At 51.5% G+C, this 230,686-nt stretch carries 207 protein-coding genes, 1 tRNA gene and 1 riboswitch (2 of these 209 only partly in view); of the genes, 131 read left to right on the forward strand and 77 right to left on the reverse strand.

Annotation, left to right across the window (positions count from 1 at the left end; genetic code table 11):
- Positions 1 to 1,569 carry the end of an efflux RND transporter permease subunit gene (locus ACYVH9_RS07960; RefSeq protein ID WP_460635768.1) on the forward strand. It extends 1,587 nt beyond the left edge of the window, so 1,569 of the gene's 3,156 nt are visible here — the last part of the coding sequence; its start codon lies off the left edge, out of view; the stop codon is at positions 1,567 to 1,569.
- A 44-nt stretch (positions 1,570 to 1,613) separates the two neighbouring features.
- Here the strand turns inward: ACYVH9_RS07960 and ACYVH9_RS07965 are convergent, their stop codons facing one another.
- The 7 genes from ACYVH9_RS07965 to ACYVH9_RS07995 all read right to left on the reverse strand — a co-directional run bounded on the left by ACYVH9_RS07965 (position 1,614) and on the right by ACYVH9_RS07995 (position 10,461).
- Complete coding sequence (locus tag ACYVH9_RS07965; RefSeq protein WP_460635769.1) at positions 1,614 to 2,804, reverse strand: S8 family peptidase; 1,191 nt, start codon at positions 2,802 to 2,804, stop codon at positions 1,614 to 1,616.
- 24 nt (positions 2,805 to 2,828) lie between these two features.
- A complete protein-coding gene (locus ACYVH9_RS07970) occupies positions 2,829 to 3,557 on the reverse strand; it encodes a hypothetical protein (protein ID WP_460635770.1) in 729 nt (242 codons plus the stop codon).
- A gap of 208 nt (positions 3,558 to 3,765) precedes the next feature.
- On the reverse strand, positions 3,766 to 6,405 hold the full coding sequence (locus ACYVH9_RS07975) for an ABC transporter permease (RefSeq protein WP_460635771.1): 2,640 nt from the start codon (positions 6,403 to 6,405) through the stop codon (positions 3,766 to 3,768).
- A gap of 54 nt (positions 6,406 to 6,459) precedes the next feature.
- Positions 6,460 to 6,804, reverse strand: a complete 345-nt coding sequence (locus tag ACYVH9_RS07980) for a PadR family transcriptional regulator (RefSeq protein WP_460635772.1) — start codon at positions 6,802 to 6,804, stop codon at positions 6,460 to 6,462.
- A 214-nt stretch (positions 6,805 to 7,018) separates the two neighbouring features.
- Complete coding sequence (locus tag ACYVH9_RS07985) at positions 7,019 to 7,960, reverse strand: aldo/keto reductase (protein WP_460635773.1); 942 nt, start codon at positions 7,958 to 7,960, stop codon at positions 7,019 to 7,021.
- Positions 7,961 to 8,073: 113 nt separating this feature from the next.
- A complete protein-coding gene (locus ACYVH9_RS07990; protein WP_460635774.1) occupies positions 8,074 to 9,399 on the reverse strand; it encodes a PQQ-dependent sugar dehydrogenase in 1,326 nt (441 codons plus the stop codon).
- Positions 9,400 to 9,471: 72 nt separating this feature from the next.
- Positions 9,472 to 10,461: an alpha/beta hydrolase gene (locus ACYVH9_RS07995; RefSeq protein ID WP_460635775.1), complete on the reverse strand. Its 990-nt coding sequence runs from the start codon at positions 10,459 to 10,461 to the stop codon at positions 9,472 to 9,474.
- Between the two features lie 133 nt (positions 10,462 to 10,594).
- On the opposite strand from ACYVH9_RS07995, the gene ACYVH9_RS08000 reads away from it, so the two are divergent.
- The 7 genes from ACYVH9_RS08000 to ACYVH9_RS08030 all read left to right on the forward strand — a co-directional run bounded on the left by ACYVH9_RS08000 (position 10,595) and on the right by ACYVH9_RS08030 (position 20,565).
- Complete coding sequence (locus ACYVH9_RS08000) at positions 10,595 to 11,554, forward strand: sugar phosphate isomerase/epimerase family protein (protein WP_460635776.1); 960 nt, start codon at positions 10,595 to 10,597, stop codon at positions 11,552 to 11,554.
- A 117-nt stretch (positions 11,555 to 11,671) separates the two neighbouring features.
- Positions 11,672 to 12,358, forward strand: a complete 687-nt coding sequence (locus tag ACYVH9_RS08005; RefSeq protein WP_460635777.1) for a response regulator transcription factor — start codon at positions 11,672 to 11,674, stop codon at positions 12,356 to 12,358.
- Between the two features lie 4 nt (positions 12,359 to 12,362).
- Complete coding sequence (locus ACYVH9_RS08010) at positions 12,363 to 13,730, forward strand: sensor histidine kinase (RefSeq protein ID WP_460635778.1); 1,368 nt, start codon at positions 12,363 to 12,365, stop codon at positions 13,728 to 13,730.
- 193 nt (positions 13,731 to 13,923) lie between these two features.
- The gene (locus ACYVH9_RS08015; protein WP_460635779.1) at positions 13,924 to 15,177 is read left to right on the forward strand and encodes a TolC family protein; all 1,254 of its coding nucleotides are present in this window, start codon (positions 13,924 to 13,926) and stop codon (positions 15,175 to 15,177) included.
- A 1-nt stretch (position 15,178) separates the two neighbouring features.
- On the forward strand, positions 15,179 to 16,267 hold the full coding sequence (locus tag ACYVH9_RS08020) for an efflux RND transporter periplasmic adaptor subunit (protein ID WP_460635780.1): 1,089 nt from the start codon (positions 15,179 to 15,181) through the stop codon (positions 16,265 to 16,267).
- Between the two features lie 85 nt (positions 16,268 to 16,352).
- Positions 16,353 to 19,493, forward strand: a complete 3,141-nt coding sequence (locus ACYVH9_RS08025; RefSeq protein ID WP_460635781.1) for an efflux RND transporter permease subunit — start codon at positions 16,353 to 16,355, stop codon at positions 19,491 to 19,493.
- 682 nt (positions 19,494 to 20,175) lie between these two features.
- On the forward strand, positions 20,176 to 20,565 hold the full coding sequence (locus ACYVH9_RS08030; protein ID WP_460635782.1) for a response regulator: 390 nt from the start codon (positions 20,176 to 20,178) through the stop codon (positions 20,563 to 20,565).
- 95 nt (positions 20,566 to 20,660) lie between these two features.
- Here the strand turns inward: ACYVH9_RS08030 and ACYVH9_RS08035 are convergent, their stop codons facing one another.
- From ACYVH9_RS08035 to ACYVH9_RS08050, 4 genes are all read right to left on the reverse strand, one after another.
- A complete protein-coding gene (locus tag ACYVH9_RS08035; protein ID WP_460635783.1) occupies positions 20,661 to 21,623 on the reverse strand; it encodes a threonine ammonia-lyase in 963 nt (320 codons plus the stop codon).
- Positions 21,624 to 21,683: 60 nt separating this feature from the next.
- Positions 21,684 to 22,559 (reverse strand): alpha/beta fold hydrolase, encoded by an 876-nt coding sequence (locus tag ACYVH9_RS08040; protein WP_460635784.1) that lies wholly within the window; start codon positions 22,557 to 22,559, stop codon positions 21,684 to 21,686.
- Between the two features lie 139 nt (positions 22,560 to 22,698).
- Positions 22,699 to 23,178, reverse strand: a complete 480-nt coding sequence (locus ACYVH9_RS08045; protein WP_460635785.1) for a methylated-DNA--[protein]-cysteine S-methyltransferase — start codon at positions 23,176 to 23,178, stop codon at positions 22,699 to 22,701.
- 102 nt (positions 23,179 to 23,280) lie between these two features.
- Positions 23,281 to 24,501 (reverse strand): PQQ-dependent sugar dehydrogenase, encoded by a 1,221-nt coding sequence (locus ACYVH9_RS08050; RefSeq protein ID WP_460635786.1) that lies wholly within the window; start codon positions 24,499 to 24,501, stop codon positions 23,281 to 23,283.
- A 294-nt stretch (positions 24,502 to 24,795) separates the two neighbouring features.
- Between ACYVH9_RS08050 and ACYVH9_RS08055 the strand changes: the two genes are divergently transcribed.
- The 3 genes from ACYVH9_RS08055 (at position 24,796) to ACYVH9_RS08065 (ending at position 26,683) form a co-directional block, all read left to right on the forward strand.
- Positions 24,796 to 25,620: a serine O-acetyltransferase gene (locus tag ACYVH9_RS08055; RefSeq protein ID WP_460635787.1), complete on the forward strand. Its 825-nt coding sequence runs from the start codon at positions 24,796 to 24,798 to the stop codon at positions 25,618 to 25,620.
- 74 nt (positions 25,621 to 25,694) lie between these two features.
- Positions 25,695 to 26,246 carry an RNA polymerase sigma factor gene (locus tag ACYVH9_RS08060; protein WP_460635788.1) on the forward strand — a complete coding sequence of 184 codons (552 nt, stop codon included), beginning with the start codon at positions 25,695 to 25,697 and terminating at the stop codon, positions 26,244 to 26,246.
- Positions 26,247 to 26,326: 80 nt separating this feature from the next.
- Positions 26,327 to 26,683 carry a thioredoxin family protein gene (locus ACYVH9_RS08065; protein WP_460635789.1) on the forward strand — a complete coding sequence of 119 codons (357 nt, stop codon included), beginning with the start codon at positions 26,327 to 26,329 and terminating at the stop codon, positions 26,681 to 26,683.
- Between the two features lie 16 nt (positions 26,684 to 26,699).
- Here the strand turns inward: ACYVH9_RS08065 and ACYVH9_RS08070 are convergent, their stop codons facing one another.
- The 5 genes from ACYVH9_RS08070 to ACYVH9_RS08090 all read right to left on the reverse strand — a co-directional run bounded on the left by ACYVH9_RS08070 (position 26,700) and on the right by ACYVH9_RS08090 (position 30,810).
- The gene (locus tag ACYVH9_RS08070; protein WP_460635790.1) at positions 26,700 to 27,395 is read right to left on the reverse strand and encodes a pirin family protein; all 696 of its coding nucleotides are present in this window, start codon (positions 27,393 to 27,395) and stop codon (positions 26,700 to 26,702) included.
- A complete protein-coding gene (locus ACYVH9_RS08075; protein WP_460635791.1) occupies positions 27,358 to 27,939 on the reverse strand; it encodes a hypothetical protein in 582 nt (193 codons plus the stop codon). Before ACYVH9_RS08075 ends, ACYVH9_RS08070 begins: the two co-directional genes overlap by 38 nt.
- 18 nt (positions 27,940 to 27,957) lie before the next feature.
- Positions 27,958 to 28,680 carry a dioxygenase family protein gene (locus ACYVH9_RS08080; protein ID WP_460635792.1) on the reverse strand — a complete coding sequence of 241 codons (723 nt, stop codon included), beginning with the start codon at positions 28,678 to 28,680 and terminating at the stop codon, positions 27,958 to 27,960.
- A gap of 622 nt (positions 28,681 to 29,302) precedes the next feature.
- Positions 29,303 to 29,896 carry a TetR/AcrR family transcriptional regulator gene (locus ACYVH9_RS08085; RefSeq protein ID WP_460635793.1) on the reverse strand — a complete coding sequence of 198 codons (594 nt, stop codon included), beginning with the start codon at positions 29,894 to 29,896 and terminating at the stop codon, positions 29,303 to 29,305.
- A 176-nt stretch (positions 29,897 to 30,072) separates the two neighbouring features.
- On the reverse strand, positions 30,073 to 30,810 hold the full coding sequence (locus tag ACYVH9_RS08090) for a class I SAM-dependent methyltransferase (protein WP_460635794.1): 738 nt from the start codon (positions 30,808 to 30,810) through the stop codon (positions 30,073 to 30,075).
- Between the two features lie 119 nt (positions 30,811 to 30,929).
- Between ACYVH9_RS08090 and ACYVH9_RS08095 the strand changes: the two genes are divergently transcribed.
- Positions 30,930 to 31,850 (forward strand): ROK family protein, encoded by a 921-nt coding sequence (locus ACYVH9_RS08095; protein ID WP_460635795.1) that lies wholly within the window; start codon positions 30,930 to 30,932, stop codon positions 31,848 to 31,850.
- A 74-nt stretch (positions 31,851 to 31,924) separates the two neighbouring features.
- Here the strand turns inward: ACYVH9_RS08095 and ACYVH9_RS08100 are convergent, their stop codons facing one another.
- From ACYVH9_RS08100 to ACYVH9_RS08115, 4 genes are all read right to left on the reverse strand, one after another.
- Entirely contained in the window at positions 31,925 to 34,498 is a 2,574-nt protein-coding gene (locus ACYVH9_RS08100) for a TonB-dependent receptor (protein ID WP_460635796.1), read from the reverse strand.
- Positions 34,499 to 34,829: 331 nt separating this feature from the next.
- The gene (locus tag ACYVH9_RS08105; protein WP_460635797.1) at positions 34,830 to 35,456 is read right to left on the reverse strand and encodes a hypothetical protein; all 627 of its coding nucleotides are present in this window, start codon (positions 35,454 to 35,456) and stop codon (positions 34,830 to 34,832) included.
- 10 nt (positions 35,457 to 35,466) lie between these two features.
- A complete protein-coding gene (locus ACYVH9_RS08110) occupies positions 35,467 to 35,955 on the reverse strand; it encodes an RNA polymerase sigma factor (RefSeq protein WP_460635798.1) in 489 nt (162 codons plus the stop codon).
- Positions 35,956 to 35,964: 9 nt separating this feature from the next.
- The gene (locus ACYVH9_RS08115) at positions 35,965 to 36,498 is read right to left on the reverse strand and encodes an alpha/beta hydrolase (protein ID WP_460635799.1); all 534 of its coding nucleotides are present in this window, start codon (positions 36,496 to 36,498) and stop codon (positions 35,965 to 35,967) included.
- A 332-nt stretch (positions 36,499 to 36,830) separates the two neighbouring features.
- Between ACYVH9_RS08115 and ACYVH9_RS08120 the strand changes: the two genes are divergently transcribed.
- The gene (locus tag ACYVH9_RS08120; protein ID WP_460635800.1) at positions 36,831 to 37,331 is read left to right on the forward strand and encodes a DUF4385 domain-containing protein; all 501 of its coding nucleotides are present in this window, start codon (positions 36,831 to 36,833) and stop codon (positions 37,329 to 37,331) included.
- Positions 37,332 to 37,415: 84 nt separating this feature from the next.
- On the opposite strand, the gene ACYVH9_RS08125 is transcribed toward ACYVH9_RS08120, so the two are convergent.
- From ACYVH9_RS08125 to ACYVH9_RS08135, 3 genes are all read right to left on the reverse strand, one after another.
- Complete coding sequence (locus ACYVH9_RS08125) at positions 37,416 to 39,683, reverse strand: NADP-dependent malic enzyme (protein WP_460635801.1); 2,268 nt, start codon at positions 39,681 to 39,683, stop codon at positions 37,416 to 37,418.
- A gap of 222 nt (positions 39,684 to 39,905) precedes the next feature.
- On the reverse strand, positions 39,906 to 40,148 hold the full coding sequence (locus ACYVH9_RS08130) for a hypothetical protein (RefSeq protein WP_460635802.1): 243 nt from the start codon (positions 40,146 to 40,148) through the stop codon (positions 39,906 to 39,908).
- 187 nt (positions 40,149 to 40,335) lie between these two features.
- Entirely contained in the window at positions 40,336 to 41,601 is a 1,266-nt protein-coding gene (locus ACYVH9_RS08135; RefSeq protein WP_460635803.1) for an MFS transporter, read from the reverse strand.
- Positions 41,602 to 41,865: 264 nt separating this feature from the next.
- On the opposite strand from ACYVH9_RS08135, the gene ACYVH9_RS08140 reads away from it, so the two are divergent.
- The 11 genes from ACYVH9_RS08140 (at position 41,866) to ACYVH9_RS08190 (ending at position 55,066) form a co-directional block, all read left to right on the forward strand.
- Positions 41,866 to 43,002: a Gfo/Idh/MocA family protein gene (locus tag ACYVH9_RS08140; protein WP_460636459.1), complete on the forward strand. Its 1,137-nt coding sequence runs from the start codon at positions 41,866 to 41,868 to the stop codon at positions 43,000 to 43,002.
- Positions 43,003 to 43,180: 178 nt separating this feature from the next.
- Positions 43,181 to 44,326, forward strand: coding sequence for a Gfo/Idh/MocA family protein (locus ACYVH9_RS08145; RefSeq protein WP_460635804.1), 1,146 nt, complete (start codon positions 43,181 to 43,183; stop codon positions 44,324 to 44,326).
- A gap of 115 nt (positions 44,327 to 44,441) precedes the next feature.
- Positions 44,442 to 44,594, forward strand: coding sequence for a four helix bundle protein (locus ACYVH9_RS08150; protein ID WP_460636460.1), 153 nt, complete (start codon positions 44,442 to 44,444; stop codon positions 44,592 to 44,594).
- Between the two features lie 193 nt (positions 44,595 to 44,787).
- The gene (locus ACYVH9_RS08155) at positions 44,788 to 45,840 is read left to right on the forward strand and encodes a sugar phosphate isomerase/epimerase family protein (RefSeq protein WP_460635805.1); all 1,053 of its coding nucleotides are present in this window, start codon (positions 44,788 to 44,790) and stop codon (positions 45,838 to 45,840) included.
- A 165-nt stretch (positions 45,841 to 46,005) separates the two neighbouring features.
- Positions 46,006 to 46,209, forward strand: a complete 204-nt coding sequence (locus ACYVH9_RS08160; protein ID WP_460635806.1) for a hypothetical protein — start codon at positions 46,006 to 46,008, stop codon at positions 46,207 to 46,209.
- Between the two features lie 203 nt (positions 46,210 to 46,412).
- Positions 46,413 to 47,153, forward strand: a complete 741-nt coding sequence (modA, locus tag ACYVH9_RS08165) for a molybdate ABC transporter substrate-binding protein (RefSeq protein WP_460635807.1) — start codon at positions 46,413 to 46,415, stop codon at positions 47,151 to 47,153.
- On the forward strand, positions 47,150 to 47,821 hold the full coding sequence (modB, locus tag ACYVH9_RS08170; RefSeq protein WP_460635808.1) for a molybdate ABC transporter permease subunit: 672 nt from the start codon (positions 47,150 to 47,152) through the stop codon (positions 47,819 to 47,821). The genes modA and modB overlap by 4 nt, the downstream gene beginning before the upstream one ends.
- Complete coding sequence (locus ACYVH9_RS08175) at positions 47,821 to 48,681, forward strand: sulfate/molybdate ABC transporter ATP-binding protein (protein WP_460635809.1); 861 nt, start codon at positions 47,821 to 47,823, stop codon at positions 48,679 to 48,681. The genes modB and ACYVH9_RS08175 overlap by 1 nt, the downstream gene beginning before the upstream one ends.
- A gap of 562 nt (positions 48,682 to 49,243) precedes the next feature.
- Positions 49,244 to 50,089 (forward strand): MBL fold metallo-hydrolase, encoded by an 846-nt coding sequence (locus ACYVH9_RS08180; RefSeq protein ID WP_460635810.1) that lies wholly within the window; start codon positions 49,244 to 49,246, stop codon positions 50,087 to 50,089.
- Positions 50,090 to 50,121: 32 nt separating this feature from the next.
- Complete coding sequence (locus ACYVH9_RS08185; RefSeq protein ID WP_460635811.1) at positions 50,122 to 50,889, forward strand: patatin-like phospholipase family protein; 768 nt, start codon at positions 50,122 to 50,124, stop codon at positions 50,887 to 50,889.
- 643 nt (positions 50,890 to 51,532) lie between these two features.
- Positions 51,533 to 55,066 carry a carbohydrate-binding protein gene (locus ACYVH9_RS08190; protein WP_460635812.1) on the forward strand — a complete coding sequence of 1,178 codons (3,534 nt, stop codon included), beginning with the start codon at positions 51,533 to 51,535 and terminating at the stop codon, positions 55,064 to 55,066.
- A gap of 54 nt (positions 55,067 to 55,120) precedes the next feature.
- Here ACYVH9_RS08190 and ACYVH9_RS08195 read toward each other — a convergent pair whose 3' ends face one another.
- The 9 genes from ACYVH9_RS08195 to ACYVH9_RS08235 are packed head-to-tail and all read right to left on the reverse strand — an operon-like array spanning position 55,121 to position 65,423.
- A complete protein-coding gene (locus ACYVH9_RS08195; RefSeq protein ID WP_460635813.1) occupies positions 55,121 to 55,900 on the reverse strand; it encodes a glycosyltransferase in 780 nt (259 codons plus the stop codon).
- 49 nt (positions 55,901 to 55,949) lie between these two features.
- Positions 55,950 to 56,735, reverse strand: a complete 786-nt coding sequence (locus ACYVH9_RS08200; RefSeq protein ID WP_460635814.1) for a glycosyltransferase family 2 protein — start codon at positions 56,733 to 56,735, stop codon at positions 55,950 to 55,952.
- 43 nt (positions 56,736 to 56,778) lie between these two features.
- On the reverse strand, positions 56,779 to 58,089 hold the full coding sequence (locus ACYVH9_RS08205) for a T9SS type B sorting domain-containing protein (RefSeq protein WP_460635815.1): 1,311 nt from the start codon (positions 58,087 to 58,089) through the stop codon (positions 56,779 to 56,781).
- A gap of 14 nt (positions 58,090 to 58,103) precedes the next feature.
- Entirely contained in the window at positions 58,104 to 59,009 is a 906-nt protein-coding gene (locus tag ACYVH9_RS08210; protein ID WP_460635816.1) for a glycosyltransferase family 2 protein, read from the reverse strand.
- A gap of 25 nt (positions 59,010 to 59,034) precedes the next feature.
- Positions 59,035 to 59,868, reverse strand: coding sequence for a PKD domain-containing protein (locus ACYVH9_RS08215; RefSeq protein ID WP_460635817.1), 834 nt, complete (start codon positions 59,866 to 59,868; stop codon positions 59,035 to 59,037).
- Positions 59,869 to 59,901: 33 nt separating this feature from the next.
- Positions 59,902 to 61,050 (reverse strand): acyltransferase family protein, encoded by a 1,149-nt coding sequence (locus tag ACYVH9_RS08220; protein ID WP_460635818.1) that lies wholly within the window; start codon positions 61,048 to 61,050, stop codon positions 59,902 to 59,904.
- 1 nt (position 61,051) lies between these two features.
- The gene (locus tag ACYVH9_RS08225) at positions 61,052 to 62,488 is read right to left on the reverse strand and encodes an MOP flippase family protein (protein ID WP_460635819.1); all 1,437 of its coding nucleotides are present in this window, start codon (positions 62,486 to 62,488) and stop codon (positions 61,052 to 61,054) included.
- 16 nt (positions 62,489 to 62,504) lie between these two features.
- Positions 62,505 to 64,733 (reverse strand): GumC family protein, encoded by a 2,229-nt coding sequence (locus tag ACYVH9_RS08230; protein ID WP_460635820.1) that lies wholly within the window; start codon positions 64,731 to 64,733, stop codon positions 62,505 to 62,507.
- A gap of 12 nt (positions 64,734 to 64,745) precedes the next feature.
- Positions 64,746 to 65,423: a TolC family protein gene (locus ACYVH9_RS08235; RefSeq protein ID WP_460635821.1), complete on the reverse strand. Its 678-nt coding sequence runs from the start codon at positions 65,421 to 65,423 to the stop codon at positions 64,746 to 64,748.
- A gap of 509 nt (positions 65,424 to 65,932) precedes the next feature.
- Here ACYVH9_RS08235 and ACYVH9_RS08240 point away from each other — a divergent pair.
- Together ACYVH9_RS08240 and ACYVH9_RS08245 are read left to right on the forward strand one after the other, a co-directional pair.
- A complete protein-coding gene (locus tag ACYVH9_RS08240) occupies positions 65,933 to 67,177 on the forward strand; it encodes a glycosyltransferase (protein WP_460635822.1) in 1,245 nt (414 codons plus the stop codon).
- Complete coding sequence (locus ACYVH9_RS08245) at positions 67,174 to 67,794, forward strand: acyltransferase (protein ID WP_460635823.1); 621 nt, start codon at positions 67,174 to 67,176, stop codon at positions 67,792 to 67,794. Before ACYVH9_RS08240 ends, ACYVH9_RS08245 begins: the two co-directional genes overlap by 4 nt.
- Positions 67,795 to 67,801: 7 nt before the next feature.
- Here ACYVH9_RS08245 and ACYVH9_RS08250 read toward each other — a convergent pair whose 3' ends face one another.
- Genes ACYVH9_RS08250 through ACYVH9_RS08270 form a run of 5 tightly spaced genes read right to left on the reverse strand, consistent with a single transcriptional unit; the run spans position 67,802 to position 73,652 of the window.
- Positions 67,802 to 68,647 (reverse strand): beta-1,6-N-acetylglucosaminyltransferase, encoded by an 846-nt coding sequence (locus ACYVH9_RS08250; RefSeq protein WP_460635824.1) that lies wholly within the window; start codon positions 68,645 to 68,647, stop codon positions 67,802 to 67,804.
- Between the two features lie 8 nt (positions 68,648 to 68,655).
- The gene (locus tag ACYVH9_RS08255) at positions 68,656 to 70,371 is read right to left on the reverse strand and encodes a GMC oxidoreductase (RefSeq protein WP_460635825.1); all 1,716 of its coding nucleotides are present in this window, start codon (positions 70,369 to 70,371) and stop codon (positions 68,656 to 68,658) included.
- A 14-nt stretch (positions 70,372 to 70,385) separates the two neighbouring features.
- Positions 70,386 to 70,958 (reverse strand): gluconate 2-dehydrogenase subunit 3 family protein, encoded by a 573-nt coding sequence (locus tag ACYVH9_RS08260; RefSeq protein WP_460635826.1) that lies wholly within the window; start codon positions 70,956 to 70,958, stop codon positions 70,386 to 70,388.
- Positions 70,959 to 70,976: 18 nt separating this feature from the next.
- Complete coding sequence (locus tag ACYVH9_RS08265; RefSeq protein WP_460635827.1) at positions 70,977 to 72,440, reverse strand: O-antigen ligase family protein; 1,464 nt, start codon at positions 72,438 to 72,440, stop codon at positions 70,977 to 70,979.
- 27 nt (positions 72,441 to 72,467) lie between these two features.
- Positions 72,468 to 73,652, reverse strand: coding sequence for an acyltransferase family protein (locus ACYVH9_RS08270; protein WP_460635828.1), 1,185 nt, complete (start codon positions 73,650 to 73,652; stop codon positions 72,468 to 72,470).
- 550 nt (positions 73,653 to 74,202) lie between these two features.
- Here ACYVH9_RS08270 and ACYVH9_RS08275 point away from each other — a divergent pair.
- Positions 74,203 to 74,655 carry a response regulator transcription factor gene (locus ACYVH9_RS08275; protein ID WP_460635829.1) on the forward strand — a complete coding sequence of 151 codons (453 nt, stop codon included), beginning with the start codon at positions 74,203 to 74,205 and terminating at the stop codon, positions 74,653 to 74,655.
- Between the two features lie 284 nt (positions 74,656 to 74,939).
- Positions 74,940 to 76,127: a glycosyltransferase family 2 protein gene (locus ACYVH9_RS08280; RefSeq protein WP_460635830.1), complete on the forward strand. Its 1,188-nt coding sequence runs from the start codon at positions 74,940 to 74,942 to the stop codon at positions 76,125 to 76,127.
- Positions 76,128 to 76,191: 64 nt separating this feature from the next.
- Here ACYVH9_RS08280 and ACYVH9_RS08285 read toward each other — a convergent pair whose 3' ends face one another.
- From ACYVH9_RS08285 to ACYVH9_RS08295, 3 genes are all read right to left on the reverse strand, one after another.
- A complete protein-coding gene (locus ACYVH9_RS08285; RefSeq protein ID WP_460635831.1) occupies positions 76,192 to 77,904 on the reverse strand; it encodes a GMC oxidoreductase in 1,713 nt (570 codons plus the stop codon).
- Positions 77,905 to 77,919: 15 nt separating this feature from the next.
- Positions 77,920 to 78,474, reverse strand: a complete 555-nt coding sequence (locus ACYVH9_RS08290; RefSeq protein ID WP_460635832.1) for a gluconate 2-dehydrogenase subunit 3 family protein — start codon at positions 78,472 to 78,474, stop codon at positions 77,920 to 77,922.
- A 90-nt stretch (positions 78,475 to 78,564) separates the two neighbouring features.
- A complete protein-coding gene (locus ACYVH9_RS08295; RefSeq protein ID WP_460635833.1) occupies positions 78,565 to 79,437 on the reverse strand; it encodes a helix-turn-helix domain-containing protein in 873 nt (290 codons plus the stop codon).
- 265 nt (positions 79,438 to 79,702) lie between these two features.
- On the opposite strand from ACYVH9_RS08295, the gene ACYVH9_RS08300 reads away from it, so the two are divergent.
- From ACYVH9_RS08300 to ACYVH9_RS08350, 11 genes are all read left to right on the forward strand, one after another.
- Positions 79,703 to 80,326 carry an SLC5/6 family protein gene (locus ACYVH9_RS08300; protein ID WP_460635834.1) on the forward strand — a complete coding sequence of 208 codons (624 nt, stop codon included), beginning with the start codon at positions 79,703 to 79,705 and terminating at the stop codon, positions 80,324 to 80,326.
- A 17-nt stretch (positions 80,327 to 80,343) separates the two neighbouring features.
- A complete protein-coding gene (locus ACYVH9_RS08305) occupies positions 80,344 to 81,582 on the forward strand; it encodes a sodium:solute symporter family transporter (RefSeq protein ID WP_460635835.1) in 1,239 nt (412 codons plus the stop codon).
- Between the two features lie 236 nt (positions 81,583 to 81,818).
- On the forward strand, positions 81,819 to 84,890 hold the full coding sequence (locus ACYVH9_RS08310; RefSeq protein ID WP_460635836.1) for a SusC/RagA family TonB-linked outer membrane protein: 3,072 nt from the start codon (positions 81,819 to 81,821) through the stop codon (positions 84,888 to 84,890).
- A gap of 36 nt (positions 84,891 to 84,926) precedes the next feature.
- A complete protein-coding gene (locus tag ACYVH9_RS08315) occupies positions 84,927 to 86,450 on the forward strand; it encodes a SusD/RagB family nutrient-binding outer membrane lipoprotein (RefSeq protein WP_460635837.1) in 1,524 nt (507 codons plus the stop codon).
- 177 nt (positions 86,451 to 86,627) lie between these two features.
- Entirely contained in the window at positions 86,628 to 87,167 is a 540-nt protein-coding gene (locus tag ACYVH9_RS08320; RefSeq protein ID WP_460635838.1) for a YfiT family bacillithiol transferase, read from the forward strand.
- Between the two features lie 171 nt (positions 87,168 to 87,338).
- The gene (locus tag ACYVH9_RS08325) at positions 87,339 to 87,911 is read left to right on the forward strand and encodes a YeeE/YedE family protein (RefSeq protein WP_460635839.1); all 573 of its coding nucleotides are present in this window, start codon (positions 87,339 to 87,341) and stop codon (positions 87,909 to 87,911) included.
- Positions 87,912 to 87,922: 11 nt separating this feature from the next.
- Entirely contained in the window at positions 87,923 to 88,396 is a 474-nt protein-coding gene (locus tag ACYVH9_RS08330) for a DUF6691 family protein (protein ID WP_460635840.1), read from the forward strand.
- Between the two features lie 176 nt (positions 88,397 to 88,572).
- Complete coding sequence (locus tag ACYVH9_RS08335) at positions 88,573 to 90,993, forward strand: glycoside hydrolase family 2 TIM barrel-domain containing protein (RefSeq protein ID WP_460635841.1); 2,421 nt, start codon at positions 88,573 to 88,575, stop codon at positions 90,991 to 90,993.
- Positions 90,994 to 91,103: 110 nt separating this feature from the next.
- Complete coding sequence (locus tag ACYVH9_RS08340; RefSeq protein WP_460635842.1) at positions 91,104 to 92,453, forward strand: hypothetical protein; 1,350 nt, start codon at positions 91,104 to 91,106, stop codon at positions 92,451 to 92,453.
- A gap of 712 nt (positions 92,454 to 93,165) precedes the next feature.
- The gene (locus ACYVH9_RS08345; protein WP_460636461.1) at positions 93,166 to 96,093 is read left to right on the forward strand and encodes a SusC/RagA family TonB-linked outer membrane protein; all 2,928 of its coding nucleotides are present in this window, start codon (positions 93,166 to 93,168) and stop codon (positions 96,091 to 96,093) included.
- Positions 96,094 to 96,105: 12 nt separating this feature from the next.
- On the forward strand, positions 96,106 to 97,794 hold the full coding sequence (locus ACYVH9_RS08350) for a RagB/SusD family nutrient uptake outer membrane protein (protein WP_460635843.1): 1,689 nt from the start codon (positions 96,106 to 96,108) through the stop codon (positions 97,792 to 97,794).
- A 78-nt stretch (positions 97,795 to 97,872) separates the two neighbouring features.
- Here the strand turns inward: ACYVH9_RS08350 and ACYVH9_RS08355 are convergent, their stop codons facing one another.
- The 3 genes from ACYVH9_RS08355 to ACYVH9_RS08365 all read right to left on the reverse strand — a co-directional run bounded on the left by ACYVH9_RS08355 (position 97,873) and on the right by ACYVH9_RS08365 (position 100,709).
- Complete coding sequence (locus tag ACYVH9_RS08355) at positions 97,873 to 98,928, reverse strand: LLM class flavin-dependent oxidoreductase (RefSeq protein ID WP_460635844.1); 1,056 nt, start codon at positions 98,926 to 98,928, stop codon at positions 97,873 to 97,875.
- A gap of 194 nt (positions 98,929 to 99,122) precedes the next feature.
- A complete protein-coding gene (locus ACYVH9_RS08360; RefSeq protein ID WP_460635845.1) occupies positions 99,123 to 99,635 on the reverse strand; it encodes a PPC domain-containing DNA-binding protein in 513 nt (170 codons plus the stop codon).
- A gap of 132 nt (positions 99,636 to 99,767) precedes the next feature.
- Positions 99,768 to 100,709, reverse strand: a complete 942-nt coding sequence (locus ACYVH9_RS08365; RefSeq protein WP_460635846.1) for an NADP-dependent oxidoreductase — start codon at positions 100,707 to 100,709, stop codon at positions 99,768 to 99,770.
- Positions 100,710 to 100,799: 90 nt separating this feature from the next.
- On the opposite strand from ACYVH9_RS08365, the gene ACYVH9_RS08370 reads away from it, so the two are divergent.
- Positions 100,800 to 101,648: a helix-turn-helix domain-containing protein gene (locus ACYVH9_RS08370; protein WP_460635847.1), complete on the forward strand. Its 849-nt coding sequence runs from the start codon at positions 100,800 to 100,802 to the stop codon at positions 101,646 to 101,648.
- A gap of 53 nt (positions 101,649 to 101,701) precedes the next feature.
- On the opposite strand, the gene ACYVH9_RS08375 is transcribed toward ACYVH9_RS08370, so the two are convergent.
- On the reverse strand, positions 101,702 to 101,956 hold the full coding sequence (locus tag ACYVH9_RS08375) for a hypothetical protein (RefSeq protein ID WP_460635848.1): 255 nt from the start codon (positions 101,954 to 101,956) through the stop codon (positions 101,702 to 101,704).
- 243 nt (positions 101,957 to 102,199) lie between these two features.
- Positions 102,200 to 103,690, reverse strand: coding sequence for an arabinose isomerase (locus ACYVH9_RS08380; RefSeq protein ID WP_460635849.1), 1,491 nt, complete (start codon positions 103,688 to 103,690; stop codon positions 102,200 to 102,202).
- Between the two features lie 182 nt (positions 103,691 to 103,872).
- On the opposite strand from ACYVH9_RS08380, the gene ACYVH9_RS08385 reads away from it, so the two are divergent.
- The 11 genes from ACYVH9_RS08385 to ACYVH9_RS08435 all read left to right on the forward strand — a co-directional run bounded on the left by ACYVH9_RS08385 (position 103,873) and on the right by ACYVH9_RS08435 (position 124,475).
- Entirely contained in the window at positions 103,873 to 104,544 is a 672-nt protein-coding gene (locus ACYVH9_RS08385) for an RNA polymerase sigma-70 factor (RefSeq protein WP_460635850.1), read from the forward strand.
- Between the two features lie 67 nt (positions 104,545 to 104,611).
- Positions 104,612 to 105,625: a FecR family protein gene (locus tag ACYVH9_RS08390; RefSeq protein WP_460635851.1), complete on the forward strand. Its 1,014-nt coding sequence runs from the start codon at positions 104,612 to 104,614 to the stop codon at positions 105,623 to 105,625.
- A 19-nt stretch (positions 105,626 to 105,644) separates the two neighbouring features.
- Positions 105,645 to 109,097 (forward strand): SusC/RagA family TonB-linked outer membrane protein, encoded by a 3,453-nt coding sequence (locus tag ACYVH9_RS08395; RefSeq protein WP_460635852.1) that lies wholly within the window; start codon positions 105,645 to 105,647, stop codon positions 109,095 to 109,097.
- Positions 109,098 to 109,119: 22 nt separating this feature from the next.
- Positions 109,120 to 110,766 carry a RagB/SusD family nutrient uptake outer membrane protein gene (locus ACYVH9_RS08400; protein ID WP_460635853.1) on the forward strand — a complete coding sequence of 549 codons (1,647 nt, stop codon included), beginning with the start codon at positions 109,120 to 109,122 and terminating at the stop codon, positions 110,764 to 110,766.
- Positions 110,766 to 113,819: a PVC-type heme-binding CxxCH protein gene (locus ACYVH9_RS08405; protein ID WP_460635854.1), complete on the forward strand. Its 3,054-nt coding sequence runs from the start codon at positions 110,766 to 110,768 to the stop codon at positions 113,817 to 113,819. The genes ACYVH9_RS08400 and ACYVH9_RS08405 overlap by 1 nt, the downstream gene beginning before the upstream one ends.
- 65 nt (positions 113,820 to 113,884) lie before the next feature.
- Positions 113,885 to 115,210 (forward strand): neutral/alkaline non-lysosomal ceramidase N-terminal domain-containing protein, encoded by a 1,326-nt coding sequence (locus ACYVH9_RS08410; protein WP_460635855.1) that lies wholly within the window; start codon positions 113,885 to 113,887, stop codon positions 115,208 to 115,210.
- 6 nt (positions 115,211 to 115,216) lie between these two features.
- The gene (locus tag ACYVH9_RS08415; RefSeq protein ID WP_460635856.1) at positions 115,217 to 116,041 is read left to right on the forward strand and encodes a polysaccharide deacetylase family protein; all 825 of its coding nucleotides are present in this window, start codon (positions 115,217 to 115,219) and stop codon (positions 116,039 to 116,041) included.
- A 159-nt stretch (positions 116,042 to 116,200) separates the two neighbouring features.
- Positions 116,201 to 117,382 carry an aldose epimerase family protein gene (locus tag ACYVH9_RS08420; RefSeq protein WP_460635857.1) on the forward strand — a complete coding sequence of 394 codons (1,182 nt, stop codon included), beginning with the start codon at positions 116,201 to 116,203 and terminating at the stop codon, positions 117,380 to 117,382.
- A 70-nt stretch (positions 117,383 to 117,452) separates the two neighbouring features.
- Entirely contained in the window at positions 117,453 to 119,396 is a 1,944-nt protein-coding gene (locus ACYVH9_RS08425) for an SGNH/GDSL hydrolase family protein (RefSeq protein ID WP_460635858.1), read from the forward strand.
- Between the two features lie 152 nt (positions 119,397 to 119,548).
- A complete protein-coding gene (locus ACYVH9_RS08430; RefSeq protein WP_460635859.1) occupies positions 119,549 to 120,871 on the forward strand; it encodes a Gfo/Idh/MocA family protein in 1,323 nt (440 codons plus the stop codon).
- 181 nt (positions 120,872 to 121,052) lie between these two features.
- On the forward strand, positions 121,053 to 124,475 hold the full coding sequence (locus ACYVH9_RS08435) for a ThuA domain-containing protein (protein ID WP_460635860.1): 3,423 nt from the start codon (positions 121,053 to 121,055) through the stop codon (positions 124,473 to 124,475).
- 94 nt (positions 124,476 to 124,569) lie between these two features.
- Here the strand turns inward: ACYVH9_RS08435 and ACYVH9_RS08440 are convergent, their stop codons facing one another.
- Positions 124,570 to 125,406, reverse strand: a complete 837-nt coding sequence (locus ACYVH9_RS08440; protein ID WP_460635861.1) for a TIM barrel protein — start codon at positions 125,404 to 125,406, stop codon at positions 124,570 to 124,572.
- Positions 125,407 to 125,458: 52 nt separating this feature from the next.
- A complete protein-coding gene (locus ACYVH9_RS08445; protein ID WP_460635862.1) occupies positions 125,459 to 125,788 on the reverse strand; it encodes a DMT family protein in 330 nt (109 codons plus the stop codon).
- A 128-nt stretch (positions 125,789 to 125,916) separates the two neighbouring features.
- Here ACYVH9_RS08445 and ACYVH9_RS08450 point away from each other — a divergent pair, with 128 nt between their 5' ends.
- Positions 125,917 to 126,579: an endonuclease III domain-containing protein gene (locus tag ACYVH9_RS08450; protein WP_460635863.1), complete on the forward strand. Its 663-nt coding sequence runs from the start codon at positions 125,917 to 125,919 to the stop codon at positions 126,577 to 126,579.
- A 142-nt stretch (positions 126,580 to 126,721) separates the two neighbouring features.
- Positions 126,722 to 127,243 carry a Riean_0653 family protein gene (locus ACYVH9_RS08455; protein WP_460635864.1) on the forward strand — a complete coding sequence of 174 codons (522 nt, stop codon included), beginning with the start codon at positions 126,722 to 126,724 and terminating at the stop codon, positions 127,241 to 127,243.
- 149 nt (positions 127,244 to 127,392) lie between these two features.
- Here ACYVH9_RS08455 and ACYVH9_RS08460 read toward each other — a convergent pair whose 3' ends face one another.
- Positions 127,393 to 128,682: a nucleoside hydrolase-like domain-containing protein gene (locus ACYVH9_RS08460; RefSeq protein ID WP_460635865.1), complete on the reverse strand. Its 1,290-nt coding sequence runs from the start codon at positions 128,680 to 128,682 to the stop codon at positions 127,393 to 127,395.
- Positions 128,683 to 128,963: 281 nt separating this feature from the next.
- Here ACYVH9_RS08460 and ACYVH9_RS08465 point away from each other — a divergent pair, with 281 nt between their 5' ends.
- On the forward strand, positions 128,964 to 129,596 hold the full coding sequence (locus tag ACYVH9_RS08465) for an HPP family protein (protein ID WP_460635866.1): 633 nt from the start codon (positions 128,964 to 128,966) through the stop codon (positions 129,594 to 129,596).
- Positions 129,597 to 129,621: 25 nt separating this feature from the next.
- Here ACYVH9_RS08465 and ACYVH9_RS08470 read toward each other — a convergent pair whose 3' ends face one another.
- On the reverse strand, positions 129,622 to 129,885 hold the full coding sequence (locus ACYVH9_RS08470) for a hypothetical protein (protein WP_460635867.1): 264 nt from the start codon (positions 129,883 to 129,885) through the stop codon (positions 129,622 to 129,624).
- Positions 129,886 to 129,898: 13 nt separating this feature from the next.
- The gene (locus tag ACYVH9_RS08475; protein ID WP_460635868.1) at positions 129,899 to 131,188 is read right to left on the reverse strand and encodes a hypothetical protein; all 1,290 of its coding nucleotides are present in this window, start codon (positions 131,186 to 131,188) and stop codon (positions 129,899 to 129,901) included.
- A gap of 362 nt (positions 131,189 to 131,550) precedes the next feature.
- Positions 131,551 to 131,648, forward strand: a riboswitch (TPP riboswitch).
- 86 nt (positions 131,649 to 131,734) lie between these two features.
- On the opposite strand from ACYVH9_RS08475, the gene thiS reads away from it, so the two are divergent.
- The 6 genes from thiS to moeB are packed head-to-tail and all read left to right on the forward strand — an operon-like array spanning position 131,735 to position 137,441.
- A complete protein-coding gene (gene thiS / locus ACYVH9_RS08480; RefSeq protein WP_460635869.1) occupies positions 131,735 to 131,938 on the forward strand; it encodes a sulfur carrier protein ThiS in 204 nt (67 codons plus the stop codon).
- A gap of 2 nt (positions 131,939 to 131,940) precedes the next feature.
- Entirely contained in the window at positions 131,941 to 133,818 is a 1,878-nt protein-coding gene (gene thiC / locus ACYVH9_RS08485) for a phosphomethylpyrimidine synthase ThiC (RefSeq protein ID WP_460635870.1), read from the forward strand.
- A gap of 14 nt (positions 133,819 to 133,832) precedes the next feature.
- Entirely contained in the window at positions 133,833 to 134,468 is a 636-nt protein-coding gene (locus ACYVH9_RS08490; RefSeq protein WP_460635871.1) for a thiamine phosphate synthase, read from the forward strand.
- The gene (locus tag ACYVH9_RS08495; protein ID WP_460635872.1) at positions 134,465 to 135,250 is read left to right on the forward strand and encodes a thiazole synthase; all 786 of its coding nucleotides are present in this window, start codon (positions 134,465 to 134,467) and stop codon (positions 135,248 to 135,250) included. The genes ACYVH9_RS08490 and ACYVH9_RS08495 overlap by 4 nt, the downstream gene beginning before the upstream one ends.
- A gap of 2 nt (positions 135,251 to 135,252) precedes the next feature.
- Positions 135,253 to 136,392 (forward strand): 2-iminoacetate synthase ThiH, encoded by a 1,140-nt coding sequence (gene thiH / locus ACYVH9_RS08500; protein WP_460635873.1) that lies wholly within the window; start codon positions 135,253 to 135,255, stop codon positions 136,390 to 136,392.
- A complete protein-coding gene (gene moeB / locus ACYVH9_RS08505) occupies positions 136,389 to 137,441 on the forward strand; it encodes a molybdopterin-synthase adenylyltransferase MoeB (protein WP_460635874.1) in 1,053 nt (350 codons plus the stop codon). The genes thiH and moeB overlap by 4 nt, the downstream gene beginning before the upstream one ends.
- On the opposite strand, the gene ACYVH9_RS08510 is transcribed toward moeB, so the two are convergent.
- The 3 genes from ACYVH9_RS08510 to ACYVH9_RS08520 all read right to left on the reverse strand — a co-directional run bounded on the left by ACYVH9_RS08510 (position 137,438) and on the right by ACYVH9_RS08520 (position 139,696).
- A complete protein-coding gene (locus ACYVH9_RS08510) occupies positions 137,438 to 138,022 on the reverse strand; it encodes a thiamine phosphate synthase (protein ID WP_460635875.1) in 585 nt (194 codons plus the stop codon). The two genes, moeB and ACYVH9_RS08510, sit on opposite strands and share 4 nt — an antisense overlap.
- Positions 138,023 to 138,082: 60 nt before the next feature.
- Entirely contained in the window at positions 138,083 to 139,057 is a 975-nt protein-coding gene (locus ACYVH9_RS08515; RefSeq protein WP_460635876.1) for a glutaminyl-peptide cyclotransferase, read from the reverse strand.
- A 237-nt stretch (positions 139,058 to 139,294) separates the two neighbouring features.
- On the reverse strand, positions 139,295 to 139,696 hold the full coding sequence (locus tag ACYVH9_RS08520; RefSeq protein WP_460635877.1) for a hypothetical protein: 402 nt from the start codon (positions 139,694 to 139,696) through the stop codon (positions 139,295 to 139,297).
- A gap of 262 nt (positions 139,697 to 139,958) precedes the next feature.
- On the opposite strand from ACYVH9_RS08520, the gene ACYVH9_RS08525 reads away from it, so the two are divergent.
- The 9 genes from ACYVH9_RS08525 (at position 139,959) to ACYVH9_RS08565 (ending at position 152,504) form a co-directional block, all read left to right on the forward strand.
- Entirely contained in the window at positions 139,959 to 140,261 is a 303-nt protein-coding gene (locus ACYVH9_RS08525) for a DUF1330 domain-containing protein (RefSeq protein ID WP_460635878.1), read from the forward strand.
- Between the two features lie 398 nt (positions 140,262 to 140,659).
- The gene (locus ACYVH9_RS08530) at positions 140,660 to 144,544 is read left to right on the forward strand and encodes a PAS domain S-box protein (protein WP_460636462.1); all 3,885 of its coding nucleotides are present in this window, start codon (positions 140,660 to 140,662) and stop codon (positions 144,542 to 144,544) included.
- 425 nt (positions 144,545 to 144,969) lie between these two features.
- Positions 144,970 to 146,838, forward strand: a complete 1,869-nt coding sequence (treZ, locus tag ACYVH9_RS08535; RefSeq protein WP_460635879.1) for a malto-oligosyltrehalose trehalohydrolase — start codon at positions 144,970 to 144,972, stop codon at positions 146,836 to 146,838.
- Between the two features lie 14 nt (positions 146,839 to 146,852).
- Entirely contained in the window at positions 146,853 to 147,821 is a 969-nt protein-coding gene (locus ACYVH9_RS08540; protein ID WP_460635880.1) for a TIGR03885 family FMN-dependent LLM class oxidoreductase, read from the forward strand.
- Between the two features lie 81 nt (positions 147,822 to 147,902).
- Entirely contained in the window at positions 147,903 to 148,907 is a 1,005-nt protein-coding gene (locus ACYVH9_RS08545) for a multidrug DMT transporter permease (RefSeq protein ID WP_460635881.1), read from the forward strand.
- A 229-nt stretch (positions 148,908 to 149,136) separates the two neighbouring features.
- Positions 149,137 to 149,850: a hypothetical protein gene (locus ACYVH9_RS08550; RefSeq protein WP_460635882.1), complete on the forward strand. Its 714-nt coding sequence runs from the start codon at positions 149,137 to 149,139 to the stop codon at positions 149,848 to 149,850.
- A 249-nt stretch (positions 149,851 to 150,099) separates the two neighbouring features.
- Positions 150,100 to 150,720, forward strand: a complete 621-nt coding sequence (locus ACYVH9_RS08555) for a hypothetical protein (protein ID WP_460635883.1) — start codon at positions 150,100 to 150,102, stop codon at positions 150,718 to 150,720.
- Positions 150,721 to 150,834: 114 nt separating this feature from the next.
- A complete protein-coding gene (locus tag ACYVH9_RS08560) occupies positions 150,835 to 151,989 on the forward strand; it encodes a zinc-dependent alcohol dehydrogenase (RefSeq protein ID WP_460635884.1) in 1,155 nt (384 codons plus the stop codon).
- A gap of 2 nt (positions 151,990 to 151,991) precedes the next feature.
- Positions 151,992 to 152,504, forward strand: coding sequence for a hypothetical protein (locus ACYVH9_RS08565; RefSeq protein ID WP_460635885.1), 513 nt, complete (start codon positions 151,992 to 151,994; stop codon positions 152,502 to 152,504).
- Positions 152,505 to 152,612: 108 nt separating this feature from the next.
- On the opposite strand, the gene ACYVH9_RS08570 is transcribed toward ACYVH9_RS08565, so the two are convergent.
- The 5 genes from ACYVH9_RS08570 to ACYVH9_RS08590 all read right to left on the reverse strand — a co-directional run bounded on the left by ACYVH9_RS08570 (position 152,613) and on the right by ACYVH9_RS08590 (position 155,910).
- Positions 152,613 to 153,725, reverse strand: a complete 1,113-nt coding sequence (locus ACYVH9_RS08570) for an alpha/beta fold hydrolase (protein WP_460635886.1) — start codon at positions 153,723 to 153,725, stop codon at positions 152,613 to 152,615.
- Between the two features lie 101 nt (positions 153,726 to 153,826).
- Positions 153,827 to 154,183, reverse strand: coding sequence for an SPW repeat domain-containing protein (locus ACYVH9_RS08575; protein WP_460635887.1), 357 nt, complete (start codon positions 154,181 to 154,183; stop codon positions 153,827 to 153,829).
- A gap of 92 nt (positions 154,184 to 154,275) precedes the next feature.
- Positions 154,276 to 154,764, reverse strand: a complete 489-nt coding sequence (locus tag ACYVH9_RS08580) for a ferritin-like domain-containing protein (RefSeq protein ID WP_460635888.1) — start codon at positions 154,762 to 154,764, stop codon at positions 154,276 to 154,278.
- A gap of 44 nt (positions 154,765 to 154,808) precedes the next feature.
- Entirely contained in the window at positions 154,809 to 155,591 is a 783-nt protein-coding gene (locus ACYVH9_RS08585) for a hypothetical protein (protein WP_460635889.1), read from the reverse strand.
- Positions 155,592 to 155,709: 118 nt separating this feature from the next.
- Complete coding sequence (locus ACYVH9_RS08590; RefSeq protein ID WP_460635890.1) at positions 155,710 to 155,910, reverse strand: hypothetical protein; 201 nt, start codon at positions 155,908 to 155,910, stop codon at positions 155,710 to 155,712.
- Positions 155,911 to 156,097: 187 nt separating this feature from the next.
- Here ACYVH9_RS08590 and ACYVH9_RS08595 point away from each other — a divergent pair, with 187 nt between their 5' ends.
- From ACYVH9_RS08595 to ACYVH9_RS08620, 6 genes are all read left to right on the forward strand, one after another.
- A complete protein-coding gene (locus ACYVH9_RS08595; protein WP_460635891.1) occupies positions 156,098 to 158,386 on the forward strand; it encodes a hypothetical protein in 2,289 nt (762 codons plus the stop codon).
- Between the two features lie 15 nt (positions 158,387 to 158,401).
- Positions 158,402 to 159,157 (forward strand): SDR family oxidoreductase, encoded by a 756-nt coding sequence (locus ACYVH9_RS08600; RefSeq protein WP_460635892.1) that lies wholly within the window; start codon positions 158,402 to 158,404, stop codon positions 159,155 to 159,157.
- A gap of 193 nt (positions 159,158 to 159,350) precedes the next feature.
- Complete coding sequence (locus tag ACYVH9_RS08605) at positions 159,351 to 160,001, forward strand: DUF4142 domain-containing protein (RefSeq protein WP_460635893.1); 651 nt, start codon at positions 159,351 to 159,353, stop codon at positions 159,999 to 160,001.
- A 506-nt stretch (positions 160,002 to 160,507) separates the two neighbouring features.
- The gene (locus ACYVH9_RS08610; RefSeq protein ID WP_460635894.1) at positions 160,508 to 164,713 is read left to right on the forward strand and encodes a CheR family methyltransferase; all 4,206 of its coding nucleotides are present in this window, start codon (positions 160,508 to 160,510) and stop codon (positions 164,711 to 164,713) included.
- Between the two features lie 84 nt (positions 164,714 to 164,797).
- A complete protein-coding gene (locus ACYVH9_RS08615; protein WP_460635895.1) occupies positions 164,798 to 165,799 on the forward strand; it encodes a chemotaxis protein CheB in 1,002 nt (333 codons plus the stop codon).
- A 166-nt stretch (positions 165,800 to 165,965) separates the two neighbouring features.
- The gene (locus ACYVH9_RS08620; protein WP_460635896.1) at positions 165,966 to 166,490 is read left to right on the forward strand and encodes a hypothetical protein; all 525 of its coding nucleotides are present in this window, start codon (positions 165,966 to 165,968) and stop codon (positions 166,488 to 166,490) included.
- Positions 166,491 to 166,551: 61 nt separating this feature from the next.
- Here the strand turns inward: ACYVH9_RS08620 and ACYVH9_RS08625 are convergent, their stop codons facing one another.
- The 3 genes from ACYVH9_RS08625 to ACYVH9_RS08635 all read right to left on the reverse strand — a co-directional run bounded on the left by ACYVH9_RS08625 (position 166,552) and on the right by ACYVH9_RS08635 (position 170,321).
- On the reverse strand, positions 166,552 to 168,510 hold the full coding sequence (locus ACYVH9_RS08625; protein ID WP_460635897.1) for an FAD-dependent oxidoreductase: 1,959 nt from the start codon (positions 168,508 to 168,510) through the stop codon (positions 166,552 to 166,554).
- A 33-nt stretch (positions 168,511 to 168,543) separates the two neighbouring features.
- Positions 168,544 to 169,422, reverse strand: coding sequence for an SDR family oxidoreductase (locus ACYVH9_RS08630; RefSeq protein WP_460635898.1), 879 nt, complete (start codon positions 169,420 to 169,422; stop codon positions 168,544 to 168,546).
- 89 nt (positions 169,423 to 169,511) lie between these two features.
- Complete coding sequence (locus ACYVH9_RS08635) at positions 169,512 to 170,321, reverse strand: SDR family NAD(P)-dependent oxidoreductase (protein WP_460635899.1); 810 nt, start codon at positions 170,319 to 170,321, stop codon at positions 169,512 to 169,514.
- Positions 170,322 to 170,632: 311 nt separating this feature from the next.
- Here ACYVH9_RS08635 and ACYVH9_RS08640 point away from each other — a divergent pair, with 311 nt between their 5' ends.
- The 4 genes from ACYVH9_RS08640 (at position 170,633) to ACYVH9_RS08655 (ending at position 173,889) form a co-directional block, all read left to right on the forward strand.
- Positions 170,633 to 171,841, forward strand: a complete 1,209-nt coding sequence (locus tag ACYVH9_RS08640; protein WP_460635900.1) for an amine oxidase — start codon at positions 170,633 to 170,635, stop codon at positions 171,839 to 171,841.
- A 271-nt stretch (positions 171,842 to 172,112) separates the two neighbouring features.
- Positions 172,113 to 172,418 carry a hypothetical protein gene (locus ACYVH9_RS08645; protein WP_460635901.1) on the forward strand — a complete coding sequence of 102 codons (306 nt, stop codon included), beginning with the start codon at positions 172,113 to 172,115 and terminating at the stop codon, positions 172,416 to 172,418.
- Positions 172,419 to 172,515: 97 nt separating this feature from the next.
- Positions 172,516 to 173,280: a LytTR family transcriptional regulator DNA-binding domain-containing protein gene (locus ACYVH9_RS08650; RefSeq protein ID WP_460635902.1), complete on the forward strand. Its 765-nt coding sequence runs from the start codon at positions 172,516 to 172,518 to the stop codon at positions 173,278 to 173,280.
- A gap of 129 nt (positions 173,281 to 173,409) precedes the next feature.
- Positions 173,410 to 173,889: a response regulator gene (locus ACYVH9_RS08655; protein ID WP_460635903.1), complete on the forward strand. Its 480-nt coding sequence runs from the start codon at positions 173,410 to 173,412 to the stop codon at positions 173,887 to 173,889.
- A 170-nt stretch (positions 173,890 to 174,059) separates the two neighbouring features.
- Here the strand turns inward: ACYVH9_RS08655 and ACYVH9_RS08660 are convergent, their stop codons facing one another.
- Positions 174,060 to 174,308: a hypothetical protein gene (locus ACYVH9_RS08660; protein ID WP_460635904.1), complete on the reverse strand. Its 249-nt coding sequence runs from the start codon at positions 174,306 to 174,308 to the stop codon at positions 174,060 to 174,062.
- A gap of 214 nt (positions 174,309 to 174,522) precedes the next feature.
- Here ACYVH9_RS08660 and ACYVH9_RS08665 point away from each other — a divergent pair, with 214 nt between their 5' ends.
- The 7 genes from ACYVH9_RS08665 to ACYVH9_RS08695 all read left to right on the forward strand — a co-directional run bounded on the left by ACYVH9_RS08665 (position 174,523) and on the right by ACYVH9_RS08695 (position 179,646).
- The gene (locus ACYVH9_RS08665; protein WP_460635905.1) at positions 174,523 to 175,326 is read left to right on the forward strand and encodes an FRG domain-containing protein; all 804 of its coding nucleotides are present in this window, start codon (positions 174,523 to 174,525) and stop codon (positions 175,324 to 175,326) included.
- Between the two features lie 75 nt (positions 175,327 to 175,401).
- Positions 175,402 to 176,310, forward strand: coding sequence for an LEA/WHy family protein (locus ACYVH9_RS08670; protein ID WP_460635906.1), 909 nt, complete (start codon positions 175,402 to 175,404; stop codon positions 176,308 to 176,310).
- Positions 176,311 to 176,444: 134 nt separating this feature from the next.
- Positions 176,445 to 176,591 carry a hypothetical protein gene (locus ACYVH9_RS08675; RefSeq protein WP_460635907.1) on the forward strand — a complete coding sequence of 49 codons (147 nt, stop codon included), beginning with the start codon at positions 176,445 to 176,447 and terminating at the stop codon, positions 176,589 to 176,591.
- A gap of 193 nt (positions 176,592 to 176,784) precedes the next feature.
- Positions 176,785 to 177,645: a manganese catalase family protein gene (locus ACYVH9_RS08680; RefSeq protein WP_460635908.1), complete on the forward strand. Its 861-nt coding sequence runs from the start codon at positions 176,785 to 176,787 to the stop codon at positions 177,643 to 177,645.
- Positions 177,646 to 178,063: 418 nt separating this feature from the next.
- Complete coding sequence (locus ACYVH9_RS08685) at positions 178,064 to 178,390, forward strand: hypothetical protein (protein WP_460635909.1); 327 nt, start codon at positions 178,064 to 178,066, stop codon at positions 178,388 to 178,390.
- Positions 178,391 to 178,768: 378 nt separating this feature from the next.
- Positions 178,769 to 179,155 (forward strand): hypothetical protein, encoded by a 387-nt coding sequence (locus ACYVH9_RS08690; RefSeq protein ID WP_460635910.1) that lies wholly within the window; start codon positions 178,769 to 178,771, stop codon positions 179,153 to 179,155.
- A gap of 320 nt (positions 179,156 to 179,475) precedes the next feature.
- A complete protein-coding gene (locus tag ACYVH9_RS08695) occupies positions 179,476 to 179,646 on the forward strand; it encodes a hypothetical protein (protein ID WP_460635911.1) in 171 nt (56 codons plus the stop codon).
- A gap of 35 nt (positions 179,647 to 179,681) precedes the next feature.
- Here the strand turns inward: ACYVH9_RS08695 and ACYVH9_RS08700 are convergent, their stop codons facing one another.
- Positions 179,682 to 180,056: a hypothetical protein gene (locus ACYVH9_RS08700; protein WP_460635912.1), complete on the reverse strand. Its 375-nt coding sequence runs from the start codon at positions 180,054 to 180,056 to the stop codon at positions 179,682 to 179,684.
- A gap of 183 nt (positions 180,057 to 180,239) precedes the next feature.
- Here ACYVH9_RS08700 and ACYVH9_RS08705 point away from each other — a divergent pair, with 183 nt between their 5' ends.
- The gene (locus ACYVH9_RS08705; protein WP_460635913.1) at positions 180,240 to 180,428 is read left to right on the forward strand and encodes a hypothetical protein; all 189 of its coding nucleotides are present in this window, start codon (positions 180,240 to 180,242) and stop codon (positions 180,426 to 180,428) included.
- Between the two features lie 343 nt (positions 180,429 to 180,771).
- The gene (locus tag ACYVH9_RS08710) at positions 180,772 to 181,218 is read left to right on the forward strand and encodes a hypothetical protein (RefSeq protein ID WP_460635914.1); all 447 of its coding nucleotides are present in this window, start codon (positions 180,772 to 180,774) and stop codon (positions 181,216 to 181,218) included.
- A gap of 581 nt (positions 181,219 to 181,799) precedes the next feature.
- On the opposite strand, the gene ACYVH9_RS08715 is transcribed toward ACYVH9_RS08710, so the two are convergent.
- From ACYVH9_RS08715 to ACYVH9_RS08730, 4 genes are all read right to left on the reverse strand, one after another.
- On the reverse strand, positions 181,800 to 182,348 hold the full coding sequence (locus ACYVH9_RS08715; protein WP_460635915.1) for a hypothetical protein: 549 nt from the start codon (positions 182,346 to 182,348) through the stop codon (positions 181,800 to 181,802).
- Between the two features lie 30 nt (positions 182,349 to 182,378).
- Positions 182,379 to 184,076, reverse strand: coding sequence for an ATP-dependent nuclease (locus tag ACYVH9_RS08720; RefSeq protein WP_460635916.1), 1,698 nt, complete (start codon positions 184,074 to 184,076; stop codon positions 182,379 to 182,381).
- A gap of 20 nt (positions 184,077 to 184,096) precedes the next feature.
- Positions 184,097 to 184,942, reverse strand: coding sequence for a hypothetical protein (locus ACYVH9_RS08725; protein ID WP_460635917.1), 846 nt, complete (start codon positions 184,940 to 184,942; stop codon positions 184,097 to 184,099).
- An 87-nt stretch (positions 184,943 to 185,029) separates the two neighbouring features.
- Positions 185,030 to 185,377: a helix-turn-helix domain-containing protein gene (locus ACYVH9_RS08730; RefSeq protein ID WP_460635918.1), complete on the reverse strand. Its 348-nt coding sequence runs from the start codon at positions 185,375 to 185,377 to the stop codon at positions 185,030 to 185,032.
- Between the two features lie 166 nt (positions 185,378 to 185,543).
- Here ACYVH9_RS08730 and ACYVH9_RS08735 point away from each other — a divergent pair, with 166 nt between their 5' ends.
- From ACYVH9_RS08735 to ACYVH9_RS08765, 7 genes are all read left to right on the forward strand, one after another.
- Entirely contained in the window at positions 185,544 to 185,783 is a 240-nt protein-coding gene (locus ACYVH9_RS08735) for a hypothetical protein (protein ID WP_460635919.1), read from the forward strand.
- 82 nt (positions 185,784 to 185,865) lie between these two features.
- Positions 185,866 to 186,075, forward strand: coding sequence for a hypothetical protein (locus ACYVH9_RS08740; protein WP_460635920.1), 210 nt, complete (start codon positions 185,866 to 185,868; stop codon positions 186,073 to 186,075).
- A 160-nt stretch (positions 186,076 to 186,235) separates the two neighbouring features.
- The gene (locus ACYVH9_RS08745) at positions 186,236 to 189,166 is read left to right on the forward strand and encodes a hypothetical protein (protein WP_460635921.1); all 2,931 of its coding nucleotides are present in this window, start codon (positions 186,236 to 186,238) and stop codon (positions 189,164 to 189,166) included.
- Between the two features lie 34 nt (positions 189,167 to 189,200).
- The gene (locus ACYVH9_RS08750; RefSeq protein ID WP_460635922.1) at positions 189,201 to 189,491 is read left to right on the forward strand and encodes a hypothetical protein; all 291 of its coding nucleotides are present in this window, start codon (positions 189,201 to 189,203) and stop codon (positions 189,489 to 189,491) included.
- A gap of 236 nt (positions 189,492 to 189,727) precedes the next feature.
- Complete coding sequence (locus ACYVH9_RS08755) at positions 189,728 to 190,081, forward strand: hypothetical protein (RefSeq protein WP_460635923.1); 354 nt, start codon at positions 189,728 to 189,730, stop codon at positions 190,079 to 190,081.
- Positions 190,059 to 190,325 (forward strand): hypothetical protein, encoded by a 267-nt coding sequence (locus ACYVH9_RS08760; RefSeq protein WP_460635924.1) that lies wholly within the window; start codon positions 190,059 to 190,061, stop codon positions 190,323 to 190,325. The genes ACYVH9_RS08755 and ACYVH9_RS08760 overlap by 23 nt, the downstream gene beginning before the upstream one ends.
- A complete protein-coding gene (locus ACYVH9_RS08765; RefSeq protein WP_460635925.1) occupies positions 190,318 to 190,521 on the forward strand; it encodes a hypothetical protein in 204 nt (67 codons plus the stop codon). The genes ACYVH9_RS08760 and ACYVH9_RS08765 overlap by 8 nt, the downstream gene beginning before the upstream one ends.
- Positions 190,522 to 190,640: 119 nt before the next feature.
- Here ACYVH9_RS08765 and ACYVH9_RS08770 read toward each other — a convergent pair whose 3' ends face one another.
- From ACYVH9_RS08770 to ACYVH9_RS08785, 4 genes are all read right to left on the reverse strand, one after another.
- Positions 190,641 to 190,823 carry a hypothetical protein gene (locus tag ACYVH9_RS08770; protein WP_460635926.1) on the reverse strand — a complete coding sequence of 61 codons (183 nt, stop codon included), beginning with the start codon at positions 190,821 to 190,823 and terminating at the stop codon, positions 190,641 to 190,643.
- A 258-nt stretch (positions 190,824 to 191,081) separates the two neighbouring features.
- The gene (locus ACYVH9_RS08775; protein WP_460635927.1) at positions 191,082 to 191,516 is read right to left on the reverse strand and encodes a response regulator; all 435 of its coding nucleotides are present in this window, start codon (positions 191,514 to 191,516) and stop codon (positions 191,082 to 191,084) included.
- Positions 191,517 to 191,788: 272 nt separating this feature from the next.
- A complete protein-coding gene (locus ACYVH9_RS08780; RefSeq protein WP_460635928.1) occupies positions 191,789 to 192,061 on the reverse strand; it encodes a hypothetical protein in 273 nt (90 codons plus the stop codon).
- 36 nt (positions 192,062 to 192,097) lie between these two features.
- Positions 192,098 to 192,283, reverse strand: coding sequence for a hypothetical protein (locus tag ACYVH9_RS08785; protein ID WP_460635929.1), 186 nt, complete (start codon positions 192,281 to 192,283; stop codon positions 192,098 to 192,100).
- A gap of 753 nt (positions 192,284 to 193,036) precedes the next feature.
- Between ACYVH9_RS08785 and ACYVH9_RS08790 the strand changes: the two genes are divergently transcribed.
- The 32 genes from ACYVH9_RS08790 (at position 193,037) to ACYVH9_RS08945 (ending at position 221,326) form a co-directional block, all read left to right on the forward strand.
- Entirely contained in the window at positions 193,037 to 193,579 is a 543-nt protein-coding gene (locus ACYVH9_RS08790) for a hypothetical protein (protein ID WP_460635930.1), read from the forward strand.
- A 174-nt stretch (positions 193,580 to 193,753) separates the two neighbouring features.
- Positions 193,754 to 194,359 carry a hypothetical protein gene (locus ACYVH9_RS08795; protein ID WP_460635931.1) on the forward strand — a complete coding sequence of 202 codons (606 nt, stop codon included), beginning with the start codon at positions 193,754 to 193,756 and terminating at the stop codon, positions 194,357 to 194,359.
- Between the two features lie 11 nt (positions 194,360 to 194,370).
- Positions 194,371 to 196,245 (forward strand): hypothetical protein, encoded by a 1,875-nt coding sequence (locus tag ACYVH9_RS08800; RefSeq protein WP_460635932.1) that lies wholly within the window; start codon positions 194,371 to 194,373, stop codon positions 196,243 to 196,245.
- 10 nt (positions 196,246 to 196,255) lie between these two features.
- Positions 196,256 to 196,759 carry a hypothetical protein gene (locus tag ACYVH9_RS08805; RefSeq protein WP_460635933.1) on the forward strand — a complete coding sequence of 168 codons (504 nt, stop codon included), beginning with the start codon at positions 196,256 to 196,258 and terminating at the stop codon, positions 196,757 to 196,759.
- A gap of 2 nt (positions 196,760 to 196,761) precedes the next feature.
- Entirely contained in the window at positions 196,762 to 197,145 is a 384-nt protein-coding gene (locus tag ACYVH9_RS08810) for a DUF1353 domain-containing protein (RefSeq protein ID WP_460635934.1), read from the forward strand.
- A 98-nt stretch (positions 197,146 to 197,243) separates the two neighbouring features.
- Positions 197,244 to 198,065 (forward strand): S49 family peptidase, encoded by an 822-nt coding sequence (locus ACYVH9_RS08815; RefSeq protein WP_460635935.1) that lies wholly within the window; start codon positions 197,244 to 197,246, stop codon positions 198,063 to 198,065.
- Positions 198,066 to 198,101: 36 nt separating this feature from the next.
- The gene (locus ACYVH9_RS08820; protein ID WP_460635936.1) at positions 198,102 to 198,545 is read left to right on the forward strand and encodes a hypothetical protein; all 444 of its coding nucleotides are present in this window, start codon (positions 198,102 to 198,104) and stop codon (positions 198,543 to 198,545) included.
- Positions 198,546 to 198,614: 69 nt separating this feature from the next.
- A complete protein-coding gene (locus ACYVH9_RS08825; RefSeq protein ID WP_460635937.1) occupies positions 198,615 to 199,601 on the forward strand; it encodes a hypothetical protein in 987 nt (328 codons plus the stop codon).
- A gap of 85 nt (positions 199,602 to 199,686) precedes the next feature.
- Positions 199,687 to 200,385: a hypothetical protein gene (locus ACYVH9_RS08830; RefSeq protein WP_460635938.1), complete on the forward strand. Its 699-nt coding sequence runs from the start codon at positions 199,687 to 199,689 to the stop codon at positions 200,383 to 200,385.
- A gap of 9 nt (positions 200,386 to 200,394) precedes the next feature.
- Positions 200,395 to 200,673 carry a hypothetical protein gene (locus tag ACYVH9_RS08835; RefSeq protein ID WP_460635939.1) on the forward strand — a complete coding sequence of 93 codons (279 nt, stop codon included), beginning with the start codon at positions 200,395 to 200,397 and terminating at the stop codon, positions 200,671 to 200,673.
- Positions 200,670 to 201,137 carry a hypothetical protein gene (locus tag ACYVH9_RS08840; RefSeq protein WP_460635940.1) on the forward strand — a complete coding sequence of 156 codons (468 nt, stop codon included), beginning with the start codon at positions 200,670 to 200,672 and terminating at the stop codon, positions 201,135 to 201,137. The genes ACYVH9_RS08835 and ACYVH9_RS08840 overlap by 4 nt, the downstream gene beginning before the upstream one ends.
- Before the next feature lie 20 nt (positions 201,138 to 201,157).
- On the forward strand, positions 201,158 to 201,355 hold the full coding sequence (locus tag ACYVH9_RS08845) for a hypothetical protein (RefSeq protein WP_460635941.1): 198 nt from the start codon (positions 201,158 to 201,160) through the stop codon (positions 201,353 to 201,355).
- 61 nt (positions 201,356 to 201,416) lie between these two features.
- Positions 201,417 to 201,683, forward strand: coding sequence for a hypothetical protein (locus tag ACYVH9_RS08850; protein WP_460635942.1), 267 nt, complete (start codon positions 201,417 to 201,419; stop codon positions 201,681 to 201,683).
- Positions 201,676 to 202,356 (forward strand): hypothetical protein, encoded by a 681-nt coding sequence (locus ACYVH9_RS08855; protein WP_460635943.1) that lies wholly within the window; start codon positions 201,676 to 201,678, stop codon positions 202,354 to 202,356. Before ACYVH9_RS08850 ends, ACYVH9_RS08855 begins: the two co-directional genes overlap by 8 nt.
- 114 nt (positions 202,357 to 202,470) lie before the next feature.
- Entirely contained in the window at positions 202,471 to 203,001 is a 531-nt protein-coding gene (locus tag ACYVH9_RS08860; protein WP_460635944.1) for a hypothetical protein, read from the forward strand.
- Entirely contained in the window at positions 202,994 to 204,565 is a 1,572-nt protein-coding gene (locus ACYVH9_RS08865) for a terminase large subunit domain-containing protein (RefSeq protein ID WP_460635945.1), read from the forward strand. The genes ACYVH9_RS08860 and ACYVH9_RS08865 overlap by 8 nt, the downstream gene beginning before the upstream one ends.
- Before the next feature lie 294 nt (positions 204,566 to 204,859).
- Positions 204,860 to 205,165 carry a hypothetical protein gene (locus tag ACYVH9_RS08870; protein ID WP_460635946.1) on the forward strand — a complete coding sequence of 102 codons (306 nt, stop codon included), beginning with the start codon at positions 204,860 to 204,862 and terminating at the stop codon, positions 205,163 to 205,165.
- A 3-nt stretch (positions 205,166 to 205,168) separates the two neighbouring features.
- The gene (locus ACYVH9_RS08875) at positions 205,169 to 206,542 is read left to right on the forward strand and encodes a hypothetical protein (RefSeq protein ID WP_460635947.1); all 1,374 of its coding nucleotides are present in this window, start codon (positions 205,169 to 205,171) and stop codon (positions 206,540 to 206,542) included.
- Complete coding sequence (locus ACYVH9_RS08880) at positions 206,532 to 207,521, forward strand: DUF6712 family protein (protein ID WP_460635948.1); 990 nt, start codon at positions 206,532 to 206,534, stop codon at positions 207,519 to 207,521. The genes ACYVH9_RS08875 and ACYVH9_RS08880 overlap by 11 nt, the downstream gene beginning before the upstream one ends.
- Entirely contained in the window at positions 207,518 to 207,754 is a 237-nt protein-coding gene (locus tag ACYVH9_RS08885) for a hypothetical protein (RefSeq protein WP_460635949.1), read from the forward strand. The genes ACYVH9_RS08880 and ACYVH9_RS08885 overlap by 4 nt, the downstream gene beginning before the upstream one ends.
- Positions 207,751 to 208,542, forward strand: a complete 792-nt coding sequence (locus ACYVH9_RS08890; protein ID WP_460635950.1) for a hypothetical protein — start codon at positions 207,751 to 207,753, stop codon at positions 208,540 to 208,542. Before ACYVH9_RS08885 ends, ACYVH9_RS08890 begins: the two co-directional genes overlap by 4 nt.
- Positions 208,461 to 209,159 carry a hypothetical protein gene (locus tag ACYVH9_RS08895; protein WP_460635951.1) on the forward strand — a complete coding sequence of 233 codons (699 nt, stop codon included), beginning with the start codon at positions 208,461 to 208,463 and terminating at the stop codon, positions 209,157 to 209,159. The genes ACYVH9_RS08890 and ACYVH9_RS08895 overlap by 82 nt, the downstream gene beginning before the upstream one ends.
- On the forward strand, positions 209,156 to 209,509 hold the full coding sequence (locus tag ACYVH9_RS08900; protein WP_460635952.1) for a hypothetical protein: 354 nt from the start codon (positions 209,156 to 209,158) through the stop codon (positions 209,507 to 209,509). The genes ACYVH9_RS08895 and ACYVH9_RS08900 overlap by 4 nt, the downstream gene beginning before the upstream one ends.
- Positions 209,484 to 209,792 carry a hypothetical protein gene (locus ACYVH9_RS08905; protein WP_460635953.1) on the forward strand — a complete coding sequence of 103 codons (309 nt, stop codon included), beginning with the start codon at positions 209,484 to 209,486 and terminating at the stop codon, positions 209,790 to 209,792. Before ACYVH9_RS08900 ends, ACYVH9_RS08905 begins: the two co-directional genes overlap by 26 nt.
- Positions 209,789 to 210,637, forward strand: a complete 849-nt coding sequence (locus tag ACYVH9_RS08910; RefSeq protein ID WP_460635954.1) for a hypothetical protein — start codon at positions 209,789 to 209,791, stop codon at positions 210,635 to 210,637. The genes ACYVH9_RS08905 and ACYVH9_RS08910 overlap by 4 nt, the downstream gene beginning before the upstream one ends.
- 13 nt (positions 210,638 to 210,650) lie before the next feature.
- Positions 210,651 to 210,845, forward strand: coding sequence for a hypothetical protein (locus tag ACYVH9_RS08915; RefSeq protein WP_460635955.1), 195 nt, complete (start codon positions 210,651 to 210,653; stop codon positions 210,843 to 210,845).
- A gap of 15 nt (positions 210,846 to 210,860) precedes the next feature.
- Entirely contained in the window at positions 210,861 to 211,418 is a 558-nt protein-coding gene (locus ACYVH9_RS08920; protein WP_460635956.1) for a hypothetical protein, read from the forward strand.
- Positions 211,415 to 213,469 (forward strand): DUF5977 domain-containing protein, encoded by a 2,055-nt coding sequence (locus ACYVH9_RS08925; RefSeq protein WP_460635957.1) that lies wholly within the window; start codon positions 211,415 to 211,417, stop codon positions 213,467 to 213,469. Before ACYVH9_RS08920 ends, ACYVH9_RS08925 begins: the two co-directional genes overlap by 4 nt.
- The gene (locus tag ACYVH9_RS08930; RefSeq protein WP_460635958.1) at positions 213,469 to 213,996 is read left to right on the forward strand and encodes a hypothetical protein; all 528 of its coding nucleotides are present in this window, start codon (positions 213,469 to 213,471) and stop codon (positions 213,994 to 213,996) included. Before ACYVH9_RS08925 ends, ACYVH9_RS08930 begins: the two co-directional genes overlap by 1 nt.
- A 58-nt stretch (positions 213,997 to 214,054) precedes the next feature.
- The gene (locus tag ACYVH9_RS08935) at positions 214,055 to 214,456 is read left to right on the forward strand and encodes a M15 family metallopeptidase (RefSeq protein WP_460635959.1); all 402 of its coding nucleotides are present in this window, start codon (positions 214,055 to 214,057) and stop codon (positions 214,454 to 214,456) included.
- Positions 214,457 to 214,522: 66 nt separating this feature from the next.
- Positions 214,523 to 219,913, forward strand: a complete 5,391-nt coding sequence (locus ACYVH9_RS08940) for a phage tail tape measure protein (protein WP_460635960.1) — start codon at positions 214,523 to 214,525, stop codon at positions 219,911 to 219,913.
- Positions 219,914 to 219,916: 3 nt separating this feature from the next.
- Complete coding sequence (locus ACYVH9_RS08945; protein ID WP_460635961.1) at positions 219,917 to 221,326, forward strand: hypothetical protein; 1,410 nt, start codon at positions 219,917 to 219,919, stop codon at positions 221,324 to 221,326.
- A 51-nt stretch (positions 221,327 to 221,377) separates the two neighbouring features.
- On the opposite strand, the gene ACYVH9_RS08950 is transcribed toward ACYVH9_RS08945, so the two are convergent.
- Positions 221,378 to 221,680 (reverse strand): hypothetical protein, encoded by a 303-nt coding sequence (locus ACYVH9_RS08950; protein ID WP_460635962.1) that lies wholly within the window; start codon positions 221,678 to 221,680, stop codon positions 221,378 to 221,380.
- A gap of 197 nt (positions 221,681 to 221,877) precedes the next feature.
- Between ACYVH9_RS08950 and ACYVH9_RS08955 the strand changes: the two genes are divergently transcribed.
- Both ACYVH9_RS08955 and ACYVH9_RS08960 read left to right on the forward strand, forming a co-directional pair.
- Positions 221,878 to 222,474 (forward strand): master DNA invertase Mpi family serine-type recombinase, encoded by a 597-nt coding sequence (locus ACYVH9_RS08955; protein ID WP_460635963.1) that lies wholly within the window; start codon positions 221,878 to 221,880, stop codon positions 222,472 to 222,474.
- A 13-nt stretch (positions 222,475 to 222,487) separates the two neighbouring features.
- Positions 222,488 to 223,366 (forward strand): DUF2971 domain-containing protein, encoded by an 879-nt coding sequence (locus ACYVH9_RS08960; RefSeq protein WP_460635964.1) that lies wholly within the window; start codon positions 222,488 to 222,490, stop codon positions 223,364 to 223,366.
- A gap of 158 nt (positions 223,367 to 223,524) precedes the next feature.
- On the opposite strand, the gene ACYVH9_RS08965 is transcribed toward ACYVH9_RS08960, so the two are convergent.
- From ACYVH9_RS08965 to rpoN, 5 genes are all read right to left on the reverse strand, one after another.
- Positions 223,525 to 224,781 carry a tyrosine-type recombinase/integrase gene (locus ACYVH9_RS08965; RefSeq protein WP_460635965.1) on the reverse strand — a complete coding sequence of 419 codons (1,257 nt, stop codon included), beginning with the start codon at positions 224,779 to 224,781 and terminating at the stop codon, positions 223,525 to 223,527.
- A gap of 106 nt (positions 224,782 to 224,887) precedes the next feature.
- Positions 224,888 to 224,961, reverse strand: a tRNA-Arg gene (locus ACYVH9_RS08970).
- Between the two features lie 71 nt (positions 224,962 to 225,032).
- Positions 225,033 to 225,827 carry an enoyl-CoA hydratase/isomerase family protein gene (locus tag ACYVH9_RS08975; RefSeq protein ID WP_460635966.1) on the reverse strand — a complete coding sequence of 265 codons (795 nt, stop codon included), beginning with the start codon at positions 225,825 to 225,827 and terminating at the stop codon, positions 225,033 to 225,035.
- Positions 225,828 to 225,894: 67 nt separating this feature from the next.
- On the reverse strand, positions 225,895 to 226,584 hold the full coding sequence (locus ACYVH9_RS08980; RefSeq protein WP_460635967.1) for a hypothetical protein: 690 nt from the start codon (positions 226,582 to 226,584) through the stop codon (positions 225,895 to 225,897).
- 89 nt (positions 226,585 to 226,673) lie between these two features.
- Positions 226,674 to 228,131 carry an RNA polymerase factor sigma-54 gene (gene rpoN / locus ACYVH9_RS08985; RefSeq protein ID WP_460635968.1) on the reverse strand — a complete coding sequence of 486 codons (1,458 nt, stop codon included), beginning with the start codon at positions 228,129 to 228,131 and terminating at the stop codon, positions 226,674 to 226,676.
- Between the two features lie 264 nt (positions 228,132 to 228,395).
- On the opposite strand from rpoN, the gene asnS reads away from it, so the two are divergent.
- Together asnS and ACYVH9_RS08995 are read left to right on the forward strand one after the other, a co-directional pair.
- Positions 228,396 to 229,841 carry an asparagine--tRNA ligase gene (asnS, locus tag ACYVH9_RS08990; RefSeq protein ID WP_460635969.1) on the forward strand — a complete coding sequence of 482 codons (1,446 nt, stop codon included), beginning with the start codon at positions 228,396 to 228,398 and terminating at the stop codon, positions 229,839 to 229,841.
- A 185-nt stretch (positions 229,842 to 230,026) separates the two neighbouring features.
- On the forward strand, positions 230,027 to 230,686 hold the 5' portion of the coding sequence (locus ACYVH9_RS08995) for a cytochrome-c peroxidase (protein ID WP_460635970.1). Its footprint extends 534 nt past the window's final position; the window shows 660 of its 1,194 coding nt (coding positions 1-660); it begins with the start codon at positions 230,027 to 230,029; its stop codon lies off the right edge, out of view.

Genomic DNA, 230,686 nt, shown 5'->3' on the forward strand with positions numbered 1-230,686 from the left:
TTTGGTTTGATCGCCGTTTGTATCGCGATCATTTTTGGGATTGGCTCAACATTAAAATCGGAGCTGGCACCGCTGGAAGATCGGGGGCGGGTTCGGATTCCAATTACGGCACCGGAAGGAACGAGTTATGAAGCCATGAGCCGGATTACGGATCGGGTGAATCAGTTTGTGCTGGACTCGGTGCCCGAAATTACCTTTACCTTCAGCGTTATTGCACCCGGAAACTCGGCTGCCGGTGCCGTCAACTCGGGGTTTGTATCCTTAAACCTGACGGATTCGCGGGAACGGACCCGGTCACAACAGGATATTACCGATTACCTGGGTAAATACCTCCGAAGTTTTAGTGAAGCCCGGATGAATGCCACCCAGGAACAAACCATTCAGGTGGGTCGGGGTGGTGGCGGTTTGCCCGTTCAGTTTGTCATTCAGAACCTGAATTTCGATAAACTTCGGGAGGTGCTGCCCAAATTCATGGATGAGGTACAGAAAGATCCAACGTTCCAGGGCTTCGATGTGGATTTGAAATTCAATAAACCGGAGCTTAACATCACCATCGATCGGGAAAAAGCCACGAGCTTGGGCGTATCGGTCCAGGATGTGGCCCAGACGTTGCAGTTGGCGCTCAGCAACCGCCGTCTGGCGTATTTCCTGATGAATGGAAAGCAATACCAGGTTATTGGTCAGGTATCGCGGGATGACCGCGATGAACCGGTTGATCTGGCGTCGTTTTACGTCCGGAATAACGTGGGAAACCTCGTTCAGCTAGACAATTTGGTGAAATTCGCCGAAGTATCCAGTCCTCCGCAGGTATATCACTACAACCGGTTTAAATCGGCCACCGTATCGGCGGGCTTGTCACCGGGTAAAACGATCGGCGACGGAGTTGAGGCCATGCAGGCCATTGCGGCTCGTACCCTGGATAATACGTTCCAGACGGCTCTTTCGGGGCCTTCGCGCGACTACGCCGAAAGTTCGTCGAACACCCTGTTTGCCTTTGTGCTGGCGCTGGTTTTGATTTACCTGATTCTGGCGGCTCAGTTTGAGAGCTTCACCGATCCGCTCATCATTATGTTGACGGTGCCGCTGGCTATAGCAGGGGCGGTCTTATCGCTCTGGATGTTTAACCAGACGCTTAATATTTTCTCCCAGATCGGTATCATCATGCTGGTCGGTCTGGTCACGAAAAACGGTATTTTGATCGTTGAGTTTGCGAATGAGAAACGGAAAGAGGGCATGAATAAACTCGACGCGGCCATTGAAGCCTCGGCCTTGCGTCTTCGTCCGATCTTGATGACCAGCCTGGTAACGGCTTTCGGGGCATTACCCATCGCTATGGGGTTGGGTGCGGCTGCGAAAAGTCGTATCCCGCTCGGGGTTGTGATTGTGGGTGGTATTATGTTTTCGCTCGTGCTCACGTTGTTTGTCATTCCGGCCATGTATTCGTTCATGTCGCGCTATAAACACGTTGATAACTCGGCGTACGAAGATCACCCACAGCCCGTCCAGCCGTTGCCGGAACCCGAATCCCGGAAACGGAAAAATGAGGAGTTGTACGAAGAAGAAGTATAAATGAAAAAACCGGCTCGTCGCCGGTTTTTTCATTTATATTGGGTTTAGGCCTGTGGAGCCCGAACGAGGCCCGTCCCTACGTCGGCCGGATCGAAGCCGGATTTTAGCCCGGTTTCCGTTCCTGAACCAATCAGCCGGGCTGTTAAGGTCAAGGGGGTCAACAGACCGGTTTTCGTGATTTTCTCCGCCCACAAAGCGGCTACCCCCGCTACATACGGAGTAGCCATACTGGTTCCGCTCATCTGTGCGAAACCGCCACCGGGTTTGGCCGACACTATTTTTACGCCCGGCCCGGCAATATTGGCCCCGGTGTTGGAAAAGGGGGCGACGGTTAAGCCCTGGCTGCTTTCACCCAGCGCAGCAACGGAGATGATGCCTTCCGATACGGCGGGTGGGCTGACCGAAATCTCAAAATCTGGGTTGACATTCCGTTGGCTCTCATTGCCGGCTGCGGCAATGATGATCGTGGCCTGGGCGAACGATCCCTGAATCCGAATTAGGGCAGCCAGCCTTTCAAAAAGCTGGACGTTGGCCCGGTATCCTTCGAGGGCGTAGGAAGTGGCTAGTTCAGCCGGGTAACCCTGATCAATCAGTTGTAGAACAAAGCCCGGAAAATCCATGCCCAATGACATGGAAATGACATTGGCTCCGTTCTGTCCCGCCCATTGAATCGCATTGACAATCTGGTCGCTGGAGCCACCGCCGTTTTCGCCGAGCACCTTACCAATCAGGGCTTTCTCCACGCCGGGTGCAACGCCGATCCGGGTGTTGTCGGAAATTCGGCCAAAAATAGTGCCGGCGCAGTGGGTGCCGTGGCCGTGCGGATCCCCGTTGCCTTCGCCCGTAAAATCCCGTTCAATGAGTTGAACACCCGCAAAGGCGGGGTGAGCGTTATCAATTCCCGTATCCAGCACGGCCACAATAACGCCAGCACCAGTGAAGGGTGAAGTGTCGGCTCCCACGGCTTTGACGCCCCAGGCAACGGTGGCCGCCGACGGTTTTGCCACGTTTTTTACCTGAACCGGTTCAATCAATTTCATCGGAATGGCCGGAGCCACGGCCAGAACACCAGCGTCGCGGGTAATGGTTGATACCTGTCGCCGGTCAAACTCGTCGATTTCAACGGTCAGTCCCGCAGCGACGGATTCCACGGAGCGGACTTGCGAAAGTGCGCCCAGAAATGGATCGCGGGTGGCGGTTTGGGTCGTTCGTAGGATGATGTGTTTCTGTTTCATGGAGTAAAGGGTTGGCAATAAAAGCTACATGTTCGGTTTTTTACGGGAAATCGTAACGGCTTCGATGGTGTACCGACGGGCATCCGAGTTTCCGTCCTGGTAGCGCAGACTCATGGTGGGCCGGGCGGGGTTGGCGTAGGAAACACCCGTACCCAGCAATACGGTTTTATCCGTCACTGTGATGGCCGAACCAGCGCTTTTTAACACCGTTACGTTGTAAGTATTGCTGCTTAGGTTGACGGTAAAGACCACCGTGTGCGAGATTCCTTCCGGAATGGTGCCAATCAAATCCTGCTGCTGAGTAGTGAGGTTGCGGAGCAGTGTAACATCGCCGTTAGCCTTGATGGTCATCCGGGCGATCATCCCGGCACTGCCATCAGTGATGTCGACCAGGATGTCACCACCGAAGGTATTTTCCTGAGTGGCCGTGTAATAAAACCAAACTGTTTGGGCAAAATTCGTCGAGATTCCCTGAAACGAAAGCCATTGGTTGCTGGCAGTTAAGCCCGGGGCATCGGCCTGGGTAAACCGCAGGGCTTTTTGTCCCGCCGTGGCTGAGGCCACCACCTTGAGTCGGGGTTCCAGTTGTGAGCTATAGGCAATGGCATCTCCGGCAGGGTCGCCGGGTAACGTTTTGTTCGGAAGGGCGTTGATGGCATCACTTTCGAAATCCGACCGGAGGATGTACGTCGATTGGCAGGCAGTGAAAACGACGCAGCAGACTAAACAGGCAAAAAACCGATAAGGTATCATATCCGTTAAGTGTTTAGTGATTCACCAAAAGTAGGAAGATAACTTATTCGGTAACAGCGTATTATTACTTGATTTTGGTGTGCGTAGTTTTAGGGGTGAGGGGCGGGCATAGCGGAATTCTATGCCCATTTTTCGTTTTACAGGTTCGGAGCCACTTCTGCTAGCTTCGCCGGGTTAACCGTTGGCTAAAACGTGGAATTTATTCAGATTATTCAGACCGCAGGGCTGTTACCGGATTGCGCAGAGCCGCCCGGATGGATTGGAAGCTGACAGTGAAAAAGGCGATGACAAGCGCCAGTAGCGCGGCTACCGTAAACGTCCAGATGCTGAAATCGATGCGGTACGGGTAGTTTTCAAGCCACCTACCAATGGCATAATAAGCGGCAGGAAAGGCGAAGAGGAACGAGACCCCAACCAGTTTGAGAAAATCCACGGAAAGGGATTGCACAATGCTGGCGACAGACGCTCCCAGCACCTTCCGAATTCCGATTTCTTTGGTACGTCGTTCGGCCGAGAGCGTCGCTAATCCAAAAAGGCCAATGCAGGAGATGAAAATGGTCAGCAACGCGCCAAACAGCATAATTTGTTTCCACTTGGCTTCAGCCTCGTATTTTTTCAGATTTTCCTCGTTCAGAAACTTATACGTATAAGGATTCTGCGGAAAAAGCCGCTTAAAGGTTGTTTCGATCTGACGCAGGCTCGCGGTTTCGGTAGTGGGTTTGATTTTTATAATGGCCTTCCCGTATTCGTTTTTGGGTTTCATGGTAAACAACTGCGGTTTGATCTCCTGATTCAGGGGGGCAAAATGGTAATTCTTCACCACGCCAATTACCGTATATTTTTCGGGACTATCGTACGAAAAATCAACCACCTGCCCAATGGGTTTTTTCCAGCCCGCTTCCTTCACGAACGCTTCGTTGACCAACACGGAATTCGTGGAATCGCTTGGAAAAGCCGGTGAGAAGTTTCGGCCTTGAACGACTGGAATTTTGAGCATGGGCAGATACGTTTCATCAACGGTTTCGTAGGCGAATGAAAGCTGTTTCGTTCCGTTATTGACCTTGGCGATGGTTCCCCAGAAGCCCCGGTTTTTGGGGGCAACGGATACGATGTTCGGGTTTTTGAGCAGTTCTTCCTTCAGGAGTTTGGCTTCGTTGCGTTTCAAATTCGTTTTATCGAAAACAACCAGGTTTTTATCGTCATAGCCCAGATTTTTTTGGGTCAGGTAATTGAATTGAGCGTAGATGGTGAGCGTACCCACAATCAGAAACGAAGCCAGCGCAAATTGCACCACCACCAGCCCTTTTTGCAGGTAATTTTTACCGGAAAGATTAAAGCGGCTATAGAGCGTTTGAACGGGGTTGTAACTGGAGAGCACCAGCGCGGGGTAAAAACCGGCCAGCAAACCCGTCAGTACAAAAAGGCTGATGTAACTCAGGATCAGTTTGTAATCAAAAAGGTAGGAGAGCGTTAGTGCTTTGTTGGCCAACTGGTTGAACGTCGGTAGCACCAGCTGGACCAGGAATAAAGCGAGCGTAAAGGCAATGGTGCACAGCACAAACGATTCGCCCAGGAATTGAATGACAAGCTGAGAACGGCCTCCGCCCACCACCTTCCGGACCCCAATTTCTTTCGCACGTTTCAGCGACCGGGCCAGCGTTAGGTTCACAAAGTTGATGCAGGCAATTAGCAGGATAAAACCCACAATGCCCGATAGAATGTACGAAAAGATTGGATTACTGCTCTCGACTAGCCCGTTATCTGCGGGTAAGTTCGTGCTTAGGTGCATATCCGTAAGGGGTTGAAGGCTGTATACCTCCTTGGTTTTGATGTCAAATTTCTCCGCCATCATCCGGATGCTTTCCTGGGCATCGGCCTGGTAAATCTGATTCATTTTGGCTTCTACAGCCGCAAGGTTAGCACCGGGGCTGAGCAACACAAATGTATTCTGGAACACGCTGAACCAGTTGTCGTTTTTGCTCCAGGCTTCTTTCGAAACCTGACTGGGTATCAACACCTCAAACTTGATGGATGAATTTTGCGGAACTCGTTGGGCAACACCGGTAATGGTATACGGTTCAAACCGTTCTTTCTCTTTGAAAAACAGCGTTTTCCCCAGCACGTCGGTACTGCCGAAACTCTTCATCGCCATGTCTTCCGATATCACAACCGACGTGGGTTGTTGCAGGGCCGTTTTGGGGTTACCGCTCAACAACGGAAAGGAGAACAACGAAAAAAAGTTGGAATCGGCCTGATAAATTTTCTGGCTGACAATTTCCCGGCCCTGCTTCATATCCCTGCGGTTTTCGCTGTAACGGACGAAGGATAACATTTCCGGAACGCCAGCGGTGAACTTGGGACCCTGGAAAATTCCCGTGTATGGATTGAAACGGTCGGGTGATCCGTCGGGACTTATTTTCTTGCTTGTGATTCGGTAAATGTTCGGGTTGTTGGCGTGGAACCGGTCGTAGCTGACTTCATCTTTGGTGTACAGCATGATCAGCATGGCAGCCGCCAAACCGATGCTAAGGCCAGTGACGTTGATAACGGAGTAGGCTTTGTTATGGACCAGTGTCCGGAAGGCGATGGTAAGGTAATTGCGTAACATGCTCAGGTTCAACAAAGAGGTTGATGGAAAGTCTGATGGTTTCCTTTTTAGAAAGAAGGGATTGATGTAATGAAAAACCGCCCGGACGAAATGACGGCGGGCCTTCGACAAGCCTGCTTTTTCTACTTGCTGATGAAAAACTTCGTGCAAATCGCCCTGCACATCTTCCAGCAGGTGAGAAGCTACAAACCATTCCAGCAAGCGATCAGCCCAGCGGGGCGGAGTGACGGGTTTCGACATGAGCGTGAAAAGTGAAAAATTGAGCCGGTGGATAACCGATGCGATTTTTGGAATTTAGGGCTGAAATCCGATGCGTTGAAATTTGCCCGGCGGAATGGCTTCCCACAACCGGGAGCGGATTTCCTGGATGTCGTGTAGGGCGCGGACACCAGTTGTCGTCAGCGCGAAAAACCGTTTGCGTCGCCCACCCCGCTCGGCTGTCGCTCCGCCCATTTCCGATGATAGGAACCCTTTTTCTTCCAGCCGATACAGGGTCGCATGAACGGCGCTCATGGTGATGGACCGACCAGTTTGCTGCTGAACGTCTTCCCAGATCGTCACGCCGTAGGCTTCGACAGGGCAGGCGGCTACCACCAGCAGCACTATTTCTTCGAACTCCCCCAGAAAGGATCTGCGCATGATGCTAAAATCAACTTTTTATTAGTTGTAATTTTGCAAAACAAATTGAGTGCCAGATCATAAAAAGGCTTGTAGTAGCGGTATAGAGCTAAAAAAGAAAAAGCCGTTGTCCGTTATCGTACAGATTTTGTCCACGCACGGACAGGAGGGATACGTTACGGTATTCGGTTTGCTGACGCATTTTATTTACTACAAGCGTCAGCCTACCGTAAACTTACAAACCGCGAATCAATCCGGCCATTTTTTCGCGCAAAGCCGTGTCTGGCTGCTGGCCGTGACCCGCCTGCAGGTTGTCGGCGGCATGGCGGGGGTTGCTGGTACCCGGAATAACGCAGGTAACGGCGGGGTGTGCAATGAGAAATTTCAGGAAGAACTGCGCCCAACTATGTATCTCGTATTCCTTCGCCCAGTCGGGTAATGGCTTCCCTTTGACGAGCGAAAACAGGCGTCCTTCGGCAAAAGGCTGGTTGATGATTGTAGCAACGCCCTTGTCGCGGGCAGCAGGCAGGAGCTTTTTCTCCGCGTTTCGGGATAGGATGGAGTAGTTGAACTGAACAAAATCGATGGGGTACCGGGTGAAAATCTCGATTAACTCATCGTGCATCGAATCGGTGTAGTGCGTGATGCCGATGTACCGGATTTTGCCGGCGGTTTTCCAGGCTTTCAGTGTTTCCAGATGCGTTTTCCAGTCGAGAAGATTATGAATCTGCATCAGGTCCATTGTCTGCCGTTTCATTTTTCGCATCGAGTCTTCCATTTGCTGGATACCCGCTTCGCGGCCTCGCGTCCAGACCTTGGTTGCATAGAAGAACTGATTCTGGAAACCGGATTGAGCCGTCAAGTTGCCGACTACCTCTTCCGATCGGCCATACATTGGCGATGAATCGATCAGCTTGCCACCCGCCTGCTGAACGGTTTTCAACACCTGCATCAGCGGTTCCTGTTCGGCAGCACTGGCAGCATCGAAAGTTTGCCAGGTACCAAGACCAACAACGGGTAGTTTTTCCTGGCTGGAGGGGATCGGACGGTTGAGCATGGCGGTTTTTTGCCGATGAGAGAAACCGTAAACACCGCCGGAAGTCAGTACAGCCGCCGAAGCCGTCAAAAATCGGAGGCTTTCGCGCCGGGATTGCCGATGGTGGAAGGCGTTCTGCATATCAACTGGAGCTATTATCACTGAAAGAATTCAACCCGGTGTTCATAAAGTGCGAGAGAGGGGTGCTTGGAATAGAAGAGTGGGGACAACTTACCCAAGCTGTCCCCACGAAATTACTGTTTTGCACTCACCCGCCAAAGCCGATTCCCCGCATCGTCGGCCACGAGCAGCGCCCCATCGGCCAAAACCGTGACGCCCACCGGCCGACCGTGTACATCTTTGTCATCAATGATGAAACCCGTCAAAAAGTCCTCCGGCTTACCGCTGGGTTTTCCGTTTTGAAACGGTACAAATATTACTTTATAGCCCGAAAATGCCGATCGGTTCCAGGAGCCGCGCTGGCCAATGAACGCACCGTTCCGGTATTTTTCGGGAAAAGCGTTTTGATCATAGAAGGCCAGACCGAGCGAAGCCGTATGCGACCCCACCGGAACATCGGGAACCACCGCTTTCTGGACCAGATCGGGGCGCTCGCCTTTCCGGCGGGGATCTTCGGTTTGGCCAAAATACGAATAGGGCCATCCGTAAAACGCTCCTTCTTTTACACTCGTGATGTAATCCGGCACCAGGTCGTCGCCCAGCTCGTCGCGTTCGTTGACGGCCGTCCAGAGGGTGTTGCTACCGGGAGCCCAGTCCATTCCGACCGGGTTGCGGAGACCGCTGGCAAAGATACGTTCACCCGTTCCGTCGGGGTTGACTTCCAGAATACAGGCCCGGCGAACCTCATGCTCCATCCCGTTTTCGCCCACATTGCTACCAGAACCCACTGAAATGTAGATTTTAGAACCGTCGGCGTTGGCGATCAGGTTACGCGTCCAGTGGTTGTTATAACCACCCGCTGGCAGCGACAAAATGGGTTTGCCTTTGGCGGTTATTTTGGTTTGTCCCGTTTGGTAGGGAAACGACAGCAAGCCATCGGTATTGGCTACGTACAAAGTATTGCCAATCAATAACACGCCAAAAGGCTGATTCAACCCTTCCAGGAATGTTTCGCGAATCTCGGGTTTTCCGTCTTTGTTGGCATCGCGCAGGAGAGTAATGCGATTGGCGCTTTTGCCGGATGCTTCCGAGTTGGCGCGTCCCGAAACGGTAGCCGCTACCTTCTTAACCACGCCTTTCCGCTCGGTTTGCGATTCAACCACCAGCACATCTCCGTTGGGCAATACATAAGTGGTACGCGGATTTTCCAGGTCGCGGGCGAATTCCGTGACAACAAAACCGTCGGGCGCTTTGGGCATCTGGCCGTCTTCCCAGCCAACAACATTGCTGTAGTGATTGGAGGGTTCGGAGGGGGGCGGCAGATCGGGTGCCTGGGAGGCTTCGGTTTCTTGGGTTGTGGCGGTTTCTTCCGTATTCTCCGACTTCTTGCCCTGGCCACAAGCCAAAAGAAACCCGCTCAAAATCAAGGTGTATGTGAAAAGTGTTACTGGTTTTTTCATTGTTGAACAGAATTGTGTAGATATCCTGTATCAACTGACTGTGAACCGCTTTGTTTGAGCCAGCCGTCAACTTTAACGGGCTGACAACGCGGCAACGGGGTTGGCTTTGGTTGACGGCTGGACTTGCAGAAACGAGCGTACGGCGGTTTGCCATTTTTCGGGTTCCTGCGTGCAGTATGATTGGTGACCGGAATTTTCGAAAACGATCAGTTGTTTGCGTTTCGTCCCGAGGTTTTCGAAAATGGCGTCGGTTTCGTGCCGCAAAACCCGCGGATCTTTGGTGCCCCAGTTAAGCAGCACTGGCATGCTAAGCTGCCGGGCGTAGTCCGACGGGCGGAATTTGTACGTGCTTATACCGCGCTGCATACCGCCCCACAACAGCAGCAGTTCCGACGCCGGATGGGCGGGAATGTGCATCGAGCGCAACCGTCCCTGAACGGCATCGTAAAGCGTGGCAAACGGACATTCCAGAATCACCCGCGACGGTTTCAGGTCGTGTTCGGGAATGGCTTTTAGAATGGTGGCAGCCCCCATCGAAACGCCCCAGAGAATGATGTTTTTTTCTCCACCCCGAACCACAAAATCATAGGCGGCTTTCAGGTCGTTAGTTTCGCGGTATCCAATGGTGCAAATATTGCCTTCGCTGTTGCCGTGTGCCCGAAAATCAAACAACAGCGTGTTGTAACCCAACTGGTGAAAATAATCCATTTCGCAGAGCACTTTCGCCTTACTCGATGCGTGACCGTGGCAGAGAATCACCGTGCCACGGGCCTGCTCAACCGGGATATACCATCCTTCGAGCCGTTGGTTGTATTCGTTGGTCAGCCGAATGGTTTCAAAAGGGATTTTGGGCTGATCACTGACGACGGATTTTTTCAGTTTCAGTCCAAAAAAAGCCGCATTCAGTTTTTCACCCATTGTGTATTCCTCCGGTTTTTTCGACGGTGTTTTATCTGGATTATCAAAAAAATACGTAAAACGGGAGGCATGGAAGGCCAGAATGATATTTAATAACACAAACAACGCCAGCAACACAAGGCCAGCACGGCGGAGGATAAGCATACGGATCAACACGGGATAAATTCGGACAAACATACCCATTTTGGAAACAGTTTGCTAGTAGCTCATGAAGTCGGAAAGCAAGTAGATCGACAACTAAAATTTCTTATCGGCTTGGCTCTATTCCCAATGCTCTATGCACTCCTTACTTCAACGACGCGAACTTTTAAAAGGGCTGCTGGCAACGGGGCTGGCGGGGCCGGCCATCATGGCCATCGCGCAACCCCAACCGCCTGCCGATACTGCACCTTTCAGCATTCATGTTTTTTCCAAACACCTTCATTTTTTAAACTATACCGAACTTGCAGCCACAGCCTCTGAACTCGGTTTTGATGGCGTTGACCTGACGGTTCGGCCCGACGGTCATGTTGAACCGGCCCGTGTTCGGGAAGACCTGCCGCGGGCCGTAGAAGCCCTTAAAAACCGCCAGCTAAGCGCCTTGCTGATGACCACGGCTGTGTCGAAGGCCGATGAGCCGGTCAGCCGGACCGTGTTGGAAACCGCCAGCAAACAGGGCATCCGGTATTACCGCACTGGCTGGCTGCCCTATCCGGCCAATCGCCCTATTCCGGCGTTATTAAAACAGTACCGTCAACAGCTCGGTGAACTGGCTAAGTTGAACCAGCAGCTCAACCTGTCGGGGGCGTATCAAAACCATGCCGGAACGAACTTTGGCTCGGCAATCTGGGATTTGGCGGGCGTTTTACAAGACATTAATAATCCCGGACTGGGTTGTCAGTACGATATTCGGCACGCAACCGTAGAGGGCGGTACGTCCTGGTCGACGGGTTTACGGATGATTCACCCATTCATTCGCTTTATTGCCATAAAAGACGTGGTCTGGGAGAAAGTAGACGGGAAATGGAAAGCCGTCAGTGTCCCGCTGGGGCAGGGAATGGTCGATTTTCCGGCTTATTTTGCGCTGTTGAAGCAGTTGAATGTCCGGGTTCCGATTTCGCTGCACCTCGAATATCCGTTGGGGGGAGCCGATCAGGGCAAGCGCGCGTTGACCATTCCGCGCGAAAAAGTGTATCAGGCCATGCAAACCGATTTGCAAACCCTGCGCGGAATGCTGAAGAAAGCAGGTTTGGTGTGAGCGATTTCCGCCGTAACCCCTGGCCCGGAATTAGAATACGCTTAGAAATAAAAATACTGAGAACCGGGTACGGCTCTTGTTTGGTTACTATTGATAAGCCTCCGCATTCAAAACCGTATGAAGAGTATTCTGATAGTTGAAGATGACCGCCGGATTGCCCAGAACATCAGCCGGGGATTGCTGGAAGAAGGGTACCTGACCGAAATCGCTTACGAGGGTTACAACGGCCGCGATCTGGCGTTGCGGCAGCCGTTTGATCTGGTTATTCTGGACATCAACCTGCCGGGACTGAATGGTTACGAAGTATGCCGGAATATTCGGGCCGAAAAGCCGCATTTGCCCATCATCATGCTAACCGCCCTGGGCGAGATTGAGGATAAAGTGGAAGGGCTCCAGCGCGGGGCCGATGATTACCTCGTAAAACCGTTCGATTTTCGGGAGCTGAATGCCCGAATTGCCACCTGCTTCCGGCGGCTGGATTTGCTGGACAAAAGCGCGGCTGACGAAATTCTGCGGATCGCCAATCTTGAAATCAACGTTTCGACCAAGCAGGTCAAACGCGATAGCGTACCGATCGATCTGACGGCGCGGGAGTTTGCGCTGCTCGAATACCTGGTGCGCAACCGGGGGCGGGTGGTTTCCAAAATGGATCTGGCCGAAAAGGTATGGAGCCTGAATTTTGACCCGGGAACCAATGTAGTGGAGGTATATATCAATTATTTACGCAAAAAGGTCGATCGGGATTTTGAACCCAAACTGATTCACACCCGGGCTGGTATGGGGTACCTGTTAAAAGCGGAGTAATGGCATGAAGATCAGAAATCGGATCGCACTCCAGTTTTCGCTCATCGTAGCTTCCATTCTGCTCGTATTTTCGTTCATCGTTTATTTTACCACGGCCGCCTACAGCCGGGATGATTTTTATGAGCGGCTGAAAAAGAAAGCCCGCACCACCGCCCGGTTTTTGATCCAGGTGAACGAAGTCGACCAGAACCTGCTCAAAATTATTGATCGGAATACACTCACGGCCTTATATGACGAAAAAGTGCTGGTGTTCGATGAGCGAAACCGGTTGATTTACGCCAGCGTTGATGATCATATCATTCATTATCAGCGTAGTTTGCTTCACGAAGTCCGGGAGCAGAAGGAAGTGGAAACCTGGAGTGACGAAAATCAGCTGGTGGGTATTTCGTACGAAGAAGGGGGACGTCGGCTGGTGATTCTGGCGTCGGCGTATGACCGGGTGGGAAAGAGCAAGCAACGGAACCTGCGCATCACGCTGATCTGGGGGCTGGTGGGAGGCATTGGACTGACGGTTGGCCTGGGCATTTTCTTTGCCGGGCAATCATTGCGGCCCATCGATGAGATCAATAACCAGATTTCAACCATTACGGCCCGCAACCTCCGGCAACGCCTGGATGAGGGCGACCGTCGCGATGAAATTGATCAGCTGGCGATCAATTTCAACGCGGTGCTGGGGCGACTTGAGCAAGCTTTTGAACAACAGCGCAGCTTTGTTTCGCACGCTTCCCACGAACTGCGAACCCCGCTGGCGGCTCTCAAGTCGGAAATTCAACTGGGCTTGCGACGCCGTCTGGATACGGCTGAATACGAGGATATTCTGACCAATCTACTGTCGGATACGGACCGACTTATCGCGCTGACAAACAGCTTGTTGTTTCTGGCTAAGACCCTCGAAAATATTAGTCAAATGCCGTTGGCGCCCGTGCAGATGGAAGAGGTAGTACTGCTGGCAAGGGATGAATTGCTGAGTGCCCGACCGGATTACCGGATTGAATTCGATTACGATAACCTGCCTGGGTCAGAAACTGAAACAACGGTGTCGGGCAACGAAGAATTGCTAAAACGGGTGTTGTTGAATCTGATGGATAATGCCTGCAAATACTCGCCCAACCATACGGCCTACGTCCGGATCGGAACCGATTCTCGTATCTGTTGGGTGAAGGTGCGGGATGAAGGAATTGGAATCAAACCGGAAGAAGCCGAAATGATTTTTGAGCCTTTCTACCGCACCGCCAATGCTGTTGGGTACGAAGGATTTGGAATTGGCCTGTCCATTTGCCAGCGAATCATGGAGCTCCACCAGGGACAAATTACCGTGGAAAGTCGCCCGAACGAAGGAAGTTTGTTTACGATTCAAATGGTTCATCTATAGGCAGTTGTAGATATAGAAACTACGGGCGTAATCAAAACCGTTAGCCCGGGCTGGCCGAAATCAACCTACGGTTTAGCAATGCCGTAATTTCTAATTTTTTTTTAACGGGTATCTAAGATTTTTCTAATTCACTTTTAACGGCCCTCTAACTTCTTTTCCTGAATCTTGTGGTCGCGATTTTGCGATCTTTTGGATGCGATTCATAGTAGTCTTCAGCCTGTTTGAGCTGCTTTCAGCATACGGCCACGCCCAGGACTCGTTACGGCTTAGCCGGCGACAGGCCGATAGTCTTTTTATAAAAAATAATTTGCTTTTGCTGGCTGGTCGCTTCCGGATTGAAGCTGGACAGGCGGAGGTCATTCAGGCTCGTTTGTACGATAATCCGACGGTTTCGGTCGAAGTAAGTGCTTACAATACAGAGCGAAACCGAGCACTGGATGTGGGTCGGCAAGGGCAGAAGATCATCTCCGTTGAACAACTCCTTTATACAGCCGGTAAACGCAACAAACGCATTGCTCTGGCGCAGGAATCGGCCCGCCTGAGCGAATTCGAATTTGCGGATTTGCTGCGTTCTCTGCGTTTCGAGCTTCGCAGCCGGTTTTTTGACCTTTACTTTCAGCAACAAACCCTGAACCGATATGATCGCCAGATCAGTACCTTACAGGGAACGGTAACGGCTTTCGAGCAGCAATACGAAAAGAATAACGTGTCGTTGCGGGAGCTTTTGCGGTTGAAAGCGCTGCTTTTTCAATTGAACAACGATCGGCTGGAAATTCGGCTCCGGTTGGCCGAAAACCAGCAGGTTCTACGGACGCTGCTGTCGGTGGAACAGCCGATCTTACCGGTTGTTGATGAGGCCCGGCTGCGACGATACCAGTTGCCCAGTGAGCCGGTGGATTCATTGCGGGAGCGGGCGTTGCGCTCCCGGGCCGATGTGCTGGCGGGCCAGTCGCTGACCCGCCAGGCCGAACTGAACTACAATCTACAGAAAGCCCTGGCGGTTCCGAATTTGCGGGTCGGCGGTACCTACGATCAGGCGGGTAGTTACATCATGAATTACGTTGGGGTATCGGCCAGCATGGATCTGCCGTTGCTAAACCGCAATCAGGGGGCCATCAGGGCAGCCCGCAGTCAGGTTGGCTACCAGAAGCAGCTGCTGAATCAGAAAGCCCTCCAGGTGGGCAACGAAGTGATTGCCGCCTTGCAGAAGGTGCAGGAGGTGGAGCGAACCGTCCAATCCGTTGAAGCACGGTTTTCGGAGCAATTCGAGCAATTGAACCAAGGCTTGTTTACGAATTTTCAGAAACGTAACATTTCATTGCTGGAGTTCATCGATCTCATTGAAACCTACAACGAAAGCACCCGGGAATTGAATCGGCTGAAAGCTGATCGCATCAGTGCGTATGAAGAACTGAATTATGTCGTGGGGGAAGAATTGTTCAATTAAAATGAGAAAAAAAACATTCGTTACCGGTTTGCTTCTGGGGGTAATTGGCCTGACGGCGGCTTGTCATCAGAAGTCGGAAGTGGAGGAAGAAAAAGCCTTCATGATGTCAGATACGATGATGAATCGCATCCGGCTGGATACGGTGGCTACGCTTTCGGTTCGGAGCGAGTTGACGCTGGTGGGCAAGGTGGCCGCCGACGAAAACAAAGTCATCAAAGTCTTTCCACTGGTGGGTGGCGTGGTGGAAGAAGTGGATGTTGAACTGGGTGACTACGTCAAAAAAGGGCAGCAACTGGCCGTAATCCGATCGGGTGAGGTGGCTGATTTTGAACGACAAATGATTCAGGCCCAGTCGGATCTGTTGCTGGCGCAGAAAAACCTGAGCGTGGCCGAAGACCTTTTCGAGAGCAAGCTGAATTCCCAGCGCGAAGTGATTACGGCTAAAAAAGACGTGGAAACTGCCCAGGCCGAGCTCAACCGGGTCAAGGAAATCTTCCGTATTTATGGGCTAGGCAAGGCCTCTACCTATACGGTGCGGGCGCCAATCGACGGTTTTGTCATTGAAAAGAATGTGAACCGGGACATGCAGCTGCGGTCCGACAATGCCGATAATTTGTTTACTGTCGGGCAAATCAGTGATGTGTGGGTGCTGGCCAATGTCAACGAAAGTGATATTGCCCGGGTCAAGGCGGGCATGGCAGCCAGCGTGCAAACGCTGAGTTATCCGGATCAGCGGTTTAGTGGGCATGTTGATAAAATCTTTAGTGTACTCGACCCCAGCACGAAGGCCATGACCATCCGGGTACGGCTGCGCAACGAAGGAATGAAACTGAAACCTGAAATGCACGCAACCGTTGCATTACGGTTTGATGAAGGGCAGAAAATGGCAGCATTGCCATCTGAGGCCGTCATTTTTGATAATTCGAAATACTACGTGATGGTTTTCCGCAGTCGGTCGGATATTGAAACCCGGGAGGTGCATGTCCATAAATTCCTGGGCGATATTGCTTACATCGATTCGGGATTGAAGCCGGGAGAGCAGGTTATTTCGAAGAATCAGCTGCTGGTATACGATGCGCTAAATGATTAACAGGCCCGGAGTTGAGGGAGAGATAATCGGGTGATTTTTGCCCTTATAGACCTCCGCCTTTGCTTCATACCCTCCGCTGAATCCCATGAACCGATTCATTCGAAACATCGTTGGCTTCTCGCTCAGAAACCGTTTTTTTGTCTTCTTTCTGACGATTGGCCTTGTCATTGCCGGGGTGATCAGCTACCTCAATACCCCGCTGGAGGCCTTTCCAGATGTGACCAACACGCAGATTATCGTCGTTACGGAGTGGAATGGCCGGAGTGCCGAAGAGGTAGAACGGTTTGTAACCATGCCGATTGAAGTGGCCATGAATTCGGTGCAGCGGAAGACAAACGTGCGTTCGATTACGATGTTCGGCTTATCGGTCATCAAAATCATTTTCGAAGACGACGTTGACGACTTTTTTGCCCGCCAGCAGGTGAATAACCAGCTCCGGACCGTAACGCTGCCCGAAACCGTGGAGCCCGACGTGCAACCGCCTTATGGACCAACCGGGGAGATTTTTCGCTTTACGCTCGAAAGCAAAAGCCGGGACAGCCGGGAATTGTTAACGATTCATAACTGGGTCATTGACCGGCAGTTGAGGAGTGTTCCGGGGGTGGCCGATGTGGTTGCTTTCGGGGGACAGGAAAAGGTTTACGAAATCCGGGTCAATCCAACGCAACTAACCAAATACGACCTGACGCCTTTGGAGGTTTACCAGGCCGTCACGCGAAGTAACATCAACGTCGGGGGCGATGTTATTGAGCGCAATGGTCAGGCTTACGTCGTTCGGGGGGTGGGGCTGCTGACATCCATCACCGATATTGAAAGCATTATTATCCAGGAATTGAATAACAACCCGATTCTGGTCCGGAATGTGGCCGAAGTCGTAGAATCAAGTTTGCCGCGGGTCGGACAGGTGGGACTGAACGATAACGACGATGTGGTGGAGGGAATTGTGGTCATGCGCAAAGGAGAGAATCCGAGCGAAATCCTGAAGCGGGTCAAAGACAAAATAGAAGAGCTGAATACCTCCGTTCTGCCCGCCGATGTGAAGATGGTCACCTTTTATGACCGTGATAATCTGATCGCCTTTTGCACCCGGACGGTGATGCACAACCTGACCGAAGGCATCATTCTGGTCACGGTGATCGTCTTTATTTTCATGGCCGACTGGCGCACGACGGTTATCGTGTCCATCATCATTCCACTGGCGTTGTTGTTTGCGTTTATGTGCCTTCGGTTACGGGGCATGTCGGCGAATTTGCTGTCGATGGGAGCCGTCGATTTCGGTATTATCATCGACGGGGCGGTGGTGATGGTTGAAGGAATTTTTGTGACGTTGGATCACCTGGCTCACAAAAAAGGGATTGACCGCTTCAACCGCATGACCAAACTCGGGTTGATTAAGAAGACCGGGGGTGAATTAGGCAAAGCGGTTTTCTTTTCCAAGCTAATCATTATTACGGCGTTACTGCCCATCTTTTCCTTTCAGAAGGTAGAAGGGAAGATGTTTTCGCCTTTGGCCTGGACGCTCGGTTTTGCGCTCATGGGGGCCTTACTATTTACGCTCACCTTGGTGCCGGTGCTCTGCTCCATTCTGCTGCGGAAAAACGTTCGGGAAAAAAATAACGTCATTGTACGGTTTTTTGATCGGGCCGTTACGGCGGGTTTTGAGTGGTGTTACGCGCGCAAGCGGCTGAGTTTTCTGCTCGCAACGGTTTTGCTAGGCTTGACGTTTTTCTCGGCAACGTTGTTAGGAACCGAGTTTTTGCCGCAACTGAACGAAGGGGCTTTGTGGGTGGAAGCGAAGCTGCCGATGAGTTCGTCGCTGAGCGAAACCACCAAGATGGTGCGTGTATTGCGGAAAAAACTGATGGAATTTCCGGAAGTGAACGGCGTGTTGTCGCAAACGGGCCGTTCCAACGACGGTACAGATCCTTCGGGCTTTTATTACGTACAGATGCAGGTCAACCTGAAGCCTAAGGAAGAGTGGCAGCGGAAGATTACGACCGATGGGCTGATTGAAGAAATGGACGGGAAACTAAAGCAGTTTCAGGGAATAAATTACAATTATTCACAGCCGATCATCGACAATGTGGCCGAAGCCGTTGCGGGCATGAATGCCTCCAATGCCGTCAAGATTTTTGGCGAAGATCTGAACGCCCTGAATGGCCTGGCCAACGAAGTGATTGAAGCGATTGAAGATGTACCGGGAATCAAGGATGTTGGGATTCTGCGGAACATCGGACAGCCCGAGATCAGTGTCTTATTCCATGACCAGAAAATGGCCCTCTACGGAGTGTCGACTGCCGACGCGCAGGCCGTCATTGAAATGGCCATTGGTGGAAAAACCGCTTCCATTCTGTACGAAGGAGAACGTCGGTTTGACATTCGGTTGCGTTACGCTGAGAATTACCGCAAAACCGAGGAGGATATTATGCGGCTGATGGTGCCCACCCTGCACGGTAGCAAAATTCCGCTGAGTGAGATCGCTACGTTGCGAAAAACCACCGGCCCTGCGTTTATATACCGGGACCTGAACAAACGGTTTATTGGCGTAAAATTCTCGGTTCGGGAGCGCGACCTGGGCAGCACGATTGCCGAAGCCCAGCGAAAGGTGGAGCAAAAAATCAAACGATTACCGAAGGGCTATTCAATCACCTGGACAGGCGAATTTGAGAACCAGGTCCGGGCAACCCAGCGGCTTGGCCAGGTGGTTCCGCTGAGTCTGGCGGCTATTTTTATTATTCTGTTCATCACTTTCGGAAATGCCAAAGACGCGGGGCTGGTGCTGCTCAATGTGCCTTTTGCGTTGATGGGCGGTATCCTGGCGCTGCACGTGACAGGTATTAACTTCGGTATTTCGGCGGGTGTCGGGTTCATCGCGCTATTTGGCATTTGTGTGCAGAATGGGGTCATTCTGGTTTCTGTATTTAACCAGAACCGGGCCGATCGGCTACCTCTCGACGAAGCGATCCGGCAGGGACTCCGCACCCGCATTCGGCCCATTGTCATGACAGCCCTGATGGCGGCTATTGGCCTGTTACCGGCCGCCGTATCGACCGGCATCGGTTCCGAAACGCAAAAGCCGTTGGCGGTGGTGGTCATCGGTGGATTGATTACGGCCACCTTGCTGACGTTATTTATCTTTCCAATCCTGTATCGATACTTTTACCGGAAGTTTGACAGCTCCATAAGACCCTGGCGCCGGGAGTCGCAGGTTTTGGAGCGGGTATAATTAACTTTTTTCTAAGATGGCTCTAAGGGTTTTCTAATCTGGCAGGCCCTACTTTGCATCAGAAAAATCAAAGGCAGATTCAGCCTCCTGCTGGATTTTTCTGATGCGGTTGATACAGGCTAAGGTAAGAGACAAAAGGAAGATCGGTTGAAATGGATTGATTTTCAAGGCGATCCTGTAATTCTGCCGCGCTTCTTTGTCTTTTATGCTTAGCTAAAAGAAGGTTTTTGGCGAGTAAATTGCTAATTTCAGGTGATTTCGATAGCCGGTTACTCCTTAGAGACCGGCTATTTTTTTGGAGAAAAATCTAATTTTTTTCTAATCCTGCTCTAAGGGTTATTTAAACAGCAGTTGTCATCTTTGCAGTAGACTAATCCTTACCATTATGTCCTGGTTTGAATACAGTCAGTGTGTACTGAACAAAGTTGATTTTGACCGGCGACTATTTCGAAAGGAACTGCGTAAACTTCTTCGGTGGCTTTCACCGCCCGAGCGTTTACAACTCCTTCGATGGTGTCGGCAGCAGTTGAAACGTAAAAATCAGCTGCAGACAAATTGAGTTAGTTTCATCAGAGTGTTTTCTTAGCGTTTTAGGTAGAAAGGGAGTAGCCGGCCCATCTGATTGGGCCGGCTATCTTGTTGTGGGTTGGTCGAGGCCATTTCAACTAAAAACTGGTTTGTCATGCCATTGAAACATAGTCTTATCTTTATTGTCGATGACGACGAAGACGATCGCTTCATGCTTTGGCAGGCGTTTCAAAAACATCATCCCGGTTGTTTGCTGTTTACTTTTTCAGACGGGCAGGAGATGCTGGATCATCTGCTGGAGTATTATGACGTGCCCGATTTGATCATTCTGGATTTGAACATGCCGGTTATGGATGGCGTAACCACCCTGAAGCGGCTGAAGCGGAATAGCCGGTTTCGTTCCATTCCAACCGTCTTATTAAGCTCCTCGTTTGAAACCAACAACAACCTGTTTACGAATGAAATCAGTCCCGACGCACTGCGGGTAAAACCAACCAACTACAGTGAGCTGGTTCGGCTTACCAATCAATTGTATCCGGCCTAAACGATCAAGCAGAATAGATGTCTCTTTTTTGAGAACGAATTCCAGACCTGTCAGGATTTAAACCTTGACAGGTCTTTTTATTTCGTTTCTAGGGATTAGAATGGCAATTTGGCCAGGTCAACGTTCCCCCCTGTTAGAATAAGTCCAACTTTCTGTCCGGAAAATTGCTCCTTGTTTTTCAGTAAGGCCGCCAAAGGAACGGCACTCGACGGTTCGATAATAATTTTCATTCGTTCCCAAACTAATCGCATGGCGTCGACAATATCAGCGTCCGAAACCGTCAGAATAGCCGTGACGTGCTCCCGGATGTAGCCCAGCGTTCGCTCGCTGAGGCTCGTCATCAACCCATCGGCGATGGTTTTGATGTAGGGCGCTTTTTCCACGTTCCCACTTTGAAAGGATAGCACCGCATCGGCCGCGCCTTCTGGCTCTCCGGCTATCACGCGGGTTTGCGGACTTAAAAAATGGGTCACAAGAGCCGTTCCGCTGAGCAGTCCGCCCCCGCCAACCGGGGCCATAATAACATCGAACGGTTTTTCGGCACCGGCATCTTCAATTAATTCTTTGGCAGCCGTTGCCTGTCCGGTAATGACCCGATCGTCGTCAAACGGATGAATCAAAACCGCTCCCGTGCGCTGGATGACTTCCTGAACCCCCGCTTCCCGGGCTTCGAGCGTCGGCTCGCATTCAATGATTTCGGCACCGTACCCGCGAACCGCATCCTTCTTCACTTGCGGAGCCGTTCGGGGCATCACAATAAAAGCGGTTGTTCCGACCTGCCGGGCGGCATAGGCAATTGCCTGAGCATGATTGCCCGACGAATGGGTAGTCACGGGGCCGAGAGTCCGGCCATGATAGCGTTCCTGTTCGGATAGTTGCAGAATGGCGTTCAGGCCACCGCGTGCTTTGAATGCACCAATCTTTTGCAGATTTTCCGGTTTGAAGTGGATGTCAACACCACTCCGTTCATTGATGGTCTGATTGGTCAGCACCGGTGTTCGATGAATGTGGGGTCGGATGCGGTCGTGAGTAGCCTGAATGGTTTCGAGGGTAATCATTGTGTCAAAAGAAAACCGTTTGAGTAGAATATATGGTAAAACCGGCGGCTTAGTGAGGTGCTAATTGGCCGACACTTCGCTGGATGCGGAAGGGTACCCTCCCGTGCGAAGGATTAGACTTTTGACCATTTCTGCGTGGGAATTAGTCAACAAATGGCCCGCTTCGGGCAGGAAAATATATTCGGCCGGTTTGCCCGTCAGCACCTTTTTAGCAAAATCGAGATTCGCCGGATCGACCAGCCAGTCATTACCGCCCTGCATCAGGGTAACCGGCACATTCAGTTTCGACCAGAGAGGTTGTAATTGGCGCAGTTCGGCAATGTGGGTGTATTTTTCGGCCGTTGCCAGGTTGAGGTGGCGGTGCAAAAAAAGCTTAATAGGTGCCAGTCTTCCCCATTTTGAGAACCAGAAAAACCGCTCCTTGTCCGGATCAAGGGGAGAAGCCAGCAGGAAAAGATGTTTGATCCGGCTGGGATACATCATTGCCAGCCGGGCAGCCACCGGCGAACCGTACGAGCGGCCCAGCACAATAGCGGGTTTACCCGAATGATTCAGGTTAAGCGCATGAGCGATCCACTGCGCTTGCTTTTTCAGGGAGGTAACGGCTTTGCGGCCTTTTCGGGATTTGCCGTAGCCCGGCCGGTCGACAGATAAAATGTGAAAACGTTTATACAACAAACTATCATCGAACATCTTCAGATAACCATACCAGGAGCCCGGCGCACCGTGAATCAACAGGAGTGGGGGCAAGGTGTCTGAACCAATGCTGGCAACGTGCAACTTCAGGCTGTCATTTTCAATGGTGAAGAAAGTCGGCTTGGCGGAGCGGTTGGCAAAGTGCTCCTGAATCTGGCGATCACTCATTCGCCAGCGACGAAAACAGCCGGTTAAACTAAGAAGAAGCAGCAGGAGCAGGAAGCTATTGAATACTTTCACGCAATAAATAATTCTACTGGTTAAGCCTTACGCGGTCTATCGGTGGAGGGGGTAAGAACGATCCGATCCATTACGAATAACCTAATTACTAATTAATTAACGTACGTCTGAATACTGAATTGCCTTTGTGAGTTACCTTTTAGAACCCAATTGTTAACTGGCCGTTAGCAACCTGCTCGTGTTCAAGCAGCCATTTTTTTCGGGCAAGGCCGCCCGCATAGCCTGTCAAATCGCCGTTGGAACCAATGATGCGATGGCAGGGAACGATGATCCAAATTGGATTTTTTCCATTGGCTGCCGCCACGGCCCGAATGGCTTTTTCGTCGCCCAAGCGCCGGGTCAGTTGCATGTAAGACATGGTTTTTCCGTAAGGAACTTCAGCCAGCATCTGCCAGACAGACCGCTGGAATGGAGTGCCCTGCGGACAAAGCGGCAGGTCGAACGACCGACGTTCGTTCTGAAAATATTCTTCGAGCTGGCGGGCACATTTATGCAGCACGGAAGGGACAAAGGACGAGTCTTGCCCGGGCTCGTTGCTGCACCGAACGCTTGTAATTCCATCCTCATTGCCGCTGATAACAGCAAATCCAACCGGCGTGTGAATTGTTGTCGTATACATTGCCGAACTGTTAGCGTTCATGCTACCAATCTACAGAAAATATAAAACAAAAAGACAGATCCCGTTTGGAATCTGTCCGGAATGTTAGTGTTGGAATTGAACTTACTGAGCCGTTGCAAAACGTTTAATAGTTCCGTTGGTATGCTCCAGGAGATAAAGCTCCCGATTGGCGTCTTCCCCGAAAGCCGAAATCGGACCGGCGTCGCCCGCAATCTGCTGATTAGCGGTTTTGGTTTCCCCTTCAAAGCTCAACGCCCATACCCGACCGCTGCCAAAATCGGCGTAAATGTATTTTCCTTTCAGGCCGGGGATTCGGGCTCCCTGATAAACGACACCTCCCGTAATTGATACACCCTCCTCGCGGCCATACTGATGAATAGGATCGATCAACTGTCCCTGGTTGCAGTTGCTGGCAGGATTGAAACAATCTTGCCCCTCCTTCAGTCGCCAGCCATAATTGCCACCCTTCTTCACGATATCAATCTCCTCTAGTTTATTCTGTCCGACGTCGCCAGTCCAAAGGAGGCCGGTTTGCGAATCAAAACTAAAACGCCAGGGATTGCGGAGGCCGTAAGCGTAGATTTCGGGAAACGCGTTGGCGTTTGTAACAAATGGATTATCGGCCGGAATGCCGTAATTTCCTTTGTCCGTTTTGTTGACGTCAATCCGCAGCATTTTGCCCAGGTAAGTCTTCAGGTTTTGGCTGTAATTCTGCGGGTCACCCCCGCTGCCGCCATCGCCCGTTGCAATGTATAAAAAACCGTCGGGACCAAAAGCAATTTTTCCACCGTTGTGGTTCGAATAGGGCTGTTCAAATTTTAGCAAAACCGTTTCCGTGCTGGCATCGGCTCGGTTGGCCGTTGGTGTTGCGGTAAACCGGGAAATAACGGTTTCGCGGGGGTTATTTTTGGTATAGTTGACGTAGAAATAACCGTTTTGCTTAAAATTCGGATGGAAGGCTAGCCCCAGCAGGCCCATTTCCCCGCCCGAAGCCACTTTGCTGGCAATATCCAGGTAGGTTTCAGCGCTTTGGGCGGCTGCATTATTCTCAAAAACCCGGATTCGACCTTCCTGCTCAATCACAAACAGGCGGTTTGTTCCGTCGCCCGCGTGCGTTAGTTCGACCGGATTTTTGAATGTCAGGTTCGGAAATGCATTTTCCAGACGCATGGCCGTCGGAGCCGTTGGTGCCGGATTGGTCGTATCGCTATCTCCCTCCGAAGCTCCACCTGACTGGCAGGCGATCGACACCAAAAAGGCGAAACCGACCGTTGCAGCCAGTGAGCTCACCAGAGTAACAGCCGTTTTTTTTAGGTGAGTCATCGAAGTATTGATGAAGTTCTTTAATTTCGTCATACAATATTCTATCCAAAGGGTAAAGCCGAACTTTTTGGCAATCTTTTTGTTTCTTTTTCAACGCATTACTCGAATAATTGTTACTAAATGCGCGTTTTTAAGCAAATAAAGGGCTGTTGTTGTCTTTCCTCAAAACGGGGAAGGTGATCTACGGTTTTTGCTGATGCGGACCCGCCTTCGAAAGAAGGATTTTTTTTGCGCTGACGTTTCATTACTCTATCGAATTGATTCTATCTATAGGCTTCTACTGGACCACCCCTCATGACTTCCGCCGAACAGCAACATTTCTTTGAACGAATGGCTACGCAAAACGCCAGCTTTCGATACCGTCTGCCGTCTAAGCCCGATGTTGGGCGGTTTATCGATAGCCTGATTCGGTTTTTGTTTCCGATCACACAGGACTGCAGACCGTTTGTGATCAGCACAGCCGATACCTACCGCGAGCTCAACCGGCAATTGAATTGCTTGCTGAAACCGTTGGAAGGGCATTTGTCGGATGAAAAAGAAATGACGACCGAGCGGTTTTTTGATCGCCTGCCAGGTACCTACGACGCGTTGTTGCTGGATGCGCAGGCTATTGCCGCGTTTGATCCGGCGGCTGCGGGGGTAGAAGAGGTGATTGCGGTATATCCGGGGTTTTACGCCATCGCCGTTTACCGGATCGCGCATGTCTTGACGGAACTGCAAGTGCCGTTGCTACCCCGGATGATGACAGAATACGCCCACGGACACACCGGAATCGATATTCACCCGAATGCCCAAATCGGGTCGTCGTTTTTTGTTGATCATGGAACGGGTGTTGTGATTGGTGAAACAGCCATTATTGGTTCCAACGTAAAGATTTATCAGGGCGTAACATTAGGAGCAACGAACGTCGCCAAATCGATGGCATCACGGAAGCGGCATCCGACGATTGAAGACAACGTCATCATCTATGCTAATGCAACCATTCTTGGCGGTCGGACGGTAGTCGGACACGATTCGGTCATTGGCGGAAACGTCTGGCTGACCCAGAGCATTGAGCCGTATTCGCTGGTGTACCATACGAGCCAGATTGAAGTGCGGTCGTTGGCAACCGAATCCTGACTGCGTAAAAAATAATCAGGGAAGCGGGTGATTTTGTTTGCCTTCTGGGTATGAATGGCTAAACGGATTTGACCATGGACTGCATTTGTGACCAGAGCCTGATTGAGCTATTGCGGACGGGGGATGCATCGGCTTACGAATGGGTATATAAAAAGTATTATCCATCAGTTTTGCATTTTGTTCAGTGCAATAGCGGCACCGAAGGCGACGCTGAGGATATTTTTCAGGATGCCGTTATTCTGCTTCATCAGAAAGTGGCGGATTCTGGCTTCCGATTAACTTCTACACTAAAAACCTTTCTATTTGCCATTGCCCGAAATTTGTGGTTGAAAAAACTCCGGGACGAAAAACTGGTAACAATCCCGGAAGACCAACTCATTGCCTTGCAGGAAAGCCGGGATTTCAGCCCCCCTGAATCGTCTTCTCTCGATAGTCAGAATGAGCGGCTCAGCAGGTGGATGTCTCGCATCACGGGCCACTGCCAACGGGTCATTACGTCCATTTATTTTTCACACGAACCAATAGAACAGGTTATGGTGACGATGGGCTGGAAAAACCGGCATACGGCGGTCAATCAAAAATACAAGTGCATTCAACAATTGAAGCGGGTTACGGAAAATGGTTAAAACCGTTTTTGAGAAATTTTTCTCAGACCAGGGTGATTTTCGGTCGCCAATCGGAATCAATTGAAAACAAATGATTCAAAATGACGACGATGAACAACACCAAAGCGGTTTACGCAACCGATCAGAATTGGGACGAATTGCTGGCGCAGCCGGGTGTCTTGCTGGCTGATTTTAGTGCCGAATGGTGCCCGCCCTGCCGGAGGCTGGAACCCATTATCGACGAACTGGCGGGTGGTTTCGCCGGTGCGGCTACGATCAGTACGATTGATGTAGAAATGAATCCTGTCGTTACGGCTCGTTACCATGTTCGGAACATGCCTACCATCCTGATTTTCAAAGACGGACAGTTGGTTCATCGGCAGGTTGGTTTTACGGCAAAAACCGTTCTGGCCGGGCTTATTCAGGACTTGCTGCCGACGATAACGGCGGCCACTTAAGCAACAACGGTCCTGACTACAGCTCGATCACGAGCAGGATGGCGTCGGTGGAAAGCGCTTCAAATTCTACAGTATCTGCATTCGACAACGCCAGGCTGTCGCGCGGGTGCAATAGGCGGTTTTGTACTTCAAAGGCTCCTTCAATGACAAAGACGAAAATGCTATTTTGCGGGTTACTGAGCGTATAAGATCCTGCCTGTCGTCCTCCGTATTTCCCGATGTAACCGGTTACATTTTGGTAGATCGACGAGAATAGAGGAATAAGTCGGTTGCGGATTTCAATATCAAAACAGCTCATTGGGAAATTTTCCGGACACACAGCACCCATTTGCCCGATTGTTAATCCGATGTGCAGAAAGTTGACCATTTCGTTTTGGTACGGGTTAATTACACGGTATTCCTGGCCGGGAAATGCCGTAAAACGGAATACCTCCCCCGCACCCAGAAAGACACTTTCGCCGAGTGAATCCACTAGTTCGAGGCCTCCTACCACGGGGAGCAACACCAGTTCGGTGGGCGCATCAACAACGAGGTGATGGCTTTTTCCGGCCAACAGCGTATCATCATCAAAAACCGTTAAAGCGCCGAATGGTTCGCGGCCTTCCTGTTGGTAGGAGCCGACGTTTAACGTGTGAAAACTACGGTAATCGGACAATTGGGTACAGCCCCGGTGCTCAGCGAGGTAAATTCGGGCTTGCGTTGGTGTGGACATGCTCTTTGGTGTGCTGAGAAAGATGAATTTGGCGAGCCGAAAAGTGAGAAATGCTGAGAAAGGGACACAACGGAATCTGATCGGTTTCGATCTCCTGACCAGTCGCCAGCTCTGCGGTTTGATCACCATAAGCAACCAGAAGTTGGTGATCAATTGTGTCGATCCAAGTAAGGGGTTCACTATAAAACCAGATCGCAATGCGGTGCTGACTCTTATTGTGGATGTGCGAATCGATGATTTCAAACCGAAAGTTCCTGAAAGGCAGGCATAATTTACCCTGTTGGTTGGCGACATCCGGGATAATATTATTTAACTGACGGATGTAGCCAATGGCCGCCGTACTGGTTAAATACTGGAGCTGATCTTCGCGGCCGAGGTTTTCCCGCATTAGCTGGAAGGTCGGAAATTTTCCTTCCGGGTCCAGCTGCTGGGCCTGCATATAAAACTCCAGGTGCGTGTCGTTGAACACAAACGTATCCCAGGCTTTCCGGGAAGCTGCGTCGATTATTTTCCGGTAACTCAACTTAATAAGGCCTTTCACCATGATGCCGTTTGCTAATCGCTACGCTTCTACGATGATGGCCCAGGCTAGTTCGTAGCCGGCCGATGTGCTTCCGGTAACGGTTGAGATATTGGTGCTGATGCCATCACTGAAAATAGTGTCGCGGGCATTGGTCGTATCGGCCTGGCCGTGGCTGGCGTAAACGCCCTGCGCGTAAACCACCTTGCTGATGTCTTCCGGAAAAGCAATCTGGGATACTTTCAGGGATTTACCGCTGGCGTTGTACACGTGAACGTGGATGTGGGGTGCCCGGCCCTGGTACCAGCCAGGGTAAATGCTGGTGAAGGCAACCAGACCGTTGCTGTCGGAGGTCTGACGGCCACGCAAAAAGTGGACACTCTGGTAGTTGGTCGACTGCATCTGAGTACCGCCGTATTCGGAATAGTTGCCAGTGGCATCGCAATGCCAGATATCGACCAGAGCGCCAGCCAGTGCGGCACAGCTGTTGTTTTTGTTCTGGACGGTAATCTTGATGGTCAGCTTGGTGCCCTGACGGTCGGAGGTAATGTTGGACGTAACCAGGCTCGCCGGGCTTTTGGTAGGGAAAGGGCCTTCGGTTTCGTTCGACGTGACCGTACAACTTCCTGTGCCAGTTGACGTTCCGGTGCTTGTGGGCGAATCCGGGGCCACCTCATCTTCTTTGTTGCAAGCGCTGATCATTGGTGCAATGGCCGCAATCCCGAGAGCGGAGAAACTTCTTTTCAAAAAATCTTTACGTTCCATGATAGCTATAGGTGAGTTGTGTTAATTCCGAATGAATAGACTTTGCCTTTTTGTTCAGTGATAGCCCTGAAATGGCTCCTTTTTCACCTATACCGTAGAATAGGTGCGGTTTGTTGCACCGCGTTTCATTTTGTAGGTAAACCGCAGAAATCTGTCGGTAAATGAATGGGAGCAGCAGGCTGGGAGGGTGGCCTTCCGAAGAAAGGCAATACAAATTTTGATGCCGCTTGATTAGCGGCATTTCATCAGAATACGGAGTGGCAGATCAGTTGGGGCTATGCACAATCTGGCCGTCTTTGATGATTAGATTGACCGCGGAAAGCGTTCTGGAAAAGTTCGTTTCGAAATCACCATCAAATACCGCCAGATCGGCTTTCATGCCTTTTTGAGCAATCCGATGGTTTATGAAACGCCCAGTGCTTTGGCCGCCTGGTACGTAGCCATCCGAAGAAAGGTTTCTGCTGGAATTCCGGCTTCATGCTACGCTGCTTACTGCTGAACGAAATACGGGAACCTGATAAAACGTGAGGTATGGGCAAACCGCTCCTGTACTGTATCTACCAAAGCCCTTGCATGGGCTTTGGTAGATACGGTTGGAAGATTCGTTTAACGGCCTGAATTGTTACCGCAACGAACGAACAAACCGACGGATAGCGTCGCGGTACACCTGCTCCGACAACTCCAGTGACTGTTGGTCACGAAGCATCAGGGCCAGCATAATCATACCGTGCGACAACGACCACCATTCAAAGTAGAGCTTCTGAATGCTGTCCTTGGACTTCGGAATGAAAGTGAAAATGATCTCGCGGATCAGGGTGCTCAGCGCTTCCATTTCAACGGACTCTTCAATCGGCCGGGTGCAGTATGCTCCGTTCAGGTTGTACATCACCTGGTAAATTTCGGGCTGGTCCATCGCAAACTGCCATTGGGCAATCGACATCTCGAAAAGTCGTTTTTCAGGATCGCGGTAGACCTTGGCGATGCGCTCATACTCGAGCCGTAAATGACGAAATCCTTCGTTGCGGATTTCGTCCAGCAAAATATCTTTACTATCGAAATATTCGTAGACAATGGGGGCACTGTAATCAATTGCATCAGCAATTTTGCGGATCGACACGGCTTGCCAGCCCTCACGACGGGCGATGTCCTTGGCGGTCAGAACAATACCGGAGCGAGTTTGTTCGCGGCTACGTTGCTTGCGTTCAAGAGTCTCCATTCGGCTTATGTTGGGTTAACAGTGTTAAATCAACGTTAAACTACACATAAGTAAGCAGACCTTCTAATTAAATTGCAATGATTCTTTAAATAGTTCAATACTTGCCGGAAATAGTATAGATAAACGGTTCTCCGTCAGAATTTTATCAATTATCAGACGTTTAGCCTCGCTAAGCCCTATTTTTTCTCCGATACAATCAATAAACGTTCATCTCCCAGTAAAAAATCTGAGCCATCCAGGTTGCTGTATACATCGGCAACTCTTAGTCCCGCCTGTTCAAATAAACGGCTTAATTCGGCCAGGGTGTAAACATAATGCCGAGCTTTACGGTGTAAGGTTTTCCCATTTTGCAGGTAAGTAAGTTGGGCATTGATGCAACTTGATCGGGGGTCGTATTCATTTTCGAGCAGAAAGGTAATATCCCCGATTTGCATCCAGCTTCGTTCCTCAAAGTCCGGCAATATACTTTCGGCGATCATGCCTGTATCGGCCACAAACCGTCCATTCTTCGGGAGCGTGTTCGCAATTTTTCGCAAAAACACCAGCATTTGGTCATGCGGAAAAAAGCTGAAACTGTTGCCCATGCAATAAGCCGCCTGAAAACCATCTTCCAGCGTAAGGCCCATAAAGTCACCGGCCAGCGCTGTTACCGTCAGCTTCTCTTTTTTAGCGGTTTTCTGAAGCTCCTGAATGGATTCGGTTGCGATATCAACACCCGTTACAACATACCCCATACGGGCAAGTTCGAGCGCGTGCCGTCCATAACCGCAGAAAATATCAAGCACGGGCTGGCCCGGTTGCAGGTCCAGCACATCGTTCAGGAAGTCACATTCCAGTTCTGTTTGCTCTTCGGATTGCGCGGCTTTCCAGGCTTCCTGCACCAATCCCGTAAAAAAATTCTCGTACCAGGCCATAAGCGGGGAATTAAGAATGAAGCGGTTGCAGGCACGTATTGTGCTTAATTATTCACGCTTAATTCTTAACTTTTAATTCTTTTGTCTTAATTCGCGGATCAAAATTCTTAAATCCATTCATGCAAACCTACTGGGGTATTGATTTAGGAGGTACTAAAATTGAAGGAGTGGTGCTGTCGGCCCCATCTCCAGACGCCGTCGTTATTCGAAAACGAATTGATACAGAGGCTCATAAAGGGTACCAGCATATTGTCAGCCAGATTGCCAAACTGGTTGATGTACTGAAGGCTGAAACAGGAAGTCAACCCGATCACATCGGTTTTGGGACACCCGGTACGTTTGATCCGGCCCGGCACGTGATGAAAGGCTGCAATACGACCTGCCTGAACGGGATGCCATTGCCCCAGGAACTTGAGAAGGTGTTGGGGGTTCCGGTCAGTATTGCCAACGACGCCAACTGCTTTGCACTGGCTGAGGCTACGCTGGGTGCCGTGCCGGAAGTCGTTCCCGATTATCGGGCGGTTTTTGGTGTTATCATGGGCACGGGCGTTGGCGGTGGCGTTGTTTTTCGGGGTAAAGATGGCCAGCCTTTTGTTCAGAACGGTTTGCAGGGTATTGGGGGCGAGTGGGGCCATATCACCCTGGAAGAAAACGGTTATCCCTGTTACTGTGGCAAACGCGGCTGCAACGAGCAGGTGTTTTCCGGACCAGCCCTGCAACGGTATTATGAAGATATCAGTGGTGAAAAGCGCAAACTCAAGGAGATTGTCGAGCGCCATTACGCGGGAAGCGATCCGTTTGCGACTCAGACCATCGACCGGTTGCTGGAAAATTTCGGAAAAGCTATTTCGGTAATCATCAACGTACTGGACCCGGATGCTATCGTGCTAGGTGGGGGCGTTGGCAATATAGATCTGCTGTATACCGAAGGCGTCGAACGTGCCAAAAAGTACGTCTTCAACGAAGGCCGTCTGGAAACTAAGTTTCTGAAACCTAAGCTCGGCGACAGCGCCGGGGTTTTCGGCGCAGCCATGCTGTGATCAACTGAGAATTAAAACTTAAGAGTTAAAAGTTGGCGGACGCACATACTTTTAACTCTTAAGTTTTAACTGAATTACCGTTGCCGGTTATTACCGCCTTGTTGACCTCCACCGTCACCGCCACCGCCATCTTTGACGTCGTCGTTGCTAACGGATTTTCTCCGGCGTTGGGGTTGGTCAAAGCTCATTTTTCCAATTCGGTAGCTGAACGTCAGACGGACACCCCGGTTGTAAATGTAGTTGATGTTGCTTTGCTGGAAAGTAGGAGATGTTAACTCCGTCTGCATCCTGAACCGGCTGGTCAGGAAGTTCTCCCCGGCCAATCCCAGGCTTCCCTTCGTCTGTCCTTTGCTGTCTTTGAAATCCTTCTTGACGCCCAGCGTATAAAAGCCAAAACCGGTTTGGTACCCTTGCAGCTGAACACTCCGGCCCTGCATAAATCCAAAGCCTTGTACACCCCAGCCATTTTTCAGCGTTAGATTCGTGAACAACCGACCCGTAACCACCCAGCCTGAATTGCTGGCGTTCAACGACGGCGTTGGGCTGTTGTTGGTAATGAAGGAATAATAGGCATCTGCACCACCACCAATCTGCCACTTTGAAAAGAGGTTGATGTTTCCGAATACGTTGGCACCATAGTTTTCTTTATGACCAATGTTCTGGAACGTTGTGGTGATGACCCCCTCCGAACTTGTAGTTCGCACGCTTTCGATGGAGTTGTCGGTCCGGCGCGCAAACAGCGATACATTCACGTAGGTTTTCTTGACGTAAGCGCTGGTGCTTAGTTCCAGGTTATCCGTCAGCTCGGGTTCCAGGAACGGATTTCCGAATGTGATATTCTGCGGGTTAGATGCGTTCACGTTCGGGTTCAGAAACTGAATCCCGGGGCGCTGCAACCGGCGGTTGTAAGCGAGTTTTACGGTTTTTCCGCCTTTCAGCGTTTTCGAAATGTTAATGCTCGGAACCAGATTTCCATAGCTCGGGATATCGATCGTTTGGCCCGGCGTTTCCGATCGGAAGTTGGCGTCAATCACCGTGTACTCATACCGGGTTCCGGCTTTGATCGTATACTTGGTTTTTGAGGTGTAAGTATACGATATGTACGAACCCACCACATTCTGGTTGTAGTCCAGCCCGTTGTTGGGCCGTAGCGGATTCTGCCCGTATTCACCGTCCGGGCCGGTCGAAACAAAATATTTGTAGTCGCTATCTACCTGCCGGAAAATTCCTTTTCCTCCAAACTCAATCTGCTGGTTTTTTTTGATCGGCGTCTGGTAATCAACCTGAATCGTTGACTCCTGGTTGTAACTCAGGTTGTCATTGCGGTCGCGTCCGGTGATGATGGCCGAGTTTCCAAACAGCTCGGCTTCGTAATCATTGGTTCGGTTATTCCGGCTAAACTGCGTCAGAATACTAAGTTCCTGCTGCGGTTTTTTGAACGTGCGGGTATAATCAACGTTTAAATCGACCGTTCCCGACAGGTTTTTGATATCGATATCGCGCCGGGACGTTTCGCCCGGAACCAACCCGCCCGGATAAAAAACTGTAGTCAGGTCCTGGGTGGATTTTCCGTTCTGGGCCCCATACCGCAACGTGGCCGTCAGGCTCTGGTTTTTGGCAATGTCGTAGTCGAAGCCCAGTTGATAGTTGCCGAAAAGGAACTGGTTTCTCGAATCGGCCATTTGCCGGGTTTCAACGGTTCCGCTTTCAAAAAAGCTACGCTGAATGTTTTCCGACTTGCCGATCATGTTGTAATTGGCCCGGCCAAAACCGCCCAGCGAGAAACCTACTTTCCCGGTGCGGTAATTCCCGTTTAAGCCCAGGTTGGACCCGCGGTTTCCGACCCCGCCATCGATGTTCAGCGTCAGCCCCTGCAAGGTGTTTTTCTTCGTCACAATGTTGATGATCCCGGCCGAGCCTTCGGCGTCGTATTTGGCCGAGGGCGAGGTGATCACCTCCACCGACTTGATCATATCCGCCGGAATTTGTTTGAGGGCATCGGCCACGCTGGCGGCTACAATCGTCGACGGTTTGTTATTGATCAGTACCCGCACATTTGTGCTACCCCGCAAGGACACATTGCCGTCGAGGTCAACCGACAGCATCGGAACTTTTCGCATCACCTCGGCGGCATCACCTCCTCGGTTCGTAACATCTTTGTCGGCATTGTAGACCAGCCGGTCAACTTTCTCTTCGATCATCTGGGCCTGACCGACTACGTTGACTTCCTGCAACGTTTTTACATCCGGTGACAACGGGATATTGCCGATGTTGATATCGGTACCGCGCTCAATTTTCAAAATGCGGGTTTCCTTATTCTGGTAGCCCAAAAACGAAATTTGCAGCCGGTAGTCACCGGGCAGCAGTTTCGTTAACGAAAATTTGCCTTTCTCATCGCTGGTTGTTCCGTCAATCGGTTTGCCGGTTTGCACGTTCAGCAAGGCGATGGTGGCGAATTCAACGGGTTTGTTGGTGGTGGAGTCGATCAGGACACCCGTAATTTTCCCGTTGCCACGCGGTGCATCCGGGTTTACGGTTCCCGGAATTGCGGGGGTCGGTCGGCCCCCCCCCGGTGGAGGTCCCGCAGGCTGTTGCGCGAACGACAATTTGGCGCATAAAATAATGCCAAAAAGTATTAATTTTTTCATAATTCTTATGTGATAATGAGCTACGTGCGTAGATAAATAAGGCTAAATAGAACTATACAAAGATATTACTAAGTCTCATCAATCAGCCATCTGATTTGGTCAGGCTTTCCCTAAATCGGTGGAACGGTAAAATCTAGCCTTCGGGTGGTACGGAAAATGGATGAACGGAGCGGTATGGATTACCTGAAAAACCACCCTCAAATTTACGGCGTCACCATCGTTTTAAAGTCTGGTTTTCGATGAGTGGCGGTTTTATCAGGATGGACTACGCTATTTTAGGGGTAAAGGTCAAAATGAGGTAGAGTATGAATAAAAAGCCGCAGGCTGGGCGCTATTCAACGTTTTTTAGTGCATCCAGCTCCTGAATGCTTGTCTTTAGCTCAGCGCCTGTTTTATCCTCAAATAGCCTGAAAATCCAGCGGGCCGCAGCGTACAGAGATAAAATTAGGAGGGCCTGAAAACCCAGAAAAGATAGAACCGTGACAGGACCGTAGGTATCCAGCTTTCGCCCTACCATCGAAACGCCAAACAGAAAACCGGCCAGCATACACAGTAACCAGACTTTTGATAAAATAAATTGCGCTTTTTCGTGTTCCTGCAAAACCGTTGTCAGGCTTTCGTACAAATTTTGCTGACTTAGGTTCACCCGCTTTACGTGGCGATAATTGGTAACTATTACCTTCAGCGCAACCGTTGCGAGTCCAATATACAAAGCAGACGGGATGTAGAAATACCAGCGCGGGTAGTCGAAGGCATTGCCGATGGCGGCCGCCAGAAAAAATAAAATTACTCCCGTCATGATCAGACCGGCGCGTTGCAGGTTGCGTTCCATGGTTGCCAGGGTGCTTGCCGAACGGTCTTTGATCATTTGCCGGACCGTCTGTTCGCTCAGCGGCTGATGAGTCTGAACCGTTTTGTCATATGACTTCCAGGTTGATTTGAATGCCTCCAGATTCATAATGGTGCGTTTAAGGAGTCGTCACTTTAATCAGCTTCTCCAGTTTTGATTTGATGCGGTTTAGTTTTACACCCACGTTGGTTTTAGAAATACCCATGATGCTGGCCATTTCGTCGTAACTTTTATCGTCCAGATACAACATGATTATGGCTTTCTCGACGGGCGAAAGCTGCTCGATGGCGTCGTAAAGTGCTTTAATGGATTCGTCGGCTGCGTTGTCTCGCAAATCCGGGATATGCAATTCGGAACCCGAAAAGGGCACCAGACGTACGTTGCCGGTTTTTCGGCGGTAATTCGAAACAGCCGTATTAAGCGCGATCCGGTACATCCAGGTGGTTACGCTTGCTTCCTGCCTGAACTGGGGAAAGGCTTTCCAGAGTTGCAGAACGATCTCCTGAAAAAGATCATTTCGGTCGTCGGGGTCATTGCAGAATAGCGAACAAACCTTGTAAAGAATGCCGGGGTGACGGTTCAGCAAGCTGACAAATTCCTGTTCCATAGCGGGTGGTTAAAAATGACCTAAAAACCGTACAACCGACTGAACCGTCTGCCTCTGTTGCTCAACCCGGCTGATTTCGGCGGAATGGTCGCCCAACTGAAAACCATAATAGCCAAATTGCGCGTGATTGCCGCCCTCTATCCGTACAAATTGGGTATGAACAGGCAATTTGTCCCGGTTCCGAAGCACTTCTTCCGGGCTCGCCAACCCGTCGTGGGTGGCATACAGTTTCAGAATCGGAATCGGGAAGTTTGACAAATCAATATCTCTCGGGTGCGATGTTCCTAGTAAAATCAGGCCAGCGGCTTTTCCAGGATTTTCGTAAACGAATTGAGCCGCCATTTTGCCGCCGAGCGAATGACCGCAGAGAATGTATTGGCGGGAAGAGTCGGCCCAGTTAAAAAGCCCATTAATTTTTTGGTAACCCTGCGAGGCCAGTCGCCAGGGCATTTTGATGAGGTAAAACTGGTAGCCTGCCTCGGCAATGTGTCGGCCCAGCGGGGCGTAGGCGTCGGGGTCAACCAGGGCTCCCGGAAAAAACAAAACCGTTGCTCTTTGGGGCTTCTGTGGAATAAAGGCGATCCAATTATCCGTGCGATCTACCCGAAGGGATGGCGTGGTATGGAAGACTGTTTCGTCAAGGCCCCGGGCCTGAGAAGACCAAATAAGCCAGCTGCAAAAGAGCAGCCCGGGACTGATCAGGACCAGGCGTAAAACGCTCCTTTTTCTTAATCTCAATGGCATACGTAAAGCAGAATTGCATGGATGATTCAGGCTGTTAGTCGCGGAAACGAGGAAAATATTACAGGGACTGCAAAAAAAGGTGATAAACTAAAGATATTGAGAGCGGTTTACTGTTTAGAACCGCACCGCTGATGAAAACCGAACGAAAGAAATTTGATTACGACCTCAATTACAAGGAATTAAACCTCCGTGACAAACCGGAGTTATACCGGGTCGGAAAGGGGGAGCAGGGGGTGCTGCTGGTACAGCCTTATAAGTCCGAAATTTTACCGCACTGGCGGTTTAAAACGCCGGAAATTGCCAGAACATCGGCGGGAAAAATCTATGAATTGTTCCTGGCGTATAAAAACAAAGGCGATTTTGTGGGAATGGATATGGCGCGGAAGTTCCTGCAAATGGGCGTAACGCGTTCCCGGCGGTATGCCAACCACAAATCCGGGCAGAAATACGACGGGCCGGTTCCCGACGACCAAAAGGGGCGCAGCGGAAGTCACGGCCGTGATCAGTTACCGCTCGATGTGGACCCGGTAAAGGCTGAAAGTGCCGCTATTTTCCGCGAAAAATACCTTCAGGCCCGCGAAGATCCGGACTATAAAAAGCTGCGAAAAGAATGGCAGGAAAAATACGGTTGATTCTATTATAGAATTATAAATGATGAACGATGGCCTGCGCTGCGTTAGGCCATCGTTCATCATTTATAATTCACCATCCTAGGTTTATTTTCCTTGTGCTTCAACAACGGCAATGGCGACCATATTGACGATCTCGCGTTCGGAACTACCGAGTTGCAGAACATGAACAGGTTTGCGCAGCCCCAGCAAAATCGGACCGATGGCGTCGAACCCGGCCGACTCCGTCATTAGGTTATAGGCAATGTTGGAGGCCGACAAGTTTGGGAATATCAACGTATTCGCACCTTCTTCGACGAGCTTGCTGAACGGATGGTTGAGCTTCAGCAAGTCTGTGTCAAAAGCAAGGTGCGCCTGGATTTCACCGTCGACAATCAGATCGGGGTGTTTGCGTTGCAGGATTTCGACGGCCTGATTCATCTTCTGCGCATCGTCGCCTTTGGCACTCCCGAAGTTGGAATACGAAACCAGGGCAATCCGGGGCTTGATGTTAAACCGTTCGACGGCACGGGCGGTCAGCTCCGTAATTTCAACGATTTCATCAACCGTTGGATTGAAGTTAACCGTGGTGTCGGAGAAGAACAGCGGACCACGTTTCGTGAGCAGAATGTACATTCCGGCTACTTTTTTCACGCCGGATTCTTTCCCGATCACCTGAAGTGCCGGACGAATGGTGTCGGGATAATTACGTGTCAGACCCGAAATCACAGCATCTGCCTCACCCGCTTCGACCATCATGACGCCGAAATAATTGCGGTAATACATCTGCTTGGTCGCTTCCGTCGCGTTGACGCCCTTGCGCTTCCGTTTCTCGTAATAGAGTTCACTAAACTTCTGGATCAATTCTTCCTGTTCTGGGGCGCGCGGGTCCAGAATGGGTACATTGCCCAAGTCCAGGTTATTTTCGGTAATCAGGGAGCGAATCCGGGCTACTTCCCCTAACAGAATTGGAAAAGCAATGCCTTCATCCCGGACTTGTTGCGCGGCTTTCAGTACTTTCAGGTTTTCGGCATCGGCAAAAACAACCCGTTTTGGATTGGATTTGGCTTTGTTCAGGATGACGCGCGAAATCTGGTTGTCTTGGCCCAATCGCCGGGCCAGCTGTTGTTCATAGGCATCCCAATCCGTAATCGGGTGTTTAGCAACCCCTGAATCCATTGCTGCCTGGGCTACGGCCGGGGCAACGGTAGTCAGCAGACGCGGATCAACGGGTTTGGGAATGATGTATTTTCGGCCAAACATCAGGTTGGACTCGCCATAAGCCAGGTTCACCAGATCCGGCACGGATTTTTTGGCCAGATCGGCCAGCGCGTGAACGGCCGCCAGCTTCATGGCTTCGTTGATTTCGGTGGCCCGCACGTCCAGGGCTCCCCGGAAAATGAAAGGAAAGCCCAGAACGTTATTGACCTGGTTGGGATAATCGGAACGCCCGGTTGCCATGATGATGTCCTCGCGGGCTTCCGTGGCATCCGGGTAGGATATTTCGGGTGTCGGGTTGGCCATCGCAAAAACAATGGCATCCTTTGCCATCGAGCGCACCATATCCTGCGTCACGACATTGCCTTTCGATAAACCGATAAACACATCGGCGTCGATCATCGCTTCTTCCAGGGTGCGCAGATCACGGTTTGTGATAAACTGGCTTTTGCGTTCATCCAGGTCGGTGCGGTCGGCACGAATTACCCCTTTGCTGTCGCACATGACGAAATTCTCGACCTTGGCGCCGAGGGCAATGTATAATTTCGAGCAGGAGATTGCCGAAGCGCCAGCGCCGTTGACCACAATCTTTACGTCACCAATCTTTTTGCCGGTTAACTCGAGCGCATTCAGCAGCGCGGCTGCCGAAATGATGGCGGTGCCGTGCTGGTCGTCGTGCATCACCGGAATGTTCAGATCTCGCTTCAGCCGCTCTTCAATTTCGAAGCATTCCGGTGCTTTAATATCTTCCAGGTTGACACCGCCGAATGTTGGTTCCAGAATTTTGACGGTGCGGACAAACTCATCCACATTTTTGGTGTTCAACTCAATGTCAAACACATCGATATCAGCGTAAATTTTAAACAGCAGCCCTTTTCCTTCCATAACGGGCTTGCCCGCTTCGGGACCGATGTCGCCCAGCCCCAATACCGCGCTTCCGTTGCTGATGACAGCAACCAGGTTGCCTTTTGCCGTGTATTTATACACATCTTCAACGTTCTCGGCAATTGCGAGACACGGTTCGGCCACACCGGGTGAATAAGCAAGTGTTAGGTCACGTTGGGTATTATACTCTTTGGTTGGAATGACTTCGATTTTACCCGGTCGTCCTTTGGCGTGGTATTCGAGGGCGTCTTCCCGGCGGATTTTCTTCTCCATAAACAATGAGTCAGGGTTGGTCCAATAAAGCTAATATGTCAGATGGTAATTGGCGAGTGTGGGGGTAAGCCCTTTCTGATGAGTTCACTACACTCGGGGCGCTAAGGTAAGGAAAAAAGTAGCGTTCAGCGCTTATTTAAAATAAGATGGCCCGCTTTACGGGCGGGCCACTTGGTAGTTCGAGATCGGTCGATAGTATAGATTGAAGCAAATTGGGTGGATTTAGAAATGAGCCTTAACCGTTTTAATAGGTGAAACGGTGGTTTTTGCAATCGATTGGTCGTCCAGGACACCAGTCTCCTTAAACATCATCTGGACGGGGATACTTTTGGGTAAAATCTGCTCGTATTGAAACTTCCAGAAAGCCATGGCGGCAATCAGGACTGTGAGCATGGATAACTGAATGACTTGCCAACGGGATAATTCCAGTTTAGGCCATTTACGGGGTTGAGTTAAGTGATTCATTAATAGTGCAATACGGTTTAAGTGGGTTACTGAAATGGATTTTTAATACCTGTCCATTACTAATTCTTCAAGTTACGTAATCAAATATATGAAAAAGGGGAGGATAATGCTAAAAAATCTGCAAAAAATTAAAAAAGCCGATCTGGTCTATATCCAGATCGGCTCAAGTCATTAAACGTAAGGCGTTTTAGAGCTGGGGTTGTTGGTTGGCCAACTTCTCATTGCCTGGTCCTGCTTTGCGGTTGCGCATCCAGAACCACAAAAGTGTGAAGGCTACGATTAGAATAATCGGGAAGGTCATAATGTTAATCAATGTATCCTGCCCTGCTGCCAGCTCCAGTGCATCACCGGATAGCCCCTCACTGGCTTTCTCAGCGCGGGCGTCGTCAATCCATCCTCCAATGATCGGTTGGAAAATGGCGGTTGAAAACATACCGACACCACCAACAATTGACATTCCCAGAGCGCCACTCAACGGAATTCGCTCGGCCACGAAACCAATCATGGTTGGCCAGAAATAACAAACGCCAATGGCAAAAATAACAGCGGCTGCGTAGGCACCTGCACCCGTTTGGGTACTAAACAGATAGATACCGATGGCCGCAAAAACGGCTGAACCCAGCAGGACTCCGGTTTGATCAAGTTTATGAACAATGGGACCTGCAAAATACCGGCCAATAGCCATCAAACCAGCCGTCAGGGCCAGAATGAGCATTGGGCTGGCTCCGCTCTTGCTCATGATTAAACCAACCCATTGTTGTGGGCCAAACTCGGTGATGGCGGTCAAGGCCATGCAGCAGAAGATGAAGATATACAGCGGAGTGAGCATCGCAGCAAAGTTTTTAGACAGCGAAGCAGATCCTTCCACGTGCGGACGGGGGAACGTTTGTCCGAAGAACAGAAAGACGTAGATTAAAGTCGGGATCATAATAATCCAGATTTGAGTCTGCCAGGATAAGCCGGCGCTGGTCATAAACTGGGAGATCAAGCTACCGACGAAAATGCCACCCGGGAACCACATATGGAAACGGGCGAGCATTTTGTTCATTTTCTGGCCGGAATACATATCCGCAATCATCGGATTACAGGCGGCTTCCGTACAACCATTTCCAAAACCGATAAAGAACGTAGAAATCAACAGGCCTGTAAAACCGCCCGAATAAATAGTCAACAGAATCCCCAACGTATGCGCCAAAAAAGCAACCTGCATGATGATACGTGGTCCAACGGAGTAATAAACCAGACCACCAATGATCATTGAAATGGGAAAGCCAAAGAAGAACATGGAGTTGATGTAGCCCAATTGTTCGGCAGTCAGCCCAAACTCCGTACCTAATTGAGGTAGAATACCAGCCCGTATACTAAACGAAAAAGCGGTGGTAATAAGCGCAAAGCAGCTGGCGTTGAAAAGGCGGCTTTGGTTGACTGGCGTCGTCGCCATAACTGTCTCCATAAAGATGTTGCAGGGGTTTAGTTGAAAAATTTTAGGTCAATACTAAGTTTTATTGAATGGAAATATACAAAATTTCCGAAAAATAAGTGAATCTGCTAATTTCCCGGCTAAAATCTTCTGATTTTAAATTTCAAGGTTTTCAGCAGGAAAGTAGTAGGAACTCATTTTCTGGAACTTCCCTGATTGAAACTTGAAATCGCCGGTCAGAAATCAACAATCCTAATTAAACCTACAGTTTATACTATGGCGCACAGAAAAATGCGGATGGGCATGATTGGCGGTAGCCTCGAAGCCTTTATTGGGGCCGTTCATCGCCGGGCTGCCGTTTTTGACGGTGAGATCGAACTGGTTTGTGGCGTATTCAGCTCTAACCCGGAAAAGTCGAAAGCAACCGGACATGCTCTCTACCTGCCCGAAGAGCGTGTTTACGGCAGCTTTGAAGACATGATTCTAAACGAAAAAGAGCTACCGGAAGGTGAACGCATGGATTTTGTGTCGATCGTGACGCCGAACCACATGCACTTTCCGCCCGCCAAAATGGCGCTTGAGAACGGTTTTCACGTTGTCTGTGACAAGCCGATGACGCTCAATCTGGAAGAAGCCCGGGAGTTGGCGCGTATTGTGAAGGAAACCGGTAAACTGTTCTGCCTGACGCATAACTACACGGGCTACCCGATGGTGAAAGAAGCGCGTGAAATGGTGCGCAGTGGCAAACTGGGCAAGCTCCGCAAGGTGGTAGTGGAATACCCGCAGGGCTGGCTGTCAACGCTGGAAGAGGCAACGGATTATAAGCAGGCCATTTGGCGGACTGACCCGGAAAAGTCGGGCGCTGCGGGTTGCATGGGTGATATCGGAACGCACGCTGAAAACCTGGCGGAGTACATTACCGGCTTGAAAATCACGGAGCTTTGCGCCGATTTGACCATCTTCGTAGAAGGACGGAGGCTGGACGACGACGGAAATGTGCTGCTGCATTTTGAAGACGGTGCGAAGGGCGTTTTGCACGCCAGCCAGATTGCCAACGGGGAAGAAAACAGCCTGAACATCCGGATTTACGGCGAACTGGGCGGACTGGAATGGCATCAGATGGAGCCCAATACGCTGATTTACAAGTCACAGGAAGGCAAACGGGTTTTTCGACCGGGTGTGGGCCAGCTTTCGGCAGCGGCCAAGGCGCACATTCGGGTTCCTTCTGGTCACCCGGAGGGCTTTTTCGAAGCATTTGCCAACCTGTATCGCAACTTTGCGATTACCCTGCGGAGTACCCTGGAAGGCAAAGAACCCGACCCGATTTACGCCGATTTCCCATCCGCCGAGGATGGTGTTCGGGGATTAGCCTTTATTGAGACGGTTCTTAAGTCCAACAAGTCCGACGAAAAGTGGACGAAGTTTGTGGAATAATGCTTCCGTGAACGTTATTTCGCCGAGTTTATCGCAAGATTAACAGACGGGGCCACCCGGCGGGAACGCTGCGGCTCTGCTAAACACTGACTTGCTCAGCTCCGCGAAATAACGTTCATGAATACCCTCTGATTTAACCTTTTATTCCAATCTTAAAATACATACTCAAATCTCACAAATGGAAAAAATAAAAGTTGGTGTAGTAGGTACGGGCTTTATTGGTCCGGCGCACATTGAAGCCCTGCGTCGGCTTCCGAACGTGGAAGTGGCGGCTCTTTGCGAAGTCACGGCTGAACTGGCCAGGCAAAAAGCGGATTCGCTCGGTATTGCCCGTTCGTACACCTTTGACGAATTACTCAAGCAGGACGACATTCAGAGCATTCACATCTGTACGCCCAATTTCCTGCACTATTCGCAGTCGAAAGCCGCGCTGGAAGCAGGCAAGCACGTTATCTGCGAAAAACCGTTAGCCAAAGACCTCAAAGAAGCTGAAGAACTGGTGGAACTGGCCGCAAAAACCGGTCTGGTTAATGCCGTTCACTTTAACCTGCGGTATTATCCCCTGGCGCGTCAGATGAAAGTAATGCGTGAGAAAGGCGATCTGGGTGAGGTGTATTCCGTCATTGGATCGTATTTGCAGGATTGGCTTTTCTACGACACGGATTACAACTGGCGGCTGGAGCCCGACAAATCGGGCGATTCGCGGGCCATTGCCGACATCGGCTCGCACCTGATGGACATTCTGGAATACATCACCGGCCTGAAAACCGTAGCGGTTCTGGCCGATTTCAATACCATTCATAAAACCCGTAAAAAACCGCTTCGTCCCGTTGAAACGTATTCGGGCATGATGCTACGGCCGGAAGATTACGCCGATGTGCCCATCAATACCGAAGACCACGCCAATGTGCTGCTGCGGTTTGACAACGGTAACAAAGGAGTCATCACGGTGTCGCAGGTATCAGCCGGTCGGAAAAACCAGATGAAACTGGAAATTGCCGGTTCGAAAAAAACGTTTGCCTGGAACTCGGAAGCACCAAACGAAATGTGGATTGGTAACCGCGACGGCTACAACGAAAACCTGATGCGCGACCCGTCGCTGATGTATTCCGAAGCCCGTTCCGTGATCTCATTCCCCGGTGGTCACAACGAAGGTTTTCCCGATACCTCAAAGCAGATGTTCCGGGAGGTATACGACGCTATTGCGGCTGGTAAGCAACCCGAAAACCCAACCTACCCGACGTTTGCCGACGGTTACCGCGAGTTGTTGATCTGCGAGCGCATCCTGGAATCCAACCGCAACCAAGCATGGGTTGAAGTTTAATTTTGAATAAGTGAATGATAGAATAAGTGATAACGGATGAATTTTCATCGGCTTCGGATAAAAAGGAATTCATTGAAGCATTTAGCGAAGAACGAAGCCGTATGTGCTGAGAAGCGTGCGGTTTTTTCAGGCCTTGCCAAATGCAAACGAGGCTCAAATAATGGGTAAACAGATTTTGAGATCGGCGTCTTCAACAGAGGTCAATTGCCGGGCTCGAAGCAAGGCTGAATTCTACGCTAAATTAAGCGTCACATTTGAAAAAGCATGAAGCACTGTTCTGGATGGAAATTTTATCTGAAACTAAGATTATGTCGCCCCACAGGCTTTGAAGCTTGATGCGCGAAGCGACGGAGATGGTGAAAGTTCTTTCTGACACCCGAAAAAACAATTGATTAATCACTTATTCTATCATTCACTCATTCATTCATCGCACCGGCGACCCGGTCAAAATTCTAAACAATATGAAAACCATTCAAGGGCCCGCCATTTTTCTGGCACAATTCCTGGGTGATACTGAACCCTTCAATTCATTAGATTCGATCGCCAAATACATGGCTGATCTGGGGTACAAAGGCATTCAGATTCCGACCTGGGATCCGCGCATGATTGATCTCAAGCAAGCCGCCGAAAGCGCAGGGTATTGCGACGATCTGAAAGGGAAGTTGAACGATCTCGGATTGGAGATTACCGAGCTTTCAACGCACTTGCAGGGGCAGCTTGTAGCGGTTCACCCGGCCTACGGTTCTATGTTTGACGGTTTTGGTCCGGCTGAGCTGGCGGGCAAACCGAAAGAGCAGCAGGAGTGGGCTGTTCAGCAATTGAAGTGGGCCGCGAAAGCCAGCCAAAACCTGGGCCTGACTTCGCACGTCACCTTCTCGGGAGCGCTGTTGTGGCCGTTTGTGTATCCGTGGCCACAGCGTCCGGCAGGGCTGGTGACAACCGCTTTCCAGGAACTGGCGAAACGCTGGACGCCGATTCTGGACGCGTTCGACGAAGCCGGGGTAAATGTCGGTTATGAGCTGCACCCCGGCGAAGACCTGCACGACGGTATCACGTTTGAGACCTTTCTCGATCACGTGAATGGCCACCCACGAGCGGGGATCAACTACGATCCGAGCCACTTTGTGTTGCAGCAATTGGATTACCTGCAATTTATTGATTTCTACCACGACCGGATTTATGCCTTCCACGTAAAAGATGCCGAGTTTAACCCAACGGGCAAACAGGGCGTTTATGGTGGTTACCAGGGCTGGGTAGAACGCGCGGGCCGGTTCCGTTCACTGGGCGATGGCCAGGTCGATTTTGCGGGGATTTTCAGCAAACTGTCGCAGTACGATTACGACGGCTGGGCGGTTCTGGAATGGGAGTGTGCCATCAAACACCCGGAACAGGGCGCAGCCGAAGGGGCTCCGTTTATCGCAAACCACATTATTCAGGTAACTGAGCGGGCTTTCGACGATTTTGCCGGAACGGGCGCTGATGAGGAGTTCAACAAGAAAGTATTAGGATTATAGTCTTTCGGGGAGCGGCTTGGCAGGAGGTGGTTTTCCAGTTCGTTGCCAAGCCGTTTACCAAATTTTAAACCGGATCCGTCCTCCGTTAGTTTGTAGCTATACAACGCTAATCGAAAGCCTGAACACACCGCTGGGCAGGCTTGTACTTGGTAAACATTAGAAACAATGGCAGGTCAAGGATCGGGAGGTAATGTTTTAGCCGCCCTATGTAGTTTCTTCATTCCGGGGTTAGGTCAGCTGTTGCAGGGACGCCTGCTGATCGCAATTGTTCAATTTGTTCTGGCGGGTGTGCTGTGGTTCTTCCTGTTGGGCTGGCTCATTCACCTCTGGTCCATCGTCGACGCAGCCCGGTATAATCCGGGACGGTAGAAACTTACAATTCAATCCCTTCCTGCCGTAGCAGTTCAGGCAGGTTCAGGGCGCACTTTTCCGAAACCGGCATGGGTTCATCCCAGTTATGGGTTGAAGCTGCAAATGATTTTCCCTCAAGCTCAGTAAATAGCGCCCAATTTTCGATAATCCATCCATTTCTGCCAGATCTCGTTATATTTGAAAAACCATAACGATTTGCAATGCGCCACTGGTTTTTTCTTCTTTTCCTTGTTCTGTTGGCCGGGATCGCCGAAGCCCAGAAAATTCGGGTGGCAGTGGCGGCCAATGCGCAATTTGTGGTAGAAAAGCTCAAAGCGGGATTTGAACAGAAAACGGGTCTTGCAATCGAACCCATTGTAAGCTCATCGGGGAAGCTGACCGCCCAGATTCAACACGGTGCGCCGTTCGACGTTTTTCTGTCGGCCGATACCGATTATCCCGAAGCGGTTTTCAAAGCGGGGCTAGCCCAAACCCAGCCTCGGGTGTATGCCAACGGTTTGCTGGTACTCTGGACGCGGGCCGATCTTGATCCCTCAAAAGGGCTGGCGATTCTGAACGACAAACGAGTTACTAAAATTGCCATTGCGAACCCCCAAACCGCGCCCTACGGCAGTGTTGCTATCGATGTGCTGACTGCTCAAAAGCTAGTAGACGGTTTACGGCCAAAGATCGTATACGGCGAAAGCATTGCGCAGGTGAATCAATACCTGACTTCGGGGGCGGTCGAAGCGGGTTTCACGGCGAAGTCGGTGGTCCTCGAACCGTCGTTGCAGGGCCGGGGCAAATGGGCTGAAGTGCGAGGAGCGAGGCCCATCGCGCAGGCCGTGGTATTGCTCAAAAACGCTTCACCTGCCGCCCGGAAATTCTACGATTATTTGTTTTCGTCGGAGGCCCGGGCCATTTTCCGTCAATACGGGTATCAACTGCCTTCCCGCCAATGACCAATTTCGACTGGCAACCTTTGCTGCTTACGTTGCGGCTGGCAACCATCACCACCGTGTTGCTGTGTTTCCTGGGCATTCCGGTTGCGGGTTGGCTGGCTTTCACCCGGTTGCGATCCAAGCCGTTCATCGAAGCCGTCATTAGCCTGCCGCTGGTGCTACCGCCGTCGGTGCTTGGGTTTTATTTCCTGCTGGCATTTAGCCCAACAGGTTTTTTGGGGGAGAAACTGCTGGCCTGGTTTGATGTCCGCTTGTTATTTACGTTTGAAGGGCTGGTAGTAGCCTCCATTTTCTACAGCCTGCCATTTATGGTTCATCCGGTCCAGGCAGGACTGGAAAACCTGCCCATTTCCTTCAGAGAAGCATCTTACACACTGGGAAAATCACCCAGGGAGACCTTTTTTCGCGTTTTGCTGCCCAATATAAAACCGTCGTTACTCACCGGTGTTGTGCTTTCGTTTGCCCATACCATTGGTGAATTTGGGCTGGTGTTGATGATTGGCGGCAACCTGCCGGGCCAGACCCGGGTGGCATCCGTGGCCATTTATGATGAAGTGGAATTGCTGCATTACGATGCGGCAAACGCCTACGCATTGTTGCTGTTGGCCGTCTCCTTTGGTATTTTGCTGGCCGTTTATGCCATTAATAAAAGGTGGGTCCACTTTTGATGTCCATGCTCCAACTGCGCGCCCGAATGAACCTGCTGTTTGCCAGTGGGCCAGATTTTCTTGATGTTGAACTGGCGGTACAAACCGGCCGTTTACTGGGATTGTACGGGCCGTCTGGTTCGGGGAAAACGACATTACTGCGAATTCTGGCGGGACTTACGTTGCCGGAACAAGGCGTTATTCGGCTTGGTGAGCAGATTTGGCTCGATACCGAACGGCACATCAACCTGCCCGTGCAGCAGCGGGTGGTTGGTATGGTTTTTCAGGATGCGGCTTTGTTTCCGAATATGACTGTTCGTCAAAACATCCAATATGCGGCTGAAAAGCGGGATACTATCGTGGACGAATTGCTGGAACTGGTCGGGCTGACCAAGCTGGCCGACCGACACCCCGCTACGTTGTCGGGAGGACAACGGCAGCGGGTAGCGTTGATCCGAGCGCTGGCCCGTCGTCCGCATCTGTTGCTGCTGGACGAGCCTTTTTCGGCCTTAGATCCGGAAACCCGGGCGCAGTTGCTGACGGAGCTGGTGCGTCTGCATCAACGGTTTGGCACGACTACGGTATTAGTGAGCCACCAGCAGGAAGATATTCAGCGGGTGGCCGATGAGCTACTCGAAATCAGGCAGGGAAAGGCGTTTTCCGTTGAAAAAAAAGCTGCGGTTTCTTCCGCTCTGGGCGTTGGCGTGTCGGGGCGGGTCACGTATATCGATCCGGAGCCAACGCCCTCCTACGTCCAAATCCAGATTGACGAAACGATTGTCTCGATTCCGGTAACGCCCGACGCCATCCCGTGGCGCATTGGTGATACCGTGACAGTACCGATCGATTCAACGAAAATCGTTGCCAAGCAGTCGGAATAGGCCGAAAAAGAAAAATCCCCGAAAATACGGGGATTTTTGCTACCATTTTTCTCTGTCCTACCTACCTTACCTGGTTAGAGGTAAGGCTTAAAAAGATCAGTATAACCATTTCATATCGCTCCGTCGGCAAACCGCAGGTAGCAAAATGAAACATCTATACTAGACTTTCCGATTGATCACTTATTTGCAAGCGAAAAAATTTATCGTTAAACTCTTTGCATCACCACAAAGAATAGGAACGTTCGTATAAAGTCGCGTAAAAATAATGCTGTAATGGGTATAGATGAGTATCGAACGTGAAAACACAGAAACTCAATGACACTGTTGGCCAAGAACAAGCCATGTCGAAGAAGAATTCAATATGTTCATACACGTTAAGTACTCAAATACGTTCCAAAGGTAGTAAATATGTCTGGTAAATACAAGTTCTGTATACCATTTAATAAAGAAAATGGATTATATGAAGTAAAGATAACGCCGTTTGTGGGCGATGGTTGAAAAATAACCCGAAATAGAGGGCGCTCATGGCTATTTGTTCAAAAATTTGGTTTTTTTGATGATGATGACAGTACAGACAATTGATACCGGTTTCTTTAAGTTAGACGGTGGTGCCATGTTTGGGGTGGTTCCTAAATCACTTTGGCACAAGCACAATCCGGCGGATGAACGCAACCTTTGTACCTGGGCAATGCGCTGTTTGCTGGTGGAAGCCGGGAATCGGCTGGTGTTGGTGGACACGGGCTTAGGCGATAAGCAGGATGCCCGGTTTTTTAGCTTTTACGAACCACACGGCCAAGACTCGCTGACCAAGTCGATTCGTCGGGCGGGCTATTCCGAGAAGGATATTACGGATGTCTTACTGACTCATTTGCATTTTGATCACGTGGGCGGAGCGGTTCGGCGAACCAGCAACGGTCTGGAGACGGCTTTTCCGGTGGCAACGTACTGGAGCCACAGCGCACACTGGCAATGGGCAACTCTGCCCAACCCGCGCGAAAAGGCTTCTTTTCTGAACGAAAATATCGAGCCATTGCAGGCAAGTGGCCAATTGCGGTTTGTAGACGAACACGATTTTGCACTGCCTGATCTGGAGCTGGAGCTGGTCGATGGGCATACGGAGAAAATGGCGTTGCCAATTCTGCGGGTTGGTGGACAAACGGTTGCTTATGTAGCGGATCTGATTCCGTCGGCGGCCCACATTGCTTTGCCGTGGATTATGAGCTATGACGTACGGCCGCTGCTGACGATGGACGAAAAGGCCCGTTTGCTGCAACGGGCCGCTGCCGAAAACTGGATTCTGGTGTTTGAGCACGATCCGGTTGTGGAAGCCGCTACGGTCGAAATGACGGATAAAGGGGTTCGAATTCGTGACAAAGGCCCACTTTCTGCGTTACTACATAGAAAATGAGTTTATAACAAGATTGTAACTGTGCCATCGGTATGAAAGTAGGCTTGGTGCTTTCCGGGGGCGGAGCACGAGGAATTGCGCATTTAGGGGTGTTGAAGGGCTTGTTAGAAGAAGGGTTGGTGGTGGAGCAGATTGCCGGAACGAGTGCAGGCGCTATTGCCGGATCGCTGTTCGCCCACGGGTACACGCCCGACGAAATACTGAAAATTATTGAGACGACCCCTTTTTACCGGCATGTTCGCCCGGCTTTTACCCGAATGGGTTTGCTGCGGCTGGATAAAGCCGAATCGCTGTATCGCCAATTTCTGCCCCATGATAGCTTTGAAGGGTTACAGATTCCCATGCACGTGGTTGCTACAAATCTGACGGATGGCTGTCTGGCGGTTTTCGATAACGGAGAGCTGGTTCGACCGGTTCTGGCATCCTGCTGTCTACCCGGCATTTTTGAGCCTTATGTAATCAACAAGCGGCAATATGTGGACGGGGCCGTGTTGAACAACATGCCAGTTGAAGTTATTGCCGACAAAGTAAACTTTATTATCGGAAGTCACTGCAATCCATTTGCCGAACGTAAACCCCTGACCTCGATCAAGGGCGTTCTGGAACGAAGCCTGATCTTGGCCGTTCGCAGCAAGACACAGGAGCGCCTAGCCCAGTGTGATCTGTTGATCGAACCGCCCGAGCTGAAAGGGTATGATGTATTCGACTGGCGACGGGCCCGCGAGCTTTTTCGGGTAGGGTACCAGCACTTACAATCCATCAAACCGCAGCTCGTAAAAGTAATTGAATCCTCCCTATAGCCGCAGCGGTTGCGTAATGTATTCGCTGCTTTATGCTGCCAATTTCAAGACACCTTATCTATAAGGTATAGAAGCTATTCTGATGGAATGGAAATAGGGCGTTTTTGAGTACCAATTAATCACAATTTGAGTCTATTCTTGTCTGGCAAACTGCAAAGCATCGTTTTTGATTCCGGAATACTACTTAAGCAGCTTCACAAAAGGTTACTGCACCTGCTTTACGACCTTTACGCCAGAGTAGCTGGCAAAAATAGGGGTTCGAGTCGCGCTTCTTTTACCTTTTGATGATGCGGTTCCGATCTAACGAGATTAAAATACGGCAAAAAAGAGATTAAAAAATAATTTAACTGGAAAAAAGCGAAATCGGGTAGCAGAAATAATTGCCTATTTTTTCAGTTTCTTTTTTTAAGGTTCAATTAAAATTTTCCAATTCTGAGGTTGCTATACTTAAAAACAGCAGAAATATTTTACAAGTCTGGTAATTGTGCAGTGGTTTTAATCGGTAAAAAGGGTGAAACTATATTGCTATTTCTGGAGTATATTTGATACAGAAACTCCAATTAACTACTTATTGCCCTCCCTCTTTGTTAACTCCCTGTAACGTGTATTTCGTTTTTTTATCGCTCCATTTCAGGAATTTATTATGAAGAAAACTCTACTGTCACTGCTGTGCTTAGTTATCCCGTTTGCCCCCTTTGTTCAGGCCGAGGAACGGATTCCATTCGTGTCTGCAAGACCGGGCGAAAATACCGGTCAGGGTTATTCAATCTGGCTGAATAACAACACCGATAAGCTGGTTGCGCACAAGCCGTTGTTGGCTTTTACACCGGTTCCGGGTAAGATTGAAGCCGAAAATTACGCCAGTATGCAGGGTATTCAGACGGAGAATACCGCCGATGAGGGGGGAGGACAGAACGTAGGCTGGATTGACGACAATGATTGGCTGGATTACCAGATCAATGTACCCTCGGCAGGGGCCTATACCGTTAAATTCCGGATTGCAAACAGCTACGGCAATGGCCAGATTGAACTCAAAACGTCCAATGGAACGGTTTTGACAACCCTGAATGTGCCACAAACCGGCGGTATGCAAGGTTGGCAGACCATTACCACGACGGCGCATTTGAACGCTGGTGAACAAACCTTACGAATTTTCGCAAAAGCCGGTAACTGGAATTTCAACTGGTTCAAGATTGAAGCCGCAACCCCGGTACCAGGCAAAATCGAAGCGGAGAACTATGCCGCGATGCATGGCATCCAGACCGAGACGACGATGGATACCGGCGGGGGCCTGAGCGTGGGCTGGATTAACGACGACGACTGGCTGGATTACAACGTCAATGTGCCGTCGGCGGGTACTTATGCGTTTAATTTTCGCATTGCCAAGCAATGGGGAGAAGGTCGAATTGAAGTGCGGAACGCAGCCGGAACGGTTTTGACCACCGTGGAGGTGCCTATTACCGGCAGCTGGCAGAACTGGTCGACCGTAAGTGGCACGGCTTCGCTGCCCGCTGGAAGTCAGGTGCTGCGCGTGTATGCCGTGAAAGGCGACTGGAATTTTAACTGGTTGGAAATCGGGCAGTCGTCGGCGCCCGTTACGAATCCCGCCGTTATTACGTTTGCTTCCCTGACGGATAAAACCGTGGGTGATGCACCGTTCAATCTGGTGGCCAGCAGTACGAACACCCAAACACCCATTACGTTTGCTTCCTCCAATGCTTCGGTTGTGTCGGTTTCCAATTCGACCGGATCGTGGAAAGCCACGGTTCTTAGCGCCGGAACGGCGACCATCACCGCATCGCAGGCAGGGAATACCACCTTTGCTGCGGCTGAAAATGTAGTGCGAACGATCGTGGTGCATCCGTCCCAAACACCACCCACTTCGTCTACGGCGGTTAAAATCCCGATCGAAGCCAAGCGCTGGTACCAACTGAACAATGTCAACAATGGGCTAGAAGGACTGTTTGACGGCAATACACAGGCCGAAGTGAACACGGGCTACGGAAAGATTCTGAACAATTTCGATGCATATTATCCGCTGCTGCCGGGTGAAACGATGAAGATTGAAAGCATTCGGTTTTACGATGGAGCTGGCACAATGGTTGATAACCCGGTTACGTTGTCGATCATTACCGATCAGTGGGAGCGAATCCCCATTGCTACCTTCACGGGGCAGGAATACAACAACTGGGTGGGGCCGTACCCAACCCGTCCAACAACCGGTGATGCACGGTTTATGCTCGATGTGCCCATCAGCAACGCCCGGTATCTGGTGTTGAATGCCTGGTGGGGATATCCCACCGAAATGGAGCTTTATGGTAGCTACACGCCAACCACGGTGCCCAACACCCCGGTTCCGCAGAAATCGGTTCCATTGAAAAACATGATGGGAGTCAACGCGTTTGAATGGGACTTTATCGATGGGCGGATTCCGGATCGGATTGATGAGACAAAAATGAAAGCCGTGAAAGCCTTCCGCGGAGTTCGGCACTACATCGACTGGGAAAAACTAGAAGCCAACGAAGGAAAATACACGTATAACCCGACGCACAGTGGCGGCTGGAATTACGATGCCATTTACGAGCGGTGCAAAACGGAAGGCATTGAAGTACTGGCCTGTTTGAAGACGTTGCCCGGCTGGATGTTGGCAACCTATCCGGAAGATCAGCGGGATTCGGAAAACGTACCGCTGCGCTACGGCAAGGATTTCACGGATCCGCATTCGTACATCGATCAGGCAAAAGTGGCGTTCCAGTACATCGCGCGGTACGGTTTCAATACAAACGTGAACCCGGCTTTGGTGAGCGTAAACCCCCAACAGCGCTGGACCGGCGACGGAATCAATACCGTTAAGATCGGGCTGGGCTTGATCAAATACATCGAATGCGATAACGAACGTGACAAGTGGTGGAAGGGCCGGAAAGCGTACCAGACCGCCCGCGAATACGCAGCCAACCTGTCGGCTTTCTATGATGGTCACAAAAACACGATGGGCCCGGGTGTGGGTGTAAAAAATGCCGACCCGAACGTAAAAGTCGTGATTGGTGGGGTTGCATCGGCTTATGCCGGGCCTGATTACCTCCGCGGAATGATTGACTGGTGCAAACAATACCGGGGCTACAAACCTGACGGAACCGTTGATTTGTGCTGGGATGTGATCAACTACCATCTCTATCCTGATAATTCCAACTCGTCCCAAAGCGGTTTGTCGACTCGGGGAGCAGCTCCGGAAATTTCGTCGGCGGTAAACGTGGTGCAGCAATTTGTGGAAGCAGCCCATAAGTACTCGTACGACATGCCGGTTTGGGTGACCGAAACGGGATACGATGCCAACCAGGGAAGCCCGTTGAAAGCCATCCCAATTGGCAACAAAAACGAGTACCAGACCCAGGCTGACTGGATTCTGCGGACGGCGTTGTTCTACGCTCGCTCGGGTGTAGATCGCATTTTCTTCTACCAGATGTACGATGACAACTTCCTGAATCCAACGCAGTTTGGTTCCTCTGGCTTAATCAATCAGGATTTTACGCGCAAACCGGCTGCTGATTTTCTGTACCAAGCCAACAAGTTGTTAGGCGAATATAAATACAAGCAGACGATCAGCACCAACCCGATTGTGGATCGCTATGAATACCAGGGCAAATCGGCGTATGTATTGGTCGTTCCCGACGAGGTGGGCCGTACGGCGCAGTACACGCTGGATTTAGGGTCGGCAACCCACGCAAAAGTGTACACGCCCAAGATAGCCAGCGATACCGCCGATGTGCAGACGCTGAACACGTCGGCCGGTAAACTCACGCTGACCGTGACAGAAACGCCGATTTTTGTGATCGCTTCGGATCAGGTGGTGACCTCGTCAACTTCCACCACGGCTAACGCCCGGCTGGGTTCGGCGGAAGTAACGAGCGAGTCGCTGCACCATTCGGTTCAGGTGTATCCGAATCCGTCGGTCGATCATGTCATCGTTGACCTGGAAAATACCAGCAACGAACCCGTGGAAATTAATCTGTTCAACGGAAGTCTGGGTACGTTGCACAAGAACGTGACGACTCAGAAACCGTCGGCGAAATATTCGGAGAGAGTCAATATTTCCGGATTGGCCCCCGGCATGTATATTCTGGAAGTAAAACAGGGAAATGACCGGGCGTTCCGGAAAGTAATCAAGGCTGGCAAGTAAGCCCACCGCAACGAAAAAGCCCGGTAGAACTTCGGTTCTGCCGGGCTTTTTCGTTTAAAAAAGAAGATCGTAATTGTATTTGATCTGGCGGTAGAGCGCGCGGCCCCAGACCACAAAAAAGTTGGAATTCTGATGCCGCCAGTTGCTGCGTTGTACCGTACTTGGTTCATCTTCCGAATTTTTCTGCTCGAACATGGCATTAAAGTCCTTCAGAAATAACCCCTTGCCTTTGTTTTTAATGAAGGAGACACACATGCGGTATTCGGCTTTATCCGATTTAATTCCCTCGACGTACCGGCCAAATTTCTCCAGAAAATTGCTGCGCCGTAAATGCGGATGGTCGCTGTAGTAATAGATTTTGGTGTAATCGGCATACCAGGGTTGGTACAGCATTCTATAAAAACCGTTTTTGTACGGTTTTAGGTACGGATAGGGGAAGTAGGCATAAAAGCGGACTATGTCCAGCTCTTTTTCCTGATGCATCATCTCCAGCGCATCCTTAAAATGAGCAGCAAAAGCTGGTTTCGGAATGAAGTCTTCCTGCACGTAAAGCGTATACGGCGTAAGAACTGCATCCTGGCCTTTATTGATGTTGTTGGCTAAGCCTTTATTTTGGGAGGTGGTGAGGAGCCGGAAGCTATACTGTTTGGTCAACTCCCGAATGGCCTGTAAATGTTCGGGTTTGCTGCTGTCGTCAGACACCACGATATCTTCGAACGAACAGCTCAAGTCTTTGAACGTTCGCAATAGCCGTTCCAGCGAGCTGCTACGGTTATAATGCGTGATCAGTAACGTGACTCCCGGGAAATGTGAATGTGGTAAATATGAAGCCATTGGATACGGGAAGTAAGAATTCAACTCGGTAAAATCGGGATAACAAGTACTACTCTTTTAAACGCGCAAGTTCCAGGGTATTTTTCAGTAGACGGTATTTCAGATACCACCAGCGGGCAAACAAAAAAGCCGGATTGGTGCTCTCGCGCCAACTGGCCCGGTAGAACGTACTGGGTTCGGCGCTCGAATTTTTCTGATCAAAAACCGTAGTAAATTGGTCGAAAAGCAGCCCTTGCCCTTTCTTTTGAAGAACCGAAAGACACATCTGGAACTCAGTGACGTTAACGTCTTTGCCTTCAACATACCGCCCAAATTTCTGCAGGAAGTTGCTGCGCCGTAGGTGCGGGTGATCGCTGTATAAATAAAATTTGAGGTGGTTGGAATACCAGGGCCACGGTTTGTACATCATTCGGGAAAACCCTTTGCCGTAGGGTTTTGTGTAGGGGTAAGGAAAGTAGGCGTAAAAGCGGATGAGGTCCAGCTCCTGTTCCTGATTCATAATGTCCAGGGCATCCCTGAAATGGGTAGCAAAAGCCGGTTGGGGAACAAAGTCTTCCTGCACATAGAGTGTATAGGGCGTCTGAACGGCATCCTGCCCTTTATTAATGTTATTGCCCAACCCTTTGTTTTTTGGGGTGGTAACCAGTTGAAAAGGGTAGGTATTGGTCAATTCTTTGAGGGCGTTCAAGTGTTCGGGTTTGCTGCCATCATCGGATACCACAATTCCCTCGAAGGAGCAGTTTAATTCGCGGAATGTGCGCAGCAGGCGCTCCAGCGAACCGCTTCGGTTATAATGAGTGACCAGCAACGTCACGCCCGAAAAATGATTTTTCATAAGTTGAATACGTTAGAAGCTCCACCAGGAGCTTGGTCAAAAATCAACGTAACAAGACCACTTGACCGGTTTTTAAATAGTCTTCGCCCGCATTGGTTGACCCGGCGGAGCGGTAATGAAGCTTCCAGGGATAGACCCCTTCTACGCACGGTTTTCCCAGATACATGCCATCCCAACGAAGCCCGTTGGTGTCGGTCATAAAAATGACGCTGCCCCAGCGGTTGAAAATGCGTAGTTCGAAGGTGGTGTTTTCCGTAAAAAAAACGTCCAGCACATCATTGATTCCGTCGGCATTGGGACTAAAGGCTTCAGGAACAATGATCCGCGGTCCCAGGCATTCGCCCGTCGGCCGAACCGTGACCTGCAAACTATTCGAAACCGATCGGCATAGCGTATTCTGCTCCGTAATGGCGTTCGGAAACTGGGTACACACTAGCCGGTAATAACGCGGTTCTGAATAGGTCACCTGAATGCGGTACGAATCCCGCGTTGCGTTCGGAATGTTCTGCCACGTTGTCGTATCGGTGCTTTCCTGCCACTGATAAACCGGCTGGGTATAGCCCGATCCCAGGTTTGACTGAAGCAGGTGGGTGGTCTGTTGGCACACCTCCAGGTTGGTTGCATCGGTTGCTTCATGCCGAATGGAAAGGGCCGGATGACAGGGTCGAAACTGAATGTCGTCCAGCGCCAGGTCATTGCCACAGCCGCCCGGTCCGTTGTTGATCAACTTAATCTGAACCGTAGTCCCATCGTCGGGCATGGTGAACAAAACCGAATACCGAACCCAGGTGGGCGTCGGCGTACGGCTGATCGTACCCGTTTGAATGGTTTGAAGGCTACTGCCATCGGTTCGTTCAATTCGCATCGTAATATTCGGGTCAAGCGGTACGGGTTCAATCGAATTACAGCCGTTGGTAGGGCCGGGGTTCATCAAATTCAGGACCCAGACCGAAAATTCATACGTTATGCCCTGGCACAAACCCGTCACGGACTGGCTGTAAAATTCGCCCGTTTCGTACGAGGCATTCACAATTAGCATTACACCACCGTCGTCGTCGGGCGTATGGTCTTCCGGAACCGTATGCCAGGTGCCGCCGTAGCAGGAACTGGAATTACCCAGGATGTATTCCCCATCGTTGGGGCAACGATCTGCTACAAACTGATACGTCGTTTTTCCGCGCTCCAACGGTGTTGACACGCTATTGCCAAACGTTTCATTGACAATCGCTTCTCCTAAAATACCGTTGCAGGATTGCGCGAATCCGGGGGCGGAAAAGCGGACCAGCAGCATGAACAGGAGCAGCGATTTCCGACATATCAGGGCCACCAGGCACTCCAGAACAGGCCGAACCATAGGCGTCCGACGGATCAGGAATGGGTTGATCCGGAAGCCGAAAACGACCCTCCAAAACTCCGGATGGCCTGCCTGACGCGCGTCGTGAAAGCTTTGCTCAAACTCCCGTCGGCCAGAAGCCGCCGGTCACTTGTCCAGACGCGGGCCGCCGGGTCGGTAATCCGGAGTGTCCGGCCTTTTCCCTGTTCCTGCAGGGTAAGGGCCATCCAGCCGTCTTCGCATTTGCCGGACGGGGGCGGTTTGATCCCCGCGGCCACCAGCTCCGCTACCGAGCCTTCGCGGCCACTATCCAGCGCAAAACCGCCAACTGCCAGTGCATCGGCGCGCCGGAACGCAAAGTTGAAACCGTAAACATTTAAGTACTCCTTGTCGCGGTTTCGGATGCTATTCGTGAGCTGGGCAATTTGTTCGTACAGCATCAACGCCAGCCGTGATGAATTGGGGCTGGGCAAGAACGAATATAATCCGTACGTGCAGGCAATCTCCGGCTCTTTCAAAGGCTTCATGAGGGTTTCGACCCAGCCCGGCGGGTAGAGGCAATCAGCGTCGGCATTGGCCATATACATACCACGGGCAGCTTCCAAACCGGCCTGGCGCGCAAAAGCCACACCGGGGCGACGCTCGATGATGGAGCGCACCCCGCATTTGTCGAGCAGCTCCTGCGTTCGATCCGACGAATTATTGTTGACAACGAGCAGTTCCGTTGGTCGTTGCAGTTTCTGATCGGCGAGCGACGACAGCGTATGCAGAAGGTTGGCTTCTTCGTTATAAGCCGGAATGACGATGGACAACTGCGGTTTATCAACGTCAAACTGGGCCAGCCGGGTGCGTAAATCATGGAGTTGTCCTGAGGCAACATTGCTGGGATTGTAAGCAAACGTGTGTTTGTCAATCCAGTGGGGAACAAGGGAACTGCTCACGGCTTCAAAAGGCTTGGTTGCTAACTTATTGCGGTAATAGCTTCATGCGGCATTCTCCGTTCTTGACGGTAATGACGCCGGACCAGGAGCGGCTTTTCGATTGTGCGTAAAAACTATAGTTGCCATCGGTGTTCTGGAACGTCACGTAGCCATCCTGACCGCAGGAGGTAGGAGTAGCTGCCTGCGATTTGTTAATGACTCCCTGCATGGCGTTGGCCACATAGACTTCAATATCGGACCCATCGCCGGGGCCATTCGTCCAGAACATCACGCTGCCCGAGGTGGGAATTCCGGTAATGGAAACACTCTTGGAAACCTCATCGGTGCTGTTGCCGTTCTTGGCAACCAGCCGGGCGGAAAAAATACCGTTTGCTTTGAATTCAATGATCGGATTGGGTTCAGTCGATGCCTGTCCGTCGCCAAATTCCCACTGATACCGGTCGGCATTAACGGATCGGTTGGTAAACTGAACACGGTTTGGGGAACCGCTGACGAGGGCAAAATCAAAAGCCGCCGTGACGTACTTAACCAGGCCGTTAATTTCAACGCTGTTGGATACCTGATCTTCGCCAACGTCATTTTTTGCCGTCAGAACAATGGTAAAGGTGCCGTCCGTTTTGTATTCAATTTCGGGCGTTTCTTCGGTCGATGCCCGGCCATCGCCGAACGTCCACTGATACCGTTTGGCATTGAGCGATTTGTTGGTCAGTTTTATCTTTCCCGGTGCCCCGGCTACTTTTTCAATCGAAAAATCTGCAACAGGTTGTGGGGTAATGGTAGGCTGACAACTCATCACGAACGCTACTAACGTGATCAGCAGTAAAAAACGGTTGATGAAATGATTCGATTTATTCTCCATAATAACAAGTTGTATAAATTCAATTCTTTACTTCTAATGTTGCGTTAGATTCGATACTGGTTTTTTATGTCCAGATCGAGTCATTTTAATTCCTTTATTAAACCGCATCTCGATGTTTTTATATGTCCATTTTGAAACAATATAGATCAGGTAATAATTCAGAAAAACAAGATAAGCATAAGCAGAGGGGGGGAGTTTAAATATTCTTATAAAGACAACATTGAAAAGACTCAGCAGGAGCGTGTGAGTCATGTAAATAGAATAACTGTAAGTGCCGATTTGGGTTAGGAAATTTGATTTTTTTAACAGAGATGATAAAATACCCCGTTCAAAGGAGAAAATGAGGATAGCGACGAAAAAAATGAATTCATAAACGAATCCTACGGATTTTAAAGCTGTTCCGTTGTAAATCATTGTAACTAAAGCCAGCATAATAACAACTTCCAGTAGCGAAAAATATACTGCCTTCAGTTTGCTGAAAAAAGAGTAACTACGATTAAAGACGAAAAAACAAACAGAGCCTGTAAAAAAACCGATTATTCCCCTCAGAAAACCGTAATCAAAGCTGTAGTTGATTTCGTACTTTCCGGTTATTGACACAAGTATGAACAACGCCAAGATAGGTAGAAAACCAAAGACAAGAAATTTGATCGTTTGTAGCCGGTTTTTATACAGCAAAACCAGTAAGCTCCCAAATATCAAGTAAGAAATCACCTCGGCACTAATCGACCAGCTGGGGATATTCCAGCTTACGTCGTGAATCGTTGGAAATCTAATGGAGTTAAGCAGGAATAAGGAGGTGAAAAAAGTAAAAATATTATTGCTCTCGTTAAAAGGTTGATTGATGTGGATATAGTTGGAAAACTGGAGTTTTATATTTTCGATAATAACAAAGCTGAGCAGCATCAAAAGGTGCAACGGATAAATTCGGAGCAGCCGTTTCTTAATGAAAGTTCCTAACTCGGATCCACTACCAATAGCCGGATAACTGTACGTAATGACAAAGCCACTCAACACAAAAAAGAAGTCGACAAACATATCCGAGTTGTCAACGAATGGATTGTTGAGCAGGGGCGTATCTGCGAAGGGGGATAAGTGGAAAAAAACCACCATCGAGGCAAAAAGGCCTCTGAAAATGTCCAGAACCTGAAATCGATGCTTTATGGCTTGCGGTCCTACCATTTCATAAAGACTGTTTAAAGGTTCTGATTTCGGGAAGCGAGACCTTATACCGCAGTGTCAAACCTAGGTAAATCAGGCCACCGATCGCAATTTGAACGACGGTATTGAACACACCTACATGTCCAACCAACTCTTTATAAACGAAAATACTACCGACCATTAGCAAGCTAAAGCTAAGCGGTTTGGCGATATTGGTAAGAAACTCTTTGAAAAAGTTGCCGACCAATGATCGGGCAATTGCAAAGTTTAAAATGAGGCTGATAAATGTGGTCGTTAAATATGAGAAAGCGATACCAGTCACATGCCAGTATTTTCCGAAGAAATATAGCAAAGGAACTTTGATTACTAATGTAACCAGATTTAAGTAGAATAACAGGTTGGGCTTTCCCTTGGTGAACGCCAGCGTAAATAATGGATGTGCCAGGCAACCAAAAAAGCTTTGAAAAACAAAGATTTTGATCAACGGGATAGTATTGTCCCAGCCCGGGCCATAAAATAAAGGAACTACGCTTTCAGCCGTGATAAATAATCCCGCCAACAACGGTAGATTTAAGTAACTGATAATGTCCAGAATCTTGATGTACGAGTTTTTTAAGTCCTGATCATTACCTTTCATTTTGGCCAAGACTGGATAGGCGACCTGAAGAATAATTGGATTTAGCTTATTGATTGGAAAAACTGCCAACTGGTAGGCAATGGTATAATAACCCAGCGGAGTAACGCCCAGCAAACTTCCTACAATGATGTTGTCGGCATTGCCTTGAATAAAACCGATTAGGCCGTCACCTACGTTGAACAGGCCAAATCGTAAATGATCTTTAATGAGTCCGATATTAAAGTAAAAAGATGGTTTGAAGTATTTTAAACCCAGCAGAATGGATAACGTTGTTCGGATGACGTGCATGATCAAATAACCGATAATCAATGACGTTTCGGCAAAACCGTTATAGGCCATTATAATGGCAATAGAAGTGCCGGTAAATGTGCCGATAATTTCAATGATAGCGACGGATTTAAACTGCAACTCTTTTTGCAGAATAAACAGGTAAATCTGCCCCAGGTAATTGATGATGAAATACAGCGAAGCCAGCTTAATGACTTTGTCAAGCCGGGGTTCGTTGTAAAAAGCCACCACGAGCGGGGAGCTGAAGTAGACAATCAGGAAAACCGTCCCGCCCAACATTAACCCCATGAAATAAAGCGTTGAAAGGACTTTTGGATCACTTTCCTGCTTGGAAATGATGGAGTTGGAAAAGCCTAAGTTACTGAAAATGAAGAAGAAGTTGATAATTAGCGTACTGACGCTCACGACCCCGAAAACGGAAGGGTCCAGCAGCCGGGCCAGAATGGAGACCTGCAGAAACTGGAACGCCGTTGAAATAACGGTGGAAATAGTAATCCATTTTCCGCCACTGATGGCCTGTTGTTTCGTACTCATTGTGCGTGATCGGCTGCTAGGCTATTTTTCCGTATTGAAGGTTCCGTTGGTGCTCGAGCGAACGAAGGGTGCGCTGAACTTCGACGGAATGCTCAGGCTGTTCGGGCCACTGCTCCGAATCGGTTTTGCTCGGTGCGTCGAGGTAGCTTCCATCAACCCGGTTCAGGATGGTGACAACAGCGTGGGTGGCGATTTTTAAATACATCTCGAGCACTTTCCGCTCGGTACGCGCCCAGATGCTGTTGACGTCGGTAACCAGCACCGAAACCGAGCTTTGGTTGATGAGGTACACCGGAATCGGACTGCTGATCAGCGGAGGAATTTCGAGGATAATCCGGTCAAACTGCGATGCGTCGAACTTGGTTTCTTCATCGAACAGGAAATCGATCTCCGTGACGTTCATCAAATCCGACCGGCGGGTATACGGAAAAAACGTAATGCCGTTCTGTTCAACCTTTTCCTGGCTTTCTTTTAGCCGTGGATAACAATAAGCCACCTGCTGCCCGGCCTCGGCATAAATCCGGCACAAACTGTTGCCAATCCAGGTTTTTCCCTGTTTGGAGCGCACACTGAATAGGGTGATGATGGGCGGATAGGGTTTCGTTGGACTTGCTTTGACAATCTCAAAGTTGATGGCGTTGCATAATTGCTCGAACATGCTGAGCGCCGTGCGTCCGGCTTTTGACGCGATAGTGAATTTCTTGACCGTCGGGAAAACCGCAGCGACGGGGCGGCCGATCAGGTCTTCGGCCTGCTCCGGCGAACTGATTCGGCGGTCGATCCAGTAGCGGATTGCCGTTAGCATCATGGCGATGAACAGGCCAACACCCAGTCCGATGCCGATGAACAACCAGCGTTTCGATTGGGCTTCATACGGAAAATTCGGCGGATCAAGGGTGGTCAACGCGCCATCAACCGCAATATCCTGCCGGTGGGTAATGGCCTGATTCAAATACTGAACCGAAGCCAGGTAATCCTTTTCGGCCAGTTCCAGATCCCGGTTGAGCTGCCGCAGTTGCGACTCCAGCGGGCTGTATGCGTCTGTCCGGGTCTGGTATTCTTTCATGCGTGATTTGTAGACTTCGAGCCGCGCCGACGATTCTTCAAAATCGATTACTTTCTCCAGCCATTCGTTCAACAGCGTCCGCTGCGGAATGGCTTCGGGCGAGTTTTCGGCGGCTGAATACGTGCGGGCAGTGGCTTTCAGTGCTTCCGAAGCCTGATCAACGCGGGTTTGCAACCGGCTGATGACGGTTTGCGGTTGTCCGTAGGCCTGGGCATTGATCAATTGCGTCTGGGCATCGGTGAGTTCTGCCTGTTTGGCTTTCAACTCCCCATTGGCTGCCAGCAAAGCGCCCTGTTGGCCCATACGCTGGCTCAAAGCATCCATCGACGCTTTGGTAGCCCGGTTACGCATCAGTTCTTTGTTGTAATCTTCGGTAAAGAGTTCGCGGGCTGCGGCTACGTTTTTCGTCTCCTCCTCAAAGTTCAGAACCTTGTTTTGCACGTTGAAAGCGCGCAATTTGTTTTCGGCTTCGTCCAGCCGCTTTTTCGATTCTTCCGATTTTGTTTCGTAATAGCTCACCACCGAATTAGTTTCGGCGGTTTTCAGGGTTGAATACCGTTGGTTCAGAATGGCAATGGCACTCTTAAGGGTTTGCTGAGCCACCGCCGGATCATCGGATTCGTACTCCATATCCAGCATGTCGCTGGGCGCGCGCCGGGTAGCTTTCAGGTTTTTCTTGATTACCCGAACCGAGCAATAAGTGTTTGATTTCAGCAGCATGTACTGAACCGGGTTGTCGATAACGGTGCGTGACAGGCTATCAATGCGGGCGCGAAGCTGGGCTTCGGTTGCATTGCGGATCAGTGATTTCCGCAGATCGTCCGGGATCGACTTTCGAAGTTCGATAAAACCGGGCATCGACAGAATTTTGCCGTCAGACTGTTCGAGTGGCAGGTGGTGCGTCAACAGGTCTACACCAATCTGTCGCAGGGTTTCCTGCGAATTAAGTGTGGTGAGCAGGTTCTCGAAGGCAGCCGCCGAATGGTCAATAAAGCCAGCCTGCTGGTCTGAAAGCAACGAGTAGCCGGATGCCAGGCCCGTGTAAAGGGTAGCCTGGGATTTATAAAGCCGTGGTTCATCCCGCGTAAAATAGTACACGGATCCCGCCGTCAGGATAGGAATCAGGATAAACCAGAGCGCATGCTGTTTCAAAAGACGCAAGAATACCCGTGGTGTCATTGCAGGAATGGGTTATTTACGTTTTAGTTGTTGAAGTGGAACGCCGACCATCGCTTCGAGGTAGAAGACATTTTTCAGAAATTCGCCCCGGGCTTGTTCGGTAATTGATTTTGTCTGGGCGTACCCATTACTGGCAATAGCCATACTTTTTGGATCCAGCCGCCCCTGCTGCGAGTCTGCTTCGGCCAGCCGATACACCGTGTACGCGGCCTGTTCATCCTGAAGCCGGATTTTCAAAACGCGTTGCGAAGTCATCAAATCCTGGTACACCGCAATCAGATCCTTTTTCAGCTGCAATTCAACGGTTTCTTTTTTGATCAGGGCTGCCTGGTAATTGGCCCGCGCCTGCCGGATTTTATGGCTCCGGCTGAATAAATCGTACAGGCTAACCTGAAGGCCGACGCCCGTACGATATCCATTGGCAATTTGCCCCAGTGCATCAGCCCCAAACGACGTATTCGACAAAATGGCCTGATTCCCGAACGAGTAATTGGTAAAACCCGTCGCAGTCTGCAGAATCAGAATTTTGGAGAGTTTATAGTCCGCATTCTGGGTGGTAATGATTTCGTTTTCGTAGCGAACAAACGGCGATTTAGCCACCGCAATCGCGTAAATCTCCTCGAATGGAATCAACTGCGCGGCCAGGTCCTGGGTGACATCGAGATAGAGCGTATCATTCGATGTTGCCACGGCCGGGCTAGGCGCTGCACCCGTATTCTGACCGTTTACAAACGGTGAAATAAATAGACAATAAAAAGACAATAAAATGACTTTTTGGTAGGCTACTCCGGGTAAATTCATTAATCGAGTTGTCATCTCAAGCGATCGGCCATTCTAGGATCAGTACGTTACTTTTAACTGAGTATGGAAAGCAAAAATGATACCATACTACAAGGGCTTTTTTGTTCGCTGTTCATCTTGTTTTTCTTCCAATATTTCGTAATAAGCTGCTTAAATCGCTGTTTTGTTGTTGGTTTAGTAGATGAAAATCGGTCGGGGATTTAGTTTTTACCTGTTTTCTGTCTAGGCAAAGCCGTCAAGTTATCAGACGGTACCGATAATTGTTTGTTTCGCCGAAAATCAAGCATGTTATTTGCTCCGTAAACTTTCAAAAGCAGGAGTAAGTTTGTAAATTATCAGACAAATTTAATAATAAACACGGATAGTGGATAGGTGTTTTAATCGTACTCAACCAAGTCATGAATAAACCGTCTGGCGGAACAAATTTTGTCATTACATCCCGGCAACCCTGGGAGGAAAAACAGTTGGGGAGCAATATCCGGGATATGGCCCGTACCTTAGCGGAGCATCATTCGGTTTTGTTTGTCAACGAACCCCTGGATTGGTCGGCCCGCTTATCGAAACGATCGGATCGGGCGCAGCGACGCGATGAGTTTATTGCCGAAAACGGCGGTCGTCATCTGGTTGAAGCCGAGAAAAACCTGTGGGTGCTGTCGCCCAAATCGCTGCTGGGCTCGTTTAACTGGCTTCCGGACAACGGGGTGTACGACTGGGCCAATCGGTATAACGGAACAGTTTTGGCGGAGGAAGTCAGAGGAGCGGTGAACGAACTCGGCTGGAAATCGTTCGTACTGATCAACGATAACGACATGCTGCAGGGGTTTTACCTAAAGGAGTTGCTGAAACCGGAAGTCTACGTTTATTATTTGCGGGATAATTTTCTGGCGGTCGATTTCTGGAAGCGACACGGCGCGCGTCTGGAACCGCTGCTGATGAGTAAAGTGGATTTGGTTGCCAGCAATTCGCTGTACCTGGCCAACCAGGCGGCCCGCTACAACCCGCGTTCGGTGTATGTGGGCCAGGGCTGTGACCTGAAAATGTTTGATCCCGTCGCAACTACCAAGGTTCCGGATGATGTGGCCAACGTGCCTCAACCCCGGATTGGTTATGCGGGGGCACTGACGGGCTTGCGACTGGATGGTGCTCTGATTGAGCAGGTAGCTCGACAAAGGCCTGACTGGCAAATAGTTCTGATTGGTTCTACGGACGATTCCTTTCCGACCGAACGGCTGAAATCCTTGCCGAATGTCACCTTTTTGGGCGCAAAAACGCCCCGCGAAATTCCGGCTTACCTGGCGGCTATGGATGTGCTGATCAACCCCCAGGTGCTTAACGAGGTAACCATCGGTAATTATCCGCGCAAGATTGACGAATACCTGGCGATGGGCAAACCGGTGGTGGCCGGAAAAACGGAAACAATGTCGTTATTTGAACGGCACGTATACCTGGCCGAAAACGCGGAGCAGTTTATTGCCCGGATTGCGGACGTGCTGAATGGCAAGGTTCTATCGTCGCCGGAAGAACGGATTGCCTTTGCCTGGGAGCATACCTGGGAAAACTCGGTGGGCATGCTGATCGACGCGATCAATCAGTTTCGGCAATCACAATCGCCCACCAATCGCCCCATTTCAAAAACCGTATGAAAGCGTACCTGGATCAACACCCTCAATTGAAGCAGTTTGTTCACTGGTTGCTCATTCCCCGGCACGAAGCCCGGCCGCGTCGGTGGGTGAGCTGGTTGGTGAACCCCTTCATTCACAAACGGCATCGCAGCTCGAAAGTGCGGTCGTCGGTACGGCTGGATGTGCTGCCGTTCAACCCGTTTGCACTGGGAAATCAGAGCGTTATTGAATCCTTTTGTGTCGTAAATAATGGCGTTGGCCCCGTTCTGATTGGCGATCGTTGTACGGTTGGCATTGGGTCGGTGGTGATTGGGCCGGTTACCATCGGAAACGATGTTATTATTGCCCAGCATGTGGTATTTTCGGGGCTGAACCATTCCTACGAAGATGTTCGCCAGTCGATTCGGGCGCAACCCGTTGTGACCCGCCCGATTGTGGTGGAAGACGAATGCTGGATTGGCGCCAATGCCGTTATTACGGCGGGCGTCACCATCGGGCGGCATTCGGTGGTTGCGGGGGGTAGCGTAGTAACCCGGAACGTGCCGCCCTATTCTGTGGTTGGTGGTAATCCGGCCCGCTTACTGAAGCAGTATGATGCGAGCGAAAACGCTTGGGTGAAACCTGGGGTTAGGGTGTAAAGTCCTTTTATTTCAGGTAGTTAGCGTCCAGTACGTCAAGAATGGCCGCATCGGTGTCCGCGTTGAATTTACGGGCAAACAATTTTCCGGAGGTTCGGAGTGCGGCTTCGTCAGCCAGGGTCAGCGTTTTCGGGCTGGCTTTCCCTTCCGACCAGTCGATGTAGCGCAGATTGTTGTTCCGCAGCGCTGTTTTGAAGGGCGAGTTATACAACAGCGTTTGGAAAATCAATTCGTCGACGCCCCAGGTCAGGGTAAAAAACTGACGAACCCCCGGGTGGGCCTTCAGGTACAGTAATATGTATTTTACGGCTTCCAGTGTGATGGTGAACCACTGGGAGCGTCCCACAAAAATCAGGTTTTCGGGTGCCTTTCGGTCGGGGAGAACGGTATTCAGAATTTTTTCAAGCGCGTATTTTCCCGGGATGTTGTAGTTGATCAGGTGGTATTTCTTTACCCTCGGAATGGCTTCGTGCCACTCGTTCTCGACCGACAGATATTCCATAAACTGCGCTCCGGACTGTTTTTCCAGAAACTCGTGAATCATGTCGGGGGATTTCAACGGGTAATCCTGACCGCTCAACAGATTGACATAGCCGTAAGAAATACCGGAAGCAACAATTTCTTCAAAACCGTTTAACGTTGCCTGGACAATGCTATAGGCACCCCAATACACTTTTTCCCGTTTCCGGATGAAATAGACGTTTGGATACTTTTGCAATTTACGAAACGGCTCACTATCGGTTTTCTGATCAATGTGAATATAAAAATCCGCATCCGGGTGCTGCAAAGCACCAAGTAACCGGTCGAGCTGGTCGGGTTGGGCGTGCGCCAGAATCAAATGGGCCAGTTTCATAGGTGGGCTTACAGATTGAGTTTTTTCAATTCCGAAACCGCGTGGGCACAGGCCCGGGCCGTCAGCGCCATGTAGGTCAGCGACGGATTCTGACAGGCCGCCGAGGTCATGCAACTGCCGTCGGTGATGTACACGTTTTTGACATCGTGCATCTGGTTAAACGCGTTGAGGACGGAAGTTTTCGGGTCGCGACCCATCCGGGCCGTTCCCATCTCGTGAATAGCAGAACCGGGAGGCTGGTCAAAATAAAATGTTTCAACTCTCTTAAAACCAGATCGTTCGAGCATTTCGGCTGCGCTGTTCTTGATGTCTTCGCGCATGTTTTTCTCGTTGTCGCGGTAGGTTAGCTTGATCCGGACCTGCGGCAAGCCCCACTGATCTTTCTGCGAATCGTCGAGTGTTACCTGGTTGTCGAAATAGGGGAGGGTTTCGCCCCAGGCACCCATCACTACATTCCAGGGCCCTGGTTTGGTCAGTGTATTTTTAAGCGATTCGCCGAAACCGGATGCGCTGCGAAACATGTCGCCCCATTCGGCGCGTTCGCCCCGACCCTGGTAGCCAAATCCGCGAATAAAATCCTTGTGCTGCGTTTCGGGACTGATGTTCCGGAACCGTGGCACGTAGAAACCGGTCGGCCGACGGCCCGAATAATAGTGGTCCTGAAACCCTTCGTATTCGCCCTGAGCACCGCCCATCATAAAATGATCCATCAGATTTTGCCCGATCTGTCCGCTATCGTTGCCCAAACCGTTCGGAAACCGGCTCGAGACTGAATTGAGCAGAATCGACGCCGTGGCGATGGTGGATGCGTTCAGGAAGATGATGCGGGCAAAATAATCCGTCACTTCGTTGGTCTTTGCATTAATGACCCGAACACCGGTAGCCCGTTTCTGCTGCTCATCGTACAGCACTTCAGCAACAATAGCATCGGGTTGTAAGGTTAGGTTACCGGTGTTGGCCGCCACGGGCAAGGTGCCGGAATTGCTGCTGAAATACCCGCCAAACGGACAGCCCCGGTTGCAGAGATTACGGTGTTGGCAGGGGCCGCGGCCGTTCCAGCCCCGCGTCAGGTTTGCCACCCGACCAATGGTAACAATGCGGTCTTTGTAATGCCGGCTAACCTGTTGCCGAAGGTGCTTTTCGACGCAGTTCAATTCCATCGGGGGCAAAAACTCGCCATCCGGGAAGTGTGATAGGCCTTCTGCCTGCCCGCTGATGCCAATAAATTTTTCAACGTAATTGTACCACGGTTCAATTTCCTTGTAACGAATGGGCCAGTCGACGGCAATGCCGTCTTTGGCGTTGGCTTCAAAATCCAGTTCGGCCAGCCGGTAGCATTGCCGCGCCCAGGTCAGCGAGCGGCCCCCTACCTGATAGCCCCGAATCCAGGAAAACGGTTTTTCCTGAATGTAGGGATGCTGCTGGTCGTCGACGAAAAAATGCTTGGTGGCTTCGTTGTAGACGGGACAGCTGCTCTGCACCGGACTCTGCTCCCGATACTGCTGGACACTGCTAAGCCGGTACGGAAACTCCCAGACGTTGGTTTCGGTGGTGGGGTAATCGACGATGTGCTGCACATTGCGGCCTCGTTCCAGCACCAGAGTTTTGAGGCCCTGTTCGCAGAGTTCTTTGGCTGCCCAGCCGCCACTGATACCGGAGCCGACCACGATGGCGTCGTAGGTGTTGGCCTGTTTACCTTTTGTGTTGATGTGAATAGGAACCATGAAAGACGTTGGCGTTAGCGGATAGCCCAGGCCTTTTGACCGGGTTTCAGTGGCACACAACCCTGATAATGACCGGGAGTATAAACATAGGCCAGCGCCTGTGTTGCTCCCGTCATGGACGTGAAATAACCGATGCAGGTGTATTCCTTCAAGGTCGTGAAAAACGAGTTTCCGATGAGCTTACGTTGCACTTTTCCGGGAATGCCATCGAGCGGTTTTCCATCTTGCTCAATGCGTTTCATGATCTCATTTTGCGCTTCCCGGCTGCATTGAACGTACGGTTTTCCAAAATGCTGGATGCTGTACGGATCAACGGCCTTCAACCCGTCGATGAAGCGGTTTTGAGAAGCGGTAGTGGTGTTTTCAAGCACCATTTTCAAAACAAAATCAGGTACGCCAGCGGCAATGGCTCCCGGGGTATCCGTGGCAGGAATGATGGTTTCGGCTAAGGCTGCCAGAAGTTTATATTGTGAGTGAAGGTAAACCAGATCCGGTTTTTTATACCAGGAATGCCATTTAAAGCCGCTGAAAACCAGACTGCCAGCACCTAAAAGGGCAATCCCTAACACGGCTTGGCGACGTTTCATAGAAGTGTTGAGTAAAAGTTAATGTTGAAGGTTTACGGTACTCAGGGATTCACGTTTGTCCCACCGATGGCAGGTCGTAAACAAAAGCGCATTGATATAGAGCATGGCACTGGTTGGAAACTGCCCGAGTACAGGATTGGAATAGCCCATGACCACAATGCCGACAAAAACGGATAATAGCGCGCGCATCAGGGAGGTAAGTTGCGGGTCTTTCAACTTCCAGACGCGGTAAACGCCGATGGAAATCAGAGAAACCAGCATCAGAATGTAAATGGTCAGACCCACTCGCCCAGTTTCGATCCAGAGTTCGACATACCAGCTGTCAGGGGAAATTCGGGCGGCCCAGTGATCGGGCGAAAACCGTTGCCCCGTGTCCAGCGACGTACCGATACCTGCCCCAAATGGCAAATCCTGCAAGTGTGCGCGCAGCTTCTGCTGGTTTTTCAGACGAAGCAAAAACGAGGGGTCTTCCAGTGGGTTCAGGGCCGTGCGCATGCGCTGGACCTGGTAGTTGCCGCTGCCGACATTGGTGTATTTCAGCACAAAAAGCAGCGGAAGGGCCACGCAGAGTCCCAGGGCAATTTTTACCAAATCCCGCTTCATGAACAGGTAAAAACCGTAGCCCGCAATCAGAACAAACAGCGCAGACCGAGTACCCGACACCGCGTAACCCCAAAAATAAATCATCAGCAGAAACACAAAACCCACCTTGCGGGGAACGGTTTCGGCTTCGAAAATCCAGATCATGCACAGCAGTGAGACGGCGGCCATCTCGGCACCAAACTGCGAAGCATCGGTATAAAACGAAAAGCTCCGCAAATGCCCAAACAAAATGTGCGTTTCGGCGGCCCCGGAGTTAAGCCAGATCATCTCGTTGGTTGTCAGGCCAATGTATTGTTGCTTGAAAGCCCACAGAGCCGCCAGCACCGACCAGGTGAGCCAGGTACGCAGTATGATACGGATATCCTCGCGGGTGATGTCAACGAGGAGCATGGTACAGGTTACGATGAAAAAGTGCAGCGAAAAGGAGCGGGCATGAAAAAACCAGGCCGCCCGGTAGGGCGATTCCGGATTGAAGATTTCCATGACCGTGTAAAACATCCAGAAACCCACCAGGTAAAAAGCGGGGTGATGAAGCCGTTTCCAGGAGAAACGCCGGTTGTTGAGCAGCAAGCTCAGCACCGTTAAGCCCAGAATTCCGTCGATAATCATTCCGAACGGAATGCTAATGGGTAGAAAACGGGCCAGGGCATTGACCAGAAAAACCAGCTGCACATACACCAGAAAGCCAAATTTGGGTTCGGCCAGCACGGCACCAACCAGCAGCAGCGCCAGAGGAAGCACCACAATAACTCCCATCGATAAGAAACCGACTTTGGCAATCAGAAAGCCCGAACCAATGGCAATGAGCGTCCCCAACAGGCTGTAAAGCCAGAATCGTTTCTGTACCTGGTACGATATGGAGGCTGCCTGATTTCGCATGTTGGCTGTAAAGTCCCGACAGGGCGGTTACGGTTTGACTTTGGAGTTGGTGAGTGTAGGAACGGTTTTATCGGTTGAGCCCGCATCAGTAGTTGGCTCGGTGGTATTGTCGCCACTCACTACTTTCGAGTATTTGACTTTTGCTTTGATGAACCGGCGTTCAAACCATTCGTACGATGCTGCCGCCAGCAGAATAGTCAGGATGATACTGGCGCTGTATAACAGCCAGTTATTGCCGGGAAAATGAGGCTGCAGTAGCTTGAATGCTACGATGATGGCAATCATATGGTACATATAAATGCCGAACGAAATCTTGCCCAGGTAGTGGATAACCGGGTGTTCGAGCCGGATTAATGTCTGTTTATTAGCCGCCAGATTAAGGATGATCACCGCAAAAAGACAGGCGTAGACTTCGTGATGCAGATACGGGATTTCAACGCCCCGGATAATCATGAAAGCCGTGAGCAGGTAAACAATCAGCTGCGTCCAGCGGCTAAAAAGAATGTCTAGAATCGCCGTACGCTGGTAGAAAAGCGCCCAGGCAATAACCCCGCCAATGGCCATGCAGTCGACGTTGAAACTTAACCAGAATCGGGTTACAAAGCTGAGGGCAGAATGGCTGATTCCTACCGCAGGCAACAGAAGTAGACTGAACTTGATGAGCAGGTATACGATGATGGTTCCCAGCGCTACGCGCAATGGGTGGCCAATTTTTTTCATTAGCAAGGGCCAGAACGCGTAGAATTGTTCTTCTACCCCAATCGACCAGGTCTGATTAATGTGTGGTATGGGTGTGGCTACCAGATTGGGTAGTATTAGCATGAGTAACACCACCTTAACCCAGAAGCTGCGGTGCAGCAGTTCGGAGTAAATTGGAATATCAAAGAACGGAATGTGAGGAAGAACAAAGAGGCCGATGCAGACAATCAGGTAATACAACGGCCAGATGCGAAGGACCCGGCGCAGGTAAAAGTGGCCAATGGCAATGGTGCCGGTTACGGCCCTTTCCTGCAAAAGCAGGTAGGTAATCAGAAAACCGCTGAGTACAAAAAAGAGCACAACACCCAGTTTGCCGATCAGGTCAACGAAGGGAAGATGCCAGTAATTATCAACCTTGAAGATTAGCTTTATTTGCTCGATGTGGTGGATAATCACCCAAAGGGCAGCGATAAATCGTAAGCCATTTAAATTCGGAAAATAAACTGCTCGCATTGTGCCTGAATGAGTTTACATGTCTGCACATTTCTGATAGCAGTAACATGTCTTAAATCGCATCAAACAATCATCACATATCGTGCCAAGTGTGTCTGATAATTAGGTAAGATAAATCGAAATCCCGAAAGAAGAGTAAAAATACTGGTAAAAGACGGTGTGTAATATTCTGAAGTTCTACAGAGGAGGTTTGTTAATCAACTCGTTAGGGGTAAATTTTCTAATAATTGCAGAAATAAATACACATTATATTTTTACTTTAAATTGAGTATTATATATTTGTCCTACTGTTCGCTAATTCAGGTTTCTACTGCCCATGTATATTTCTTGATTCTTTCTTAAGTATCTGATTTGTAGTAAATTGTGTTGATGGGGCTGTATTTTGTACAGCAAGGAGTTTTCAAATGGACATGTTGGTTGCCTGTTTTTAACGCTCAGTTGCCTGTTGTTTTTGATAGTTTTCTAGGTAAAAGTGCTTATGAGTTCAACTAAATCCTGTCTAACTATGTGTTTAAATTTTTCTCTGACTAGAAGTACAGGACTATCCGCCATGAAGTCATCCAAGTTGAATGTATTAATTGTTGAGAATAATCGGTTTCTGGTGAATATTCTGCGCCAGACCTTATCGAGCGAATTCAGTGTGACCGTAGCGGCCAACGGTTTCGAAGCGATGGCCTTGCTCGAAAGAGGGCTTACCGTCGATTTGATGCTTACCGATCTGAAATTGCCAAAATTCGACGGGCTTGAGTTGATTCAACGAATTCGGAGTACGATTTCTCACCACATGATGCCGATTCTGGCCCTTTCGGAGGAAGGAGACAGCAATATTCGAATAAGTTGTCTTGAAAATGGCGCCGACGACTGCATGACAAAACCATTTAACCCATTGGAAATTCAGGCCAAAATCAAGGCGATGCTTCGGCGGTCGGGCGGACGGAAGTCCCGAATAACTGGCAGTTTGAAGCCTTTTTTCCCGGGCTTGGAGTCCCTGGGACTTAATTAAGAAGAGCGATTCTATTAGCTATTACCAGACATTTTTTTCTCAGTTCTACCTACGCTTGAAGAGAAAGGCTGCCGTTTTTTATAATGGCGGCCTTTCATTTTTTTCAAAAGTTCCTTAATTGGCTAAATGGTATATTATTTGCTACCAGATCAATGTAAAGCTGATCATTAAGAAGGAGTAGTACGATAATAGATTAACCCTTTTTCTTTCTACTTTGAAAATTGTCAGACAAATTGAGCTGCTGAATTTATCTGTGCAGCGATAATTTCCAACGTATTATGGACATGCTGGGGTATCTGATCTTTTTACCAATTGCCATTTACCTGCTTTTTAACGTGGCCTACCTGGCCGTTTTTGCTATTGCTGGCTGGTTTGGCGGAAAAGACGATGATCCGGTCAGTCGAGTTCCTGCCCGTACCCGCCGGATTGCCGTACTGATTCCCGCTTACAAAGAAGACAAGGTTATTCTGGACTCTGTTCAGGCTAATCTGCAACAAACTTACCCGGCCGACTGCTACGATATTTATGTGATTGCCGACTCGTTTCGGGAAGACACGCTGGAGAAATTGTCTTATCTCCCCGTAAAAGTGCTGAGGGTTCAATTTGAAGAATCAACGGTTCAGAAATCGTTGACAAATGCTTTGGAGCGCCTTCCGGAAGAATTTTATGACATTGTGCTTGTTTCGGATGCTGACAACCACATGGCTCCCGATTTTTTGCAGCGGATTAACCTGGCTTTTGATCAGGGATGGCGGGCCGTGCAGGGGCACCGGGTGGCCAAAAATACAAACACCAGTGTTGCGGTTCTCGATGCCATGAATGAGGAGGTGCTCAACCACATTTTGCGGGCGGGCCAGCGGGCGCTGGGGTTGTCGGCGTCTCTGATCGGTTCAGGAATGGCGTTTGAACCTGCCACCATGAAGCGACTGATGGGGCAGATTCGGTCGGTAGGAGGTTACGATAAAGAGCTGGAAATGTTGTTGTTGTGTGACGGGATTCAGATTGCTTACCTGAAACAGGCTTTGATTTACGACGAAAAGGTACAGAATCTGGAAGTGTTCGAACGGCAGCGTACCCGCTGGATTGCCGCGCAGGTACATTTTGTAAAATTGTTCTTTGTGACCGGGCTTCGTCAGTTGCTGAAAGGAAACGGACACGCTTTCAATGCCCTACTCAAAGCCTTGATTGTTCCCCGCGTACTGCTGCTGGCCATTTTAGCCTTCGGAACATTGGTGGGGCTGGTCGTCGGAAGTTTGACGGTTTGGCAGTTTTTTGGCGGTTTACTGGCAATGTTGTTACTGAGTATGCTGATCTCAATCCCCGGGTATTTGTGGCAGAAACTCTCCATCCGTGACGTGTTGACGTTTCCTCTGCTTATCTTCCGCATGATTCGGTCGCTGCTCAAAATCAAGACCGCCAGCAAGAAATTTCTGCATACCCCGCACGGCGATCCAGTTGTGAAGGAAAAGTGAATTGTATCGCGGAATTAAGCAGAGCTTTTCTTTATTTCCCCGCTTAACTCCGCGATGTAATAACTCAAAGGTTTTTCTTCTTCAGTTCTTTCACGGCGTAATCTGCAGCCCGGGCCGTCAGCGCCATATAGGTCAGCGACGGGTTCTGGGTAGAAGTTGACGTCATGGATGCTCCGTCGGTTACGAACACGTTTTTGCAATGGTGGAGTTGGCTCCACTGGTTGAGCAGCGACGTCTTGGGGTCTTTACCCATCCGAACACCCCCCATTTCGTGAATATCCAGACCCGGATTACGGTTGTCATCACGAAGGCGGATGTTGGTAAATCCGGCAGCAGTGAACATTTCGGTCATCTGCTCCTGGTAATCCTTCACCATTTTATCGTCGTTGTCGTCGTAAACAATCGAGATTTTCAACTGCGGAATACCGTATGGATCTTTCAGGTCTTTGTCCAGCGCCACGTAGTTGGTTTCTTTCGGAATGGTTTCGCCCATCATGTGGGAGCCGACGTTCCAGCCACCCAGGGTTGGGTTGGCCAGGTTGTTTTTCAGGTCGACGCCAAAACCGTCCTGATTCGTGCGGGAAGCGCGGTTGGCGGAGAAACCGGCTGCGTAGCCGCGCAAAAAGTCGGTTTCCTGTTTGTAAACGTTGCGGAACCGCGGAATGTACGGCCCGTTCGGTCGGCGTCCTTCCGTGGTTGAGTCCAGAAAACCGTCGTATTGAGCGGAGATACCGGCGCGGTAGTTATGGAACGCAACGTATTTCCCCAGCAGGCCGCTGTCATTGCCCAAACCGTTCGGAAACCGGTTGGACGTGGAGTTCAGCAGGACCAGATTGCTGTTCAAGGCTGCGGCATTGACGAAAATAATGCGGGCATAAAACTCGATCATTTCCTTCGTGTTGGCATCAATCACGCGAACGCCGGTTGCCTTGCCTTTTTTGTCGTCGTAAATAATCGAGTGAACCACCGAATGGGGCCGCAGCGTCAATTTGCCGGTTTTGGCTGCCCACGGCAGGGTGGAGGCATTGCTGCTGAAATACCCACCAAACGGACAACCCCGCTCGCAAATGGTCCGGTGCTGGCACTGTGCCCGGCCCTGTTGCAGGTGGATGGGTTGCGCCTTGGTGATGTGAGCCGCCCGGCCCATGATCACGGGGCGGTCTTTGTATTTGGCGGCCATTTGCTGGCTAAAGTATTTTTCGACGCAGTTCCACTCGTGCGGAGGCAGAAACTCCCCGTCGGGCAGCGTGGCCAGACCGTCTTTGTTGCCCGTAATACCGGCGAATTTTTCAACGTGACTGTACCAGGGTGCCAGATCCGCGTACCCGATGGGCCATTCCACCGCAAAACCGTCGCGGGCCGGGCCGTCGAAGTCAAGCTGGCTCCAGCGCTGGGTTTGGCGCGCCCACAAGAGCGATTTGCCACCCACCTGGTAGCCCCGAATCCAGTCGAACGGTTTTTCCTGAACGTACGGGTGCTCGGCGTCTTTCACGAAAAAATGCGAAGAGCCTTCGTGAAACGCGTAACATTTGCCCACAATTGGATTTTCCTGCCGAATTTTCAGCGGCAACTGGCCCCGGTGGTCCATTTCCCAGGTGTTGAGCATGGTGGTCGGATAGTCGGTGACGTGTTTGACGTCGCGACCCCGTTCCAGCACCAGGGTGCGTAATCCTTTTTCCGTTAATTCTTTAGCCGCCCAGCCGCCACTGATTCCGGAGCCAATCACGATGGCGTCGTAGGTGGTTGCTTTTACGGCATCTATTGCAAAATTTGCCATGTTATTTGGGACTGCTTATTTGTTCTGTTGGTTTTTAGGGGCACTTTTCTGGGCGACAACGGGGATGCAGCCGTGGTAGAATCCAGGGATCATCTGGTAGCGAACAATGTTGTTCATGACGTATTCAGAAGTCATATAGCCCCGGATTGTCAACCCTTTCACCAGCGATACAAAGTCTTTTTGATCGGCTTCGGCGGATTGGCTCATGGCCCTGAGCAATTCGGTGCGCTGGCTGTTGTCGAGGGACGAAAACGATCGGTTTTGGGTGGCCCGGGCCTGCGTTTCTACCGCCGTCAACCCTTTAGTCAGTGTTTCCTGCGCCGACGGTTCCATGCAATCCGTTACAATTTTCTGGATAAACGTGTGAACGCCCAGTGCTTTGGCACCGGGGGTGTCGGTAGCCGGAATGATGGCTTCCACCACTTCGGCCAGCAGCGCATCGGCTTTAGGGGCCAGGAAGGAAGCGTTGGCAGGCAGGTTGGCGGGGCTCCAGTTGTTGGCCCAACCCGGGAGGGTCACTAACCCGCCCACCGCTACGGCCAGGCTTTTAAGTGCTTTTCGTCTTTCCACGAGGTATTTAATTAAGTAATAGTTTCGGTACTAGGGATTACGGTCTTCAGTTTACGGCGTTTGGGCCAGTTTATTCCTGCACCCCAATCGTCAGATAAATACGCGGGTTCCGGAATAATTCTGCCGGAATTCGCGGGGAGTACAGCCATTTTTTCGTCGAAAAATCCGGTTAAAGTACGACATGTTGTTAAACCCGCATTTGTACGAAATCTCGGTGATGGTTTGTGTGGTATCGATCAGCAGGCGGGATGCGTGGCCCAGCCGAATCTCGTTCAGGCTGTCAATGAATGTTTTGCCGGTCCGTTTTTTGATAAATCGGCTAAACGAAACATCGGGCATGTTGACCACCCGAGCCAGGTCGGCCAGGGAAATATCCTTGTCGTAATTCGTTTGCATGAATTCGAAGGCTTTTTCGAGCCGTCGGCTGTTGAAGTTCAGTGAATCATGGGTAAATGACACATTCGAAAGCGTCCGCATGTTTCGCGAAATGGACAGATCGTGCAGAATGGACATGAGTTCAAGAACGGAATCAAAACCACTTTTTTGGGTCAAGCCTTCGAGCCGGGGCCGGAGAGCCTCAACCGTATCCCGTGAAAAAACAATGCCCTTCGCCGATCGCTCCAGCAACGCCCGGATAAAGCTAAGCTGGTTGCGACGGAGCAGCTTTTCGTCGAATAAATCGCGGTGAAACTGAATCGTAATCTCCTGAATCTGTTCACTTTCACACTGGTTGTTGAACCAGCCGTGTGGGAGGTTACTGCCAACCAGCACCAGCTCCAGATCGTCAATGATTTCAGTATGGTCGCCCACGATCCGCTTGATTCCCGCAGCATTCGCCAGAAAGTTCAGTTCGTATTCTTCGTGAGAATGCAGTGGGAAATCGAAATCTTTCTTGACCCGGGCAAAGAGGGTATAGCAATCATTTTGGGTCAAGGGAGTAATTTCCCGATACACAGCACTCATTTATGACTAATAAGAGGAGGGTTCTGAACAAAGATACTTAAAATGTATCAGATGATAGGTATAGATAGTATCAAAATCAAGGCTTCTAATTTTAGCTTTATAGTAAGTAAGAATTGGAAAATGGCGATATAATCAAATGTGAATTGGCTATTTGATAGAATAATTTGTCTGTTTGTAATACTTTTTGTTCAAAAGAATGCTAAAATAGTATTACTACGCAGACAAAAAAGCCTATAATTTTGGGCCACCAACCGTCTCTATACGTATGAAACTTTCTGCGCTCGATCTGGGCATCGGTGTCGGCTATTTACTAGCCGTCATTGTGCTGGGATTGGTGCAGAAAAAAAGGGCAAGTCAAAGTAAAGAAGCGTACTTGTTGGGCGGCAAAACGCTACCCTGGTACCTGCTGGGCTTATCCAACGCATCGGAAATGTTTGATATTTCCGGTACCATGTGGATGGTAACACTGGCCTTCGTCTATGGCCTGAAAAGTCTGTGGCTGCCGTGGCTCTGGCCTGTTTTCAACCAGGTTTTTCTGATGATGTACCTGTCGGCCTGGCTGCGTCGGTCAAACGTGACGACGGGGGCGGAATGGATCGAAACGCGCTTTGGCCGGGGGAGCGGTGTGAAGGCTTCGCACACCATTGTTGTTGTATTTGCGCTGCTGAGTTGCCTGGGCTTTATGGCCTACGGGTTTATTGGGCTTGGTAAATTTCTCGAACTTGTCATCCCTTACCAGAACGTTGCACCGTACTTACCTTTTACGGTTTCGCCCAATTATATCGCTCATTTTTACGGAGTTGTGTTCACGGCTGTTGCCGCATTTTACGTCATTCTGGGCGGAATGACCAGCATCGTTATCGGTGATTTATTGAATACAGCTTCCTGACCATCGCGGCTGTTGCCGTGGCTTATATTGCTATAGAGCATCGGTCGGTCCATACCTTGCCCGTTCCTGATGGGTGGTATACTCCTTTCTTCAACTGGCGGCTCGATGACCTGAACTGGACGGGCTTGATGGACGAGGTCAACGCCAAAATTGCGTCCGACGGTTTCTCGCTGTTCGGGGTTTTCTTCATGATGATGACTTTCAAGGGAATTCTGGCGAGTCTGGCGGGGCCGGCCCCCAACTACGATATGCAGAAAATCCTATCCACCCGCTCACCGCAGGATGCTGCCAAGATGAGCGGGCTGGTTTCGGTAGTGCTGCTGCCGGTGCGGTACGCCATGATCATGGGATTTACTGTGTTGGCGCTGATTCATTACAACCAGCTCAATCTACAGACAACCGGCAGGGTTGGAGTCGATTTTGAGAAAATTTTGCCAGCGGCCATCCTGCAATTTGTGCCGGTCGGGCTGATGGGCGTGCTGCTGGTGGGCTTACTGGCCGCTTTCATGGGTACGTTCGCCGGAACGCTCAATGCCGCACAGGCCTACCTGGTCAATGATATTTACCTGAAATACATTCATCCCAACGCGTCGAACCGACGAATTGCCCGGATGAATTACGCATCGGGGCTGGTAATGGCGGGGGCTGGCGTGCTGCTCGGCCTGTTTGTCCGCGACGTGAACAGCATCTTGCAGTGGATTGTGTCGGCTCTGTTTGGAGGGTACGTGGCGGCTAATGTGCTCAAATGGCATTGGTGGCGCTTCAACGCCAACGGTTTTTTCTGGGGAATGCTGGCGGGGATCGTTCCGGCCCTGATTCTGCCTTCGGTATTTCGGGAAACGCTTGAACTCTACTATTTCCCGCTCTTATTTGGATTGTCGTTGGTGGGGTGTGTAGCCGGTTCGCTCTTGACAGCACCCACCGATATTGAAACCCTGAAGAAATTTTATAAAACCGTGCGCCCCTGGGGGGGCTGGCAGCCTGTGCACAGACAGGTAGTCGCTGAAGAGCCATCTTTTAAGGCCAACCCCAACTTCCGGCGCGACATGTTTAACGTGGGAGTAGGCGTGGTGGCGCAGTGTTGCCTGACGTTGTTGCCCATGTACCTGATTACGGGGCAAAGTCGTGAAGGATACGCCACCGCAGCAACGCTGTTGTGTTGTGCCCTTATTCTCAAGAAGACCTGGTGGAACCATCTTCCGACCCAGGAACCGGTCCCGGTTTCGTCTGAAAGGACGCAGGTACTGGCGAGTTGAATTCTGCTTAAGTACAACAAATTATAGGTTGGTAGTACCGACAAGGCCGGTTCACTGGGCTGGCTTTGTTTACTCTTATCTTGTGATATTAGTAGAATTTTTATTGTTTATTTTATAAATTTCTGTGACTTAATTTTCCATGTCCTGATTGCCAGCAATTTACCTATGAAGCCAACTGTGTTGGGGTAATTAGTTGTTTAACAGTTGATTAGTTAACTTTTAATCCAAAGCCTATTATGAAAAAAAGTTTATGTTTTTTGAGGGTCCTGGTTCTTAGCCTTCTGTCAACCTTAACCTTTGCCCAAACCATTGAGGTAAAAGGAAAGGTGACTGAAGAAGGCAAAGGCGAAATCAATGGGGTCAATGTGTTGATTAAAGGGACCACGCGCGGTACGATCACCAACGACCGGGGTGAGTACAGCATTCAGGCGTCGAAAGGTGCGACGCTCAAATTCAGCTCGATTGGATTTGTTTCGAAAGAAGTGGTGGTGGGCAACTCAACGACCATTGATGTGGTGCTGGAAGCTGAGAATGCCACACTGGATGAGGTCGTGGTAACGGCACTGGGGATCAGGAAAGAGAAAAAGGCGCTGGGGTATTCGGTTTCGGAAGTGAAGGGGGAAGATCTGACCCAGGCCCGAACCGTCAACATGGCCAATTCATTGCAGGGGCGGGTGGCCGGTTTGAACGTAGCTAACACCGCAACGGGAGCGGGTGGATCAAGCCGGATTATTATTCGCGGAAACGGCTCAATCTCCGGTAACAACCAGCCGCTGATTGTGGTGGACGGAACCCCCATTAACAACGACAACCTCGGTTCGGCCGGGATGTGGGGCGGTGGTGACTCTGGAGATGGTATTTCCAGCCTGAACCCCGACGAGATTGAAACAATCAGTGTACTGAAAGGGGCTACGGCGGCAGCACTGTACGGTTCGCGAGCTTCCAATGGCGTTATTCTGGTTACGACCAAAGGCGGTAAAGCGAACAAAGGAATTGGCGTAGAACTGAGCAGCAACTACGTGGTGGAAGACCTGTTGCTGCCCACTTATAAGGATTACCAGTATGAGTACGGTATGGGGATCAATGGTGTAAAGCCAACCACGGTGCAGGAAGCCCTTACCTCCAACAGCTGGGGCGCTAAACTGGATGGATCCAACGCCATGTATTTTGATGGAAAACAGCGCCCATACGTGGCTCACCGCGACAATCAGCGCGGTTTTTACCGGACGGGCGGCACCTTTACGAACTCTGTGGCGCTGACCGGTGCAACCGAAAGCATGACCTACCGCCTGTCGATGAATGATTTGAACAACCAGTCCGTTATTCCAAACAGCAATCTGCGCCGAAACAACTTTGCGCTGAACCTCAACGCCAACCTGGGGCCGAAGCTGTCGGTGGTTACCAACGTCAAGTACATTCTGGAGCGTACCAAAAACCGCCCGCGGCTTTCTGACTCGCCGGGTAGTGCCACCTACGCCATCAATGCCATGCCGACCTCCCTGCCGATCTCGGCACTGGAAGAGAGCCAGTTTAATCCGGACGGTTCGGAGTTGACCTGGTCGGACAATATTTACATTCAGAACCCGTATGTGGCGGCTTACAGCTGGCGGCAGGAAGATAAGAAAGGCCGGATTATCGGAGTGATCGAACCGCGCTTCAACTTCACCGACTGGTTGTATCTGCGTGGACGGATCGGTTTCGATAACTTCAATTACCGGAACCTGACGATTACACCCTACGGAACGCCGTTTCAGCCCCGGGGTGGGATGAACGTCAACAATCGCAATTTTACAGAAACCAATTCGGAACTGTTGCTGGGCTTCAACAAGAAGTTTGCTAATGATCGGCTGGGCGTTAATGCCCTGTTTGGTGGTAACCTGATGAAGCAGGTGTATCAGAATTCGAATTATGGGGGGAGTAATTTCAACATTCCCTTCTTCTACGACATTTCGAACATCGACCCGGCGGCCCGGAGTCTGAGCGAGAATTACATCGAATCACGGATCAATTCCGTCTTTGGTTCGGCCGAATTCTCGTACAATAACTATCTGTTCGTAACCGCAACGGCCCGGAATGACTGGTTCTCAACCCTGTCTCCGAAAAACTTTAGCATCTTATATCCGTCTATAGGCGGAAGCTTTGTGGTTTCAGAAGCTTTGAAGTTGCCAACGGCGATCAATTACCTCAAGCTGAGAGGGTCATGGGCGCAGGCTGGTGGAGGAACCGATCCGTATAACCTGTCTCTATACTATGGTTTGTCCGGGGCTCACCTGGGTGCTCCGCTGGCCCAGATCAATGGCGACCGGGTGCCCAATGCCGATCTGAAACCACTTACATCGTCTACATCCGAAGCCGGTTTGGAAGCGCGTCTGTTCAACAACAAACTGAGCATCGACTTCGCGCTGTACACGCGCAAAACCACAAACGACATTGTTGCCGCCACTATCTCCAATACCTCGGGTTACGGTAGCGCTTTGTTCAACGTGGGCGAAATCGCCAACAAAGGCATCGAGTTGCTGTTGTCGTATCGACTGGCTGATTCCAAAAATTTTAGCTGGGACGCTTCCTTCAACATGGGCCACAACGTGAGCAAAGTGATTAGCCTGTATGGTGACCTGCAAACGTTACAGGTGGACGAAAACCGTACCCGGATTGCCTACATCCACCAGGTGGTTGGCTTGCCCTACAGCCAGGTGAAAGGATTTACCTACAAGCGCGATGCATCGGATAACGTCGTCTACGACGCGCAGGGGTATCCTATTCAGGGAAGTTTGGTCAACTTCGGTACGGGGGTTGCACCAACCACGCTGGGCTTCAACAACTCGTTCCGGTACAAAGGCATCGGCCTGAGTTTCCTGATCGATGGTAAATTTGGCGCTGTGCTCTATTCAGGAACCAACGCCTATGCCAACAACCGCGGATTGCTGAAATCAACGCTGGAAGGACGCGAAACGGGGATTATCGGTCAGGGGGTCAATGAAAAGGGCGAGCCAAATAACGTTCGGGTGCCTGCGCAGCAATACTATCAGCGGTTGTTTAATATCGCCGATCCGTTTGTGTACAGCGCCGACTTCCTCAAACTCCGTCAGGTCGTGATCGATTATTCAATTCCGGCACGCTGGTTCGGACGGACGCCGTTCAAAGGAGCCTCCATTGCCTTGGTGGGCCGGAATCTGGCGATTCTGATGAAGCATACGCCGAACATCGATCCAGAGTCGACCTATAACAACTCCAACGCGCAGGGGCTTGAGCTGGCGGGCGTGCCCCCCACCCGGACCATCGGGGTTAACGTCAATCTGAAATTCTAAGCGGCTCTCGAACCTTTAAAGAAACTCCTTACGATTATGTTACGCAAAATATTGATAGTGAGTACGCTGCTGTTTACGTTGGGGGCGTGCACCAAAGACTTCGAAACCATCAACGTCAATCCCAATACGCCTTCTTCTGTACCGCTGGATTACCTCTTGTCCGGCGCGACCCTGCACATTCCCGGATCGGCGGGTGACCCGGGGTACAAGTCCTGGCGGGCCAATTTTATTTATGCCTCCACGGTCATTCAGCAGATGTCGTCGGTCGAAGTCGGTTTTTACCGTGGAACAGTTTATACGTATCAGGGCGATTTGAGTGAAGCGTATTTCGTGAACTCCTATCCGAATTCCATCAAAAACCTGGTGAACCTGATCTCTCTTGCGAAGGCAGATCCGAAAAATGTAAACATTTTGTCGATGGCGCGCATTCTCCGGGTGGTCGAAATGGCGGTCATTACGGATCTATACGGTGATGTGCCGTATTCGGAAGCTGGTTTGGGTTACCTGGACGGTAACTTTTCGCCAAAGTACGATGCTCAGAAGGATATCTATGCCGACATGCTGAAAGAACTGGAAGAAGCCAGTAAAGCGCTCAGCGCCAGTTCGTACATTCCGAAGGCCGCTGATTTTATCTACGCTGGTGATCTGGACAAATGGAAGCGTGGTGCCAATTCGTTGATGTTGCGGTTGGCCATGCGGATGCAGAAAGTCGACCCGACCAACGCGCAGGCATGGGCCAAAAAAGCCATCGACGGCGGCATCATGGCCAGCAACGACGACAGTTTTCTGATCAAGTTTTCGGACACCGGAGCGGGTACCAACTCCAATTCCAACTCCTGGAATCTGGGGGCCGGGCGCGGAATCGCCAACGGAAACAACATTCAGTGGGCCAGCACCTTCATCGATGCCATGAAAAACCGTAAAGACCCCCGTCTGACGGTTATTGCAGCCCTCAAAAACGGCGACCGGACGGTTGCCAAACAACGCGGCATTCCGCCGGGCACCGACGCGACCTCGTTGAAAAACCTTCCGGAAACCAATCTGGACAACTACTCACGGGTGGCTCCCAATATGTACGTGCTGGCAAATCCGTATTTTATCATGACCCACGCCGAAGCACGCTTACTGAAAGCGGAAGCCATCGAACGGGGCTGGGCTACCGGCAATGCCAAAGCCGAATTTGAGGCTGGTCAGAGCGCGGGCGTCAACCAGTTGACTTCCTACGGCGGAACCATCCCGGCGGCAGAAGTAACGGCGTACGCAGCTGCAAACCCGTATCCAGCGGGTTCACTGGCGGAAAAAATGACCGCAATCCATACAGAAATGTGGGCCATCACGGGTTCGGTGCTGAATCACATCGAAGGCTGGTCGAACTGGCGGAGAACGGGTATTCCGGTGCTGACGCCGGTCAATTATCCGGGTAACGAAACCAATGGCCAGATTCCGCGCCGGTTGCGTTATCCGCAGGGCGAACCGGGTATCAACCCCAACATCCAGCAGGCCATTACCCGTCAAGGCCCGGATCTGTTTACGACCCGCATCTGGTGGGACAAACAGTAAGGGGACGCAATTGTGAAAGTAAAATTGTGGGATGCCTCCGTTTTCGGAGGCATCTTTTTTTGTAAACATGCCTCAAAAGAAACAGGATTGTTCGTGGTGGAGCGCGGTAAATTGCGGTTTTTATCTAAAATTTACGGGTGAACTCAAGTCAATTTGAATCGCTTAAAACCGTTGACAATGAATACCGAACAACCCATTGATCGCAAGTTTCCAATCGGGCCTCTTGCTCTTCAGCAATCCTATACGCCGGAAGAACTGGCCCGAAACATCGAAATTCTGGAAACCGCACCGGCGCAATACCGTCAGCTAGTCGAAAATCGATCCTCCGACGAGTTGGCGAAAACCTACCGGGAAGGAAGCTGGAACGTCCAGCAACTGGTCCACCACGTTGCCGATATGCAGTTGTTGCACTTCTTTCGGATGAAAAAGGTGCTGACTGAGCCTGATTACGACACGATTACCCTGGTGAATATGGACGGTTGGGCGTCAACGCCCGATGCGCAAACGGCTCCGGTGGAAGCCTCCTTGCTGCTTTTTGAGGGCGTTCACCGGCGGTATGCGTACCTGGCGAAATCGCTTGATGAAGCGCAGTTGGCCCGTACGTATTACCATCCGGTTCGGAAAATCTGGATCAACCAGGCGCAGGCGGTGGGCATGTCGGTTTGGCACGTGCAGCATCACCTGGCCCATATCAAGCTGGCATTGGGGCTATTGTAACCGAATTCGAACCCGTTGAAGCGGTAAAAAAACCGGAATAAACGACCACAATGGTCGGATCTTCTGATTCTGCCCGGTAATTATAACAGGGTAAGATTATCTATGGAATTTATCGATTAAAATAGTGGTTTCAATCCAGTAAATGAATGTTTAAATCTGATCAAGGATTGTATGGATGTATTGGAGTTAATCCGAAAACCCTGGCCGTGGTATGTTGCCGGACCATTGATTGGGTTAACAGTACCCGCTTTGCTGTTGATTGGCAATAAATCGTTTGGAATCTCCTCCTCGCTTCGGCACATCTGCGCGGCCTGTATTCCGGCCAACCTCCTTTTTTTTCAATACGACTGGAAGCGTGAACGCTGGAATCTGTTTTTTGTAGCGGGAATTCTGATCGGCGGTTTTCTGGCGACGCAGTTTCTGGCCAATCCGGAAGCCATTAATTTATCACCCCAAACCGTGGCTGACCTGAAAGCATTGGGCGTCCAGGATTTCTCGGGACTGATGCCGACTGATATTTTCAGTGTCGCCAATCTGTTTACGCTAAAGGGATTACTCTTCTTTGTGGTGGGCGGTTTTCTGGTAGGTTTTGGAACCCGCATGGCAGGTGGGTGTACGTCCGGGCATTCGATCATGGGACTTTCCAACCTGCAATGGCCCTCGCTGGTAGCCACCTGTTGTTTCATGATCGGTGGGTTTGTGATGGCCAACCTGATTTTACCCTATCTCATGACATTTTTTTAACACTTCGTCTTATGCATACTGTCAAGCAAACACCAGACCCGGTTTCTGAAGCGGCCAACGCCATGAAGCGGTCCGAAACGATCATTGGAAACCTAAAATACGGCCTGCTCGGGATTCTGTTCGGGATTGTTTTTGTAAAAGCGGAAATCGTTTCCTGGTTCCGGATTCAGGAAATGTTTCGGTTACAGAGTTTTCACATGTACGGCGTCATTGGCTCCGCTGTCGTAGTGGGCATGGTATCGATCTGGCTCATTAGACGATTTAATATCAAAACTTTATCGGGTGAAACGGTAGTCATTCAGCCGAAGGTGTTTCATTCCGGACAAGTATACGGCGGGTTGTTGTTCGGACTGGGCTGGGCCATTACGGGGGCGTGTCCAGGGCCGCTATTTGCCCAGATCGGCAGCGGTTTTGTCGTTGTACTGGTCACCCTGCTAAGCGCCATTGCCGGAACGTGGACGTACGGTTTTTTTCAGAATAAATAAGCGGAATAGCAGGCTTCGGCAATGTTGTTGTCATTCGGCAAAGGGCGCATCGACGCACCGTTCATGGAGAACAACGCGCTGTGGAACGGGTTTTTAGTGTAATACTAATCCGAGTTGTTGCACCGTGAAGTGGCGCTCATCAGCGTTCTGCTCACTCTGTGAAATACCCTGAAACCATGAAACGATTCCTATTCGTTTGTAGCCTGCTGACTACCATCCAGACCCTGGCGCAACCCCGCCTGTTCAATGCAGACTGGCGGTTTTTGAAAGACAGCACCGTGAGCGCCGAAGGCCGCGATTTTAACGACGCCAACTGGCGGCAAATCGATTTGCCACACGACTGGAGCATCGAGGATTTGCCGGGTCAAACGCCCAATCAGGTGGTCGGGCCGTTTTCGCGCGCCAGCGTGGGGGCTACTTCAACGGGGTACACGGTGGGCGGAACCGGCTGGTATCGCAAAACATTCAAGATCAATCCCGCCGAAAAAGGGAAAAACGTCTCAATTTATTTTGACGGGGTGTACATGGAGACCGACGTCTGGATTAACGGACAGCATCTGGGCTATCATCCTTACGGTTACACGCCTTTTCAGTACGATCTGACGCAGTATCTGCTGCCACCGGGGCAGGAAAATGTGCTGGCGGTCCGGGTGAAAAACATTGGGCAAAATACCCGCTGGTACACCGGTTCCGGTATTTACCGGCACGTCTGGCTCACTGTTGCAGATCCGGTTCATCTGGCTCCGTTTGGCGTGTCCATCACAACACCAACGGTGACGGCAAAGTCGGCGCAGGTGCAGGTGGCAACTACCGTGAAGAATGCAGCCGGAAAGTCAATGCCGGTTATCGTGCAGGTCACCCTGACAAACGCCAAAGGAAAAGTGGTGGGGAGGAAACAGCAAACCCTCACGGTGCCTGTGAGCGGGCAGGTTGCGAGCCAGCAAACCATCACGGTTGCTAGCCCTCAGCGCTGGTCGCCCGAAACGCCCCATCTGTATCAGGCGCAGGTGGTGGTTTTGTCGGGCCGCAAAAAGCTGGATGCGCTGACCACACCGTTCGGAATTCGTACGATTGCGTTCAGTGCTCAGGACGGTTTTATGCTGAACGGAACGCGCTATTTGATGAAAGGGGGGTGTGTGCACCATGATAACGGCCCGCTGGGGGCGGTAGCCATCGACCGGGCGGAGGAACGCAAAGTAGAGTTGCTGAAAAGAAACGGGTTCAATGCCGTCAGGGCGAGCCATAATCCACCCTCGACCACTTTTCTGAATGCCTGCGACCGGCTGGGTTTACTCGTGATCGACGAAGCGTTCGATATGTGGCAGCGGCCCAAAAAACCGCAGGATTACCACCGGTTTTTCGACGAATGGTGGCAACGGAATCTGGAAGCCATGATTCGGCGCGACCGGAACCATCCGTCGGTGGTGATCTGGAGCATCGGCAATGAAATTAACGAACGCGCCGAACCGGCGGGGTTGGCGATGACGAAAAAACTAGCCGACGAAACCCGGCGTCTTGACCCGACGCGCCCCGTTACGGAAGCACTCTGCGTGTTCTGGGAACATCCCGGCAAGGTCTGGACCGACGCCGATCCGGCGTTTGCGTTGCTGGACGTAGGCGGCTACAATTACGAATGGAAACAGTACGAATCTGACCACCAGCGCCACCCGGACCGCGTCATGCTGGGTACGGAAACGTTCGCAAAAGAAGCTTTTCAGAATTGGCAGATGGTGGAAAAACACCCGTACGTGATCGGTGATTTTGTCTGGACGGCTATGGATTACATGGGTGAAACCGCCATTGGCCATTCGCTGCTGCAACCCAACAATGCCAAAGACAGCACGATTGCGGTTTTGCCCTGGCCGTGGTTCAATGCCTACTGCGGTGATCTGGATTTAATCGGATTCAAGAAGCCGCAATCGTACTACCGCGATGTGGTCTGGCGCAACCGACCCATTGAACTGGCGGTGCACAGTCCGATTCCGGATGGCATGAAAGAAACCGTGACCAACTGGGGCTGGCCCAACGAGCAGCAGAGCTGGACCTGGCCGGGGGCGGAAGGAAAACCGTTGCAGGTCCGGGTTTTTTCGCGCGGTCCGCTGGTCCGGCTGGAATTGAACGGGAATCTGATTGGGGAGCAGCAAATTCCGGATACCAGCATCACGGCAACTTTTACGGTGCCGTACCAAACCGGAACCTTGAAGGCAACCGCCATCGATAAGGGAGAATCCGTTGGGGTGGTTGAGCTGACGACGGTTGGAAAACCGCATCACCTGCAACTCACTGCCGATCGCGCCGTTATTCGGGCCGATCGAAACGACCTGTCGTACATTGCCGTCGAGGTGGTCGATGAGAACGGGAAAGTCATTCCCAACGCTGCGGTTCCGGTAGTGTTTCAATTGACGGGCGTGGGTGAGCTGGCGGGCGTAGGCAATGCCAACCCCACCGACCTGAGCAGTTTTCAGAAACCGGCCAAGACCACATTCCGGGGGCGTTGTCTGGCCATTCTGCGGCCTAAATCCCAAGCCGGAACCATGATGTTGAAAGCTACCGCGCCCGGGTTGGCGTCTGGAGAAATTACGATTACGGTGCGCTAATCAACAAATATTGGCTGGTTTTCAGTAGACAATTCAGAAGATTTTTGGTTTTCTTATGCAAACCTGAACATATTCGGGAGTTAGCCAATTCATGTGTTAAAAGAATGCCTATGAAACGCTATTTTGTTCTTTTTCAACTCTCTGTCCTGATTTTTCTTTGTCAATCGTGCAATTCGGCACCCGTCAGCGGCATCTACGCCGGGATTCAGTTGCGAATCAGTGCGTGGGTCGGTGGGGCTATGGAGCGGGATGATATCGTAATTTACTTTCGACCAGACGGCACGTTTACCAATGACCTGAAAGATCCTAACTGGAAAAAAACCGTGAAAGGGAAATTTAAGGTCAGTGGGAAAGAAGTGATTATGACGTATACAGACGGCGATAAGGAAACCTACGAAATCACTGAGAAAGGGAATCTGTCCGGCGGAAATTTCATTCTGATGCCGATGGAAATGAAGGCGACCATACCCGCTTCCAGCTTTAAATACACGGGCGGGTCCAGCTCGGGCGGCATCGGAACCAACCTGCCGTACGTCGGCACATTCAGCCAGAACCGAATCCATTTCGACGGGAAAGGGAATTTTAGTCATTCGCGGCACAGCACGGTGATGGTTTCAGGGGATAACATCGGTGGTGGAACCAATAATAAGAATGAGGACGAAGGGACCTACACCTATCAGGATGGAATGCTCACCCTGAAATACAACACTGGAAAATCTCAGACTCAGAGTTTCTTTTTTACGAAAGACGGTGAACAAATTGCCGCAATGAACGGCCGGATTTACACCAAGGACGACGGAAAAGAGAGTAGTTCCAGGAAAAAGGAAAAGCCGGCCGTCAACTTGCCAACGGCCTCGGAGCTGGTAGACAAGGCCCGGGAAGCACACGGTGGAAAAGCGTTGGATGCCATTCAAAACCTGAAAGTTATTTCGCAATCGCGCGGTATTTTGATGGTGACGCAGTCCGATTACCAACAACCGCGTACGATGGCCGAGGCCCGGGCGTCTGGAAAAAGGGTTTATGCGGAATATTGGGATGGGCAGAAAGGCTGGTCGTGGTTGCAGGGAAAAAAGACACCCCTGACCGACGTTCGGATCCGCGACAAGGAAGCCAACCGGTACGCGGGTTTTTCCGGGCTGCACGCAGAACGGATGGCTACGCTGCGGCAGGGTGACGTGGAAGCCTTACGCAACGGCGGTTATGCGCTGACGTACCGCAAGGATGGCGCGCAACTCAAACTTATGCTGGATGCCAAGTACCGGGTGGTTGGTGAGGAGCTGCCGTCGGAGGGCAAAAGAACGACCGTTCGGTACGAGAACTTCCGCACTGTGAAGGGCGTCTTGCTGCCCTTCACAGAAGTTCAAACCCAGGGTTCGCAACGCAACGAGATCCGGGTTACCGATTATTTTATCAACGAATTGGAGGAAAAAGACTGGGCTGAACCGACTGGACTCAACTGATGCGGCCTACCCAAACTCGGGTGGTGTTCGATCTGTTTTACCGATTTGTTATGTGATCGGCCGGGCGTCAGCTGAGGAGGAGACCAGGTATGTGCTTGTTGTCGTCTGCCAATGGAGCCATGATTGGGCTGGTAGTATCCGCTTTTTGGTACAAATAACCGGGTATAAAACCGCCTTTCGTTATTGACTTATTTTGCGAAATCGAAAACGGTTTTGCACTGAATGGATTGCTCATAAAAAGCCGGATGACCAATGTCTCCCGGCTTTTTTGATGTATTGCTAACCGGTTATCGGACAGTCAGATGAATTCTGGTTCAGGCCGGATTTTAAATGTGAACGGAACGACCGTTATCCCGCCAAAATAAAAGTGCGCAGCTCCGAAAAAAATCTTTGTTCTTTCGGAACCTAACAACGGCTTCTACGCTTCAATTTGACCGTTTTTTAACGAGTTGAGAGCCGTTCCAGCGTCTACGCCTTTTATACGTTTTCCGACCATTCGCATATATTAAATTATTTTTAAATATTTGGTTATTCGAGTGGAATTCAACGGATTCAGGAAATCTTTGTCACCTTCTTTACTTAAAACACTATGCTAAATTTTTACTCAATTGCTCCACCAGTGGGAACTCATTGGCGGAGATTCTGTGGCATCTTGCTGACGTTCGCCGTCCTGGCGTTCGAAGGGAAAAGTCAGCCGGTAGCGACTGCTAAAATGCCGGCTGCGATGGGCCAGGAAAAGGCCGCTGAACTAACCGTTAGCGGCCGGGTCACGGACGCAACGACCAACGAAGCGCTGGCGGGCTGTAGCGTTGTGCTGAAAGGGACGCAACGCGGCACCACGACCGATGCCAACGGCGATTACCGGATTGCTGTGCCCGACGCCGGAGCGGTGTTGGTTTTTGGATTTATCGGATTTACGTCGCAGGAGATTCCGGTCAATGGCCGGACTTCGATCAACGTGTTGCTGAAAGGCGCTGCCTCGGAATTGTCGCAGGTGGTGGTAATCGGCTACGGCAGCGCGTCCAAAAAGGACATGACCGGAGCCGTGAAGTCAATCAAAAGCACGGATTTCAACAAAGGCATTATCAACTCGCCGGAGCAACTGTTGCAGGGCAAAGTTGCGGGTGTCAATGTGACTTCTGCCAGTGGTGAACCGGGGAGTAATCAGAGTATTACCATCCGGGGGCCGGGTGGTGTTCGCACGGGAAGTACGCCCTTGTTTGTACTCGACGGGATTGCCCTCGACAACTCCAGCACGGGCGGAGCGACCAATCCGCTGAACTTTCTGAATCCGCAGGATATTGAGTCGATTGATGTTTTAAAAGATGCGTCGGCGACGGCTATCTACGGTTCGCGCGGAGCCAACGGGGTGGTGCTGATTACCACCAAGAAGGGCAAAGCCGGATTTTCGACCTTCAATATTTCGTCCAGTGTAGGCATTTCGCACCTGACGCGGGCACTGCCGGTTTTTTCGGCGGATGAGTTCCGGCGGCAGGTTCCGGCGGTTGGTGGCGTTCTGGAAGATTTAGGAGCATCGACCGACTGGCAGAAGGAAATCACACAGACCGCATACACCCAGAATCACAACCTGTCATTTAGCGGTGGATCGGATAAACTGACGTATTACGGTTCGTTCGGGCTTCAGAATCAGGATGGTATCATCAAAAATAGCAAGCTCAACCGGTATACGGGCCGCATTAATGTGTCGCAGAAATTCCTGGAAGACCGCCTGACGGTGGATGTCAACCTCAACGCCAGCAGCACCTACAACCTGCGGCCACCTACCGAAGGCCTGATTGGAGGAGCCATTTCGACCAACCCGACCTTACCGGCTTACGATAGCAAAGGCGAGCCGTTTCAGTACCAGGCCGGAACCAATCCGCTGATTATTCTGAAGCTGGATAAAGATGTTACCACGACGAATCGGGTAGTGGGTAACATTTCTCCTTCCCTGAAGATCACGAAAGATCTGGTGTACAAGCTCAACCTGGGTGTCGATAACGCCAATTCCGTGCGCGATCTGCAATCGCTGCCCAACGCGGTTCCACTGCGGGATGGTCGGCTGGAAACGTATTACAAAACGAATCGTAACGTGCTGGTTGAAAATTACTTCACGTATACGTATTCCAATACCAAGCACAACCTGACGGCTTTGCTGGGGCATTCGTACCAGAAAATTTTCGTACAGGAGCGCATGTCGAGCATTAACAAGTTCCCGATTTCGCCCATTGAGCCGATTTACAACCCCGGCCTGGGGCAGGAACTGACGCTGGCGAACAACAAACCGGCCGGTTTTGCCTACGAAAATGAGTTGCAATCGTTTTTCTCACGCGTCAATTATCAATATAACGATAAATATCTGATGACGGCAACGGTGCGCGCCGACGGCTCCTCCAAATTCGGGGCGAATAATAAATACGGTATTTTTCCCTCGTTTTCGGTCGGCTGGCGGTTGTCGGAAGAAGAGTTCCTGAAATCAGGGCCGTTCTCGGATCTGAAACTTCGCGCCGGTTGGGGCCAGACGGGTAACCAGGAAATTCCGTCGAAAATCACGCAGGCGCTGTTTACCTCAACGGTCTCGGCCGGAACCAGTTATCCCTTAACGCCAACGGGTCCGTATCCGGCGGGAACGTCTTACGCCCGGCTGGCCAATCCGGACATTCAGTGGGAGGTGTCCTCTCAAACGGATATCGGGCTGGATTTTGCCGTGTTCAAAGGCGCGTTGTCGGGTTCGGTCGATTATTTCCGGAAGGTGTCGAACAACATTCTGCTCGAAGTGATTCCGGCGGACCCCGTTCAACCGGCGGGTACATTCTGGACTAATGTTCCGAACATGACGATTACCAACCAGGGCGTCGAATTGGATTTGAATTACCGGTACGCCAGCCTGAGCGGTTTTCGATTTGACGTTGGTGGAAACATTACGTTTATCGACAATGAAGTAAACAATTCGCCCTACACCGTCATTGCATCGGGCAGTGCTTCCGGCTCCGGCCTGACCTCGGCCACGATCAACGGCTACATCAACGGCCACCCCATCGGAACGTTTTTCCTGAAAGATTTCACCGGTTTTGATGACAAGGGGATCAGCACGTTCCGCGATGTAGACGGCGATGGTATCGTGACGGACAAAGACCGGGTGGCGGTTGGTAGTGCTCTGCCGACGAAGCAGTTCAACCTGAACGGTAATGCGGCTTACAAAGGATTTGATCTGGCGGTCAACTTCAACGGCGTATCCGGTAACAAAATCTACGACAACACGGCCAACGCCAACTTCTACAAACTGCGGTTGTCGAAAAGCCTGAATACCACGCCCGAAGCCATCGAGTATCCGAACGAATCGGTCAACAACTCGGCTCCGGTGTCGAGCCGCTACCTGAAAAACGGTTCCTTCTTCCGGTTGAACAACCTGTCGCTGGGCTACAACCTGAATCCGAAACTGCTGGGTATCAATCGCTGGGTTTCCGGCATTCGGTTGTCGGCTACGGGCCAAAATCTCTTCGTGATCACGAAGTACGACGGTTTTGACCCGGAGGTAAACACCGACCGGACGGTCAACGGTATTTCGTCTTACGGGATTGATTACCTGAGTTATCCGAAAGCCAGAACGTTCGTGCTGGGTCTGAACCTTTCTTTCTAATTCCTCGCAATCATGAAAAAAACAGTTATAATTATTTTGATGATGGCCGGTGCGTATGTGTTGAACGGCTGTACGAATCTGACCGAAAATGTGCTGGATGAAGCTTCGGCTTCGGGCCTTTCCGACCGCCAGGCTGCCGACGGAATTGTGGCGCCGATTTATGCCCGCTTGCCGGATATCTTTCTGCATACCAACTATTTTGCACTTCAGGAAATTACGACCGACGAAGCTATTCTGCCGTACCGAGGGGGAACCGATTGGGGGGATAACGGGATTTACCTGGCCTTGCACCAGCACACGCATACCAGCACGGATCCCAACCTGCGCAATACCTGGAATTTGATTTTTCAGGGAATTTCACGCGCCATCACTGCCAGCACGACGCTGCCGACACTGAACGATCCGGTAACGAAAACCTACCTGGCCGAAGCGCGGGGAATGCGGGCGTATTATTCGATGCTGACGCTGGATTTGTTTGGATTGGTGTTCGTGAAAGACGATCTGGCCGTCAACTCCACCATTCTGCGCGGTGAACAGGCTTTCGAATACATCAAGAACGAACTGCTGGCCGTGGAGCCGGATCTGGAAACTACCGTCGGACCCGGACGGTTGACGAAAGGGGCCGCTTGGGGGTTGCTGGCTCGCTTGTACCTGAACGCGGCCGTGTACAGGGATCGCTATGCTGCGCAGTTCAATTTCAAGCCGGAAGACATGGACAAGGTGGTGGAATACTGCGATAAGATCATTAACTCGGGGCAATACCAACTATCACGGGATTACTTTTCGATCTTCAACTCGGACAACCACGACAACAAGGAGCTGATTTTTGCGGTCGATCAGCGGGCCGATCTGAACGGCCATAACCGGATGGCGTATTTTTCACTATCGGGCGACCAGTTCGCGATTCCGGCTTACCCGAATGCCAACGGAACTGACGGCCCCGGCATCACACCCGATTACTACCGGACCTGGGTGAATGCGTACGCGCCCCAGGACCCCGCATCGGTCGATCCACGGTTTTACAAACAGAACCTCTCCATTTACTCCAATCCGGCAGATTCCTGCGTCGCCGAAGCCAATTTCAATGTCAACCGGGGCATCCTGCGCGGGCAGCAGTACGGTTTGATCCGGCGGAACGGCGTGTTCTTGAAATGTGCGGATGGCAGGTTCAAAGTTGGCAAGTTATTCCACGACACCCGAAACCGTCCGACGCAGCCCGTCGAATTCACGGAGCAAATCGATTTTACGGTAGCGGGAAGCAACTACAACACGGGGTACCGGGTAGAGAAATACGAGTTCAGCAAGAAGTCGGTGAGTGGCCGGAACTTCGGTGAAGCCGATATCATCATTCTGCGGCTGGCGGAGGTGTATCACATGCGGGCTGAGGCCAAATTGCGCAAAAGCAACGATGCCGCCAGTGCCCTGGCCGACATCAACCTGGTGCGGGCGTCGCGGACGGCCACAGCGCCCCCCCCGGCCCTGACTTCCATGAGCCTGGACTTGTTGTTCCGTGAACGTGGCTTTGAGTTTTACTGGGAAATGCTGCGCCGGACAGACATGATCCGGTTTGGCAAGTACGAGGGAACGTGGACGGAGAAAACCAACACCGATCGGCAAAAGCGGATCTTTCCGATTCCGCAGACGGCCATCGATGGCGCGTCCAACATTCCCGGCTATCTGATGCAGAACGCGGGCTATTGATCGAGTTTTCAACAAAGGGTCGTTGCTGGATTATTCAGCAACGACCCTTTGTTGAAAACCGTTGGTTTGAAACCGCTTTTACGAGTTAACTTCGGCCTGCTTCGTTTGAAGCGCTTTGCGAACTGCTGGCGCTACTTTTGTCCCAAATAACTCGATGGAATGCATGATTTTGGCGTGCGGCAGTTGGGCTCCGCCAATCACCTGCGCCAGATAGCGGGTATTTTTAAACAGTTCGTGGAAGTGCAGAATCTTATCGATGACCTGCTCCGGGCTGCCCACCATCAATGGGCCATATTTCCGCATGTATTCGTATTGTTCCCGACCGAGCGGTGACCAGCCACGTTCCCGACCAATCCGGTTCATCATGGATTCGTACGCTGGAAAGAGGTCATTGGCTGCCTGTTGCGACTCGTCGGCCAGGTAAAAATGGGAGTTGATGCCCAGCGGTAATTTCGAAATATCGTGACCGGCTTTCTGGGCCGATTGCCGGAACAGGTTGACAAACGGCACAAACCGGTCTGGGGTGCCGCCCAGCAGCGCCAGCGTCATTGGCAGGTTCATCGTGCCGGCCCGTACCGCCGAAGCGGGGGTGCCACCCACGGCGAGCCAGACCGGAAGCTGAGCCTGGTAGGGGCGAGGATAGACGCCGAGCTGGTGAATAGCGGGACGAAACTTGCCCTCCCAATCAACAATTTCGCTTTGGTTGATGGCCAGGAGGAGGTCCAGTTTTTCGGTAAACAGTTCGTCGTAATCTTTCAGGTCATAGCCAAACAACGGAAAGGACTCGATGAACGAACCCCGACCAGCCATGATCTCAGCCCGCCCGTTGGAAATCAGATCCAGCGACGCGAAGTTCTGGAAAACCCGTACCGGGTCCGCCGAGCTCAATACCGTGACGGAACTCGACAGCCGGATTTTTTTGGTTTGGGCGGCTGCCGCGGCCAGAATCACTTCGGGGGCCGATACCATGAAGTCGGGGCGGTGGTGTTCGCCCAGGGCGTAGACATCCAGTCCGACTTCGTCGGCCAGCTTGATTTCGGCCAGCAATTGCTGCATACGCTGGTGGGCGTTTACCGCTTTTCCGGCTACGCCATCGGGTTGTACTTCTCCAAAGCTACTGATTCCTAATTCCATGCGACATCTATTTAAAGAGGTTGTTATTGCCTACGGCATCAATTGATGTATCTACAACAGAATTAGCGAAAGAAAAGTTGATCTGGTTGTTTTTGTTTGATAATCAAGTGTTTGTGTATTTTTTTTGCGGATCAGGTCGCTATGCTAACGGATTGCCACTCGGCGACAGAGGGAATTGGGAGGCTAACTCCTGCTTATTGGCCCAGCTGTAAGACATTGGCACCCAACGGTTCTTCCTTCACGCGTTGCAACGGTTTGTCATGAATCGTAATCAGAATTTCGACCGAGCCGGTACCCACCGTGGCCGACAGCATATGACCACCATAAGCCTGAAAGCTGCGGTCGGTGACGACGCCGTGGATGTGCAGCGACGGTTTTTGGTCCTGCCAGGCAATGGAGCCGGTCAGGCTGGCCAGTTCGACATCCTCAAATTTTCGGGGATTATATTCCTTCGTTTTCTGATCGAAATAACCGAATGTGACATTGACAAAGCCCATGCCCGTGAAGTTGGCAGACGGTATTTTTTCCGTTTGGGCAAGGCTTTCCAGTTGGGCAAATACGTCATCGCCCTGACGCAATACCATTAGATAACCCGCCGGAACTTTGACATAGCGTTTGGGAGAAGCTGATTTATTGCCTTGAGCCTTGACCGAACCGGCCAATAAAATCAGCAGAAATAGGAGGAAAAGACCTGATAGCGTTCTCATTATGTCGTCAAATCCTCACTCTTCAATGAGCTTTATCGAAGAGTGAGGATACCGTTTTGTTCTGCCTCTTGAACCTGCTGGTTGCTTAAAAGTTTATTCACAGGCCGAAAGAGCAGGAAGGCTCAGCCGGATTTATGGCGTTACAATGACTTTTCCGACGGTTTTCCCGGTTTCCACCTGCAAATGAGCGTCGGCGATCTGGTCGAACGGAAAAGTTTTGAAAATGTGCGCTTTGAGAATGCCCTGGTTGAGCAGGTTGGCCAGTATTTTCATGTCGGCTCCATTGGACGAAACCATGAACGGAAAACCGTTGATCCCTTGAGCGGCTGCTTTTTCGGCAACCTGGTCATTTTTGCCGCTCGGAATGCTGATGATGGTGCCGCCCGGTTTAATCACCGGCAGCGACCTGTCAATGTTGTCGCCCCCAACCGTATCAAAAACAAAGTCAACATCGGACGTGGCCTCTTCCAGTTGTTGGGATTGGTAATCAATGTGCTCGTCGGCTCCCAGACTCAGCACAAAATCCCGGTTGGCGGCCGATGACGTTCCGATGACGTATGCCCCCCATTGTTTGGCAAGCTGCACAGCAAAGTGGCCCACACCACCGGCTGCGGCATGAATCAGGACTTTTTGGCCGGGTTGGATCGGCCCCTGACTTTGCATGCCTTGCCAGGCCGTCAGCGCGGCCAGGGTAGCGGCTGCGGCTTCTTCATGCGAAATGCTGGCGGGCTTGAGCGCCAGCTGCGAAGCTGGAGCGGCTACAAATTCGGCATATGCTTTGCCGTGACCGGGGAAATGGACCATGCCAAACACGGCGTCGCCCGCTTTAAAATCCGTGACCTGGCCACCCACTTCAGTAACGACTCCGGAAATGTCCCAACCCAGAATGAGCGGACTAACGTCTTTCAATCGCCCGGCAACGCCCTTGCCCGCCCGGGTTTTTACATCGACGGGGTTGATGCTGAAGGCTTTTACCTGAACCAGCACTTCATCGCTTTGAATCGTGGGCGTGGGGATGTCGGTTGCAGTGAGTTGGTCAACACCGCCAAAACCGTTTAACAAAATTGCTTTCATAGTGGTGATCTTTGAATGATGACGCAAACTTATACCGCTGAGATTGATGTTGTGTGGTATATATTTTCTCTTTTTTGGTAAATTGGCGCCATGCTGAAAGAAAGTCTGCACGAACCGTTCAAAATCGTTTATAAGACGCTGGACGAATGCCCGAAGCTGGAGCACCAGCATTCCTTTTTCGAGTTGGTGTACGTTTTGTCGGGCACGGGTCGGCAGTGCATCAATCAAAATCAGTTTAACTACCACGCCGGTCATCTGTTTCTGATTACGCCGGACGATTGCCATGCGCTTTATATTGAAACCACATCGGAGCTGTTTTTCCTGCGGTTCAACGACATTTACGTGCAGTCGGGGGCGTTGCAAACGGGTAGTATTCAGCGGCTGGAGTATATCCTGCAAAATGCCAACCACCAGCCGGGCTGTATTCTGAAAAATCAGTCGGATAAAAAACTGGTACGGCCCGTGGTGGAAGCCATCATTCGGGAGTACGAAAACCGGGATTTGTACAATCAGGAACTGATTCGGCAGCTGGTCAATACGCTGATTGTGGTTGTGGCCCGCAACATAGCCAACTACATGCCCGAGCAGGTGAGTGCGAAAACTGAAGAGAAAGCACTGGATATCCTGAATTACATCCAGAACCATATCTATGAGCCGGAGAAAATTCGGGCGGAAGCCGTAAGCCGTCATTTTGGCATTTCCGAAACGTACCTTGGGCGGTATTTCAAGAAACACACCGCCGAAACCATGCAGCAGTACATCACCAATTACCGGCTGAAATTGATTGAAGTGCGCCTAAGGCACAGCGACATGCGCATCAATGAAATTGCGCAGGAACTGGGTTTTACGGATGAAAGTCACCTGAACAAGTTTTTCCGCAAGAAGAAAGGGCACAGCCCGACGGCCTTTCGAAAAGTACTGGTACAGGAGGGATTCTAACAGTCACTTCCAACTATGGTTTTACCCACAAAACCTGTCAGGTCTGCAACAAACTATTGTTCAGCATGTCCAGATTTCTCACCGAGCGCCAGCAGATACAGCGAAGCACCGGCGACCAGAAAGGTTAATTCGAGGGTAAAAACCACCCAGAGCGTCGCCGACGGTTGGCCGGCAGACCAGAGTCGGTATCCCGTTCCTAGCAACCCGATGGCAGCAAAAGTAACGAAAAAAAACGCCAGTGTCATGGCAAGGGTAGTCACTTTGATGGGCCGCTCTGCCTGAAGGGATAGTGGCTTACTTGTTGTCATCGTCTTGTTGTTTGTGGGCAATCGTGAATCGTCAGCTCGTTGGCCGGATGGCATTTGCGGACGTTATGCAACAAAGTAAGCGGGTTGAGAAATGGCGGCTCAATGGGCGGGAAACGAAGAGACAAAAAGCGCTTGGCAGCATCCCAAACCGCCGGGAGAATAGACAACTGAGCAAACGGTTGAGCGGGCTGCCCGAACCCCGATCAACAGAAATTTGGACAGCCCGATTGGCGCAAAGGTCAGTTAGCAAACCTGAATTACGTCGATACGCAGCAAGGCTCCCAGTTTGACCAGCTTTGAGGCAATATGACCGACGCCGACGGCACAGTGGTGGGCCGGACCGTGGCTGTTCCAGGCTTGGACAAACTGCCGGGCACCGGGCGAAAACCGGTAACGGCTGTTTGTGTTGCCAATTTGCAGAATGGGCCCCGGAACGGATTCTCCTTCGGCCACCAGCAGACTGATTTTTCCGTTGCCATTTTCGACCACCGACAACAGCGTGACGGGGCCGTTTTTGACCGACATTTCCACCGAAAGTCCTTTACCCACTTTGCCGTGGTAAACATACAGCGGACGAACCTTGGTTTTGCATTCCGCAATCCGGATGTGGCCCGGCCCGTCGTGACCCATCAACACTACATTGTCGGTAAAATCCATGGCGTAGTATTCGGTAAAGGAGCCACCCACCCCAAAGCTGTCCATGATTTTCATGGCCTGCACGTTTTTGACTTCGTATTCGCCAGCCACCGGAATACCGCGCGCTGTCAGCAACGAGTTGCCCAGAATCACCGAGCTCATCGTATCCTCGTTGGCCGGGTTGCCGCTGCCTTTGTGGTAATAGGCCAGCGAACCCAACCCGTGGGTTGCCACCAGCTGATCCAGCGCAACGGAGGTGCGGGCGGCCCGGTCGAGTTCTTCGGGGGCGCAGTCGTCCTGCACATCGAAGGTTTCGCTGAAAAGACGGATTCGTGCCTGAATCTGTTCCGGCGAAACGGCTTCGCGCAGGGCCGAGAGTTCGTCTACCTCCACAATTTTCATGTGGCCGCCGAACGTGGCGCTTTGCAGCGTCAGGTCCGAATAAATGTCGAGCATGCCGCTGTAGTAATTGCCCATCAGGCCCAGGCAGTTATGCGCCATCCTATGCGCCACCCGCCCGGCCTCGATCCATTCGTCAATTTCCTGCCAGCCTTCGGGGTCATTTTCGAGCATACCAGTAACCTGCTGAAATGGAATGTTGGCCCGCCGGAACACATTGGCAATCTCCGGCACCGGGCAGGCCGAGCAGTAGGCCAGCCATTCGCCGGTCATGCGGGTGCGGTCGTTCAATTGGTTGAACCACTCGTATTGAATGGCGGGTTCGGGGGAAAGATTCAGAATGATGACCGGCACTTTGGCCCGCTGCACCACCGGCAACACCGTAGCCGAGAGCGCGTACGTCGTGACGTAAATAAAGAGCAGATCGATGTCGGCCTGCCGGAACTGGTGACCGGCTACCAGCGCTTTTTCCGGGGAGTCGACCAACCCCAGGTTAACAACGTCAACATCCGGCCGGCGAAACCGCTCTTCTACCCGCAGGAGGTAACCTTTCAGACGTTCTTCCAGGCCGTCAAATTGCGCCCAGTAGGTGTCGAGGCCAATGCCAAACAGGCCAATTTTAAAGGGGAAAGACGGGAGGAGAGAAGGGGATAAAGAATGCAATTGCTGATCAGTTTCGATGCGGGGGTTCGTCTGCATGAGTAAAAGGGTTCGTCGAAATAGCACGTGAATCGGGACGGTTTTGGCGCAGTCCCGGCAATGAATTTTCAAATCTCCTAAAAAAAATAAAAAAACAGTAAGTGTTTTTCCGGGGCCAAATCGTCTCCGGGTATTAAACCCTGAATTTTACCTTTTGACACCAATTCTATACATTCACCAACATGGGAGAGGTTAGACGTTTATTGCCGGATCCGGATTGCAGCGATGGACATCCGTTTTCGTTCGGAGAGCACCCTCCCCAGCGTCCAGCGGCTTTGCTGGATGTTGAACGATTGATTCACAGTGCATTCAAGCAGAATCCGGATGCGGGGATGGCACTGCTTTTTCAGCATTATTACCAACCCTTGTGCAGCCACGTCGTCCGGTTTGTTTCTTCCAAGGAAGTGGCCGAGGATATTGTGTCGGATATTTTCTACGAGTTTCATGCCGACCGGCTTTATAGTACCATCACCAGCTCGTACCGGGCTTTTCTGTTTACGGCCGTTCGAAATCGGGCTTTTGACTACGTGCGGGCCGAGATGAAACGGAATACCTCGCTGGACCAGGCCGAGCGAATTTCGTTTCCCATTGAGCAACAGCCCGATTCCGTCACGCAGTTTGAAGAGTTGTATCACGATGTGGAGAAGGCGATTGATGCCATGCCGGTGAAACAGCGAACCGTCTACGTCATGCACCGGTTTGAAGGCCGGAAATACGCCGAAATCGCTTCCGAACTGAACCTGTCGCTCCGAACCGTTGAGGTGCACATGTACCGGGCCATTCACCACGTCCGGGCCTTCCTGAAAGACAAATGGCTGATTTTGCTCATCAGCCTCTGTCAGTATTCGCAATAAGACCACAAGCACTTCCTGAATCGTGTGTCAAGCCGCCCGACGGGGAGCGCTGAACCACGCCTGAATTATGAAAACGCAAGTAACCAAGGAATTACTATTCAATTATTTCGCCGGTCGAACATCTGCTTTTCAGAAGCAGCTGATCGACGAGTGGGTGAAAGATGCGGATAACCGGGAGCAATTTTATACCTGGCTGGAAATCTGGGAAAGCCAGCATCCGCAGTACGTAGCCAACGTCCAGGCCGCAATGGAACGCCACCAGCGCCGGATGGTTCATTCGCCGGAAGAGGAGACAAGTCGTCCTGACCCCATTGGCGCTTCAGGGCGGTTTTGGGCGCGTCAACGCCGGTCGTCCTGGATCACAGCGGCTACCGTGGTGCTGGCTGTGGGCCTCGGATGGGTGTTCCGGGAGACGTTGCTGAATGAAACGTATTCCACCGCTTTTGGTGAAACCCGCCAGCTGGTGCTGACCGATGGCAGTGAAGTTGCGCTGAATGCCAATTCCAGCCTGAAAGTCCCCCGGTTTGGATTTGGGTCGCAGACGCGGGAAGTCGAGCTAACGGGCGAAGCTACGTTTTCGGTTCGGCACACACCGGATCATAAACGGTTCATTGTCAAAACCACCCGAAACTTTGAAGTGGTGGTGCTGGGGACCGAATTTACGGTTTATAACCGGGAACGGGGCGGTCGGGTAGTGCTGAACAAAGGCAAAGTTCGGCTGCGGTATCAGGAAGGCCAGTTGCCCCGGGAGTTGCTGATGAAACCCGGTGACCTGGCAACGCTTGAACGCCGGAATGGTCCGGTGCAGTTGCGGCAGCTCAGTCAGCCCGAAAACGCGTCGGCCTGGCGCGAAAACCGCTTTGTCTTCGAAGAAACTCCGTTGCAGGAAATCGTCCACCTGTTCCGGGAAAATTACGGACTGGAAGTTGAAATAACCGACCCTGAACTGGCGTCGTGGACCGTTTCGGGCTCTTTCACCGCCCACAATGCCGATGAATTGCTGGAGTCACTGATGGATGGCTCCGAACTGACGTATAAGCGAGAGGGTAACCGCATCATCATTACCGAGCCTGCCAACTAACTTGTCTCTCCATAAACCCATGAAAAAAAGAATACCACTTCTGTTGGCCCTGCTGATTGGCATCATCCAGCCCGGGCTGGCGCAGATGCTGGCGAAAGCACAGACGGCGGCTCGCCAGCCCCAAACCGTCCGGCCCGAAAACCGTCAGTTGAAGGAAACCCTCCGGGACCTGAAAAACCATTACAAAGTTGATATCCTGTTTTTTGACCGGATCGTAGAAGGGTACCTCGTCTCGCCGGATGCGGTTCGCTGGGAAGATCGGCTGGAGACTAACCTGGAGACGGTGCTGAAACCGTTTGGGTTAGGCTACAAGAAAAACCGCAATGGCGGCTACGTCATCACTGGTAAAGGAACGCAGGGGAGGGCGGAACCAACGCCGAATCGATTTCCGGAAACCGCTGTCGCCCGCCCGGTCGAAAACCGACCCGTCGAAAATCTGATTTCGGTCGGAACGAACTCCAGTCTGGCGGAAAAACCGCAACGTAGTGAGGTGACGGTGCAGGGCCGCGTGACCGACGGTGCCAAGAGTGATGGGCTGCCCGGGGTGAGTATTGTCGTGAAAGGATCGCAGCGGGGTACCACCACCGACGCGGAAGGGAACTACCGGCTGGTTATTCCCGGCCCGGATGCGGTGCTGGTGTTTAGTTTTGTCGGCTACGAACCGCAGGAAGTGCTGGTGGGTGGCCGAACCGAAATCAATGTCGGGCTGAAACCGGACGTAAAGGCGCTGAGCGAAGTGGTGGTTGTGGGTTACGGGGTGCAGAAAAAGACCTCGGTGACCGCGGCTGTTTCGGCCATGAAAGGCGAGGAGATTGCATCGGTGCCGGTGACGAACCTGAGCAACGGACTGGGGGGGCGGCTGCCGGGGGTGATCGTCAAACAAGGATCGGGCGAACCCGGGCGCGATGGGTCAAATATTTACATTCGTGGTATTTCATCGACGGGTGCCAACCAGCCGCTGCTGATTGTCGACGGGATTCCGCGCAATTTTCAGCAACTCGATCCCAACACGATTGATAGCTTTACCATTTTAAAAGACGCGGCCGCCGTGGCACCCTACGGGGTTGCGGGGGCCAACGGGGTGGTGCTGGTCACCACCAAACGCGGAAAAACCGGTACGCCCTCGCTGACTTACAATGGCTATGTCGGTTTTCAGAATCCCACCGTCATGCCCAGCTACCTGCACGGGTACGATTTTGCGGCATTGAAAAATGCGGCTGCCCAGTACGCTGGCTTACCGCTGCCGTATTCGGAGGACGCCCTTCAGAAGTTCAGAGACGGTTCGGATAACGATGCGTACCCGACCGACAATTACGTGGAAAGGCTGGTCAATCGGAATGCCACCATCACCACGCACAACATCGAACTGTCGGGCGGAGCCGAACGCATCCGGTATTACGCCAGTCTGGGCTATCAGTACCAGGCGGGTATGTGGCCATCGACCCAAAATCAGCGGTATAACCTGGCCATGAACCTGGACGCGCAGGTGACCAAAACCACCAAGATTTCATTCAACCTCAATGGTCGGCTCCAGCGGGCCCAGTATCCGTCGATCGGAACGTCGCGTATCTTTGAGTTGATTGGCTACGCCCATCCGCAAACCGGCCCGCTGTATTTCAGCAACGGTATGAACGGAACGTACGTCACCGGAAGCATTTACGACAGCGGTTACCAGAAAACCAACACCACGGCGTTGTATTCGCAGCTGTCTGTTGAGCAGGAAATACCGTTCATTCCGGGACTGATGGCGAAGGGAACCATTGCTTATGATCCAACGATGGTCATGGATAAAATCTGGACCACGCCGGTCCGTATGGCGAGTGTGAACACCGCGCAAAAACCGTACGTATTTACCGACGGTATTTTTGGGCAGGCCAAATCATCGTTGAGTCAGAGTTACAACCAGACGCAGCAGCTGACCTACCAGGCTAGCCTGAACTACACGCGTTCGTTTGGCAAGAGCACCGTCGGAGCGCTGGGCGTTTTTGAGGCCAAAGCCAACAACGGGCTGGTGCTGGGAGCCACGCGCCGGAATTTTAACCTGAACATTGACGAGCTGGACATGGGCAGTTCCAGTCAGGCGGATATGACGACCACCGGAACCTCCAATTACGCCCGGCAGATGGGCCTGGTATACCGGGTAACCTACGACTATGCTGATAAATACCTGGTAGAAGCCAGCGGGCGGTACGACGGCAGTTACTTCTTCGCGCCCGAAAACCGTTTCGGCTTTTTTCCGGCGTTCTCGCTCGGCTGGCGGTTGTCAGAAGAGAATTTCATCAAACAGAATGTTCGCTGGATTGACAACCTGAAACTCCGGGGATCGTACGGCGAAGTGGGCGCGCTGGCCGGCAGTGCCTTTCAATACATGAGTACCTACAGCGTGGCGGGCCCGGCCTACGTCATTGGGGGCAATGCCGTTCAGGCCATCCGGGAGCGCAACCAGCCCAACCCGAATATTACCTGGGAGCGGGCCAAGAAAACCGATGTCGGTATTGAGGCTACGTTGTGGAAAGGGTTGATCAGTCTGGAAGCCGATTATTTCTACGAGAAACGCTCCAACATGCTGGTGAATCCGGATGTGATTGTGCCTTCCGAGTACGGCATCGGCTTGAGTCAGGTCAACGCGGGGGTCATGCAAAACCAGGGGGTGGATCTGTCCATCGGATCCACGTATCGGTTCGGGTCAGATCTGCGGGTGTCGCTCAACGGGAACTTCACCTACGCCAAAAACAAACTGTTGCAGGTGTTCGAAGCCGCAGCTACCTACAATAACCTCAACCGGCGGCTGACCGGAAAACCGCTCGGAACGCAATTTGGCTTTCAGTCGGTCGGCTTTTTTCAGCCGGGTGATTTTGACGAAGCGGGTAACCTGAAACCCGGCATTGCGGTGCAGCCCTGGGGTAAAGTGCAGCCCGGTGACATTCGCTACGAGGACATCAACAAAGATGGCAAAATCAATGACGATGACCTCACGCAGATCGGCGATCCGGTGGCGACCCCCCGCATTATTTACGGGATTGCGCCGAACGTGCAGTATAAAGGATTTACGCTGGATTTGCTGTTTCAGGGTGCGGCCAAAACCAATTTTTACTACCAGAACGATGCCGCCTGGGCTTTCTTCAACGGCATGGGGGCGCTCGAAGATAACCTGGATTACTGGACGCCCGAAAACCCCAACGCCCGCAACCCGCGGATCACGGCGGCTCCAACCACCAACAACACCCAGCGGTCTTCTTTCTGGATGGGCGATGCCAGTTATCTGCGGTTGAAAAGTGCCATGCTGGCCTATTCCATTCCGGCGGCCATTACCCAGCGAATCAAGCTGCAAAACGCGCGGGTATTTGTGGCCGGGCAGAACGTGCTAACCTGGACGAAGATGCGGAATTTCGACCCGGAAGTGAGTGAAGTGAACGGGCGAAATTATCCGCAGCAAAAAGTAATTTCCGTTGGTCTGAACCTGACGCTTTAACCTCAACCGACCCTCACACCCTATGAACCTGCCTAATCGTAATAGCTTCAGCAGCAAGGTGATTTTGCTGCTGGCGGCCCTGGGAATCGTTTCCTGCAACCGTTTTCTGGAAGTCATGCCCCGCGACCAGATCGCCGATGATATCGTCTGGACGGATCCGGGCACCGCCGATCTGTTTTTGAACAATGTTTACTCCGGATTGCCGGGGCCCTTCAACACGTTCGATCCGTGGGAAAATTTTACGGACAACGCCATGAATGGCGTCAACGGTCAAACAAGTCGGGTTTTATACGCCAACTCCGTTTACACCCCCAGCAATACGCCCCACTATTGGGCCCAGTACACCAATATTCGCCGGGCCAATTTATTCATCGAGAAAGTAACGGCGTCGAGCCTGCCCGATGCCTGGAAGAAAGTCAAGCTGGCCGAGGCCCGGTTCCTGCGGGCGTATTATTACCACCTGCTGTGGACGGCTCACGGGGGCGTACCGATCATTACCAACACGCTGAATCAGAACACGCAGGGCGATGAAATTTTCCGGGCGCGAAATACAGACGAGGAAACGTACAAATTTATTGTGGATGAATGTGCGGCTATTGTGGATGATCTGCCGCTGAAAGCTGAAGCGAGCCGGGTTTCCAAAGCGTCGGCCCTGACCCTGAAAGGCTGGTGCGAACTGTACTGGGCGAGTCCGCTGAAAAATACCGCCAACGACAAAGCCCGCTGGGCGCTGGCGGCTGCCACCAACAAAAAAGTGGTCGACCTGGGTTCGCACAGCCTGTTTGCGGATTACGAAACCATGTTCTACGAGGGCAATAACAACAACGTCGAGGTGATTTTTGCCAAGCAGTATCTTGGCGGAACGGCCCTGGGTGGCGGTCGCGAAGGGTTGCAGGGCCCTTGGATTGTGGGCGGGGTGCAGCGGGCGTACGGTGGTGTAGATCCGACGCAGGAACTGGTGGATGAATATGCGATGGCGAACGGGTTGCCGATTTCCGATCCGGCTTCGGGCTACGATCCGCAAAAACCGTATGTAAACCGCGAGAAGCGGTTTTACCAGTCGATTGTGTACGATGGCTCGACCTGGGTGGGTGCCGAAATGGTGATGAAACAGGGCGTCGGTAGTCGGAATGCGACGGATTTGAGTAATACCAACGAAGCGACCAATACCGGCTACTATTTGCGGAAAGGCCTGGACCCGAAATACGCCGTCAACGGCAATCACCAGTTGAGTAGTGCCAGCTTTATTATTTTCCGTTTTGCCGAAGTGCTGCTCAGTTATGCCGAGGCCCAGAATGAGGCCGTGGGGCCGGATGCGTCGGTGTATGAGGCCGTTAACAAAGTGCGGGCGCGTTCGGAATTGCCCGCGCTGAAAGCCGGATTGACGCAGGCCCAGATGCGGGTGGCCATTCAGCGGGAGCGCCGGGTCGAGCTGGCGTTTGAAGAAAAACGCTGGTACGACCTGTTGCGTCTGAAACTGGCGGAAAAGAACCTGAACGGAACGCTTCACGCCATGAAAATTGAACAGGTTGGCGGTAAGTGGACGTACACCGTGATTCCCGCACCGGATGGTTTACGAACGTTTTTTGCCAACCGAAATTACGTACTGCCCATCCCGCAGTCGGCCATGAACCAGAATACAAAATTGACCCAAAACCCGAATTATTGATGCGCGTGCGTAACAGGAAGACAAAGCAATGGAGTGTTTACAGTCTGGTCGCGGTATTGGCGTTTGGGGCATTCGCCTGCCAGAAAAAACCGGCCAGTTCGGGTATTTCGCCGGAAGAAGCGCTGAAGACCTTTGAACTCGAACCCGGTTTTCAGATCGAGCTGGTGGCCAGTGAGCCGCTGGTGGCCGATCCGGTGGCCATGGAAATTGACGAAGACGGACGGTTTTACGTGGTGGAGATGCACGGTTATCCGCTCGACAAAAGTGGCACCGGAAAAATAAAACTGCTGACCGATACCGACGGCGATGGCCGGATGGACCAAAGTACGGTTTTTGCCGATGACCTCGTGTTGCCCACCGGCATCATGCGCTGGAAAAAAGGCGTTCTGGTAACCGACGCGCCCGATGTTTTGTACCTGGAAGATTCCGATGGCGATGGCAAAGCCGATGTGCGCGAAACGATTCTGACTGGTTTTGCCCTCTCCAATCCGCAGCATAACGTCAACAGTCCGCTGCTGGGGCTCGACAACTGGATTTACCTGGCGCACGAATCGGCGGTGACGGCGCAGGTTTACAAGGAGGAGTTTGGCGACCGGGGCAGCGACATTCTGTACCCGAAAAAACCGGATGGTATTCGGCTCCCCGACAATGCCAGCGGCCGTAGCGTCCGGTTTCGGCCTGATCGCTACGAACTGGAACCCGTCGCGGGCAACACGCAGTTTGGCCATTCGTTCGATGCCTGGGGCAATCGGCTGCTCGTCAGCAACGCCAACCACGCCTACCACGAAGTGATCACGACGCCTTACCTGACGCGCAATCCGGACTTGCTGGTATCGGACGTGACGCAGTCGATCTCGGACCACGGCAATGCGGCTGAAGTGTTTCCGATTACCAAAAATCCCATGCACCAGCTGCTCACTGATGTGGGCGTCATCACCTCGGCCTGTGGCATTACGCACTACCTGGGCGGGGCGTTTCCGGCGAAATACGACAGCGTAACCTTCGTGGCCGAACCGGTGAGTAACCTGATTCATTTTGACAAAATTACCGATAAAGGCGCCAGTTTTACAGCCAGCCGGGTTCAGGCGCATAAAGAGTTCCTGGCCTCGACGGATGCCTGGTTTCGGCCGGTGAATATGTACATCGGGCCAGACGGGGCGCTGTATGTTGTTGATTATTACCGCCAGATTGTGGAACATCCCGAATGGATGGCCGACGATGTGGTGAAGTCTGGTGCGTTGTACAACGGCACGGATCAGGGCCGGATTTACCGCATTACGCCCAAAGGAGCCAAGCCTGCCGGCTTTAATAAAAATTTGCTGGGTAAAGCGACCAATGCCGAATTGATTCAAAAACTGGCGGATAAGAATAGCTGGTGGCGTCGGCACGCGCAGCGGCTTTTGCTCGACCGGGCGACTCCGCAGGACGTGGCTGCGCTGGAAAAAATGGCCCAGAATCCGGCTTCCCCATTGGGCCGTCTCCACGCGCTCTGGACGCTCGAAGGGCTGGAGAAACTGCGCCCCGAGCTGATTGCTTCGGCCTTGAAAGACCCGGTTCCGGGCGTACGCACCAACGCAATCAAGCTGGCTGAACTGCATTTGAAAACCGCCCCGGTCCTGATTCCAGCCCTGCTGTCGATGCAGGCCGACGGTGATCCGAAGGTACGGTTTCAGTTGCTCTGTACGCTGGGATTTGTGGATACCCCCGCAGCCGCTGCAGCCCGGCAAAAGCTGCTCTTTACCGATATTGATGATCAGTGGGTGCAGCTGGCGGCTTTGTCGGCCCCATCGTCCCAGCACGGCGATTTGCTCAATGCGGTTTTGGCGCGGTATAAATCCGATGTGCCAGCTTATGGTTCGCTGGTGGAGCGGCTCAGTGCGATGGCCGGGGCGAGCCAATCTCCGACGACAATCCACACTTTATTACAAAAAGCCGTTGCTCCGGTTTCGGCGGGTCAGGAAACCTGGCAACCGTCACTGATCAAAGGCATCGGGCAGGGGTTAAAACGACGGAAAGAAGCACCAGCTGAGAATTTACAGGCTGAACAGGCGTTGTTGCTGCAATCTTTTTTCGATCATCCGTCGGCTGCCGTCCGGTCGGCCTGTCTGAAAGTGTTGCAGGTAACCGGTTTGCCCGAAACGGCTCAGGCAACGGCGGCTTTACAACGGGCTGCGCAAGTGGCGGGGGATGCGAACAAAACCGTAGAGCAACGCTCGGAAGCCGTTGGCTTGCTGGCCTTGCACCAACCCGAAACCCAGTTGCCGCTCCTCAAAAAACTAATGGCACCAAACGAACCGCTCTCGGTGCAGGTGGCGGCTTTGCAGGCCCTTAGCGCCATTCCCGACGAAACCGTGAGCCAGTATGTGCTGCAACAGTGGCCCGTGCTGACCCCCGACATTCGTGAACCAGCCATTGCAACCTTTTTTGCCGGTTCGGAGAAGGTTAGACCGGCACGTATCAAGCTACTGCTGGATGCCGTTGAGAAGGAAATTATTGATCAGAACAGCATCGGCTGGCCCCGGAGTGTCGGGCTCATGGCCAATTCGGACAAACAGCTGCGGGATCGGGCCCGGGTGTTGCTGACAAAGCGGGATCAGAAACGTGACGAGGTGATTAAACAATACCAGACGGCGCTCGATCTGCCCGCCAATGCCGAAAACGGAATGGTGGTGTTTCAGCAGAATTGCGCCCTGTGTCACCAGATTGGCAGCTCCGGGGGTGTCGCGTTCGGACCGGACCTGGCCACCATCCGCAACCGCCGGCCCGCATCCATTATGGGCGATATTCTGAATCCGAATCTGTCCATTGCCGACGGATACGATCTGTGGACGATCCAGCTGAAAAACGGAGAAACCGTACAGGGTCTGATTTCCACCGAAACGCCAACGGCACTGACCCTGCGCAATCAGGGCGGGCTGGAAACCACCATCGCCCGGCAGGACATTGAATCACTGAAAGCCATGAATATGTCGGCCATGACAGCTGGGCTGGAAAAACAGATTAATCCGCAGCAAATGGCCGATCTGCTGGCGTACATCCGGCAGGCGAAATAGGTATACAGTTTTCCTGCGTCAGCTACCGAAAACTGTATACCGAATACAATAACAACCCTTACCCCATGATCTTTTTTCAACGTCAACTAACCGTCCAGAGGTGGTTTCTTCTTATCGCGACTGCGTTGCTGCTGCCAACCCTTAGCCTGGCTTTTGATTCGAAAACAGGCAGTTTTCGGGCGGCTGTCGTCAAGGTCGATATTACCCCGGAAGGACACCAGATGCTGCTCGGCTATGGAGCCCGCCGATCAACGGGCGTTTACGACAAAATTTACCACCGCATCGTGGTGATGGACGACGGCAAAACGCAGTTTGTGATGGCGTCTTCCGATATCTGTGTGATGTCTCCTACCGAATACGATAAAGTGGCGGCCCGGCTTTCGAAAGAACTGGGGATCGATCCGGTCAATTTCTGGTGGACACTGACCCATACGCATTCGGCGCCGGAAGTGGGCCCGCCCGGTTTGCCCGAGCTGTTTATGGGCGAGCGGTATCGCCATCAATTCGACTCCGATTATACTGAAGTCGTGGAGCGAAAGCTGATTGAGGCCGTCCGGGAAGCGCGGAAAAATCTGGCACCGGCCCGGCTGGGTGTCGGCTGGGGATTATCCAATGCCAATATAAACCGCCGGGGCAAGGGTGTTGACGGTAAAGCCTTTTTAGGCATGGACCCCGACGGGGCCGTTGATCGCCGGATTGGGTTAATCCGGCTGGAAAAGGCCGATGGCAGCCCGTTGGCCTTGCTCGGAAACTACCCGATTCATGGCACCGTGATGGGGGGAGAAAACCTGCTGATCAGTGGCGATGCGCCCGGGGTGGTCGCTGAATACGTGGAACAAAAGGTTGGGGCACCGATGCTTTTCATCAACGGGGCCGCCGGCAATTTAGCCCCTATCTACAGCGTTTACCCAAGTCCGCAGGCTGGTAGGTTGCACCAGTTCAAGGTGTTATTGGGCGATAAAGTCATTGCTGCCAACAAAAACCTGAAAGCGACCACCGATCAGGTGGTCCTCAAATCGGGCGGGATTACCGTCGAAACGCCCCGGAAAGAAGGATTGGGCTGGCTCCCGTATCTGAGGGACTATACGCGCACCACGAAAGCCGGGACCAACCTGGTTCGGTTGCCGGTTCGGTTTCTGCACATTAATGATGACATTGCGATCTGGAGTGCCCCGCTGGAGCTGTTTTGTGAAATCTCAAACGAGGTCAGAGATCGTTCGCCTTACCCGTATACCTTTTATTATGGGTACACGAACGGGTGGCTGGGGTACTTGTTGACGGAGGCCGAAATACCGCACGGAGGGTATGAGGTAACCGTTTCCCCGTTTTCGCCTTCGGCCGGGAAAGACCTGACCGATGCGGTTATTAATCACTTACAAGGTAAAAAATAACGTTCTATGAAGCGAAATGGATTGTTACGTGCTTCGGCCCTGTTGGGGGCGTTGATCAGCTTGTCGTTTTTGGGTGGAATCGAGCCGCCTTCCCAAACGGCAGCCCCCATCACCTGGCCGAACGGGAAGAAAGTGGCCGTCAGCCTGAGTTTCGACGACGCACGTCTGAGCAACGTCGATAAGGGGACGGCTCTGCTCGACCAATACGGGGTTAAAGCCACCTTCTTTGTGGTGCCGTCGGCCGTCAAAAAAAGATTGGAAGGCTGGAAAAAAGCCGTTTCCAGCGGGCACGAAATGGGCAACCATTCCGTCAATCACCCGTGCAGCGGCAACTTTGTCTGGTCGCGGGAGAAAGCACTGGAAGATTACACGCCCGAGAAAATGCGGGCGGAGCTCATCGAAGCCAATAAGCAGGTGCAGGAGTTGCTGGGTGTGAAACCGGAGGTGTTTGCGTATCCGTGTGGACAGATGTTTATTAATCGTGGGAAAAATACACAAAGTTATGTTCCCATAGTTGCCGATCTGTTCATCAGTGGGCGGGGCTGGCGCAACGAAGCGCCAAACGATCCGACCTATTGCGACATGGCGCAGATTTACGGAATGGAAATGGATGGCAAGGATTTCGGCGAGATCAAAGAACTGATCGAAGCCGCCCGCAAATCCGGGCAGTGGCTGGTGCTGGCCGGTCACGAAACCGCCGAATCTGGCTCGCAGACCACCCGGCTGGCCATGCTAAAGCAACTGTGTGAATACGCCAAAGATCCCGCCAACGGCGTTTGGATTGCGCCGATCGGCGAGGTTGCCAAATACGTCCAGAAACAACGAAAATAGAGATGGTAAGCGGTCAGTCCCCGGTTTTTGGCCGGGGCGCTGATTGATCGTCGTCAGTTCAGTTTACGGTTTTCAGGTTACGGTTGGCTGACGCCTTCTTTTGGAGCATCAGCCAACCGTAAACCAGTAGTGATATTGAGAATTTTTGCTGCCAAACAGATGAAGAAACTAGTGGGCCGTTCGGCTTTTTTGGGGTTGCTGGCGGGCTTTGTCGGTCTGGTGGGCTTATTGGGGTTTTCTGGAGAAAACCGTGCTGAAAAAAGACCCCAAACCGCTCCGCAGCGCGCAGAAATTCGCAAAGAACGGTTTGGGCAAACCGCCGACGGAACGCCCGTCGATCTCTTTACGCTCGACAACAAAAAAGGAATGGTTGTGAAGATTACCAACTTGGGCGCCACCATCACGTCGATTGTCGTACCGGATAAAAACCGTCGGCCCGGCGACGTGGTGCTGGGTTTCGATAGCTTAAAAAGGTATCTGTCCGGACAGCCGTACCTGGGCGCGGTGCTGGGTCGTTACGGCAGCTTCATCAGCCACGGCCGGTTTTCCATCGACGGAAAAGCGTACAAACTCGCAACCAATGCCGGAACCAATCACCTGCACGGCGGCACCGTCGGATTTGATAAAAAAGTTTGGCAGGCGAAGGAGATTCGGTCCGGTCAAAACGTAGGCTTGCAATTGAGTTACCAGAGCCCCGACGGCGAAGAAGGATTTCCCGGCAATCTGGACGCGAACGTTACGTTTACACTCACCGCGCGCAATGAACTCCGGATCGATTACGAAGCCCGGACCGATCAGAAAACGCACGTCAATCTGACGCATCACAACTATTTCGACCTTTCGGCGGGCCAAGCTAGGAATATACAGCAACACGAGGTCCGGATCGATGCCAATCGGTACGTGGTCATGGATTCGAAAATGGTACCCACTGGCGAACTTTGGGCAGTGAGCAATACCGCGCTGGACTTCACGAAACCCACCGCCATCGGAGCGCGGCTGAACCAACTGCCCGGTGCCTACGATCATAATTTTGTGTTGAACCGGTCGGATGATAAGAGCATACGGTTGGCGGCTACGGTTTTTGAGCCACTCAGCGGACGGTTTCTGGAAGTTTCCACCACCGAACCGGGCCTTGAACTGGCCACCGCCAACTGGTTGAATGGCAAGCTGAACGGGAAAGGAAACCGGACGTATGCCAGCCAGGCCGGATTCTTGCTGTATCCGCAACACCTGCCGGACTCGCCCAACCAGCCCACCTTTCCGCCGACACTACTGGAACCCGGCCAGGTGTATCGTCAGACGACGGTTTACCGTTTTTCGGTAAAAAACAGCAAACCATAATCAAAAACCGCCTGATTGAGTAGAAAACGAGGCAGCAAGGCTTCCGAATTTAAGTCGATTCGTTCCATTTATGCGCCTTTTCTTCTTCTCGTTAAGCTTCTTTTGGGTAGTAACGTCAACGGTTTTACAGGCTCAGACCACCGAAACGGTTTCACCCTGGCACAGCTTTGAAAAAGTAGAATTTAAACTGCACGATATTCCCGCCCGGTACATTCGGCCCCGTAAACCGCTGCCGGGCAATCCGTGGGTCTGGCGCGCCCATTTCCCCGATTGGCACATCGAGATGGACAGCATGTTGCTGGAGCGCGGTTTCCATATTGCCTACATCAACACCAACGATCAGTACGGTGCACCAAAGGCCATGATGGCCTGGGATGATTTTTACCACTACCTCACTTCCGTGAAAGGCTTTGCGCCGAAAGTGGCGCTGGAGGGCGTTAGTCGGGGCGGTTTGTACGTCTACGGCTGGGCCAAACGCAATCCGGCTAAAGTCAGCTGCATTTACGCCGAAGCCCCGGTTTGCGACTTCAAGAGCTGGCCCGGCGGCAAAGGCAAGAGCAAAGGCGACGCCAAATCGTGGCAGCAATTGCTGGAAGTTTACGGCTTTTCGGAGCAACAGGCGCTGGATTTTCCCGATCAGCCGATGGACAACCTGGCCGGACTGGCGGCTTATAAAGTGCCGCTTCTCCACGTCATCAGTCTGAATGACAAACTGGTGCCCAACGATGAGAATACATTTTCGCTTGTCGACCGCTACCTGAAATTAGGCGGACCGGCCACGGTTTATTCGATGTCGCGCGGGGCACAAAAGCTGGAAGGTCATCACTTCCCGATTGAACATCCCGAACGGTGGGCCGATTTTATTCAGCAGCATTCGTATCCGGTTCAAAAACCGCTGAGCCCGCAACCGTACGTGCAAATCCGAAACGGTTTGTCCAATGTGTACCGAACCATCATGGAGCAGAAAAAGGCAACGGTGGCGTTTTTGGGCGGTTCTATTACGCACAATCCGGGCTGGCGCGACAAGGTGAGCCAGTATTTGCAGGAGCGGTTTCCGCAGACCGAATTTACGTTCATCAAGGCCGGCATTCCGTCGCTGGGGAGTTTGCCACATGCGTTTCGGGTGGAACAGGATGTGTTGAGCAAAGGGAAGATTGATCTGCTGTTTCTGGAAGCCGCCGTCAACGACCGGACCAACGAAACCGATAGCCTGACGCAGCTTCGGGCGCTGGAAGGCATTGTGCGGCACGCCCGCCAAGCGAACCCAATGGTGGACGTCGTGCTGATGGAATTTGCCGATCCGGATAAGTTTGGCGATTTCCGGCAGGGCAAAAAACCGGTTGAGCTGGCCAACCATGAACGCGTAGCCGCTCATTACGGCCTGCCTTCCATTGATCTCGCGCGAGAAGTCTACGACCGGATGGCCGCGAAAGAATTTTCGTGGGAATACGATTTTAAGGATTTGCATCCGTCGCCGTTTGGACAAGAGATTTACTTTCAGACGATTAAGTATTTGCTCAATGCCAGCTTTCAATCGGCTGATAAAACTGCAAAGTTGCTGGTGGCCGCCACGGCTCCGCTGAACCGTGGCAACTTCGAACGGGGCCGGTATGTACCGATTCAGGAAGCAAAACTGGGAAACGGCTGGAAGCTGGTCGACAACTGGAAACCCGCAGACGAGGTTTCAACCCGCGCCGGTTTTGTGGGCCGCCCCATGCTGGAAACCACCACGCCGGGGGCCACACTGACGCTTAATTTTACGGGAACTGCCGTAGGCATGGCGATCGTGTCGGGGCCAGACGCGGGTGTTGTCGAATACCGCATCGACAACGGGCCGTACCGCAAAATGGACTTGCAAACACAGTGGAGCCAGCAATTACACTTGCCCTGGTACAAGCTCTTTGCGAGCAATCTGCCGGATAAAAAACATACCTTGCAACTACGCATGGCACCCGCCAAAAAGGACAAAAGTAAAAGTGGTGCCTGCCGGATTGTGTACTTTCTGGCCAACTGATGAGACCGGGCCTTAAAAACATGCCAGGTCTTTGAGACGGGGTCGCCTAGACGGGGCTGGTTTGAAATCGGTGGTTTGAAATCATTGATAATAGTAAATTTGCCGGCTTATCCTCTTTTTAGTTGGAATCAAATTCATTCTTCCGAACCCTCATGGAAAAAGAACCTTTTAACGCTTTGTCCCGGCGCAAATTTATAGGGCAGGCGTCGGCGGCTATGTCGGCTTTTCTGATCGTGCCCCGGTTTGTACTCGGTGGCTCGGGCTACCGCGCGCCGAGCGATATCATCAATCTCGGTTTTATCGGAACCGGCAAACAAAGTCGCGGATTGGCGCGTAACTTTTTAGCCACGGGCGAAACTAAAATTCTGGCGTCGGCGGAAGTATACAAAGCCAAACGGGATCTGTTTATTGAACAGACGAAAACGTACTACACCAGTGAAGAAGGCAAGGCTAAAGTGAAGGGAGTACATCCGGAAATTCAGGCCTATAACGACTTTCGGCAGTTGCTCGACCGCAAGGATATCGACGCCGTAGTCATTGCTTCTCCCGATCACTGGCACGCGGTGATGGCCGTAAAAGCCGCCGAAGCCGGGAAGGATATTTACTGCGAAAAACCGCTGGCGCTGACCATCAAGGAAGGACGGGCGATGGTAAACGCGGCCCGCAAACACAACCGGGTATTTCAGACGGGTAGCATGCAGCGCTCGTGGCCCGAATTTCGGCAAACCGCCGAATTGATCCGGAACGGGTATCTGGGCGAAATCAAAAGCATCAAAGTTAATGTAGGTCCCCCGCCGAAAAAATACGATTTGCCCGCCGAAACCATTCCCGCAGGATTGGACTGGAATTTGTGGCTCGGCCCCAACCAACCGGTTTCGTTTAATTCAGAACTGGCACCGCCGTTGTCGAAAGACGTGTTTCCAAACTGGCGGAACTACAAGGAGTTTGGGGGCGGTATGGTGACCGACTGGGGCGCGCACATGTTCGACATTGTGCAATGGTCGCTGGATATGGATGGTAGCGGGCCGGTTGAGGTGATTCCGCCGGATGGCAAAGACCATAAATTTCTGACCTACCGCTACGACAATGGCATTACGATGACCCACGAACCGTGGGAGTGGAACAATGCCATTGAATTTACGGGTTCGGAAGGAACGTTGAAAGTTCAGCGGAAGAAACTTGAAACGACACCCGCTTCGTTGAAAGATAAGGTAATTGGGCCGGATGAAAAACACGTTTACCACAGCGAAAACCACTACAAGGATTTTCTGGATGCCATGCGGAAACGCAGCAAACCCATTTGCGACGTGGAAATTGGCCACCGGACCGCATCGGTCTGCACCATCGGAAATATTGCCTACGAACTGAAACGTCCGCTAAGCTGGGATGCGAAAAAGGAACAGTTCAAGAAAGACAAAGACGCTAATGCGATGCTGGGCCGTTCGTTGAAGGACGAGTGGGCGATTAAATTATAACTCATAGCGAATTTCTTCATAGCGATTTTCGTAGACACATTTTTCAGCCCACGGGCGGGTCGTCCCGCGTTGGCGTACCGATTGCGATTAAACCGTGGGCTGAAATGTAGTTAACTGCTATTTTTGAACGGTTAAAACCGTTTTGTTCCTTCAAATGGAATGAATTTTACCAACTCCCTACATGCTAACCTCTATTAAGACAGGGAAGATCGCAACCGCCCTACTCGTGACGGCGGCAACGGCCTGGAGTTTTTACGGCTGCAAATCGCCCAAGGCGGCTACCGGCCAGACCCAAAATCAAGCGGCCGCGCAAACCGTTGCCGCAGCTCCGGCTCCTGCGCCGAAAACGCCCCGTATTCTGGTGTTTTCGCGGACGAAAGGCTTTTACCACGAGTCCATTCCGACCGGTATTGCGGCTCTCCAGAAGCTGGGCCAGGAGAACGGGTTTCGGGTGGATACGACCAAGAGCGGGGCGTATTTCGTGGAAGACAGCCTGAAAAATTATAGCGCCGTGGTCTTTCTGAGCACCACCGGCAACGTGCTGAATGCCGACCAGCAGGTGGCCTTTGAACGCTACATTCAGGCCGGGGGCGGTTACATGGGAATCCACGCGGCCGCTGATACCGAATACGACTGGCCCTGGTACAACAAACTCGCCGGCGCGTACTTTTTGCACCACCCCAAACAGCAGAAAGCCGCCATTGATGTGGTCGACAAAAACCACCCGTCGACGAGCTTTCTGCCCGACCGCTGGGAGCGTTTTGATGAACTGTACAGCTACAAAAGCATCAACCCCGACGTGAAGGTGCTGGCGAAACTCGACGAAACGACGTACGAAGGAGGCCGCAACGGCGATAACCACCCGTTTGTCTGGTACCACGAGTTTGACGGGGGCCGGGCTTTCTACACGGGCGGGGGCCACACCCACGAGAGTTTCAGCGAACCGCTGTTTGTGCAGCACCTGCTCGGCGGTTTGAAATACGTAATCGGCGACAACAAAGACCTCGATTATTCGAAGTCGTACGCCGTGAAAACACCGGACGAAACGCGGTTTGTCAAGACCGTTTTGTCCAACGACCTCAACGAACCGATGGAACTGGCCGTGGCGCCCGATGGCCGGGTGTTTATGGTCGAGCGGCCCGGTAAGTTTTACATGTACGACCCGAAAACCAAAAGCACCAAACTGGTCTACGATTTTCCGGTTAAAGCCGTGGAAAAATACCTGAACGGTCTGCTGGGCATGACCATCGACCCGAATTTTGCCAAAAACCACTACCTGTATTTCTTCTACACGATTCAGGATGGTGAGCAGACCAAGCAGCGCATCGGTCGGTTTGTGATGAATGACGACGGTACGCTGGACCTCAAGTCGGAGAAAGCCATCATTGAGTTTCCGATTGACCTGGAAGTGAGCGCGCACACCGGTGGGTCGATGGCCTGGGACAAGCACGGCAACCTGTTTATTTCAACGGGCGACAATACCGTGCCATTTGAGTCGAGTGGTTTTTCACCAACCGACTGGCAGGCCGGGCGGCTGACGTTTGATGCGGCCCGTTCGGCGGGAAACACGAACGATCTGCGGGGTAAAATTCTGCGCATTCACGTTGAACCCGACGGTTCCTACACGATTCCCGACGGCAACCTGTTCCCGAAAGGCACGGCCGGAACCCGGCCCGAAATCTACGTGATGGGCTGCCGGAATCCGTACCGGATTTCGGTTGATCCGGAAACGTCGGTGGTGTATTGGGGCGAAATTGGCCCGGATTCGGGTACCGACGGTCCTCAGGGACCGCGTGGCTACGATGAGTTCAACCAGGCTAAAAAAGCCGGGAATTTCGGCTGGCCGTTCTTCGTCGGCGACAGTAAACCGTACAAAGCCTACGATTTTGCGACGAAAGCCGTGGGTGCCGAGTTCGACCCGAACGCACCCGTCAACAATTCACCGAACAACACCGGACTGAAAAATCTGCCGCCGGTGACGAAGGCAATGGTCTGGTATCCGTATAGCAAATCGACGGAGTTTCCGGAACTCGGAACGGGCGGTCGGTGCGCCATGGGCGGTCCGGTGTACCACTTCGACCCGACCCTGCAATCGGATGTGAAACTGCCGCAGTATTACGACAAGGCGCTGTTTATGTACGACTGGATGCGGAACTGGGTGTATGCGGTGCGGCTGGACGAAAACCAGAACTACAAACGAATGGAAGCCTTCATGCCCGCCCGCGGGGATTTTCGCCGTCCGGTTGATATGGAAATTGGGCCGAAAGGTGAGATTTACATGCTGGAATACGGTTCGGTGTACGGTATCGACAACGACGATGCCCGGCTGGTCAAGATTGAGTATAATCCCGGAAATCGGGCTCCTGTAGCCAGCGTAATGGCGCGGGATACCATCGGTCTGGCTCCGCTGAAAGTGGCTTTCAGTAGTCGCCGGAGTTACGATTTCGATGAAGACGATAAACTGAGTTACGAATGGCGCTTTGAGGGTAGCCAGGTTGGTTCGACCGAAGCCAATCCAACCTATACGTTCCAGAAGAACGGTATTTACCACGTCACGCTGAAAGTAACCGACCCGGCGGGGGCCAGTTCCGTGGATACGCTGGAAATCAAGGTCGGAAACACGCTGCCGCAGGTAGCCATCGCCACAACCGACAACAGCACGTTCTTCTTCGCCGGTCAGACGCCGTTCAAATACACGGTAAACGTGACGGACAACGAGGACAAAACGATTGACAAGAAAAAGGTAAAAGTGGCTCTGAATTACATTCCGAAAGTGGCCGGTAACGAGCCGCTGGTGGGGCATCAGCAGATTACGAGCACCTTCAACCTGGGCAAGAGTCTGATGCAGGGCAGCGACTGCAAAGCCTGCCACCAGATCAACGGCAAATCGGTTGGACCGGCGTTTATGGAAGTCTCCAGGAAGTATCGGGGTGATAAGGGTGCGGTAGCGCGGCTGGCCAGCAAGGTGATTACCGGCGGGGGCGGTGTCTGGGGAGAGCACGCCATGAACGCCCACCCACAGCTGTCGAAAGAAGACGCCACCGAAATTGTGAAGTACGTGCTGGCGCTGTCGATGCAGCAGCCGGACGTAACCTTGCCGCAGCAGGGCGCAACGGTGTTGAAGGAACACGTGGGCAAGGAGCAGACGGGCCGCTACATTCTGTCGGCGTCGTACACCGACAAGGGCGGGGCCATTACGCCCCTGACCAGCAGCCAGAGTCTGATATTGCGTCCGGCTAAAGTAGCCGCTGGAGAAGCCGATGAGGTGTACAACATGAATCGTCAGCGCGGACGGCTGGCGGCCACCCGCAACAAGGCGTATTTTGTGCTGAAGGGGGTGGATTTGAAAGGCATCCAGAAGTTGACCTACGAGATTGCGTCGAAAGACCAGGACGGCACGATTGAGGTGCGGACGGGTTCGCTGAAAGGGCCGGTGATCAGCACGGTCAACTACACGGCTACCGGTGCCTGGAACAAAACCACCGAGCTCACCGCCCCGATTCAGAACCCCGGCGGCAAGCAGGATCTCTACTTCGTGTTTGTAAAAGACGACCCGAAAGCCCAGAACATCGGCGCCTTGAGCTGGGTTGCGTTTGAGAAGTAAGTTTAGAAATGCTTTCAATGAAAATCCCCCGTAACCTTCAGATTGCGGGGGATTTTTGTCGTTAAAAAGGTCGGAAAACAACCGGACGGTTTTTTCAGTAATTCAGTTTCGCCAGGTAGTCGAAATCATACTTGGCGCTTTCCATGGCGGTTTTCGGGTATTCTTCCTGTTCGACAAAAAAGTACTTCATGCCGTATTTATCCATGCTTTTGAGCATTTTCAGGATGTCGATCTGGCCTTTGCCAAATTCCGTACTTTCCTTGGTCTTTCCATCCATGTCTTTCAGGTGCCAGAGCGGAAAACGGCCCGGATATTTCTCAAAATACTTGATTGGGTCGTTGCCCGTCAGGATGGCCCAGCCCAGGTCCATTTCCATTTTGACCAGATTCTTGTCCGATTTTTCGATCAGAATGTCGTACAGCACCTTGCCGTCTTTTTTCTCAAACTCGTAATCGTGGTTGTGGTAAGCAAACACCAGGTTTGCTTTTTTACAATCTTCAGCGGCTTTGGAGAACAGATCGGCGCAACGCTCATAATTGGCGACGGTTTGCCCCTCCGAGGGCAACGACGAACACACCAGGTAGGTTTGTCCGGCTTCGGCGGCCATGTCGACCGAGCGCTGCCAGTCTTTATCGATGTGCACGTGACCGCTGCGGACGTTCATGCCCAGGTCGTTGGCCACTTTCTTGATTTCTTTTGGCTGCAAACCGTAGAAATTTCCCTTCACGCTCCGGGCCGATTCAAGTTCCTTGTAGCCAATTTTGGCCAGTTGTTTCAGCGTACCCACGGCATCTTCCAGCATTTCTTTCCGGACGGTATACAGTTGAATGCCCACATTCTTCACTTTGGCGGCCTGGGTTAACGTAGGTAGAAAAAGTGCACCGGCGGCCAGGCTGCCTGATGCTTTCAGAAAATCGCGTCTTGTTGTCATGAATGAGTAGAATACGAATTAGTTACCAAAGATAGGCGATGAGGCAACGACGTTACCATTTTTTAAACACAAAAAACACCGCCAGCACAATCAATGCAAAGCCGACAATGTAATTCCATTTCACTTCTTCTTTCAGGTAAAAAACGGCAAAAGCGACAAAAACCAGCAGACTGACCACCTCCTGGATTGTTTTGAGCTGGAAAGCATTAAATTGATAGGAGCCAATCCGGTTGGCCGGAACAGCCAGACAGTACTCCAGGAGTGCAATGAGCCAGCTGATCAGAATGACTTTCCACAATGATTCTTCCTTGTAGCGCAGGTGCCAGTACCAGGCAGTGGTCATGAATAAATTGGAAAACAGGAGCAAAACGACGGTTCGCATAACGGTTTTTCAAAAGTGTTTCAGAAGATAGGTAGCTAATGGGGCTGCCGAACGGAAACCCGGTGTAAATCTCTGCGAACTCCGTGGGAAAACCATAACCTCTGCGCTTTTTTACGGTTATCTAAATCGTGAAGCCTACTTTTGATTTAACCCTGGTTTTGAGTCGGGTGGAAGAAGCCATCCGACCTTATCCGAAGGCCGCTATGTTCGACCTGTTCGAGCGCGGGTATTCGACGGTTTTTGAGCAGTTAATTTCGTGCATCATCTCCATCCGAACGCTGGACGAAACCACCATTCCGGTTTCTTTGCGGCTTTTTGAAGTGGCCCGAACGCCCGAACAACTGCTGGAGCTTAGTCCGGAAGCGCTGGCGAAACTCTTGTACGGAACGCAGTATCCTGAGCAGAAAGCCTACACGATGCTGGGCATTGCCAGGCGGGTGGTGGAGGAATTTGGCGGGCAGATTCCCGCCGACTTCGAGACATTGACTTCGTTTAAGGGTGTCGGCCCAAAATGCGCCAACCTGACACTGGGCGTTGCTACCGGTCAGGCAGCCATTAGTGTCGATATTCACGTCCACCGCGTTACCAACCGATGGGGGATGGTCCGGACGGCGCAGCCGGAACAAACGCTGAAAGCCCTGGAAAAGCAGGTGCCGGTGGAACAATGGATTGACATCAACCGGTTGCTCATGCCGTTTGGCAAACACATTTGCACCGGCACTTTACCGCGTTGTTCTACCTGCCCGGTATTGGCGTATTGTGAGCAGGTGGGCGTGACGAAACACCGCTAAGAGTAGTATAATCTACTGTTTTGCATTACGAAGTCTATCCTGTTCGAACTAATTGTCTTCTGAACGTTATAGCTCAAAATAGCCTTATTCATGTCGAAAAGTTTTGTATAATTACTTAGCGTAGTCAACTTTACAGGCAACAATGAAAAGGGCTGTACTCGTATTTTTCCTTGCTTTCACTAGTGCGTGTTTCAAGGAGGAGAATCCTGTTTTGCCAATGTTTACTCAGACGGGACAGAATACATTTGGGTGTATGATTAAGGACCAAGTTTGGGTGCCGAGGGAAAGTATGAATATTTTTGCTCTACAGGCAAGACCTGGTGCTTCTTATCATCCACGGGCTGGAAGATTATACATTAGTGCCAGTCAAACTAGCCAGGATAACAAAAGAAGCGGTTTCCTGTTGAATTTTTATAGAGATTCGACGGGGGTATTGTTGCCTGAATTTCAAACCAGTTGGGGGGAAAGGAATACGTTTTATTTTGATGATTCTGGCGCGTATTATGCCGAACCTAATTTTTCGGAGATAACAATTAGTAAGCTGGATACACTTCGAAATATTGTTTCGGGTACATTTTCAGTATCGTTACGCAATACGAAAACGAATCAATCATTGAAAGCAACAAACGGTGTCTTTGATTTTAAATTCAAGAAAATAGAATGATAGTTGCTTGGTGAAAGAGTGTTGCTCCCCTGCGTCAACGGCTTTTTCTGACAGGTTTGAAAAAGGAATTCGTCTGATTTATTTACGCATTAAATGCTATTTTTTATCGTTGCGATGAAGGGGCATTCTAATGTCTGAAACTTCGCTACTTACCGCAGCCACGCCCAGCGGGTTGCCCAATCCAGCAGGACGGTGCTGCGCCATTTCAAAACCGTTTGGGCACCCTGTTTGATGCCGTCAAAGAGAGCCGGGTCAGCGCGGTCGGTGTACCAGTGGGTGCCTAGCCGAAAATCTTCCGGTCTGCGTTTCCCTGGCCAGGTGTTGTTGACCACCAACTGCCCGGTTTGTTCCGGAAAGTCCGGAATAGAGGAACTGATCCGATACGTCAGCGTTTCGGTTTGCTTGGGCGAATACCGGACAACGTAATGGCCGTTGCCGAGGTAATGGCCCGGCCATTTTTGCTCACCCATCTGCGCCTGAACGGCCATCGTAAAACAACTGGAATCAGCCGGGATATCAATAAGTGGCCCTTCGAAATGGAATTCCAGTACCGAATACACCCGTACGGTATCGGATAGGCTCGTGTTGCGCTTGAATACATGCCGCGGACTGTGGGCGAATTTTTCAAAACTGCCACCCCAGTTTTCGCTGGTCGGATTGGCGGGGTCGCTGTTCATCAGATAGAGCAGGGAAGGTGTATCGCCCATTTTGATGTGGCCCTGGTAATACTTTTTAAAATCGGTGCCCATGTGTCCGGCCCCGTGGATATACCGTTCATAATAATGACGGTTGGTGAGGCTATCCGGAACGCCGTTGGATGAAAACAAACCGAAATACGAGCTGTTGGCTTCGATCAGCCACAGGTTGGGAAACTGGCTGGCGATGTAGGCATAGCTATTGACACTCCATTTTTTGTTGGGGCCACCGATCCAGTAGACCCTGATCTTACTTTGGATTTCGGGCGCGTCGTGCAACGCCTGAGCCAGGTCTTCCAAACCGCCCCAGACCAGCACCCAAAGCGGTTGCGAGCTTTTTCTGTTGGCGCATTGGATGATCCATTCCGATCCTTCGGTCGCCGTGGTGTAGCCTTTGTAGGGAGCCGCCCCGTGCTGGCCCTGTTTGCAGACGGCCCGCAGGGCATCCGGGGATGGGTAATCGTTCTGGTGTTGCTTTAATTGGGGAAGGTCCTTTTCGTACAAGTCAATCAGTTCGAGGATGTTTTGCGTAGAACCGTTGCCATAGGAGGGAGACGAAATCAGCCCTTCGGTCTGAAACAGGTTGCTGTACATCAGGAAATGAATCATTGACTGATTGTCGTCCGGGTCGGTTCCGCCGATGTCGGTGCTGATGAGAACCCGGGGCTTAACCCGGGGAGAAGGCTGGGCGTTGAGTGCCAGAGCAACCAGTACCAGTACGTGCATCAGGAACACTTTTCTCATACGGAATTTCGGCGGGAACAGTCGCAACCGGTTGGCCCGAAATCGGGCGTTTCACTGAAAGAGACCTCGCGGTTTATTAATTGCTGTACGGTTTTGTTAAATCAGGGCGATCGTGATTGTATAAAGACTTTACGGACCGGCGTATACTGATGCAGATAGTGGGTTTGTCAAAAGGGTATTTCACGCGAAAATTCCCCTACTAAATTAGTTTGTGAGTTTTTTAGCCCGTTTCTTCGCAGGATAGGAACTATGTATCCGCGCTGGCGTGTAGTAAACGTGTTATGAGGAAGAAATTGAAGAGACAATACCGCATTGCCAAATATGTACTTTATCGCGAAACCATTCTAGAACCGCTCGACCATGTCTGGACTTTTATAGGCACCTTCGTCGCCATTGCTTCCATTGGATTATTGCAACAGGCTGATTTTTCCCGGCAGGATAGTGTTTTTCTGATTGGCTCATTCGGGGCCTCCTGTGTATTGATTTTCGGTGCCACAAACAGTCCGCTGGCGCAGCCCCGCAACCTGATTGGTGGCCATCTGCTGGCTTCCGTCATCGGGGTGGCGGTTCACAAGCTTTTTCCGGACCAACTCTGGTTATCATCGGCTCTGGCCGTTTCGCTAACGATTGTTGGGATGCAGATCACCAAGACGATGCACCCACCGGCGGGTGCCACCGCTTTGATTGCAAACATTGGTTCGGAAAAAATCACCAACCTGGGTTTTTATTATACCCTTACACCCGTTATGTCGGGCGTTATGATTCTGTTTCTCACCGCCATTGTTATCAACAACATTCCTTCAAAACGTTCGTATCCGGTGAAGCCGCTATCCTGGACCCGGTTGTATCGAAAACGGATGCGGTCGATCATCCGCTGGCAATCAGAACGAGTCATGAATGGCGAAAACCGTTGACCCAGGTAGGAGAGACGGAGGGCGATCAATAGGTGTCGATAAGTTCTACCCGGGCATTGGCCAGATGGTCGGTGATGGGTACCTCGCAGGATAGACGGCGAAAACCGTCGATTTTGACAACGCAGGTGCCGCAGCTACCCATCCCGCTGCACAGGCCAAATCCGGGGATAAAAAGTACATCGGAGATCAGGCTCATCAGCGAGGGATAGTGATGCCGATGGGTTTGCACCGGCACGTCCCGTTGCTGGTAAATAAGTGTAAAATGAATGGTTTCCGTCGGCGAAGTCATCCGTGCAAATAAACTATTTATTGGCAGAAACCGGGTCCCGGTAGGTAAACCACTTCCACGAAATTTGTAGTTGGGCAGTCAGAAGTAATAAAAAGCCCACCCACAGGCCGGCAGAAACCACAAACAGGCTGTAAAAATAAGCAGGCAGGCTATCATTCAGAAAACGGTTCAAAATGGGTTCGGTTACCAGGATGGTTTCCAGAGCGACGAAAAATCCGATGCTGCTTTTGAGTGCGAAATCCGAAACCGTCAGATGCTTATCCTGGATCGCCTTGCCGAACAAAAAAAAGCTGATGACGCCGATAAATACCAGATGCAAATAGGCAATCACCAGCGAACGTTGTTCATAAGCCCATTGGGCAGCCCAGGGCAGCGCCGACGCCGTTTGAAGAAGGAGTTTGAGGATAAAAGCCAGCCAGGCCAGTCGGTAAAGGGTAAACGTCCACGGTTGGAGGTGTTGCCGGAAAGTAGCCCGACGTTGCCAGAGCCACCCGGCCAGCCAGCCGCCTGTTCCCAGTTGCAGGATTGCAGAAAAAGCTCCGAGCGCCCAAACAAGCTCCGGTGGATCGGTCCAAAGCGCTGAGAGGCTGTAACTGCTGCCGCAACTGATCACCCAGGCGACTAACCCGTATCGGCGAATCGGATCGGGGAGAACCACTTTCCAGCGTTCGAGTTGCCGCATGAGCAGCGCCAGAATCCCGAATACAAACCAGCCGTTGTACAGAAAATGCAGGTAAAAATAAAGGGCAAGGTTGTAGGCGTTGGAATGGGCCAACCCTTTTGCTTTCAGAATGCCCACTGCGTAAGGCCCCAGCGTCGATAAAAACAGAAAGCCGACTCCAAACCGTAGCAGCGTAGCCGAAAAAGTTTGGTCAGGACGGAGGTGCCGCCAAAGCTTGATGCCGATGCCGTAGGTAAGCCAGACGTGCAAGGTCGAGAAAAGAATGGACCCCGCTGCATAGCCCTGGATGGGGAAAAGTGCCAGCATTCCGGCCACTGAAAGTTGCAAGGCCAGCCACCAGTGCCGGTAGGTCCGGGCTTCTTCAGGAGCGACGAACTCACTCCAAATAGCTGTCAGTAAGGCATTGAATGCCCAGCCCAGCAAAACCACGTGCGAGTGGGCGTGTAGCCAATTCATATAGTTGAACGCTTCGACGGGCCAGAGGACCAGCATGCGCAGCCCCATTCCGATGGCACCCGCCAGGACCAGCCAGACCAGAGCCATTCGCCATTGCAGGGTAAAAACAGACGTGCGCAAGACGTCCTGATGGCGGGGCTGGGGAGGTTCTGTAAGCGTTTTCATACCGGTTTTTCGGAGATATTTCCGAACCCAAAGGTCGAAGTACGTTACTAAGCTACTCGACCAGGAAAGTTATCGTCAAAAATAGCGGAAGCCAGCTTTCCTGCCGTTGACCAGCAGTAGTAGCCAAGGATGATTTCAATCAGTTTTGGGGTACGGTTTATAATCTTAACGAAAGACTTGTCTGCCATTAGGGCCTTGATTAGGAGCCAAGTGGGTCGCGGGGCTGGCCCTTGGTTCACTTTGTTGCGGTTTTCTCTGGAACGCTGACGTTAGACAGAGTTCTGGTGAAAGGAAGCGAAATTTTATACTGACTTATTTAGGCAGAAAGAAACAGAGCCTTATATTTGCCCAGCTTAACACAAGCCAAACTTTAGGGGTGTTCGCCTTCGGGCGGGCTGAGATGATACCCTCTGAACCTGAACAGGGTAATGCCTGCGAAGGGAAAAGTGACTCGTTGGACCAAACCGTACGCGGCTGCGTAGGTGGTTTGGCCATTCATTTTCATCCTCCCCGCTGTTTGGCCGAACCGAAACCGGTTGCCAAATCATGCAAGTCAAACTCAATTCACAACCCGTCGATTGTCCGACAGCCAGTACGCTGCTGGGGCTGCTGCAAACGCTTGGTCTGTCCGACCAGAAAGGCATTGCCGTAGCCTGCAACGACCGCATTATTCCACGCGCCCGCTGGGGCCAGACTTCCCTTCAGGAAGCCGATTCTATCACGCTTATTCAAGCCACTCAGGGAGGATAATTATGAGCCAGAAAACTGAAAAACAGCCTGCACCGCAGTCCATCACCCGCGAACCGCTGACGGGATCGCGCAAAATTTACGTACCTGGTCAATTACACAACATTCGCGTGGCAATGCGCGAAATCGTCGTTTCGGATACCGTCAGCCACCTCAACGGCCCGGAAATCAGAACCGCCAACGCGCCCGTTACCGTCTACGACACCAGCGGCCCGTACACGGACCCAGCGGTGCCCATCGACCTGCAAAAAGGCTTGCCCCGGCTGCGTGAGTCCTGGATTCGGGAGCGCAACGACGTGGAAGAACTACCGGATTTTTCGTCTGATTACTGCCGCCAGCGTATGGCCGACGCCCGACTGGATTCGTTGCGGTTCGAGCACATTCGTAAGCCGCTGCGGGCCAAACCGGGCCAGAACGTCACGCAATTGCACTACGCGCGCCAGGGAATCATTACGCCGGAGATGGAATACATCGCCATCCGCGAAAATCAGCGCATTGATGCCATCCGAGGGGCTGACCCGCTGAAGGAGCAGCACCCCGGCAACAGCTTCGGGGCCAACACACCGAAAGGTTTCATCACGCCGGAATTTGTGCGGCAGGAAGTGGCCGCTGGCCGGGCCATCATCCCCTCGAACATCAACCACCCGGAAAGTGAGCCGATGATTATTGGGCGTAATTTTCTGGTAAAAATCAACACCAACATCGGTAATTCGGTAGTGACGTCGAGCATTGAGGAAGAGGTCGAAAAGGCCGTATGGAGTTGTCGCTGGGGGGGCGATACGCTGATGGATTTATCGACAGGTAAGCACATTCACGAAACCCGGGAGTGGATTATCCGTAACTGCCCGGTGCCCGTTGGAACCGTGCCGATTTATCAGGCGCTCGAAAAAGTGAACGGCAAGGCCGAAGACCTGACCTGGGAGCTTTTCCGCGATACGCTCATTGAACAGGCCGAACAGGGGGTCGATTATTTCACGATTCACGCGGGCGTTCGGTTGCGTTACATTCCGCTGACGGCCAAGCGAGTAACGGGTATTGTGTCGCGGGGTGGCAGCATTCTGGCTAAATGGTGTCTGGCGCATCATCGCGAAAACTTCCTGTATACCCATTTCGAGGAAATCTGCGAAATTATGAAAGCCTACGACGTGGCGTTTTCGCTGGGCGACGGTCTGCGGCCCGGTTCTATTGCCGACGCCAACGACGCGGCCCAATTTGCCGAACTCGAAACGCTGGGCGAACTGACCAAAATCGCCTGGAAACACGATGTGCAGGTGATGATCGAAGGCCCTGGTCACGTACCGATGCACCTCATCAAGGAGAACATGGAAAAGCAGCTTCAGCACTGCGACGAAGCGCCGTTTTATACCCTTGGTCCGCTGACGACCGACATTGCGCCCGGTTACGACCACATCACGTCTGCCATCGGAGCGGCCATGATTGGCTGGTACGGAACGGCCATGCTCTGCTACGTGACACCGAAAGAGCACTTGGGGCTGCCCAACAAAAAAGACGTCAAAGACGGGGTGATTACCTACAAGATTACCGCCCATGCCGCCGATCTGGCCAAGGGGCATCCGGGGGCGCAATACCGCGACAATGCCCTGAGCAAAGCCCGCTTCGAATTCCGGTGGGAAGACCAGTTCAACCTGTCGCTGGACCCCGACACGGCCCGATCTTTCCACGACGAAACGTTGCCCGCCGAAGGGGCCAAAATTGCCCATTTCTGTTCAATGTGCGGCCCGCATTTCTGCTCGATGAAGATCACGCAGGATGTCCGTGCGTATGCGGAGCAGCAGGGATTAGCCGAAGCGGATGTGCTAGACAAGGCGATGGAAATCAAAGCGAAGGAATTTGTGGAGCAGGGCGCTCAGATTTATCAATAAGCCGAAAAATGAGCATGAATAGTAGTCGATTACAGTACATCACCACCTCCCCCGAACAGGCCGACGCAGCTTGTCGGGCGGGGGTAGACTGGGTGCAGTTGCGGATTAAAAACCGCAGCGCAGCCGATTGGAAGGCGCTGGCCCTCGAAACGCTGGCCGTTTGCCGCCAGTACAACGCCCGGCTGATCATCAACGATAACGTGGCCCTGGCCGGTGAAATCGGTGCCGATGGGGTTCATGTCGGGACAGAAGACCTGCCCGTGGCCGAAGCCCGGCGGTTGCTGGGGCCTTCGGTGATCATCGGCGGCACGGCCAACACCCTGGAGGACATTCGAGCCCACCACGCTGCCGGAGCAACCTACATTGGTCTCGGGCCGTACCGATTCACGAATACCAAGGAAAAATTAAGTCCTATTCTGGGCCTGGAGGGCTACCAGGCCCTAATGACGGCCTGCGCATCCGAAGGGCTTTCGCTGCCGATCATCGCCATTGGTGGCATTGAGGTGGCGGATGTACCGGCGCTCCTTCGGGAAGGGGTACACGGCATTGCCGTTTCGGCGGCTATTACTCGCGATCCCCAACGTCAGGTGCCCGCCTTCTGGCAGGCCATTCAAACGGTTACACCCTATTCAACGCTGGAAAAACAATGAACGACCTTCTTTCTCAACCCCTGCAAATTGCGGATAAAACCTTTTCGTCGCGCCTGTTTACGGGCACCGGAAAATTTAGCTCAACCGACCTGATGGAAGCGGCTCTGCTGGCGTCCGGCTCCGAACTGGTGACGGTGGCGCTGAAACGCGTTGACCTGGCCAATAACAACGACGACACGCTGCTGCACCTGAAGGCTCCGCACCTGAACCTGCTGCCCAACACCTCCGGAGTGCGCACCGCCCGTGAAGCTGTATTTGCCGCCGAACTGGCCCGCGAAGCACTCGAAACCAACTGGCTCAAACTGGAAATTCACCCTGATCCGCGCTACCTATTGCCCGATCCCATCGAAACGCTGAAAGCCGCCGAAGAGCTGGTCAAGTTGGGGTTTGTCGTATTGCCCTACATCCACGCCGATCCGGTGCTGTGCAAGCGGCTCGAAGCGGTTGGTGTGGCCGCCGTGATGCCGCTGGGGGCGCCCATTGGCTCGAATCGGGGGCTGCGAACGCTGGATTTTCTGGAAATTATCATCGAACAAAGCCAGGTGCCGGTGGTCGTGGACGCCGGGCTTGGTGCCCCGTCGCACGCGGCTGCCGCGATGGAGTTGGGGGCCGATGCGGTGCTGGTCAATACGGCCATTGCCGTAGCCGATAACCCGGTGCAGATGGCCGTCGCCTTCAAGATGGCCGTCGAAGCGGGACGGCTGGCGTACGAAGCCCGGTTAGGGGCCGCTTCCCCGACCGCCGTAGCGAGTAGTCCTTTCACCGCTTTCCTGGAAGAATAACGATGTTTAGCGAATTACTGGAAAAATATAACTGGTCGGAAAGCCAGCGGGCCATCGAGACAAAAACTGCGCGGGATGTGGAAATGGCGCTGGCCCGCACTGACCGGACGCTAGCTGATTTTCAGGCCTTGATTTCGCCAGCCGCATCCCCGTATCTGGAAGAAATGGCCCGCCAGAGTCACCGCCTAACCCAGCAGCGGTTTGGCAAAACCATGCAGTTGTACGCCCCGCTGTACTTGTCCAACGAGTGCCAGAACATCTGCACGTACTGCGCGTTTAGTGTGGATAATAAAATCCGGCGACGAACCCTGACCGATGATGAGATTCTGCGCGAAGCCAATGCGTTGAAAGCGATGGGCTATCAGCACGTTCTGCTCGTGACGGGGGAGGCCAACCAGACCGTCGGGGTGCCGTACCTGAAAAACGCCATTCGGTTATTGCGCAGCCGGTTTGCCCACATTTCGATGGAAGTGCAACCACTCGACCAGGCCGCCTACGAAGAACTGATTCCGGAAGGACTGCATACGGTGCTGGTCTACCAGGAGACGTACGACCGCGACAGTTACAAGACTCACCACCCGAAGGGGAAAAAAGCCAGTTACCGCTACCGGGTCGAAACCCCCGACCGGCTGGGCCGCGCGGGCATCCACAAGCTGGGGCTGGGCACCTTGCTGGGGCTGTCGGACTGGCGCACGGACAGCTTTTTTACGGCCCTGCACCTGCATTACCTGGAACGTACGTATTGGCAAACCCGCTACAGCCTGTCGTTTCCGCGTTTGCGGCCCATCGACGTGCTGGGCGCGGAGGGGGTAACGTCCCGGGATTTTGGCAACTGCCTGACCGACCGAGAGTTGGTCCAACTGATTTGCGCCTACCGGCTATTTAGTCCCGAAGTCGAATTATCGCTGTCAACGCGTGAAAGTCCGACCTTCCGCGACCACGTTATTCGGTTGGGAATCACCAGCATCAGTGCGGGGTCGAAGACCAATCCGGGCGGGTACGTCGTGGAGCCGCAGTCGCTCGAACAGTTCGAAATATCCGACGAACGTTCCCCCGCTGAAATGGCCGCGGTGATTCGGCGGGCCGGTTACGAGCCGGTTTGGAAAGATTGGGACGCCAGCTTAATGACCGTACATCCATGACCGAGATCGAACAGGAACGATACAGCCGCCATTTGCTCTTGCCCGAAATTGGGCTGGCAGGGCAGGAAAAGCTGAAAAGGGCCCGGGTGCTGGTTATCGGCGCGGGTGGGTTGGGCTGCCCGGTGTTGCAATACCTGACCGCTGCCGGAATTGGGACGATTGGCGTGGCCGATGGTGATACCGTCGCCCTGAGCAACCTCCAGCGGCAGATTCTTTTTTCGACCGCCGACGTGGGCAAGCCCAAGGCGCAGGCGGCAGCCACCCGCTTACGGGAGCAAAATCCGCTGATAACGATTCAGGCTCATTCGGATTTTCTGACAGTTGAAAATGCGCTGGACTGGATTGCCGGTTACGACGTGGTGGTGGATGGTTCGGACAATTTTGCCACCCGGTATCTGGTCAATGACGCCTGCGTAATGCTGAACAAACCGCTGGTGTTTGGCTCGATTTACCGGTTTGAGGGGCAGGTGAGCGTGTTCAATGTCGGCGATGGCCCCACGTATCGCTGCCTCTATCCCGACCCGAGCGATCTGCCTGCCTGCGCCGAAGCGGGTGTTTTGGGGGTGCTTCCGGGCATTACGGGCTGTTTGATGGCTAACGAGGTGATCAAGCTGGTGACGGGTACGGGCGAATTGCTGAGTGGCAAACTGCTGGTTTTTAATGCGATGAAGATGCACTTTCAGACCTTCACGCTGGCGGCTGATCCGGTGAATAAAACAGTCACGGAATTGTCGGCGGGTCTTTCGGTATGTGCTTCGCCGGTTGTGGAAATTACCCATGCTGAATACCGGAAGCGGCTAGCTCAGGAGCCTGATCTACAATTGATTGATGTACGCGAACCGGAAGAAGCCGCCCGCCGAACATTGGGAGGACTGTTGATTCCTTTGCGCCAATTGTTAGCACAACCGACGCTGATCCCGCCTGATCAGCCCATTGTTATTTATTGCCAATCGGGCGTACGAAGCCGGAAAGCGGTGGAGTTTTTGCAAGCGCACGGTTTTCAGCGGGTGGTCAGCTTAAAAGGAGGCATAAGCGCCGCACCCGTTTAAGCAAGTTGCTGAACCAGCTGCCGCACGGCTTGAACCGGGTTCGGACTTTCCCACAGAGCGCCCAGGACGGCCGCTCCGTCGAAACCGGCCCGCTGCACCTGGGCAATGTTTTTCGATTGAATACCGCCCAGGCCAATCAGTTTGGGTAATGATTCGGTGGATCGACGGAGCGTTGCGAGCTGATTGACCTGTTCATCCAGCGTCAGGGTCGGGCCGTAGCCGGGTTTGCTGATACTTGGAAAAATTGGGCTGTAAAACACCATCTCAACGCGTCCGGCCAGCGCGGGCCAATGGGTCAGGTCGTGAATACTGGTCGAAAAAGCCCGGTTGCCGGAAGGGGCCTGCTGCCGAGTAGTTTCTTTCCAGTGAAGCTGAAAATCGGTATCGGACCACGGAAAAGTCAGGAGCAGTTGCGTCTGGTAGGGTCGCAACGTTTCGCTTTCTAACTGACGCCGTAGCTCCGCCGAATCGGGTTGGCGAACGTACAAATACGAAAGTCCGGCATGGAAGAGGGCGGGAATCAGGTTCCAAAATTGATCAGGAAGGACCGATGGGGTAATGCCAATAAGTTGAAAAACCATCTGTAAGACAATGTTGGGCGCAATGCTATGAATAAAAAAAAGCCGGTTCTCATGAGATTGCTAGAGGGCCAACGGTTTTTTGCCTTTGGGTTGCAGCAAATTATTTACCTGCAACTTGAAGAGTGCGGGCCAATTTTTACCGGTGACATACAGCGCCTTTTCTTTTGGATGGTAAGCAATCCCGTTCAATACATTAGCCTGCGGGTCCGCCAGGTTTTTCGGAACGATCTTTTCTAAATTTAACTCACCGACAACTTTCCCCGATTCCAAATCAATCTGAACGATGCGATTCGTTTCCCAAACGTTCGCTAAGACGAAACCGTTGACATACTCCAGTTCATTGAGCTTTGCTACAGCTCCGTGATCATCGTAGACATATAAAAAACCGATTGGCTGAAAATTTGGGGTATAGAAAAACAACCGATTGGTGCCATCACTCACAATCAGCGTAGTGTCTTGGTGCGTCATGCCCCAACCTTGGGTTGGATAGGAAAAGGTCTGATCATGCTCAAATCCCAGGGTGTAGCGAAAGCATTGGCCCGACGTCCAGGTTAATTGGTAAATTCGATCCCCAACGATGGTAATTCCTTCGCCAAAATACTGCGGTGGTAGCGACGTTGATTGAAGGCTAGCCCCCGTGGATACGTCAATTCGCATTAGCCTGGATTGGCCATTCAAGCCCGTGCTTTCGTACAGGGAGCCTTTATAAAACTCCAGGCCCTGTGTAAAACTGGTGGATTGGTGGGGGAGCGTCGTGACTACCTGATAGGACAGTGGCTGAGGTTTCGTATCAGACCGAATTTCAACGGCCACTGTGTCGGAAACAGGAAGCTGTTGGGTGGTCATTCCGTTGATCACCAGTTGATAGACACCAACCTTTGAGACCGTGATGGGTACTTTCAGGAGCAGGCTATCAGGCTGAATCGGTTTTACGGACGCCGTATCGAATCGTATATCAATCTGCGTAAGTGCCTGTTCAAGGGCAATTACGATGGTGTCGCCGGTGGCATAAACCGTCTGGGAAAGTGAGGCCACGGAAGGGGTAAGCAAGGCTGGCGAGTCGTCGACAGGTTTCTTTTTGGGTTGGCAGCCTATTAGCAACCAGCCTACTATTCCAAAGACAAGAACTTGTAAACGAGGTGTCATTCTTTTCGTCGTTTGCTAAAAGTATAAAAAAAGCCCTTCCAATTGGCAGAACGGCGTAAAACCGTGCTGGCCGATTGGAAGGGATGGCGTGTTGTTGTTTACTGTCTGGTCCGGGTGAAGCTGATTTTACTGAAGGGCCACCAGGCGAGTCGGTTGGCTGGGTTGGTGGGTCGCCAGGGTGACGGTTTGAGTGGATGAATCAACGCCGTTGCTGATCACCACCTGGTAGACCCCGTCGGGCAGGTTGCTGACATCGAGCCGTAGCCGGGCACCCGGCTGGCGTTTGCCGATCTGCTGTGCGAAAACATCCGAGCCTGCACTATTTTTGAGTGCAACCACCACCGGGCCACCAATTTGTTTATCGACGGAAATGTGCAGTTTACCGTCAACGGTCGTGTACATAGCACTTTGAAAGGCAGCGGCTTTCTGTGGCCGACCGATTGGCTTGTGGGTTTCGGCCTGCGTTGCGGTGAAGCTAAAAACCGTCAGGGTGAAGGCTGCGAACAGGGTGTTGATCAGGGTTTTCATGGCGTATAATGTTTTTGTTGTTTCGATTGGGTGAATCCGTTTTGGATGAGTCAAAGGTCGGCAGACGGTCGGGAAAAGGCTGTCACAAATGAGTCAATCGCTGTCACTTTTGGGAAATGGGCGGGAGAAAGGCTATCGGAAGGAAAAAGGTGGCTACTACGGTTTTATCGGATGTGACTAGGTTGTTTTTACACGTGCCAACCTGTATCTTCCGGTCGCAGTCCCGGCTGTATTTTTTATCGTATTCCTAAAAACCGTAGCGATGCTTTACTACACGCAACTCATCTTTATAAAGGAAGGACATGAAGCTACCTTTCATTCCTTCGAAGAGCACGTTTTGCCTTTGCTTCAGCGGCATCAGGGTGAGTTGGTATACCGCATACGGCCCGCGATGGACTCCGTACTGACGACAACTTTAGGCTATCCTTACGAAATTCACCTGGTGAGTTTTTCGGATCGGTCCCATTTTGAGGCTTATCGGGACGACCCACAGCGCCTGCAATACCTGCCTTTGAAAGACGAGTCGGTGGAACGGGTGATGCTCATCGAGGGCAACGCTCTCTAGCAGGTGTTGACCGGATCCACGCAATTTGCAGCGGTTTAGCTCCCGCCAACATGCTAGCCCATTCAGGCAATCGGGCTGTTCGCAACGGTGCGGAATCCCCGATCTCCGTCATGATAAAAATGAGTAATTTATTGGTTTGTCAGACTAAAAAATGGCACGGTTTTTACTCGTATTTACTTGCCAGATAAAGAGGCTGATTTTTTAAATGATTAGCTGTTAGTTAATTAGTTTATATTTGTCTTTTGGTGAGTGAATGCCGCAGATTCAATTGTCGGATTTAAGCTTGAGGTGTTTTAAATGATGAGTGCAATAATGTTTCCCTTTTCCGGAAAATTGGTAGTTTACACTTCAAGACATCTTTAAATATGATCAATCGACACGACGAGGCCCAGCGAATAATGGCCTTGAAGAGATATCATATTCTCGATACGCTGCCCGAAAAGGAGTTTGATCAGTTAACCGAACTAGCTTCCGTGATATGCGATGTGCCTACTGCGCTGATTTCCCTGATTGATGAGCAGCGGCAATGGTTCAAGTCTTCCTACAACTTTGAAGACCGCCAAACGCATCGTGACATTGCCTTTTGCGGGCATACCATCTTGCAGGACGATATCCTGGAGGTAAAAGACGCGCTCCAGGACAATCGCTTCCGCCAAAATCCGCTGGTACTGGGAAAACCACACATCCGTTTTTACGCTGGCCACCCCCTGACGGACCCGGCGGGGTTTAATCTGGGCTCTATTTGTGTTATCGATCAAAAACCCGGAAAGTTGACCAAAAGCCAGAAGAAAAATCTGAAAATTCTGGCGGACATTGCCGTGGGGCTCATCGTAAAACACCGCGAAAAACTGGAGCTTCAGCAATTCAAGCAGCTTTTCGAACTCTCCAACGACTTGTTGTGCGTAGCAGGAACTGACGGTTTTTTCAAAGAAATCAATCCGGCTTTTCGAAGGGTGCTGGGCTGGGACGAAACCGTTTTATTACGTACCTCCATTTTTGACCTGGTTCATCCGGAAGACCTTCCTGCTATCCGCGAAGAAATCTTCCGGTTGGCGCAGGGGCAGCAAAGTATCAATTTTGAACCGCGCTTCCGCTGCCAGGATGGCTCCTACCGAAACCTGCAATGGGTGGCTACGCCGGATACCACCACGGGGTTGATCTATGCCATTGCGCGGGATATAACCCTTGAAAAAGAGAAAGAGGCTGCTCTCCAGTATTCCGAAAACCGCTTCCGGTCATTTTTTGAACATTCGCAGGGATTCATGTGTCTGCACGATCAGAACGGACGTTTTCTGCGGGTGAACCAGGCGGGGGCGCGTTCTATGGGCTACGAACCGGAGGACTTTACCCAACTAACGCTTTTTGATATTTCGCCCGCTCAATGGCACGAACAGGTAAAAGACTACCTGTTTGGCATTCAGCAACACGGCCAGGCTAGCGGCTTGATGTACACCCTGCACCGGAATGGCACCACCCAGATCTGGTATTTTAATAATATTCTTGAGGTGGATTCCCAACAGCAGCCCTACGTGATCGGAAATGCCATCGATATCACTGAAAGGCACAAGCTCGAACTGGAGTTGAAAAAGGCCTCCGAAATGCTCGAGCAAACCAATCGAGTGGCTAAAATCGGAGGCTGGGAGGTTGATTTGGTGCGCGAGACGGTTTCGTGGTCGAGTGTAACAAAAGCGATTCATGGGGTTGCTGAAGAGTATGTTCCCAACTTCGACGCAGCGGTTTCTTTTTTCAAAGAACCGTATCGGGCGCAAATCGTGGAGATTTTCCAACGTGCCGTAACGGAAGGGGTGAGTTATGATGTTGAACTTCAGGTTTTTACGGCGACAGATCGACCGGTTTGGGTAAGGGTTATTGGTAAACCGGAATTCAAAAATGGAAAATGCGTTCGGGTGTTCGGCACGTTCCAGGATATTGATGACCGGAAAAAAGCCGAAAAAGAGCTGCTGACCGAAAAGAAGCGGCTGGCTGCTTTTGTCGAACACGCGCCGGCGGCCGTGGCCATGTTTGATAAAGACATCCGGTATCTGGCCGTCAGTAAGCGTTGGCTGGAGGAATACAAAATTACGCAGGATATTATCGGGTTATCACACTATGAAGTTTTTCCCAACATCACCGATAGCTGGAAAAACATTCACCAGCGTTGCTTGCAGGGCGAGGTTGAGAAATGCGAAGAAGATATCTGGCAACCGCCGGACTGGAACTACGAGCAGCATTTGCGCTGGGAAGTCAGGCCGTGGTATGAATACGATGGCAAAATAGGGGGGATCATGATGTTTACGCAGGACATCACCGAAATCTGTTTGCAGCGGGAGGAGTTAAAAAGAGCTAAGTTACTGGCCGAAAACGCCAGCAAGGCCAAGTCTGAATTTCTGGCCAATATGAGCCACGAAATCCGGACGCCCCTGAACGGCGTGATCGGATTTACGGACCTGGTGCTAAAAACCGAACTGGATACTACCCAGCAGCAATATCTGTCTATTGTTAACCAATCGGCCAATGCTTTACTGAGCATCATCAACGATATTCTGGACTTTTCGAAAATCGAAGCGGGAAAGCTTGAACTGGATGTTACCCGTTCGGATATCTACGAAATCAGCAGCCAGGTATCGGATATTATCACGTATCAGGTTCAAAATAAAGGACTTGAAATGTTGCTCAATCTGCCGCCAAACCTGCCCCGTTTTGTGTCTGTCGACGCGGTCAGGCTAAAACAGGTATTGATCAACCTGCTCGGGAACGCGGTCAAATTTACCGAGCAAGGGGAGATCGAACTCAAAATTACGGCCCAGCAACGGGAGCTGGGGCTGGCGTTGTTTCGATTCGAAGTCAGAGACACCGGCATTGGCATCAAACCTGAGATGCAGGCCAAAATTTTTGAGGCTTTTTCGCAGGAAGATCCTTCTACGACCAAAAAATACGGCGGTACCGGTCTCGGGCTGACCATTTCCAACAAATTGCTGGGATTGATGGGAAGCCATTTGCAGCTGGACAGTCAGCCGGGGAAAGGCAGTACGTTCTATTTCGAGCTACCGCTCAAAGCCCAGGAAGGTGATCCGATTGTCTGGCAGGATGTCCGGAGTGTGCGGAATGTATTGATCGTGGATGATAACGAGAATAACCGGATCATTCTCCGGCAGATGTTCTTCATGAAGCAAATACAGGTGGAGGAAGCCAGCAACGGTTTTGAAGCCCTCAACATTCTGGCCGCAGGCAAGACGTTCGACGCCATTCTGATGGACTACCATATGCCGTTCATGAACGGTCTTGAAACGGTTGAGAAAATACGGGGGCATTTTGCAAAATCGCCCGATATCCAACCCGTAGTGCTGTTGCACAGTTCGTCGGACGACGGCGAGATTCTGAAGGGGTGCGAGCAGTTACACATTCGGCAGCGGCTGGTGAAGCCCATTAAAATGCAGGAGCTGTATTTTGCCCTTTCCCGGCTCAAGGAAACCGAGAATGAAACCAGGCCTCCTCAGAAAGCGTCCGTTTCGAATCAACCGGCCGCCAAACTTCCTGTCAAAATCCTGATTGTTGAGGATAATAAGATCAATCAGCTGCTGGCCAAATCCATTTTGAAACGCATCGTTCCGGATGCGATTCTGCTGGAAGCATTGAACGGGCAGGAGGCCGTTGAGTATTACAGCGCCGAGAAGCCTGATCTTATTTTAATGGATGTGCAGATGCCCGTCATGAACGGTATTGAAGCAACCCGGCAAATTCGGGGGCTGGAGCACAACAGCCACGTCCTCATTGTAGCGTTGACCGCCAGCAGTACCGTCGAGGAAAAGCAGAAGTGTGTCGAAGCCGGGATGGATGATTTCATCGCCAAACCGATCGTGGAAGATTCCCTGGTTCAAGTGTTTTCCCGGTGGAAAGTAGGCGCGGAAAAAGAAGCCGAATCGGACCTGCAACCTGTTCTGGTAGACATTTCGGTTATTGAGCGGTTGGCCGGTAACGATCCCGAACTAACGGAGGAATTGGTTCAGGCGGCTAAGGATGAGCTGAATGGCTGGCTAACCGACCGGTTTCCCAAATTACTGGAGGGCGACCTGGGTTTTGTCAAATCGGCGGGTCATCGATTGTATGGCACAACCATCAGCGCGGGCATGGATTCACTTTCTGAACGGGCCCGCCAGCTCGAGTACCTGGAAAAGTTTGATTTCCAGATCGTAGCAGCGCTTGGCGAACAAATCAAAGCGTTGATCCATGCCGTCATTGAGCAGTTAAGCCTCTACCAGAATCAAAAAAAACGCACAACGTAGACGCGATCTTTCCAATAGCCGCCAGCCTGGGCGGTTGGCAAGCATTCTAGAAAATGCTTTTCGTTTTCAGCTTCCTGCTTCCGCATAGGGCAGGCTATCCGGCTATGACCGTTTGGAAACGGAATGAAAGTCTCCGAAGCTGTAAATCACGCACAGCTACATTCTGGGCCACATTCTCACTTGTTCGGGGTATCGCGGACAAAGTCGGTCGATTCGAGTTAGGTTCACAGTAAAGCTTCCTGCTACCGGGCCCGCAGCGGGTCAGATTCTGTTCCGGCTGAGTCTGATAACTTACCAGGGGCCACGGCTTTTTCAAAGGAAATTCACGAATAGGAAAGCTCATCCTGCACCGGATGAGCCCGGTGGAACTGGGCGCTTACTTCAGTATGTAGTATCATGCTTCAATACGTTTATTCTTTTTTGGTATGAGTGAATTACAGGTAAACCAACGTTCGTTAGGCGTTACTTTTCAAAAAGATGGAACTGCCGAGGTCGTCGTATGGGCCCCACGTGCTGACCGGACAGACCTCGTTTGGGGCGATCAAACCCACTGCATTCCCCTGGAAAAACAACCGTTTGGCTATTGGAAGACGACGACCAATCAGCTTAAACCGGGGAATCGTTACCTGTTCAGGATCAATGGTGATACAATGCGGCCGGATCCGGCGTCGCTCGCCCAGCCAGAAGGGGTTCATGGCCCTTCGGAAGCCATCGATACTACTTCTTTTGAATGGCATGATCAGAACTGGGCCAATTATGATCTGGAGGAGTATATCCTTTACGAACTACATACGGGTACTTTCACACCCGAGGGGACGTTTGCCGCCATTGTCAGCAAGTTGGATTATTTGAAGTCGCTGGGAATTAATGCAATCGAGATTATGCCGATCGCCCAGTTTCCCGGTGCTCGCAACTGGGGCTATGATGGCGTATTTCCGTTTGCTGCCCAAAATTCCTACGGAGGGGCCCGGGCGCTCCAGCAGTTGGTGGATGCCTGTCATCAGAAAGGGCTGGCGGTGGTGCTGGATGTGGTTTATAACCACTTCGGACCCGAAGGCAACCACTTCACCGATTTTGGTCCTTACCTCACCAACAAATACTGCACGCCCTGGGGGGATGCCGTTAATTTTGACGATGCCTGGTGCAACGGCGTTCGGCAGTTTTTTGTGGAAAATGCACTCATGTGGTTTCGGGACTTTCACATTGACGCCCTGCGCCTGGATGCCGTACACGCTATCAAAGATTTTAGCACGACGCATATCCTGCAGGAAATCAAACAACACCTCGATCAACTGATGGCGGCTACCGGCAGGCGGCACTATCTCATGGTGGAAAATGACCTCAACGATCCCCGGTTTATTGATCCGCTGGCCGAGCGGGGATTTGGTATGGATGCCCAATGGATTGATGAGTTTCACCATGCACTTCGGGTGTCGGCTGGTGAAGAGCGCAAAGGCTACTATTCCGATTTTAACGGGATTGCCCACCTGGCTAAATCGTACCAGGATGCCTACGTATATGATGGACAGTTCTCTGCCCACCGAAATCGGTTTTTTGGTCAGAAAGCCTCCACTAATCCCGGCCATCAGTTTATTGTGTTTTCCCAAAACCATGATCAGGTCGGTAACCGTATGGCCGGGGAGCGAACCAGTCAGCTGGTGAGCTTTGAGATGCAAAAGCTATTAGCGGCTGCGGTTTTGGTCAGCCCTTACCTGCCGTTGTTGTTTATGGGCGAAGAGTGGGGCGCACCCAATCCTTTCCTGTATTTTGTCAGCCACACAGACCCGGAATTGGCCGAGGCTGTTCGCCAGGGACGCCAGCAGGAGTTTGCCGATTTTCACGGGCAGGGCGAGGTGCCCGACCCTGTGGCCGAAGAAACCTTCCAGCAGTCGAAGTTAGTGTGGGATTGTTTGGACGAAACGCCCCATCAGACGTTGTTTCGCTTTTATCAGGCGCTCATTACGTTGCGGAAAAAACACCCGGCATTGCGCCACCTAAACCGGCAGCAGTTGAAGGTGGTGGCCGACGAAAAACGACAGACCCTCCAGCTATACCGCTGGCACGAAACGCATCATGTTTTATGTTTTCTAAATTTCTCGAAAGAGCACCAAACGCTACCCCTACTGGCTGGTGAGCACGGGCAAAAACTGCTTGATTCGGCAGAGCCAACCTGGCAGAAGGAGTCGGGACTGTCAGTTACCGACACGGCACCATCTGCCCTGGCACCCGCCGAAACCCTGCTTATTCAGCCTGAATCCATTGTTATTTATGGCAGTCCCATTGTCGAACTTTAACCGTTAGTACTGTTATGCTCCGAATTGGTTATCATGCATCCCATGAACAGTTTAAGCCCAGTGTGCTGCTTTCGTATGCCCAATTAGCCGAACAGGCTGGCTTTACGGCCATTTCCTGCTCGGATCATTTTCATCCCTGGAGCGATCAGCAGGGCGAAAGTGGGTTTGCCTGGTCGTGGCTGGGAGCCGCCCTACAGGCTACAAACCTGCCTCTTGGCGTTGTCAATGCACCCGGTCAGCGGTATCACCCCGCCATCATTGCTCAGGCTGCCGCTACGCTGGCCGAGATGTTTCCTGAACGGTTCTGGATGGCCGTTGGGACGGGGCAAGCCCTCAATGAACACATTACTGGTGAGAAGTGGCCCGCCAAAGCCGACCGAAATGCCCGGTTGCTGGAATGTGTAGCGATCATTCGGGCGTTGTGGAATGGCGAAACCGTCTCGCACAAAGGGTTGGTTATGGTGGAAGATGCCAAGCTATATACCCGGCCCGCTGTAAAACCGCTGCTTTTTGGAGCCGCCGTAACAAGCAAAACCGCCGAATGGGTTGGTAGCTGGGCGGACGGATTGCTGACGATTTCGCAGCCGAAAGAACAGTTGCGGGACGTTGTAGATGCCTTCCGGCGCGGGGGAGGAGCAGGAAAACCCATGTATCTTAAAGTTCAGCTTTCCTACGGCCAGAGCCGGGAAACCGCTCAGCAGGGGGCCTATGAGCAATGGCGTTCTAATGTTTTCCCGAATGCCATGCTCACCGAACTCCGAATGCCCGAGCAATTTGCCATGGCGGGTGAGTTGGTGAACCTGGCAGAGGTCGACAAAATGGTGCGCATTTCAGCCGATGTCAATGAACAGATAGCGTGGCTGGCGGAAGACATCGAATTGGGCTTTGAGCGGCTCCTTTTACACAACGTTAACCGGGAACAGCAACGGTTTATTGACGATTTCGGCGGGCATGTTCTGCCCACGCTGTTGAAGTCAACCTGATTTCCGGATGCGGACTTGGGGGTCTTGCATAACTAGAGCCTGTACTTATGAACAATTCGGTTTTCTCATTCTTAACTAACTATGTTCACCGTCGATCAACCCGGGCTCGCCATTGTCTTTTGCCTGTTGACCATGTTGTGTTGGGGCTCCTGGAATAATGGCCAGAAGCTAGTGACCCAGTCGGCTCCCCTGCCGGTCTTTTACCGCGATTATGTCTACGGGATCATCGGTGTGTCCATCCTGTTGGCCTTTACGCTGGGCAATTGGGGTTCCGAAGGCCGTTCGCTGCTGGATGATCTGCGACAGGGCGAAGTGTCTAACTTGCTGCTGGCGCTGGCAGGGGGTGTTATTTTCAATGTAGGCAACTGGTTGCTGGCGGTGGGCGTCAACCGGTCGGGCATTGCGATTGCCATGCCCATCGGAACCGGGCTTTCACTGGCGGTCGGATTGGTGGTCAATTACGTAGCCGAGCCGTCCGGTAAGCTTCCTTTGTTGATTGCTGGCGGTGCACTCGTTTTAGCCGCCATTGCCTGTAGTGCCCTGGCGTATTTGGCCAAAGAAAAAGAGGAGCCCTCGGATGATTCGGATAACTCCGGCATCTGGATTGCCCTGGCGGGTGGCTTGGTGGCGGGGTTTTTCTTCCGCACGGTTTCTTCCGCTATTGCCCAGGACTTGACGAATCCGGAAGCGGGTCTGTTGACGCCGTATTCGGCGCTGCTTTTGTTTGTTGCAGGCATTGGACTGAGCAATCCCTTCATTGAACGACTGGTAAGTCGGTTTGAACTGGCCGGTAAGGAAGACTCACAACGGTCCAAGCCGGGCGTTGGGGTTCGGTTGCGGGCCGTGGGGTTGGCCAGCGGTTCCATCTGGAGCCTGGGAATGCTGGCCTTACTGCTGGGCTCTCCCGAAGCCGGGGATGCGGTATCGTACGGATTAAGTCAGGGGGCTACGATCGTTTCGGTTTTGTGGGGGCTGTTTCTCTGGAAGGAATTTGAAGGTGCCCCGGCCCGGGCAAACCGGTATCTCTGGCTCATGGGACTGGCGTATGTAGCCGGGCTTATTCTGATTATTCTGGCTCGATCGTAGGATTCGCTTGCACTGGAAATGACGCAACAAAACAAACCCGGATTCATTGAATCCGGGTTGTCTGCTAGCCAATCAATCATGGTTTTATGAGATACTTTACCTTAACTCGTAAACGCAGAAGTATGAAGTCGTCTTCGGGAATGAATGAGGCAATGGCCGCAATGTGACACGATTAACGGGTAAATGGTTTTCCACCCGAGAATGAAATAACGCCTTAGAAGTATCAGGTATGAAAACGTACTGTTTTCTGGTAGGATTGCTGCTCAGTAGCCTGACCCTACAGGCCCAGCAAACCCTGTTTAGCGTTCCATCTTCAGATATGACGCCCGCGCACCAGATTTTGGCGCAGGTGCAACTTGATATCAACCGTCAGGAAGTGCGCTCCATGACGACCGTGACGTATGGGTTGGGGCATAACTGGGAAGCCGGTTTAAATTTGTATCATCTCGATTATCAGCGGCCGGAGCATACCTGGTTGCGAAACGATACGACAATCCAGATCCCGTACGCTCCCTTGCTGCTCCTGAATGCCCAGAAAACCGTTGATTTCAACGAAAACCTGCACCTCGGTTTGGGCGGACAAACCGGGGTGAATGTGGCCGTCAGGCATCAAAGCGCCTGGGTTGGCTGGGGGTACGCTAATCTGGGGTGGGATTTTAGCCACCACCATTACAAAGCCGTAGCGGGCCTGTATGCGGGAAATCATCGGTATCTGGCAGACGGCCCGCGTGCAGGCTTTCATTTGGGGCTGGACGCGGGCATCTGGTACGAAAAACTGCACCTGATGGCTGACTGGGCCACGGGCAAGCATGATTATGGCCAGTTGGTGCTGGGGGCTGAGGTGTACCTGGGCAGTCATTTGCCGCTGGCCGTTGGCTGGCGACGATCCAATCAGGATGGGGGACAGGCGCTGGTGGTGCAACTGACTTACTCGCCCCATTGATCTCCTTGCCCGAAGTCCAATCTACTTGTATCGAATGCCGTGCGTGGTAATCCTGCCGCTGGCCGCAGACCACATCCTCACTAGTTGCGCTGGCCAGCAGTCCTTTCCGGACGGGGTCAGTTTACGTATAGAGGTAAAGAGCGTTGCTTTGAATGATTTTCGAATGATCAAAGCCCGGCATTTACCGTACGATTTCTGTAATGGCTGAAGCAGGGAGTGGACGCTGACGCCTACTTAACCCCTTTGATTATGATCTTTCAACGAATTATTGACTTTATTAAACATCAATTTGCCGTTCTGACGGGAAAACAAACCAAAGACCGAACGTACGAAAGTGAACGTAAATTTCCGGATGAACGAGCCGCAAAAGCAGCCTTTGCGGAAGCGAAAAACCGTCTGTTTGATGTGAATGCCTGGTCGGACTTACCCGGCATCAATTCTACGTTTAAACTTCATGATCCGCACGGGCAACCCGTTTCGGAGGTGCGCCCCCAGGTTGGCTATCACATCTGCATCACCATACCCAGCCCGGTAGCTACTGACAATTGGGTAAAGGTAACAGACCTGCAAATAGAAGCCTCGCGCGCATTCTTTAGTGTCCAGCCCAGCGCCGATCCGCGGCAAAAGGAAAAGCAGGCCGAAGGGGTCGTCGATCATTTTTTTGATGAGCGGGCCCGGAGTATTTTTCTGGTTGAACAAGTCGGAAACCGCATCAGCGCCTATGAGTTAGGGCGAAAGGAAAGTGCGAATAATCAGGGAAAACAAGCCGGTGAGCGATCGGTTGCCAACACCCTGGTGGCCGCCGGAGGGTGGGCTTTTTTTCAAGAGTGGCAATGGAAAAAACTCACCGATTACCTGGTTGGGGTTTAAAAGCAGAAATAACTTTCCCGGGCCGGATTCTCACTAGAAGGAACAGCGCGTGCTTGCCGTCGTTACATGGAGTAAACGGCCACTTCGGTTCCATAGACCCAAATTGATATCCGTATGCTAGCAATGAATTACCGCGGACCCCAGCGCGTCCGCGTCAGTCAAAAACCCATGCCCGAAATCAAACACCCGGAAGATGCGATTGTCCGGGTGACCCGCTCCTGCATTTGCGGTTCGGATTTGCACTTGTACAATGGCAATGTGCCCGACACGCGGGTAGGAATGACGTTCGGTCATGAATTTATTGGAGTTGTCGAAGAGATAGGCTCTGAGGTGCATAAAATAAAAGTAGGTGACCACGTCCTCGTGCCCTTCAATATCGCCTGCGGAAAATGCCACTTTTGTCAGCAGGGCCTGTTTGGGAACTGCCACGAATCCAACCCGCAGGCTACGGCGGTGGGCGGTATTTTTGGTTATTCCCACACGGCGGGCGGCTTTGAAGGTGGGCAGGCCGAATTTGTTCGGGTACCCTACGCCAACGTTGGGCCAACCGTCATTCCGCCGGGGATGGACCCGGATGATGCGGTTTTGCTGACCGATGTGGTGCCAACGGGCTACCAGGCCGCCGAGATGGGCGGGATTCAACCCGGTGATACCGTTGTTATTTTTGGCGCGGGACCGATTGGGATCATGGCCGCGCGGTGTTCGTGGCTGTTCGGAGCCGGACGGGTGATTGTTATCGACCAGTACGATTACCGGCTGGAATTTGTGCGCAATTATGCCCCGTGTGAAGCGTATAATTTCAAAGAAATGGATGATCCGGTCGTGTTTGTCAAGAAAATGACGGACTGGATGGGCGCGGATGTGGTGATTGATGCGGTGGGGGCGGAAGCCGCCGGAAGTCCGTTGCAAACCATTACCGGTCGGAAAACGCTGATCCAGGCGGGCTCGGCTACGGCGCTTCACTGGGCAATTAACTCCGTCAAAAAAGGCGGTATTGTGTCGATTGTTGGCGTATACGGCCCGACGGATAACCTCGTTCCCATCGGAAACGTAGTTAACAAGGGCCTGACCATCCGGGCCAATCAGGCATCCGTAAAACGGCTGTTGCCGCGGCTCATCGAGCATATTCAAAGCGGAGTGCTGAATCCCAAAGCGATGATTACACACCGTGTGCCGCTGGAAGAAGCCGCCGATGCGTACCGGATTTTTTCCGATAAGCTCGACAATTGCATCAAACCCGTTCTTATTCCACCATCAGCCCGTATGTAATCATGGAAAATAACCCGAAAAACCCTGCCGCCGACCTGGCGCAGAAATACGCCCACATTAAAGGCTGGGGCATTGATGCCGATCCGAAAAATGATCCTACCTATCCCATCAAACACCGCACGGACGCTGAACAAACGGGGTATAGCTGGGAGCGGCCGACCCAGCAACCGATTGATACCGAGGTGCTCCGCTCCATCGAACGACCGAATGTAAGTGCGGTTTTCGGGACGGCCTCGCCCCCAGCGGGCTTGAGCGGTTCTATCCGCCGGTATGCCTTCAAATACAGCGAATCGGAATACGGCCACTGGCTGCCGTTGATCCTGGCCGACCGTGTCAATGCGGTCGAAGGGATCATTGATGACATCAAGCAGGGGCATGTTCCCAACATCTTTGCCGAAAGAGGCTGGAAAGCCCAGTGGAAACACAATCCGAAAGGTCTCGTTCAGAAAGTTGCGATTGGGGCTGTCGTTACGATGGCCGTGTATATGTGGCTGAAGAATAAAAAGGAAGATTAAAGCAGCTTTCTTTCAGTACCGGAAACGTCGGCAAATGGATTGGCAAAGCAAGCGAGTCCACCTGCCGACGTTTTAATTGCCATAAAACGATAAAAAAATACGCCTGATTTATGGGCGGGCTTCGGTCGATGGTAGCGAGGCTAAAGCCCTAAGAAGGCAGTTCATAAACCGTTCGGGCTCTTCAAAAATAGGACTGTGGGCCGAGTTGACAAACGTAAACAGCCGCTTTTGGGGCGCTTTGAGCTGGTTGAAATACCGCTGGGCAACGGCATACGGCGTTTGGTAATCGTGTACACCCTGAAACAGAACGTAGGGTACTTTTAACTCGGGAGCCGCCGAGGTTAAATCCGTTGCTACAACAGCGGGCCACAAATACCGCACCGACTCCTGAGCTCCCAACGCATAATGAAGTTTGTCGGCGAGGCTATACTCCCGACTAAGTAGAATGCTGCGAATGAAAAGAGGGAAAAAATGCCCCTTGTACATGCCCCCGCCGTACCGGGCGACTAGCTCCCGTTGCCACGTCAGGTAGTCCAGCCAGGCTTCCGGCGGATAGGGCGGACGGCCCTGTCGAATCAGCTTGGCAACCTGCCGTTTGTTTTCGTGCTGTCGGGCTTGCTGAAGTACCCAATCGTAGGAGATTTGTTCGGCTTCCAGCTGCCGGGCAATCTGACTGATGCAAAACAACGCCTGGTATAAGTGAGGGTATTTTTGGACGGTCAGCACACCCAGAAAAGTGCCCCAGGAATGCGCCAGCAGGTAGATTTTAGGCTGGCCAAATCGCCGGGACAAATACCGGCTGACCTGGGCGGCATCGTCTACAAAAGTCTCCACTGTGAAGGGGAACGTGCCGTACTGCCGAAATACGTTCCCCGAAAACGACTTTCCGGATCCCCGCTGATCCCAGTTGACTACCACGAAGTGCTGCTCCAGTTCATGACCCGTCAGCAGCGATAGTTCGGGCAAGCCGGGGCCACCGTGCAGAAACAGCAGAACCGGTTTGGTTCGGTTTGGTCCGCGAATGAGCAGCCACTGTTGGGTGCCATTGACTGTCAGGGGGACCCACTCGGCAATGCTGTTGGGCATTGGTTGACCTTTGGAGTCAGCAATGGGGGAAGTTTTGCCGGTGCTACGCCAGGCAAGATAGCCCAGCCCGATTGCCATTGACAAGAGGAGCATCCCGGCCAGCCAGCTAAGTCCGCGTCGGATTTGTTGTCTCATGCCGAAAACCGGTGCTGAGTTCTTCCTATGGCGTTGGAAAAGGATGAATGCATGGTGCTTGCCGTGGTTTTGAAGTCTGGGCAGTTGGTGAAGAAACGGTTTTACCGGGTAGCGGACGCCGTCCGCTGGGTGATCAGCCCGGCCCCGATTTCAAATACCCCAAAAATGACATGGGGCAAATACACATGTTCGGCAAAGCCGAATAGCCAGGGAGAAGCCGCCATTACCACGCCACTCAGTACATCCATCGTGAGGTGCACCGGAACAGGCAGGCGTCGGACGAGTCCCCATTCGTAATCAGTAAACAGGGAATAAAGGACGGCCATTACGCCCAAAACAACCGGAACCCACTGTTCGGGGCCACGGTTGGCGAAGCCAAATACCCAGGGAGATATCACGAAAAAAGTCCCGGCGATATAGTCTATCATGCCGTGGGTTCGGGTCGAAAGCAGGCGCATAGGAACGGGGGCTAAGATCAGCGTATGGTAAAAAAAGGGGGCAAACCGCATCCCTTCCTCGAAGAATGGAAAATAGCCTGCCCCCGATTCGATCAGGATTGGGCGGCTTTCTGATTGACCTGACCGGTGGCAATGCCAGTCAGTTTTTCATCGGTTGCCTTTTCTTCATCCAGCGTTTGTTGCAGCAGTTCAGCTACCTGATCCTGACCCGCTTGTTGGGCCAGGGTGCGGGCTGTTCCGTAGGCTGCAATTTCGTAGTGTTCCATTTTCTGGGCAGCCCCAATAATGGCCGCATCGGCCAGTTGGTCATCTTCCAGTTGTTCCAGCAAGTCCTGGGCTTCGTCGATGAGGCCCTGCATAGCCAGGCATGTTTCTCCTTCGGGCTCGACCCCCATTTGCTGAGCAATTTGCTCCAGACGCTGCACCTGTTGTTCAGTTTCCCGCTGATGCACCTCAAAAGCCTGGCGCAGCTCCTGACTCGTAGCTCGTTCGGCCAATTCGGTCATGGCGTCGAGCGCCTGGGTTTCGGCCGAGTATAAATCCTGAATCATGTGCTGCATTAATTCCTGCATTGTTTTCATAGCAATTGAAGTATGGATGGAAAAAGATTTTGAATTCACACGGATCAATAAATCGGCCGTTCGCCCCGGTCGCTTTCGAGGTCTATCTGCTTGACCAGCAGCGATCCTAAGCGTGCTGCGTGCAGGCTATCAGCGGCTGCTGTCGGGCCGTGGTGTACCGTGATGTGAAAAACATGTTCCAGATTCAGAATATGGAGGGTGCGGGTTTTGGCATTCCAGACCGCCTTTTCCCAGACTCCCGGAATGGGCTGGCTACCCGCTCTCATTTCGTCGTTGTCATCAAGTTGGGCGCGCGGCACACCGGGTTGTGCCTGAACCTGGGTTGAATCGGTTGGCGCTCCGGCAACCGTCGCCCGGTCTTCCGACGAGCCATCGCCCACTCCACCCATGGGGCTTTCGGCACCGGTTCCTTCCGGGTCTGGGCCGGTATGGGTTTGTTTCCGCCCGCGATCCACCAGGGCCGATGGCTGGAAGTGCCGGTCAAAATAATATTCGGCGTGGAAAATCGATTCGAAAGGCCGCCGGTTGGTCGTTGAAAGACTCACCAGCTTTTTGTTGTTCAACGAGACTTCACAAACGTTATCGTCCTGTGACCAGGTTAGGGCCGTACCCTCTTCAAGCTCAAACAGCGTGTGAAGCGACGATTCGTTGATGTAACCACAGGGTGGACTGTATTGATAATATTCACTCAAGTGCCGGGTGCCGCTGACCTGCCGCCCCAGATTTTCAATCAGGCGGTCGCCAGCGCCCCTGTTGCCGGAACCCGACCCACTGTCTCCACAGGCCAGCATCGTACAGAGAGGAACTAATAACCAGTGCTTTTTCATGGTTTTTGGTGATAAATGGTAAAAAGGAAACTGATTCAAATGAAATCGGGTGAGAACGTTTTTCCGTAAGTGAGGTTTCGGCCCAACGCCATGATAGCGCATTCGGTACCAGAACCGGCTACGGTTTTGGGAATTTTTTACGGCGAAACAGCCGGATGATCATGTATACCACCAGACTGATCGTCACAATCAGCAAGGACACGGGCAGCCAGGTTGCGGCATCCACCCGCCCGTTCTCGGCTAGATAGGTATAAAGCAACACCGCCACGGCGACGGGAATAACGGCTTTCAGAACATCTTTCATCGCTACAAAGGCCATATCGTCAGGGCACCGTTGCCCCCGATGATTGACTAACCCGCCGATGCCGTCAGCGTATTTGATAAATAAGGAAACGGCCCGGAGGTGGGTGCCGTTGCCTTACTTTCAGCGTTACAAGCAGAACGGGTATTGGGATCGTCAGTTTAAAAAAGACTTCTTAACACCCAAATATCCAATTCAATTAAAGATGCGTAGTAAATCCAATTACCCTACGGATTGGCAGGCTTCCACAGAATCGGCGGATATTTCGCAATGGGTTATGGGACTTGCTGATCAGCTAAAACACGCGGTTGATCTGGACGAAGCCCCCCTGCAACTCCAGGATGGTCGGCTGCAAACCGGCCGAACCACCAACTCGTTCTGGCTCTTTTACCAATTTGATACCGGCGGCCGACTGGCCATTCGCACCTGCTTCGATCCCCAGCAGCTACTCGGTTATAAGCTGGTGCGGAAAAGCAAAACCGTTGCCGAGTACCAGATTCAGGGCGCTCTGGGCCAGTTTCGCGTAACGGTAGAAATTCCCGATGGCAGTAGTAGCCTTCTGCATTACACCACCACCTTAAAACCGGATCAGGCGTTTGTCGTCCAGTCTATGCCCCGCGACCTTTACCTGCTCGATAAGCAGTTTAAGCACGATTCCACACAGGGCATGGTGTATGTCACCCAAAGTGGGCCCACCTCCGGGCTGATTTTTGTCTCGCTCACCCAGCCGCAGACTGGCTCACTCTTTTATTTTCAGAATTTCACGGCGCTGAACGATTATTTTCAGGTCACCCAAACCGAACCTACCAACAGTGTGAGCATTCAATGGCCCGAAGCCGGGTTTTCCCTGCCGACGTCCGATCACCCGCTGGAGGCCGGTAAAGAACTCACGCTGTCGGATGCGTATCTTTATCTGGATGCAGGGGTGCCGCAAAATGAGTTCGAAGCTGCGGACCTGTTTCTGGAAGCGTTGGCCTGTGTTTACAAACGGATACCCAAGCCCGACGTTGAGTATTACGATTGGCCAGCCGCGGCCGAGCGAACCATTCGGGCGTTGACCGAATCCCCACACTGCGGTCGGGTAATTCGGAATCAATATTACGTCAATGCTTACGTCGATGCGGATCAGAAGCCGCCCGAAAGCATGGTGCAGCTCGCTATTCTGGTGCCCCTTTGGGAGTATCAGGAATGGGTGGAAAAACCGGTGGAACTGGTGGATCAGCTTCAGAAGAATTTGCCGTCGTTTTACGACAAGCGGCACGACACGTTCATGCGGTGGCTGCCCGGCGGAACGTTCAAGGAAAAAGACCGCAGCGAGGAACAGGACCCCAATAAAATCGACTCCTGGTATTTGTTGCATACGCTGATGAACCTGGGACGCCTGGCTGAAAAAGGGGATGTGGAAGCCAAAGAATTGCTGTTTCGATCGCTGGAGTTTGCCATCAAGGCCGCTCACGAATTTTCCTACGAATGGCCGGTATTTTACGACATTCGAACCCTGAAGGTAATCAAGGCCGAAACCGCCGAGGGCCGGGGTGGTGAGCTGGATGTAGCGGGCCTGTACACCCACGTGATGATTCAGGTGTATGAACTCAGTCGGGATCCGCGCTATCTGAAGGAAGCCGTCGCGTCGGCCGAGCGGCTGCGGGGCAAAGGATTCGAACTGCTTTACCAAACCAACATCACCATCATGAGCGCGCTGACGCTGGCCAAGCTCTGGAAAATTACCGGCAACCGTCTGTATTTCGACCTGAGTCGGCTCGGTGTTGCCAATGTGCTGGCGCAGCTGTGGGGGTGGGAGTGCAACTTCGGGTTCGGACAGGCGCGCAGCACTTTCATGGGGGTGGCTCCCCTGAAAGATGCGCCGTACCTGGCGGCTTACGAAGAAGCGGAAATTTTTGCAACCATGCTCAACTACCTGAAAGAAGTAGGGCCGGATGTGCCCAATCCGATCCGCCTGCTTTTTTCGGAATACATGAAATTCCTGCTGCACCGGGGCCGGTTTTATTTTCCCTCCGAACTGCCGCCGGAGATGGTTTGTGAACAACCCCGCGAAGGCCGGACCATCCGGGAGCTACCCATTCCGCTGGAAGACATCCCGACGGGGTGGAAGCAGGCCGGTGAGGTCGGACAGGAGGTCTACGGCGGAGCCCTGCCGGCAATTCTGACGACGTATGCCTACAAACGGTTTGCCAAGGTGCCGGTCATTATTTACTGCGAATACCCCATCTACCACGCCGAATATCAGCTGATGGAAAACCGTAGCGGATACGTGGTGCTGCGGTTGGGTGGTACGGCAGACGGTTTTTGTCGCATTCGGTTGCTGAGCAAAAGCAGTACGTGGCCAAGCCTACGGCTTTTTGACGAAGATGCACCGGACAGCCTGCCACTGCGGCCCACGAAAACCGAAAAAACTTACCACGAGTACCAGGTGCAGGGCCACCAACGGTTGCGCCTGGAATGGAACCCTGCTTCAAAATCAGATAAAGAATAACTAAACGATGCAATGATGGAACAAAGCAAATCTCATACGTCTTTTGAATCGCTCCAAGCCAAGCGAATTATCATCACCGGCGGAACAACCGGCATCGGCCGGGCTATTGCCATTCTGCTGGGATCATACGGTGCCCATATTTTTACCTATGGCCGGCATCAGGAGCAGCTTGACGAGGCCCTGGAGGCTATTCGGGATGCCGGTGGACAGGCCGATGGCGTCACGGCCGACAGCGCGCAGCCCGAAGACGTAAAGCGGGTTTTTGAGCAGGCCGATACGGCCCTGGGCGGTTTGGATATCCTTATCAACAGCGCAGCACTGGCCGCTGGTTCGCTCAGTGAAATGGCCGATTCGGATTGGCGGTATGTCATTGAAACCAACCTGACAGGCTACCTGGCAACGACCAAAGAAGCCCTGAGCCGAATGCAGGCGCAGAAAAAGGGGCATATTGTACTGATCGGTTCCATGAGTGCCGACGTGCGGGAGGAAGGCAGTTCGGTGTACGTCGCTACCAAAGCCGCTATTCAGGGACTGGCCGAAAGCCTGCGGAAAGAAGTCAACAAAGACGGTATTAAAGTCAGTCTGGTGGAACCCGGCGCGGTGGGGTCCGATATGCAACCCACCACCCCGGAGGAAGAACGGGAGCAACAGCAGAAAGAAGAAATACTGCGGGCCGAAGACATTGCCGTCTGCGTTCATTATATTCTGACGCAGCCACAACGCTGCGACGTAGTAGGCATCCAGATTCGTCCCCATCTTCAGTTGATTTAACCACCATTCAGCGGGCTAGCGTGGTTTTTTCTAAGAACGGTTTTTGCTGGGCTGCTGGTCTGAAAACCGGCTTTTCAATAGGGTGCGTTCATTCAGGGACCGTTGGCTTATTACTCATTGGCGGTTACCAACAGGTCTAGACACAGGCTGTTATCAGCATTGGTATCGTATTGACAAACTAAAAAACAAGATCATGCAACTATTTCGAAGTGGCGTTGGGTTAGTGATGGGCTGTCTGTTCGCAACGTTTTCGCTGGCCCAACAGGGGCAGTCTGCCCGGGAGACGCGTTCGGGTTCCGCTCAGATTGGTAAGATGAGTAAAATGGATTTTGACAACCAGAATAAGCAGGGAGCGGTAGCCGTTTCGGCAATTAGACCCACGAAAAATGCGCTCTCGCAGGCGGATCAGGCGCTGATGGAAGAGGTGGCCCTGGGAGGAATGATGCAACTGGAAGTGAGCCGGATTGCGATGCAAAAAGCCACCAGCGAGTCGGTGCGGCAATTGGCGCAGGCCGAAGTGGACGAACAAACGGGGCTATCCAATAAACTCAAGGAAATTGCGTCGGCCAAAGGCGTAACCTTGCCAACAAGTCCGGATGAGAAAACGAAAGCCATGCTGACCAAAATGCAAAGTCTGGGGGGCGAAGAGCTGGATCGGTTTTACGTGCAGGAAAGTGGCGTAAACGGTCACCAAAAGCTTGATCAGGTGATGTCGAAAGTTGAGTCAACGGCTACCGATGCCAGTTTGAAGGGTGTTGCGTTGGCGGCTCATCCGCTGGTCCGTACCCACCTTCAGGTGTCGCAGGATGTGCAAAAGGACATTAAAGGAGGAAGTGCTAAGTAGGATGTAAAGACGGTAAAACGATAACATAATACGCGATAGCACCTGTCAAAAGCAAACGCCCAGGCCATAGCCCTGGGCGTTTGCTTTTGACAGGTAAAAATGTATACATGCTAGTATGTCATTGTTAGGATGAACGTTTACCAAGGACCGTTTCCTCATAAAAACCGTAGTAAACTCAACAAGATAGATAAATTGTATCCGCAACAGGACCGTTGGCCCACGCACGCTGAAAAGCACAGGCTGGAACGGTTTTTCCGTGATGTGGCTAATCGGTACGGTTTTGTTGCTCAGTGTGAGGAGAATACCGTTGATGGTGGCTTTGGCAAAACAGGGCGGTTCAGTAAGTAATTCAGATTTATAAGCACAACGAAGAACCAAAGGAGAAGTAAAAATTACCTACTTTAGTTAAGTTTGCTCCTGCCTCATTTACGAATTCACGGTATTGATACAATTTGCCCGGATTATAGCATTCGGTCACAAAATAAGCTTTTTACGATTCTACTAGAATGGCTAAACGAAAACCACAGCCCGAAAGCCCCTCTCAACCGGTTCCGGTTGTAGCTATTGGAGCTTCCGCGGGCGGTATTGAAGCCATGTCGGCTTTGTTGGCAGAACTTCCTCCTTCCATCGGGTTTGCGTACGTGTATGTGCAACACCTGACGCCCCGCCACGAAAACCGGCTTAGCGAGGTGTTGGAAAGCGCAACGGCCATGCCCGTGCAGGAGGCTGAACACTTACAGCCAATTGTTGCCAATACCGTATATATTATTCCCCCCGATAAAGATCTGGAGATCATGGATGGGGTGCTTTCCTTGCAACACCGGCAAAATTCGATGGGGACAGACAACGAAGCCCTGCATCTGCCCATCGATCGTTTTTTTATGTCACTGGCCGACCGGCAAAAAGCGGGTTCCATTGCCATCGTTTTGTCGGGGCTGGACGGGGACGGTACGCAGGGACTGAAAGCCATCAAGGCTGCCGGTGGGATTACCATTGCGCAGGATAAAACCGCCCTCTACCAAGGAATGCCCCGCTCGGCCATTGCCGAAGGGGTCGTGGATCTGGTGTTGGCACCCGATCAGATTGCCCGCGAACTGGAACGCTTGGGTCAACAAACGGACGTTTTCCGGCAGACGGCCCTGGCCGTAGAAGAGGAAGAGACGCTGGGCCCCGACGAAGAGCTTAAGCCCATTCTGGCTTTCCTCCGAAAAGCCGTCGGTGTCGATTTCAGCCAATATAAAGTAACCACGATCCGACGCCGGATTATCCGGAGAATGTTACTCTACAAACTCGAAACGCTGAAAGATTATGCCCAATACATTCGGCAGCACCCGTCGGAAACAACACTGCTCTATAGCGATCTGCTGATCAATGTTACCTCCTTCTTTCGGGATACGGAGGTGATGGAGTATCTGAAAAAAGTATTGCTACCGCGCATCATTAGCGAAAACCTCGAGGGCGAACCGCTGCGCATCTGGGTGCCAGCCTGCTCGACGGGTCAGGAAGCTTACTCGCTGGCCATGCTGCTGCTGGAAGTACTCGGCGACCGGGCCGCCCAGATGGTCATCCAGATTTTCGCAACCGACCTGAGCGAAAGCGCAATTGCCAAAGCCCGGTTGGGGAGCTATTCCCGGTCGGAGGTTTCGGACGTGTCGCCCCGGCGGCTGAGCCGGTTTTTTACCAAACAGGATGATTATTACCGGATCAATAAAACCATCCGCGACCTGTGCGTATTTGCGCCCCATAATATCTTTAAAGATCCTCCTTTTTCGCGGGTGGATCTGATCAGTTGCCGGAATCTGTTGATTTACCTCAATGGTAGCCTTCAACGCCGGGCGTTGACCCTGTTTCACTACGGCCTGAATCCGAGAGGGTATCTGATCTTGGGCAAGTCAGAAACCGTGGGCAACTCAACCGCTTTGTTTTTGCCGATTGAAAAAGCCTATAAAGTGTTTGCCCGCAAGAACGACGTGGCCAGCCGGGCCAGCTTTGAACTTCAGCCGCGTACCATGGAGCCCAACACGACCATGATACAGCCGCCCCGACGGGCTGCCGCGGCTCGTCCTGTGGTGGTGCCGGTTAATGATCTGGAGCAACGGGTCGATGCGCTGTTGCTTAATCAGTATGTCCCCGCCAGCGTGGTTGTCAACCAGGATCTGGACATTTTAAGTTTCCGGGGAGGCACGGGCCTGTATCTGGAACATGCCCAGGGCCGGGCCAGCCTGAATCTGCTAAAAATGGCCCGGCCTTCGCTGTCGTTCGAGTTACGGAATGCCGTTCATAAAGTAATTAAATTTGGCCAGCCCGTCCGAAAAAGCGGGTTGGAAATGAAGGTGGGCGGCTTTACGCACTACGTGGCCATTGAAGCCGCTCCACTGGAAAATGAAGCCGAAGAACGGCTGTTTCTGATTATTTTTCAGGAAACCGTGCCGCCCTTAGTTTCCGAAACCGGCCCGGTGAAAGCCCGCAATCGCCGGATTAAGGAACTGGAAGAAGAGCTGGCCACCGTCCGGCGCGACATGCATTCGCTGATTGAAGAGCAGGAAGCTGGTAATGAAGAGCTGCAATCGGCGAACGAGGAAATTGTCAGCAGTAACGAAGAACTGCAAAGCATTAACGAAGAGCTTGAAACCAGTAAGGAGGAAATCGAGTCGACCAACGAAGAACTCCTGACGATTAACCAGGAATTACAGGTTCGAAATGAACAGCTTTCGGAAGCGTACGAATTTGCGGAAGCTATTTTTGTTACGCTGCGCGAAGCCACCTTGGTGCTGGATGCCGATTTGCGGGTTCGGAGCGCCAATCCTGCCTTTTATGAAATATTTGGTGTCCGTCGCGAAGACATTGAAGGCCGTCTGCTTTATGAAATAGGAAATCGTCAGTGGGACAGCACCCGGTTGCGGGAGCGTTTGGCGGGCGTTATTACCCAGGATACGCAGGTTCAGGGCTTTGAGTTTGCGTATCTGATGCCGGGGGGGCAGGAGAAAATTTTACTCCTCAACGCCCGGCGGGTGGTTCGGCAGCAGCGGAAAGAAGCTATTCTGCTGGCCATTGAAGATATTACCGAACACCGCCGGGCCCGGCGGCTATTGGAAGAACGCGAAGCCTGGTTTCACGCCATCGTCGACAATTCGCCCGCGCTGACCTGGGTGGCCGGACCCGACGGGCGGTATACATACCTGAACCGGGCCTGGCTGGAATATACCGGCCGAATCATGCAGGAAGAAGCGGGGCAGGGATGGGCCCAGGGCATCCATCCCGACGATCGGGTGCGGTATCTGGCCACGTACCACGCTCACTTTGCCGACCAGAAGCCGTTCAGCGCCGAATACCGCCTGCTGCGCAACGATGGCCAGTACCGGTGGATGCTGGAACGTGCCCACCCCACGATTTCGCCCGAAGGCGTTTTCAGCGGATACATCGGCACGTGTTCGGATGTGCATCTGCAGAAAGAACTCAATCAGGAATTGGATCGGCGGGTGCAACAGCGGACGCAGGAGCTGGCTACCACCAACGCGCAACTACAGGAAACGACGGAAAACCTGCAAGCCGTACTCGATAGTTCGCCCACCTGGATTGCGTTTTTTAAAGCGGTTTTTTCAAGCGAAAACCCGGATCAGATTATTGATTTTCGGCTGGCCGTTTGCAATCAGAAATTTGCCGGGTTGCAGGGGAAGCCGGCGCACGAGTTGATTGGCCAGATGACCGGCCAGATGACCAACCTGTTGTGGCAGGAAGACACCCTTCCGCGGCTCAAACACATTCGGAATACGGATGAAGACTTTTACGAGGAAAAACAACTGCCGGGTAAACCGGACAAGTGGACGGCGGTTTCGGCAACCCGGTTTGATGGGGGAGTAGTCATCACAGGGCTCGATATCACCGCCCTCAAGCAGGCCGAAAGCCGGCAGGCTTACTGGCTGGATGAGCTCCAGAATTCGAATAAATCGCTCCGGGTTCTGGAGGAGTTGCGTGAGCAAATTCGCCAGCGGGGGCAGTTTTTACGGGAAACGTCGCACGATTTGCGGGGCAACTTCAGTGTTATTTCGGGTGCGGCCTCGTTGCTGTCCATGGTTTCGTCGGAAGAAGAACGCACCCAGATGCTCAACATGCTGCAACGCAACATCAGCCAGGCAGCCCGGATGCTGACCCAATTGCTGGATTATGCCCGGCTGGAAGCTGGTCAGGAACACATCCAGATTACCTCGTTTGACGTATCCAGCCTGATCCAGCAGTTTTGTCAGCAAATTCAGCCATTGATAACCGAGCAGGGTCTTTGGCTACGGATGGAAGGGCCAGACGCCCTGCAGGTGGAAGGTGACGCGGTAAAAGTGGAACGGATTCTTCAGAACCTTATCTTGAATGCCATCAAGCATACCCGCCAAGGCGGTATCACGATTCGCTGGCAGGAGGAAGGAGAACACTGGGTGTTGCGCATTGAAGATACCGGGGCCGGCATGGCACCCGAACTGGTACAATCCCTGTCGCAGCAAGCTGATCCGGCATCTTCCCGCTCGCTGGTTCGTCAATCGGGCGAAGATGGAGCAACCGAAGACCGACTGCCGGGGGCGTCGGGCGAAGGAATCGGGTTGGCGATTGTTCGGCAGCTATGTGCGCTCTTATCCCTTCGGCTGGACGTTGAAAGTGAATTGGGCGTTGGAACGACCTTCCAGATTAGCTGGCCCCGCCGGTACGGAAGTGCGGATGCATAACCGTCTCGAACTTAATTGAAACATCGACCACTTAAGGTGGTTAAATACGTATGCCGGTTATAACCTAACCACGCAGAAACGATTATGGCAAAACGCGATATTATTGTTATCGGGGCTTCAGCGGGTGGAGTTTATGCGCTGAAAGAGCTGGTAGCTGGATTTTCTGCCGATTTTCAGGCATCCATATTTATTGTGCAGCATGTATCGCCCCATTCGCCGAGCCTGCTTCCTTCTATTCTCAACCACGCGGGGCCGCTGCCCGCCAAGCATCCGGAAGATGGCGAATGGGTGCAGCCCGGACAGATTTATGTAGCTCCTCCTGATCATCACCTGCTGATTGAATACGACCAGGTAGTTGTTAAGAAAGGACCCAAAGAAAACCGTTTCCGCCCTTCCATTGATGCTCTCTTTCGGTCGGCGGCTTACCGCTTTGGAGCCCGCGTGATCGGTATTGTTCTGACAGGGCTGCTGGATGATGGCACCTCGGGTTTATGGTCAATTCATCGCATGGGCGGCTTGTGCATCATTCAGAAACCGGAAGAAGCCATGTATTCCAGTATGCCCCGGAGTGTGTTGGAATACGTCGATGTGGATTACAGCGTATCGGTCTCGGAGATGCCCGCTTTATTAACGGAGCTGACGCAACAAACTGCGCCGGAGTCGGCGCCCCTCGGCGAGAAAGAATCCAATCGGCTGGAAACCGAAGTCAATATTGCCGCGCAGGAAAACGCCTTTGAAATGGGTGTTCTGAACATGGGGGACCTGACGCCCTTAACCTGTCCGGAGTGCAATGGTGCCCTGGTAAGCATCAAGGAAGGTAAGCTGATTCGGTACCGCTGCCATACCGGTCATGCTTTTACGGCCAATTCTTTGCTGGCCGAAGTAACCAAAACGATTGAAGACAATCTTTGGAAATCCGTCAAGAGCCTGGAAGAAACGGTGATTCTGCTCGACCAATCGGGTAAAACGTTTGCCGAAGGCAATAATACAGACGCAGCCGAACACTATTTTGCCAAGGCCCACGAAACCCGGGAGCGCTCTCAGGTGCTGCGTGATTTTATTTTTCAACAACAGCAAAAAGTTTGATCCGGAATCGCATGGTTCTGCCCGAAAACGAAAGAGCCGCTTTTGTTCAAATCGTGCCGGCACAAGGAAAAATTTCCGTTTTTTCTTTTTGGGTCGTTAATGTAGTAAATTGAGTAAGATAGAAGCAGGTACGGTTGGCTTACCAAACAGAAAACGAACTTCGGTTATGATTCTGATTATCAACGGCGTTTTTAACGGAACCAACTGGACAAACCTGTTACTGGTGGTCCCGGATGAAGTAGAAGCATTGGAACGGCTTTCCAGCCTGAATGAAAAAGGTGTAGAGTTGGTCAACGCTACTTTAATTAATCGAAACAGCCGCCAGGAACTGCCCATCGAGGTATTGCATGAACAGGTGCGGTGGAATAGCCAGTTCGCCGAACTTCAGCGGCAGTGGGAAAGCGTCCTGTCGGAAGAGCCCGTTGCCCGGCGAGTGCTGGGTAGTCAGCGTTTCGTCAACTGGACCCGTCGCCTGATCGCCTATTACGACAAACAGATCAACCTGACCAGCAAAGAAATCGTGCGCGTTAGCAAAAAAATGGAAATGATTTCTTTTCAGGAAACGGCATCGAATCCCTTGTTTATGGCCGCTTATTTTAAGACGAACCTGAAAAACTGCGAAAACCGAATGAAATTCCTGGAAACCGCCCGTCAGCAAGCTCTTCAGGAATTGAATGAGTTAGGGGGCTAAAAACGGATTCATAAGCCTGCCCCTGACGGTTTTTGCAGTTGTGTTTTCGCCAGAAGGCGCATTATCGTTTTTGTTTTGACCCTTTATAATCCGTTAGCAGGTAATTGGCAACGGCTGTTCCCAGAAAACCGAGGTGAAAGCCCAGCGATGCCTTGTCGTTGCGAATGAATTTGGCAAAAGTCAACAATGACAGGCCCGCCAGAAAGGCCGCATCGATTTTTTGATGATCTTCGAACGGAATCACCCGTTTCAGGGCTACGGGCGTGTCAGTCAGTGCATTGACCACCGTAAAACTCGTGCCCAGGGCCTGGTAGGTCCGGACTGTCTGGGGATTAAGACCGAGTAGGGCGGGAGCCGTCAGTTGAAGGCCGGCAAAAACATAATCCAGAATGCCGTGCAATTTGGGCGTAATCGGTTTGCTATCCATGGTTTGAAGATTTACTTCCAGCGGTTTTAAATTGCTGATTGCCGGACCATTGACTACGACTCCTTTGCCCGTAAACCGGGAACCGTGACAGGGGCAATCGAATGATTTTTCATCGGTATTCCAATGAACCACACAACCCAGGTGCGGACAGATGGCCGAATGCGTATACAATCGACCGTTTTCGTCGCGGTAAGCGGCAATTTTTCCCGGTCCCGATCCCAGGATACCGCCCGCACCCCGCGGCAGTTGATCCACATGCGAGAGTTCGCTGGAGGTAACAAGGTCGCTCAGCTGAGCGGTAAAGTTGCCGGTTTCTTTCAGGTAATCGCCCGTTGTTTTGAGGCTGATTCGGCTCGGATCGTACAAAGAGGTCCAGGGATTTTCGCGCCCGAGAATCAAGTCGGTGATCAGCATCCCGGCGATGGTGCCGTGTGTCAGGCCGTTTCCCGAGTCGCCCGTGACAATGTAGGTATGGGTATCGCCCGGATTCCGGCCTATGTAAGCCATGGCGTCCAGCGGTTCCAGAACCTGGCCCGACCATCGGTAAGCTACTTCGCCGGCTTGCGGGAAATGCAGTTTTACCCAATTGATCAGGGCCTGGTAACGGTCTTCTTCCTGAATACCTTCATCCTCTGCCTGACCGGTTTTATGATCGTGTCCTCCGCAAATCACCAGATCGTGCTGATCATCCAGCGGGTGTAAGCGAACGTAGGTATAAGGTTTACTGGTCCATCGCGACTGCTGGTCCCCCGTATCCCACCACAACGCCGGTTGCCCCGTCCCTTTCGGTAGTTTGACGCCAACGACATACGTTCGGTAGGGCCATTGTTTGGTGTGCATGGTTACCCGGTCGTTGATGGGTGAGTTGGTGGCCACCACAATATCCGAGGCTGTTACCCGGAACGAATTGGCTACCACCTCGCTCTTTCCGATCTCGGTCACCCGCGTTTCGGTGTAAATTTCGCCCCCCAGCCTGATGATCGCTTCGGTCAAGCCCTTCAAATATTTTAAAGGGTGGAACTGCGCCTGATCGGGGAAGCGCAGACAAACCCCTTCGTGGTTGGCCAAACCAGGTACCTGTTGCAGCCATTCGGTTTTGAGACCGACCTTCTGGGTAGCTGCCAACTCCTCCGTCAGGCTGTCCGGGGTGTCGGTGAGGTGCAAAAACATATAGCCGTCCAGCCGCTGAAAATCGCAGTCAATTTGCTCCTGCTGCACCGTTCGTTCTATAAAATTAATGGCTTCCGAATGGCTTTCAGCCGCCATCCGGGCCCCTTCCGCTCCGTGGTAGCGTTCAATCTCCGTATAGCCATCATCCAGTGCATTGGATAGGTGAGCCGTGGTGCGGCCGGTTTCGCCACTGCCCACGTACCCATCTTCCAGCACCACCACTTTTTTACCCGAAAGCGCCAGGTTATAAGCGACCGACAAGCCGGATATGCCCCCCCCAATCACAACTACGTCGGTTTGCCGATCCTGCTTCAGCGGTTGAAACCGAATGGGCGCAACGGAGTCGAGCCAGCAGCTCTGGTGACTTCCTGATGTCAGCGCGTCGTTGACGGGTTCGCCGGTGGGGTCTTGTGCGGTTTTCATACAAATTGGATTTCGGTTGAAATAAGCGTTGGTTCAGGCAATGGGTCGTCCACCCGTTGCGCCGTAGATCATGCCCGTGATGTAGCTGGCTTCCTGCGAAGCGAGCAGCACGAAAATGGGAGCCAGTTCGATCGGCTGGGCTGCCCGTTCGAGCAGGGAGTCTTCCCCGAAACTTTTGGTTTTCTCGTCCGGCATGGTCGACGGAATCAACGGGGTCCAGACGGGGCCGGGTGCCACGGCATTCACCCGCACGCCCACTTCCATGGCTTCTTTGGCCAGGGATTTGGTGATGTTGGCAATCGCGGCCTTGGTGGCGGCATAGGCCAGCAGGCTCGGCTCGGGCTGGTAGGCCTGAATAGACGTGGTGTTGATGATCGAACTGCCCGGTTTCATGCGGGGCAGGGCCGCCTTGCACAAATAAAACAGAGCGAACACATTCGTCCGGAACGTCTGATCGAATTCTTCGGTACTAATATCCAGAAAAGAATCGTGGCTCATCTGAAAAGCCGCGTTGTTGACCAGAATGTCTAACCCACCCAAGTCATCGAAAGTCCGCTGCACCAATTCCTGGCAATGGCTTTCTTCTTGAATATCGCCCCGAACAGCAACCGCTTTCCGGCCTGCTTCTTCCACCAGCCGCACGGTTTCTCGTGCATCCTGGTCTTCGCTCAGGTAAGAAATCAGTACGTCGGCTCCTTCGCGGGCAAACGCCAGTGCTACGGCCCGTCCGATCCCGCTGTCACCGCCGGTGATGAGGGCTTTCCGGCCGGTCAGTTTGCCACTGCCCCGGTACGACGTTTCGCCGTGGTCGGCCTGGGGAGTCATTTGGGTGTCCGTGCCGGGATGGTCCTGCGACGGTTGTTCGTAAGGTGGTCTGGGGTATTGATGACGGGGATCCTGAATCGATTGCATAAAAGGATTGGTACAAATGATAAAATGAATTTGAATACAAAAACTCGTCCTGACCCGCCGGTTTGGAGCGGGCGGTTTTTAAGCAGCAATTAGTCTGATGCAGACTTTTGGCTGGGCTCCTGCATGGAACCCATATTTTCAGCGGCCATACTGTCTGGTATGAAGTTGCTGGCCGCGACCTGGGCTTTATTTTTGAAACCCGAAATGACCTTGCTGTCGCCGTCCATCAGGGCTTTGTAGCCATCCTGGGCAACCTGTGCGGGATCGGCCAGGCTGCCTTCCTGCACTATTTTGGACGATTCCATACTGGCTTTGTGAAAAAAGTCCGTATCCGTCGGGCCGGGCAACAGCGCCGTAATCGTCACCTCCGACTCTTTTACCTCATTCCGAATCGCTTCGGTGAAGGAAAGCACAAAAGCTTTGGTGGCATGGTAAACGGCCTGCCAGGGACCGGGGATTTTGCCCGCCACAGAGGCTACATTCAGGATTTTTCCGTGGTTGTGGGCTACCATTTCCTTAAGGAAAAACTTAGTCAGTGCCACGTAAGCGCTGATATTCAATTGAATAATATCAAGTTCCCGATCCAGGTCCGTGTCCACAAACAAACCGTATTCGCCCTGCCCGGCATTATTGACGAGCACATCGAGGGTGATGCCTTTGCTCTGCACGGTTTGGTATACTTCGCGGGCTGCTTCCCGCTGGCTCAGATCCTGAGCAACAGGGATTACATCAACGCCGAACTGCTGCCGAAGTTCAGCCGATGTGCGGTCTAGCTCCCCCGTGTCTCGGGCCACAATGACGAGATTATACTGGTCCTGGGCCAGTAGCCTGGCTAATTCATACCCGATACCACTAGTGGCGCCCGTAACGAGCGCATATTGCTGTTGCGCAGAAGACATAGCCTTTGGGATTAATTCGTTGTAAGCAATTCAGATTTCAGGTCCATCGGAAGCGGTCGATCTCCTTGGATTTACACGGAAGCTGCTTCCAGGATTGTTATTACTTTACCCGTTCCGGACGCCATTGGATTTATTTTTTTGCTGATAATGAGGATTTGGCCCCTGTTTTTTGGCCTTGGCGGTTTTTTAAACAATACCGCTACATGCAGGTTTCTCCACTACCTCGCCAAAGCGGTTTTGGTTGGCATTTGGCGAGTTTTCTCCGTATTGACTGATTTCCAAAACGTCCATTGTTGTCATTTGATCTTCACATGATTTTCCACCAAAATCCTTTTCGGTCGTTCTGGTGGGCTGGTTACGAATGCACCGACCAGCTCAACTGCTACGGAAACCGGGTTGATTTTTTGTCGTTAACCGGCCATCTGCATTTGTTGCAGGAAGATTACCACCAACTCAGCCGCTTTCACATTCGGACGGTCCGGGAAGGAATTCGGTGGAGTCAGGTAGAGAAAACCGCTTACCAGTACGACTGGAGCGTGGTCGAAACCATGCTGGTGACGGGACGCAGAGCCGGGATACAGCAGGTCTGGGATCTTTGTCACTTCGGGTACCCCGACGACCTGACGCCCCTTCATCCCATGTTTGCCCGACGGTTTGCGGCCTTATGCCGGGCCTTTGTTCGGTTTTATCGCGACCGGTATCCCGACGATGCGCTCATTGTTACGCCCATCAACGAAGTCAATTTTATTGCCTGGCTAGGGGGCGATGTGCGCGGGACGTCGCCTTACTGCGTCAATCAGGGCTGGGAGGTTAAACGGGGGCTGATGCGTGCCTACATTGAAGGCGTAGCCGCCATGCGTGAACTGGACCCCATGATTCGGATTCTGACAACGGAACCGCTGGTGCAGGTGGTGCCTCCGCTGCATGCCACGGAAGAGCAGATTGTGAATGCCGCCTTAGCAGACGAAAATCAATTTCAGGCAGTAGACATGCTGGCGGGCTATCTTGCGCCAGAGCTGGGGGGCTCACCCGACTACCTGGATATCCTGGGATTCAATTACTACTACAACAATCAATGGATCGAGAGTGACGGTACATTTCTGGGTTGGAATGACCCGGTTCCTGATCCGCGCTGGGTGTCACTCCAGAAATTGTTGTTTAAAGCCTACCGGCGTTATCACCGGCCCATCGTATTGAGCGAAACCAGCCACCCCGGCATCGACAGGCCACTTTGGATCGATATGGTGGGCGGGGAATGTGCCGCCGTGCTGGCGGCTGGGTTGCCGCTTTGGGGCGTTTGTTTATACCCGATCATCGACCGCCCCGACTGGGATCATCCCGACCAGTGGCACCAGGCCGGACTTTGGGACGCCGACGTATCAACCAATCCGCCCGGGCGGGTGCTGTACGAACCGTATGCCCGGGCGCTGGTCCGGGCGCAGGAGTTGGTGAGCCTGACCTGTGAGATGATTCAGGGTGGGAAAACGGATTTCAAAACCAGCTTTTTTCGTACTTACTAAGTGGGTTTGGCTTGGGCGAGGGCCGTCAGATAAGCCCCGTGGATGTGCCAGATCAGGCTATTGAGTGGTCTCCTAAATGGGTCTGTAGCAGGCAAACCCGCCAGCGCAGCCATCTGTTCGGCAAAAGGCGTTGAAACAAGGCAACGGACCTGTGAAACAGGTTCCTGGCCCAACGCTTTCTACGGTATTGGCCGAATCCTCATTGTTTGGGTGGATGCTTGTCCGTTCTTTTCACCGGTTAGGTTTTAACCTAATACTAACGAAAAGCATTATGGGCGTAGGAATTGAAATGATCATACTAGCGATTCTGCTGGTGGGGGGCGGTTTTTTCATCTACTGGATCGCCTTCCGGGGCCCTTCCCGAATTCGGTTTGTTGATTTCACCAAGCCGGGTATGCGGCCACGTCGCCTGGCCGTTCTGAGTGCGCTTCTCTTTCTGCTGATTGTGGTAGCGCTTACGTTCGAATTCTGTAGCGAGCAGCAGCATCGAATGGACAAAAATACGTATAAGGATAATTCGCTGGATAACGTTGGCAAAGGCGAGAATGAACCCGGTGCCGACGACCAATCGAAGTAAAAATTCGGGGGCCGTTGCCTCATTCCGAAAAACCGATAGCGACCGTCGCGGCTTCTAGGGTTACGTGTATGAGTGATAACCCTAACAACGCAGAAGGATGAGTTTAGTCAATAAACTGCTCGAATCTCCGACGCATATCTCTTTTTTATCCGGAGCTAGCAACTACAGCTGGCTGTATTTTATAGACGGAAAAAAAGAACTGATCAGTAAACCCCTGAGTTTTTTTGAATCCCGGTTAAGTCAGTTTGTTCGCATTCACAAAACGGCTCTGATTAATCCGCGCTACGTGATCGACTGGCAGGCTCCTCCCAGGTCCAAGATGGCCGGATCGGTCCGCATGCGGTGTGGGATGGTTTTGCCCGTGGGGCGTCGGCGCTGGCCCCAAATTGTCGGCCTGTTACCCAAAGCCAATGCCGAAACGGACGTGCTTTCAGAGGTGAAAATTGACCGGGCTGTGGTCTTCGTTTCCGACAGTCAGACGCGGGCAACCTGGGTACAGCAATCTTTCGAAGGTGAGTACAGCGACTGTCTGGTTAATCATCTCAACCGGGGACGGCTTCTGCCGACGATATTGCATCAAATCCCCGACACGGAACTACCGGCCTTGATTTTACTGGATGCCTGTTCTTCCGTAGCTGACCGGCTTTCGACGCTTCAATTGTTGAAAGAAACGCCCCGGACGGCTTCCATCCCGACGTTGTTGCTGATTTCGGGGCAGGCACCGGAAGCGCTTGAACTGGCTTATGCCGGACATGCCAACTCCGTGATTCCTGTTTCTGAAGACTACGCAGCATTTACCAAAACGATTCATCAACTCGGGAAATTCTGGTTTCATCGGGCGGCTTTACCAGCCCGAGCCTGATTTTCTCCAGGCATAAATCACCATTCGGATGCTCCTGACCTGCCGAAATTGATTTCAGTTTTGGAAGGAGCAAGTATGCTTACTGATTAATACGTATAGAAAGTTACCAATTTTACCAATCAAGCTGGTATGAGCAGAGGATATGCCAATCGAAATCGTGAGCTTAAGAATGCTCGAATTCTGGTTGTAGAAGACAATCCAGACCAAAGTTTGCTCATCCGGAACGCTATTCAGCAGAATTTTCCGGGTGCGCACATTAGTCAGGTAAACAACCCGGAGCAAGCCCTGAAGTACCTGAAAGCGGCCGAAGACTGTATCCAGGATATTCCGCAATTGATCATTCTGGATTTATATTTACCGGAACGGGAAAATGGATGGGCTGCCCTGGAATCAATCCGGAAATTGCCCGGTGTACTTGGCCTGATTCCAATCGTAATGCTGAGCTCTTCCGATTTTCCCGATGATATCCGTGAAGCGTACGAGCGGGGGAGCTCCTGTTACCTGGTAAAACCTCTGCTGCTTGATCAATGGCAGGAAAGTTTCAAGGTGTTGCGGGAATACTGGTGGGACACCGTTAGTTTGCCATCAGCGCGCTACCATGTTTTCTAAGATTATGCCGCCACCGGATAAATTCCTTTATAATTTGAAAAACCGATAGGCCATTCGACCAACTTAGCCAAAAAATCCGGAGCTCCAGAGCTCCGGATTTTTTGCGAATGGACAGACGGCGTAGCTTTCGTTGCGTGACAAAAGATGCTCCTGGACGACGGAAAGCCGGATTATACTTTCCCTTTATGGTCCCAGTGGTCTTTGATAATGGCACCGGTTTCATCCCTGAGCAGGCGTCGTGTGAATTGATCACCCCGAATCATACCCCGTTCGTTGGCCTTGCCAATGTACATCAAAACCGGATTTCCGTCTTCATCGGTTTTCAGGGCCACATCGTATCGGCTGAATTTGAAGGTAACCAGCTGCGAGGGGGCGTATTTTTTATTGAGCTGCTTCATCAGGCTATCACCAATTTTCATAGGTTCTATCGGGATTGTTGATACGGGGCGTTGTTCCGCCGAAACTTCTACTAACAGAAGGACGGTTTTGGTAGAATGGTTTTACCAGGAGCTGCCGAAATGAGGTAGCGGCCAACCGGCCAAATCCTCACTCCTTCGCGTTGTTGGAAGACCAACCGAACGAAAAGCAGGTTAAGCCAAACAGGTGATGAACCGTACGTGGTAACCTGTCAGTATGAGCGAAATTCGAATCAATACCTGGAATGAGTTAATAGAATGTTTGTATGAAGATGCCTGGGAGCCTGCCCTCAACCGATTTCGTTCGCCGTTTGCTTTTCGGGGGCTGGCCGATGCTAACTTCAAGCTCAGTACCTCCCTGATGCGCTTAGGTGTTGACCATGACCGACTGGAAGGCCACCTGCTCCGAAATTTTAAGAAATATGCCTACCGGGTAGCCTTGGAAAAGGATTCATTTTGGTACTGGCTATCAGTCGCGCAGCATCACGGTTTACCGACCCGGTTGATGGATTGGACATTTTCGCCTTACGTTGCCTTGCATTTTGCAACGGCTTGCCTCGATCGCTATCACCAGGATGGGGCCATCTGGTGCGTCAATTATAAGAAGGTTCATACCCATTTACCAACCCATCTGATTGAGGAATTAATCCGGGAAGGGGCCGATGTATTCACGGTGGAGATGCTGCACTGCATTACATCGCTGGCGCAGTTGGATGAATTGTCGGACCCGGTTTGTGCACTGTTTTTTGAGCCACCCTCGATGGATGAGCGCATTATCAATCAATACGCGCTGTTTTCGGTGGTTTCTTCCCCAACGCTGGGCCTGGATGAATGGCTGCTGCGGCATCCGGACAGTTACCGAAAAATTATAATCCCCCATACATTGAAGTGGGAAATCCGGGATAAACTGGACCAGGCCAATATCAATGAGCGGGTGCTTTTTCCGGGGCTTGACGGACTAAGCCGCTGGTTGCGTCGGCAATATTTTCCCCTGCCAGCCAGCAGACTTAACCAACCATGATCGAAAATGGTTGGATACTAGCTGATCACAACCATCAAATTGCCTTGTGATTTCTCAGTTCTCAAACGTTAGACTATGAAAAAAGGATGGATTATTGCGTTAACACTTCTCCTGATCGGATGCATTGGCGCGTATGTCTGGTACAGTCGTCTGAAAAGTAAGGCCGAAAACGAAGGCGGAGCTTTTAACAACACCCTCAAACCTCGGCTGGAGATGAGCGCCCTCGAAATAACGGATATCGACGACGACCGGATTAAGATGAATGTCAAGCTGTTGATTGATAATCCGCTACCGGTTGGCTTTAAGGCAAGCCGGCTCAATTACACCATTTTGATGGCCAACACGCCCATTATTGAAGATGCTTACGAAAAACCGATAGAAGTCAAATCGGGCGACAGCACCTGGGTGACGCTACCGATGGAGGTAATGAACAAAAAACTTCTGGCGGTGCTTAAAACATTGGACCAAAAAGACATTGATAGTACGACGTATACGGTGCGTAGTTCGTTTGATCTGGATGTGCCGATTCTGGGCGAGCGCACCTTTACCCAGACCATTACCCGCCGTTTGCCTACATTTTACCTGCCCGAAATTAAGGTTGAAGACCTGGATTTTGGAAAGCTGGGCCTGAAGCGGACCGACGTGTCCGCGAAAGTAAGTATCACCAACAAAAACCGGTTTTCGTTTAGCTTCGCGGACACACGTTATACGGTTTCTATCGACGGGAAAGAAATTGCGGAAGGCCATCAGCCGGAGCCCATTCAGATTAAAAAGCAGGGCACGACGCCGGTCGTTTTTCCACTGACGATGCGGCCTGGTAATACCCTGGAACTGCTGCCCAAAATGCTGTTTGATAAAAAAGATACGCCTTTTCAGGTCACGTTCCGGTGTAAAATTATCGATAAAGAAGGGCGTCCGTCGTTTCATAACAGCAAAATGATGACGGTTGCCCGTGGCACACTGGCCGACTTAAAAAAAGATTGATAAGCCCAGGAGCGTGCAGCGGCCATTCGTTCGAAAAAGGGGGGTCGGTCCAAATACTCATTTGGGCAGAACCATCTTAATCCCACCGTCCAATTCGCAGTTCTATCCATGCTTAGTGGTAACCTTCTTACACCATGGAAAATAGGAGCGATTTGCTGTATCCGTTGATCGGGCTGCTGCTGGCGGCCACGTTGCTGATCATTTTTACCGAGGGAAAGAGGAAAAAAAACGGTAGCAAGAAAGCCGATAAGAAGCGAAAAAAAGCGCATCAGAGTCACTAACTGACCGGATTTTGGCCCCTGTTTATGGAGATAGCCGTATGGAGAAAACCGCCAAAACCGGGTTGCGCTGACCAGTAAATCGACCGCATTGGCTGGCCTGTACCGAAACCTCATTTTCCAGAGCCTACTTCTTACTTAGCGCTTCTTGGTAGCGTTCTTCTTGCAATCAACCATTTTAAAAGCCAGTATCATTATGTTTTATCACGACAAAAAGTTGCAGTACAAAGTGCGGGTCGAGAAGCCAGACCCAACTTTTGCCCGGGCACTTCAGCAAGCCATTGGGGGAGTTGAAGGCGAAATTCGGGTGTGTTTGCAATATCTCTTCCAGGCTTGGAACTCCCGCGGACCGGTTCGCTACCGCGATATGCTGCTGGATACCGGAACGGAGGAAATCTCGCATATTGAGATGCTGGCTACGGCCGTTGCGCTGAATCTGGAAGGCGCTTCCAACGACGTGATCGATGATTTGGTGGGTAAGAATCCTCTGGTGGAAGCCATCATGGGCGGTATGGACCCCCGGCAATACCTTTCGGGCGGATTGGGAGCTATGGCTGCCGATGCCAACGGGGTGCCTTTCAATGGTTCCTGGGTGATCAGTTCGGGCAATACAGCCGCCGATATGTACGCCAATGTGATGGCTGAGTCGACGGGGCGGTTGCTGGCTACGCGCCTTTATGAACTGACGAATGATGCCGGTATGAAAGACATGTTGGCTTTTCTGATCGCCCGCGATACCATGCACCAGAATCAGTGGCTGGCGGTGCTGGAAGAACTTGGTCATGGCGACCTGCGTACGGTTCATCCCATTCCCAACAGTTTTCCGCAAGCCAATGAGCATCAGGAGTTCAGTTACGTATTCATGAACACCAACCTGGATAAAGAAGCGTCCGTAGGGCAAAATCGGCGCTGGACCGCGGGAACGTCTGTGGATGGTCGGTCGACTTTCCGGGAAGAACCTGCCCGACCTTTTGGCAATGAACCCGTGCTGGGGCCGCCCATGCCGAGTGCTTATGCCCAAACGGAGCAGATGACGAAGGCGAATGAGAAACAGTAAGCCATCCGGAAGCGGTTAATCTGGGGTTTCTGTTCGACCGTAAATGGCAAAAACAATCTCCCGGGATTCCCCGGGAGATTGTTTTTGATAGGAGCAAAACCGTCGGAAAAACGATAGATGAATGCTGTTTGATTGCTTGGTTTACTGGCAATTGTCTGATTATGAATTTATTATTGGAATAGTTGCCCGATTTGTTATCCATTGAGTCGCTGCCGTTAAAGGTCATGATTAGAAAGGTTTTTGCGTCCGGCTACAAGGACATGGGCTTACCTATCTTGAACCTGTTGATCTTATCCGGATTTTTTCTTGACTAAGTGATAGAATATAGCTTACCTTTCGGAAAGTATTGGTTTTCAATTGAGCTTTATTTGCCCCTCTTGTACAGAGCTGACGGCTAAGAACTCCAAAACCGTCGATCATGAAGTTTTTTATCCCTTTTATTACCGAAGAGGTCCAACTCAAACGAATTTATAAACGCATTGTCGATCATTTGGGGAAACTGGGCTATGAACCCTTGGTGGATCGGATTTATCAAGTTGATTATTTTCAAGATGAGACCTTGGTGACTGAAGCGGTCGGTCGGGTGTCGGCGACGAGCAGTGAAGTGGTGATGGCCATCTTCAAAAACGACAGCGGATACTTAATCTGTTCGTACAGCCGTGGTGTTGCTTCGGGGCATCCCATTATTTCTGATTATAAGCACGTACAATCGGTCATTGAGTTTGCGCCAGACGGTGAGAATTAATGGCTTGCCCTTGTAAAACGACCTATTTCAAACCATGCGCCTATTGGCAGAATGACCTGTTTTTTTGGTGGAAAGGCCGAAATACGGATAGCTGACCACTTGCAGGGAGTTGAGGGGGAAATGGGCTGAAAGGTATGTCCTAATAAAAACTATAGGCCAGATTAGCTGGCGAGAATACTCAGAAAAGCCCGTAAAACGGGCTTTTTGCGTTAGTTTGTGCACTCGTTTGATTTGAATGAAAGTCGAATTTCCTTTTTGAGGGAGGGGAAAGGAAGGGCGTAAAAACGATGGGCTAGTTCAACAAACGGACAGTTAGTTGACTATAGTTTGATTGGCATTCATTTTGTATGATTAAATTAACATTTACTCTAAGCCTATATGAAAAAGCTACTCTTGCTGTTTTTTTCTGTTACGTTGCAGATGGGCTGCAAACGGAACGTTGAACTGAACGAGCCTGACGCTGCAACGATTGTAGCCGGTACTTATCAATTGATCAAAGTAACGGGGCCTATGAACCCAGATGCGGCTTTGGAGTATTATAAACCTTCATCTTCTCTTTTCGTCACAAAAATTAACCCAACTTCCGCTAAGGCAACGTATACGACACCTTCCGGCAATAGCCCTTTCAGTGAAACCTGGACTTTGGCCAAAGTAGCCAATGACACGGTTAAGATCAAAAGTCAAATCAGTTTTACTGAGCAGTATCAGAATGGGACGATTGTGGTTGGGTTAGCTGATGCAACTTTGTATTTATGGTTTGAGTAACTGAAGTAATCTTTGATTAGGTTAACTTCCTGTATCGGACATTTTATAGACTGGGATATTCAACCTAATATTATTATGCATTTTTTATATACTTATACTATTAGGTATTATATGTCGTTATAGTTTACATCTCAAACTCATTATCCGTATCAATCATGAGAAAGTCATTACCTATCGTAGCCAATTTACTTGTGTTATTTCTTTCAAGCTGTGATATAAATAATGATCGATTTGTTAGGTTAGACTTACAGTTAATTTCACCAAATGGAGTTAGAATCGCTAAATAGGTTGCAGAAATAGAGCAAATAGCCCATCTGTTAATGGAAGATAAGCATGGGGTTGGCACAGTCATTACAATTACCAAAGTTGATTACAAAAAATTGCGTTCATCCCCCAGAAACAGCTTTGCTGCAACCATTCATTACAAAACGGCAACAGGTCAGCAAGATGAGTTTGATTTCTATGGAGGTAGACCGCTGATAGCAAACTGAGGTTTAAGGTAATCCTATTTAAGTCAGCCAGGTACCTATTTCCATAAGTTTACGCCATAGAGAATACTAAGCTCTTTGCGCTCCTTTTTGTATTTGTTGAAAGCCAAAGGATCATCTAAGTCTAATTTCTGGCCATCACAGTAATATTGATGCTGATTGGTAGAGCTAGAAAGACCGTTTTGCACCTCGATAACTGTTTTCGCTTCATATTCATAAACAAGTATTCCATTGATTGCTGGTCCCCCAATAAATAATTTAAACTGATCATTGAGCCATTGTATGTTATTAATAGGATCTTTGATACCGCACAATGTCTGTTGGCTAGGCTCTATTTCGGCCTTGGATCTGCATTGTACTGTGGCCAGCACGATGATCAATAACAGTGATAAGCGAAGTGTAGAGCTTTTCATATGCAACGTAAGGGATTTAGTATTTTCAGGGAAGACCTCCTAAAGTATTGAAAGGTTGTGATTGTGAGTTTAAAAACTGGACGATTATTATAATGTGTTAGAGATCCATTTCCTAACTTTCCAATCGGTTAGTAGTCCTGGTTAATAGAAAGCGAGTAGCTACCTTAATAAACAACTACTCGTATGAACCAAACCTTAATTCATGGCCATCTCGAGGAATTGGAATGGGTGGTTTCAAAAGGTTTTCACCTGAGGCATCATCCCTTCAAAGCTTTTCCCGCTTCTCTAATCGCGGATGCAATTACCCTAATCCGCATCTATCAACGATTGGATAGGAGAGAAAAAGTGGACGGAAATAAACCATCTAGGTAATTCGCTCGTTATACGTATAAAGTATCACGTTAATCTCGCCACTCATCCCTAATTAGTTCACGCTGAGTCCCTTTCCCGCTTCTGTAATCTAAGCTGCTGGTCGAGCTACTCGTTTAATCCGGTAGAAAATGCACCAATTTGATTATGAAAGATACAGTCGCGCCTGTCGAACGTTTCAAGAAAGTTGTATGAAGTTGAATGAGCGCATACAAGCCCAGCAATTGATCAATACGCAAATTTCTGATCGGCTTCAACAGCTCATCGATAAGAGACAACTCATTCTAGAGAGGATGAAGAACTTGATGCCTTAACTTCTTTGGCTTTATCATAAATCGACCCACCCGTGCTTTTACTTTTTTCCCTTTTACATCCCACTAGTCGGGAAGTTCAGTCATTTGTTTTTGGTGCGACACGCCTTGAAATTAGCCTTGATTTTCTTAACTCCTTTGTTCGGAAAGGGTACACACTTGTATCGGCTGTTTTGCAGGAGCTCAATGGGTCTGAAACTGCGTTACCTTTGGAAGCCCTGGATGGCAGACCTGTTTCTGAGGCCATACAACGGTTACAGGAAGAATGGGAGCGTATTCTTCACACCTGCCATGCAATAAATACCCAGCAAGAATTCATCGTTATACCCCCAACAAATATTCAAGTCCATATAGAGGAATTAAAAAGGACTGTGGCTAGAGGCTTCCGATTGAGGCACGATCCACTTAAAAGCTATTCACCTTTCTTTATGGATGATGCCATTGATCTGATCCGTAAATTTCGCGAATTGCACTGTCCATAAAACGTGCTATAAACTGAATATCTTTCAACTAGTCATTTTTTAAAATTTATGCGGCAGTCAGTTGGGGAGAGAATACGAAAAAAGCCCGTAAAAAACGGGCTTTCTGGCTTATTTGAAGCAATAATGGTGCACTCGTAGGGAAATCGTTCATGGTTGATAAACAGTTATATGTATAAAAATCGGAATCGATTAGGAAATTTATTCAAAGCTTTGTGAATTGAATAGGGTAACAGAAATAGCAAAAGCGCCCAAAAGAAATGTCACTTTATGGTTTCAGAACTACTAGAAAATTAGAATAGCTCATGCGAGAAGTTGTCCAAGTGTTCGATGAAAGCTCTTATCTATCTTTACAGGAGGTTTAATTCTAACTTTATAATGACATATAAAGCCCATGCTAATTATTGATTCTGAAAATGCTGATTTCGCTCCTCAATCAATTGAAAAGAGGATCGATTATCTATCCAATGTAACCTTTTTAGATAGTCCAGAGAATGTAAAATCAACTCACATGGCTCATATAGATCTAATTGACACCGAAATAGTTCTTGTAGGTGAAGATCTAGTGGATGAGTTGCGTTGCTTTATTGTTGGGAAAGCCCGTCAACGTCTGGAGCGGTTAAAGGTTGAACGTCATAAACTGACGCATCCCAACTCTTAAAGCTTATTTCATGGAAAGCAACTTTTTGATGCTTCAAAAAAGCGTCTAGGCGAGAAATAGATGCAATCTTAAAAAAAAAAGTATGTTCGGCTTCCCAGTGTTCTACCACTAAGTACGGTTTTGATACCTGAACTATTTGAACTCGGCTTCCAATACCCTCACCGGCTCTATATAACTTTCCACCAGGTATTAATTTTTCAGTTTCAATCGAAATCTTTCCACCTGTTTTAATCCATTTTAAAGTATCAAATCCAGACTGTTTTAAGATAGTGGGCTTGCTAAGTTCAGCTAGAACAGGTTCTATATTAAAGAGATTATCATCATCTCTTCGTTTATTCGTATTCTCAATTAACAATGCATATTTGGCAAGTTCTCGTATCTTTTTTGAAGTATTCTTTTTGTACAAGAATTCATTTGCCGATTTTAAATCAATTGGTTCAGATTTAAATCGAATTATACAAGGCATCTCCATATCTAATTTCCGATTGTGTGAAAATGAGATTTAAATAGTGGTCTTATCAATATTAATCAATCGCTTAACAAAACGTCTGGCTTCTTCTAACTCAGTATCATTTGCTAAATCTCTTGTTAATACTTCATTTAGCCATTTAGGTTTTGATCCACTTGGGATATCTCTGCAAAAGCATTCTAATTCACCAACTTCTACTATATGAAGTCCTTTTCCTTGAAAAGCTTCATTCATTCTGTCAAATGCTTTCCTTGGATCTCCAGTTGGAATAAAGTTTTTTCCCATTTCTTTCGCTTGTGCCCATGGGGAATATTTTTTTAATATAGTTTGTATCTCAGTGACTTTGTTCTCAGGTAATACCTTGGTTGTAATACTATTTAAAATGTCATTTATTTCGCTTTTTATATCAATTGTGTTTCTTTCAGGTTTTTTTTCGTCAATTTTATTTTTAAAAATACTGTAATCTTTTGCCACGCTTTCCCAGTTACCTCCTAAACTTTCAAATATTATTTTTGTTTTTTCCTTATTGCTTAGTAAATCAAAATCTGCAATTGCGTTTACCCTAACTCCTAATTTTTTTAGTGGATTTATAACGTCAGGAATTCGATCTTTACCACCGCAATGGACGAATAAGAAATCAGGAATTGCTTCATCTGAATTAATAATAGAATCGAGCACTGCTGAATAAAACTTACAATCTCCATCACTTTCGCAGACAATCACCCTGGAATGAAAAATTCCATCAAGAATATTGGAATATTTTAGAAGGGGGTTTTTCCATAGTGTTTTTATATCTTCACTATTTAATTCTTTGACTTCGTTTTTTGATCCACTCCTTTGTATTCTAATAATTTTAATTCTATCTGCATTACCGTCAATTAATCCTTTTAAGAGGTCTTCACTGTGAGTTGCTAAAAAGATCTGTTTATTTGAAGGTAAATCTTTTGAAAGCATTTTTCCTAGCAGATATGCTTGGGGCGGGTGTAAAAAAGCCTCTGGTTCATCGATCAGTACAATCTTTGAAAATGTCACGAAGACGCTCAACAGAACACCAACAAATCCACGCATCCCATCGCCTTGATCTTCAATAGTAGGTAATTTGTTTAATTCAGTTAAATAGTCAACAGAAAGTCTATCTTCACCGTCTTTAGGCATAGGTCTATTTCCAACGTGTAAAGGAATTAAAGAACCTGCACCACGGTTAACAATTAAGTCTTGTCCAAAGGCTTGCTTGAAATATTCACTAAATTTTTTTTCTAATGAATCATATTTATATAAATACTGAATTGGATGGATAGGGTTTTCTTTAAGTAGATTAAATGATCCAGGTGAATTAGACAGATGTAACCTGCTTTCTGTAGAAAGGTGTAAGAGGAATATATTTGCCAGTTCATATAAACAATTGCTTGATTCATTCCATCTTATTTCTATTCCTTGTTTATTTATTGAACGATCACCAATTCTAAAATGGTCTAATAAATTAATGTCATTTTTGTAGTTTTCGGAAATGAATTTGAATAATTCTTCAGAAGTTGCTTCTTTGTTTATTTTAACCGATTGAGTGATAATATTAGTTACGTTATTTTGCTTTATTGAATCTGTTATTTCTCTCAGTGTAGCACTTTTTCCTGCATTGTTAGGTCCAACTAGAGCAATAATCTCATTTTTTTTTAATTCGACCGTTGTACCGTCTTTAAATTCAATTTCACTTACTGTAATAGATGGCTCCATGGATAGTGTCTTTATGAATATTACTCTGCACCTGATATGTTTTCTTTTAGACCCAAACTATCTGCTAAATCATAACCATTTTGTGTTATTTTCAATACCTCTTTTTTATAACCTTCATCTTTTATCAATTCAGCGTCAATTAATTCATCAAGAACTTTTAACCAATATGCTTCAGTTCTAGGGTTTCTTTCTTGTATAAACTCAATGTCGTTGGTGTTTATGGATCTTCCTCCGAAGGATGACGTATTAAAGATTATGCCCTTATAATCTTTTGAAGCCTCTAGTAGTAACCTTTTGGCCGAATCAGAAAGGCTGTTTGTTGTGGTGGACGTTTCGACAATTTCAAAAGTCATTTCTCTCTTAAAATAACGCAAAACAGTTAAGGCTAGTTGGCGGCTAAATTTCTCACGTAGTTCTAGAGTTGATTCATACGATTCAGTCAGAGCATCATTCCTAGTCTTTTTTATATATTTATCCAGTGCTTTAGTCTGCTTAGGATTAAGTTCATGCCTGTTAACTTTAGCTTCAGATATATAAATCATTGCTGGTTTGCCAGCATTGGTGTGTTTATCTATTTCTTCTATTGTGCCGCTAATGGCTTTTCCGGTTGGGCTTCCTATACGAGTCCAGAAGACGGCGACAAGCAAGTCTGCATCTTGTAGGATTTGATTGTTAATTACCTCTTGTGGACGACCAAAAGCAGGGCTAGCATGTGTTTCCCAGCCTATAGGCATTAAGATGATCCTTTTGTCTTCAGAATGAACCGCGTTCCATTCATTAATTACTTCTCTAATGAGTGCTCGTTCTTCTGAAACATCACTAGGAGAAGCAATCATTACTTTAAAGACATTTGCTAAGTAGGACATAGAGAATTATTTTTATACTTATTACCTTGATAGGTGTACAATCAATTATAAGTCCGGTATGCAAAAATGAACGCGCCCAGAAGGGCATCACTCTTTACGTTCAAGCTGTTCTTCTTGCTTCTTAATTTTCTCATCCTGCTTCTCCAGTAACCGGCGTTGCATTTCGATTACTTCTTCAGCTTTCATCATTACATAGCCAGCTGGAAGTTCTTGTACAGTCGTTGGCAATGGTGTTTCGATACCTTCAATGAGATAGTTTGTAGTAGTGGAGAGTATTTCGGCGAGTTTGCGAATATCTGACAAAGAAGGCTCAGCTTTATCCTTCTCCCAAGTGCCTATCACGTTACGATGTTTTTTGCCCATCAAACGTGCTAGATCGTCTTGCGACATCTTTTTGCTTTCCCGCAATCTCTTTATTCTATCTCCAAAACTCATTAGTGACAATAAAATGTTCACCAAAAATTTGCGTATACAAATTTTGGATGTGATATTGCACACTTAAAATGTGCATCACCCATTTTGGTGGTACATAAGAGTGCTAAATGTACACGGATTACGTGCATTGAGCAAGAATTACGATCATCCTTTAATTTAAAATGTAATGCAAAAAGTCACATCCGCGCAGTATTGGAAAAACCGCATGAAGGCGGCAAAAGACCGGCTTCCTGAAGCCCTGGGACAACAGGACGTTGTAAAAGCTGTGGCCGAACTGGCCCCTGAGCTGAACAAGCTGACCAATGCCAACCGTTGGCGAAACGCCTGGTTTATGCACGCTGGCGATCCGCAGTTTACCGAATTGGTCGAACAGGTGGTGGAGAGTCTGAAAACGAAGTCCGCTTGAGTTTCCCCCGTACCCCCCGTTCATCGTCTATTATCTGGTGATCAGTACTTTAATCAGAAATCATTCATCCTTTAATAAACCCATGAACTTGCAAACGATTATTGATGAGTATGAGGAAGATACCCTTCCTTCCCGTACCGATTCTTACCTGGAGAAAGCCCGGCTGATGGTCGAATCAGCCGCCTATCAGTCTCAGTTTCTGCCAGGCCTGAAGCACTTTCGGCAAACTATGCTTTCCATTGAATCACTGATCACCAGAGTTTTAGTAACCCGTTACGGGTGCGACGACTAAACCCGCCTTACGCTATGAACTTGACCGTTATGCGCTCAGGGTTCGGCGTCCAATTATGGGAAAACTGTAGGGGTTAATCTTGCCAGTGTTCTGCTGGCCTGGCTTTGCCAGTGGCGAAGCTGTACCCAAACTTCAAAACTCATTCATCCTTACAATTTCCATGAAGAAGAAAATCGAGATAACGGAGTTGCTGGCCATCGATGGCGGGCTTTCGTATATCATATACCGTTTTCCGGACGCAGCCGAAAGTGTGAACCACCGAACCCGCAAATTTAAGCTTCGGCCGGAAGAGAAAACGGCCAGTGCCAGCCTTAAAAAAGACGATAAAACCGGAACATACATCGTAAAGGATTTTGGTAGCAGCGACAAAGCCATGAATGCCGTGGCGGTGGCGCAATACCTGGACGGATCTGATTTTGTGACGGCGCTGAAAGCTGTGGCGGCTTTCTACAAATACGAAGGGGCCGACGTTCCGGAAACAAAGCCCGATTATAAGTCCTGGCCAGCTAAACCCGATGAAGGGGAGGGGCAAATGAATTTCGAGTTCAAAGAATTCGAGATCCATGACCTGAAGGCGTTATTTTCCACAAATGCCTGGAATACCCTGGGCCAGAACGACGAAGCCCGAATAGTGGAAGGCTCCCGGATTTGTGGGTACTATCACTACAAATGCCTCAAATCGTACACCCAAACCAAAGAAGGCAAAACCCACCAGTATATCAGTACGGAACTGTTTCCGATGTTCCTGATTGATGAAGGCGAATGGAAGAAGCTCTACAAACCGAAGGCCGAAAAGAAGTTCCGGTTTCAGTCTACCGGCAAAAAACCGATCGATTTTATCCACGGACTCGCCCAGGCTCAAAAGAAAGTGGCCGAACTGGTGGCCGCCAATACAGATCCGTCGGGCGAAGAAGACCTGGATGATGATGGCAAACCCGCCAAAAAGAAGAAAAAAGCCAAAGAGAAGCTGGAAGAAATCATTATTTGTACGGGCGGGTCGGATGCCCTGAATGTAGCCGCCATGGGCTTTGCGGTGGTCTGGCAGAACAGCGAAACGGCTTTGCTTTCTCCGGCCGATCATAAAACATTGTGTCGCCTGGCGCAAACGATTTACAACCTTCCGGATATTGATATCACTGGCAAGCGGGAAGCCCACAAACTGGCGATGCAATACCTGGAGATACGGACGATCTGCCTTCCGGACGAACTCCGGAAGCGGATGGATAACAACGGCAACCCCTGTAAAGACGTAAGGGATTATTTGAAATACCACCGGAAGAACGAGTTTCTGGAATTGGTTAAAGTGGCATTACCGTATCAGTTCTGGGATCAGGATGTGGCGCTGGATCGGGATGGCGAACCCCGTATGAAGTTTGGTAAGCTGTTGATGGAATACAAATTTAACAACGTACACGCCTACAACTTCCTGCGTCTGAACGGTTTTGCGCGGTACAAGTCACCGAAGGAGAAAGACGGTTTTTGCTTTATCCGGGAACAGAACAATATCGTTTCCAAGATCGAGCCATCGGCCGTAAAGGACTTCATCCACAACTTTCTGGAAGATCGGCGGTATCCGGTGGATCTGCGGAACGCGATGTACAAAACGCCCTATCTGTCGGATACCAGTATTTCAAACCTGGCGTTTTTCGACGGCGATTTTCAGACCTACGGCCAGGACTATCAGTACCTGTTTTTTGCGAAGAATACCTGGAAGATTACGGGAGAGGGAATTGCAGAAGAGAAGGCTGGAAATCTGGATAAGCACATTTGGGAGCACAAAGTGATTCAGCGGCCGGTTTCGATCCTGAACGATATGTTCACCATTAGCAAGGTAGATGGCCAGTATGATATCGAGATCGGTAATGATCCCGCGCTGTTCCTGAAGTTTCTGATCCAGACCAGCCGGAGCCACTGGCGCAAAGAACTGGAAGACCGGCTGGATTTTGGGCTGATGGATAAGGCCGCCCAGCAATCGTATTGCGATGATAATAACCTGTCGCCCGATGATCTGAAGGCCATGCAATACTGGAGTACGCCGGAGCGACAAGCCGAGTACCGGAAGAAGTACCAGTTTGCCATCGACGGCGAATTATTGACTGACGACGAAGTACAGGAGCAAAAAATGCACCTGATCAATAAGATCTACGCCATCGGGTATTTGCTGCACCGCTACAAAAATCCGGCAAAGCCCTGGGCGGTTTTCGTGATGGATGCCAAGATTTCCGAAAACTCGGAATCGCACGGTGGAGCCGGTAAGGGGATCCTGGCCAAAGGGATTTACAAGCTGGTAACGAAAGTTCAGCTGGACGGCCGGAACCCGCAGCTGGTGGATAATAAGCACTTGCTGGAGAATGTGGATCAGGATACGGATATCGTGCACATGGAAGATGCCGCCGAAAACCTGCCGTTCGGGTTTTTTTATGCGCCATTGACTTCGGCCACTACCATTAACCCTAAACAAAAGAGGTCGTTTGAACTGGAATACGCCGTTTCGCCAAAGTGGCTGTTCGACACCAATTTCGGGGATCGATACACGGATCCATCCAGCCGACGGAGGAAGCTATACGTTGCCTTCTCAGACTATTACCACGAGAATACGGGCGACTACCGGGAGAGCCGTAGCCCGGCCGATGAATTTGGGCTGAATCTGTTCGATGATTTCGACGAAACCGAATGGAACCGCTTTTACAACTTTATGGCCCAATGCCTGAAGTTTTATCTGGGCTGCCAGGAGAAGCTGGAAGCGCCATTATCGAACCTGTCAAAACGAAATCTGATCGCGGTGATGGGGGATCACTTCCGTGCCTGGGCCGATGCCTTTTTCTCTCCGGAGGGCGGGCGGCTGGATCGGCTGATTATCAAGGAAGATGCCCAGGAAGATCTGTTTCGGTCCTCAAAAATTAAGATGAGCAGTCAGCAATTTAAGCGGGCGCTGAAAGCCTGGTGCGGCTTCAACAACTACCAGTATAATCCCGCTGAATTGCTGAATAAACAGGGTTTGATCATCCGGAAGAATTCAGAAGACATTACTAAAGAATTCATCTACATCCGGACGCCGGACGCCGAAATCAACGATATCGCCAAGAATTAACGAGTACTCATTCATCCTTTAATTAACCATAACCATGTCTAAATTTTTAGTTGAGTCCCTGCGGCCACAAGCCGAAATGAACGAGTTGGAAGCGCACCTGGTCAATGTGGCCACCAGCTGGGCCAGCGGCAAAGGAGTGATCAAGCCGGTCACGTTGCCGGGTTTTCTGATGGTGCTGAATAACGAACACAAATGGTTTGTAAAGGACCATCCGGGCACGTCGCCGGTCTATATGTTCATCACGAACGTACCCGGTGACCGGCAGGAAATTTTCATTCAGCCCACTGGCCACAAAGAACCTACGGCCAGGATCAGGACGAAATGACGGTCGCCCACCTTTAGGTTACTTATTCACATTGGCGAAAAATTATCCCGCAATTTTTCGCCACCCCTTCATCCTTTAATTTTCTCTGTAATGATCCTCCTTCAAACTCTCAACCTGGCCAGCCTTTGCCTGGCTCTCCTAATTGCCGTGATCGTGATGTTACCCGGCCTGATCTGCATGGCCTTTCTTACGGCCCTCTTATGCTTTCTATTTCGCGGAATTAAACGACTAATCCAATGACTGCCACTCAAAGAAACAAAGTCGTACAATTCCTGGTGCAGAATGTCGCCCTGGTGATGCTGGCCAAAACGGAGATGGAACCGGCTATTAAAAAGGCCGCTGATAAACACCGGGTAAAGCTCCTAACTGAACTGTCAGCAGACGAACATAAGCCAATATTCATGATGCGTGATATCATGCTGAAACTGGCGGATAAGCTGGTGAACTGTCAGTCTGTCGATGATCTGTCCGCTACGGAGCACCTGATTAATGAATTGATTGCAGGTCGGGTGCTGATTGTAGACGAAGCTACTGGAGACTATTTACACGCTCAAATGCAAGCCCAGAATGGAAGCGAATCAGGAAACTAAGGCGGTGCGAACGGTGGCGCTATATAGCTGGTGGAAATCTCGAAATGGGCAGCGGTTGTTTGCAGTCGTCGATAAGATGAACAAGGGCGTTACCAGCGACTTCCGGACGGTGGGAATCTGGCTCCTGGAAGTGGGCGACCCCAACGCCTTTTATCATTCCATGGGAGATTTTTGGAACCTGGTGGATAAAGAATCGCTGGTGGAAGTGATTCCAGAGCAAAACAACCGGCCGCGCTATGAATAGATATCTGGTTGAGATTGCCACCCACGCCGGTTTTTGCCTGGTGTGGGAATTTGAACTACAAGCCACTTCGATGGATGAAGCGGAAGCGAAAGCCGCCGAATGGATGAATGATAACGGTTTTTCGCTCTGCACCTTCACTTATATAATCAACCAAACTTCTGGGATCCGTGAAGCCCTATTAATGCCCAATGGGTAGAGTCTACTAATTCCGGTGCGGAAATTACCGTTTACTGTACGTTGATTTCTGCACCGAGTTTCAAGCTTTCTGGCTTATTCACATCACTTTCTTATTAAGTTAACTCTTTAATCCACGTTTTATGACCTACTTTTTAAGATTTTTTCCCATTCTTCTTGAAGCCGCTGAATGTATTCCTTAACCGGCTCACCATCGAAGGCTTCCAGAGGTAAAAGCATATCCGCTTTCTCTGGCTCCCTCAAAACAGCTGAGACAATGGTAAAACCTTGTTTAACATAATGATTGAGCAGATCAATACTCAATTCCAGGTTTTCTGAATAAAACACCAGTGGACGGAGGTCGTTGCTATCTCTGTACACAACCGAGAAAATAAGTAACAATGGATGTCTGACGGTTTGGGAGAAGCTAAACCGACAGCTTCAATTAAAGGAGCGGAAAAGAAACTCAGTGTGAACTGATTAGAGTATGCGAACTATAAAAGTTACGCAACTTATATACGTTTAACATTATACTTCTCGAAATGTTCACGAAACTCCCATATCCTAATTACACAAAGCATTTTAGTATTCCCTAAATATAGAATTGGGCGGTAGGTGGACAATTTCAAACCAATAATTACTCAAGAGCTCAACCTGAGGAACGAGCTTATCCAATTCCGACGACTTTTCAATATAGGAAGTAGCTCCCATGTCGTAAAATTTTCGAATGTCATCTTCACAAGTCTGATTATTCCAGATAACAACGGGGATGAGACGGAATTTGGGCTGTTCTTTAAGCATTTTTAAAGACTGAATTCCATCGACATGGGGTGGATCATGATCTATTATTATCAGATTTGGGCGTTGATGCCCCGTGTTCAGGTGAGTAAGCAAAGCTGTATCATTGGCAAAACTTTGTATTAAATGGGGACATTTGGCTTGTTGGAAGGCGTATTGAATCACTGCCCACTTATTGGCATCATGTTCAATAAAAAAGATCAACTTTTTGGTCTTCATGGCTGTCCTAATCTGCTAATTAACAACTCAAAAATTTAAAGTTTTGTTATCAACACATTGGCTTATAACCTTCCCAAAAACAATCGGCCCAATAGCGCAAGCTATCAGACCGATGCAACTGCCAGATACGTTTCCGATTATTCCTTGATATATAAGTCCAGTTTTGTAGGTAAAAAGTTGCATTCAACTTTAAATAAACCTCCGTTTGTTGGACTGCATAAAAAAACCGCCAGCACTGCCAGCGGTTTTTTTTATATCACAACAATATGGCATTAACGATAGGGCTGATCCTTAATTAATCGGATGTTGTTCAGCTCTGGGAGATCCTGAACAGCATCGGCGGGAATAACGCCCCTGGATATCCAACTGGTAATAGTACTTTGTGGGATATCATACTTTTTGGAATACCGCGCAATGGTCAGCCATTCGGCCGTATCGAGCGTAAAACCCAGCGGGGTAATAATCTTTAGGGTCTCTTCTGTTTTCTTCTCCATTGCCGCGAACCCTTGTTCGGCGTCGTTCAATGTTTCTTTGTTCTTAACCATGTTATATAGGGGTTATGGGGGCTTTCGCCCCCTTTCTTATTCATCTGGTGTTTGACTTTCCAACCATTCTAAAATTTGCTTGTGCTTTAGATAGCGGTTGATCCACTTGGTTTCTTCGTCTCGTTCTTCCAAATCGTAATAGTGGTTGTCGAGAACCCGTTTGCAATACTCCATTTGCGCCCGGTGCGTGTTAATCAGATCTTGTAGGGTTTTTTTGTTCATGCTGTTGTGATTAGCTGATGTAAATTTACAAACTGCGTAGTAACTACGCAAACTTTCCAGCCCTTATTTCTCCTTTTTAATCACTAAAAACGAAAACCGCTTTCAATCTTTTTTTTGTGCAAAGTTCAAGACGAATGAAGCAGCCCGTTTTCGGGCTTTTTTTGCGCCCTGACCAGGGCTTTGGGTTTCCTTGCAACCTTCCAAGAAGAATTTTTCAAAAATTCTTTAACTTCTTAAACCAAGCGGATTTTTACTGATAATTAGCTGGCTATCAATCGTTAAACTTTTCTTATTTTCTTTAACGACGTTTAAGAAGTTAAAGAAAATAAAGAGTTAATAAACATGAAGGGGAGGTCATTTTTGGCAAAATGAGGTCGGTTAAAAAAAATATCGAGGTCAGTTAAAGAAAAGTTAAAGAATTGTAAACGAGTAAAGTGTTAATATACAGTTGTTTAGGTAGGGTGTTTAGGAAGTTAAAAAGTTAAAGAAATTTTCCACTTTTTACCTACGCAGCTTGCGCAGTTGTGAAAGTGGGAGCGGGGTATTGGTCATAATTTGATGAGTCGGGGAGACTTGGTAAAATACAAGAATGTAAGTACGGTTTTTGTTGTGCGCCCACATACGGCTGAAAATGTCCATATTTTTCGAACTGGCATTATTTCTGAGCGGTAGAAAATACTTACATTTATCGGACTGCATTAAGGGGTATGCCTTTATGTACACCATCCTTATACCTCCATTCATCCTTTAGTTATGATCTTAGTTATCCCTGTCAAAAGTCACGTTAAAGAGTTTTTTCAATCCTCGCACGTTTTTGGCAAAGAAGCGATTGAAGTACGCCGGAATTCGCGCCTGGGCGAACTGGTGGCCGCCGTATTCTGTACCTACCAACTTCAGGAAATTGATCAGGAAGATTTGGCCCCTGTTGACTTCCTGGATCCGGATCGGCTGCACTTACGATTAAAATTCCCGCTTCGGCCTTGCCTGGTAACGGATGATCGGCTTTTGCAGCTGGGGCGGTTGCTGGAAGTACTGTTTGAGTTTTATTCCATTGGCTGGTGCAAGGGGCGGATGGATATTTATCCGAGCCTGAACGGAGCCGCCGAACGCTTTACAGATAAATACCAGATTAGCCCAGACCATTACACGTCGGATGCCGTACGGAAACTGGTGGCCCGGTCCTCCAAAGATGCTGACGCCTTTTTTGACAAATTGTCGGTGAGCGAAAAACGGGCGGTGATTGCTACGGGGGCAATGAAAACTGAAAATAAAAACGTGGCCAGTTTTGCGGGATAGGTGTCCTTTTTTTGCAAAAACGTGTCCAGAAAACCGCCGGATTGTCCAGCGGTTTTTTTGTTGCCTATTGTGCTCCGAAACATCCCATTTTTAGGTGAATTCAGGCTGTAAACTTGCTGTTTACTCCCTTTTCGTGTCCTACTTTTTTTGATTCAGCCGGGCGAAGTTCGCCCCATGTATTTACAACTTTTTGATACACCCGCCGAAGGCTTGGGAGCAGCCGAAGGCGAAACCAACGCAGGCGGGATCCAGCGGCTTCGGATCATGCCCGCGAATCAGCTTCGGATCCTGCGGCCGGAACGGTTTGCTTTGCCGGGCCGGTCGGGATATCCCGCCTTTACGCTTTCTTCTCAGCACCTGTTTTTTCAGCCGGACTACACCCTGACCGATGTAGAAATCATGCCCGGATCCGGGGAGTTCGCCGAACCCGACAATTCATCCAGTCAGGGCGTTTTATACGCCCCTTCCATTCAGCTGACCATTCCGAAGGTCCGGCCGGACGCCCGGATCTGGTTGCATCAAAACCGGAATGTTCGCTGGATTGCTTTCCTGGCGGATCGGAACGGCTTTTTTCGCTGTGTCGGTACGCCCGATCAACCGCTGGCCTTATCGGTCAACGCTGGTACAGGATCCGGCGTATTGGGTCGCAATCAAACCGTATTGACCTTCTCCGGAAACGTTCAGCAGCCCGCCTATTACCTGCAAGGCATTGACGATGAGTGTTTAATTGATTTGTCGCCGGATTTCGATGAATCCTTCTCTTTTGAATTCAATTCTTAATTTTTCTTACCATGATCAATGTCGATGAAATTTTATTGATGATTGAAGAAGGCATTAAAAGTGCGCCCCCCAATCAGCCACGCATTAACAGTGCGGCTACGGTTCGGGCCTTTTTAAAAGCCTTTGTGGCCAAATTGGCGGCCCAGAATTACACGCCGGACCATAATTGGAACGGCACTCAATTACGCTTTACGCGGGCCGATGGCCAGCCCGGAAATTACGTCGAACTCAAGGGGGCCAAGGGCGACAAAGGCAACAAGGGGGATACGGGCGACACTGGCCCTAAGGGGGATACCGGCCAGACCGGCCCAACTGGCCCCAAAGGGAATACGGGCGATACCGGCCCAACCGGCCCCAAGGGGGATAAGGGCGATATTGGCGATACCGGCCCAACCGGCCCCAAGGGGAATACGGGTGACCCTGGCCCTAAAGGTGATCCCGGTACGCTGACGGCTGCGGCCCTGCCCCTGCGGACCAGCGGAATGAACCGCACCCAGGATAAGCTGGTGTTACAGCGGGGCGATGGCGTCATCGAGCGGCTGGGCAACCTGTTTCAACTCGGTGGCGGCCAGCCCCTGGTGACGGGTAACCTGATCGCCAATGGCAACATGGAGTTTGGCGATCTGAGCAACTTCGTAGCGGGCGATCTCTCGAAACTCTCCTTCGACAGCACCCAGGCCCCACCCGCGGGCGGAGCGGGCGCGATTCGGTATCTGGGGGCCAACGGCTTTTTCCGCATTACGGACCTGATCGGGGTTAACCTGCTACGCAAACACCGGCTTTCGCTGGTGGCCCGCAGTGGTGACGCGGGCGGGGCCAACTACGATACGAATGGGCGGTGTTTTCTGGGCATCATCTGTTACGATGTCGATGGGCAGCCCATCCAGCCCCAGCACTTCATGAAAGTAAACGGATCGGCCCAGACGACCCTGGCGGCTGCGCTCAATCCGGGCCAAACCACCGTCACCCTGACGAGTGCCGCCGGGTGGCATTCTGGAGCCACGGCCTCCCAGCGGCAGATGGCCTGGTACCCTTACACCAACGGGCTGGGCCAGAAATACGACGACTACGGCTATTCGCGCAATCTGTCGTCGAACCAGGCATCCTACTCGACCGTCAACGGCGGGACGTGGGCTTCGGGGGGCATTTCCGGCAACGTAATCACCCTGCGGGCACCCTGGGCGGGTCCGGCCCTGCCCGCGGGCACCAAAGTCGCTAACGTCATGGAAGGCAATACGTATATGTATGCGGCCTCACTCTCGAATGGACTGGTGCCCAACGTCTGGACGCAGTACGAAGCCACCATTCAGGGCATCAACCCCGGCACTACGGAAGATCCGGCCAACATGATGTTCCGTCCGGGGACGGCCTTTATCCGGCCGGTGATGCTGATCAACAACGGAGCGGCCGTCAGCGCCACGTTCTATCTGACGATGCTGGATTTCCGCGAAATCGCCGGAGCCGATCCCGCCACACTTCTGGGTACTACCAACACCTTTACGGGGGCCAACACGTTCAACGGCGACCTATCCGTTAGACGCATTGCCGCCACCGGCTCCCAGCCCTCCGTAACGGGAGGGGTTGGCGCTGGAGCTGGGGCCACGGTCTCCATTGTGGCCGGGTCCACCGATATGGCGGGCACCCTGCAAATTGTCACGGCCTCCAACCCGCAGGGCAATCAAACCATTGCCACCCTGACGTTTGCCACCGCCCTGGCAGCCGCCCCTAAAGTGGTGCTGCTGACGGCCCGTAACAACCAGACGGGCATGGCCATGAACAAGTTTTATGTGGCCAGTAAAACCGCCACTGGCTGGGTGCTCAGTTCGACGGATGCGACCCTGACCGGGGGCACCACCTTTCTTCTGGATTATCTTGTAATACTTTAACTGTTTGACCATGAATCAATTATTGGAATATGGGCTGTTGGTCCAGGAATCGGGAGCCATTACCGGCATCGAAATTGAAATTTCGGATAGCCCCTTGCTGGCGGCCGGTACGAAACGGCGGGTTCGGCTGAAAAAACTGCTGTTCGATGTGGATCTGGAGATCACGGCCATTTTTGAGCTGCGCGTTTTTGACGCGGACGATCAGGATCTGTTTGAACTTTACAACACGGATACGACCCTGGCTCCCAGCGCCAGCCGTGAACGTTTATCCAGGGTGCAGCCGATTGAAATTCCGCGCACGACGCGGGATAGCTTCCGGGATCCCCAGACCGGGGCGGTGGTGCTCTGGGATGCGCCGAACGCCATTCCGGAAATCGTTTTCTTCCAGTCGCTGGCGCTGGCCCACCTTCAGGCACAGGGCTTGCCCCTGGATGGATCGGAACCGTACCTGGTGGTGCTGTACCTGATGCTGGCCAATATCATCCGCGAAAAAGACGCCCTGGGCGAGTTCTGAGGATGAAAAACGGAATCTTTGTTCGCTACCGGGAAGAAGATCCCGACAAGCCGGATCGGTGGGTGATAACCCGGCCGATCCGGTTTAAAACCCTGATTGGAACCATGACGGTTCCGAAGGGGTATGTGACGGATTTTGCCAGTGTTCCGGTTTGGCTGTGGGGTGTTTTTCCGCCGATAGGCCGGTCGAATCGGGGTAGTCTAAAACATGACTATTGGTACGATAACCGCCTGGGGGAAAGCGAGTACGGCCCCTACGTGGCCCGCAAGCTGGCGGACCTGGAATTTCTGAAGGATCTGACCGTGGCCGAGCCGAAACGGTGGTTCCGCAATTACCTGATGTACCTGGCTTGCCGGTGGTTCGGCCGTCGCTGGTGGGTTGATTAGCGTCCAATTCCTTCAAATGCTTCTTTCCTAATGTTGCATTCATGTTGGAATCATTCATAAACGCAAAGTGGGCGCTGGAACCGATGTTCCACAACCGCATGGCCAAGATCATCCTGGATCGGGTAGCAGCGGGCCATGTTCCCCTGGCGGCTTCGGCCGAGCGGGTGGAAAAAGAACGCCGGGATCCGTATTTCGTTTCGGTCCCTGGCCAGGCTAGTCCCAGGGCCAGCTGGGCGTATGAATCCCTGCACAAGCCCAGGGCCGAATCCGGCCGAATTGCCGTTTTGCCGATCATCGGAACGATGTCGCGGTACGGCGATTACTGCACCTACGGGACGGAGGATTACGCCAATTGGATCATCGAAGCCAACGACGATCCGAGCGTTTCGGCGATTGTGCTGGAACTGAATTCGCCCGGTGGCCAGGTGGACGGCACCGAGTACCTGGGCGAAGTGATCCGCCAGTCCCAGAAGCCCGTTGTGGCCTGGGTAGCCGGAATGGCGGCTTCGGCGGCTTACTGGATCGCCAGCCAGGCGCGGATGATCATCCTGGAATCGGCCACCAGTTCGGAAGTGGGATCGATCGGTGTGCTGGCCATGCACATCGACGCTAGCCAGGCCTACGAAAAGGCGGGCTACAAAGTGACCATCGTTCGTTCGGAAGGATCGGAGGACAAAGCCCTGTTTAATAGTGTCGAACCGCTTTCGGAGGGAGTCCTGACCGAAACCAAAGAGATACTGAAGGCCATCCGGGATACGTTCGTGGAGACGGTCAAAGCCGGTCGGCCGGGGATTTCGGGCGATGTGTTTTCCGGAAAAATGTTCATCGGCCGCGATGCCCTCAAACGCCAGATGGCGGACAAAATTGGCTTTCTGGGCGATGCTATCGCGGAAGCGGATCGGCTGGCCCTGGCGGCTTAACCCTGCATTCATTCATCCTTTAATTCATACTTTTTTATGGCAAAAACGCTCCAAAGCTTCGCCCGCAAACAGGCCGAAGAAGAGAAAAAAGAAAGTGAGGTAACCCCGCCAAAGGAAACCGAAACCACCACCGAAACGGAAAGTGAAGAGTCGGAAGAAACCGAATCGGAGGAAACCGAAACCACCACCGAAACGGAAGCGGCCGATAAAAAATCGGCTGCTGCACTCCAGCCGGGCCAGGTGGCCATTAACGCTTCGGATCTGAAGAAACTCCGGGCGGATGCCGATGCGTGGAACAAAAACAAGGCTCAATTTGCCACGCTGACCGACTGGCACAAATCCATGAAGGAGGCCGGGGCCAATGTGCCGGGCAAAGAAGACACGACGAACCACCACGAAAAAGGGGCGTCGTCGGTTTCGGATCAGCCTTGGAACAAAAAGGCGTCGGAGGTGTACGGCAAGAGTGCGAAGAAGTCCTAAGTAGGGTACTGATCAGGGTTTTACGGGCAAGCAGTTCATTTTTTCATTCATCCTTTAATTTTTAATTCAGTGGCAGCAGATTCATTAAATCTCACCAAGTTGGCCGACTCGCTGGAAGAATACGCCCGCGAGAACTACGACCACATTTACGGCCGCGCGATGATCCCAGGCGTGGATCAGGGCGTGGACGGATCGGCCATCGTGCCCATCGATGAGTACATGACTTCGATCCAGACGTCGGATGAAGTGGTGCTGTCGGAACTGGAGATCGGCGACGTGGCCCAACCAGGCGGGAAGGATACGTTTAATCCGACGAATAACGCCGTGATCCCCGATGCGCGGATTGGAAAAGTACGCCAGGTGAAAGTAGACGTGCTGTTCAGCCACGAAAAGATCATGGCGTTTTACAAATCCTGGCTGGGAATGGTCAAATCCAAGCGGATCAACCCGGAAGAAGTGCCCCTGGAAGAGCACATTACGGCGGGGATCCTGGCCAAATACCGGGAAAACATCCGGGTGAAAACGCTCTGGAACGGGGTGTACAACAAAGCCGGTGAGACGCCTTTTGACGTGATGGACGGAATTCGGACCCAGGTACTGGCGGAAATCGCCAGTGGGGGAATCCCATCGGCCAACATCATTGATACGGCCGCCATCACGGTCGAAAATGCCGTGGCTGAAATCGAAAAAATCGTGGCGGCTCTGCCGGATGCCGAACTGTACGGAAGTATGGTTTGCGTGACCAATCGCCAGATCAAGACCTTCTACGAGCTGAATTACCGGAAGCTGTACGGAACGCTGCCGTACAACACCGGCCAGGAAAAGGATATCATCGTGGGAACGAATATCCGCTTTGTGGTCGAACCGGGTCTGTCGGGATTTGCGCGGCCGTTGTTTACGCCGAAGGGGAATCTGGTCTATCTGTACGATGATATGGATGGAGCGGATACGCTGGCGACCGACTACAACAAACGCCAGCGGAACCTGGCCTGGTTGATGGATGCCCAGGTGGGCGCGGGTATCGCCCAGCCACACCGGATTTGGACCAACGACTAATTCAAGAAGGCCACCTGTTTCGGCGGGTGGCCCTCTCTTCAAACCCTGTTTTCAAATTGTTTCACCCCTTCATTTTTCAAGTTGTATGAAATCAATTCAAGGTTTTTTGCTGGCTGCCTTTGTGTTTGCGGTGGCCGTTATTTTGCCCCAGGAACTGCTGGCGATGGCCCAGCATTCGGATTCGGTGTCGATGCTGTTTAGCCCGGATGCGATCCTGGGGATGGCGGGCGCGGGCGTGGTTAGCCTGGCAAACCTGGATGGTACAAGTTACCAGAAGTCCAATCCGGGCGGTACGCGCCGGTTGCTGGTCATTGGCAAGCGGGATTTTGCCAAGACCTGGCCCGTAGAAGCTAATCTGGTTACGGGAGAAGTGACGGCGGCTCCTGAACTGAAGGCCGGAAAGTCGTTCGCCGAGTATGAGTTTGCGCCCGATACGTTTTCGATGGATGACGCCAGCCAGGGCGATCCGGGTTTTATGTCGTACAAGCACAGTGTGGGCTTTATGATCGCCGGTTTTGGCAAGGATATCGTGAGCGAGATGCAAAAGCATTTGAACGCCGGTTGCGTAATCATTGCCGAATTGAACGACGGCCAGTTTGTGGTGGGTGGCTCTTCCGATAACCCGTTCTATTTGAAGAAAGAATTCAAGGGCGGGGCCAAAGGGGCCGATAAACGCGGCAACACCCTGAAAGGGGAACAGGATGGCTTTATGTGGGGATTAACGCCCCTGGCGGCTTCGGTGGTAACAGCCCTGGCGCTGGCTCCAGGAGAAGACGACGATTAAGCCCAGCCCATGCTGACCAAGTACAGACTGATCCACGTTCCCAGCGGGGGCGTGGATCATTTGCTGGATGGCCACCGGGTTCGGATTAACCAGAACCTGACCAATGAACAGGCCGACCGTTTAAAGGCGCTAGGCCTGCCGTATTTCCAGCTAATCGAACCCATTACCCCAACCGCCGAATTACCGGCCCCAACTCATGGCGAAGAAGAAAGCCCAACCAACCCCCCCACCAGCCCCCGACGCAGCCGTAAACGTGCCGCCAGCGGACAATTCACCAAAGCCGAATGAATCAGGTACGGATCTGCCTGGCCACGATGGGGCTGGAACTGTCGAGCCTGTTGGCCCTAATGGAAACGGCGTTGATGGATCCGGATCCGTTGCCGGTGGTGATGGTTCAGCCGCTGGAACGGGATTACCGGATGGATCAGGCGGACCTGAAGCCGGTGATGATTCTATTTCGGGAGCCGGAACCGGACCCGCTGCCGGATCTGGATCAGCTGCTGATGGCCATGCAGGCCCAGACGATCAGCCTGACGGCGAACTACCAGCTGGAGACCAAACGCCAGCTGATCCCGATCCAGCAGCGCCTGAATTGGATGGCGCGGATCCCGATCCGGATCCCGACAATGATCCGGACGATGACGAAGCGGATCCGGACGAAGAAGCGCAAGATCAAGCCCCGGATTCGGAATCGGTTGATGAGCGGACGGCCCGGATCCGGGCCAAAGCCCAGGCGGATCTGGAAACACTGAAAAGCCAATCGGCGGCCGGTGTGGCCCCATCGGATGATGATCCGGACGAAAGCGACGACGTGCCTCCGGCGGTCGAAGATCCGGATCCCGAACGCACGGCCCGGATCCGGGCCAAAGCCCGCACGGAGTTGGTGGGTATCTACCTGGAATCGGCCGGGCGGGCCTTGCAGGCGAAGAAGAAAGCCGACGACGCCCAGCCGGATCGGCGGGAAGCGTAAGCAACTGGAGTACTCAAAAGGCGGCCTGGAATCGGGCCGCCTTTTGCCGTTTATTCGCTCCATGCTAACAACTGTTTACATCCCCCCACTTTCGGACTTCCTGGAAGCCGAAGGAATCAACGCTGGCCAGCTGTATCTGGCCCTGGAAGCGTACGCGGATCACCTGGCGCAGCACATTGACCTAAAACACGATGCGGTGGCCCAGCCCCTGGAATACCTGGAGATCAAAGACTTTGAAGATACCATTCAGGCCTTTCTCCAGCAGCTGCCCAAGATTTTGCCCGATGAACCGGATTTTGTGGTAGAAGACGAAGAAGACGATGACTGAAACCGAACACAAAGCCCAGCTGAAAAAGGCCAAAGCCAATCTGGAGCTGAAACAAATGTACCACCGCGCCGGAAAGGTGTCGAAAGCCGACGTGGCCGAAGCCCAGCTGATTTATGATCAGCTGAAGGCCTACCGGGTGCCGGTGGAACCGCTGCCGGTTGAAAGAAGTAATTCACTTGCTGCCGAATCGGCGGTGGTACTCCCGGCCATGCCGGTTTCGGAATTTACGCGGCTGCTGGAAGAACTGACCATCGAAAACGCCGAAGCCCACAAGCAAATGGCGATGCGGGCGAACCGCCTGGCGGATTATCCGGATACGGTGAACGTGAAAGGGCTGGTGGACGAGATCCAGGAATGGAAAGCCAAACGGAACGCCCTGGGCGAGAAAATAGCCTATTTAAAGGCGAACGGGCGCTTACCGGACCTTGCACCCGTTCCGGACGCCGAAGACGCGCCAGAAGCGGTAAAATCGACCTTCCTGGCGAATCTGCCCGCTGAACGCTATGAGTTAAGCAGGTTGATCACGAATTCGCTGTCGCCAAAGGTCAGCCGCGCCCGCAAAGGCCTGGCACGCGCTAAAACCGATTTGTGGCGGGCGCACTACACCAAACAGCTGGCCCAGGCCGAAGCCGAACTGGCGCTGGCCAAATCCAAAATGGCCGCCCTGGCCTAGCGATTTTGGGAAAGTCCAAAAAAAGACGCCCCCTTTTCGGGTAGAAGGGGGCGTTTTGCGTCCTGTGAATCGGATTTTTCCCGCCGTACTCTTGCCCAAACAGACAATCAGACGATGGCAAAAACCACGGCGCTTCAGCGCATGAAACGGGTGCTGAAGATCGATGAAACCAAGATCGATAAGTACCTGGCGTATTACCACGAAAACGCCCCCTTATCACCCGAAGAACACCAGATGCTGGATAAGTACCGCAAAGCCTGGCATAACCTGAGCCTGGGCCGCACGTACGATATGACGCTGGGTATGCTGATGAAGGATTACAGCATCCAGGAGCGCCAGGCCCGGTACATCATCGCGGAATCGGCCTATATCTTCGGCAACATTCAGCACCTGGACAAACAGGCCAAGAAAATGGCGTCGGCCAACTACTACCGATTGCTTTCCAACATGGCCCGCGTTCAGGGCGATTTTGAAGCCGCCAGCCGGGCCTGGGAGCGGGCCGATAAACTCGAAGGCTTGTACGAAGAAGAGAAAACCGGCCTGAAGCCCGAAGACTTCCTGAAAGCAGCCCGGTTTGTTTTCAGCAGCGATGTAAAGGTATTGGAAGCCGCACAAAAAGAACGGGAAAGGGCCGACGATGAGTAAGCTGGAAAAGGTCAAGCAGATCTACGTGAACGCCAAACAGTCCAAGTTCCTGCGGAGCCGGGCCAACCGGAAAACCTTCCAGGGCGGCCGGGGATCCGGCAAAACGACAACGCTGGGGTACGTGGTGGGCATGATGTTCGAGCACATGCCCAGGGCGAAAGTGGTGCTGGCTGGACTGACCTACGTGCAGCTGGATCTGATTGTGTTACCCGAAATCAAAAATAGCCTGGAGCGAATGGGGTACACCGAACTCAGCAAGGCGAATCTGCTGGGCGTGTACGTGATCGGCCAGCAGCCGCCCGATGAGTGGCTGAAACCGTATTCGAGTCCCGGAAAAAAGGGGTGGCAGTATTGCATGTGTTTTATCAATGGCTTTACGGTTCAATTCGTCAGCCAGGACCGGCCCGATTCCCAGCGGGGGATTAATTCGGATGGCATTCTGATCGATGAGTCGGCCACCATGAAACACGATTTTATCAAGACCGTCCTTTTGCCCGCCAAACGGGCCAACCCCAAAGCGGGTTTTGCCAGGTCCCATTTGCACCTGGCCTTCTACGATTTTTCGTCGGCGGCCTGGTTTCAGGAAGGCATGTGGATTTATGAAACGGAAGACCGCTGGAAAGCGGATCTGGAAAAACGGGCCGCTATGACGGCCGATGAAAAGGAGCGGATCCCGCCCGAAACGCTGTACTTGGAAAGCACCTGGGAGGATAATAAAGACGCGCTGCCCCCTGATTACTACCGGACGCTGGAAGAAAACCTGGATCCGATTACCCTGGACGTGGAAGTTTGGAACCGACGCTTGGGCCAATTGCCCAACGGTTTTTATTACGCCTTTACCACGCTTCGGCACTGCTACTACGAATCGTTCCGCTACGAGTACGACGATAAAACCAAGCTACAGCTGCACCAGTCAAACGACTACCGGGATAATCGTTTACTGGAAGTATCCCTGGATTTTAATAATGCGATTTGCTGGCAGGTAGTGGGCCAGGAAGTGGGGCTGGAGCTGCGGATTATCTGGTCGGAGTTTAAGAAACCTGCTATCGACAAGCCCAAGAACCTGGTGGTGCAGCTGGCCGAATCGTTCGTCGAGCGGTACAAGAACCATCCTACCAAGGAGGTTGCCCTGTGGGGGGATCCGGGTGGAAAAGCGACATCGGCCACCACCAGCGAGGATAACAAGCCTTTCTTTGAGCAGTACTGTGATGTGCTGATCAAGGCCGGGTGGAAGATCCGTCGGGAGTACCTGCGCTTCACCTATCCTAGCCACAAGGATAAGTACATCCTGACTAACCATCTGCTGGAGGAAGCCAGTGAGCGCACACCACGGATCCGCCTGAACCAGAACACCAACAAGCCGCTGATCATCGCGATCCAGATGACTCCTGTTAAGGCTGAATTCAAGAAGAACAAGAAGTCGGAAGAGAGCGAGAAGAACCGCGAATACGCAACCGACGGAACCGATGCACTGGACTACCTGGTCTGGGGTAAGTACCGCAAGCTGATGCCTAACAGTCGAGTTGGTCAGCAGAATCAGATCTTCATTTATCGCGGTCGCTGATCCAACCCAATCCCAACCACCCGCGCACCCCGCCACGGTCCCGGCCGTGGTCGGGGGTAGGGAGTTATATTCCATATTTTGGCACCGCCATGGCGGCCAACGATAAAGGGCGGGCCCCCTTTCTGTGTTTCAGATCTGCGATTTTGAGACGACTCCAGAGTAAGCCATTCACCTTCAGTTAATTGCCCAAAAACAGACTGCAAAACGCCTTGAGAGAATGCCGCTATAAGGGCGAAAAAGCGTCCTATTGGCTTCAAAATGCCCGACTTATTCTTGCATAGACTTGAAAATTCGATGGCAAAACAGACAATTACCCTCAAAACCGTCCTGCACGAAATCAACCAGCCAGGGCACGAATTCGGCCTGAAGTTTAGAACCCTGTCGGGGGATACCAGCATCAAACGCCGGGTGAAGAAGAACCCTGGCAAAGCATCGACACCAGCCGGAAGCGGAGAAAAAAAAGATCTGCATTCCATCAAGCGCAACATGACCCGAGCCGGGGCGCTGCTGCTGTACGATGTGGAGAAACGCCACCCCTTTGAAGTAAAAATCGAACTGATGGTCGAGTACAACGGTGACCGAATTTTTCACAATTACTAAGCTATGGCGAAGTCAAGAATTACCAAGCTGTCGAGCAACGTGTACACGTTATCGTACGGCGCTAAAAAGGAAGCCGCCCTGGTGACGTTCGGCGAAGCGGATATTTCCGCCCACGTTGCCGGGGCGGGCTTTAAAACCCGATCCGAATACGTGCCCTGGGGCAAGAAAGATGATCAGCTGGTGAGGATGCACAAGCTGGCCAGCGACTCGCCCAACAAATGGCGGCTGATCAAAACCCGGCGCGACTTTATGACCGGCCTGGGCGTGTATACCCACGCCGGAAAGAAGGGCAAAGCCCAGGGTACGCGCTTTGAACCCGTTGTGTACCCTCCGTTTCAGGCGTGGAAAGACCTGGTGAACTGGGATCTGGAATTCGTATCGATGGGGCTACAGTACGCCTTCAGCGGCAATGCCTTTGTGGTGCTGACGCTGGATCTGTCGAAACACCTGGTGGGCGTGGAAGTGCTGGACGCTTTCAAATGCCGGGTCCGCAAGCTCAAAGCGGGCGAAACCAAAGTATCGGCCTACCTGGTGAATCCCAACTTCGGAACCAAGGCCTATAAAGCGGCTGATACGAAAGTGTATCCCGCTTTCGATCCCAAGGATCCGACCAGGTATCCCGTTTGCATTCTCCAGCTGATGGACCGCATTCCTGGCCAGGACTATTATTCGTTTCCGGAATGGTGGAGCACCGAAAGCTGGACCAACGTGGCCAACAAGATCCCGCGCTTTCACGATAACGGCCTGGACAATGGGTACAACATCAAGTACCACATTTCGATCCCCGACGACTATTTCGACCGGGATGGGCTGGACGATGAAGCCAAAGAAAAGCTTCAGCAGGAAGTGCTCCAGCAAATGGGCGAGTCCCTGGAAGGCGTCGAGAACCCGGAGAAAGTCCTGTTTACCTTCCACAAACGCGGGTTAGCGGGCCAGCAGGATAGCGCCGGGGTCATCATCGAGCCGTTGAAAAACACCATGTCGGACGATGCCTATATGAAGCTGTTTAATACGGCGAACGTGGCCCAGGCTTCCGGCCACGGGGTGTTACCGACCCTGGCCGGGATTGACACGGGAAGCAAATTTGGCGGATCCGGCAAGGAACTGGAAGCGTCCGCCAACTACCAGCAGGGCTTTCTGACGTACGTGGACCGGCTGGTTTTGCTCCAGGTGCTGCGGATCGCCAAACGGCTCAATGACTGGCCCGCCGAAATGGATTTCGATATCGAAAACATTGCCCTGTACACGTTCGACGTGACGCCAGCGGGAGCCGGGCAAAATCCGAATAACAAGAAATCGAAAGCGGATCCGGAACCATCCGACGAAGACGAAGAAACCGAGGACGAAACCGAAAACAAAGACGACGATGCTGTTTAAGGATACGGGAAAAATCGATGACCAGGATGGCCTGAAAGCCTACCTGGGCGGCATTCAGAAAACCATGGCGTGGGACACCTGGCGGCCGTTTGTGGAAAATGCCGAACTAACGTACATCCTGCCCGCCATCGGCCAGGGACTGTACGATGAATTGCTGGCCGATAACTTATCCGACGTGAAGAAGCGACTGAAGCACCGGCTGAAAATGGCCGTGGCCTGGTTTGCTTACGCCGAAGCCCTGCCCAGCCTGGCCACCACGACCGGGGATGGGGGCATTGTCGTTCCCACGCCCGGCAATTCGGCCGTGATGCCCAAATGGCTCTACCTGGAGGCCCGCAAGAAGCACGAAGAAAAGGCGGATCGCAACCTGGAAGCCGCCCTGGTGTGGCTGGAAGCCAACGCCGATTTGTTTCCGGATTGGAAACAGTCCGAGTTCTACACCATCCAGAACAGCCGGTTCATTCGGTCGGCCACGGAAGCCAGCAAATTTTTTCCCGCAATTCGGAGCAGCCGACGCCTGTTTCTGGCCATCCGGAATTACTTCAATACCGCTGAAGATGACCAGATCCGGCCGGTGCTGGGCGGACTGTACCCGGTGCTGCTGGAGCGGATGAAAGAAGGCACGTTGTCGGCTCAGGAAGCCGAAGCCCTGCGGCTGGCCCGCCAGGCGCTGGTTCAACTGGGCTTTGCCGAAGCGGTGCCGTATTTGAATCTGAATACGGAATTTCGCCTGGTGTACGATATCGACGGCGGGGCCGTGGCCGAACAGCCCCTAAATTCCCAGCGGCTGGAGATCATTCACCAGAAAGCACTGAGCAAGGGCGAAGCCAAACGCGCCGAACTGATCAATTACCTGAACGCCAACGCCAGCGCCCAGGTGTTGGCCGCTTACTTCCAAAGCCCGCTGTACGTGGCTCCCCAAGGCGTTTTATCCCGTCGTTTTCCCAACCAACCCGGTAACTCTTTTTACGTGTTATGATGCTCAAACGCTACTTCCAAAGCCTGGCCATCGGGGCGGTGCAATTTTTATACGGGGTGCTGATTCTGGTGCGGCTGCTGCTGAATACCGTCCTGGATCGGTTGCCCTGGTGGGTGCTACTTTTACCGCTGCTGCTGGTGCTGGCCCTGGTGGCCGGGCTGGCGGTGTGGGCGCTGTTGTGCGCCGTCTATTTTTCAATCCGTCTTGTCTATCAAAAACAAAAATTTCAATGAACACAAAATTGTCCGGCCCGAAGATGGCCACCGAATCCAAAAACGAGGTGAACGGCCACGTGGTCGGATCCACGCCATCCCAGCCCGCTGTGGATCCGAAAGCAGCCGCCCAGCAAGCCATTTTGGACGCCGAAGCCCTGCTGGCCCGGATCCAGGAGGAAGAAGAAGCCGAGCAGGTAGCCCGCCGTTCGCGCCTGGCGGCCAAACGCGAAGTACACCTGCGGGATGCTGAAAATTTTCGCAACATGGCCAGGAATGAATCCGATCCGGAAGAAAAACGGACGCTGTTGCAGCTGGCGCGGGAAGATGAACAGCTGGCCTACCAGCTGGGCCAGGAACTGGGGTTAAGCCAGCCCGATCCCAACCAGGCGTCTAAACCGAAATTGCCCTGGCTAAAGCGGCCGGTGGTGGCCTTTCTTCAGGTGGCCGGAATCCTGCTGGCTATTACCTACTGCTACCGCCAGTTCAATCGGTTTAACGAGTACATCCAGCGAATGAACGAGACGCTACCGCCCGAAAAACACCTGCAACCGTACGATATCACGTCGGTGCAAAAGTTCTTCTGGGAAAAGCTGGTGATTTTCGCGGATCTGCCGGTGGCGCTGTTGGTCCTGTTTCTGATCGTGCCGTTTGTTGGTTTTTACGTCCTACCATTCCTGCGTTCCCGGAAAGACTTTTACACGGAGTTTAACGAAGAACTAACGCCGTGGCAACGATCACTCATTACAACCATTTTCTGTTTAGGCTTATTGTTTTATCTGGCCTTATCGCATTCGGTCAAACCCTGACCGCCCAGACTAAAAAAACAACCCAGGCGGCCGCTTCGGCGCTGGCGAAAAAAGCCAGTGACTCGAAGCGGCCGCCTGTATTTCCAACCTTTCAAACGGAAGCCCAGCTTCGCCAGGCCGTATATGATTCGGCGGCCGTATTCGTGGGCAAAACCGAGCGCACGAATCAGAATGATGCCGAATGGATTACGGCGATCAACCGCTTTTCAGGCTTGCCCAAAAATGCCCACTATTGCGCGTCGGCCTTCTACTACGTGCACGCCGTGAACGGGGTGAAGCTGCCGGTAGAAAAGGCGGGGGTGGGGATGGTCCGAACGTATTTCAGTCAGCCCAAACGGATCATTTACCGGCGCAATGGCCGGGGAAATCAGCGGATCGGACCCAAGCCGGGCCGCATGGACGCGGTTTCGCTGTTTGCCAGCCATATCGAAGGCATTGCCCAGGATCGGTACGATCCCGAGGAAGATGACCGGGTGCGGTGCATCGGCTTTAACACAACCGGGGGCAAGGGCACCAAAGGCGGCTGTTACGTCAATTACCGCAAAACGAGCGAGATCAAAGCAATTGCCAACTGGATCACACCATACTGGACCAGTCTTAAATCTTCCCAACTATGAGGAAAGTGTTTGCATTCATTCGCCAGGATGGCCGCCGATTCGCCTGGGAAATCGGCCTGGCCATCCTGGTTTCGGTAGTCAGCTGGGCGGTGGGGTATTTTCTCAATCAGCGCCAGTTAGCCAGCTGCCAGGACGAACGCGCGGCCCTGATGGACCAAGTACGTAAAGAAGAACAGTTTCGCCAGGAAGTGCATTACGGCCAAAAGCTGAAGGAAAAGGATCTGATCATACTATCCCAAGCGAATGAAAATCTGGAATTACGCAAAAAAATGGCTCTGGATTCTGCTAATCTGCTTTCCCTTACCGAAGCTATGCGGGCAGTCAATGGGCGGTATAAGCGCGGAAACTGATTCGGCCATCCGGGCCGAGTTTATGGCCAATGCCAAGCTGATCCACGCGGACCTGATTAAAGGAGACTTTGCCGCTGAAAAGACGGCAAATGCTCAGGCTAGTTTTGAGGTCTGCAAAGACGCCTTAAAGGTCAGCCAGGCGGCCGAAACCGAAGCCAAAAGCCAGGTAGTAGAAGCCAGAAACGCCCTGACTACGGAAGCCGACAAACGGCGTAAAACTGAACGGGAAGTCTGGATCTGGCGCGGTTTAGCCGTTTTAACCTTCGTGTTGATGTTGCGATGAAAAAGAAAAAAATTCAGATCGGTTCCGAAACGTTCCGAATGCCCCAGGCCTGGGCTGATTGCTCCAGTGCCCAGATACTGGATTTGTTGCCGCTAACGCTGACGGATCTGGACAAACTGGATCCGGGCCAGCGAGCCAAAATCAAGTACGAAGCCGCCAGGCGACTGCTTCAGGCTCCGGAAGACCTGCTGGATCAGTTGGATGCTGCCCAGCGGTGGCGGTTGATGCGGCTGGCGGGCTGGGTGTTTACCGAGCGGATCCGGCACAAACCCTTTGAGTCCTTCGAGGTTCAGGGTGTTTCCTACCATCTTTTTGCGGAAAACTTCGCCGATACCAGCGCCATCGAAATCGCCATGGCGAACATGCAGTACCTGGCTTACGCCCGGCGCGAAAGCCCCAACCCCCAGGCGGTTTATCAGCTGGTGGCCACCTTGTGCCGGCCGCTTCGGAAAGACCTGGCCAGGGCTAAAAAATCGGTGGACTGGAACGGCGATTCGCGGGAAGCTTATAACACCATTCTGGCCGAAGAACGGGCGGTGGTGTTTGAAAAGAAGAAGTTACCGCTGGGGGTGATCATGGGCGTACTCCAGTATTTCGAGTTTACCAATAACCGCTTTCTGGAACGCTACAAACACGCCTACGAACCCGCCGACGATGACGAAGAACCGCTGTATCCGGATGGTCGGGGCTTGATTACGACGTTCATGGACGTAGCAAAAACGGGCGTCTTTGGTGAGTTCGACCAGGTTTGCCGCCAGAATGGACATACGGTATGGATGTTTTTGCTGGATAATAACTTGAAAATTAGGCGGGCTAACGCACGAATGGAAAGAGAAATGGATTAAACGCTAAAGAGAAATGGAAAAGCTTAACGTGGATATTGTTATCGGTTTTGTGTTGGTTGCATTGCACATTTGGAACGCTATCCAATGGATTGATAAAAAGGCGATTCAGGAAGATATTATGGATCTGAAGGACCAGTTAAATAGTCTTGAAAGAGATGTTTACCATTCCCGTACAAGACTTCCAAGAGACAAAGGGGAATGTAATTGAGAATAAAGGTTGCATATGGAAAGCCAGGCGAATGTTCTGCCTGGCTTTTTTGTGTCCTACCGGGCGCGGTGTCGGCTGCTGATCTTGGATCAAAAAACGACGCAAACCATGCTGAACGGTGATTTAAAAACGTACATCCAGTATTTCCAGGCCTGGGCGGAAGCCCACGCGGATATCCGATTTTTCTGCTTCGGATCCGTCGAAAAAGGCATCGAATTCGCCCGCTCCCTGCCCGATTTCAATTATCCGTTTTGCTGGCTGGAACAGCCCATTATCCAGCCCACCGACAACGGAGCCATGCACCTGAACGAACGCTTTCAAACCGGGATCTGCATCCTGATCAAAGCCGCGCCCGATGATCACCAGGCCCAGATCGACGCCTACGATCTAAGCCTTTCCACCCTGACGGATTTACACGCCAAACTGATCCGCGACCACCGCAAAAACCGGATTCAACTGGATCCGAATTCGCTCCGGAAAGAACCCGTCGATCAGTTGTGGGTGGATAGCCATTACGGCTACCGGATGGAATTTACACTGGAGTTAAACAACAATAACCGCCTGATCAAATGACGAGTATTCCCGCTTTACTGACGCATTTACCCGCCCAGCTGTCGCTGAACCCCATCGTGGTCAACATCGAAGCCGTCAGCGATGCCACCTATCCGGATCGGGGCGGCCTGCGCTACTATTGCCAGGTGATGGTTCCCGAATCCTACCTGTCGGCCACCTACCAAGAACTGGTTCGGCTGGAAGGGGCCGAAGTGCCCGCCGTGGCGGCCGGGCCGGGCAAGTTGTACCAGGGCGCGTTCTTTGAAGTCCAGAACCAGCTGGATCCCTTGCTGGAGCGAACCGCGCCCGACTTTGGCCGAAACCGGATCTTTGTGGCCGATCAGCTGGTGATGCCCTATTATTGTGTGCTAACCGTCGAGAACAACGATGTGGAAATTTTCCGGCAAACGCTGCCGGTGCAGCACGTAGTAAAAGCCGGGATCAATGAAGTGGATTATGCCGCTTACAAGGATCTGTTTTTTACCGATTACATTGGCCGGGGGAAACGCTTTCTGACCTGGGCACCCGATTACAAAACCGTTCATCCGGAGCAACCCGAATTCTTGTACTACCTGACCAATTTTACCCCATCGCCCACGGCCCTGAAGCTTTGTTACCGGGTGTTTTTTGAGGATCATACCGAGCTAACCGGCTGCGCGTCGGAGCTGTCGAACGTGTTGCCCTTTACGGTGTACGGGGTGCCCGTTGGTCCCCAGGCGCTGGGCTTCGATCAGCTGGCGGGGCGGGTGCTTTCGTACGAAGTCTGGCTGGCCAATCAGAACGACCGGCGAATCAGTGAAATCCGTTCTTACCAGCTGGAGCAGGAGTACCGCCGAAACGTGCGTTTTGTGTTGTTTGCCAACAGCCTGGGCGGCTTTGACACGCTTTGCTTAACCGGCCAGGGGGAAGAGTCCATCGGGTTCAAACGGTCGATCAGCGAACGCTTTAACGGCTGGCAGTTTCTGCCCAGCTACGCCGAACGGGAAATCAACGACGTGAGCGGCTTGCGGGAACTGAAGGTGGCCACCGGCTGGCTGGATTCGGAAGGGCTGCGCTACCTGGAAGAGCTGCTGTTTTCCAGGGAACTTTACCTGGTTACGGATCGGGCGTTTGTGCCGCTGTTGCCGGTGGGGGATCAGTTTCAGAGCCGGATTGACGATGAATACCTGATCGGGCGAACTCTTACGTTTCAATACGCCAACAACGAAACGGCCTTCAGCGCCCTGCCCGATCCGGCGTCCCTATTTCAGCGGCCGACCGGCTGGCGGCCCAAGGCGATGGCCTGTCTGGTGGATGCGTTTGGCAAACGCACCGGCAAGCGCCAGGCGACGGTACTGGAGCAGTACTACCTGGACGATAACAGCAAAGTGGTGGGGGTGCCTTTAAAATCAAACGTACCAGGGACGGATGGCTATATCCCGCCCATGGATTCGGATAGCTGCCTGGTGACGCCCTATCTGAATTCCGAAATCAACCGCCAGGGCACCTTTCGCCGGTTGACTTGTCCGGATGGGCAATCGGGTGGCCCGGCTACCATCGTCATTGCGGCCGGAACCTACGGATCCGAAATCAGCCAGGACGACGCCCAGGCCAAAGCGGAAGCGGCCTTTCGGCGGCTCAACACCCAGGACTACGCCAATGAATTCGGCACCTGCCTTTCGGAGCCGGAAAAGTACGCCTTGGCGGTTCCGGCCGGGCACTGGCATTACCGGGTTGCGAATCCGTCGGGCTTTGCGGTGCAGGGGCTGGTGTTTAACAATCCCGTTGCGTTCCCGGAGATCGGCAACGTCTGGATGGCCCAGGGGCAAAACCGGCCGTACGTGTTTCCGATGAATAGCAACGATCTGGATTTTCCGATCTCGTATCCATCGAACGCCTGGCGGATCATGGTGTACGGCCCGGCCGGAACTCAGCGTCGGGTTCGGGTTTACCAGAACGGAATTCTGCGGTTGAATTACCTACTATCCATGAATAACGACGGTTACGAGTACACGTTTTTGACTTCCAACGGAGGCAACTCGTTTGTGCTGGCGAACGGTGATCGGATTTACTTAACCAACACGGCGGACTAATGGATTTCGACCAAATTTATGAGCAGCTGTTGCCGGTGGTGGAAGAAATCGCCCACGATGCCCTGGAACGGTTCAAGGATGCAATCCGGGAAAAACGCCTGGTGCTGACCGAAGAACTGGAACGTAATTTCCGGTATGAATTGACCCGTTCGGCCAGTATGCTGGCGCTCCAGATTGAATTCCGGGGCTACGGACGGTTCAAGGATATGGCCCGGACCCATTACGGGCAGATGGCCCCACCTGAGGAAATGGAGGAATTTGTTAAACACATCGGCCTGGATCGTTTTGCCTACGTGCAGGGCTACAGGGGCCACCAAGTTCCAACCGTGAAAAATGCCATAAAGCGGCTGGCTTTTGCCTTGGCTAAAGGCCGAAGGAAAGCCAGGGTAGTCAAACGGGGCTATAAAGGCACCTGGTACAATTCCAGCAAAATGAAAATGATCAACCAGGCTAAACGGGAGCTTCGGGAGAAGTACAAAAAGCTGGTAACTCCGTACCTGGCGAAACAATTGGAAGGCGAAAAGTAGCGTCCTACCAAAAACGGGCGGGCCGCTGGAATTTCGCCGAAACCAAACTGTCGAACCGATGGCTTCACGCAAAATTGATGATCTGGATCCGGTGTTGGCGTATGCGTTCGGAAAGGCCGAAGCGGAATGGAAACTGAAGTTTCCCGAAAGCCCCCAGCCGTTTCTGACCTGTACGTACCGATCCCCCGCCGAGCAGGATACCCTATTTGCCCAGGTGCCCAAAGTGACCAATGCCAGGGCGGGCCAGTCGCCCCACAATTACGAATTGTCGATGGCGTTCGATGTGGCCTTTAAAAAGCCGAACGGGGTAGTGGACTGGAGTAATGAACTGTTTACCCTGTTTTCCAAACTGGTGCTCAAAACGCCCGGCATTACCTGGGGCGGCTCCTTCCGGACGCTGAAGGATTTGCCCCATTTTGAGCGCACCAACTGGCAAAAGCTGGTAACCAAAAAGCCCTGAAATAGCGTCCTGTTTTAAGAAAATGCTTCCGGCGAAGTTCGTCGGAAGCATTTTTTTTATACGCCCATGAACGATGTTGAAATTAGTAAGATCAAGCTGCTGATCGACGGCGAAGAAGGGGAAGCGACCCTGAAGCAACTCAAGGAAGCCGTTTCCCAGGTAACCAAGGAGATGCAGAAGCTGGAAAAGGCGGGTGAAGATGGCAAGGAGCCATGGAAGGAACTGAGTCGGCTGATGGTGGATCTGACGGCGAAAGTGGATGTTGTGACCGATGCGGTCAACAACAGCGATGCATCGCTGTACGAATTGACCAACAAGAGCCGGAAGCTGAACAATGAGCTGAAGGATTTGAAAACTGGTTCTGACGAGTGGATCGCCAAGATGGAAAAGATTGGCGAAGTCGATGCCAAGATGATCGAGGTCCGCCAGGAAATGGCCCGTATCAAAAAGGAAGCCCTGGAGAATTCGGAAGCCTACCAGACCCTGAAAAAGCGCCAGGAGGAAGTTAACGAGGAAATGAAGGCCATGGTCCGCAACATCGATCTGAACGATGCGTCGATGGGTCAGCTGAAGGCCAAAAGCAATTTGCTCAATGAAGAACTAAAGGATCTGAAAGTCAACAGCACCGAATGGATCGCCAAAATGAAGGAGATCGACCAGGTGGATAACAAGCTTCGGGAAGTCGGCCAGGAAATGGACGCCCTACGTACCCACACCGAAAAGAACGTGCCGGTGATGGACCGCCTAAAGGATAGCGTCAGCACCTTTGCCGCGCTCCAGCTGGATAACCTGGTGGATCGCATTGTGGACTTCGGCCGGGAAAGTATTTCGACGGCGGCCCAGAACGATGACGCCATGGCCGATATCGCCAAGGCCACCGAAATGGTGATCGAAGATGTAGTCGAGCTGAACGAGCAGTTGAAAAAGATCGACACCCGCACCAGCGTGGAAGAACTCCAGCAAATGGCCGTGGCGGCCGGTCAGTTTGGCGTGGCCAAAGAAGATGTGCTGGGCTTTGTCGAAAGTACCGACAAGCTGAACATCGCCCTGGGGGATCAGTTCTCGAGCACCGAAGAGCTGGCCACCACCACGCTTCGGCTGCGGAACATTTTCCAGGATATCAAAACCGACAATATCGGCGATGATATGCTGTACATCGGCAACGCCCTGAACGCCCTGGAAGGGGCCGGTTCGGCGTCGGCGTCGGTGATGGCCGATTTCTCCAGCCGCATGGGTGGGGTGCTGATCCCGCTGGGCATGACCACGCCCCAGATCCTGGGCCTGTCGGCGTCGCTGGAAGAAATGAACGTGACGGCCGAGCGGGGCAGTACGGCGGTGACGGCCATCGTTCAGAAAATGCTGACCGACGTGGACCGTTTCGCCAAAGTGGCGGGCATGAGCACCAAAGACTTTACGGCCCTGATTGAACAGGATCTGTTTGGGGCGCTGATGAAGTTTGCCGAAGGCTCCAAACGGAGTGGGGATAGCTCCATTGTTTTCGCCAACATCCTAAAGGATACGAGCCTTTCCGGATCGGGGGCCATGGAAGTGTTGTCAAAACTGGCCAACAGCCAGGGGCTGGTGACCGATAAAGTGGGCTTTGCTTCCCAGGTGATTAAGGAGCAGAACAGCGTTTTACTGGAGTTTGACAAAAAGAACACCAATTCGGCCGCCCAGCTGGCCAAGATGGGCAAGGAAGTAACCAATATGTCCGTGGAACTGGGCCAGAAACTGATCCCCATCGTGATCAGCGCGGGCCAGGGGATGCTGACGTTTGTGAACACCATCCGGGCCGTCCCCCAATTTATCAACGAGAATAAAGCCGCTCTGGCGGCCCTGGTGGTGGGCCTGGTGTCGTTCAATACCACGGCCATCCTGGCCGCTGCCAATTCGGTGAAGCTTTCGGCGGCTAAAAAAGCCGAAGCCCTGGCGTCAGAGCTGGCGGCCGCTGCCGAAGCCATCCGGACGCGCCAGACGGCGGCCGCGGCCGTGGCCGACAATACCGCTGCCGCTGCCAGTCAAAAGCTGACGATTCAGGAACGATTGGCGGCTGCACAGACAACGATCAGTAACGGATTGACGGCCACCAAAACGGCCTTAACCAACGCCTGGACGATTGCCCAGAACGGGATTAATACGGCCCTGCGGGCCAACCCCATCGGGGCCGTCATTACGGTGCTGGCGATGCTGGCGGCCGGGCTGGTGATGGCCTACGAAAAATCGGAAACCTTCCGGGGTATTGTCAACGGTGTTTGGGCCGCTCTGAAAACGGGGGTACAGGCCATTACGGAAATTACCGGCAAATGTTACGACTGGATCCGGCAATCCCTGGAGCCGCTGGGCCAGAAGCTGGAGCCGGTGGGCCGCTTACTGGGGCCGCTGTGGGACTTAATCAAGCAGGGCGTGGGACTATGGGTTAATCTCCAGACCACCATTGCGCAGTTTATCGCGTCGGCCCTGGGCGGGCTGATCAACCGGATCGAGCCGCTGAAAACGCTGTTTTCGGCCCTGTGGTCGGTGATCGCGGGCGGGGTGGAAAAGATCAAGGCGGTGGGGGCGGCCATGGCTAATTTTTTGCCCATCGATTCGGTGATCAGCAAAATCAAGGATACGGCGTCGAAAATGGGCGTGGCCTTTTCGGATGCCTACAGCAAGGAAATCAACGCGGCCCGCGCGGCCGATGAAAAGGCCGATGCGGCCCACAACAGCAAGAAAACCGCCAATGCGAAAGCGTCGGCCAATCAGTCGGCGGAAGATGCCATAAAAGCCAATCAGGGCGCTAATGATGCCAAGGGTTTACAGAATACCCAGCATTTGACCAAAGAGCAGGAGAAGGAGAAAAAACACGCCGAGAAGGTGGCCGACGACAAAAAGAAAGCCAACGCCGACGCGCTTAAATCCATCGAAGAACTGAAGGTCCAGCTGATCAGCAACGAACTCCAGCGGGAGGTGGCCAAGGAAAACCTGAAGTACCAGCAGCAACTGGCCACCATCAAGGCGTCGCTGGCGTCGGAGGAAAATAAACGCAATCAGATCGAACTGCTGGAGAAAGTCCATACCGAGAAGGTGGCCGACCTGAAGGCGAACGCCCAGAAGAAACAGGATCAATTGCTGGAACGCTGGCTGGACGATGAGTATACGCGCAAGATCAAGAAGGCCCAGCAGTTTGCCAACGATGAAATTGCCATCGCCAAGGCGACGTTTGGGCAGACCGCCGAAGAACAGGAAAAGCTGGCCCAGATCATCAAGAAAATTGAAGCCTCGCTGGCCACCGAAATTATCGCCATCCGGAAGGATAAAGACGATAAGGATACCGAAGCCCGCAAGAAGAAGGAGAATGAGGAACACGCGGCCCGGTTGAAAACGCTGGCGGCCGAAAAGGATCTGTTTTCGGAAACCTACAAGGCGGCCGTGGCGTCGGCGGATCTGCACCTTCAGTTGGCCAAAACCAATGCCGATGCCATTTACCAGGCTAAACTGGAGAAGCTGAAAGCCGAGCACGAATACAACCGTCAAAAGCTGGAGAACGAGGCCCAGGCCGAGAAGGAGAAGAATAAAACCCGGATCCAGGATCTGACCGCGCGGGCGGCCGCTGAAACCAAAATCGATGAAGATCTGAAAAACCAGCTGGCCCTGGCCGACGCTAAGTTTGAAGCCGACAAAAAGGCGCTGCACCGCGAGCACCTGGAGGCCCGCAAGAAAGAGATCAGCGACTTTTTTACGGCCGTCGAAGGGCTGATGCAGGGGGATTTCGTCTCGTTTACCAACTTCATTTTGCAGAAGCTGGCCAATGCCAAAAGAGCCAACGAGGAAGAAAACCGGGACTGGAAAGAAAAGATGGCGGATCGGCTGGAGATGGCGGCCGCCATGGTGCAGGGCTTGCAGGCACTCAATCAGGCGTACCTCAATAGCCAGCTTCAGCGGATCCAGCGGGAAAAGGACGCCCGGATCAGTGCGGTCCAGGAGCAGATCAGCAACGTATCGGCCCAGGAAGATGCCTACGAAGCCCGCAAAGCGGCCCTGGAGCAACAGATGCGGATGGCCCGCACCGAAGCCGAGCGCCAGGAATTGCGCCAGAAAATGGAGAATCTGGAGATGGAACGCATGGGCCGGGAAGAATACTGGCGGCAAGTGGAAGCCCGCCAGCGCCAGTACCAGCAGGATATGGCCGCCCTGGAGCAGCAGATGCGGGAAGCCCGTACGGAAGCCGAAAAGCAGGAACTTCAGCAAAAGATCGACAACCTGAAGGAAGAGCAGACGGCCAACGAAAAGATGCTGGAAGACATTGCGGATGCTGAAACCAAGTACCAGGAGGATAAAAAAGAACTGGAAGATAAGCTTCGCAAAGCCCGCACCGACGCCGAGAAAAAGGAGCTACAGCAGAAGCTGACCAACCTGGAGACGGAGAAGAAGGGCACGGTGGCCACCAAAAAGGACATGGAAACCGAGATCGCCCGGATCAACGCCGAAGCGGCCGAAAACGAGAAGCAGGAAAAACTCAAAGCCTGGAAGCGTGATCAGGCGCTTCAGATCTCCATGGCGCTTATCAATGCCGCCCAGGCCGCGCTGAAATCGCTGGCCACGATGGGCTGGCCGTTGGGTCTGGTGGGTGTGGCCGCCAGTGCCGTGGCGGCCGGGATCCAGATCGCCATGATCAAAAAGCAAGCGCCCCCCAGCTACGCCAAAGGCGGGGTGAACTACGTCAAAAATGCGGGGGTGGTGAAAGGGGATCGGCACGGGAGCCGGTACGGAGAAGCCGGGATTTCGATGGTGAACCGGCGAACGGGCGAAGAAGTCGGCGAGCTGGAAGGCGATGAGCCGGTAATGATTCTCAGCCGCAACACCTACAAGAATAACAAGGGGGTGGTGGACATGCTGCTGAATTCGAGCCTGCACAAAAACGGGGCACCCATTTTCCGGGATGGTGGGATGTATGACGACTACGTAGGACGGCGACTGTCGTACGGGCGGGGCGGGGTGGCCTGGCGCATGTTTGCCGACGGTGGTGAGTATTACGATAGCGGGGCCGATATGGGTGGAGTTGCCAGCAGTGAGCCGGTGAATTCGGCGGCCGAAGCAACCGCGCTGACGACGGAAGAAATCCAGAAAAGCCAGGAGCTGATGGAATCCATTGGCAAGAACACGGAAAACACTGTACTGGCCCTGGAAGAAATGATCGACTACCTGGCCACTACATTTTTGCCCACCGTCAAACAGCAAAACGACGCCCTGGCGCTGGAGGTGAAAAACAAGCTGTCGGAACTGATTGCGGCCGACAAAGCCGGAAACGAATACCTGGTGGCCAGCCTGAAGCAGCAGCTGGACGCGATCATCGGCAACGGGGGAACGGCCAATGGCTACCTGGAGCGGATTGCGGCCAAAGACCTGAGTGTCCAAACCTTTGTCCATGTGATGAACCATATCAACGTTGTTGCGGGGGACTCAAATCTAAAATAAACTATGTTTGAAATTCGTCTGGAAGGGTATTCGGTGGATCTGCTGCCGAATACCCAGATTACCCTGGAGAAGTTTAACCCCCTGCTGGATTTTGCCACCGTGCAGGGATCCCGCGTCAATAGTTTCACCCTGCCCGATACGCCGACGAATCGGCGAATTCTGGGTTACTTCCACGATCCCCAGGTTCCGTACGCGAACCGGCGTTTTTTCTGTGAAAAGTACGTGGATAGCCAAGTGATCGAGCAGGGGTACGTGAAGATCCAGGAAGCGCCCCAGGGCGGAACCACCCTGTACTTTACCCAGAACCTGGGCAACATTTTCGGGGATCTGCAAGGGCTGGCGCTGTCGGAAATTCCGTTCGGTTCGCTGGCGCTGCCGGGTGCTCCCCTGGCGGCCGCCAGCCACCTGGTGGATCCGTACTGTTTGCCCTCCATCGAAAACCCGGCGTTCTACGGAAACCAGGAATTTCAGGGGGTGATCAACAAATATGATTCCGGAACGGCCACCTATCACCCGGCCGCCAGGGTGCCCCATTTTTTTCTTCGGTGGGTGCTGGAGACGTTTGGCCAGAAGTGCGGCTGGCGGTTTCGGGGGGCGTTTCTGGATGATCCGGATCTGGCGCGGTTGTGCCTGGCCAACCTGTATTCGCTCGACAGTGCGACGGCGATTTATCCGGCCAACCACCTGCCGGATCTGACGGCGGGGGGGGTATTGATCGAATTGCGGAAGCTGTTCAATCTGTTCCTGGATTTTGACGTTCGGCGGAAGGTGTGCGATATCTCCTTCGGGGAAGATGTGCTGGCGGCTGCTTGCGGGCTGGACTGGACGGCGAAGGCGGATCCGCGCCATAGCAAACACCCGGAAACGGTGAACCGGCTGGAATTGGGTTACGAATTGGACGGCAACGATGCACTGATGAAACCGATTCCGGAAGCGATGGATAAGTACACTACGGCGGAAACGGCGGCCAACGAAGGCGGGTCGGTGTTGCCAATCCGCTCCAGGTTTTCGACCTACCTGACCAACCCAGTGACCGGCCTGGCCCGCGCGCTCCAGCCGGGGATCAGCCCCAACAACAAGGATAGCCAGAACCGCAGTTCGCCCAAACTGCTGTTCTGGAACGGCGTGGTGGGCGGGCTGCCCAGGGCGACGCATTCGAGTGGACCCAGAAGCCTGATCTGGCACGGCGCGAATAACCTGGTGGATTCGGGCTATCGCCAGTTTGAGCGGTTCAAGGAAAACACGTTTCTGCTGAAAAAGCTGGTGGCCCTGACGCCCACGGACCTGGCCACGTTTTCGTTCCGGAACAAGGTTCACATCAAAGGGGTGAACTACCTGGTGGGATCGATGCGGGTGGGCCTGATGAAAGATCAGCGGGTGATTCCGGCCGAAGTGGAGCTGTGGCGGGTGTGAAGTACAAAAAAGGCCTGGGGATTTGATGAGCCAGGCCTTTTTTTAAAGTTGTCAAACTTTGATACTATTTACAATGGACTGTGTAAAGTCATTATGATTAATATTTATTAGTGGCTTTACAACATTGGCCTCAATTCCGCTTTCAGTTAGTCTAATTGCTACCTCTAAACCATTTCGGAAAACAATACCCAATTTTTGATTGAAGGGCGAGTCAATTGTTTCAATTTCAGTTTTTTGTGGTCCGAACTGGGTTTTCTGTTTCCTAAGATGTACTAATTGTTTCCGGATGTTATTAAGCTTTTCAACTTCTCCAGGATGATAAAAATTGTCAAATTCATTGAAGTAATCTTCCATTGGCTGTGACAATAAGATTCTAGGTGTAGTAACAGCCTTATTGACTATTATACAACGCATTGTTATTACAATGCGTTCTTTTTCTGTCGAATTAAAACGTCCGTTTATATCCGTCAAAAATTGCCAAATGTAAATCCTGTTAAATCCGTCAAAAATTGCTTAAATTAATGGAGTTAATACGTTTAATCTAGCACCCTATGATTTACGCTTACATACGAGTTTCCACGGATCGACAAACGGTCGAAAATCAGCGATTCGAGATCCTGAAAGTTACTAGCGCCAAAAAGCAGCTGGTAGACGAATGGATTGAAGAAACGATATCAGGAACAAAGGCCGCCCAGGATCGCCAGTTGGGCGACGTGCTGGCTCGAATGCGGAAAGGAGATTCACTGTATGTTACTGAACTGTCGCGCCTGGGCCGTTCATTGCTGGAAATTATGGCGATCCTTAACGAGTGCATGAAAAAGGATGTGCTGGTGGTTTCAATAAAAGAAGGGTACGAACTAGGTAACACGATATCCAGTAAGGTGCTGGCGTTTGCATTTAGCTTATCTGCCGAAATTGAACGCCAACTGATTAGCCAGCGTACGAAAGAAAGCCTGGAGCGAAAGAAAGCGGAAGGCCATGTATTAGGGCGGCCGGTGGGATCCCGATCGAAGGAAACGAAGCTGACTGGCAAAGAAGATGTCCTTCGGGAACTGCTGAAGAACAAGGTAAGTCGTTCAGCCATTGCCCGGATTCTGGGCGTCAATCGTCAGACCGTAGTGAATTTTATTTCAAAAAGGAAACTATAAATTAATCTCAGCTATGTCACAAATAGAATTTTCGATAGAAGTGAAACCAATGTCCAGAGAAGAATACGAAGGTAGGGTTCCTCAGACTCTCTATAAATACAGAGATTGGAAAGTTAAATTGCATAGGGCTATTTTGACTCGCCAAGAAATTTTTTTTTCCAATCCAATTACAGACTTTCTGGATGAAAGAGATTGTCGAATTCCTATAGAATTTGATGATATGGAGAGGAAAATGCAAGAGCATGCTTTGCAGACTTATAAAGGTTCTGGCATGACTGATGATGAAATTCTAAGAATGGCGAAGTACTATTTTGATAAACGATTTAGCACGCCTGAAAAAATCGAAGAACGGAAAAAAGAATATTACATGTTGATAAATCACTCAATAGGAGTTTATTGCGTTTGTCAGTCAAATGACAATATTAGTATGTGGCAAGGCTACGCAAATAATAATACTGGATTTTGTGTTGGAATTAGCTTAAATGATGCTTTTAAAACTTTTCATAGCAACAAAATATATTTCAACCCAATCACATATGTCAAGGAAAGTTTTCCGAAGTTACAATGGGTAGCTGTGACAAATGATACTTTTGATCAGGTGCTCTTTAACAATGTAAGGAATAATTTCACAAAGTATGATAAGTGGCGCTATGAGGATGAGTTTAGAATCGTTAGGATGTTTGATAAAGACTTTCCGCAAGAAGTTACCATAGCTGAAAGGGTTTTTAGACTACCTAAAAGTTGCTTTAAAGAAATAGTATTTGGAGCGGAGATGGATAAGAATGAAATAGATGAAATTGTTCAAGTTTGTAAGAATGAGCAACTTTATGTCAAATACAAACAAAGCAAAATTAGGCCTGATGGAACTGTTGTTATTGAGGACCATATTTGAAACCTTATTTGCCAGTTTCAGGACATTTAGTAAAAAAGAAGATGGCCAGGAAACCCGGCCATCTTGCTCATTCATCCTTTAATTAAAATTAAGCTCTAAAGGTAGGGGGCATATTGAAAAAACGGCCCTGGCTGCCCTAAAAAGGCCAATATGGTTTATTAAGCGGCTTCTGGCTTAAATAGCTTGTCAAATACATTGATCTTCTCCTTTCTCCGTTTTTCGCTCAGGTGGACATATTTCATGGTTGTTTGGATGTTGGCGTGGCCCATGTATTCTTTCAGTGTTACAACGTCTCCCCCTAGTTCAATGAACAGTGTTCCGAATGTATGCCGGGCTGTGTGGGTAGTGATCTTGAAATCCACTTCAGCAGCCTTTCCAATTTTGTCTAACAGTCGATTTGTATAGGGTTCTGAGTACGTTTCAAAAAGGCGACCTAATGAAGTTGTGATTAGGACTTTCGCCATGGGGTGAAGGGGGATCCGGACAACTTTATGGAAACGCTTCGTTTTTAGGGGCATAATTACCAGCCAGTCGCCTTTTATATTCTCATGGCTTACGGCCTTGGCGTCACTGATCCGAAGGCCTGTGAAGCAACTGAAGAGAAAATGGCGTAGAACTGTTTGCCAGCTTTCGGGTGTAGAGTTGTTTCGGAAAATAGCCATTAAAGCTTGAAGCTGTTCTTCCGTCAATACATTGGGCTGAGTTTCTGGATGGGCAACCTTGACAATTTTGAAGGGATCGTCAAAAACGTTTCCAGCCGCCAGTGCCCGCTTTACGTACGTCCGGACATTTTTCATGTGGCCTTCTACGGTGCTGGGAATGTTTCCACGTTCGGCCTTCATCCAGGCACGAAAATTTTCCAGAAGCTTTGGGGTAACGTCTTTGAAGGGGAGATGTAATTGTTTTGACGCAGAATCAGGCTCTAAGTCACTTTTTGATTTTTTTATCAGCTTGGCCTGTTCCTGCTTCCAGAATTCCTTCAAACTATTCAGGCTGGCCATGTGGCCTTTCCGGCTGCCTAATTCGATCTTCTTGCGCTTATATCGCTCCAGGCAGTCATTTATCGCAAAGGTGAAGAAATCCTTCCTGGAGGTGAAATTATTGTAGTCTTTGAGCAGCAAGGCAATCGTCAATACTTTTCCAGATAGACGGTATTCTTTGAAAATGTCGTTGATCTTGCCGACTTCCGTGTCGATGATCATTCGAAAGTCGGAACAGTCTTTATCGTCTTTCTTTCGGGGTAAGATCTTACCCGCCTTTTTGTCAAAATAGGAGGGTGGCCAAGCTAGTTTTAGCGGAATTCGGTCTTTCTGGCCATCCACATTCACATAAATGTACAGCGGAGAAGTGCCGTCTTTTCGGATGTGATCATCCTTGATAATGACCTTTTTTACGTAGTTCTGTGTAGTTCCCATTCGGATCACTTTAGGAATAGATAGGACGGAGAAAACAATTCGGAACAGGGTTAGGAAACGCAAAACGCCCAATACGTAGCGTATTGGGCGTTTTTTGCTTGTTTCGTGCACTCGTAGGGATTCGAACCCCAAACCTCCTGATCCGTAGTCAGGTGCTCTATCCAATTGAGCTACGAATGCGTTCCCTGTGTTGGGACTGCAAAAGTAAGATAAAAAAGATACGATTCAAATGAAGCGGCAGAAATTTTGCCTCATTTTCCCCGAAAATTTGGTTTGCGCTTTTGCAGAAAGGATAGAATCCCTTCGGCAGCGTCGGCCGACCGACCAAGTTGATCCTGATAATGAGCTTCTTGTTCAAGTTGATCCTCCAGCGGGGTATACAGCGACTGATTCAAGGCTAATTTCATAAAACCAATGGCTTGGGTGGGTGCCGTCGCGTAGTACCCAACGGTTTCGGCCACCGCATCATCTAAGTGCGTGGACGGAACCGAACGCGTTACCAAACCCAATTGGGCCGCTTCGGGGCCATACACGCGCCGACCCGTGCTGCATAACTCAAAGGCTTTTTGCGAACCCAGCAGGCGTGGCAAAAAAAACGTTGCGCCAGCATCCGGCAATAAACCGATGCCCACAAACAATAACGACACGTATGCTTCGTCGGCAGCAATAATGACATCACAGGCCAGAGCCAGCGAACAACCCGCACCGGCCGCTATCCCGTTTAGTCGGCAAACAACAGGTTTGGGCAGGTTGCGGATAGCGCGGACCATTGGGTGATAAGTTGTTCGGAGCAATTCTCCCATTGAAAAACCGTCGGTATGCTGAAGTTGACCGGCGGCTTCTTTTAAATCGGCTCCCGAACAAAAAGCTTTGTCACCAGCACCGGTTAGCACCACGACCCGAACGGTTTCATCGGCCCCGGCGGCTTCAATAGCATGCGTGATTTCTCCGATCAAAGCAGGATTCAAGGCGTTGTGAACCTGCGGGCGATTGAGTGTAATGCGACAAATGCCGTTTGAAACGGCGAAAAGGAGATGCTCGTACATGGTTATGGCTGGTTTAGGCGTCTGCTACATGCACTTGGCCCGAAACGATAAAATGATGCCTCGCTGATTAAAGTAATACCAATACCGTCGTCAGGCTGATAAGCAGGCCCAGCCCCATTCCGGCCACAACCTGCGCCGGTGTGTGGGCGTTCAGAAGCAGCCGGGCACTGGCCAGCAAACCCGCCAAAACCGTTAGGGCCACCAAGGGATACAGCAGGTGCATCTCGCCCGATTTGATGGCAATACCGAGCAGAGCTCCCACAATACCACTAATTCCGACGCTGTGGGCGCTGATTTTCCAGAACAGACTGATCAGGCCAACCAGGGTGACAGATACCGTAATGCTGCCCAAAATAATCCCGATTTCGGGCGCTATATTAGCCAGAGCCGGTAGCTGAAACGAAAACAGGAGGGTGGTGGTCGTGTAGAGCAGAGCCGTCATAAAATATGGCAGCCGGCGATCCCGCAATTCGTCCATGTGCAGACTGCGGATGTGTCCGGCGCGGTGCAGAAAGTAAATTAGCACCGCCGGAACAAAGAACGTTGTGATGCCAATCAGCATCAGCAGACTCAATTTGAAGGTCGTGCTAAATGCATCAACACCCAGTGCTCCTGATGCATTAAACAACAGGATGCTGAATAAGATGGTGGGCATCATCAGCGGATGAAAAGCCGCCGATAGGGCGCGGGCCAACGTGACGCTCACGGTTTCGGTTTTCGGTTTTCGGTTGTCAGTCAACCGTTCCTCTTCAATCATTTAACAAAATTAACAAAGCTCAATTAAACGAACGCATTGAGGCTTTAAAACCGTTCCCGTGGCCCGGCGTAAACAGAAACCGTCAAGAGTTACAATTGTTTGCGTAACCGGGCCACGGGAATATTCAATTGCTCGCGGTATTTGGCAACGGTTCGGCGGGCAATGTTGTAGCCGCGTTCGTTGAGCATTTTTTCCAGTTTATCGTCCGAAAGCGGATTGCTCTTGGGTTCCTGATCAATAAATTCCTTCAGAATATTCTTTACTTCACGGCTGCTGACATCCTCGCCAGAATCGGTCGCGATCCCCTCAGAGAAGAAATATTTAAGCGGATAAATGCCAAATTCGGTTTGTACGGCCTTGCTGTTGGCAACCCGCGAAACCGTCGAAACATCCATATCGATCAGGTTGGCAATATCTTTCAGGATCATGGGACGAAGCTTGGTTTCGTCGCCTTCCAGGAAGAAATCGTACTGAAACTTGACGATAGCGTTCATCGTCTTCAGCAGCGTTGCCTGGCGTTGTTTGATGGCGTCGATGAACCACTTGGCGGCATCGAGTTTCTGCTTGACAAACGAAACGGTTTCTTTTAACGATCGGTTGTTTTTATCACTTTTCTCGTAGGTGTCCAGCATTTCGGCAAACGACCGGCTGATGCGGAGTTCGGGGGCATTGCGCGAATTGAGCGTTAATTCGATTTTGCCGCCATTGTTGGTCAAAATAAAGTCCGGAATCAAGTACTGAATGGCGCTGTCTTCGCCCTCAACCGAACCCGGCTTCGGATTTAGCTTGGTGATGATGGTGATGACCTTCTTGAGTTGATCCTCGTTGATATTCAGCCGTTTCTGGATTTTGTCGTAATGCTTTTTGGAGAATTCTTCAAAAAGATCTTCGATGATTCGAATGGCCAGCGTAACGGCCGGATCAGACTGGTCTTTGCGGTGTAACTGCAACAGCAGGCACTCCTGCAACGAGCGGGCCGCAATGCCCGGTGGGTCAAACGTCTGAACGCGTTTTAGCACCGCTTCGAGCTCATCAATATCGGTGAAAATACCGTGCGAAAAAGCCAGGTCGTTAACAATGGCCTGCATCGACCGGCGAATATACCCATCGTTTTCAATGCTTCCAATGAGCTGCATACCAATCACTTCCTGCCGTTCGTCCAGGTTCAGATAACCAAACTGCTGCATGAGCGTGTCGGTCAGGGTCGAACGGTTGGCCACCGGCATCTCACGTTCTTCCTCGTTATAATTGCCGTCGCCCTGCATTTTATAGCCGCTGTAGTCGTCTTCGTTGAGATAACTGCCTAGATCGACTTCATCATTGCGTTCTTTGTAATCATCGTCGTTGTAATCATCCGTAAACGGATCGTCGGCGCTGGATTCATCGTAGTCCGTATCGAGTCCTTCTTCCAAAGCCGGGTTTATTTCTAATTCCTCTTCAATACGGGTTTCAAGTTCGGCCGTCGGAATTTGCAACAGTTTAATAAACTGTATCTGTTGCGGAGACAACTTCTGTTGAAGCGATTGGGTAAGGCTGAGTCTTTGCATAACCAAGTAATGTACTTTATGGGCGGATCACAAAGGGTTGCCCGGGCAATAACGGGTGACCACGCCTATCAAATTCCAGACCAATTTTATGAAAAAATGTTTTACATTCTGCTTATTTTCTGTTTTATAAATATAATTTTCTCATAATGAGCACTTTATGGTAAATTGTTTTTGCTGGGTTGTTTTTTCTTTGTCGAAGAAATCGCTTCATATTACGCTGAATGCCTTAACTTTACAACCTTCTTTCACTTATTACTTTTCAGAATGACTGTCAAACAATTACTTGCGTCTGAAAACACCGGCCACGCTGTCACCGTCAAGGGCTGGGTTCGGACCAAGCGGGAAAGTAAAAATGCGATTTTTATTGCTATCAATGACGGTTCTACCATTCATAACTTACAAGCCGTTGCCGAACCCGGGCAATTCAGTGAGGAGACAATCCGACTGGTGACGACAGGGGCCTGCGTTGCCATCACCGGAACGCTGATCGAGTCGCAGGGCTCAGGGCAGAAAGTGGAGGTAAAGGCCACTGATATTCACATCTACGGTCCAGCAGATCCCGAAACTTATCCGCTACAACCCAAGAAACACTCGATGGAGTTTCTGCGGGAGATTGCCCACCTGCGCCCCCGAACCAACACGTTCAGTGCGGTTCTCCGCATTCGCCACGCCCTGGCTTTTGCGATTCATAAATACTTCAACGACAACGGTTTTTTCTACCTGCATACGCCCATCATCACCGCATCCGATGCGGAAGGAGCAGGGGAGATGTTCCGGGTTACAACGCTGGATCTGGACAAGCTGCCGCGCACGGAAGAAGGCGCGATTGACTATAAACAGGACTTTTTCGGGCGCGAAACCAACCTGACGGTTTCCGGGCAGCTGGAAGGCGAACTGGGTGCACTGGCCCTGTCAAAAATTTATACATTCGGTCCGACGTTCCGGGCCGAAAACTCCAATACAACTCGCCACCTGGCCGAATTCTGGATGGTGGAACCCGAAATGGCGTTTTATGAGCTGGAAGACAACATGAATCTGGCCGAAGATTTCGTCAAAACCGTCATCGGGTACGCTATGGAACACTGCGCCGACGATCTGAAGTTCCTGGAAAGCCGGTTAATTGACGAAGAAAAATCCAAACCGCAGGCCGAACGCAGCCCCATGCCGCTGCTCGAAAAGTTGTCGTTTGTGGTCAACAACGATTTCCAGCGCCTGACTTACACCGAGGCCATCAGCATTCTGTTGCAGTCGAAACCGCATAAGGAGAAGAAATTCCAGTATCCGGTGGGCTGGGGCATCGACCTGCAATCGGAACACGAACGGTATCTGGTTGAAAAACACTTCAAAAAACCGGTTATTCTGACCAACTATCCGCGCGAAATCAAGTCGTTCTACATGAAACAGGACGAGCCGTCGGAGTCGGCTCCGGGACCAACCGTGCGGGCGATGGATGTGTTGTTCCCCGGTATTGGTGAAATTATCGGGGGGTCGCAGCGGGAAGACAATTACGAAAAACTGATGGCGCGGGTGCAGGAAGTGGGCGTTGATCCGGCCAACATCTGGTGGTTCCTCGAAACCCGTCAGTTTGGCTCAGCCCCACACTCCGGTTTTGGGCTGGGCTTCGAACGGCTGGTGCTATTCGTAAGCGGCATGGGTAACATCCGCGATGTGATTCCGTTCCCAAGAACGCCCAAAAGTGCGGAGTTTTAAGCGGCTAATAATCAAGGGTTAAGGTAAGGGAGAAGAGGAAGGAGGGAAAGGCATAAATTGCCCGAAACCTTTCTGCCTTTTCCCCCTTTATTCTTTTCTGTCCTTGCTAAATCCTGATTTTTCTGAGTAAATTTTAAAAATAGGGTACTTTAATTTTTGACTGTTTACCATTGCAGTTTGCTAAAATGCGTTGGGGAGGAGTACGCCAATTGTTATTCTTGGGAGTGATGCTGTCCGGGCTGGCTGCGTGCGGAACACAAAACGACGCGCGCAAAAAGAAGGAAAAGCCCGTCTCGGAATCGATTGCGGTATTGGCCGCCTTGCCACTCGAAGCCACACATCCACCGGATAACCCGACCAATGCAAAAAAAGTGGAACTGGGAAAGTACTTGTTTTACGACCCGATTTTGTCCGGCAACCGGGATGTGGCCTGCGCCACCTGTCATCAGGCAGAATTCAATTACGCAGAATTTCTGGAAACGTCGATTGGGGTCAATGGCACCGGAAGTAACAGCAAGCGCCGTTTTCTGACGCCCAACACCATTCCGTTTGTTAAAAGAAACTCGCAGAGCGTTCTGAATACGGCTTTTAACGGCATCACCAACCACGGCCACTACGATCCGAAGCGGGCACCGATGTTCTGGGATTCGCGGGCGAAAAGTCTGGAAGAACAGGCGCTGCTGCCCATCAAAACACTGGAAGAAATGCGGGGCCATGCGTATTCGGAAGAAACGATTCTGGATGAAGTCATCACCCGAATCCGGCGGATCGCCGAATACCGGCAGTTATTTGCGGAAGCGTTTACGGACGAAACCAATCCCGTTCACGCCAAAAATCTGGCCAAA

The sequence above is a fragment of the Larkinella harenae genome, assembly GCF_054780515.1.

Bases quoted from the DNA above. Each gene is read 5' to 3' on its own strand.
- ACYVH9_RS07965 (WP_460635769.1), bottom strand. From the start codon at position 2,804: ATGAAACAGAAACACATCATCCTACGAACGACCCAAACCGCCACCCGC.
- ACYVH9_RS07970 (WP_460635770.1), bottom strand. From the start codon at position 3,557: ATGATACCTTATCGGTTTTTTGCCTGTTTAGTCTGCTGCGTCGTTTTC.
- ACYVH9_RS07975 (WP_460635771.1), bottom strand. From the start codon at position 6,405: ATGTCGAAACCCGTCACTCCGCCCCGCTGGGCTGATCGCTTGCTGGAA.
- ACYVH9_RS07980 (WP_460635772.1), bottom strand. From the start codon at position 6,804: ATGCGCAGATCCTTTCTGGGGGAGTTCGAAGAAATAGTGCTGCTGGTG.
- ACYVH9_RS07985 (WP_460635773.1), bottom strand. From the start codon at position 7,960: ATGCAGAACGCCTTCCACCATCGGCAATCCCGGCGCGAAAGCCTCCGA.
- ACYVH9_RS07990 (WP_460635774.1), bottom strand. From the start codon at position 9,399: ATGAAAAAACCAGTAACACTTTTCACATACACCTTGATTTTGAGCGGG.
- ACYVH9_RS07995 (WP_460635775.1), bottom strand. From the start codon at position 10,461: ATGCTTATCCTCCGCCGTGCTGGCCTTGTGTTGCTGGCGTTGTTTGTG.
- ACYVH9_RS08000 (WP_460635776.1), top strand. From the start codon at position 10,595: ATGCACTCCTTACTTCAACGACGCGAACTTTTAAAAGGGCTGCTGGCA.
- ACYVH9_RS08005 (WP_460635777.1), top strand. From the start codon at position 11,672: ATGAAGAGTATTCTGATAGTTGAAGATGACCGCCGGATTGCCCAGAAC.
- ACYVH9_RS08010 (WP_460635778.1), top strand. From the start codon at position 12,363: ATGAAGATCAGAAATCGGATCGCACTCCAGTTTTCGCTCATCGTAGCT.
- ACYVH9_RS08015 (WP_460635779.1), top strand. From the start codon at position 13,924: ATGCGATTCATAGTAGTCTTCAGCCTGTTTGAGCTGCTTTCAGCATAC.
- ACYVH9_RS08020 (WP_460635780.1), top strand. From the start codon at position 15,179: ATGAGAAAAAAAACATTCGTTACCGGTTTGCTTCTGGGGGTAATTGGC.
- ACYVH9_RS08025 (WP_460635781.1), top strand. From the start codon at position 16,353: ATGAACCGATTCATTCGAAACATCGTTGGCTTCTCGCTCAGAAACCGT.
- ACYVH9_RS08030 (WP_460635782.1), top strand. From the start codon at position 20,176: ATGCCATTGAAACATAGTCTTATCTTTATTGTCGATGACGACGAAGAC.
- ACYVH9_RS08035 (WP_460635783.1), bottom strand. From the start codon at position 21,623: ATGATTACCCTCGAAACCATTCAGGCTACTCACGACCGCATCCGACCC.
- ACYVH9_RS08045 (WP_460635785.1), bottom strand. From the start codon at position 23,178: ATGTATACGACAACAATTCACACGCCGGTTGGATTTGCTGTTATCAGC.
- ACYVH9_RS08050 (WP_460635786.1), bottom strand. From the start codon at position 24,501: ATGACTCACCTAAAAAAAACGGCTGTTACTCTGGTGAGCTCACTGGCT.
- ACYVH9_RS08055 (WP_460635787.1), top strand. From the start codon at position 24,796: ATGACTTCCGCCGAACAGCAACATTTCTTTGAACGAATGGCTACGCAA.
- ACYVH9_RS08060 (WP_460635788.1), top strand. From the start codon at position 25,695: ATGGACTGCATTTGTGACCAGAGCCTGATTGAGCTATTGCGGACGGGG.
- ACYVH9_RS08065 (WP_460635789.1), top strand. From the start codon at position 26,327: ATGACGACGATGAACAACACCAAAGCGGTTTACGCAACCGATCAGAAT.
- ACYVH9_RS08070 (WP_460635790.1), bottom strand. From the start codon at position 27,395: ATGTCCACACCAACGCAAGCCCGAATTTACCTCGCTGAGCACCGGGGC.
- ACYVH9_RS08075 (WP_460635791.1), bottom strand. From the start codon at position 27,939: ATGGTGAAAGGCCTTATTAAGTTGAGTTACCGGAAAATAATCGACGCA.
- ACYVH9_RS08080 (WP_460635792.1), bottom strand. From the start codon at position 28,680: ATGGAACGTAAAGATTTTTTGAAAAGAAGTTTCTCCGCTCTCGGGATT.
- ACYVH9_RS08085 (WP_460635793.1), bottom strand. From the start codon at position 29,896: ATGGAGACTCTTGAACGCAAGCAACGTAGCCGCGAACAAACTCGCTCC.
- ACYVH9_RS08090 (WP_460635794.1), bottom strand. From the start codon at position 30,810: ATGGCCTGGTACGAGAATTTTTTTACGGGATTGGTGCAGGAAGCCTGG.
- ACYVH9_RS08095 (WP_460635795.1), top strand. From the start codon at position 30,930: ATGCAAACCTACTGGGGTATTGATTTAGGAGGTACTAAAATTGAAGGA.
- ACYVH9_RS08100 (WP_460635796.1), bottom strand. From the start codon at position 34,498: ATGAAAAAATTAATACTTTTTGGCATTATTTTATGCGCCAAATTGTCG.
- ACYVH9_RS08105 (WP_460635797.1), bottom strand. From the start codon at position 35,456: ATGAATCTGGAGGCATTCAAATCAACCTGGAAGTCATATGACAAAACG.
- ACYVH9_RS08110 (WP_460635798.1), bottom strand. From the start codon at position 35,955: ATGGAACAGGAATTTGTCAGCTTGCTGAACCGTCACCCCGGCATTCTT.
- ACYVH9_RS08120 (WP_460635800.1), top strand. From the start codon at position 36,831: ATGAAAACCGAACGAAAGAAATTTGATTACGACCTCAATTACAAGGAA.
- ACYVH9_RS08125 (WP_460635801.1), bottom strand. From the start codon at position 39,683: ATGGAGAAGAAAATCCGCCGGGAAGACGCCCTCGAATACCACGCCAAA.
- ACYVH9_RS08130 (WP_460635802.1), bottom strand. From the start codon at position 40,148: ATGAATCACTTAACTCAACCCCGTAAATGGCCTAAACTGGAATTATCC.
- ACYVH9_RS08135 (WP_460635803.1), bottom strand. From the start codon at position 41,601: ATGGAGACAGTTATGGCGACGACGCCAGTCAACCAAAGCCGCCTTTTC.
- ACYVH9_RS08140 (WP_460636459.1), top strand. From the start codon at position 41,866: ATGGGCATGATTGGCGGTAGCCTCGAAGCCTTTATTGGGGCCGTTCAT.
- ACYVH9_RS08145 (WP_460635804.1), top strand. From the start codon at position 43,181: ATGGAAAAAATAAAAGTTGGTGTAGTAGGTACGGGCTTTATTGGTCCG.
- ACYVH9_RS08155 (WP_460635805.1), top strand. From the start codon at position 44,788: ATGAAAACCATTCAAGGGCCCGCCATTTTTCTGGCACAATTCCTGGGT.
- ACYVH9_RS08160 (WP_460635806.1), top strand. From the start codon at position 46,006: ATGGCAGGTCAAGGATCGGGAGGTAATGTTTTAGCCGCCCTATGTAGT.
- modA (WP_460635807.1), top strand. From the start codon at position 46,413: ATGCGCCACTGGTTTTTTCTTCTTTTCCTTGTTCTGTTGGCCGGGATC.
- modB (WP_460635808.1), top strand. From the start codon at position 47,150: ATGACCAATTTCGACTGGCAACCTTTGCTGCTTACGTTGCGGCTGGCA.
- ACYVH9_RS08175 (WP_460635809.1), top strand. From the start codon at position 47,821: ATGTCCATGCTCCAACTGCGCGCCCGAATGAACCTGCTGTTTGCCAGT.
- ACYVH9_RS08180 (WP_460635810.1), top strand. From the start codon at position 49,244: ATGACAGTACAGACAATTGATACCGGTTTCTTTAAGTTAGACGGTGGT.
- ACYVH9_RS08185 (WP_460635811.1), top strand. From the start codon at position 50,122: ATGAAAGTAGGCTTGGTGCTTTCCGGGGGCGGAGCACGAGGAATTGCG.
- ACYVH9_RS08190 (WP_460635812.1), top strand. From the start codon at position 51,533: ATGAAGAAAACTCTACTGTCACTGCTGTGCTTAGTTATCCCGTTTGCC.
- ACYVH9_RS08195 (WP_460635813.1), bottom strand. From the start codon at position 55,900: ATGGCTTCATATTTACCACATTCACATTTCCCGGGAGTCACGTTACTG.
- ACYVH9_RS08200 (WP_460635814.1), bottom strand. From the start codon at position 56,735: ATGAAAAATCATTTTTCGGGCGTGACGTTGCTGGTCACTCATTATAAC.
- ACYVH9_RS08205 (WP_460635815.1), bottom strand. From the start codon at position 58,089: ATGGTTCGGCCTGTTCTGGAGTGCCTGGTGGCCCTGATATGTCGGAAA.
- ACYVH9_RS08215 (WP_460635817.1), bottom strand. From the start codon at position 59,868: ATGGAGAATAAATCGAATCATTTCATCAACCGTTTTTTACTGCTGATC.
- ACYVH9_RS08220 (WP_460635818.1), bottom strand. From the start codon at position 61,050: ATGGTAGGACCGCAAGCCATAAAGCATCGATTTCAGGTTCTGGACATT.
- ACYVH9_RS08225 (WP_460635819.1), bottom strand. From the start codon at position 62,488: ATGAGTACGAAACAACAGGCCATCAGTGGCGGAAAATGGATTACTATT.
- ACYVH9_RS08230 (WP_460635820.1), bottom strand. From the start codon at position 64,733: ATGACACCACGGGTATTCTTGCGTCTTTTGAAACAGCATGCGCTCTGG.
- ACYVH9_RS08240 (WP_460635822.1), top strand. From the start codon at position 65,933: ATGAATAAACCGTCTGGCGGAACAAATTTTGTCATTACATCCCGGCAA.
- ACYVH9_RS08245 (WP_460635823.1), top strand. From the start codon at position 67,174: ATGAAAGCGTACCTGGATCAACACCCTCAATTGAAGCAGTTTGTTCAC.
- ACYVH9_RS08250 (WP_460635824.1), bottom strand. From the start codon at position 68,647: ATGAAACTGGCCCATTTGATTCTGGCGCACGCCCAACCCGACCAGCTC.
- ACYVH9_RS08255 (WP_460635825.1), bottom strand. From the start codon at position 70,371: ATGGTTCCTATTCACATCAACACAAAAGGTAAACAGGCCAACACCTAC.
- ACYVH9_RS08260 (WP_460635826.1), bottom strand. From the start codon at position 70,958: ATGAAACGTCGCCAAGCCGTGTTAGGGATTGCCCTTTTAGGTGCTGGC.
- ACYVH9_RS08265 (WP_460635827.1), bottom strand. From the start codon at position 72,440: ATGCGAAATCAGGCAGCCTCCATATCGTACCAGGTACAGAAACGATTC.
- ACYVH9_RS08270 (WP_460635828.1), bottom strand. From the start codon at position 73,652: ATGCGAGCAGTTTATTTTCCGAATTTAAATGGCTTACGATTTATCGCT.
- ACYVH9_RS08275 (WP_460635829.1), top strand. From the start codon at position 74,203: ATGAAGTCATCCAAGTTGAATGTATTAATTGTTGAGAATAATCGGTTT.
- ACYVH9_RS08280 (WP_460635830.1), top strand. From the start codon at position 74,940: ATGCTGGGGTATCTGATCTTTTTACCAATTGCCATTTACCTGCTTTTT.
- ACYVH9_RS08285 (WP_460635831.1), bottom strand. From the start codon at position 77,904: ATGGCAAATTTTGCAATAGATGCCGTAAAAGCAACCACCTACGACGCC.
- ACYVH9_RS08295 (WP_460635833.1), bottom strand. From the start codon at position 79,437: ATGAGTGCTGTGTATCGGGAAATTACTCCCTTGACCCAAAATGATTGC.
- ACYVH9_RS08300 (WP_460635834.1), top strand. From the start codon at position 79,703: ATGAAACTTTCTGCGCTCGATCTGGGCATCGGTGTCGGCTATTTACTA.
- ACYVH9_RS08310 (WP_460635836.1), top strand. From the start codon at position 81,819: ATGAAAAAAAGTTTATGTTTTTTGAGGGTCCTGGTTCTTAGCCTTCTG.
- ACYVH9_RS08315 (WP_460635837.1), top strand. From the start codon at position 84,927: ATGTTACGCAAAATATTGATAGTGAGTACGCTGCTGTTTACGTTGGGG.
- ACYVH9_RS08320 (WP_460635838.1), top strand. From the start codon at position 86,628: ATGAATACCGAACAACCCATTGATCGCAAGTTTCCAATCGGGCCTCTT.
- ACYVH9_RS08325 (WP_460635839.1), top strand. From the start codon at position 87,339: ATGGATGTATTGGAGTTAATCCGAAAACCCTGGCCGTGGTATGTTGCC.
- ACYVH9_RS08330 (WP_460635840.1), top strand. From the start codon at position 87,923: ATGCATACTGTCAAGCAAACACCAGACCCGGTTTCTGAAGCGGCCAAC.
- ACYVH9_RS08335 (WP_460635841.1), top strand. From the start codon at position 88,573: ATGAAACGATTCCTATTCGTTTGTAGCCTGCTGACTACCATCCAGACC.
- ACYVH9_RS08340 (WP_460635842.1), top strand. From the start codon at position 91,104: ATGAAACGCTATTTTGTTCTTTTTCAACTCTCTGTCCTGATTTTTCTT.
- ACYVH9_RS08345 (WP_460636461.1), top strand. From the start codon at position 93,166: ATGCCGGCTGCGATGGGCCAGGAAAAGGCCGCTGAACTAACCGTTAGC.
- ACYVH9_RS08350 (WP_460635843.1), top strand. From the start codon at position 96,106: ATGAAAAAAACAGTTATAATTATTTTGATGATGGCCGGTGCGTATGTG.
- ACYVH9_RS08355 (WP_460635844.1), bottom strand. From the start codon at position 98,928: ATGGAATTAGGAATCAGTAGCTTTGGAGAAGTACAACCCGATGGCGTA.
- ACYVH9_RS08360 (WP_460635845.1), bottom strand. From the start codon at position 99,635: ATGAGAACGCTATCAGGTCTTTTCCTCCTATTTCTGCTGATTTTATTG.
- ACYVH9_RS08365 (WP_460635846.1), bottom strand. From the start codon at position 100,709: ATGAAAGCAATTTTGTTAAACGGTTTTGGCGGTGTTGACCAACTCACT.
- ACYVH9_RS08370 (WP_460635847.1), top strand. From the start codon at position 100,800: ATGCTGAAAGAAAGTCTGCACGAACCGTTCAAAATCGTTTATAAGACG.
- ACYVH9_RS08375 (WP_460635848.1), bottom strand. From the start codon at position 101,956: ATGACAACAAGTAAGCCACTATCCCTTCAGGCAGAGCGGCCCATCAAA.
- ACYVH9_RS08380 (WP_460635849.1), bottom strand. From the start codon at position 103,690: ATGCAGACGAACCCCCGCATCGAAACTGATCAGCAATTGCATTCTTTA.
- ACYVH9_RS08385 (WP_460635850.1), top strand. From the start codon at position 103,873: ATGGGAGAGGTTAGACGTTTATTGCCGGATCCGGATTGCAGCGATGGA.
- ACYVH9_RS08390 (WP_460635851.1), top strand. From the start codon at position 104,612: ATGAAAACGCAAGTAACCAAGGAATTACTATTCAATTATTTCGCCGGT.
- ACYVH9_RS08395 (WP_460635852.1), top strand. From the start codon at position 105,645: ATGAAAAAAAGAATACCACTTCTGTTGGCCCTGCTGATTGGCATCATC.
- ACYVH9_RS08400 (WP_460635853.1), top strand. From the start codon at position 109,120: ATGAACCTGCCTAATCGTAATAGCTTCAGCAGCAAGGTGATTTTGCTG.
- ACYVH9_RS08405 (WP_460635854.1), top strand. From the start codon at position 110,766: ATGCGCGTGCGTAACAGGAAGACAAAGCAATGGAGTGTTTACAGTCTG.
- ACYVH9_RS08410 (WP_460635855.1), top strand. From the start codon at position 113,885: ATGATCTTTTTTCAACGTCAACTAACCGTCCAGAGGTGGTTTCTTCTT.
- ACYVH9_RS08415 (WP_460635856.1), top strand. From the start codon at position 115,217: ATGAAGCGAAATGGATTGTTACGTGCTTCGGCCCTGTTGGGGGCGTTG.
- ACYVH9_RS08420 (WP_460635857.1), top strand. From the start codon at position 116,201: ATGAAGAAACTAGTGGGCCGTTCGGCTTTTTTGGGGTTGCTGGCGGGC.
- ACYVH9_RS08425 (WP_460635858.1), top strand. From the start codon at position 117,453: ATGCGCCTTTTCTTCTTCTCGTTAAGCTTCTTTTGGGTAGTAACGTCA.
- ACYVH9_RS08430 (WP_460635859.1), top strand. From the start codon at position 119,549: ATGGAAAAAGAACCTTTTAACGCTTTGTCCCGGCGCAAATTTATAGGG.
- ACYVH9_RS08435 (WP_460635860.1), top strand. From the start codon at position 121,053: ATGCTAACCTCTATTAAGACAGGGAAGATCGCAACCGCCCTACTCGTG.
- ACYVH9_RS08440 (WP_460635861.1), bottom strand. From the start codon at position 125,406: ATGACAACAAGACGCGATTTTCTGAAAGCATCAGGCAGCCTGGCCGCC.
- ACYVH9_RS08445 (WP_460635862.1), bottom strand. From the start codon at position 125,788: ATGCGAACCGTCGTTTTGCTCCTGTTTTCCAATTTATTCATGACCACT.
- ACYVH9_RS08455 (WP_460635864.1), top strand. From the start codon at position 126,722: ATGAAAAGGGCTGTACTCGTATTTTTCCTTGCTTTCACTAGTGCGTGT.
- ACYVH9_RS08460 (WP_460635865.1), bottom strand. From the start codon at position 128,682: ATGAGAAAAGTGTTCCTGATGCACGTACTGGTACTGGTTGCTCTGGCA.
- ACYVH9_RS08465 (WP_460635866.1), top strand. From the start codon at position 128,964: ATGAGGAAGAAATTGAAGAGACAATACCGCATTGCCAAATATGTACTT.
- ACYVH9_RS08470 (WP_460635867.1), bottom strand. From the start codon at position 129,885: ATGACTTCGCCGACGGAAACCATTCATTTTACACTTATTTACCAGCAA.
- ACYVH9_RS08475 (WP_460635868.1), bottom strand. From the start codon at position 131,188: ATGAAAACGCTTACAGAACCTCCCCAGCCCCGCCATCAGGACGTCTTG.
- thiS (WP_460635869.1), top strand. From the start codon at position 131,735: ATGCAAGTCAAACTCAATTCACAACCCGTCGATTGTCCGACAGCCAGT.
- thiC (WP_460635870.1), top strand. From the start codon at position 131,941: ATGAGCCAGAAAACTGAAAAACAGCCTGCACCGCAGTCCATCACCCGC.
- ACYVH9_RS08490 (WP_460635871.1), top strand. From the start codon at position 133,833: ATGAATAGTAGTCGATTACAGTACATCACCACCTCCCCCGAACAGGCC.
- ACYVH9_RS08495 (WP_460635872.1), top strand. From the start codon at position 134,465: ATGAACGACCTTCTTTCTCAACCCCTGCAAATTGCGGATAAAACCTTT.
- thiH (WP_460635873.1), top strand. From the start codon at position 135,253: ATGTTTAGCGAATTACTGGAAAAATATAACTGGTCGGAAAGCCAGCGG.
- moeB (WP_460635874.1), top strand. From the start codon at position 136,389: ATGACCGAGATCGAACAGGAACGATACAGCCGCCATTTGCTCTTGCCC.
- ACYVH9_RS08510 (WP_460635875.1), bottom strand. From the start codon at position 138,022: ATGGTTTTTCAACTTATTGGCATTACCCCATCGGTCCTTCCTGATCAA.
- ACYVH9_RS08520 (WP_460635877.1), bottom strand. From the start codon at position 139,696: ATGAAAACCCTGATCAACACCCTGTTCGCAGCCTTCACCCTGACGGTT.
- ACYVH9_RS08525 (WP_460635878.1), top strand. From the start codon at position 139,959: ATGCTTTACTACACGCAACTCATCTTTATAAAGGAAGGACATGAAGCT.
- ACYVH9_RS08530 (WP_460636462.1), top strand. From the start codon at position 140,660: ATGGCCTTGAAGAGATATCATATTCTCGATACGCTGCCCGAAAAGGAG.
- treZ (WP_460635879.1), top strand. From the start codon at position 144,970: ATGAGTGAATTACAGGTAAACCAACGTTCGTTAGGCGTTACTTTTCAA.
- ACYVH9_RS08540 (WP_460635880.1), top strand. From the start codon at position 146,853: ATGCTCCGAATTGGTTATCATGCATCCCATGAACAGTTTAAGCCCAGT.
- ACYVH9_RS08545 (WP_460635881.1), top strand. From the start codon at position 147,903: ATGTTCACCGTCGATCAACCCGGGCTCGCCATTGTCTTTTGCCTGTTG.
- ACYVH9_RS08550 (WP_460635882.1), top strand. From the start codon at position 149,137: ATGAAAACGTACTGTTTTCTGGTAGGATTGCTGCTCAGTAGCCTGACC.
- ACYVH9_RS08555 (WP_460635883.1), top strand. From the start codon at position 150,100: ATGATCTTTCAACGAATTATTGACTTTATTAAACATCAATTTGCCGTT.
- ACYVH9_RS08560 (WP_460635884.1), top strand. From the start codon at position 150,835: ATGCTAGCAATGAATTACCGCGGACCCCAGCGCGTCCGCGTCAGTCAA.
- ACYVH9_RS08565 (WP_460635885.1), top strand. From the start codon at position 151,992: ATGGAAAATAACCCGAAAAACCCTGCCGCCGACCTGGCGCAGAAATAC.
- ACYVH9_RS08570 (WP_460635886.1), bottom strand. From the start codon at position 153,725: ATGAGACAACAAATCCGACGCGGACTTAGCTGGCTGGCCGGGATGCTC.
- ACYVH9_RS08575 (WP_460635887.1), bottom strand. From the start codon at position 154,183: ATGCGCCTGCTTTCGACCCGAACCCACGGCATGATAGACTATATCGCC.
- ACYVH9_RS08580 (WP_460635888.1), bottom strand. From the start codon at position 154,764: ATGAAAACAATGCAGGAATTAATGCAGCACATGATTCAGGATTTATAC.
- ACYVH9_RS08585 (WP_460635889.1), bottom strand. From the start codon at position 155,591: ATGAAAAAGCACTGGTTATTAGTTCCTCTCTGTACGATGCTGGCCTGT.
- ACYVH9_RS08590 (WP_460635890.1), bottom strand. From the start codon at position 155,910: ATGGCCTTTGTAGCGATGAAAGATGTTCTGAAAGCCGTTATTCCCGTC.
- ACYVH9_RS08595 (WP_460635891.1), top strand. From the start codon at position 156,098: ATGCGTAGTAAATCCAATTACCCTACGGATTGGCAGGCTTCCACAGAA.
- ACYVH9_RS08600 (WP_460635892.1), top strand. From the start codon at position 158,402: ATGGAACAAAGCAAATCTCATACGTCTTTTGAATCGCTCCAAGCCAAG.
- ACYVH9_RS08605 (WP_460635893.1), top strand. From the start codon at position 159,351: ATGCAACTATTTCGAAGTGGCGTTGGGTTAGTGATGGGCTGTCTGTTC.
- ACYVH9_RS08610 (WP_460635894.1), top strand. From the start codon at position 160,508: ATGGCTAAACGAAAACCACAGCCCGAAAGCCCCTCTCAACCGGTTCCG.
- ACYVH9_RS08615 (WP_460635895.1), top strand. From the start codon at position 164,798: ATGGCAAAACGCGATATTATTGTTATCGGGGCTTCAGCGGGTGGAGTT.
- ACYVH9_RS08620 (WP_460635896.1), top strand. From the start codon at position 165,966: ATGATTCTGATTATCAACGGCGTTTTTAACGGAACCAACTGGACAAAC.
- ACYVH9_RS08625 (WP_460635897.1), bottom strand. From the start codon at position 168,510: ATGAAAACCGCACAAGACCCCACCGGCGAACCCGTCAACGACGCGCTG.
- ACYVH9_RS08630 (WP_460635898.1), bottom strand. From the start codon at position 169,422: ATGCAATCGATTCAGGATCCCCGTCATCAATACCCCAGACCACCTTAC.
- ACYVH9_RS08635 (WP_460635899.1), bottom strand. From the start codon at position 170,321: ATGTCTTCTGCGCAACAGCAATATGCGCTCGTTACGGGCGCCACTAGT.
- ACYVH9_RS08640 (WP_460635900.1), top strand. From the start codon at position 170,633: ATGATTTTCCACCAAAATCCTTTTCGGTCGTTCTGGTGGGCTGGTTAC.
- ACYVH9_RS08645 (WP_460635901.1), top strand. From the start codon at position 172,113: ATGGGCGTAGGAATTGAAATGATCATACTAGCGATTCTGCTGGTGGGG.
- ACYVH9_RS08650 (WP_460635902.1), top strand. From the start codon at position 172,516: ATGAGTTTAGTCAATAAACTGCTCGAATCTCCGACGCATATCTCTTTT.
- ACYVH9_RS08655 (WP_460635903.1), top strand. From the start codon at position 173,410: ATGAGCAGAGGATATGCCAATCGAAATCGTGAGCTTAAGAATGCTCGA.
- ACYVH9_RS08660 (WP_460635904.1), bottom strand. From the start codon at position 174,308: ATGAAAATTGGTGATAGCCTGATGAAGCAGCTCAATAAAAAATACGCC.
- ACYVH9_RS08665 (WP_460635905.1), top strand. From the start codon at position 174,523: ATGAGCGAAATTCGAATCAATACCTGGAATGAGTTAATAGAATGTTTG.
- ACYVH9_RS08670 (WP_460635906.1), top strand. From the start codon at position 175,402: ATGAAAAAAGGATGGATTATTGCGTTAACACTTCTCCTGATCGGATGC.
- ACYVH9_RS08675 (WP_460635907.1), top strand. From the start codon at position 176,445: ATGGAAAATAGGAGCGATTTGCTGTATCCGTTGATCGGGCTGCTGCTG.
- ACYVH9_RS08680 (WP_460635908.1), top strand. From the start codon at position 176,785: ATGTTTTATCACGACAAAAAGTTGCAGTACAAAGTGCGGGTCGAGAAG.
- ACYVH9_RS08685 (WP_460635909.1), top strand. From the start codon at position 178,064: ATGAAGTTTTTTATCCCTTTTATTACCGAAGAGGTCCAACTCAAACGA.
- ACYVH9_RS08690 (WP_460635910.1), top strand. From the start codon at position 178,769: ATGAAAAAGCTACTCTTGCTGTTTTTTTCTGTTACGTTGCAGATGGGC.
- ACYVH9_RS08695 (WP_460635911.1), top strand. From the start codon at position 179,476: ATGGAAGATAAGCATGGGGTTGGCACAGTCATTACAATTACCAAAGTT.
- ACYVH9_RS08700 (WP_460635912.1), bottom strand. From the start codon at position 180,056: ATGAAAAGCTCTACACTTCGCTTATCACTGTTATTGATCATCGTGCTG.
- ACYVH9_RS08705 (WP_460635913.1), top strand. From the start codon at position 180,240: ATGAACCAAACCTTAATTCATGGCCATCTCGAGGAATTGGAATGGGTG.
- ACYVH9_RS08715 (WP_460635915.1), bottom strand. From the start codon at position 182,348: ATGGAGATGCCTTGTATAATTCGATTTAAATCTGAACCAATTGATTTA.
- ACYVH9_RS08720 (WP_460635916.1), bottom strand. From the start codon at position 184,076: ATGGAGCCATCTATTACAGTAAGTGAAATTGAATTTAAAGACGGTACA.
- ACYVH9_RS08725 (WP_460635917.1), bottom strand. From the start codon at position 184,942: ATGTCCTACTTAGCAAATGTCTTTAAAGTAATGATTGCTTCTCCTAGT.
- ACYVH9_RS08730 (WP_460635918.1), bottom strand. From the start codon at position 185,377: ATGAGTTTTGGAGATAGAATAAAGAGATTGCGGGAAAGCAAAAAGATG.
- ACYVH9_RS08735 (WP_460635919.1), top strand. From the start codon at position 185,544: ATGCAAAAAGTCACATCCGCGCAGTATTGGAAAAACCGCATGAAGGCG.
- ACYVH9_RS08740 (WP_460635920.1), top strand. From the start codon at position 185,866: ATGAACTTGCAAACGATTATTGATGAGTATGAGGAAGATACCCTTCCT.
- ACYVH9_RS08745 (WP_460635921.1), top strand. From the start codon at position 186,236: ATGAAGAAGAAAATCGAGATAACGGAGTTGCTGGCCATCGATGGCGGG.
- ACYVH9_RS08750 (WP_460635922.1), top strand. From the start codon at position 189,201: ATGTCTAAATTTTTAGTTGAGTCCCTGCGGCCACAAGCCGAAATGAAC.
- ACYVH9_RS08755 (WP_460635923.1), top strand. From the start codon at position 189,728: ATGACTGCCACTCAAAGAAACAAAGTCGTACAATTCCTGGTGCAGAAT.
- ACYVH9_RS08760 (WP_460635924.1), top strand. From the start codon at position 190,059: ATGGAAGCGAATCAGGAAACTAAGGCGGTGCGAACGGTGGCGCTATAT.
- ACYVH9_RS08765 (WP_460635925.1), top strand. From the start codon at position 190,318: ATGAATAGATATCTGGTTGAGATTGCCACCCACGCCGGTTTTTGCCTG.
- ACYVH9_RS08775 (WP_460635927.1), bottom strand. From the start codon at position 191,516: ATGAAGACCAAAAAGTTGATCTTTTTTATTGAACATGATGCCAATAAG.
- ACYVH9_RS08780 (WP_460635928.1), bottom strand. From the start codon at position 192,061: ATGGTTAAGAACAAAGAAACATTGAACGACGCCGAACAAGGGTTCGCG.
- ACYVH9_RS08785 (WP_460635929.1), bottom strand. From the start codon at position 192,283: ATGAACAAAAAAACCCTACAAGATCTGATTAACACGCACCGGGCGCAA.
- ACYVH9_RS08790 (WP_460635930.1), top strand. From the start codon at position 193,037: ATGATCTTAGTTATCCCTGTCAAAAGTCACGTTAAAGAGTTTTTTCAA.
- ACYVH9_RS08795 (WP_460635931.1), top strand. From the start codon at position 193,754: ATGTATTTACAACTTTTTGATACACCCGCCGAAGGCTTGGGAGCAGCC.
- ACYVH9_RS08800 (WP_460635932.1), top strand. From the start codon at position 194,371: ATGATCAATGTCGATGAAATTTTATTGATGATTGAAGAAGGCATTAAA.
- ACYVH9_RS08805 (WP_460635933.1), top strand. From the start codon at position 196,256: ATGAATCAATTATTGGAATATGGGCTGTTGGTCCAGGAATCGGGAGCC.
- ACYVH9_RS08810 (WP_460635934.1), top strand. From the start codon at position 196,762: ATGAAAAACGGAATCTTTGTTCGCTACCGGGAAGAAGATCCCGACAAG.
- ACYVH9_RS08815 (WP_460635935.1), top strand. From the start codon at position 197,244: ATGGCCAAGATCATCCTGGATCGGGTAGCAGCGGGCCATGTTCCCCTG.
- ACYVH9_RS08820 (WP_460635936.1), top strand. From the start codon at position 198,102: ATGGCAAAAACGCTCCAAAGCTTCGCCCGCAAACAGGCCGAAGAAGAG.
- ACYVH9_RS08830 (WP_460635938.1), top strand. From the start codon at position 199,687: ATGAAATCAATTCAAGGTTTTTTGCTGGCTGCCTTTGTGTTTGCGGTG.
- ACYVH9_RS08835 (WP_460635939.1), top strand. From the start codon at position 200,395: ATGCTGACCAAGTACAGACTGATCCACGTTCCCAGCGGGGGCGTGGAT.
- ACYVH9_RS08840 (WP_460635940.1), top strand. From the start codon at position 200,670: ATGAATCAGGTACGGATCTGCCTGGCCACGATGGGGCTGGAACTGTCG.
- ACYVH9_RS08850 (WP_460635942.1), top strand. From the start codon at position 201,417: ATGCTAACAACTGTTTACATCCCCCCACTTTCGGACTTCCTGGAAGCC.
- ACYVH9_RS08855 (WP_460635943.1), top strand. From the start codon at position 201,676: ATGACTGAAACCGAACACAAAGCCCAGCTGAAAAAGGCCAAAGCCAAT.
- ACYVH9_RS08860 (WP_460635944.1), top strand. From the start codon at position 202,471: ATGGCAAAAACCACGGCGCTTCAGCGCATGAAACGGGTGCTGAAGATC.
- ACYVH9_RS08865 (WP_460635945.1), top strand. From the start codon at position 202,994: ATGAGTAAGCTGGAAAAGGTCAAGCAGATCTACGTGAACGCCAAACAG.
- ACYVH9_RS08870 (WP_460635946.1), top strand. From the start codon at position 204,860: ATGGCAAAACAGACAATTACCCTCAAAACCGTCCTGCACGAAATCAAC.
- ACYVH9_RS08875 (WP_460635947.1), top strand. From the start codon at position 205,169: ATGGCGAAGTCAAGAATTACCAAGCTGTCGAGCAACGTGTACACGTTA.
- ACYVH9_RS08880 (WP_460635948.1), top strand. From the start codon at position 206,532: ATGCTGTTTAAGGATACGGGAAAAATCGATGACCAGGATGGCCTGAAA.
- ACYVH9_RS08885 (WP_460635949.1), top strand. From the start codon at position 207,518: ATGATGCTCAAACGCTACTTCCAAAGCCTGGCCATCGGGGCGGTGCAA.
- ACYVH9_RS08890 (WP_460635950.1), top strand. From the start codon at position 207,751: ATGAACACAAAATTGTCCGGCCCGAAGATGGCCACCGAATCCAAAAAC.
- ACYVH9_RS08900 (WP_460635952.1), top strand. From the start codon at position 209,156: ATGAGGAAAGTGTTTGCATTCATTCGCCAGGATGGCCGCCGATTCGCC.
- ACYVH9_RS08905 (WP_460635953.1), top strand. From the start codon at position 209,484: ATGGGCGGTATAAGCGCGGAAACTGATTCGGCCATCCGGGCCGAGTTT.
- ACYVH9_RS08910 (WP_460635954.1), top strand. From the start codon at position 209,789: ATGAAAAAGAAAAAAATTCAGATCGGTTCCGAAACGTTCCGAATGCCC.
- ACYVH9_RS08915 (WP_460635955.1), top strand. From the start codon at position 210,651: ATGGAAAAGCTTAACGTGGATATTGTTATCGGTTTTGTGTTGGTTGCA.
- ACYVH9_RS08920 (WP_460635956.1), top strand. From the start codon at position 210,861: ATGGAAAGCCAGGCGAATGTTCTGCCTGGCTTTTTTGTGTCCTACCGG.
- ACYVH9_RS08925 (WP_460635957.1), top strand. From the start codon at position 211,415: ATGACGAGTATTCCCGCTTTACTGACGCATTTACCCGCCCAGCTGTCG.
- ACYVH9_RS08930 (WP_460635958.1), top strand. From the start codon at position 213,469: ATGGATTTCGACCAAATTTATGAGCAGCTGTTGCCGGTGGTGGAAGAA.
- ACYVH9_RS08935 (WP_460635959.1), top strand. From the start codon at position 214,055: ATGGCTTCACGCAAAATTGATGATCTGGATCCGGTGTTGGCGTATGCG.
- ACYVH9_RS08940 (WP_460635960.1), top strand. From the start codon at position 214,523: ATGAACGATGTTGAAATTAGTAAGATCAAGCTGCTGATCGACGGCGAA.
- ACYVH9_RS08945 (WP_460635961.1), top strand. From the start codon at position 219,917: ATGTTTGAAATTCGTCTGGAAGGGTATTCGGTGGATCTGCTGCCGAAT.
- ACYVH9_RS08950 (WP_460635962.1), bottom strand. From the start codon at position 221,680: ATGGAAGATTACTTCAATGAATTTGACAATTTTTATCATCCTGGAGAA.
- ACYVH9_RS08955 (WP_460635963.1), top strand. From the start codon at position 221,878: ATGATTTACGCTTACATACGAGTTTCCACGGATCGACAAACGGTCGAA.
- ACYVH9_RS08960 (WP_460635964.1), top strand. From the start codon at position 222,488: ATGTCACAAATAGAATTTTCGATAGAAGTGAAACCAATGTCCAGAGAA.
- ACYVH9_RS08965 (WP_460635965.1), bottom strand. From the start codon at position 224,781: ATGGGAACTACACAGAACTACGTAAAAAAGGTCATTATCAAGGATGAT.
- ACYVH9_RS08975 (WP_460635966.1), bottom strand. From the start codon at position 225,827: ATGTACGAGCATCTCCTTTTCGCCGTTTCAAACGGCATTTGTCGCATT.
- ACYVH9_RS08980 (WP_460635967.1), bottom strand. From the start codon at position 226,584: ATGATTGAAGAGGAACGGTTGACTGACAACCGAAAACCGAAAACCGAA.
- rpoN (WP_460635968.1), bottom strand. From the start codon at position 228,131: ATGCAAAGACTCAGCCTTACCCAATCGCTTCAACAGAAGTTGTCTCCG.
- asnS (WP_460635969.1), top strand. From the start codon at position 228,396: ATGACTGTCAAACAATTACTTGCGTCTGAAAACACCGGCCACGCTGTC.